Here is a 213,811-nt window from a genome sequence, read left to right on the forward strand (position 1 = left end):
AAGGCGCGGACACGGCGGGGAAGGTGCGGGCGCTGTGCGCCAAGGCCGCGCACCCCGACCCGGCGGACGCCTCGGTGCCGAAGGTGGCCGCCGTCTGCGTGTACCCCGACATGGTCGAGACCGCGGTCCGGGCCCTCGACGGGACGGGGATCGGCGTCGCCAGCGTGGCGACGGCCTTCCCGTCCGGGCGGGCGCCGATGGAGGCCAAGCTCGCCGACACCCGGGCCGCGGTGGCGGCGGGGGCGGCCGAGATCGACATGGTGATCGACCGGGGCGCGTTCCTGTCCGGCGACTACGCCAAGGTGTCCGACGAGATCGTCGCGGTCAAGGACGCGTGCGGGCCCGCGCACCTGAAGGTGATCCTGGAGACCGGCGAGCTCGCCACCTACGACAACGTGCGGCGGGCCTCCTGGCTCGCGATGCGCGCCGGGGCCGACTTCATCAAGACCTCGACCGGGAAGGTGTCGCCCGCGGCGACGCTGCCGGTCACCCTGGTCATGCTGGAGGCCGTCCGCGACTACCGGGCCGCCACCGGGCGGCAGGTCGGGGTCAAGCCCGCGGGCGGGATCCGCACCACCAAGGACGCGATCAAGTACCTGGTGCTGGTGAACGAGACCGCCGGCCCCGACTGGCTGACGCCCGAGTGGTTCCGGCTGGGGGCCTCCTCGGTGCTGAACGACCTGCTGATGCAGCGCCGCAAGCTCGCCACCGGGGTGTACTCCGGTCCCGACTACTTCACGCTGGACTGATCATGGTTTTCGAGTACGCGCCGGCACCCGAGTCCCGGTCCGTCGTCGACATCCGCGGCTCCTACGGGCTGTTCGTCAACGGCGAGTTCACCGACGGGCACGGCGAGCCGTTCAAGTCGATCAACCCGGCCGACGAGAGCGTCCTGGCCGACATCGCGTGCGCGGACGAGGCGGACGTCGACCGCGCCGTGCGGGCCGCCCGCACCGCCTACGACAAGGTCTGGGGCCCGATGCCCGGGACCGAGCGGGCCAAGTACCTGTACCGGATCGCGCGGATCATCCAGGAGCGGGCGCGGGAACTGGCCGTCCTGGAGTCGATCGACAACGGCAAGCCGATCCGCGAGTCGCGGGACGTGGACGTCCCGCTGGTCGCGGCGTGGTTCTTCTACTACGCGGGCTGGGCCGACAAGCTGCGCCACGCCGGGTTCGGGCCCGACCCCCGCCCCGTCGGGGTGGCGGGGCAGGTCATCCCGTGGAACTTCCCGCTGCTGATGCTGGCCTGGAAGATCGCCCCCGCGCTGGCGTGCGGCAACACCGTCGTCCTCAAGCCGGCCGAGACCACGCCGCTGACGGCGCTGCTGTTCGCCGACATCTGCCGCCAGGCCGAGCTGCCGCCCGGCGTCGTCAACATCGTCACCGGCGCCGGCGAGACCGGCGCCGCCCTGGTGTCGCACCCGGGCATCGACAAGGTCGCCTTCACCGGCTCCACCGACGTCGGCCGCCAGATCGCCCGCACCCTCGCCGGGACCGGCAGGAGGCTGACGCTGGAGCTCGGCGGCAAGGCCGCCAACATCGTCTACGAGGACGCCGCGCTCGACCAGGCCGTCGAGGGCATCGTCAACGGCATCTTCTTCAACCAGGGCCACGTGTGCTGCGCCGGGTCGCGGCTGCTGGTGCAGGAGTCGGTCGCCGAGGAGGTCCTGGAGCGGCTGAAGGCGCGGATGGCGACGCTGCGGGTCGGCGACCCCCTCGACAAGAACACCGACATCGGCGCGATCAACTCCGCCGCGCAGCTGGCGCGGATCCGGGAGCTGTCGGACGCCGGCGAGGCCGAGGGCGCCGAGCGCTGGTCGCCGCCCTGCGAGCTGCCGTCCCAGGGGTTCTGGTTCGCCCCCACGCTGTTCACCGGGGTGGCGCAGTCGCACCGGATCGCCCGCGAGGAGATCTTCGGGCCCGTCCTGTCCGTGCTGACGTTCCGCACGCCGGAGGAGGCCGTCACCAAGGCCAACAACACCCCGTACGGGCTGTCGGCGGGCATCTGGACCGAGAAGGGGTCGCAGATCCTGTGGACGGCGCAGCGGCTCCGCGCCGGGGTCGTGTGGGCCAACACCTTCAACAAGTTCGACCCGGCCTCCCCGTTCGGCGGCTACAAGGAATCGGGGTTCGGCCGCGAGGGCGGACGCCACGGACTGGAGGCCTACCTCAATGCCTGACCGTCTCGCCGTCCGCAAGACCTACAAGCTGTACATCGGGGGCGCGTTCCCCCGGTCCGAATCCGGCAGGTCCTACCCCGTGACCGACTCCAAGGGCCGCTTCCTCGCCAACGCCTCCCAGGCGTCCCGCAAGGACGCCCGCGACGCCGTGGTCGCCGCCCGCAAGGCCTTCCCCGGCTGGTCCGGGCGGACCGCCTACAACCGCGGCCAGATCCTCTACCGGATCGCCGAGATGCTGGAGGGCCGCCGCGACCAGTTCGTGGACGAGCTGCGCCAGGCCGGCGCGTCCAAGGGCGCCGCCGGGACCGAGGTGGACGCCGCCGTCGACCGGTGGGTCTGGTACGCGGGCTGGGCCGACAAGCTGAGCGCCGTCGCCGGGGCCGCCAACCCCGTGTCCGGGCCGTTCTTCAACTTCTCCACGCCCGAGCCCACCGGCGTCGTCGCCGTCGTCGCGCCCGACTCGCCGCTGCTGGGCCTGGTCTCCGTCCTGGCCCCGGTCATCGTGTCCGGCAACACGGCCGTGGTGGTCGCCTCCGAGCCGGCGCCGCTGCCGTCGATCACCCTGGCGGAGGTGCTGGCCACCTCCGACCTGCCGGGCGGTGTCGTCAACCTCCTCACCGGCCGCCGCACCGAGATCGCGCCATGGCTGGCGACCCACATGGACGTCAACGCCATCGACCTCGCGGGCGCGCCGCCCGAGCACGTCCAGGAACTGGAAGAGAAGGCGGCCGAGAACCTCAAGAGGGTCCTGCGCCCCGCAGAAGAGGACTGGACGGGCGAGCCGGGAACCGCGCGGATGACCGCTTTCCTGGAGACCAAGACGGTCTGGCATCCGGTGGGCGTCTGAGCTGAAATGACGCTGCGTGTGTAGAGGGTCACGAAGTGTGGAATAGATCTCCCCGTAACTGATCACAGTGGGGGGAGATCAGTGCCTACCAAGACCGCATCGCGTACGGCGAGCCGAGGGACGGCCGCGCGTACGAAGAGCACATCAGCGACCAAGTCCACCGCCGCCAAGAAACCGGCGGCCAAGCGGACCTCGGCGGCGAAGTCGCCGTCGAGGTCCACGACCGGCCGCACGACGAGCCGCACGACCGCGACCAGGAGCAGCACGGCGAGGAAGCCGGCCGCGTCCACCCGGTCGTCGTCGGCGTCGTCGTCGGCCGCCGCGACCCGCGTCACCAAGGCCGCGAGCCAGGCCAAGACCGCCGCGACGCAGATGAAGTCGGTGGCGACCAAGGCCTCCTCGTCGGCCAAGGCGATGACGGCGATGACCAAGGCGATGACCAGTGCCACGAAGGCCATGTCCGACGCCGCCAAGGCGATGGACGCGGCGGCCAAGGTCATCACCACCACCGCCAAGTCGACCGGGACCCGCGCCACGACGGCGCGGAAGACCGCGGCGAGCAAGAACGGCGCCGGCCGGACCACGGCCCGCAAGTCCACCTCGGCGGCGTCCGGCCGCTCCAGGACGACGGCGTCCACCCGCACGGCTACGAAGACGTCCACGGCACGCAAGTCCACGTCGAAGGCGGGCACGTCCCGGACGGCGGGCACGTCCAAGACGGCGAGCGCGGCGAAGACCTCGGGAGCGTCGAAGACAACGGCGACGGCGAAGAAGGCGGCCGCGCCCAAGTCCAGGACGAGCGCCGCGCGCAAGTCGACGTCGTCGCGGACGACCGCGAGCACCAGGTCCGGCACCGCGAAGTCGGCGACCAAGTCGGCGGCCTCGAAATCCGCGACCTCGGCGCGCAAGACTCCGGCGCGGTCCAGCACCGCACGGCCCGCACCGTCCGCCGCGCCCGTGGTGGAGCCGAAGACCGATCCGCTCCAGCACTCGACGCGGACGGACGGCGGCTTCCTGAGCGGGCTCACCGACTACGGCCGCGAGCGCTGAGAACCGATGGACGAGAAGGACATCCTGGCCCGCGTCGACCAGTACGTGGGGGAGGAGCGGCGGCTCCGCGAGCGGTACCAGCGGGGCGAGCTGGACCGGGAGGAGGAGCACCGGCGGCTGGAGCGGCTGGAGGTCGCGCTCGACCAGTGCTGGGACCTGCTGCGCCGTCGCCGGGCCCGGCTGGAGGCCGGCGAGGACCCCGGCGGCGCCGAGGTCCGGCCGCCGGACGAGGTCGAAGGCTACCTGCAGTGACGCCGCCTCGATCGAGGCGGCCGCTGCGGTTCGGCCTGTCCCTCGCCCCGGACTCCGGCGCCCCGCTGGTGCGCACCGCGCAGGAGGCGGACCGGTACGGGCTCGACCTGCTCGGCGTCCGCGACGAGCCGTACCGGCGCGACACCGCCGACGCGCTCACGCTGATGGCGGCCGTGCTGGCCGGCACGTCCCGGATCCGGGTCCTGCCGGCGGTGGCGTGCCTGCCGCTGCGGTCGCCCGCCGCGCTGGCGAAGGCGATCGCGACGATGGACCGGCTCAGCGGCGGCCGCGCCGAGCTCGGACTCGGCACGGGGATGTCGCCGAACGGCATCGAGGCGTACGGGGGCCCGCGCCTGGACGGCAGGGCGTCGCGCCGGGCACTGGAGGAGGCCGTGCAGCTCATCCGGCTGCACTGGAGCGACCAGAACGGGCTGCGGTTCGCGGGCGAGCACTACCGGTTCGCGGCGGCGCAGGCGGGCCCGGCGCCCGCGCACCAGATCGGCATCTGGCTGGGCGTCACCGGTCCGCGCGGCATCGACCTCGCCGGACGGGTCGCCGACGGCTGGATCGCGCCGTCCTCGCTCGTCCCGCCGAAGCGGCTCGCCGACGGGCAGCGCCGCCTCGACGACGCCGCGCGGCGGGCGGGGCGCCGGCCCGCCGAGATCCGCCGCGTCTACGTCCTCGAAGGGAGCCTCGACGGGCGGGAGTCGCGGGGCTTCCTGCACGGCCCGCCGCGCCAGTGGGTGTACGAGCTGACCGAGCTGGCCGTCGGTCACGGCGTCGACTCGTTCCTGTACGGCGGCGGCCCCGAGCAGCTTCCGGTGTTCGCCCTGGAGATCGTTCCGGCCGTCCGGGAGCAGGTCGCCCGCGAACGGGCCGCGTCCGCCCAGGGAGAGGCCGCCCCGCAGGCCCCGGCACGAGCCGGCCAGCCCTCACCGCACGGCACGCGCGTGCCGTGACGCGCGTGCCGTGACGCACGGGCCGGTGACGTGCCGGACCGGGGACGGGCGGACCGCGGGGACGCGGGCCCGCGGGTCGCCGCCCGGGGCCCGCTCCCTTACATGCGCTCCGGGGTCGGGACGCCGAGGAGGCCGAGGCCGGTGACGAGCGTGCGGAGGGTCGCCGCGCAGAGCGCGAGCCGCGACGCCTTCGTCTCCTCGTCGGGGGCCTTCAGCACCGGGCAGTTCTCGTGGAACGTCGTGTAGACGTCCGCGACCGAGTAGACGTAGCTCGCCAGCCGGTGCGGCTCGGCGGTCTCGCCCGCCTGCTTGAGCACGGCGCCGAACCCGAGCAGCTCCAGCGCCAGCGCACGCTCGGCCGGGTGGGTGAGCACGATCGGGCCGGTCGCCTCCTCGGGGGCGAGACCGCCCTTCCGGAAGATCGACCGGATCCGCGCCACCGCGTACTGCAGGTACGGGCCGGTCTTGCCGTTGAACGAGATCATCCGGTCGAAGTCGAAGACGTACTCGCTGTCGCGCGCCACCGACAGGTCGGCGTACTTCACCGCGCCCATGCCGACCGCCTGGACGATCTCGGCCCGGGTCGCCTCGTCGAACGACGCGTCATGCTGGATCTCGTCGTACACGGCGCCTGCCCGCTCGACCGCCTCGTCCAGCAGCTCCGAGAGCTTGACGGTGCCGCCGGCCCGGGTCCGCAGGATCTTGCCGTCGGTGCCGAGGACGTTGCCGATCTGCGCGTGCTCGGCCTTCACCTCGTCGTTCAGCCAGCCCGCCATCCGCGCGACGGCGAACACCATCTGGAAGTGCAGCGACTGCGGCGCCCCGACCACGTAGATCATCCGGTCGACGTGCTCGGTGTCGACCCGGTACCGGATCGTGGCGAGGTCGGTGGTGGAGTAGTTGTAGCCGCCGTCGCTCTTCCGGATGATCACCGGGAGGGGCTCGCCCTCGCGGCCGGTGAACCCGGGCGGGAACGCGCACAGCGCCCCGTCGCTGATGACCGCGATGCCCTTCTCCTCCAGCTCCTGGGCGGTCGGGGCCAGCAGGTCGTTGTAGTAGCTCTCGCCCTTGATGTCGTCGTCGGTGAGGGTGACGCCCAGCCGCCCGTAGACGGCGTTGAAGTACCGCTTCGACACCTCGACGAGGACGTTCCAGAGCCGCAGCGTCTCGGCGTCGCCCGCCTGGAGGGCGACGACCCGCCGCCGGGACCGGTCGGCGAACGCCTCGTCGCCGTCGAACTTCTCCCGCGCGGCCTGGTAGAACGCGGTCAGGTCGCTGACGGAGGAGTCGCCGCGGGCGGCGGCGTCCTCGCCGATGTCGAGCAGGTGCTCGATCAGCATGCCGAACGGGGTGCCCCAGTCGCCGACGTGGTTGTCCCGGACGACCTCGTGCCCGAGGAACGCCAGGATCCGCGCGATCGCGTCGCCGACGATCGTGGTCCGCAGGTGCCCGACGTGCATCTCCTTCGCCACGTTCGGGGAGGAGTACTCGACGACGACCTTCTGCGGCTTGTCGGCGAGGGGGACGGCGAGCCGCTCGTCCTCCAGGGCCCGCTGCGCCTCGCCGGCGATCCAGGCGTCGCTGAGCGTCAGGTTGATGAATCCGGGGCCGCTGACCTGCACGTCCGAGACGACACCGGCGGTGTCGAGGTTCGCCGTGATCTCGTTGGCCACGTCTCGCGGCTTGCGGCCCAGCTTCTTGGCCAGCGGCAGTGCCACGTTGGCCTGAAGGTCGGCGAACTGCGACGGCCGGATGACCGGGTCGGTGTCCGCGTACGACGGTCCGAAGGCGGCGCTCAGCGCGGCCTGGACCCGGGCGGCGAGTACGAGTTGCGGATCGGGCATGTTCCAAGGTTATCGGCGACGTACCGGCGCCCGGAAACGGTTTCGCGCGAGGCTACGGCGCGGCGGGCGGCTCTTTGTGGTCGGGGACGGTGTCCGCGGCGGGGGAGGGCACCTCCGGGACCTTCTCGGCGGGCCTCTCCGACGGCCTGGCGGACGGCCTGGCCGACGGCGTTTCCGTGGGCCTGTCGGCGTCGCGCTCGCCGTGCGTCCAGCGCCCGAACCGGGACGTGCGGGTCGCCGCGACCTGCTCGCGGATCCGCTCGACGATCCGTCCGGCGGCCAGCCGGTGCGCGAGGTCGCAGGCCGAGGTGATCGCGCGGGCGCGGGAGGCGCCGTGCGCAATCACGACCGTCCCGTTCAGGCCGAGCAGGACGCCGCCGCCGTAGGTGTCGGGGTCGAGGCGGTCGCGCAGCTCCTGGAGGCGGCGCCGCTGGAGCAGCGCGCCCATCCGCGCGGCCGCGGTGGACGTCATCGCCTCGCGGATCTCCGCGAACGCGGTGGCGACCGTGCCCTCCACGGTCTTGAGCGCGACGTTGCCGGTGAACCCGTCGGCGACGATGACGTCCACGCGCCCGCTCAGCAGGTCGTGGCCCTCCACGTTCCCGGCGAACTCGATGCCGTGGCTGCCGCTCGCGAGCAGCTCGTGCGCCCGCTTGGTGAGCTTGTTGCCCTTGCCGGCCTCGGCGCCGATGTTGAGCAGGCCCACGGTCGGGCGGTCGAGCCCGAGCAGGATCTGCGCGTACGCGGTGCCGAGCGCGGCGAACTGGACGAGGCCCTCGGGCTTCACGTCGGCGGTGGCGCCCGCGTCCAGCAGGATCGTGGGGCGCGGGCGGGTCGGCAGCGCCACGGCGATCGCCGGCCGCATCACGCCCTGCTGGCCCTTGAGCCGCAGCCGCGAGGTCGCCACCACCCCGGCGGTGCTGCCCGCCGAGACCAGCGCCGACGCCCGCCCCTGCTTGATCAGGTGGCAGGCGATCGCGATCGACGAGCGGGGCTTGCGCCAGCTCGCGAGCGCGCCCTCGCCCATGTCCAGTGCCTCGTCGGCGTGCACGATGGGGATCGTGCCGAGGACGCCGTGCAGGTCCAGCTCCCGCCGGATCCGCGGCGCCCGCCCGACCAGCACCAGCCGGACGCCGTGCTCGCGGACCGCGGTCACCGCCCCCTCGATGATCTCCTCGGGGGCGTGGTCGCCGCCCATGGTGTCGACCGCGATCGGCAGCGGGCGCACCGTCGCCGGGCGGCGCGGCGCCGGGCGGGGCGACGGGTTCCGGGGCGGCGCCGTGCGCGGCGGCGCCGGGGCGGGGCGCGGTGGCGCGCTACGCGGCGGCGCGGTGCCCGGCGCCGCCTGTCCGGGCTCCGCCGGCCGGGGCGGCACGGGACGCGACGACTCGCCAGTGCCGGTCATGGCCGCTCCAGGAGGACGAAAGGAAACACGGTGGGCCGCAAGAACGCAGCTCATCGCATCGTATGGCGTCCTATCGCCTGCCTTGGCGCCCCACGCCCGGAGTGGCGATCCTCACGCCGGGAGCTACTCCTCCTTCTTCACGCAGTCGGCACCGAGGCACGACGCGTTCTCCACGACCGGCCGGCCGTCCACGAGGATCGTGTAGTAGTTCCTGCGCTTCTCCTGCTCGCCGGTGCCGATGACCTGGACCGGCTTGCGGTCCGCGGTCATGCCGGTGCAGGCCACCCGCATCTTCTTCTTCGTCCAGCCGGGCAGGTCCGCGCACCGCAGCGGCGCCCCCAGCCGCACGCCGTGCTTGTGGAGCTCGGCGGCGGCGGTCACGGGAAGCGCCTTGCGCAGCGCGCTCTGCGTCTTGTACTGGATCTCCTGGCCCCCGGACAGCAGCAGGAACGCGCCGCCGCCCACCGCGGCGATCACGAAGAGCGCTGCGGACGCCAGGATCAGGGCCTTCCTGGGGCCGATCTTCAGGTGCGGCATCTTCACGCTGGGAATCTTCACACCCGCTACGTCACCGACAGTACGGGCACATATGCGCTGGGTGGTGGTTTTTTCCGTTCGGTATGCGGATTCCTTGCCCGGTCGGATCGGCCCGGCCGGATCGGCCCGGCCGGATCGCCCGGTCAGCGGTTCGGCTGCTCGCAGCCGAGGCCCAGGCAGTCCTTGCGGAGCACCTCGCGGCCGCCGACGGTGACGACGTAGGACTCGCGCGGACGGTCCGTGTCGGCGTCGCGGGCGACGCCCTCCACGACCACCGGCTCCCCGGTCGCGGTGACGGCCGTGCAGGCGACGCGCACCACGGAGTCGGTCTCGCGCCCCGGGGACTCGCACTCGGGGCGCTCCTGCAGGTCGATGCCCCGCGCGGCCAGTTCGTCCACGACCCCGTCGGTGACGGCGTTGAGGTACGCCCCGTCGGAGATCCGCTGCATGACCTTGCAGCCGGACATCGTCGCGGCGAGGAGGACGGCGAGCGCGACGGCGGGAAGGCGCCTCATGCCGCCCCCTCCATCCGGTCGAGGGCGGCGACCGCGTCGGCCACCGCGTCGGGACGGTCGAGCGGGACCATGTGCAGGGCGTCCGGCAGCTCGATCCGCGTGCCGTGCGGGCTCATGGCGGCGAGCCGCGCGTGCGCCTCGGCCCATTCGCGCTTCCGGTCGGCGCCGTCCAGGTCACCCAGCGCGGTCACGACGGCCAGCGGGACGGGCGGGAAGGGCCGCCGCTCGCGCAGCCCGGCCAGGTCGGCGGCCATCTCCCGGTAGGCCAGTTCCTCCGCGAAGACCGTGCCGACCACCGTGCCGCGCCCGTACACCGACCGCACGACCTCCGCCGGGACGGCCTCGTCGCGGCGGCTGGTGTGCTTCAGGATCATCCGGCGGCCGAACGGCCCGGCGACCCCGGCCAGCCGGGTCGCGCCGAGCACCGCGCCCGCCGCCGTGGCGAGCGGGGTCAGCGCGGCGGCCAGCCGCACGGGGACCCACGCCTCGGGCTCGCAGCTCGGATCGAGCAGCACCAGGCCCCGCACGAGCGCGGGCCGCGTCCTGGCGAGCGCCTCGGCGGCGAACGCGGCCATCGAGTGCGCGAGGACGGTCACCGGCCGGCCGGCCCGCCGCGCCAGCGCCTCCATGATCGCGGTGTCGCGGCGCAGCGACGGCGGCGCGACCGCGGCCGGGCTGAGCCCGAGGCCGGGGCGGTCGAAGACGGTCACCCGGTGGCCCTCCCGGAGCAGCGCGACGGACGGCTCCCAGTCGAACCAGGCGCCGCCGAGCCCGGAGGCGAGCAGCAGCGGCGGCCCGTCCGCCGGGCCCGACTCGACGACGTGCACCTGCTCGCGGCCGATGTTCACGATCTCGCCCGGACCGGCTCCCGCGCCGCCCTTCGCGCTGCTCACAGGTACGCCCCCTCTGGCGCCGCCGACGCCTCCCGCGCCTTGCGCGCCGCGTCCCGCCGGTCGGCGTACAGCGCCCAGGCGATGGTCAGCAGCCCCAGGCACAGGATGCCGATCTGGACGCGCTGGACGATCCCGAGCCACTGCCCCACGTACATCGCCACCAGGGTGCCGAGCGCGGCCACCGACTCGGCGAGCGCCAGCAGCCAGCCCCAGCGGGCCAGGGCGGGCCACCAGCCGTACCGGCGGGCGGCGAGCGACAGCAGCAGCAGCGCGGCCACCCCGCAGACGATCACGGCGCTGCTGGTCACCGAGTGGAACTCGTGGGAGAACGACACGTGCTCGGAGCGCTCCCGGAGGGCGCACCAGGTCTCCAGGCTCGGCGCGCAGTCGAGCGGGAAGGACGCGTCGCCGATGGCGCACACGCCGAACAGGCCGAGGAACACCCAGCCGGCCGTGGCGAGGGGCTTGCGGGTGAGCCTGCGGAGCGTCCCGGCGGCCACGAGGATCGACAGCACGCCGGTGATGAGGTCGCCGCCGCTGTAGACGAGGTGGAACGGCTGGTCGGACGCCGAGAGCTCGCTCACGTAGCCGTTGAAGAAGTCCAGCTTGGGGCTGAGGACGTTCTCCAGCACGAAGCTGGCGTAGGTGATCGACGCGAGCCCCGCCAGGACGATCAAGCGCATGGGGACGAGACCCGGCCCGCCCCGCTGGTCAGAGTCCACCCGGCCCCCTCACGCCCGCACGGTCCCCGTGCGCCGATCGGTCCTACCCGGCCCCAGTATTTCCGAACCGGCCGCGTGCGCGTGACCTGGGTGGGTGTTAGCCGAGTATCCGCTGGCCGAAGCCTTAACCGAACCTGGGGGAGAAGTTGACGTCCCGTAGTCGTTGTACAAGTCATGGGGCGTCCACGATGATGACGAGGCGATTTGTCGGGATCGTCCTGACCTCGTCTTTGTCGGTGACGCGCAGGGGGTATCAATTCGGCATGAACACGCCCCAAAGGGTTGAATGGGGGTGTCCCGAGCACTTCTGATCACGTTCCGTGACGGCGCCCGGGGTGCGCTTCCCCCGCTGACAGCAAGGAGTACCAACACGTGACACTGGTGAACGACGCGGCTCCCGCAGTGCGATCCACCGGTCGCAAGTTCCGCGCCTTCACGGCGAAGCACCTCGACGAGCTCACCGCTCGCGCGGGGCTCACGCCCGCGCAGCGGCTCGCGACCCGGGCGGTTGCGACGGTGCTGCCGTTCCGGACGAACGCGTACGTCATCGAGGAGCTCATCGACTGGTCGGCCGCGCCCGACGATCCGATCTACCGTCTCGTCTTCCCGCAGGAGGACATGCTCCCCGCCGAGGACGTCGCGCATCTGTCGGACCTGCTCCGCCGCGAGGCGCCCAAGGCCGAGATCGAGGCCGCCGCCCACGGCGTGCGGATGCGGCTGAACCCGCATCCGGCGGGCCAGATGGAGCTGAACATCCCGAGCTTCGGCGACGGCAAGATCCCCGGCATGCAGCACAAGTACGACGAGACGGTGCTGTACTTCCCCAAGCAGGGGCAGACCTGCCACGCGTACTGCACCTACTGCTTCCGCTGGGCCCAGTTCGTCGGCGAGGCCGACCTCAAGATGGCCGGGGACGAGCCCGCCGCGCTCCGCGACTACCTCCTCGCGCACCCCGAGGTGACGAGCGTCCTGTTCACCGGCGGCGACGCCATGATCATGGGTGAGCCGGTGCTGCGCCGCTACGTCGAGCCGCTGCTCGACCTCGACCAGCTCGAGTCCATCCGGATCGGGACCAAGTCGCTGGCGTACTGGCCGCAGAAGTTCGTCACCGACCCCGACGCCGACGCCATGCTGCGGCTGTTCGAGCAGGTCGTGGAGTCGGGCAAGAACCTGGCCTTCATGGCCCACTTCTCCCACCCGCGCGAGCTGGAACCCCTCATGGTCACCGAGGCGTGCCGCCGCATCCGCGACACCGGCGCGGTCATCCGCACCCAGGCGCCGCTGATCCGCGGGATCAACGACGACGCCGCCGTCTGGGAGACCATGTGGCGCACCCAGACCCGGATGGGCCTGGTCCCCTACTACATGTTCGTCGAGCGCGACACGGGGCCGCGGGACTACTTCGCCGTCCCCCTCGCGCGGGCGTACGAGATCTTCCGCGACGCCTACAAGAACGTCTCCGGGCTGTCCCGGACCGTCCGCGGCCCGTCCATGTCGGCCACGCCCGGCAAGGTCTGCGTGGACGGGGTCGTCGAGCTGGCGGGCCAGAAGGCCTTCGCGCTGCACTTCATCCAGTGCCGCGACGCCGACCTCGTCGGCAAGCCCTTCTTCGCGCAGTACGACCCTGAGGCGATCTGGCTGGACGAGCTCAAGCCCGCCTTCGCCGACCGATTCCCCTGGCAGGAGTAGCACGCCCGGTGGCGTGTTCGCCCGCCTCGGGCGAACACGCCACACCCTTCAGCGCAGAGGCCGGACGAGGCACAGGCAGGCGAGCAGCGTCGCCGCGCCGCACAGCGCCATGACGTGGCCGGGCGCCAGGACCTCGCCCAGGGCCCCCGCCATGCCGATCCCGACGGCCTGGCCGGTCATGAGCCCGCTGCCGTACAGGCCGATCGTCTGCCCCCGGATCTCCTCCGGCACCGCGTCCACGAGCCGGCGCTGGACGACCAGCTCGTAGCCGAGCCCGAACGTCCCCGCCGCCATCAGCCCGCACGCCGCCGCCAGGCCCGGCTCGAAGGCGAACAGCAGCAGCGGCGCACCGGTCAGCGCGGCCAGCGGCAGCGCGAGCCGCTCCCGCAGGTCCGGACGGATCCAGCGGCCCGCCACGAGATTGCCCGCGAGCATCCCGGCCGCCGCGGCCGACAGCAGCAGCCCGGCCGCGTCGGGGCGTCCCAGCCCTCCGGCGTACGGGACCGCGACCCCCTCCGCCCCCACCGAGAGGGAGATCGGCAGCCAGCCGGCCAGGAGCAGCCCGCGGGTCGTGCGGCGGCCCAGCAGGAGCCGGTTGGTCCGCCACGTCGCCCGCGCCGCCCCGGTGGACGAGGCCCGGACCGCCGCGGGCGTGTCCGGAAGCCGGAAGCGGGCGAGGCCCGCGGCCAGGGCCGCGCCGGCGGCGGAGAGCCAGAGCGTCCCGCCCGGGGTGAGCACCGACAGCAGCAGCCCGCCCGCGGCCTGGCCGGCGATCTGCGCGCCCGCGCTGGTCATCGTGAACAGCGACCGCCCGAGCACGTAGCCGTCCCCGGGGAGCAGGGCGGGGAGCCGGGCCTGGACGCTCGCGCCGCCGACCGGGGCGAACAGCCCCACCGCGACGAGCAGCGCCATGACCACCGGGAGCGGGAGCCCGCCCACCGCGAGGACGGCCGTGACCGCGAGGCGCAGCAGGTGGTAGCCGGTGAGCAGCCGCCGCGGCGGGACGCGGTCGGCGAGCGAGAGCAGCAGGGCGCCGCCGACCACGTACGGGAGCATCCCGGCGGCGAAGACGAGCGCCGCCGCGACGGGGGAGCCCGTCCGCTCGAACGTCTGGACCGAGAGCGCGATCGTCCGGACCGAGTCGCCGCCCACCTGAAGCGTCTGCAGCGAGAACAGCGTCCGGAACTCGGGGACCCCGAAGACGTCGCGGTACCGCGCGGGGGCCGCGGGAGGGGAGGTCATGGTTGGAGCGGTCATGGCGGAGACTCTGCGGCCGGCGGTCCCGTCCTGGACAATGTTTCGGGGAGGAGCGAAACATGTATCGCATCGTGGTGGGGCCCGGGGACCTCGCGGCCAGCCGGTTCGGGATCGCACCCCTGATCGAGGTGCACAGCGCGCTCGGCGTGCTCGCCGGGCGGATGCCGGTCGGGCCGCTCGGACCCTGGGTGGAGCGGGTCCGCCCGGCGTACCGGGAGGTCGCCGGGGACCCGGCCCTGCGCGCGCTGGCCTTCCTGCGCCGCCCGCACGGGTACATGGCCGACTTCGTCGTCCCGCCGCCCGCCCGCCCGAACCTGACGGTCGCCGACCAGCTGGTGACCGTGCGGGCGACGCCGCTCGACCAGGCCCGCCGCGAGATCGCCCGCAACCTGGAGGGGCTGCCCGAGCCGGAGGCGGCCGTCCGTGAGGTGCTGGACGCGCCCGACGTCGTCGAGCGGCTCGCCGCCGGTCTGGAGAGGGCCTGGCGGGCCCTCCTGGAACCGGACTGGGCCGTGCTGCGCTCGATCCTGGAGCGCGACATCGTCCACCGCGCGGGACGCCTGGCCGCCTACGGCTGGGCGGCGGCGCTGGACGGCCTGTCCCGCCAGGTGCGCTGGCGGGACGGCGTCATCGAGGCCGACATCCACGCCGACGCCACCTACCGCCTCGGCGGCGCCGGGCTGACGTTCGTGCCCGTCGTCTTCTCCGAACTCGGCGCGGCGCTCGAACAGGACTGGCCGTACACGCTCATGTACCGGGCCCGGGGAGTGGCGGCGCTCTGGGAGAGCCGGGAGCCGCGCGACGAGGACGCCCTCGCCAAGCTGGTGGGCCGCACGCGGGCCGATCTGCTGCGCAGGCTCGCCGAGCCCGCCACCACCACGTGGCTGAGCGCCAGGCTCCGGATGAGCGTCGGGGGGATCGGCGACCACCTCGCGGTGCTGCGCGGGTGCGGGCTGGTCACGCGCGAGCGCAGCGGCCGCTCCGTCCTCTACCGCCGCACGGCCGTGGGGGACGTCCTCACCGGAACGGACTGAGGCCGCCCCGGAGGTTCCGGGACGGCCTCGAAGGAGCGCCTGCGGCGCGGGCGGTCAGGCACGCTTCCGCCTGGTGCGGGGCAGCAGCGCGGCCGCGGCCACCAGCCACAGGAGCCCGCCGAACCGGATGACCGGCAGCAGCGGCGCGAACCCGTCGGCCAGCAGGGCCAGCGTGGACAGCATCCCGGCGGCGGCCAGCGCCAGCCCGATCCAGGTGAGCGGGCGGGGCAGCAGCCCGGCGAGCAGCCCGGTCACCGAGACCCCGGCCACGAGCATCGCGAAGCCCGCGCCGTAGAAGGGGCCGCCGGCCAGGAACGACAGGTCGGCCAGCGCGCGGGCGAGGGCGGGGCTCGCGTCGCCCGGCAGCCGCCCGCCCGTCCAGGCGGCCATCGCGCTCAGCGCCAGCGCGACGGAGGCGAGCAGCCCGCCGGCCAGGGTGATCGCCGAGCCCGGCGCGGTGATGCCGAGCGCGCGCAGCCTGCGGTACAGGACGGCGGCCAGCAGCGCCAGCGGGATCGCCGAGGCCAGCAGCAGCCAGGAGCCCGCCCTGATCGCGGTGCCGTGCTCCTGGGCGTACCGCAGCACCTCGGCGCCCGTGGCGTCCGGATGCGGCGTGGCGCGGTTGGCGATCACGTAGCCGACGGTCAGCGCGGCGAAGGACAGGACGGGAACGAGCAGCGGCGGCCCGGACTGCGGGCGGCGGCGGGGCGGCGCGGAGCGCTCCGGAGCGGGTGCGGTGGTCATGATCTCTCCTCGGTCGGTTCATCGCTATACACTCGATAATGATTACAAAGTGGAACGATTGTCAAGCAGCTATCATGTACACATGGGTATGAATGGTGGGGAGGACCGTCCCGAGGCCCCGGTGGGTGTGGCGTTCCTGCTGGCCCAGCTCGGCGCGCACGCGGCCGGCCGGTTCGCCGAGCGGGTCGCGGAGCTCGACCTGACGCCGCCGCAGGCCGGACTGCTGCGCATGCTGGCCGGCGCCCCCGGGCGCAGCCAGCGGGAACTCGCCGACCGGCTCGGCATGCCGCCGAGCCGCTTCGTCCCGTTCGCGGACGAGCTGGAGGAGCGGGGCATCATCGAGCGCCGCCGGAACCCCGAGGACCGGCGCCTCTATGCGCTCTACCTCACCGAGGAGGGGTTCGCCCTACTGGGCAGGCTCGCGGAGGCGGGCGCCGCGCACGAGAAGGAGATCTGCCAGGCGCTGTCGGAGGACGAGCACCGGCAGGTGAAGGCGCTCCTGGAGCGCGTCGCCGAGCAGCAGGGGCTCGGCAAGGGCGTCCACCCCGGTTTCCGGCGCCTCAGGCCGGGGCGGCGAGCGGGATGAGACGCGCGAGGCCGCCCCGGGATCCGGGGCGGCCTCGAAGTGCGGGCGGCGTCAGACGCCGTACTCGGCGACGATCGTGGCGCGCGCCAGGGTGTGGGCGGTGATGTTGAAGCCCACGACGGCGGGGGAGGTGTCCGAGCCGAGGCCGAGCGACTCCACGTCCAGCGCGTGCACGGTGAAGACGTACCGGTGCGGGTTGCCGGGCGGCGGGGCCGCGCCGCCGAACGCCTTGGTCCCGTAGTCGTTGCGGGCGTGCACGCCGACCTTGGCGTCCTCGGTGCCGGCGCCCGTGGGCAGCTCCGTGACGCTCGCGGGGATGTCGAACAGCGACCAGTGCCAGAAGCCGCTGCCGGTCGGCGCGTCCGGGTCGTAGCAGGTCACCGCGAAGCTCTTCGTCTCCGCCGGGAAACCGGACCAGCGCAGGTGCGGCGACTCGTTGCCGCCGCTGAAGCCCCAGTCGTCGAACACGTGCCGGTCCGCGAGCCGCTCGCCCTCGGCGACGTCGTCGCTGGCGACGGTGAACGAGGGGACCTCGGGCAGGTGCTCGTGCGGGAGCGGGGGCTTGCCGGCCATGGCGACCTCCTCCATCAGGATCATCGTGACACCCCATCTCTACCAGGGGCCGTCACGTCTTGACGGCTCCCATCGTGAACCCGGTGACGAAGCGGTCGAGGAAGAGGTTGAACAGGAACGCGATCGGGACCGCCGTGATGACGGTCGACGCCTGGAGCGACTGCCAGAAGAACACGTCCCCCCGGACGAGCTGCGTCGGCACGCCGGTGCTGACCACCATCTCCGGGCTCGCCGACACGAACGCGAGCGCGTACACGAACTCGCTGGACGTCAGCGTGAAGCTGAACACCACCACCGCGACGATCCCGGGGAAGACCAGCGGCAGCACGACCCGCAGGAACGCGCCGAGCCGGCTGTGACCGTCCACCATGGCCTGCTCCTCCACGTCCTTCGGGACGGCCTTCAGGAACCCGATCAGCAGCCACACCGACACCGGGACCGTGATCGTCGGATAGACGACGATCATCGACCAGAGGGTGTCCTCCAGGTGCAGCGCCACCACGACGCGCGTCAGCGACAGGAACAGCAGCGACGGCGGCACCAGGTACACCAGGAAGATCGCGATGCCCATCGGCGTGCCCCACGGGCGGTCGAGCCGCGCGAGCGAGTACGCCGCCGGCAGCGCGAGCACCAGCGTGACCGCCACGACGACCGCCCCCACGACCAGCGTGTTCACCACGAACGTCAGGAACGGCGTGTCGGTGAACAGGAAGGTCACATGGTCGGGCGTCGCCGGCTTGTTGAAGAAGAACGGATCGCTCTCCGGGTCGTACAGGTCCTGGTTCTGCTTGAACGCGCTCACCACGCTCCACAGGAACGGCAGCGCGCACACCAGCGCCGCCAGCACCGCCGCCGCGTACACCCCCGCCCGCGCCGCCACATGCCGCCGCGCATACCGCCGCCGCAACACCCCCACGTCCCCCGCCAGGCCCCCGCTGCGGTCGCTGCGCTCGCTCCGTGCCCTCAGCTGTTCACCTTGTGGGGGGCGACCCCCCACACCCCCCGGCAACAGCCGCCGGATGACGGCACTCCGCTCGCTGCGCTCGCTCCGTGCCCTCAGCTGTTCACCTTGTGGGGGGCGACCCCCCACACCCCCCGGCAACAGCCGCCGGATGAGGGCACTCCGCTCGCTGCGCTCGCTCCGTGCCCTCATCCGGCCTCCAACCGCCGTACGGCGCGCAGGATCGCGACGGCGCCCGCGAGCAGCAGCGGGAACAGGAACAGGGCGATGGCCGCGCCCTGGCCGACGTCCCCGCCCTCGATGCCGCGGAAGTACGCCCACGACGCCAGCACGTCGGTCGAGTGCGTCGGGCCGCCCCGCGTCAGCACGTACGGGACGGTCATGTCGGTGAACGTCATGATCGCGCCGAACAGGCCGGCGACCGCGATCACCGGCAGCGTCAGCGGGATCGTCACCTCGAACATGCGCCGCCAGAACCCGGCGCCGTCGATCCGCGCGGCCTCGTCGATGTCGCGGGGGATCGCGACCAGCCCCGCCATCACGATGACCGCCGCCAGCGGCGTCAGCCGCCACGTCTGGACCGCGATCACCGACGCCATCGCGGTGCCGGGACGGCCCAGCCACACCACGTTCGCGTCGATCAGCCCGAGATGGCGCAGCACCCAGTCGACCGGCGAGTAGATCGAGTCGAGGAACCACAGCCACGAGATCGTCGACAGCGCGACCGGCGTCGTCCACGGCAGCAGCACCAGGAACCGGACGAACCACTTGCCGTGGAAGTCGGCCACCAGCACGTTGGCGAGGATCTTCCCGAACACCACGATCAGCACCATGCTGACCAGCGTGAAGACCAGCGTGTTGCGCAGCGCCCGCCAGAACACGCCGTCCGCGAGGACCTCCTGGAAGTTGCGGGTCCCGACGAGGTCGAACGAGGGGTCGCCGGTCGTCACGTCCGAGAAGGCGAACGCGACCGCCAGCAGGAACGGCACGCCGACCAGCGCGACGATGTAGACCACCGAGGGCAGCAGCATCACCCAGGCGAGGAACCCCTCGCGGTCGGCGAGGCCCGCCCTGGCCGGCGGCCTCGCGGGCGCCTCGGTCCGCGGTTCCGGGTCCGTCCGCGCCCCGGTCACGGCGTCTCCCCGACCGGCACGGGCGCCGTGCGGGTCCCGCCGGCGGCGTCGAAGAACCGCAGCCGGTCCGCCGGCACCGCGAACTCGCGGACCTCCCCGGCGGCCAGGGGCGTCTCCACGGTGGCGGGGAGCCGTGCGATCACGCGGGTCTCCTCGCCGATCCCGGTGACCGTCCCGTACACGTGGCGGTCCCCGGACAGGTACTCAATCCGCTCGACCGCCAGCGGCATCACCAGCCGCGGCCCGGACACGACGTTCTCGGCGGGCAGCAGGTGCTCGGGACGGAACCCCACGAGCACCCCGTCGCGCCTGACGAGGTTCATCGGCGGCGACCCGATGAACGTCGCGACGAACGTGTCGGCCGGGTCGTCGTACACCTCCTGCGGCGTCCCGACCTGCCGGACGCGGCCGCGCTCCAGCACCGCGATCCGGTCGCCGAGCCCCATCGCCTCCGCCTGGTCGTGGGTGACGTAGACGGTGGTCGTCCCGACCCGCTCCTGGAAGCGCTTCAGCTCGTCCCGCGCCGTCGCGCGCATCTTCGCGTCGAGGTTGGACAGCGGCTCGTCCAGCAGGAACACCGCCGGGTCGCGGACCAGCGCGCGCGCCAGCGCCACCCGCTGCCGCTCACCGCCGGACAGCTGGCGGGGCTTGCGGCGCAGCAGCGGCTCGATGTCCAGCAGTCCGGCGGCCCATTTCGCCTTGCGCTCCCGCTCGTCGCGGGCCATCCCCTCCGCGCGGAGCGGGAAGACGATGTTGTCCAGCACCGTCTTGTGCGGGTAGAGCGCGTACGACTGGAACACCATCGCGATCTGCCGGACCCGAGGCGGGAGCCCGTTGACCACGTCGCCGCCGATCAGCACCTCGCCCTCGGTGGGCTGCTCCAGGCCCGCGATCGTGCGCAGCAGGGTCGTCTTCCCGCAGCCGGACGGTCCGAGCAGCACCAGGTACTCGCCGGGCTCCGCTGCCAGGTCGACCCCGTCCAGGGCCCGCACCACCGCGCCGCGCGACCGCCCCCGGCGGGCCCGCAGCTGCCCGTCGAAGGTCTTGACCAGCCCTTTCACCTCCACGGTGTGCACGGCGGTCAGCCGCCCACCAGGCCGCGGGCGCGCCAGTTCTTGAAGATCGCGTCGACGCGGTCCGCCGCCTCCGCGACGGCCTGCCGCGGGGACGCCTGGCCGCGGGCGGCGCGGCCGAACATCGTCGGCAGCACGTTGGTGTTGAAGACCTCGCCGATCGCCGGGTTGGACGGGCCCGGGTAGCCGATGTTCGCGCTCCACGACGTCGCCGTCTTGAGCAGCGCCAGCTTGTCCGCGGGCTTCGCGCCCCACGGGTCGTCGTCGAGCCAGCCGTTCAGCTGCGGGACGATCGACGGCCATCCCGGCAGGTCGTACAGCTCCGAGTGGTACGACACCGAGGGGAAGTTCGCGGTGTAGTGCAGCAGGAACTCCTTGGCCGCGTCGGGGTTGCCCGCGTGCTTCGGGACGATCCACTGCTGGATCACGTGCTGCGCCGCCAGCGCCGCCTTCGGGCCGCGCAGCGCGGGGACGAAGAAGATGTCGTCGCCGATCCTGCGGTTGGTGCCCATCGCCGTCCGCCACGCCGAGATCGAGTTCACGATGTAGGACGACTTGCCGGCGATGAGCGCCTGGTTGTTGGACGCGGGCGTCCAGGAGAACACCTCGCTGGTCTCCGCCTCCCGGAACAGCCGCGCCATGTACTCGACGGCCGCGACGGTCGCGTCCGATTCCAGGACGACCTTCTCGTGCTGGTCCTGGACGGACCCGCCGAACGACCACAGCAGCGCCCGCGCCGCCATGTTCGAGTCGGTCTCGGGGGACAGGCCGATGCCGCACGGCACCCCGGTCCGCCGCTTGATCTCCGCCGCGCCGCGCACCAGGTCGTCCCAGCTCCCGGGCCCGTTCGGCATCCCGGCCTGCTGCCACATCGACTTGCGGTAGTCGCCCGGGTCGGGCGACCAGCCGGGGCAGTAGGCGTAGAAGCGCCGGGTGTTCGGGTTGTAGCTCGACTTGCGGCACAGTTCGAGCTGCTTCCCCCACCGCCGGTTCGCCTCCTGGACGAGGTCGGTCATGTCCAGGACGGACGGCTCGTACTGCGAGAACGGCGCGATGTGCTGGATCAGGTCGTGGCCGCGGCCCGCCTGGATCTCCGACGCGGCGCGGCGGGGGACGTCCACGGTGTTGATGTGGTCGACCCGGACGTCCACGCCGACCTTCCTGCCCCAGTCGGCGAGGAACCCGTCGAACCACTTGTCGTGCCGGGGGACGAAGTGGCTCCACATCAGGATGCTGAGCGAGCCGCCCAGCTTCTTCGCGGGGGAGGTGAACACCTCCTTCGGCGCTTTCCCGGAGTCCTTCGCCTGCGGGCCGCTGGTCTCGCTGGCGCATCCCGCCAGGAGACCGGACGCGCCCGCAGCGAGGACCGTTGAGGACAGGAAGCCGCGTCTGCTGAGCCGCTCGGACATGGGGGCTCTCCTCGCCGCTGAGGGGGTCTCCCCTCGACGGTAGATCGGAGAGCCCGTCTCATCCAGCGACGATCGGGTAACTCTACGTCACTACAGTGACGTCCGTCACAATGTGCTCACCGGCACCGTGTGCGGTTCGCGCGGCCGCGCCACTTGCGGCCGCGCCGCTTGCCGGGCGCGCTACTTGCCGGTCGCCTCGATGTAGGCGGCGACGACCTCTTCGGGGTCGCCGTCCATGTGCATGCGGCCCTCGTCGATCCAGATGACGCGGTCGCACATCTCCTTGACCGTGTCGAGCTGGTGCGCGACCAGGAACACCGCGCCGGCGTCCTTGCGCAGCTCGTCGATGCGGCGCTTGCTCTTGGTCCGGAACTTGGCGTCGCCGGTGGCGAGCGCCTCGTCGATCAGCAGCACGTCGTGGGTCTTGGCCGCGGCGATCGCGAACCGGAGGCGGGCGCCCATGCCGGACGAGTACGTCCGCATGGGGTACTGGATGAAGCCCTCCTTCAGCCCGGCGAAGTCGACGATCTCCTTGTACTTGGACTTCGTCTCCGCGGGGGACATGCCCATGGCGAGGCAGCCGAGGACGATGTTGCGCTCGCCGGTGAGGTCCTTCATCAGGGCCGCGTTCACGCCCAGCAGGGACGGCTGCCCGTCGGTGTAGACGCCGCCCCGGTGCGGGGGCAGCAGCCCGGCGATCGCCTTCAGCAGCGTCGACTTGCCGGAGCCGTTGGTGCCGATGATGCCGACCGCCTCGCCCCGGTACGCGACGAACGACAGGCCCTTGATCGCGTGGACCTCGGTCATCGACGGGCGGTGCTTGCGGCGCAGGATGCGGGAGAACGCGCTCGCGGCGTTGCCCTTGCCGCCCGCGCCGTACACCCGGTAGACGATGTGCAGGTCGTCCACGACGACGATCGGCTCCCGGGTCGGGTCGATGTCGGCGGTCCTGCGGACCTTCGTGTCAGCCACGGCCGTAGCGCTCCTCGGCACGGTAGAAGTACAGGAACCCGCCCACCAGCATGACCGCGGCCCACATGATCGCGTAGAGCCACAGCTGCCCCGTCGGGGTGGCGTGCGCGAGGCCCCCGACATAGGACCGGTACTCGCCGAGCAGGACGTGCCGGCTCAGCTCCACGTACACGTACGCCGGGTTGAGCTGCAGCAGCTCGCCCAGCCACGGGTACTCGGCCAGCCGGCTGCCCGGCTTCATCAGCGACGGCAGGCTGAAGATCACGCCGGACATGTAGAGCCAGGTCCGCATGACGAACGGCAGGAGCTGGGTGATGTCGCGGTTGAACGCCCCGAGCCGCGCCATGACCATGCTGATGCCCACGTTGAACATGAGCTGGAGCGCGACCACCGGGACGAACAGCAGCATCTCGGGGCCGATCGGCTCGCCGAACCCGAACACGATCGCGAACAGCACGACCAGGGCGAGCAGGAGCTGCTGCAACTCGACGATCGCGATCGCCAGCGGCAGCGTGGCGCGCGGGAAGTGCAGGGCCCTGATCAGCGACAGGTTGTCGCCGACGGACTTGGCGCCCGACGTGACCGACCGCTGCGTGAACCCGAACAGGAAGACGCCCGTCACCAGGAAGGGAATGAAGTCGGGCACTCCGCGCTTGGTGTTCAGCAGCAGACCGAAGATCAGGTAGTAGACCCCGGCGTTGAGGAGCGGGGTCAGCAGCTGCCAGACCTGACCCAGCCGGGAGTCGGTGTACATCGAGATGTTCTTGGCGGATGCGAACGCCCAGATGAAGTTCCGGCGAGCCCACACATCCTGGATGTACTTGCGAAGCGGGGGGCGCGCAGCGCTCTGCCTCAGCCCGTATCGTGCGGCGTAGTCGGCCAGGGTCCCGTTCACGTGAGGAGGCTCCGCGATCGTCCCGACCGACTCGCCACCCGGGCTTCCGAGCCGTTCCGGGTGACTCATGTCGCGAAGCCTATTGCAGTCGCTGAGTCCGCAGTGACGTTCGCCCGCATGTGACCCCCGATTTGAGATCTTTACGGAATCATGTCGGCCTCCCTGGGGATACCCCGGTCATGCGCGTCAACCACTCACGGCGCACTTCCGTGCCGTCACGGTCCGTCACCCGGCGCCGGTCGCGGCAGGCCCAGGAGCATCGCCCCTGGCCGAACCGGGTCGCCCTCCTGCGCAGGCTCGGCCGGATGGACCGGTGGGCCTTCGACCAGGTGGCCGCGGCCCGGCTGCCCGGTCTGGAGTACGTCCTGCCGCGCCTCTCGCGGTTCGCCGACCACGGTGTGCTGTGGTTCACGACGGCCGGCGTGATGGGGATCGCGGGACGGCCCCGGCTGCGACGCGCCGCGCTGCGGGGGGCCATCGCGATCGCCGTGGCGAGCCCCGCCGTGAACATCGCCGGAAAGCAGGCGTTCCGCCGCAGGCGGCCCGTCGTGGACCTCGTCCCCCCGATCCGGATCCGGTGGAAGCTGCCGACCTCGCACGCCTTCCCCTCCGGGCACTCGGCCTCGGCGGCCGCGTTCGCGGCCGGCGTCGCGCTGGAGGCCCCGCGGGCGGTGGCCGTGCCGGTCGCGGCGACCGCCGCGGCGGTCGCGTTCTCCCGCGTCTACACCGGCGCCCACTATCCGGGCGACGTGCTGGCGGGCCTCGGGATCGGCGCCCTCGCCGGGCTCGGCACCCGGCTGGTGTGGCCCGCCCGCCCCCCGGTGGCCCGCGTGGCCCCGGCCGAGCCCGGGGACGAGGACGTCCGTATCGCCCCGGACGGGCGCGGCGTGGTGGCCGTCGTCAACCTCGGCGCGGGCCCCGTCGGCGAGGCGGAGGCGGGCATCCTTCCGAAACGGGCGGAGATCGCGGTCGCGATGCTGGAGGGCGAGCTGCCCGCCGCGGAGGTCGTCCGGCTGGAGCCGGACGCGGACCTCGACAAGGCCTGCGCCGAGGCCGCCGACAGGGCCGACGTGCTGGCCGTGGTCGGCGGCGACGGCACCGTGAACGCCGCCGCGCGGGCCGCGCTGGAGCACGGCGTTCCGCTGCTCGTCGTCCCCGGCGGGACGTTCGACCACTTCTCCCGCGCGCTCGGCGTGGAGACCGCGGCCCAGGCGATCAGGGCCTACCGGGAGCGCAGGATCGGCCGCGCCGACGTCTCCTACGTCGCCCCGATGGCCGCCAAGGCGGGGGACGGGGCGGAGCAGGTCTTCCTCAACACCGCGAGCTTCGGCGCCTACACCGAGATGGTCGACCGCCGCGTCCGGCTGGAGCGCCGGATCGGGAAGTGGCCCGCGCTGGCCGTCGCCGCCGTCCGCACGCTGCGGCGCTCCGAGCCCGTCGAGCTGATGGTGGACGGCAGGCGCCGCCGCGTCTGGCTCGCGTTCGTCGGCAACTGCGTCTACGGCTCGCGGGGCGCCGCGCCCACCTGGCGCGAGCGCCTCGACGACGGGCGGCTCGACGTCCGGATGGTCACCACCCGCGGACGCGTGCCCCGCGTCCGCGCGGTCGCCGCGGTCCTCGCCGGGCACCTGCACGTCACCCCCGGGTACGGCTCGTGGCGGACGACCGGCATGGAGCTCATCTCGCCGGCCGGGGAGCTGCGGCTGGCGCGGGACGGCGAGGTGGCGTCACTGCCGCCCGCGGTGCGGTTCGGCAAGCACCCCCGCGCCCTGCGGGTGTTCACGGTTCAGGCCCCGGCGCCCGGGTAAGGCAGGGGACGCCCGCGAAGGAGGGGATCACACGATGACGAGCCGTGATCTGGGAGTCGCGCCCGGCGACCTCAGTGACGACGACCTGTTCCGTGAGCTCGGCCACCTGTACGAGACGAGGCTGGAGGCGCTCCGGCACGCCGCCGACCAGGCCTACGGCGAGCACACGCGCCGCATGAACGAGCTGGAGGCCGAGTACCTGCGCCGCCGTCCCGGCCGGGAGATCGACCCCGAGCGGCTGCGCGAGGGCGCCCGCGCCCGCTGACGGCGTCCGGCGCGCGGGGGCCCGCGCCGAGTGCCGCCCCCCGCCCCGAGGGGGAGCGCCCCCGGAACCGAGTGGCAGGGTGGAGGACATGGACGGATCGTTCGAGCTCGGACCCGAGGACGGGCGGCTGCTCGTCCGGACGGGGCGCAGCGGGCTCGGCCGGCGCGCCGGGCACGACCTGGTCATCGAGGCCACGCGGTGGTCGGCGGCGGTCGAGGCGCGCGAGCCCCTGGAGGCGTCGTCGGTCGAGGTCACCGTCGGGGTGGACGGGCTGGAGGTGCGGGAGGGCACCGGCGGCGTGAAGCCGCTCACCGACCAGGACCGCGCGGAGATCGTGAAGAACCTGCGCAAGGTGCTGGACGTCCACCGGTACCCGGAGATCAAATTCGCCTCCACCGCGATCGGCGAGGACGCCGTCGAGGGCGACCTCACGATCATGGGACGGGTCAAGCCGGTGCGGCTCACGGCGTCCCGGGACGGCGACCGGGTGCGCGGCGGCGTCACCGTCGACCAGACCCGCTGGGGCATCAAGCCGTACTCGGCGTTCTTCGGCGCGCTCCGGCTCGCCGACGAGGTCGAGGTCGAGTTCGACGTCCGCCTTCCCCGGTAGACCCCGGTAGACCCGGTAAGCCCTGCCCCGGCGCGGGTGCCCGCGCCCGCGTTTCCCGGCCCCTGAAGATCAAATTGCACTAGGGTGCATGATCATCGCATTCCGGTCAGTCGATCTTCAGGGGGCCGCGGTGGCGGAGCTGAGCAGGAGGGACCTCGGAAAGGCGGCGGGCCTGGTGGCCGCGCCGGCGCTGCTCGCCGGCTGCTCGGCCGGCGCCTCCGGGTCGGCCAGGACGGCGCGGGCGGCAGCGGCGGCCCGCACCTGGCGGGTGACCGGCAAGGCGCTCACCGGCCTCGGCGGGTTCGACTCGACGCTCAAGAGCTTCATGCAGGAGCGGGAGATCCCCTGCGGGCAGCTCGCCGTCGTCCGCAAGGGCAGGCTCGTCCTGTCGCGCGGGTACACCTACGCAGAGGACGGCGCGTTCACGACGCAGCCGACCTCGCCGTTCCGCATCGCCAGCATCTCCAAGCCCGTCACGGCGACGGCGGTGCTCAGGCTCGTCCAGGACGGGAAGCTGAAGCTCACCGACCGGGCGGCGATCCTGCTGGGGCTCCCCACGACGGCCGATCCGCGCCTCAAGGACGTCACCGTCCTGCGGCTGCTGCAGCACCTCGGCGGCTGGGACCGCGACATCACGCCCGACCCGATGTTCCAGGACGCGGCCATCGCCAAGGCGCTCGGCGTCGCGCTGCCGGTGTCGAAGGCGAACATCATGAAGTACGCGTCGGCGCGCGAGCTCGACCACGCGCCCGGCACGCGGTACGCCTACTCCAACTACGGCTACCTGCTGCTCGGCCGGATCATCGAGAAGGCCACCGGCAGGAAGTACGAGGACTACGTCCGGCAGACCGTGCTCGCGCCGCGCAAGATCACGCGGATGCGCCTGGGCAGGACGCTCACCAAGGCCACCGGCGAGGTCCCGTACCACTCGGGCTACACCGGGACCACCGTCTTCGACAACAGCGGCACGAAGGTGGCCTACCCGTACGGCGCGTTCAACCTGGAGAACATGGACGCGCACGGCGGCTGGCTGGCCACCGCGATGGACCTCACCCGCCTCGCGGGCGTCTACGACGGCGGGACGTCCGTGCTGACCTCGGCGTCGATCAGCCGGGCGTTCGCCAAGCCGGAGACGGGCGTCAACGCCGACGGCTGGTACTACGGCTGCGGCTGGCAGGTGCGCCCGGTGACCGGCGGCCGCAACACCTGGCACAACGGGAGCCTGCCCGGGACGTACACGCTCCTGGTCCGGCGGTACGACGGCCTGACGTGGGCGGTTCTGTTCGACCAGCGGCAGGAGGGCGACGCGGCGAACTACGGAGACATCGACTCGCTGCTGCACAAGGCCGCGAACGCGGTGAAGACATGGCCGGCGGGCGACCTGACCTCCTCCTACTTCTAGCCGCTTTCCAGCGCGGCCCGGCCTCTGGCACGGGCCGCGCGCGTGTACTGGTCGTCCAGGCTGCGCGGGAACGGCATCATCCGGTGCCGGTCCCGCCAGGGCGCGAACTGGCGGACGGCGTTGAAGCCCGCCGCGGTGATGATCCGCTCGACGTCCGGGCCCGGGACGCCGGCGGGGTAGACGTCCAGATGGGCGACGTGCGGCGGCAGGCCGTCCGGCCGCGCGGGCGACACCAGGGTCATCGGCGGACGGACCCGTTCGGCGGACGCCATGTCCTCCGCGTAGGCGACGAGCTGGAGCGTCTCCGCGTCGGGCCCGCTGTGCACGACGAGCCAACCGGCGACGTCGACCGGCTCCGACGGGGGATCGGCGAGCGCCAGGGGGACGACCTCGTCCGAGACCGTGCGCAGGTAGGCGTCGTGGGCGGGGTCGAGCTCCTCCAGGACGTACGTGCGGTCGAAGCGGACCGGGTCGGCGGGGAGCAGGGGCCGGTAGGCGTCCCAGCGCAGGAGCCTCGCCAGATGCGTCGTGGGGACCCCGGGCGGGAGGCGGACCAGCTCCCCCCTCAGCCCGGCCGGGAACGCGTCCACGATCACTTCGTCGGGCCGCAGGGCCGCGAGGTCGGCGCTCTCTACGACGCGCCAGCCGCCCGCCACGCGCGGGTCGGCCGCGAACGGCGACCCGGTCACGACGGTGACCGGCCCTTCCCGCCGCAGGGTGTGCAGGACGGCCCGGAGCCGCGTCAGATGCCCCAGCCCGTCACCGGCCGCGAAGCAGACGATCACCGGGTCTCGTCGAGGACGGCCAGATAGCCGGCGGTCTCGGCGGCCGGGGTGAAGTCGCGGCGGATCCGCTCCGCGCCCGCCGCGCCGAGCTTGGCCAGCTCCTCGCCGCCCGCCCGCGAGGCCCGGTCGATCGCCGCCCGGCACGCGTGCGGGTCGCCCGCGGGGAAGGTGAACCCGATCTCGTCGTCGGCCACGTCCGCCAGCCCGCCCGCGTCCGACGCGAGCAGCGGGACGCCGAGCGCCGCCGCCTCCAGCGCCACGTTCGGCATCCCGTCGTAGAACGACGGGAGCGCGACCAGGTCGCAGCTCGCGTAGACGGCCGGAAGGTCGTAGCGCTCCAGGAACGGCAGGAACGAGTGCGGGACGTCGCCGTCCGCGAGCCGCTCCCGCACGGACTCCTCGACCTCGCCGACGAGCAGCAGGTGGAAGTCGTCGGCGCGGCGCGACGCCGCCAGCGCCTCCAGGAAGAAGCCGACGCCCTTCTTCACCTTGAGCTGGCCGATGAGCCCGATCGTCCGGCGTCCGGGGGCGACGTTCTCCTCCCGCCACGCCCTGCCGCGCTCGCGTTCGGACGGCAGCACCCGCCACTGCGCGGTGTCGACGCTGTTGGCGACGAACGCGACCGCCGCGTCCGGGACGAGCGCCCGCACCAGCGGCGCGTGCGAGCGGGCGACGACGCACACGCGGGCCGAGGCGCGCAGCGCGTCGGCCAGCACGCCGCGCCGCCGCATCGAGAAGACGCCGACGTCGATGTCGTTGCCGCGCAGCAGCGTCACCAGCGGCGCGCCGAGCAGCGCGGACAGCACGGGCGCGGCGAGCATCGCGTGCACGCCGCCGAACGCCACCACATGGGTGTAGCCGGTGAGGTTCTCGGCGGTGATGGTCGTCCACAGGCGGCGCAGCGCGTGCTCGGAGTCGTCCCCGAGCGGCGCGGTGATGAGCCTCCCGCCGTGCTCGCGCCGCACGCCCCACGGCCGCGACCGCCGGGTCAGATGGGCGACGTCGACCTCCGCCCCGGCGCCGCGCAGTCCCCGCACGATCCGGTCGCACGACTGCGCCATGCCGCCCTGGCTCGGCGGGTAGTGCTCGGTGATCCACAGGACGCGGGGCATCAGCTGTCCACGAACCCGGTGTCCTCGTCCGGCCCCCAGTCGCCGCCGTAGGAGTAGTCGTCGCCGGGGTTGAACGCGCCCCGGTCGTACTCGTCGAACGAGGAGTACCAGTAGCCGTCGTTGTAGGCCTGCGAGCTGCTCCGGTAGTACTGGCGCCGGTACCCGCCCGCCCAGGCCGGGTCGTGCGGGTCCTGCGTCCCGTACCCCTGCGCCGCCGCGCACTCGGGGCACAGCGCGTTCGGCCCGGCGTGCGCGCCGCAGACGGGCCTGCCGCACCGCGGGCAGGCCGCCACCGCCGCCTGGCCGCAGCGCCCGAGCACGAAGAAGCCGGTGGTCACGGTGCAGCGGTTCACTTGGTCCTCCTCGCGGCCGTGCCGGGGGGCGTCCACCGGAACGGCTCGGTCGACACCTGCAGGATCCGGTCCACGAGGCCCGTGTTGGTCTGCCCGGGGAACTTCGCGCTCGCGCGGATCACCGGCCGCTTGCCCTGCTTGACCTGCACCTTCACCCAGCCGGGCGGCGGGGAGGGCGGCTGCTGGACGACCGCGTCCTTCGCCAGCCGCCGGGTGACGCGCACGAACTGCACCGTCTTCGTCTTGTGCTTCATCTTGACCTTCCCGCGCACGTTCCGCTTGTTGTAGCTGCGGTTGCGCACCCGGTCGGTGACCGTCACCTCGACGACGCTGCCGTCCCGCAGCTCGGCCCGCATCCGCAGCCACGGGTCGAGCGCGTACCACTGCTTGAGCATCGAGATCGGGGGCCGCGAGGGCAGGTCCTGCTTGGGGCCGTTCTTCTCCGGGACCCGCGACCCGCGCATGTCCGCGGCCACCGACAGCACCCCGTCGGGCGGCATGTCGGCCGCCAGGACCCGCAGCAGCGGCACGAGCACGCCCGCGACCCGCTCGTGCAGCCGCCACTTGTTCCGCCGAATGTGAGCGCCGTGCTGCGCGAGGCTCTGGATCACCGGCTCCCAGTCGTCCCGCCGCAGCGAGACGGTGCAGACCTGCTCCAAGGTCAGCGTCTGGTGAAGCGGATGGAACCGCCTGATGGCGGCCTTCTGCTTACGGTAGAACATGGCGAACCACCTATCGGCCCGGTGTGAGCGTGCGGTAGACCTCGGCCAGCCGGGCGCGTGAGCGCGTCCAGGTCAGGCCCTCCTCGATGTGCGTCCGGCCCCTCCGCCCCATCGCGGCGGCCTCCTCCGGGTACTCCAGCAGGATCCGGACGGCCCGGGCCAGCTCGGCGGGGCGGTCCGCCGGCACCAGCCGCCCGTGCCGCCCGTCCGCCATCAGCTCGCGGACGGCGGGCAGGTCCGAGGCGACCACCGGGACGCCCGCCGCCATCGACTCGATCACCTTCAGCGGCGCGCAGCCCTGGTCGAGGTTGCGGGCGCAGCCGGTCAGCGGCGCCACCGACACCTCGGCGTGCGCCAGCCACGCGGCGACCTCGTGGTGCGGCAGCGCGAACCGCCAGTCGACCCGCTCGGCGACGCCCAGGCGCTCGGCCAGCCGCCGCACCGGCTTCGCCCGCCGTTCCGGGACGGACGCGCAGACCACCAGCCGCAGGCCGGGCAGGTCGGCGAGCCGCGCGAAGGCGCGCATCAGCACGTCCAGGCCCTGCCAGGGCTGGAGCGCGCCGACGTAGACGAGATACCGCTCGGGCGCGTCGGCGGGACGGTCCGGCCTGTCCACGACGTCGGCGCCGTTGGGGACGAGGTGGATCCGCTCCTCCGGCACCCCGAGGCCCCGGACGGCGTCGCCGATCACCCGCGACGGCACCACGACCGCGTCGCTGCGCTCCAGGCAGTACCGCTCCAGTTCGCGGATCTTGCCGAGCGTGGCGGGCGCGGCCCAGGGCCAGGTGTGGCTCATCTCGATCGACGGCAGCCCGTTGACCTCGTAAACGACCTTGTGATGCCGCCCGTCGGCGACCGCGGGCAGCGCGCTCCACGGGTCGCGGACGTGGCAGACCTCCAGCGTCTCCCAGTGCGGCCGCAGGTGCGCCGCGACCCAGCCGGAGAACGCCTCGGCCCGGTCGATCAGGTTCGGGACCGCGGCGTCGAACCGCGCGACCTCCCGCGTCCCCTCCCGCTGGTAGCGCGGCAGGTCGCCGCCGCCGATCGCGGCGAGCAGCCCGCCTCCGAACCGCGCGAACAGCTCGTCGGCCATCTGCGCGATGTGCACGGCCGATCCCTTGCTGGACGGGAAGCGGTCGAAGGCGACGTACGCCGCGCGGTGCCTCATCGGGTGCTCAACAGGTGCGTGCTCTGCAGGAGCGTGCCTCGTCGGGCCTTCGCTCATCCGACCGCGGCCTCCTCCGGCACGGCCCGCAGCCCGCGGTGCCAGGCGATCTGGTCGGCGAGCCCGTCGGCCAGGCCCGTCGCGGCCGTCCAGCCGAGCAGTTCCCGGGCGCGGGACGTGTCGGCCCAGGTGCGCGCGGCGTCCCCGGCCACGGGCGTCTCGCGCCGGATCTGCGCCGGGACGCCCAGCGCGCCGGTGAGCATCGCGATCGCGTCGTGGACCGCCACGTGCTCGGTGTGCCCCACGTTGACGGCGATGCCGGGCGGCAGGTCCTCGGCCGCCGCCGCGAGCGTGGCCGCGACCACGTCCCGCACGTGCGTGAAGCTCCGGGAGCTGCGTCCGTCCCCGAACACCGGCAGCGGGCGCCCGTCGAGCGCGGCCTCGACGAACCGGTGGAACGCCATGTCGGGCCGCTGCCGGGGCCCGTAGACCGAGAAGTACCTGAGCAGGACCGTCCGCAGCCCGCTCCGGGCGGCCAGCCGGGCGAGCCGCTCGACCTCCGCCTTGCTGACCGCGTACGGGCTGGCCGGCCGCAGCGGATCGTCCTCCCGGTTCGGCCGCCGGCCCGCCGACCCGTACACCGACGAACTGGACGCGACGACCACCTTCGGCCGCAGCCGCGGGGGCCGCCGCGCGCAGGCCGCGAGAAGCCGGCGGGTCGCCGCGACGTTGTCCCGCTCGACGACCGCCTTGCCGGGCCCCCACGAGTCGCGCACCCCGGGACGTCCCGCCAGATGCACGACGACGTCCGCGGCCGCTACGGCGTCGAGATCGTCCACCGCCAGGTCGAGTTCGGCGGCGACCACCCCCGGCCCGGCCGCGACCTTCGCCCACGTCCGCCGCGCGACGGCCGGACTCAGCGAACGCTCGGGCGCGTCGACGGCCAGCACCTCGTGCCCCGCCCCCGAGAACGCGTCGACGGCATGGCTCCCGATGAACCCCGCCGCACCAGTGACCACCACTCGCACCCGGGCACCCTATCCGGCAGCCCCCGAACCGGGACAGGGCTCTCGTCCCTGCTCACACGGGACTTACCGCCGGGACATGCCGGGGCTCGGCGGAGACGCGGCGTGCGACCGAACGGCATGGCCGATGGAACAACCCCGAGCCTCTCTTGTCACTACTTAGAGTTATCGATTGATTGCGGAGGGGGATGAGGGTGTTGTTCAGTTCGGAAGGCTTTGGGGGGAGACTTCGTGAAACAGTCCCACAGGTTCGCAACCGTGGCGCTCGCGGCCGTCGTCGGCACGGGCCTCGCCGGCGAAGGCGCCGCGATGGCGGCGGTTCCGCCGGAGCCGACGGTCGCGTCGGCGCCCGCCGCGCCCGCCGCCCAGCAGGTCGCCATCTACCAGTACGCCACCGGCGTGGTGATCAGCCGCCACCGGCTGGCGATCCGGACGAGGCCGACCATGCGCTCCAAGCGGGTCGGCTTCCTGAGGCCGGGGCAGCGCTTCAAGATCAAGTGCTGGACGCGCGGCCAGCGGGTCCGGCACACCCGGGTCTGGTACCGCCTGGGCTACAGCAGCCCCAAGAACTACGTCTCCGGCGCCTACGTGAGGGTCATCAAGGGACGCGTCCGCCACTGCTAGTCGGGCGAGGGCTGGGGACCGCACACGGGCCCCCAGCCCCCTCACCCTCCGGCCCGGCCCGGCCGGAGGACGCTCGGCCCCGACGGGGGAGACCGCCCGGCCCGCTCAGCGGGGCCGGGCCACGCGGGTCTCGTCCCAGACCGGTTCCGCGGACTCGTAGACCGTGCCGTCGGCCCCGAAGACCAGGTGGCGGTCGAAGGCGCGGGCGAACCAGCGGTCGTGGGTCACCGAGACGACCGTCCCCTCGTAGGACTCCAGGCCCTCCTGGAGGGCCTCGGCGCTGGCCAGGTCGAGGTTGTCGGTCGGCTCGTCCAGCAGGAGCAGCGTGGCGCCGCCGAGCTCCAGGAGCAGGATCTGCAGCCGGGCCTGCTGGCCCCCGGAGAGCGTCTCGAAGGGCTGCTCGGCGCACACGTTGAGCTCGTAGCGGGTGAGCGCGCTCATCGCGTCGTTGCGCAGCCGCGCGTGCTCGGTCATGACGATCTCGCACGGGGTGCGCCCGGCCAGATCCGGACGGGCGTGGGTCTGCGCGAACAGCCCCGGGACGACGCGCGCGCCCAGCCGGGCCACGCCGGTGTGCGCGACGGGCCGCACCGGCGTCGCGCCGCGCGGCAGCGTCTCGGCGACGGCCGCCAGGAGGCGCAGGAAGTGCGACTTCCCGGAGCCGTTCGAGCCCAGGACGGCGACGCGCTCGCCGTACCAGACCTCGGTGTCGAACGGCTTCATCAGGCCGGTCAGCTCGAGGTTCTCGCAGACCACCGCGCGCTTGCCGGTCCTGCCGCCGCGCAGCCGCATCTTCAGGTTCTGGTCGCGGGGCGGGACCTCGGGCGGCCCGGCCTCCTCGAACTTGCGCAGCCGGGTCTGCGCCGCGCGGTAGCGGGAGGCGAAGCCGTCGTTCACCGCGGCCTTCACCCGCAGGCTGTTGACCAGCTCCTTGAGCTTGGCGTGCTCCTCGTCCCAGCGGCGGCGCAGCTCCTCCAGCCGCTCGTTGCGGTCGCGGCGGGCGGCGGCGTAGGTGGCGAAGCGGCCGCCGTGGATCCACACGCGGGACGCCTCCACGGTGACGATCCGGTCGGCCGAGCGGTCGAGCAGCTCGCGGTCGTGCGACACCAGCAGGACGGTCTTCGGCGTCTCCCGAAGCCGCTCCTCAAGCCACCGCTTGCCCGGGACGTCGAGGTAGTTGTCGGGCTCGTCCAGCAGGAGGACCTCGTCGGGGCCGCGGAGCAGGGCTTCGAGCGCGAGCCGCTTCTGCTCGCCGCCCGACAGCGTGCGCACCTCGCGCCACCGGCACGAGTCGTAGGGGACGCCGAGGGCCGCGACGCAGCACGCGTCCCAGAGCACCTCGGCCTCGTAGCCGCCGGCGTCGCCCCAGCCCGCGAGGGCCGTGGCGTAGCGGAGCTGGGTGGGCTCGTCATCGCGCTCCATCATCGCCAGCTCGGCCGCCTCCACCGCGGCCGCCGCCTCCCGCACCCGGGGCGGGGCCAGCGACAGCAGGAGGTCGTGCACGTTCGAGCCGTCCCGCACGCTGCCGATGAACTGACGCATGACGCCGATTCCGCCGCTGTGCGCGACGGTCCCGGACTGCGGCGTGAGATCACCGGCGATCAGGCGCAGAAGCGTCGTCTTCCCTGCGCCGTTCGGGCCAACGAGGGCGGCCGTGACGCCGTCGCCGACCCGGAAGGAGACGTCGTCGAGCAGCATCCGCCCGTCCGGCAGCACATGGCCGACGTGGCCCACCTCGACGTGTCCCATGCCGCCGAGTCTCGGGAAGGCCCCACCGGGCCGTCAATCGAATTAACCGGCGACCAGCGACCTGACGTGCTCCACCACGGACCCCAGGGCGATCTTGGCGGTGTCGCCGGTCGCGCGGGTCGTGACCTCGGCGACGCCCTCGGCGAGGCCGCGCCGCCCCACGGTCACGCGGAACGGGACGCCGGTCAGCTCGGCGTCGCGGAACTTCACCCCCGCCCGCTCGGCGCGGTCGTCGATCACCGCCTCGACGCCCGCCGCGGACAGGCCCGCGTAGACCTCCTCCGCCGCCGCGGCCACGTCGGCGTCGTCGGACTGCGCGATCACGACGGCGGCCTGGAACGGCGCCACCGCCGCCGGCCAGACGATGCCGCGCTCGTCGTGGTGGGTCTCCACGATCGCGGCCATCGCGCGCTCGATCCCGATGCCGTAGCTGCCCATGACCACCGGGACGGATCGGCCTCCGGCGTCCAGTACCTCGACGCCGAGCGCACGGGAGTAGCGGTCGCCCAGCTTGAAGATGTGCCCGACCTCGATCGCCCGCAGGACCTCCAGCGCCCCGCCGCAGCGGACGCAGGGCTCCCCCTCCGCGACCTCGCGCAGGTCCGCCCAGGCGCCGACCTCGATGTCGCGGCCGACGTCGACGCCGCGCAGGTGGACGTCGTCGGTGTTGGCGCCGGTGAACATGTCGCGGCGGCCCCGCAGCGCCTCGTCGGCGATCACGGGCGGCGCCGCGCCGACCGCGCCGAGGCTGCCGGGCAGCGCGCCGAGGGTCTCCTGGATCTCGCCGGGCTCGGCGGCGCGGATCTCCGTGGCGCCCGTCGCGTCCACGAGCTTCTGCTCGTTGAGCGGATGGTCGCCGCGCAGCAGGACGAGGGTCGGCGCGCCGTCCAGGACGTAGACGAGCGTCTTGATCTGCCGGTCGGCGGGCGCGCCGTACGCCAGCAGGTCCTCGATCGTGCGGACGCCCGGCGTGTCGAAGCGCTCGGGCGCGTCCGGCCCCGGACCGTCCGCCGCGGCGGGCAGCGCCGACGTCGCCCGCTCGATGTTCGCCGCGTAGCCGCAGGCCGGGCAGCGGACGACGAGGTCCTCGCCGACCTCGGCCGGGCACATGAACTCGGTGGAGTCCGAGCCGCCCATGGTGCCGTTGGACGCCTCGCACGCCAGCGCCGGCAGGCCGAGCCGCTCGAAGATCCGCGTGTAGGCGCCGAGGTAGGCCTCGAACGAGGCGTCCAGCCCGGCCTGGTCGACGTCGAAGCTGTAGGCGTCCTTCATCGTGAACTCGCGGGTCCGCAGCAGGCCCCCCTTGGGGCGCGGCTCGTCCCGGAACTTCGTCTGGAACTGGTACCACTGCTGCGGCAGCTGCCGGTAGGAGCTCAGCTCGCGGGCCACCGTCGCGAAGATCTCCTCGTGCGTGAGGCCGAGGGCGTGCTCGGCGCCGCGCCGGTCGCGCAGCCGGAACAGCTCCTGGCCGATGAGATCCCAGCGGCCCGACCGCTTCCACGGCTCGGCCGGGTGCAGCGCCGGCAGCAGCATCTCCTGCGCGCCGACCGCCGCCATCTCCTCGCGGACGATCTGGATGATCTTCGCTCGGACGCGCACGGCCAGCGGCAGCAGGCAGTAGTGGCCCGCCGTCAGCTGCCGGACGTACCCCGCGCGCAGCAGCAGCCGGTGGCTCGGCGCGTCGGCCTCGGCGGGGTCTTCGCGGAGCGTGGGCGCGAACATCTGGGACCAGCGCATCCCGCGAGGGTAACGAAGGTGACCTGACTAAGGCCCTATGGTCAGTACCCTTGGGGCCGTGAGTCGAGAAGGTGTGACGCCGCAGAGCGAGGATTTCTCCGCCTGGTACAACGAGCTGGTGGTGCAGGCCCAGCTCGTCGACCGCGGACCGGTTCGCGGCACGATGGTCATCCGCCCGTACGGTTACCGGGTGTGGGAGCTGCTCCAGGCCGACCTGGACCGGCGCATCAAGGAGGCCGGGCACGACAACGCCTGCTTCCCGATGCTCATCCCGGAGTCCTACCTCAAGCGCGAGGCCGAGCACGTCGAGGGCTTCTCCCCGGAGCTGGCCGTCGTCACGCACGCCGGCGGCAAGGAGCTGGAGGAGCCGCTGATCATGCGGCCGACCTCCGAGACGGTCATCGGCGAGTACATGGCCAAGTGGATCGACTCGCACCGCGACCTGCCGCTGCTGCTCAACCAGTGGGCGAACGTCGTCCGCTGGGAGATGCGCCCCCGGATGTTCCTGCGGACCACCGAGTTCCTCTGGCAGGAGGGCCACACCGCGCACATCGACGAGGACGACGCGATGCGCGAGACGATGTGGGCGCTCGACGCCTACGCGAGCGTGGCGCGCGAACTCGCGGCGATCCCGGTCGTGGCGGGGGAGAAGACGCCCGGCGAGCGGTTCGCCGGCGCCGTCCGCACCTACACGATCGAGGCCATGATGCGCGACGGCCGGGCCCTGCAGGCCGGCACGTCCCACTACCTCGGCACCAACTTCGCCAAGGCGTTCGAGATCCAGTACCAGGACGAGGAGGGCAAGCTCACCCTCGCCCACACCACGTCCTGGGGGATGAGCACCCGCATGATCGGCGGCGTGATCATGACGCACGGCGACGACAAGGGCCTCGTGCTGCCGCCGCGGCTCGCGCCCTACCAGGTCGTCATCGTGCCGATCGGGCGCAAGGAGCAGGGCGAGCAGGCCGCCGCCGAGGCCCGCCGGCTGGGTACGGCGATCAAGTCGATGGGCATCCGGGTGCACGTCGACGACAACCGGCCGCAGCTGTCGCCCGGCTTCAAGTTCAACGAGTGGGAGATGCGCGGCGTCCCGATCCGCATCGAGCTGGGCAAGCGCGACATCGAGGGCGGCGTCGCCACCGTCGTCCGGCGGCTCCCGACCGTCGAGGGGCAGGGCAAGGAGCAGATCCCGCTCGACAAGGTGCCCGAGGTGCTGCCCGGGATGCTCGCCGACTTCCAGGCGTTCCTGCTCGCCAGGGCCGAGGCGTTCCGCGACGACAACACCGCCGTGGTGGACGACTGGGACGCGTTCGTCGCGCAGGTCGCCACCGGCTGGGCCCGCGCGTTCCACTGCGGCGAGACCGCCTGCGAGGACGACATCAAGGCCGAGACCGCCGCGACCCCGCGCGTGATCCCGGCCGATGCGCCCGAGGAGACCGGCGTCTGCGTGAAGTGCGGCCGCCCGTCCGCCTACGGCAAGCGCGTCATCTTCGGCCGCGCCTACTGAGGACGCATCCGGCCGCGCCCACCGCGGCCGCACCCGGGCGGGTCCGTCGTGGACGGGCCCGCCCGCGGTGGGTCAGGCGTCCTGCGATGCGCGGCGCTCCGCGCGCCGCCGGGTCAGGTACGGCTGGACGAACCACGCCCACCCGCACAAGATCACGGCGACCGCGACCGTGGCGGCGGTGGCGGCCGCCTTGTCCGACAGCGCCTGGACGACCAGTGTGGTCGCCGCGGTCATCGAGACGCCCAGCGCGAAGGCCCCGGCGATCCCGAACCGGTTGGCGCGCCGGATCAGCAGCGCCTTCTGCCCGAGCCGGAACAGGATCCGGTGCTGGATGACGGGGGCGATGAAGCAGACCGACGCGACCCCCGCCCCGAACAGCGCGACGTAGAACAGCGCCTTCCCCAGGTCGCCGACCTTCGTGTCGAAGGTCGCGGAGAACGGGACGGTCAGCAGGAACGCGAACAGCACCTGCACGCCGGTGGTCGCCACCCGGAAGCCCTGGAGGAGTTCCATCAGCTGCCGGTCCAGCCGCTCGTGCTCGGTCTCGTTGCGGGGCTTGTCTGAGGGGTCGACGCTCATGGATGCCGTTTACCCCGGCAAAACGCCCATCAGTCGCGCGTCTTGAAACGTTCTAGTCGAGCGTGGGCGGTTCGACGCGCAGGGCGAGCATGGACACGTCGTCGCGCAGGTCGCTGTCGCAGTAGTCGAGCAGCGCCCGCTCCACACCCGCGAGCATCTCCTCCGGGGGCTTGCCCGCGTGCCCGGCGAGCGCCTCCAGCAGGCGCTCCTGCCCGAACTCCTGCCGCGTCATGTCGCACGCCTCGAGGACCCCGTCCGAATGCAGGATCAGCGTGTCGCCGACGGACAGGTCGATCGTGTCGAGCCCGGCCTCGAAGTCCTCGAACAGGCCGAGCGGGACGCCGCCGCGCGACGCCGACCTGATCACCCCGTCCGCGCGGACCACGATCGCCGGCGGATGGCCCGCGGTGCCGAGCGACACGATGATCCGCTCGGTCTCCAGCGTCAGGCTCGCCATCACGGCGGTGACGAACCGGTCCTCGTCCAGCAGGGCCTCGTTCACGATCCCGAGGACGTCGGCAGGCCGCGCCTTCCACCGCGACGCGAGCCGGACGCAGTGCCGGGCCGTCGCCGTCACGGCGGCCGCGTCCTCGCCCTTGCCGCACACGTCGCCGAGGACCAGCCCCCACCCGTTCTCGGTGCGGAAGACGTCGTAGAAGTCGCCGCCGACCTCCGAGCCGTGCGTGGACGTCAGGTACCGCGCGGCGACGCTCACCCCGGGGATGGCCGGGAGCGACTTCGGGAGCAGCCCCGCCTGCAGCGTGTCCGCCACCTCCGCGCGGCGCCGGTAGAGCCGCGCGGCCCGGATCACCAGGGCCAAATAGCGGCCGAGACGCTGCACGACGCCGAGGTCCATGAGGTCGAACGGGCCGTACTCGCCGCTGGCCGCCAGCGTGATCGCGCCGATGGCGCGGTCCCCGTCCTCGATGGGGACGCTGAGGACCGAGGTGACCCCGATCTTGCCGCAGACGGGCAGCCCGTCCGGGCACATGCCGAGCACGTCGAGGTTCTCGACGTGCGGGCGGAGCGCGCTCTGCCGGGTGACGAACACGTTGTGGGGGAGGGTGTCCTCGGTGGGGTCGACCTCTTCCAGCATCCGCGCGGCCTCGACGGACCGCTCGTCCTCCGGCCCCATGACGACCTGCCGGCGCAGCGCCGGCGCCGCGCCGCCCTGCGCGGCCGCGGACGGGTTGCCGTTGGCCGGGGCGGTCAGGTCGATGAACGCCCAGTCCGCCAGTTCGGCGGCCAGCAGCCGGGCGCACCTCCGCACGGCCACCGTCTCGTTGAAGACCGGCTCGTCGAGCAGCAGTTCGCTGGCGGTGGCGAGGACGTCCATCCGGTGCACGATCGTGGCCACGGCCTCGTCGTCGCCCGGCCCTCCCTCGGCGGCCCGCGCCCGCGGGGCGCCCGCGGCCCGGCCCTTGGACGGCTCGGTCGCGCCGTCGTCGGCGGGCGTGGTCGTCGGCCCGGCGGCCACCACGATCATCGGGTCGGGCTCGCCGCGGATCCACACCCGCGCGAAGGTGAGCACGGCGTCGATCGGGTGGTCGCGACCGAGGAACCGGACGCCGACCCGGCGGCGGCGCCCCGTCCGGATCGCCGCCGCGAGCTGCGACCGGACGGCCGCCCGGGTCGCCATGTCGCAGAACGCCGTGAACTGCTTGCCCGACACGTAGCCCGACGAGGTGCCGAGCAGCGCGGCCGCCTGCCGGTTGACGCGGCGGACGTTCGTCGTCCGGTCGAGCAGGAACAGCGGGACGGGGGCGTCCTGGAAGACCGTGCGCAGCACCCTGCGCTCGTTCTCGGCGGCGGCCGACCCGCCCTGCTCGCCGGTCTGCTCGCCGCCCATCGTGCGCAGCACGGTCAGCGCCAGCTCCAGCTCGACCAGCGCCGCGTCCAGCGTGGCGCGCAGGTCGGGCTCGGGCACGCCGGCGGCCTGGCGCAGCTCGCCGATGCGCCCTTCGAGGTCCGAGATCTCCCGCAGCAGGGACTCGGGCTCGAGCTGGTCGGGCTGATCGTGCATCTGGTCTCCTTTCGTCCGCGTCACCACGGTGGAACCAGGGCGGCTCCCGCCCTCGCCGGGCCGGACGCCGGTCTACGGGGCCGCTCTGCGCAGCCTATGCTCCGCCAGCGCACCTAGGGCAGGCCCTGGTGACCGACGATACGCTGCGCGAGAGCGGTGAGCTTAACGTGGCGGGTCTGCGAGATCCGGCGCATCTCGGCGAACGCCTCGTCGGCGTCGCAGCCGAGCGCGTGCATGAGGATCCCCTTCGCCTGGTCGACCACGGCGCGGGCCTCGACGGCGGCCTGGAGCTGGACGGCGGTGCGGTGCACGTCGTCGTACTGCTGGCTGTTCGAGACGGCCGCGGTGCCCTGGGCGACCAGCAGCGACGCGATCGCGTGCCGCCCGTGCCCGAGGGCCTTCGGCGTCACCCCGTAAAGCGTGAGCGTGACCAGGACCCGCGGGCTCAGGTGCGGGGTCGTGGCGAAGCAGCGCACCCCGCGGCGCAGCATGTCCGACATGGCGTCGGGCCAGCGGGTCTCGGCGAGGATGTCGTCGGAGCTGAGCGGCCGCCGGTCGGCCACCACGTCGAAGAGCGGCCCGTGGCCGCGGGTCAGCTGCCGGTCGGTCACCTCGGCGAGGTCGGGATGGCTGGCCGCGGCGGCCAGCGGCTCGGGCCGGCTCTCCTCCGGTGCGTCGGGCGTGCCGGGCGTGGCGGAGCCCGCGTCGCCGCGGGTGCTCGGGAGCGCCCAGCGCACGCTCGCGGCGCCCGCGCACCCGGGCACGGCGCGCGACGCGAGCTCGGTCACCCGGTGCAGGGTGCCCACGTCGGAGGACTCCCCGACCATGCCCAGGCGAGCGATCTCCAGCGCGAGCTGGTCGGTCAGGACCGGTTCGGTGGCCGTCACCCTTCCGAGATTAGCCTGCCCAGAGGGATGCGCAGGCGGGGCCTGCACGGCCGCATGACCCTGGTGCTTCACGGGGGGATTCCTAGTTGTTCGGCGGCGCCTTGCTGATCTCGGGGAGCGGACCGCCGTCTCCGTTCGCCAGGGCGAGGTCGCCCATGCACACGATGCCGACGGGGTGCTGCTCGGCGTCCACGACCGGGAGGCGCCGGACGGCGTGCTCGCTCATCAGCCGCGCGACCGTGTCGGTGTCGTCCTCGGGATGGACGGTGGTCAGCTCCGCCGTGCACACGTCGCCGAGCGGGGTGAGCGAGGTGTCGCGGCTCTCGGCCACCGCGCGGACCACGATGTCACGGTCGGTAACCAGGCCGCAGAGCCGTCCCGCGTACGTGACCAGCACGTCGCCGATCCCCTCGTCGCGCATGATGCGAGCCGCCTCATAGAGCGTCGCGTCGAGCGGCAACGACTGCGGAGCCGCAGTCATCACGTCGCTGACCCTTGATGGCATGGCACGCACATCCTCCCGATTCGCCAACGGCTCGCCTGGCCGTGTGTGCGCGCCTTACCCAAGGTCGGCAACCCTATTCGGGCGGTTCGCGAAACGGCCGCCCACCTGCGCCGATCAGAACGCGAAGACGGTCCCCGTGCGCGACCACATGACGCAGTCGTTGCCGTACTCGGCCCGGAAGCGCGCGGGTCTGCCCTTCCACCGCCCCTCGGCGCGGACGACGACGGGCGAGTGGACGGCGGTGCACATCCGGCCGTCCGGCCGGTGCTCGAACTTCCCGCCGGACCCGTCCAGCTCCAGGCAGGCCCGCGCCGCCTCGGGATGCCCGCCCCCCGGCGGGTCGCAACGGAGCGTGACGGCCCTCGTTCCCGACGTGGCCTCGCCCGGATGCGTGACGGAAAGCCGCAACGACGTTCCGGGCTCGGCGAACGCGGCGGGCTCGGAATGCGCGGCGGGCATCAGGGCGATCACCGCCCCGAGGACGACCCCGGTGACAAGGTTCGACATACGCGACTCCCGACATTCCAAGGGACGTCGCACACGGTATCTGCCCAACAACAGAACGTGCATGAAAAGCGAACAACCTGTGTCTGTGGCGCCACCCGCACCGCCTTCAAGGGCTGCGATCGCGTCCGAAGGCAGGTTCGAGCGAAGCGAGAACCTGATCGCGCAGCGAGCCGCAAGGCGAGACGGAGCGATGCCAGCGATCGCCCGCGTTTTTCGACGAGGGAGGGCCGCCAGGCCCGAAGGAGGAGAAAGGCGCCTACTACGCCGCGAGGACGTGCTCCGAGAGCGAGGCCCGCAGTTGCTTGCGGCCGCGGTGGAGGCGGGACATGACGGTGCCGATGGGGGTGCCCATCATGTCGGCGATCTCCTTGTACGGGTAGCCCTCGACGTCGGCGAGGTAGACGGCGTCCCGGAAGTCCTTGGGGAGGGCGCGCAGGGCGGCGACCACCTCGGAGTCGGGGATGCGGTCGAGGGCCTCGGACTCGGCGGACCGGAAGCCGGACGCGTGCGCCTCGGCCTGCGCGAGCTGCCACTCCTCCAGCTCCTCGGAGCCGGCGCGCTGGGGCTCGCGCTGCTTCTTGCGGTAGGTGTTGATGAAGTTGTTGGTGAGGATGCGGTGCAGCCACGCCTTGAGGTTCGTGCCTTCCTGGAACTGGTGGAAGTTCACGTAGGCCTTGGCCAGGGTCTCCTGGACGAGGTCCTCGGCGTCGGCGCTGTTGCGGGTCATGCGGACGGCGCTCATGTAGAGCGGGTCGGCAAGCGGCAGGACGTCGCGCTCGTAGCGGCGCTCAGTGGCGGTGCCGTCGGCGTCGCGGCCGTTGTCGCCCTTGGCGTTGCGGTGGACGGGCGTGGTGACAGCGGTCATCGTCGCTCCCCGTGGTAGTGCCCCGGTGATAGGGCCGGTTGCATGGCGCGTGGTCGGGGGCACGCGCGGACCGGGCGGACTGACCGCCCCCCGTCAAGTGGTACGTGCCACCGTTCCCGGCGGGTTCGGTGATGCCTCGGCCTCGCATGGAGGGTGGACCGAGGGTTCGGCGCGCTTCGGCGATGCCAGAGCGACCCCGTTCCCGGGACGTCGCGGGCGTGCCCTTCGGGCGCTTCCCATCCGCCGGTGGGTCTTCCTGCCATGTAAGACGCATGGAACGGGCCAAAAGGTTGCCATGTCTGACGTGGCGTCCATCACACCGGGCGGCGAGTTGGACGAAGCGGTCTGATCACCCGGTATAGAGCCGGACCCGTCGGTCTTGGGCGCACCGCGCGGGGCGTGCGGCCGTCCGCTGGGTAAAGGCGGCCTCTAGGGCGATGGTTCGTTATGCCCGCTTCCGGTCAGGAGGCGGCGAGGTGGCCCGCCAGGACGGCCTCGACCAGCGCGGCGGCGAACTCCTCCGGAGCGGCCGGGAGCCCGGCGCCCGCCGCGACCGTCTCCGGGCCCGCCAACCGGGTCAGGAAGGCGTGCTGCTGGCAGCCTCCCAACAGGGCCGCGGCTATGAACGGGAGGGGCGCGCCGTCCGCCAGCCGCCCGGCCTTCCACTCGGCCTCCAGGTACCCGATGAGGGCGGCGTGGCCCATCACCGGACCCGCCGTCGGCCCGCCAGGCGGCCCTGCCGGAGGGCCGCCGGGCGCTCCGGCAGGCGGCGGCTCGCCGTTCCGGGGGCCCCTGGCACGGGCGCGCGCCTTGGCGGCGGCCTCCTGCTGCGCCTTCACAGGGCCGTTGTCCCGCAGCCAGGCGATCAGCTCCGGATCGGCCAGGACGGGACCGGTCATCGGCAGCAACTCGCCGTAGAAGCGGACCATCTCCGTCGCCAGGCGGGTGAGGTTCTCCTCCACCGTGTTCTGCCCGACGGACCCGAGCAGCCCGGCCATCGCGGTGCGCGCCGTCCCGGTCACCTCGGCCAGGGCCGCCGCGAACAGCGCCGTCTTGTTCGCGAAGTGGTTGTAGAGGCTGCCCTCGGACACGCCCGCGGTCCGCGCGATCTCCTTGGTCGTCGCGGCGGTGATGCCGCGCGCCTGGATCACCGTGACCGCCGCCGCCAGGATTCGCTCCCGCATCGGCTCCGTCCGTGCCGCCAACCGCGTCCCACCTCGCCTTCCCGGTGGACGTTAGCACGCCCGCACGGAATGAGTGAGTGCTCACTCGGACGTATTCCGCCGTTCCCGAGCGAACCGGCCTCACAGCATGTAGCTTCACCCTTACCGCGTGTTGCCGGGCAGCTTCGGGCGGCGTCCGCTCGGGGGGGAGGGGGACCGCATGGTGATCGCGGATCTGCTGGGCGTCACGAGGATGACGGCCGTCATGGTGAACGACCGCGGCCGCATCAGCCACTGGGACGATATCGCCGCCGACCTGTTCGGCGCCGCGCGGCCGCAGGCCCTCGGCCGCCCGCCAGGCGATCTCCTCCGGCTGCCCCGCGAGCACCGCGGCGCCTTCGAGCCGGAGGCCTTCGGGCACGTCTGGTGCGGCGCCTGCACCCTGCCGCGCGCCGACAACGGGGAGCCGGCCGAGATCGGCTGGTGGGTCTACCCCATCGACGGGGCCCCGGGCGACCACGGCGTCAGGGTGCTCGCGCTCGCCGCCGACCTGCGCAGCCTGCGCCGCGACGGGATCGGCATCACCGTCGGCGACCTGCTGCTCGCCCCGCCCGCCGGGCCCGGCCCGTCCGACGGCGCCGCCCGCCGCCCGGCCACCGTCCGGCTGCTGCGGGTCGAGCCCACGCTCGCCGGCCCGTCCCCTGACGGGCCCGACCCGTTCGCGGCCCCGTTCGCCGACCGCCTCGCCGAACTGCTGCCCGCGCTCGACCCGGCCGAGTTCGGGACGATCGCCTCGCAGGTGCTCGCCCTCGGCTGCCCGGCGGTGTCGCTGGGCCTGACCCTCCGGCTGCCCCTCGTCCCGCAGACCAGGGCCGCCCCGGCCGCCGCGCCGACCGTCCCGCTGCCCCGGCCGGCGCCGCGCACGCCGGCGGCCCTCCCGCCGCGCACCCGGCGGGGCTTCCCCCACGCGATGGAGCCGCTCGCCTTCCTCGGCGCGGCCGGCGAGCAGATCGGCAGCTCGCTCGACCACCTGCAGGCCGCCCGGACGCTCGCCGAGGTCCTCGTGCCGCGGCTCGCCGACTTCGCCGCCGTCGAACTGCTCGAAAGCGTCGTCGCCGACTCCGCCCCGCCCGCGGACGAGGTCGACGAGACCACGCCCATGCGCCGCGTCGCCGTCGCGCACAACGACGAGCCCGGGCGCTGGGACGACGCCGTCCCCGAGGACGAGCCGCTCTCCCTGCCGTCCTGCACCCCGTTCGTCCAGGCCATGCGCACCGGGCGGCCCGTGCACATCCCGCGCGTCGACGAGGGGCAGGCCGCCCGGCTCGCCGCCGCGTTCGGCGCCGGCGACCCGCGGCCGCTGTTCGCCGGGCGCGCGCTGCTGGTCGTCCCGCTGATCGCGCGGGGCCGGGTGCTCGGCACGTTCATGCTGCTCCGCAAGAAGGACCGGCACGCGTTCGACCAGCTCGACCTCGCCATGGTCGACGAGCTCGCCCGGCGCGCCGCGCTCTGCGTCGACAACGGGCGGCTGTACCGGCGCGAGGTCCAGGTCGCCGAGGAGCTGCAGCGCAGCATGCTCCCCGACGACCCGCCCGACGTCGCCGGCGCGCGCGTCCGCTACCGCTACCGGCCCGCCGGGCAGGCCGCCCAGGTCGGCGGCGACTGGTTCGACGCCATCCCGCTGCCCGGCTGCCGGCTCGGCCTCGTCGTCGGCGACGTGATGGGGCACGGCCTCACCTCCGCCGCGATCATGGGCCAGCTGCGCACCGCCGTCCGCACCCTCGCCGCCGAGGACATGCGGCCCGACCGGGTGCTGCGCCAGCTCGACGGCCTCGCCCGCCGCCTCGGCGAGGACTACCTCGCCACCTGCCTGTTCGCCGTCTACGACCCGGTCGAGCGGCGGTGCACGGTCGCCAACGCCGGGCACGTCCCGCCCGTCCTCGTCGCGGCGGACGGGGAGAGCCGCGTGCTGCCCGTCCCGCCCGGCGTGCCCGTCGGCGTCGGCGGCGAGCCGTTCGAGACGACGGAGTTCAAGGTCGAGGACGGGTCCCAGCTCGTGCTGTGCACCGACGGCCTCCTGGAACGCCGCGACCGCGACATCGACGCGGGCCTGGAGGAGTTGCGCGCCCGGCTGGCCGAGGCGTCCGGCGACCTCGACCGCACCTGCGACGACCTGATCGACGGCCTCGCCGCGCCCACCCCCGCCGACGACATCGCCATCGTCGCGGTCGGGTTCGACGGCATCCCCCTCGACGACGTCGTCACCTGGGAGCTCGAACCCGTGCCCGGCAGCGTCCCGTGGATCCGCGCGCAGGTCGGCGTCCGGCTAGCCGGCTGGGGCCTGGACGACCTCGCCGACACCGCCCGCCTGCTCGTCAGCGAACTCGTCACCAACGCCCTCGTCCACGGCGCCGGGTCGGTCGGCCTCCGCCTGATCAAGGGACGCACGCTGCTCTGCGAGGTCCACGACGACGGCGCCGACATGCCCCACCTGCGCCACACCGACGCCACCGACGAGTCCGGCCGCGGCCTCCAACTCGTCGGCCACCTCTCCACCCGCTGGGGCACCCACCGCACCGAGGGCGGCAAGGTCGTCTGGTTCGAACAACGAGTCCCACCCCGCTGAAGCCGCCACCCCAGGGGAGCGGGTCGCGGGTTTGGGAGGTAAGTGTCCCGTTCGCGCCAGATACTTTCCAACGTCCGCTTCGTTCTGATCGAAGGTGTCGCCGTTCGTCGAGGCCCACCGGGGGACGATTTGGGTGAGAAGCTGACGCTGCCGGTCCCCGAGACGCTTTACGGCACCTATGCCGTGGCGCTCGCCGAGCCGATCCGCGACCCGGCGGCGCTGGCCCGGGAGGAGGTGGCGCGGCGCACCTCGCCGCCCCTGCGTGACCTCGTCCTCGGCATGCTCGGCAGCCCCATGCTCACCCTCGACCAGCGCCCGGCGGAAGACTTCCCGCCGCTGCCCGCCGACCTGCTCGCCGCGTACGGCGGCGCCCCGTCCGAGGTGGACACCGTCGCCGCCGCGGCGCACGTCCTCGCCGTCCGCGCCGCGTACCGGCCGGGGCGGCCGCCCGCGCACGAGTGGGCCGCCCGCGCCGTCGCGGGCGCGGTCGGCGCCGCCGCGTCCGCCCCGGTGGTCGACGTCTTCACGCCGCAGGTCCTACCAAGGGACCGGCTGTTCCGCTCCCTTCCGGGGCCGGACGGCACCGTCCGGCTCACCGACTGGATGCTCCTCCCGCACACCACCGGCCGTGACGGTGCGTACATCACCACCAAGGGGCTTGCCAGGTTCGGCCTCCCCGAGCTCCAGACCGAGGACGTCCCGCCGAGCCTCCTCGAACCCTGGGGGCGCCTGCTGAACGGTCTCGCCCATCACGTACTCGACCTCTGGCTCGACGAGCTCCCCGCAGGCGAGCAGCCCCTCGTCGTCGAGATCCCCGAGGTCGTGCCCGTGGGTCTGCGGGACATCGCCGCCGCTCAGGGCGCCGACGAGCCCGCGCGGCGCGAGGTGGAGGTGCGGCTGCGCCACGACCCGTCCCCGGACCCCGTCCTCACCGTGCTGCCCGCCGAGGACGGCCCGGACCGCCTCCGATCCCTGTGCACCGCGCTGTTCGGTCCCGGATGAGCTTGCCGATGATCTTGATCTCAGCGCAGGATCGACATCGTGAGATTCGGCCCGCGCGACCGTCGCACCCCTCAGCCCGAAGACCCCGGACCCGAGGAGGCCGGCCCCGAGCCCGCACCCCGTCCAGGCCCCTACCCCGAAGACGTCCACGTGGCGGGCAAGCGGACCGCCCCGGAGCCCGCCCCGGACCCGGCCCCGGAGGAGCCGGCGGAGCCGCCGTCCGACTGGGTCCCCGTCCAGCCGCCGCCGGAACCCGCGAACGAGCCCTGGACCGCCCACGCGCCGGCGGTGCCGCCGCCGGCCCCGCTGCCCGCCGAGACACCGGCGGCCCATGACGACCCGCTGTGGACACCGCGCGAGACGCCTCCCGGTTTCGGCCTGGGCGAGACGCCGCCGGGCGAGTCCTGGACGCCCCAGGAGGCCGGGCCCGCCCCCACGGGGCGGCACGCGCGAAGCGACGACGAGCCGTTCCTGCCTGGGAAGGGGCTGTCCGTAGAGCCGCCCTCGGTGACCGCGCCGGACATTCCCGTCCAGCAGTGGGAACCGCCGCAGCGGCCCGGGCCCATGGCCGACCCCGAGCGGCGCAGGGCCATGGCGGACGCGTTCGTGGCGGAGTTCGCGGGCAGCCCCACGTGGCGGGCGACGCTGGCCGTGCTGGAGAGCGCGTTCCCCGGCCTCGGGATGGCGTCGACGCTCTCCCGCCGCACCGACGAGCTGTGGCAGACCATGGACGCCCTCGACCGGACGGCCGCGGCCAAGCTCGGCGTCCCGGCGTGGCTGGACGACGCCGGCATCGTGCTCGATCTCAGCGCCCGCCTGGGCGTGCGGGCGGTGTGGCCCCCGGCGCCCGGACTGACGCGCCCGCCGCGCGCCTCCAGGCCGTACGCGGGGGCGTTCGTGATCGACACGCTGGACCCGCTGCGCTACCACCGCGCGGTCGCCGGCCCGCGAGCGCCGCGCGACCTGCCGGGGGAGGGCGCGCTGCCGTCCCCGTCCCCGACCGAGGACGACGACAGCGGCGTCGTGATCGTCGCGAACCTGACGTCGGCGGGCGTGCGCGTGCTCGACTCGGTGGCGCTCTGGCGCTACGCGGGCCGGGTCGTCACCGGCACGGTGCGCGAGGCGGGCCGCCCCGAGACGCGGATCCGGGCGCGGCGCGCGCTGCGGGCCCTGCGGCGCGTGGTCGTCGTCGACCCGGACCTCGGGCTGGGCCTGTGCCTCCAGATCGACGCGGCCCGGGTCCCGCGATGCCTGCTGGCGTTCAGGGTGGATCGGACGGACGGAGCGCCCCGGTTCGTCCGCCCCTGATCAGTCGTCCGAACGCAGCCAGGTGAGGTCGCGCTGCCGATCGGCGGGCAGCCCGCGGATGTGCTCGACGAGCCGCCACGGCTCGGTCGGCGGCTCGCCCTCGTCCGGCAGCACGCCGCAGAGCACCGCGCTCTGGGTGCTGACCACGGCGAACGACCCGAACCGCGCGACACCGCCGCCCCGCAGCGAGGCCAGCTCGGTGAGCAGCACGGTCACCGCGGCGCCGTCCTTCGGGTCGAACAGGCCGCGCACGTAGGAGAACAGGTCCTCGGCGAGGACGTCGGGGCGCCGCCCGGACATCCGGTAGACGGTGCCCCAATAGGTGCCGGTGGCCTGCGCCGACCGCTGGTCGCGCACCCGGATGCGCAGCCCGCACTCGGCGGCGCACTGCTCGTAGGCCTCCGCGAGCAGCGCCTCGCTCTCGCCCTCCTCGCTCAGCAGCACCCCGGTGACCACGCCCTCTTCCCGGTCGAGCCGGTCGAGCATCTCGCGGTGCAGCTCCTGGACGTCCTGCTCCACCGCGTCGAGCGTCCGCGCCAGCGCGCGGTGCGAATCGCGGTCGAGGTCGACGCCCGCCAGCTCGTCGGACAGATCGCCGAACTGCTTCTCCAGCCGCTCCACCCGCCCGTTGACGGACTCCAGCCGCTCTTCGATGTCGGACGGCGCCTCGGCCTGCGGCGGCGGGATCGGAATGCCGACCGGTTCGGTCGCCTCGTCGACCACCCGTTTGAGCACGTCGTGGTCCCGCGCGAGCTCGGTCAGCTGTTTCCGCAGGTTCCGCAATTCCGCCTGGGCTTGCGGCAACCGCTTGTCGGACGCCAGGTAGAGCTCGCGCCCGGCGATCGCGAGGCAGAGCAGAACCAGGATCACGGTGGTCATGTGACTCCTCGGGAAGCAGGCTGCGCGCTCACGACGATAACCACCCCCGGCCGGATTGGCCGAGTGCGCAGCGGATCCCGTCCGAAACGCCCCTTTTTCCTTTACCCCACCGTCCCCCCGGCTACCCCCAAGATCACCCGAACAACGCCCAGAACCAAAGTCCCGGCCGCCCCCTGCAAAAGCCACCGCCCCCACCTTCCCTCACGCGGACCCGCGGGCCGACCGCGCCGGGAAGGCATCCGAGAAACCCAGTCGCGCCCCCCGCCGCAGGGCCCCGCGCCCACCGGGTCCGCCGGTCCGGTCTGCCGGGTCCGCCGCGTCCGCTAGGTCTGCCGGGTCTGCCGGGTCTGCCGCGCACGACCTGGCGCTGCCTCACGCCCAAGCCGGTCGGCAGTCGCCGAACGCGGGGCCCGGTATGGCGAGCGGCGTCTAGGTCATGCGGCCGGGTCGGGCGGCTCGGGTGGGGGTGTCAGCCGAGTTGCTCGGCCAGTGCGACGATGATTCCCTCGGGGCCGCGGAGGTAGCAGAGGCGGTAGCTGTCCTCGAACCGGGCCACCTCGCCGAGGAGTTCGGCGCCGTGGGGGCGCAGCCGGGCGATGGTGTCGTCGATGTCGTCGACGGCGAACATGACACGGTGCAGGCCCAGCGTGTTGGGCGGCGGGTTCTTCGCGCCGCCGCCGACCGCCGCGGGTGCGTGGTACTTCGCCAGTTCCAGCTTGCCGTGGCCGTCCGGGGTCCGCATCATCGCGATCTCGCTGCGGATCCCGTCGAGCCCGACGGTGCGGTCCGCCCAAAGGCCTTCGATCGGCGCCTTGACTTCCACTTCCATGCCGAGTTCCACGAAGAACGCGATCGCGGCCTCCAGGTCGTCGACGACGATGCCGACGTTGTCCATCCGCTGAATCGCCATAGCGGTTCTCCCTCTCCGTCGCGCGGCCAATCCTGGCCGCTGGTGTACCGGGGACGGAGCCGGCACCACATTCTCGACACCCGGACCATGGCGAGTTTTGGAGACCCGCCCCTGACCCCATCACCCGGGGCCCAGCCCAGCGCCGCGTCGGAATTGCTCGCGGTCAGCCGAAGAGGCCGCCTAGGAGGCCGCCGAGGATTTCGGCGGCGCCGCCGGCCAGCTCGCCTGCCACGTCGCCTGCGATGTCTCCGGCCACGCCGCCGGCGGCGTCCGCGATCATGTTGCCGGCGACGTTGCCCGCGTATCCGGCGAGGGCGTTGCCGAACGCGTCCACGGGGGCGCCGGCGACGTAGCCCGCGACGTTCTGCGCGTATCCGGCCGCGTCCACGGCGCCGAAGGCCATGCCGCCGGCGATCCCGGCCGCGGCGGCGCCGCCGACCAGGCCGGCCGCGGCGGCGCCGTGGCCGAGGTGGCGATGCCCGTGGTAGCCGGGCGGAGCGTGATGGACGTGCACCGGCGGCGGCTGCCCGTGGGCCGGGTACGGCGCGGGCCCGGGCGGCGCGGGTGGGGGCGGCCCGCCATGCGCGGGCGGCGGGTACGGCGCGGGCCCCGGCGGTGCCGGAGGCGGCGCCCCATGGGACGGCATTCCGTGCGGTGGCGCCCCGTGGGACGGCGTTCCGTGCGGTGGCGCGGGAGGCGGGGGCGCCCCGTGGGGTGGGGCCCCGTGGGGCGGTGCCCCGTGGGGCGGTGCGCCGTGCGGGGGTGCGCTGTGGGGGGCCGGAGGCGGTGCTCCGTGGGATGGCATTCCGTGGCCGGGCATGGGGGAATGCACGGGTGGGGGGAAGCCGTGTCCGGGTGCCGGGGGCATGGCGGACGGGGTCGGTGCGTAACCGGAACCGGCCATCGGTGCCGGTTGCTGCCCGGGTGCCGGTGCCGGAGGCGGGAACTGGGCGTTGCCGTGCGATCCGTATTCGCCGGGCCCGCCGTAGGACGCCGCGGGTTGTGCCGGGGACGGCGGGGGCGGCGGGAACGTCGAGGGGCCGCCGGGCGGCGGCAGCGGCGCCTGCTGCATGGCGCCGCCCTGGGCCGACGAGCCGGGCCGGGACGACCGGGGCAGCGCGGCCGCGGCCTCCAGCCACTGGCTGATCTTGGCGTTCCAGTCGGTCTCGGCGGCCTCGCCGTGCGCCACCTGGAAGACCCCGAACGACTCGTCCTGCGGGGTGTCGCGGTCCTCGGCGCGCAGCACGAAGGCCATGGCGCGCGGGCTGGCGACGAAGCTCAGCCCGACCTTGTCGATCCGTCCCTGGAAGGACTGCGGCGGGTTGAGGTGGATCTCCTGGTGGAACGGCAGCTGCTGGGAGACGCCCCGAAGCTTGGACGACTCGAACGTCACGTTGGTGATCTGGAAGCCGAGCCGGGCGATCGAGGCGAGCACCCACTGCTGGGACTCCAGCGGCTCCACCGAGATCGGGTCGATGTCGCCGGGGTCGGGCTGGCCCGCGACGTCGATCTCGGTGCACATCCCGATGGTGAAGCCGGGAAGCTCGTGGCCGAGGACGGTCGTGAACGGCAGCTCGTACGGCAGCGGGATGGAGAAGGCCAGGTCGCGCTGCCCGCCCGCGTCCAGCCGGAAGCCCCTGGTGAGGGCGCCGCGGTAGACCTCGGGCCCCGCCGTCTCGCCCCCGTGGTGCTGCATGCGCGGCATCAGCGCCAGCGTCACCTGCCGGATCTCCGCGGGTCCGGCCCCGCCGCGCAGATGCACCTTGCCCGCCACGACCCCGCCGGGCTTGCAGTTCGGCTCAGCCAGGATCGTGTCGACGGACGGCCCGCCGCCCGCCATCTGCCCGTAGGACACCGGCCGTTCCCCTCTCCCGCCCGCGAGGCGACATGCCCCGCGCACACCGCACGCACGGCCCGGGCCGCGCGCACAGCACCTTAGACACCCTCAACCATGCCACCGGTTCACCCGCTCCGGCGCCAACCCGGAATTTCCCACCCCAACCGCCCATCTGCCCCGAGCGGTGCGCCCGGCGTCTCCGGCGAGGTCGCCGCGTCCTCGCCCTTCGCGGCCCCGGCCTGGGCGGGCAGGCGCCCATCGTGGCCGTCATGGCCCGCTCTCACTACGTGCCGGCGGGAAGGTCTGGGGTGCCGACGACCTCCAGGACCTCTCCGTCGCCGACGTCCGGTTCCTCCTGGACGACTACGCCGTCAGGAACATCCTTCACCGGCTCCACCGGCCATCTCGGCAAAGTCGTCCTCGACCGCTACCTCACCGCCCGCGCCGACACCCCATCGACGCGCGCGTGGGGTCAGTCCTCCTTGGGGGTGACGGTCACAGTGGCGTAGCCGAGCTTCTCCAGGGGTTCGCGGATCTGGGCGGCGTCGCCTACGGCGATGACGGTGAGGGCCTCGGGGTCGATGTGCTTGCGGTAGGCGCGGGCCACCCCGTCGGGGGTGGAGGCGCGCACCGCGGCCAGGTAGGCGCTCGGGTAGTCGGCGCCCAGGCCGTTGGCGGACACGTCGGCCAGCTCGGCGGCCACGGCGCGGGCCGTCTCGTACTCGGCCGGGGCGCGGTCGGCGAGGGCGCGGACGGACGAGCCGTGCTCCTCGGCGTCGATGCCGCGGGACACGACGCCGCGCAGCTCGGTCAGCGCGTCGGCGACGGCGTCGGCGGTGACCTCGGTGTGGACGGCGCCCTGGGCGATGAACAGGCCGCAGTGCCGCATCCGGAGCAGGCCGGCGCGCATGCCGTAGGTGTAGCCCTTCTCCTCGCGCAGGACCGCGTTGAGGCGGGACGTGAGCCCGCCGCCGAGGACGTGCGAGGCGACCATCAGGGACGGCCAGTCGTGGTGGGAGCGGTCGGGGACGCCGTGCCCGAAGCTGAGGTAGGTCTGCACGGAGCCGGGCCGGTCGACGACGACGATCCGGGCCGCGGACTCGGGCATGATCCGGTCGGCGGTGGGGAGCGGCCCGCCCGCCCCCGCCCAGCCCTCCAGGGCGGCGGTGAGGGCGCCTTCGGCGTCCGTGCCGGACAGGTCGCCGGCGACGACCGCGGTCGCCTCCGCGGGGACCACGGAACCGTAGAAGTCGCGGACGTGCGAGCCCTGCAGCGCGCCGACCGACTCGCGGCCGCCGCCCGTCGGGCGGGAGGCCCTGGCCTGCGCCGGGAAGATGACCGAGCGCAGCTCGCGCATGGCGCGGGTGCCGGGGTCGGCGTCGTCCTGGGCGATCTCTTCCAGGCGCTCGCGGACGAGGCGGCGCACGTCGGCGTCGTCGAGCGCCGGGCGCCGCACCACCGAGGAGAACAGCTCCAGGGCATCGCCGAGGCGGGAGGTCGGGACGTCGAGGGCGACGCGCAGCGCGGTCAGGTCGGCGTGCGCGTAGAGGCTGGCGCCGAGCCGCTCGAACGCGGCGGTCAGCGCGGTGCCGCCGCCGGGTTCGGTGCCCTCCAGCAGGGCGCGGGAGGCCAGCGTGGCGACGCCGTCGAGGCCGGACGGCTCGCGGCCCGCCCCCGCGTGCAGGACGAGGCGGACCGCGGCGAGCCGGCGGCCGGGCAGGTCGCAGCGGAGCGTGGCCGGGCCGGCCGGGACGCGGCCCGCCGTGCCGGCCGGGAACGTCCAGGCCGGGACGGGCCCGGGGACGGGACGGGGCTGCAGTGCAAGGCCGCTGCTCACGAGGTGCCTCCGTAGGTCAGGGCGGTGCGGGCGCCCGGGGCCAGCCAGCGGCCGGCCATCTCCTTGATCGCGTCACCGGTGACCGCGGCGGCGCGGCCGGGGGCGGTGAAGACCCGGGCCGGGTCGCCGAACTGCGTCGCGTTCTGCGACAGCGCGTTGGCGAGGCCCGTCACCGTCTCGGTCTGCTCCAGGAAGCCGCGCTCGGCCTGGGCGGTGGCGCGGGCGGTCTCGTCGTCGTCGGGGCCCTGCGCGGCGAAGCGTTCGAGCTCCTCGTCCAGCACGGCGGCGATCTTCTCGGGCTCGGGGCCGACGGCGTCCACGATCGCCAGGGACGGGCCGGACGCGAGCCGCGTGACCCCGGCCCACACCTCGGTGGCGATCTGGTCGCGCCGCACCATCCGGTCGTAGAGGCGGGAGCCGGAGCCGCCGCCGAGGATCTCGACCGCGAGTTCGGCGGCCTCGATGTCGTCGCCGCCGTCGGTGGGCAGCGTGAACATCGCGAAGTAGGCGGGGGAGGGGACCTCCTCGTCGAGCGACTCGCCGCGGACGCCGCTCAGCGGCCCGAGCTCGCCCGGCCGCGCGGCGGGCCTGGCCGGACCGGCCGGGATGCCGCCGAAGTAGCGCTCGACGGCATCCAGGGTCTTCGCGGGGTCGACGTCGCCCACGACGGACAGGACGGCGTTGCCCGGCGCGTACCAGGTGGCGAAGAAGTCGGTGCAGTCGTCGAGGGTGGTGGCGTCCAGGTCTTCCATGGAGCCGATCGGGGTGTGCGCGTAGGGGTGGCTCTCCGGGAACGTCAGCGCGCACAGCCGCTCGAAGGCCGTCCCGTAGGGCTGGTTGTCGTAGCGCTGGCGCCGCTCGTTCTTCACCACGTCGCGCTGGTTGTCGAGGTTGGCCTGGGTCAGCGCGGCGGGGAGCGTGCCCATGCGGTCGGCCTCCAGCCAGAGCGCGAGCTCCAAATGGCTGACCGGCACCGTCTCGTAGTAGTTCGTGCGCTCGAAGGACGTGCTGGCGTTGAACGCGGCGCCGGCGCTCTCCAGCAGTGCGGCGTGCTCGCCCTCGGCCACGTTCGCCGAGCCCTGGAACATCAGGTGCTCGAAGAGGTGGGCGAGCCCGGTGCGGCCGGCCCGCTCGTGCCGCGAGCCCACCCCGTACCAGATGTTCACGGCGGCCAGAGGTACGACGTGGTCTTCGCAGACCACCACGCGCAGGCCATTGCCGAGCGTGTGCTCATGCAGCGGCTGTTCTGCCACGGAGGGCTCCCGTCCGTTCGATGGGCCGGACAGCACCGCGCGTCGGGGGGACCCCAGGCGGCGGGCTTGATCTCGGTCTCACCGTACCGGGTGCGCCCGACGCGGGGCGCGCCGACGGAAACTGTGGATAACCCGCGCCCATCGAACGGCGCGAGCGCGTGCGAAGCAGGTCGGCGGGGGTCAGGAGGACGCGGCGGCCTCGTGGGCCGCGATGGCGTCCTCCAGGGAGCGGTGCAGGACGAAGATCTTGGTGAGCTGGGTGACGTGGAAGACGCGCCGCACCCGGTCGTTGACGCCCATGAACGACATCGAGCCGTCCCGCGCGCGGAGCCGGTGGTAGATGCCGACGAGCACACCGAGCCCCGTGGAGTCCAGGAAGGTCACCTCGCCGAGGTCGATGACCAGGTGCGCGCCGCCGTTGTCGATGATGTCGAGCAGGGCCTCGCGCAGCCGGGGGCTGGTGAAGACGTCGATCTCACCGCTGATCTTCACGACCGTGAGGCCCTTCTCGACGCGATGCTCGACGGCGAAGTCCACCGGTGCTCCTCTCTGTCCCGCGTCTTGTCAAGCCCTAGAGAAGTTCTAGGCCCTCGCAGGGGGAACTCAATTGTTACCCCGGTCGCGGGCCGTTACGCCCGCCGATCCGGTTGCGCTCGTCAAGGGGACCGGAAGAGCGCCCAAACGACCTTCCCGTGGGGGAGGGCCCGCCACCCCCACCGGACGCTGAACGACTCGACGAGATGCAGGCCGCGGCCGGTCTCGGCGATGTAGTCGGGTTCCTTGCGGCGGGGCGCCGACCGGCTCGCGTCCATGATCCCGCAGAGCAGCCACGGCGCCTCGTGCCCGAGCCGCAGCCGGATGGCGGACGGCGCGGAGCCGAGCGGGTCGGCCGGGTCGTCGTACACGCCCTCGCGGTGCACGTCGTCGCCCGGCCACCCGCCGGCCGTCCCGCCGCTGTGCCGCAGCGCGTTCGTGACGAGTTCGGAGACGACGAGGCCGACGTCGTCGGAAAGCTCGGACAGGCTCCACTCGGCCAGCCTGGAGATGGCGAAGTGCCGGGCCTCGGTGACCGATTCCGGATCGGGCTGCACGGTGAACGAGACCGTGGACCCCCGCAGTTCCGTCAGCGCCGTGACGGCCTTGTCCAGGCGGGGAGGCAGGTCGAAGGACTCCGGGACCTCCGTCGAGCGCCCAGCGTGGGCCCGTGGGTCGTCCGGCCCCGCGAGAGGGCCGAGCTCCCACCGCGTGTCGTCGTGCGCGTGGCGTGACGTCATTCCACCGGACCCCGCAGAGTGATCTCGTTGTGCAGCCGTGGCTCGGAAGTCTCGTGCGTTATCCTGCGCATCGTAGCGTGCGAATGCAAGGCCCAATGCACGTGCATCCGCGTTGTGAGGGTGCGGGGCGACGCGGATGCGCGCGGAAGATCGGAGGTAACCGCAGGACGCTGAGGCCAGTGGCACACTAGGTTCGCTGTCCGCCGAATAGCCGGGAGGTTGGGCGTGACTCCAGAGACGCCGGGAAGCGGGTCGACGGTCCGTCGGATCCTGCTCGGGTCGCAGCTTCGCCGTCTGCGCGAGCAGAAGGGCGTGACCCGTCAGGACGCCGGCTACGTCATCCGTGCGTCGGAGTCGAAGATCAGCCGCCTCGAGCTCGGCAGGGTCAGCTTCAAAGAGCGAGACGTGGACGACCTGCTCACGTTGTACGGCGTCAGCGACAAGACGGAACGCGAGGCGCTGCTACAGCTTGCGCGGGAGGCCAACACCCCCGGTTGGTGGCACCGGTACAACGACGTGTTGCCCGGCTGGTTCCAGACCTATGTGGGCCTGGAGGAGTCGGCGGCGCTGATCCGCACGTATGAACTGCAGTTCGTCCCGGGACTGCTGCAGTCGGAGGGGTATGCGCGTGCGGTGATCCGCCTGGGCAACGCCGGGGCCGCCGAACACGAGATCGACCAGCGAGTGGAACTGCGCCTGCAACGTCAGGAACGCCTCACGGGCCCGGACGCGCCGCGCCTGTGGGCCGTGGTTGACGAGGGGGCGCTGCGGCGCCCCATCGGCGGACCTGAGGTGATGCGGGGCCAGTTCGAGCACCTCATCGAGATGTCGAAACTGCCCAACGTCACCATCCAGATCATGCCGTTCAGGTTCGGAGGCCACGCGGCCGAGGGGGGCGCCTTCACGATCCTGCGTTTTCCCGAGCAGGATCTGCCGGACGTGGTTTACGTCGAGAACCTCACCGGCGCGATGTACCTGGACAAGCGCGACGATGTCGACACCTATCTCCAGGCGATGGAACGCCTGTGTGTCGACAGTGCGACCCCGGAGCGCACCGTCGAGCTTCTCGGTGATCTTCTCAGAGAGACATGATGCTCCAGACCGATTACGACAACGGGATGCCGGCCGCCGAGCTCCTCGGAGCGCGATGGCTCAAGTCCCGGCGAAGCAACTCCCAGGGGAACTGTGTGGAAATCGCCGAACTGCCCGGTGGGCAGGTCGCGATGCGCAACTCCCGCCATCCCGAGGGCCCGGCCCTCATCTACACCCGCCCCGAGATAGAAGCGTTGATCCTTGGTGCCAAGGACGGCGACTTCGACCATCTCATCGCCTCCCACAACTGAACCGAGAGTGGCCGGGTCGGCACCGGTGCAGCCGAGTCGACCCGACCGCCCGCACGCTACAGAGGCCACCCCAGGCGCGAGGGTGGCCTTGTTCATTTCCGAGGCGAGAGGCTCCCCGCGGGCCTGAACGTCAGCCGCAGTTGCCGTAGGGAGCGGTACGGCCGTTCCCGCCGAAGCGGACGCACGTCCCGGGCGCCTTCACGTACACCGGTCCCGCGTACCAGGCGAAGGAGCCGCTGTCGGCGATGACGCCGCCGCCCTTCTTCTGGATCCAGGCGGACACCGCCGACTTGGTGCCGACGTGCGTCGTCTTGATGGTGACGGCGCAGTTGTAGGTGGACGAGTTGCTGTACAGCAGGTAGGCGACGCCACCGGACACGCTCATGGAGCGCAGGACGTAGTACCCGCTCCCCTTGCCGCCGCTGTTGCACGCGGCCTGCGGGGTGTACTTGTTCGGCGGCTCCTTGGTGGGCGTCGAGCCGCCACCGCCGGTGCCCCTCGTGGGGGTCGCGCCACCGGGCTGCCTCGGCGAACCCGGTTTCGCGGACGCGTTCGGGTTCGCAGGGTTGCTGCTCTGGCCGGGCTTCGGCTGCCCCGGTTTCGTCTTCGTCGGGCTCTGGGCGTCACCACCGGAACCGTTCGCGGCCCCGGAGTCGCCCTGTGCGCCCTGGGGCTGGTCGGACGCCGATACAGACTGCCCCTTGCCGCTGTCGGGCCTTGTCGTGGCCCATGCGGCGCCGCCCGCGATGACCGCCGCGACCGCCACCGCCGCGGCGATCGGCACGACGAGCCGTCCCCGGCCCCTGCCGTTCGACCCGGAGCCGCCGGGCGGGCCGGGCGGAACCGGCGGCGGCGTTCCCGGAGCGCCGGGGCCGTGCGGCGGCGGTGTCGCCTCCCCGAAGGGATGCGGCTGCGGAGCCGTCCTGTGCCGGACACCGGAGGGGTCCGTGACGTGGTCGGGCGGCAGCAGCGCACCGGCCATGACGGACGGGGCGGCGTGCGGGTCCGTCGAGTTGGGCGGCGCGGACGCGTACTGCGGGCTGGGGATCTCGGCGGGAAGCCCGGGGAAGGCCGGCAGCGGCGGCACCGCGGACCCGGCCGAGGACGTGCCGCTGGCCGCGCCGACCAGCCGCTCCTGGGCCTCGCGGGCGGTCGGCCGCTGCGCGGGCTCCTTGGCCAGGCACGCGAGGACGAGCTCGCGCATCGGGCTCGGCAGGTCGCCCAGATCCGGCTCGCCGGTGAGGATCCGGTGCATGACCGTGGCCATCTCGTCGTTGCCGAACGCGGGACGTCCCGTGGCGGCGAACGCCATCGTCGTGCCCCAGGCGAACATGTCGGCCGCGGGGCCCACCTCTCCGCCGGTGAAGTGCTCAGGGGCCATGTAGGCGGGAGTGCCGACGTTCTGCGTCTCGCCCGCGGCGCCCAGCGCGCGCGCCACGCCGAAGTCGATGACGCGGGGCCCGTCCGGGCCCATCATGACGTTGTGCGGCTTGAAGTCGCGGTGCACGATGCCGGCCTGGTGGATCGCCGTGAGCGCTGTCAGGGTGCTCACCGCGAGCCGCTCCAGGGCGCCGCCCGTCCGCGGGCCCTCCGTCCGCACGACGTGGTGCAGCGACAGGCCGGGCACGTACTCGCTGACGATGTAGGGCTGGTCGCCCGCTACGTCGGCGTCCAGGACCTGCGCGGTGCAGAAGCGCGCGACGCGCTTGGCGACCTCCAGCTCGCGGACGAAGCGCGCGCGGGCGGACTCGTCCCCGGCGAGCCCGCCGTGCAGCAGCTTGATCGCGACGTGGTCGGCGGCGCGGGGCGCGCCTTCCCCGCCCCGCGGACGCCCCAGGAAGACCGCGCCCTGCCCGCCCTCGCCGAGGCGGCCCACGATCTCGTATCCGCCCAGCTCGACCGGGTCTCCCGACCGCAGTGGATGGGCATCCGGCATCGTCCTGTCCGTCACACCACTCGCTCCCCGTTGTCACACCGCGCCCCAGGACCGTTCCGCAAGACTAGGGCCCAACGATGGTATGCGGTCGGCAAAGCGGATGATCTAGCGCCGGTGGCCGCGACCGTATAATTGGACTATAGTCCGGTTGTATCCACGGGGGAGGAGGCGATGATGGACCGTCGCCCGGCCGGTGCGAGGCGCGTCGACCTGGAACTGATGCGGACGCCGCCGCCCAAGGAGCGCGCCGACGCCGCGCGCAACCGCGCGAAGGTGCTGGACGCCGCCGCGGCGCTCTTCGCCCGGCACGGTGTCGAGGCGGTCTCGATGGACGCCGTCGCCGCCGAGGCGGGCGTCGGCAAGGGCACGCTCTTCCGCAGATTCGGCGACAAGGCGGGCCTCGCCGTGGCGCTCCTGAACGAACGCGAGCGCGAACTCCAGGACGCGATCCTGTCCGGTCCCGCTCCTCTGGGCCCGGGTGAGGGCGGCACGGCCGTAGCGCCGTCCGAGCGTCTGCACGCCTTCGCCGACGCCTACCTGGACTACGCGCTCGACCATCTGTCGCTGGTGCGCATGTCCGAGACCGCTTCGCCGGGGGCCCGGTACCGGATCGGCGCCTACGGCTTCTGGCACCGCCACCTGACGATCCTGCTCGACCAGTGCGGTGACGCCGTCCCGGACGGCGAGGCCGCCGCGCACGCGCTGCTGGCCGTCCTCGGCGCGGAGCACCTGACCGCGATGGTGGAGAGCGTGGGGACGGAGCGCACCCGCGCCACCGTCCACAAGTTCTTCGACATGGCCCGCACCTAGCGGTCGGGCCGGAGAAGAGCCGGCCCGGAGAACGCGAAGGCCCCCGCGGGTGCGGGGGCCTTCGCGTGCCGGACCGGAGGTGCGGCCGGGCGTTCGGATGTGTCAGGCCGGGTCGGGCGTCCGCCGGCGGCGGCGGGAGTCCACCCGGCCTTCCGCCTTGCCCGGTGGGCCCTCCGGGGCGTGGTTGCGTTCGAGTTGCGCTGCGACCGCGAGGGCGCGCAGAGACGTCGTCTTCACGTGTTTGCGTTCACCGGTGGAACGGGTGCGGGGAATGCTGCTCGGCACGGTTCACCTCCATGGGTCGTGGACATGGGTGCTACCCGGCTGGCGGGAGTTCGCACGGTAGTTGCAACCGCAAGATCCTTCCGGCTATTCCGAGTGATCGTTCCGTTTAGCCCGCGTCCGGATCCGGCCCCGACGCATCCGGGCGCGGCTATCTAGGTTGTATACCTAACTAGATTGCCATACGGTTTAGCTCACAGGGCAGACTGGTCAGAGGAGACGACCTTGGAGATCCCGTCCGCCGCGGCGGCTCGGCACGGCCGCCGCCCCGCCCGCTCCGGAGGGTGACCGCAGTGCCCGCCGATCGCCGCGCGAGCTGGCTCAAGGGCGTCCTCGACCTGCTGGTCCTCGCGAGCCTCACCGGGGGCGAGAGCTACGGCTACGAGATCGCCAAGACGCTCGCCGGCGCGGGCCTCGGGCAGATCAAGGGCGGCACTCTGTACCCGGTCCTCAACCGCCTGGAAGAGGCCGGACTGGTGTCCGCGGAGTTCCGCGCCGCCGACCGCGGCCCCGGCCGCCGCTACTACCACCTCACAGACGAAGGCCGCGCGACGCTCGCCGAGCAGAGCGGCCTGTGGCTCGCGTTCGACGAGTCCGTGCGGAAGATGCTCACCCAGGGAGCCGGCCAATGAACAACCCCTACTTCGACGAACTGGCGGACCGGCTGCGCGCCCGCGGCCTCCCCGAGGACGAGGTCTCCCGCACCGTCGACGACCTCGCGGCGTTCGTGGCCGAGTCCGGCACCGACCCGGTGCAGGAGTTCGGCACGCCCGAAGAGTTCGCCCTCCAGGTCGCCCCGGACGAGGCGCCGGTCGACGTCCGCGGCGGCCCTGTCCCGCCGGACGAGGGCGAAACGTGGAAGTGGAGGGCCGACGCCTTCCATGAGCGTGAGGTCCTCAACCGCTACGGCGACGAGGGCTGGGAGGTGGAAAGGGTCGACAGCACGGGCCGCTTCGTGAGCCACCGCGACCCGGACGACCCGCAGCGCTGGGAGTACCACCGCGAGACCGTCCTGCCGGGGCGCCGCAAGGCCGTCGTCGACCGTCTCGCGCCTGACGGCTGGGAGCCCTGCGGCACCTGGATCTGCTTCGAGTACTTCAAGCGGCCCAAAGCGGCCACTCTCGGCCCGGAGGCGGAACTCCGCGAGGTCCCGGTGACGCCGTCCGGCCGCAACTTCTGGAGCAGGCGCTTCTATGTCTTCATCGCCTGCTACGGCGCCTTCCTGGCCGCCGTCTGCGTCGCCTGGATCGTCCTCGCCCCGAACGACTCGCACACCAGTTTCCTCACCGGCTTCCTCGTCGGCGCACTGATCGTCATGGCCCTGGTCGCGGCCCGCGTCTGGCTCGACCGCCGCCGTCGCGCCTCCTGAGGAAGGCCCGCGGCGGGGTGCACGCGCCCCGCTGGACGAAAATTTCCTCGCTTTTCACGTATCGCATCATCCGTCACTTTGTTCTCGCGAGGCGGCCATCCGAACCGCTCAACTGGGTAGGTATCCCAGGATTCGGCTCGCCCGCGGGTCGCCCCCGCCATGAGCGGCTCAGCGTGGAGTCCAGGAGACCGCCGGGCGCGGCCGGACGCGCCCCGAGCCTCTCCTGGGAGACACACGTGATCAGAAAGCTGCTCGTCGCCAACCGTGGCGAGATCGCCGTCCGCGCCTTCCGCGCGGCCTACGAACTCGGCATCGCCAGCGTCGCCGTGTACGCGCACGAGGACCGCCTGTCCCTGCACCGGCAGAAGGCGGACGAGGCGTACGAGATCGGGGAGCACGGGCACCCCGTCCGCGCCTACCTGGACGTGGACGGGATCGTGGAGACGGCGCTGCGGGTGGGCGCCGACGCCGTCTACCCCGGCTACGGGTTCCTGTCGGAGAGCCCCGAGCTCGCGGCGGCCTGCGAGCGCAACGGGATCAAGTTCGTCGGCCCGCCGTCCCGGGTGCTGAGCCTGGCGGGCAACAAGATCGAGGCGGTCGCGGCGGCGCGGCGCGCGGGCCTGCCGGTGCTGCGCTCGGCGACGCCCGAGCCGGGACGGGAGCTGGAGGCGGCCGACGAGGTCGGGTTCCCGCTGTTCGTCAAGGCCGCGGCGGGCGGCGGCGGGCGCGGGCTGCGCCGCGTCGACCACCGCGAGGAGCTGGAGGCCGCCGTTGACACGGCGCGCCGCGAGGCCGAGAGCGCGTTCGGCGACCCCACGGTGTTCCTGGAGCAGGCGGTGGACCGGCCCCGCCACATCGAGGTGCAGGTCCTCGCGGACGGCGCCGGGCACATCGTCCACCTGCGCGAGCGCGACTGCTCGGTGCAGCGCCGCCACCAGAAGGTCGTCGAGATCGCGCCCGCGCCCAGGCTGGACCCAGAGGTGACGCAGCGGCTCTGCGAGGACGCCGTGAAGTTCGCCCAAGAGATCGGCTACGAGAACGCGGGAACGGTCGAGTTCCTCGTGGACGCCCGCGGCGAGCACGTCTTCATCGAGATGAACCCCCGCATCCAGGTGGAGCACACCGTCACCGAGGAGGTCACGGGCGTCGACCTGGTGCAGAGCCAGCTGCGCATCGCGGGCGGCGAGACGCTCGCCGACCTCGGCATCGCGCAGGACGAGGTCAGCGTGAGCGGGTTCGCCGTGCAGTGCCGCATCACCACCGAGGACCCGGCGAACGGCTTCCGCCCCGACACCGGCAAGATCTCGGCGTACCGGTCGCCGGGCGGCGCCGGGGTGCGGCTCGACACCGGGACGGCCTACGGCGGCGCGATCGTGTCCCCGCACTTCGACTCGCTGCTGGTGAAGCTGACGTGCCGCGGCCGGACGTTCGAGGACGCGGTGCGCCGGGCGCGCCGGGCCGTCGCCGAGTTCCGCATCCGGGGGGTCGCGTCCAACATCCCGTTCCTTCAGGCGCTGCTGGACGAGCCCGACTTCCGCGCGGGCGGCGTCACCACGTCCTACATCGCCGACCACCCCGAGCTGCTCACGGCCCGCTCCAGCGGCGACCGCGCGACGCGGCTCGTCCGGTACCTGGCGGACGTCACGGTCAACAGGCCGCACGGCGACGCGCCCACCGACCTCGACCCGGCGACGAAGCTGCCGCCGCTGGACCTCGACGGCCCGTTCCCGGAGGGTTCGCGCGACCGGCTGCTGGCGCTCGGCGCGCGCGCGTTCGCCGAGCAACTCCGCAACCAGAACGCCCTGGCCGTCACCGACACGACGTTCCGCGACGCGCACCAGTCGCTGCTCGCCACGCGAGTACGCACCTATGACCTGCTGGCGGCCGCGCCCTACCTGGCCCGGATGACGCCGCAGCTCCTCTCCATCGAGGCATGGGGCGGGGCCACCTACGACGTCGCGCTCCGGTTCTTGGGCGAGTCGCCCTGGGACAGGCTGGCCGCGATCCGCGAGGCCGCGCCCAACCTGTGCATCCAGATGCTCCTGCGCGGCCGCAACACGGTCGGCTACACGCCGTACCCCGACTCGGTGGCTCGGGCCTTCGTCAAGGAGGCGGCCAGTACGGGAGTCGACATCTTCCGCGTGTTCGACGCCCTGAACGACGTCGAGCGTATGCGTCCGGCCATCGACGCCGCCCTCCAGACCCACGCGCTGGTGGAGGGCACCCTCTGCTACACCGGCGACCTGTCCTCCCCGGACGAGCGGCTCTACACGCTCGACTACTACCTGCGCCTGGCGGAGGAACTCGTCCAGGCGGGGGTCCACATCCTCTGCATCAAGGACATGGCCGGCCTGCTCCGGGCGCCCGCCGCGCGCACGCTCGTCAAGGCGCTCCGCGAGCGGTTCGACCTGCCGGTCCACCTGCACACCCACGACACGGCCGGCGGGCAGATCGGCACCTACATCGCCGCCATCGAAGCGGGCGTCGACGCCGTGGACGGCGCCGCCGCGCCGCTGTCGGGCACCACGAGCCAGCCGCCGCTCCAGGCGATCGTGGCCGCGACCGACTTCACCGAGCACGCCACCGGGATCGACCTGGACGCGCTGACCGTCATGGAGCCGTACTGGGAGGCCGTCCGGAAGCTCTACGCGCCGTTCGAGATGGGGCTGCCGTCGCCGACCGGGCGCGTCTACCGGCACGAGATCCCGGGCGGGCAGCTGTCCAACCTGCGGCAGCAGGCCGTCGCCCTCGGCCTCGGCGACCGCTTCGAGGAGATCGAGCGCCTCTACGCGGCCGCGGACGCCATCCTCGGACGGCTCGTGAAGGTCACCCCGTCCAGCAAGGTCGTGGGCGACCTGGCCCTGCACCTCGTCGCGGCGGGCGCCGACCCGGACGACTTCGCCGAGAACCCGGACCGCTACGACATCCCCGACAGCGTCATCGGGTTCCTGAACGGCGAACTGGGCGACCCGCCCGGCGGCTGGCCCGAGCCCTTCCGCACCAAGGCCCTCGCAGGACGCCAGTACACGCCCGCACGGGCCGAACTGGACGGCGCCGAAGAGAAGGCATTGGCCGGCCCAGAGGTCCGCGACACGCTCGACCGCCTGCTCTTCCCCGGTCCGGCGAAGGACTACCGCGAAGCCCGCGCCGCCTACGGCGACCTCTCGGTCCTGCCGACCGGCCCGTTCCTCTACGGGCTCCGCGCGGGGCACGAGGTGTCGTTCGACCTCGAACCCGGCGTCCGCGTCCTGGCCGGCCTGGAGGCCGTCGGCGACGTCGACGAGGCGGGCGTCCGGCAGGTCATCTGCACGGTGAACGGCCAGCTCCGGACGCTCTCCGTCCGCGACAAGTCCGTCAAGTCGGACGCGCCGCCGGTCGAGCGCGCCGACCCCGGCGAGCCCGGCCACGTCGCCGCCCCGTTCGACGGCTCGGTGACGCTGCGGGTGGCCAAGGGCGACGAGGTCGCCGCGGGAGACGTGGTCGCCACGATCGAGGCCATGAAGATGGAGGCCGCGATCACCGCCCCGGTCGCGGGCACGGTCGCCCGCCTGGCCGTCCCGGAGGCGACGCCCGTCCAGGCCGGCGACCTCCTCCTGGTCATCCAGGACGGCGCCTAGGCCTCCGTTCGCCCCTGGCGGGTCGCGTAGGTGCCCAGGGACGGTTCCAGCAGGTCGAAGGCGGTCTTCGCGGACTCCGCGAGGGCCGCCTCGATCTCTTCGTGGGTCTCGCCCTCGACGCTGCGGCGCAGGACCTCCTGGAACAGCACGCGGTGGACGCCGATGAACTGCGCGGCGGCGAGGCGGGGGAGGACGTCGTCCGGGGCCGCGCCGGTCTCCTCGGCGAGGACGGCGGCGAGGGCGTCCTCGCGCTCCTCGTGGAACTCGCGGAGCCGCGCCACCAGCGCCGGGCTCTCGGTGATCATGCGGGCGAAGTCGGGGCCGGAGAAGCCGATCACGGCGTCGTGCCACTCGACGGCCGCCAGGAAGGCGCGGCGCAGCGCGGCCAGCGCCGACTCGCCGGGGGCCCGCTCGGCGACCGTGCGCGCGGGCAGGGCCACGAAGACCTCGTGCAGGTCGAGGGCCAGGTCCTCCTTGCGGGGGAAGTAGTTGGTGACCGTCATCTTCGCCACCTGCGCCGCCGCCGCGACGTCGGCGATCGTCACCCGGTCGAAGCCGTGCCGCAGGAACAGCCGGGTCGCCTGGTTCGAGATGTTCTGGCGCGTCTGCTGCTTCTTCATCTCCCGCAGTCCCATGCGGCCATCCTCTCATAGTCCGACCTAAGTTCGTGCTAGACATATATTTATGTCGGATCCAAGTTTGGCCGACGGGCCGGACGGGTACCGAGACCGGGTGACCGTTCCCTCCCGGCCGCCGGATGTAAAGGACACAGCCCTGAACGCCAGCCACGCGCCGAGCGCATCCCCCCGCTCCACCGTGAACCTCGTCGACCCGATGAAGGACTACCTGTCCCGCATCGGGCGCACCGCGCTGCTCACCGCCGAGCAGGAGGTCGACCTGGCCAAGCGCATCGAGGCCGGCCTGTTCGCACGAGAGCGCCTCAGGACCCTGGGCGACGAGCTGAGCCTCCAGGACAAGCAGGACCTGGAGTGGATCGCCGCCGACGGGGCCCGCGCCAAGGAGCACATGGTCGAGGCGAACCTGCGCCTCGTCGTGTCGCTCGCCAAGCGCTACATGGGCCACGGCCTCCCGCTGAACGACCTCGTGCAGGAGGGCAACCTCGGGCTGATCCGCGCCGTGGAGAAGTTCGAGTACCGCCGCGGCCTGAAGTTCTCCACCTACGCCGTCTGGTGGATCAAGCAGGCGATCAGCCGCGCGCTGGCCGACCAGAGCCGCACCATCCGCATCCCCGTGCACGTCGTCGAGGTGCTCAACCGGATGACGCGGGTCCGGCGGCGGATGATGCAGGACCTCGGCCGCGAGCCGACCTCGCACGAGCTGGCCGTCGAACTGGACGTGACCCCCGAGAAGGTCGAGTGGCTGCGGCGGCAGGCCCGCGAGCCGCTGTCCCTGCACACCCCGCTCGGCGAGGACGGCGACGGCGAGCTCGCCGACGTCATCGAGGACCCCGAGGGCGGCGACCCCGCCGACGTCGTCGCGTCCTCGATGCTGCGCGGGCGGCTCGACGCCGTCCTGGAGACGCTCACCGAGCGCGAGGCCGGGGTCATCTCGCTGCGGTTCGGGCTGTCGGGCGGCGAGCCCAAGACCCTGGAGGAGGTCGGCAAGGTCTACGGGGTGACGCGCGAGCGCATCCGGCAGATCGAGTCCAAGGGCATGCACAAGCTGCGCCACCCGTCCCGCCGGGAGACCCTCGCCGACCTGCTCAGCTGACCGCCGGCGTTCTCCCGGAGACGCCGGCTCCGCCGGAGGAGGGCCGCGGCCCTCCTCCGGCGTGCCCGCCCGCGGGGGTCAGGTCGCGCGTCCCGAGCCTCCGGCCAGCCGCCGGGCCAGCTCGTCGCGCTCCCGGGTCAGCTCGGCCACCTCGTGCTGGAGTTCGAAGATGCGCCGGATGGCGGGCAGCGTCATGCCCTCGCCCATCATCGACACGACCTCCTGGATGCGGCCGATCTCGTGGCGGCTGTAGCGGCGCTGGCCGCCGGCGGAGCGCTGGGGGGAGACGACCCGGTGGTCGTCGATGCGGCGCAGGAACGCCTGCTGCACGTCCAGCATCTGCGCGACCTGTCCCACCGTGAACAGCGCGGCGTGCTCGTCGTCGATCGGCAGGTTCATGGGGGGCCTCCTTGTCGCCGATGCCGTCCCGGCGGACGGCCGGGCAGTGCGGACGGCCCCGGTCCGCGCGGCGCCTCGATGGCCGCGCGGACCGGGGCCGTCCGGATGCCGCGGGTCAGCTCCTGATCGCCTTCCGGCCGTCGCCGGACTGCTGGACGGCGACCTTGCGCGGCCGCGCCCGCTCCAGCACCGGGATGCGGACGGCGAGGACGCCGTTGTCGTACGCGGCCTCGATCGCCTCCGCGTCCAGGTGCTCCGACAGGTAGACCCGGCGCGTGAAGGAGCCCATGGTGCGCTCGCGGACGAAGACGCGCTCGTCCTCGCCGAACTCCTCCTCGCGGCGCGCGGTCACCGAGAGCACGCCGCGGTCGACCGTGACCTCGATGGAGCCGGGGTCGACCCCCGGCAGGTCGAACCGCAGGACGACGTCGTCGGCGCGGCGGATGCCGTCCATCGGCATGCCGGCGCCGCCCTGGCCGGCGGCCTGGCGGACCGCCCGGTCGAACTGGCGCTCGAACTCCTGCACGAACGGGTCGATCGACGTCAGCAACATTGACCATCACCTCCGAAGACCCTCGGCGCCTGGCTGCGCGCCGATTACCTGTTCCTCGTACAAGAGGAAGTCTGCAACTCCAGTTATAAGTAACCTGGAAGCCGGTGTCAAGACGGCGGTCCCGCGAACGCCGCGCGCCGACGGTCGGACGGGGGCAGGAGGAGGTGGCGGGACCGACCCGTTCTGGTGGCTCTGGCCCTGGTTTCCACCGCCGGGATGAGAGAGTGGATGATCTAGAAGGGGCCTCTTCGGGGGCGCGGCGGCGCGGAGAGACGGGGACGATGGCCAGAGGGCTGGGACGGCTGACGGGACGCGGCGTCGCACGGGGCGCGGCCGCGGGCGCGGCGCTCGTCCTGATGTTGACGACGGCCCAGGTCGCGGCGACGGCGGCCGGGCCGGACGCGGGCCCGGCGGCGGTCGTCGCGGCGCCGCCGTCCACCGTGCCGTTCGATCCCGCCAAGCTGCGGGCCACCCTGGACGCCACGCGCGACGCCGGCATGTACGGGCTGTTCTCCGAGGCCCGCGACGGCCGCACGGAGTGGAAGGGCGCGGCCGGCGTCGCGGACGTCCGCACGGAGCGCCCGGTCACCCCGGACATGCGGCACCGGGTCGGCAGCGTCACCAAGTCGTTCGTCGCCACCGCGATTCTCCAGCAGGTCGAGCGGGGCCGCGTCGACCTCGACGCCCCGATCGCCCGCTACCTGCCCGGCGTCGTCCCGGGGCGCCTCGGCGACCAGACCACGGTGCGGATGCTGCTCGGCCACACCAGCGGGATCGGCGACTACGTCCCCGCGGCGTTCCCCTCCCTGCGGGACCTGTCGCCCGACAGCCTGGACGACGGTAGGTTCCGCCGCGTCAGGCCCGCGCAGCTCATCGCGTGGGGGCTGAAGGCGCCGCGCACGGGCGAGCCCGGCGAGCGCTGGTCGTACTCCAACACCAACTACGTCATCGCCGGGGAGCTCCTGGAGAAGGTGACCGGCGCCAAGGCGGAGGAGTACATCACCCGCAACGTCATCCGGAAGGCCGGGCTGAAGCACACCTACTTCCCGTCCACGCCCTGGATCGCGGGCCCGCACTCGCGGATGTACGAGTCGCTGTACCAGCATGTGACGCCGCCGCGCGACTACAGCACCTACGACATGAGCTGGGCCGGGACGGCGGGGGCGCTGGTCTCCACCATGGACGACCTCAACCGCTTCTACCGCCGGCTCCTCACCGGCGGCCTCATCGGGCCCGGCGCCCTGGCGCAGATGCGGCGGACCGTCCCGGTGAAGGACGCGGACGGCAACGTCCTGATGAACTACGGCCTCGGGCTCTACTCCCTCGACCTCCCGTGCGGGACGTTCTGGGGCCACGACGGCGCGGTCTTCGGCGCCGGGACCCAGTCGCTGACGTCCGCCGGCGGCGAGCGGCAGATCTCGGTCGCCATCAACCTGATGAAGTACCAGCAGCTCAGCGCCGGCGGCGCGCCCGTCCCGCACCCGATCGACAACGCGCTGGCCGCGCACGTGGTGGAGGCCCTGTGCGGCAGCCGCCCCGCGACCGCCGCGGCCGGGCCCGCGGCGGAGGTGCGGCTGCTGCCGCTCCAGACCCTCCGCGCCGCCGGGTGAGGGCGGCCCCCGAGGGAGGTCAGGCGAGGTCGGACGGGTCGGTGTTCGCGCCGCACAGGACGACCACCACGCGCTCCCCGGGCGCCGGGCGGTAGGCGCCGCTCCGGAGCGCCGCCACGGCGGTCGCCGTGCCGTGCTCGACGACCAGCCGGTACTCCTCCCAGACGAACCGGCGCGCCTCGATGATCGCCTCGTCGGTCACGAGGACGGGGCGCACCCCGGTGCGGGACGCGACCGCGAACGCGATCTCGCCGAGCCGGGTCGCGCCGAGGGAGTCGGCGGCGATACCCGACACCTCCACGTCGACGGGGCGTCCCGCGTGCAGGGCGCGCTCCAGGGTCGGGATCGTCTCGGGCTCGACGCCGACGACGCGCGCCCTGCCCTCGAGGGCGGTGGCGACGCCCGCCATGAGCCCTCCGCCGCCGATCGCGAGCAGGACGGTGTCGACCTCGCCGCCGGTCTGCTCCAGCACCTCCGCGCCGAGCGTGCCCTGGCCCGCGCACACCTCCGGCAGGTCGTAGGCGTGGCAGAACAGCGCGCCGGTGTCGGCGGCGCGCTTGGTCGCGGCCTCCTGCGCCTCGGCGTACCGGGTGCCGACCTGGACGACCGCGGCGCCGAGGGCCCGCAGCCGCGCGACCTTCACCGCGGGCGCCGTCTCCGGCACGTACACCTCGGCCGGGACGCCCGCCCGCGCCGCCGCGTACGCGAAGGCGAGCCCCGCGTTGCCGCCGGAGGCCGCGACGACGCCGGTCTCCGGCAGCCGCCCCTCCTCGCGCGCGGCCAGGATGTGGTTGAACGCGCCGCGCGCCTTGAACGACCCGGTGTGCTGGGTCAGTTCGAGCTTCAGCCACATCCGCCCGGCGGGCGCGAGCGGGTCCGGCTCGACCTCGACCATCGGCGTGCGGCGGACACGGCCCGCGACACGCCCCGCCGCGGCCTGGACGTCTGAGTGATCGATCACCGGGCTTCCTCTCCGAGGCATCAGCAGCCAACACAAGTTTGGGACATGACAGGCGATCGGGCCAGCCGGGCCTGCGACCATCATCCCGGCGCGGGCCCCTGACGGCGTCCCGTGCCCCGGTCAGCCTCCGGTGCGGGTTTGGTCAGCGCTCGCGGCGAGCCTCTTCACCGGCGCGGGAAACACGTCCCGCCGGACAGGGAGGTCCCCATGAAGAACGTCCTCATCTCGGGTGCGAGCATCGCCGGCCCCGCGCTGGCGTACTGGCTGAGGCGGTACGGGTTCGGCGTGACGGTCGTGGAGGTGGCGCCCGGGCCGCGTCCCGGCGGGCAGGCGGTCGACGTGCGCGGACCGGCCCTGGAGGTCGCCGAGCGCATGGGCGTCCTCGACCGGATCCGCGAGCGGCGCGTCGAGATGCGCGGCATGTCCATGGTGGACGGGGAGGGCGAGGAGCTGTACCGCAGCGAGGAGCACACGATCACCGGCGGCGACCTGGCCGGCCCCGACGTGGAGATCCTGCGCGACGACCTGTCCCGGATCCTGATGGACGCGGCCGGCGACGGCGTCGAGTACCTCTACGGCGACTCGATCGCCGGGCTGGAACAGGAGGACGGCGGCGTCCGGGTGATCTTCCAGAGCGGGACGATCCGCACGTTCGACCTGGTCGTCGGCGCGGACGGTGCGCACTCCACCACCCGCCGGCTCGTCTTCGGCCCGGAGCGGGACTACCTCACCCACCTCGGCACCTACCTGGCGGTGTGGACCGCCCCGAACTTCCTCGGCCTCGACCGCTGGCAGGTGTTCCACCAGATGCCGGGCAGCAGCTGGGGCGGCGGCGTGATGAGCGTCCGCGGCAACGAGGAGGTCCGCGTCTACCTGGGGTTCGAGTCCGAGCGGCCGATCGAGTACGACCACCGCGACACCGCCGCGCAGAAGAAGATCATGGCGGACGCGCTGGCCGGCGGCGGCTGGGTGCTGCCCGAGCTGCTGGAGACGATGTGGGACGCGCCGGACTTCCACTTCGACTCGATGGCGCAGATCCGCATGGACTCCTGGTCGAAGGGGCGGGTCGTCCTGCTCGGGGACGCCGGCTACTGCGGGTCGCCGCTGTCGGGGCAGGGCACCAGCATGGCCATGGTCGGCGCGTACGTCCTGGCCGGGGAGCTGAAGGCGGCGGGCGGCGACCACCGCGCCGCGTTCGCGGGCTACGAGAAGGAGCTGCGCGGCTACGTCGCCGCCAACCAGGAGCTGGCGCTGACCAACAAGGCGCGGGCGGAGGCGCAGCGGAACGCCGAGACCGGCGCCGAGGCGGGCGCCGGGACCGGGGCGATCGACTTCCAGGACTTCGGCGAGATCGTCGGCTCGTTCACCGTGCGGGACTACTGAGCGAGGCGGCGCGGTCCAGCAGGACCTTGCGTTCGGGCGCGTTGCGGGTCAGCTCCGCGGCGCGCTCGAACTGGGCCCGCGCCTCCTCCAGCCGGCCGAGGCGGGCGAGCAGGTCGCCGCGGACGCTCGGCAGCAGGTGGTAGCCGCGCAGGGCGGGCTCGTCCACGAGCGCGTCGGCGAGCTCCAGGCCCTTCTCGGGGCCGTGCGCCATGCCGACCGCCACGGCCCGGTTCAGCTCCACGACGGGGGACGGCGCGACGCGGGAGAGGATCTCGTAGAGGGACGCGATCTGCGCCCAGTCCGTCTCCTCGGCGGTCAGGGCCTGCGCGTGGCAGGCGGCGATCGCGGCCTGCAGGACGTAGGGGCCGGGCGGCTCGCCGATCTTCTTCGCGCGCAGCAGCGCCGCGAACCCGCGGTGGATGAGGAGCCGGTCCCACCGGGCGCGGTCCTGCTCCAGCAGCGGCACGGGCTCCCCGGACGGTCCGGTGCGCGCCCGGGTCCGGGACGCCTGGATCTCCATCAGCGCGACGAGCCCGTGCACCTCGGGCTCGCCGGGGGCCAGCTCCGCGAGGATCCGGCCGAGGCGCAGCGCCTCGCGGCACAGGTCCGTGCGCACCCACGCGTCGCCGGCGCTGGCGGCGTACCCCTCGTTGAAGACGAGGTAGACGACCTCCAGCACGGAGGCCAGCCGGGCGGCGCGGTCGGGCCCCTCGGGGACCTCGAACGGGACGCCCGCCTCCGACAGGGTCCGCTTCGCCCGGACGATCCGCTGCGCCATGGTCGCCTCGGGGACGAGGAAGGCGTGCGCGATCTCCTCGGTGGTGAGGCCGCCGAGCATGCGCAGCGTCAGCGCGACCCGCGCCTGCGCGGACAGGACCGGGTGGCAGGCGGTGAAGACCAGCCGGAGGACGTCGTCCTCGATGCGATCGTCGTCCGGGACGTCGAACTCCTCGGCCGGCGCCTGGGTCCCCAGGTCGCGGCCCAGTTCCTCGATCTTGTCCTCGAGGCGCCGCAGCCGCCGGATCCGGTCGATGGCGCGGCGCTTGCCCACGGCCATGAGCCAGGCGCCCGGGTTGTCCGGGACGCCTGACTCCGGCCACTGTTCGAGCGCGGCGACCAGTGCGTCCTGCGCGAGTTCCTCGGCGAGCCCGATGTCGTGCACCATGCGGGCGAGACCGGCGATGATCCGCGCGGCCTCCAGCCGCCACACCGCGTCGATGGTCGCGTGCACGCCGGTGCCGCGCGCGAGCGCCTCCCGCGCCCCGGGCTCGTCCGATGCCGTCACGCTGCCGATGAGAGCACCCGCACCGGCCGCCGCGCAAGCTCGGCGGGCGCCCGGCCCGGCCGGACGCCCGCCGGGCGCGACGGGCTCACGCGCCGGGGAGGTCCTCCGGTCCGAACACCTGCTGGATGACGCCCTCGCCGTCGCCGACGATCTGCCAGAACCGCTTGGACAGCTCGATCGCCTCCTCGCGGCTGCTCGCCTCGATGAGCGCGAAACCGACGACCGTCTCCTTCGCCTCGGCGAACGGGCCGTCGAGGACGGTGACCTTGCCGCCGGACGACTTGATGCGGGTGCCGCCGGGCTCCAGGCCGCCCGTCGCGAGCAGCACTCCGGCCCGGGCCATCTCCTCGATGAACTTGCCCATCTCCGTCTGCATCTTCTCGTCCGGCGGCGCGCCGTTCGCGGAGCCGTCGTCCGTCGTCATCATCAGGAACCGCATCTTCGTCTCCTCTGCTCACCGGCCGGTCCCTCCCGGCCTGTCACGAACGCGTCGAAGAAGGTGTGACCGGATCGACATCCCGGCCAAGAATCTTCAGATTTTTCTTCTGACCCGTATCGTGCCAGGTCACGGCGCTCCGGCCGGGAAGATCCCGAGCCTTTGCCGAGAAGTCCATCAAGTAGGACATTCCGGACCGGTGGGCAAGTGAGTCTCCAACGAGTAGCTTCATCCGGTGGAAAGCTTCTTGCGCGTCGAGGAGGACGTCCCATGGGAGTTCCGTCGCCGGTGACCGGTGGGCCGTCCGACCGGGGGCGAGGTGCGAGGCGTCATGAGCGCCACTGAGCCGCCCGCCGACCGGGCCCGCGTCGCCCAGGAGCACCGGGCGGTGGGCCCGACGGTGCTGCGGATACTGGTCGGCGCGCAGCTGCGCCGCTACCGGGAGGCCGCCGGCATCTCCACCGAGGCCGCCGGGTACGAGATCCGCGGCTCGCACTCCAAGATCAGCCGGATGGAGCACGGCCGGGTCGGCTTCAAGGAGCGCGACGTCGCCGACCTGCTGACCCTCTACGGCGTGACCGACCCGTCGCTGCGCGAGCCGCTGCTGGAACTGGCCGAGCAGGCCGGGGCGCCGGGCTGGTGGCAGGGGTTCGGCGACGTGGTCCCGTCCTGGTTCGAGCCCTACCTGGGCCTGGAGCAGGGCGCCGTGCTCCTGCGCGTGTACGAGGCCCAGGACGTCCCGGAGCTGCTGCAGACCGGCGACTACGCCCGCGCCGTCCTCGCGGCCCGCCATCCGGAGGCGGGACGGGAGGAGATCGAACGGCGGGTCGAGCTGCGGATGCGCCGTCGCCGCGTGTTCGAGCGCCCGGACCCGCTGCGGCTGTGGGCGGTGCTGGACGAGGCGGTGCTGCTCCGCACGGCCGGCGGCCCCGCCACGATGCGCGCCCAGCTGAGGCACCTGATCGAGATGGCGGACCTGCCGAACATCACCGTGCAGATCCTCCCGTTCGCCTCGGGCGGGCACGCGGCCGAAGGCGGCCCGATGACGCTCCTGCGCTTCGCCGAGCCCGAGCTGCCCGACGTGGTGTACCTGGAGCACCTCACCTGCGCCCTCTACCCGGACCGTGCGTCCGACATCGCCCGGTACCGCGACGTCCTGAACCGCGTCAGCGTCCAGGCCGAGCCCCCGTCCCGCACCCCGCGCTCCTCCAGGCCGCCCTGGCCCGGCTCGGCTAGCACCGGCCTCGCCGGGCCTTCGGCGACCCGCCCCGCCCCGCGGGACCACTGCCCTACTGCGCGGTGGGGACGTAGGTGGCGACGATGACGCCGGTCTTGAAGACCTTGGTGTCGGACAGCTCGAACGTGGCCGAGAAGTCGGCGGCGTTGAGCAGCTCGTCGGTGCTCCCGGGCCCGACGAGCACCGGGTGGATCCACAGGCGCAGCTCGTCCAGCAGGCCGTTCTCGACGAGCGTCCGCGATACCGGGCCGAAGCCGTACTGCAGGACGTCCTGGCCGTCCTGCTCCTTCAGCTTGGTGATCTCGGAGACCGCCGCCGCCCGCGGGATCGCCGTCGTGTCGCCCCAGCCCGGCTTGCGCAGGGAGTCGGACACGACGTAGTGGGGCAGCGTGTTCATCCGGACGCCGAAGTCGCCGGTGGCCTCCTCCATGGCCGGCCAGGCCTGGGAGAAGCCGTCGAACGTCTTGCGTCCCATCAGGATGGCGCCGCAGGAGAACAGCAGCTCCCTGGCGTAGGCGGCGGCCTCGTCCTGGAAGTAGGCCGAGGTCCAGTTCTGCGGGTTCTCGATGACGCCGTCGAGCGACACGTACGTCGAGTTGATGATCTTTCGCATGGTCTCCTCCGTCGGTCCGATCGTTCGCCTTCCGGCGCGGTGGGACCACGATGCGGCAGACCGTTTACCGGATCCTTACGACGCCTTTCCGGCGCCCTTCCGCACCCGTTCGAGCAGGGCGGGATCGTTGACGCCGCGCTCCAGCCAGGCGAGGAGGGCGCCCACCGGATCGGACGCCGGTTCCAGGAGCAGGTTCGGGCCTACGAGGGCGGCGACGTCCTCGTAGGCGTCGCCGTGGTCGGTGAGCGTCCACCCCTGCCACAGGGCGGGCAGACGGCGCGGGTCGAGCGGCAGGTCGGTGGACCACCAGTCCGCTCGGCGTTTCACGGCATCGAGGTACAGGCCGCTGTTCGGGACGGCGCCCAGCGCGGCCGAGCGGGTCGCCGCCTCCTGGGGGAGGAGGAGAACGTCCGGACCGGCTAGAAGGTAGTCGCTCAGGCGGAGCGCCCAGTCGCCGTTCAGAGCCAGGGCGCCCGTCGCGTCCCGGACGGCGATGAGCGTTTCGGGCCGCGTGCTCGGTTCCTCGTCGTCCTCGGGTGGCCATCCCCACTGCTCGCCTGGGGGGTGCGGCGGGTCGTCCAGGTAGAGGACGGTGTCGTAGGGCAGGCCGAGGTACTCCATGACCTCGTGCAGGCTCCGCGTCGCCCAGGTGACGTCCCAACCGGGCCACAGGGCGCGGACGATGCCCAGCCAGGCGCGGAGCGCGACGACGTCCGGGTCCCGGAGGTCGTCGAAGATGTGGACGAGCATCCGCCGGTGCCGCAGGTCGAGCATGAGGACGCCGTTCCACCACACGGAGTTCATCCAGAAGTCCGGGGTGCCGCCGTCCTGCGCGCGGACGAACTCGACCGTGCGCTCCGGGCCGGCGAGGACGTCGTGCCAGAGCGTGTAGGCGCCGCGATGCCGCGACCAGACGCGATGGCCGGTCCGGTCGACGATGACGTAATGGGCGTGCCCTCCGGTCACGGATTCACATTAGGGTCGGAAGATGCGTTTCGGGGTGCTCGGGCCGCTCGCGGTCTGGACCGACGACGGCGGGCTCGTCCCCGTGCCGGGTCTGAAGGTGCGGGCGCTGCTGGCGGACCTGCTCGTGCACGAGGGGCGTCCGGTGCCCGCCGACCGGCTGATCGACGACCTGTGGGGCGACGCGCCGCCCGGGAACCCGATGGGCGCGCTGTCGGCGAAGGTGTCGCAGCTGCGCCGGGTCCTGGAGGACGCCGAGCCCGGCGCGCGGGCGCTGGTGGAGTCGCGGCCGGCCGGATACCTGCTGGGCGCGGCCGGCGAGCGGGTGGACGCCCGGTGCTTCCAGGCGCTGGTCGAGCGGGCGCGCGCCGCGGCGGAGCCGAAGGAGAAGGCGGCGCTGCTGGCCGACGCGCTCGGGCGGTGGCGGGGCCCCGCGCTCGCCGACTTCCGCGACGAGGAGTTCACCCGGGCGGCGGCGGCCAGGCTCGAGGAGCTCCGGCTGACCGCGCTGGAGGAGCACGCCGAGGTGCGGCTGGAGCTCGGGGAGCACGGGGCGCTGGCGGGCGAGCTCGGCGGCGCGGTCGAGGAGCATCCGCTGCGCGAGCGGCTGCGGGCCGCGCACATGCGGGCCCTCTACCGGGCCGGGCGGCAGAACGAGGCGCTGGAGGCCTACGAGCGGTACCGGGTCCTGCTCGCCGACGAGCTGGGCCTCGACCCCGGCTCCGAGCTGGCCGACCTCCAGCGCGCGATCCTGCGGCAGGACCCCGGGCTCGACGCGCCCGCCGCCCCGCCGCCGCCCGGTCCGCGGTCGAACCTGCCCGTCCCGCCCACCGAGCTGATCGGGCGCGACGGCGCCGTCCGGGAGATCCGGACGAGGATCGGCACCGACCGGCTGGTCACGCTGACCGGCCCGGGCGGGGTGGGCAAGACGCGTCTGGCGATCGAGACGGCGGCCGGGCTCGCGGACGAGTTCGGCGACGGCGTGTGGATGGCGGAGCTGGCGGGCCTGGAGCGCTCGACCGTGCCCGACCTCGCGGAGGTCGTGACGGCGATCCTCGACATCCGGGACGCGCCGGGCGCGCCGGCCGCGGCGCTCGACCGGCTGGCGGCGGCGCTCGGCGCCCGCCGGCTGCTGCTCGTCCTGGACAACTGCGAGCACGTGGTCGAGCAGGCGGCCGAGCTGGCCGACCGGCTGCTGCGCAGGGTTCCCGGGGTGCGCGTGCTGGCGACGAGCCGGGAGCCGCTCGGCCTGCCCGGCGAGGTCGTGTGGGCCGTCCCGCCGCTGGACGTCCCCGGCCGCGGCGACGATCCGGCCGCCTCCAGCGCGGTCCGGCTGTTCGCGGCGCGGGCCGGGGCGGCCTCGCGGGGGTTCAGGCTGGACGCGGACACGGCCGGGCGGGTCGGGGAGCTGTGCCGCAGGCTGGACGGCATCCCGCTCGCCCTCGAACTGGCCGCGACCCGGGTGCGGGCGCTCGGGGTCGAGGGCCTCGTCGAACGGATCGACGACCGGTTCCGGCTGCTGTCGTCGGGGCACCGCGGCGCCCCGGCCCGGCAGCGCACGCTCACCGCCGTGATCGACTGGAGCTGGGACCTGCTGACCGGACCCGAGCGGGCCGTGCTGCGCCGCCTGTCGGTGCACGCCGACGGCTGCACGGCCGACTCGGCCGAGGCGGTGTGCGCGGGCGGGGACGTCCCGGCGGCGGAGGTCCTCGACCTGCTGGTCAGGCTGGTCGACCGCTCGCTGGTCGTGATGACGGAGCGTCCGGGCGAGGGCCCCCGGTACCGGCTGCTGGAGTCCGTCGCCGCGTACGCGGCCGAGCGGCTCGCGGAGGCGGGGGAGGCGCGGCCCACCCGGGACGCGCACAGCCGCCACTACCTCGACTTCGCCGAACGCGCCGCGGCCCGGCTCACCGGGCCGGAGCAGCCGCACTGGCTCGCGGCGCTCGACACCGAGTCGGCGAACCTGCGCGCCGCGCTGGACGCCGCCGGGACGGCCGACGAGGCGCTCCGGCTGGTCAACGCGCTCGCCTGGTACTGGTTCCTGCGCGGCAGGCTGACCGAGGCGCTGCGGTCGCTGGAGGCGGCCCTCGCGCGGGACGGCGGCTCGCCCGCCGTCCGGGCCCGGGCGCTGACGTGGCGGGCGGGGATGGCCGTGCTCAAGGGCGTCCCCGGCGACTGGAAGGCCTGCCGCGACGAGGCACTCGAACTCGTGGACGCCACGGACGACGACGGCCTGAAGGCGTGGGCGCGCTGGTTCCTGACGTTCGTGTGGGCCGAGCTCGACGACGCCGGCGCGGGCGCCGCGATGCTGGAGGAGGCGCTGGCGGGGTTCCGCGCGACCGGCGACCGGTGGGGCGAGGCGGCGGCGCTGGTCCAGCGCGCCATGCACGACCACGCCCGCGGCGACCCCGCCGCGCTGGAACGCGATGCCGAACGGGCCGCCGTGCTGTTCGGCGAGGCCGGCGACCGCTGGGGCCGCCTCCAGGCGATGCAGTGGCTCGCGGGCCTGGCGGAGCTGACCGGCGACTACGACCGTGCGGAGCGTCTCCAGCTCGACGGGCAGCGGATGGCCGAGGAGCTGCGGATGTGGCCGGACGTCGCCGTCCGGATGGCATGGCGCGGCTGGATCGCCTACCTGCGCCGCGACCACGATGCCGCGCGGCGGCTGTTCGGGCGGGCGCACCGGGTCGCCGTGGAGCAGGGGTTCGCGCCCGCGGTCACGTTCGCCGACATCGGCCTCGGGCTGGTGGCGCAGCGCGAGGGGCGGCTGGACGACGCCGAGGACCGGCTGCGGCGCCTGCTGGCGGCGGCCCCGCCGGAGGAGGTCCCGCCGCTGTACCTGACGCTGGTCCAGACGGGGCTGGGGCGGGTGGCGGAGGCGCGCGGCGACGCGGTCTCGGCCATGCGGTACCAGCGGGACGCGCTGGCCGTCGCGATCAGGCTGGCGGCGCCGCGCGACCTGGCGGGCGCCCTGGAGGGGCTGGCCGGGGCGCTGACCCTCGCCGGACGGCACGCGGACGCGGCGCGGGCCCTCGGGAAGGCGGCGGCCGTCCGGGAGGCGGCCGGCCTGCCGCCCGGCCCCGTCGAGCAGGACGACGTCGACCGGGCCGCCGCGCGGATCGGGGACGCTGCCGGGCCGGACGCGTTCGCCGCCGGCGCGGGCCTCGACCCGGTGGAGATCATGCGCCGCGCGGAGGCCGTCCCGCCCGAGGGCCCCTCCGTGTGGGCGGAGCGCTAGGCCCGGGCGGCGCGGCAGTGCCTCCAGGGGAAGGGGAGACGGAAGCGACCGCCACTTATTGCAAGAGGGTTGCGAAAGGTCGCGGAAGTGTCACGGCCCCTTGTGGCGCCCCTCACACCCAATGATCATGACCCTTCGTGGGACGACGGGGGTTGGTGCTCAGCCGGATCATCGGCGATCGGACGCTGGTGCTGGCCGCCTGCGCGACCGCGCTGTTCGCCACGACCGTGCTCGCCGCCCTGGTCGGCTACACCGGGTCGGTGACCCGCGAGGGCCTGCGCCGCACGCTGGCCGACGCGACGTTCGAGTCCGTCGGGACGACGCTCGGCACGCACGTCCCGGCGAACGGCCTCCCCAAGGTGCAGGGCCAGGTCGACCGGGCACTCAAGCAGATCTACCGGGACGTCCCGCTGACGGTCTCGATGAGCCTCCGCAGCGACTCCTACACGCTCCCGGGCCAGGAGAAGAGCGACCATCCCGACCTGACGGCGTTCGAGACCTACACCGGGATCGAGAAGCACGCTCGGCTCACCCAGGGCCGCTGGCCCGGCGCCGGCGCCGGCTCCGCCTCCGGGTCCGGCGAGGTCGAGGCGGCCCTGCCCGGCGCGGCCGCCCGCGCGATGCACGCCGGCGTGGACGACGTCCTCACGCTGCACGGGCGCGTCGACAAGAAGTCGGTCGTGAAAGTGCGCGTCGTCGGGCTGTTCGAGGTCCCCGACCCGCAGGACTACTTCTGGCAGGACGACAAGCTCGTCACGACCGGCGTGGAACGGCTCGACTACACGACCTACGGGCCGTTCGTGGTGCCGCCGCAGGTGTTCGCCGCCCGGTTCACCGGCACCGGCTCCGAGGCCCGCTTCACCGTCATGCCCGACCTGCGCGGCGTCGAGGCCGGCGAGCTCGGGCCCCTCGGCGACCGGGTGGCCGCGAGCGGCGACGCGTTCAAGAAGGCGGGCGAGGGCGCGCAGTTCAGCGTCGCGACCGACCTGCCCGACCTGACCGCGCAGCTGCGCACCGCGCTCCAGGTGGCGCGGTCCACGATGCTCATCCCGGTGATCCAGCTCGTCCTGCTGGCGGGCTGCGCGTGGCTGCTGGTGGCGCGGCTGCTCGCCGACCACCGGCGCGGCGAGGTCGCGCTGCTGCGCACCCGCGGCCTCGGCATGCGCCAGCTCGCCCGGCTCGGCCTCGTCGAGGGCCTGCTGATCGTGCTGCCCGCCGCGCTGTTCGGCCCGCTGCTGGCAGGGCCGCTGCTGCGCCTGGCCGGGCACGCCCCGGCGGTGCGGGACTCGGGGCTGCGGCTGGACGCCGGGCCGCTCGTGCCGCTGTGGACCGTCTCGGTGCTCACGGCGCTGGCCTGCGCCGTCGTGCTCACCGTCCCGACGCTGCGGGGCGCGAACCGGACGTTCGTTGAGGCCCAGGCCGGCATCGGGCGGCAGGGCCGCGGCGGCCTGCGCGGCTCGGGCACCGACATCGCCCTGCTGCTCGTCGCCGGGCTCGCGATCTGGCAGCTCACCCGGTACGGGGCGGACGGCGCGGGCGCCGCCGGAGGGGACGGCACGGGCGGCATCGACCCGTTCATCGTGTCCGGCCCGGCCCTGGCCCTGCTCGCCGGCGGGGTGCTGCTGCTGCGCCTCGTGCCCGCGGTCTCCCGGGTGGCCGAACGGATCACGACCCGCAACCGCGGGCTCGTGGCCGTCCTCGGCACCCGGCAGGTCGGGCGGCGCCAGCTCCGCTACACCGGCCCGGTCCTGCTGCTGGTGATGGCGATGGCCGTCGGCGTGCTGTCGGTGACGACGATGGCGACCTGGCGGCGGTCGCAGACCGACCAGGCCGACTTCCAGAGCGGCGCCGACCTGCGGCTGGCCGTCTCGGCCCGGGAGGCGGCCCCGGAACCGCTCGGGCAGGCCGGGCGGTTCGCGGCGCTGCCGGGCGTCTCGGCCGCGAGCGGGGTCCTGCGCATGGACGCCGACCTCGGCACCGAACCCGCGACGCTGCTCGGCGTCGACGCGAGGAAGCTCGGCCCGCTCCTGCGCGTCAGCCCCGGTCTGCGGGACGACCTGCGGCTGGACGAGCTGGCGCGGTCGCGTCCCGCCGTCCCGGCGCTGACCGTCCCCGGCGCGCCGAAGCGGCTGCTGTTCGACCTGCGCCTCAGCCGCTCCGGCCCGGAGCCCGAAGTGCCCCCCGACTACGTGCCGCCGCTCGGCGAGGGCTACAAGTTCGTGGTGAGCATCGTCGACGCCAACGGGCTCACGCGGCAGGTGCCCCTGCCCGGCATCGACGCGGACGGCGAGAAGCACACCGCCGCCCTGGACACCGCCCAGCTCGCGGGGCAGGACGGGGTGCCGTCCTTCCCGCTGTCGGTCCGCGGGATCCACTTCAACTACGACGACAACAAGATCTCGGGCAGGCTCGACCTGGAGCTGCGGAGCATCGCCGGCGAGGGCACCGGCCAGGCCACGCTCCCCGCAGGGGCCCGCTGGGACGCGTTCGCCGGGCCGCAGGACCTGGAGCATCCGATCAAGACGGCCGCCAAGCAGACCGCGGACGCGCTGGCGACCCTCACGATCCCCTCGTCGCCCACCCTCGACCGCCAGGGCTTCTACGGCTACGCGACCGGCACGGCCGTCCACGCGATGCTCGGCACGGGCGCCCCGCCCTCGCACGACATCAAGAACACCGACCTGCTGCCGGTCGTGCCGGGCGTCGTCACCAAGGAGATGGCGAGCCGCGCGAAGGTCGGCGTCGGCGGCACCGTCACCGTGAGCACCATCGACGGCGACCAGCCCGTCAAGGTCGCGGGCATCGCGCCCGCGCTGCCGAGCGTGCCGCCCGGCAGGCCGGGCGTCCTGGTCGACCTGCCCACCCTCACCCAGTCGCGGCTCGCCGTGGACGGCTCGGGCGGCGAGACCATCACCCCGCGGGAGTGGTGGGCGTCGGCGCGCGGCGGCCGCACCGCCCCGGCCGTGCGGGAACTGGCCGGCCATCCCGCCTGGGGCGAGGTCGCGGCCGACCGCGTCGAGACGCGCTCCCGGCTCCGCGACGCCCCGCTGGGCGCGGCGCTCCAGGGCGCGCTCGTCCTCGGCTTCGCCGCGGCGCTGGCGTTCGCCGTCATCGCGTTCGTGGTGAACGCGGCGGTGACCGCCGGCGAGCGGTACCGGGAGTTCGCGGTGCTGCGGGCGCTCGGGGTGCCGCCCAGGCAGGTCGCCGGGATGCTCGCGATCGAGCAGGCGTACCTGGTCGGGCTCGGCCTGCTCGGCGGGACGGTCCTCGGCCTGGTCGTGGCGCGGCTCGTCGTCCCGCACGTCGTGCTCAGCGTGCAGGCGGCCGAGCCGTACCCGCCCGCCGCGCTGGTCGTCCAGTGGCCCGTGGTGCTGGCCGTCGCCGGCGGGGTGGCGGTGGTGCTCGGGCTCGTGCTCGCGCCGGTCATCCGGACGCTGCGGCGCCGGAACCTCGGTGCCGGGCTGCGCGTGGGGGAGGACCGATGAGGAGTGCCGGGATGCGGCTCGTCCGCGCGCAGTGGGCGCCGATCACCGCGCTGGCCGTGCTGATGCTGGTGTCGGCGCTGCTCGCCGTCGCCGTCCCGTCCCGGACGACCGCCGGGTACGACCGCGCCGCGGCCGCCGCCGTCGGCGCCGACACCGGCGCCGACGTCCACGTGAAGGGGGAGGCGGGCGGCACCGGCGCCTTCGCCGCCGTCCCCGGCGAGGCGGCCCTGACCTCCAACGCCCTCGCCTGGCGGGACCGGCTGCCCCGCTCCCTCGCCGAGGTCACCGGCGAGCCCGAGTCGTCGGTCACCTCCCCGGGCGACCGCGTCGAAGGGGACTTCCGCCGCCCGAGGATCCTCTACCTCGGCTTCGAGCCGGGCGCCTGGCGGCGCATCCGCTTCGTCTCCGGCCGCTACCCCTTCAACAAGCCCGGGCAGACCAGCGGCGACATGAGCGTGGCGGTCGCCAAGAAGTACGCCGACCAGCTCGGCTACAAGCTCGGCGACCGGATCGATCTCGGCGGCACGAGCGTCCGCATCGTCGGTCTGTACGAGCCGGTGGACGCCACCGACCAGTTCTGGCGGCCGCGCGCCCGGATCCTGCACCCGACCATCGAGTACCTGCCCAACAGCACCATCGAGGCCGACGCGGGCACGGCGCTGATCGACGCCTTCGCGTACTCGCGCCTCACCCGCGACCCGCGCCTGAAGCTGACCTACGACTGGCGCTTCCCGGTCCGCACCGGCGCGGTCAGCGCGGAGCAGACCCGGGTCATGGTCCGCGACCTCGACGCATTCCGCTCCGCCGTCGAAGGCCGCGCCGACCTCTTCCCCTGCGAGGTCTCGACCGCCCTGGACAACCGGCTGAAGGAGTTCATCGCCCGGCTCCACACCGCCCAGTCCGTCGTCGGCCTCGCCTTCGGCGGCCTCGTCGCCGTGGCCGCCGGGCTGCTGCTGCTCGCCGCCGGCCTGCTCGGCGAGCGGCTCCGCCCGATCCTCGGCGTGATGCGGGCCCGCGGCGCGTCGCTGCGCCAGCTCGCCGCGCCCGCCTGCGGGCTGACCGCGCTCGCCGCCGTCCCGGCCGCCCTGCTCGGGTACGCGGCCGGACGGCTGCTGGACGCCGGCCCGCCGCAGCCGTCCTCGCTGGTCGCGATCGGGCTGCTCGTCCTGGCCGTGCTCGGCGTCTCGGCGGTCATGGTCCTGCGCGAGCGCGGCGGCGGGCTCGGCTCGGTCGCCGAGCGCCGCGACGACCTCGCCGCGGCGCGGCCGTCCCGGCGGCGGCTCGTCATGGACGGCCTGCTGGTGGTGCTCGCCGTGATCGGCGTCGTGCTGCTGCGCGAGCGCGGCGCGTCCGCCGGCACCGACCCGCTGGTCGCCGCCGTCCCCGCCCTGCTCGGCGCGGCGCTCGGCGTGCTCGTCCTGCGCGTCTACCCGTACCTGCTGCGGGCGGCCGGGCCGCTGCTGCGGCGGCGGACCGGGGCCGTCGCGTTCATCGGCGTCGCCCGCGCGTCCCGGCAGAACCTCGTCGGGGCGCTGCCGCTCGCCGTCCTGCTGCTGGCCGCGACCATCGCCGGCTTCACCTCCACCGTGGACACCGCGCTGAGGGTCGGGCAGGAGCGCGCCTCCTGGGCCGAGGTCGGCGCCGAGGCGCGGGTCGAGGCGGCGTCGCTGGACGAGGCCGGCCTCCGCCGCATCCGCGCGGTGCGCGGCGTCACCGGCGCCGTCCGGGTCCGGGTCATCACCCGGGCGTCGTCCGCCACCGACCCGGCGCCGGTGACCGTGGTCGGCGTGGACCTCGACGCCTACCGGAGGCTCGCCCCCGAGGTGCCCGGCATCCCGGACAGCGGCACGGGCGCGCTGGTGTCGCCCCTGGCCGCCCGCACCCTGGGCTCGGGCACCGTGACGCTCAGCCGCGCCGGCATGGACCCGGTGACCGTCAAGCCGTCCCGCCAGATCGAGCGCTTCCCCGGGCAGGAGAAGAACAGCGCCTTCGTCATCGTCCCTTACAAGAGCGTCGCCGGCGCGACGGGGTTCACCTCCCACGTCTTCGTCGCAGGCGACCACATCGACGTCAAGGCGCTGCGCGCCGCGGCGCCGGGGGACGACATCGTGCTGCGGCAGCGGGTGCTGCGGGAGATGACGGGGCTGCCGCTGGTGTCGGTCGTCCACGAGACCTTCCGGAACGGCGCCCTCGCGGGCGGCGTGTACGGGCTGCTCGCCGTCCTGCTCGTGCTCGTCGTGGGCGCCCGCGCCCGCGGCCGGATGGTCGCCCACCTGCGCGCCCTCGGGCTGAGCCGCCGGCAGAGCCGGGGCCTCGCCCTCGTGGAGCTCGCGCCCGTCCTGCTGTGCGCGGTCGGCGCCGGCTGGGTGCTCGGCCTGCTGCTCCCGGAGATCACCGGGCCGGTCGTGGACCTGCGCCCCTACACCGGCGGCTTCGCCGTCACCGCGCACGTCCCGGGCGTCCCGGCGCTGCTCGGGCTGCTCGCCGCGCTCCTGCTGGCCGCGGCCGCCGCCATCGCCGTCGACCGCGCCTTCGACACCGACCCCGGCAACGCCCTGAGAACGGGGGAGTGATGACCGAAACGACCGATCTCGCCGAACTGGAGCGCCGCGCCGCCGAGCGCGGGCCCGTCTACGGCGAGGGCGCCCACATCGTCTGCGACAACCTGGTGCGCATCTACAAGACCGACGGCGTGGAGGTCGTCGCCCTGCAGGGGCTCGACCTGCTGATCGACCCGGGCGAGCTCGTGGCCATCGTGGGCGCGTCCGGCTCGGGGAAGTCGACGCTGCTGAACATCCTGTCCGGCCTGGACGTGCCGACCGCCGGCGTCGCCCGCGTCGCCGGCTCCGACCTGCTGACCATGGCGTCCAAGGAGCGGCTGGTGTTCCGGCGCGAGAAGGTCGGGTTCATCTGGCAGCAGACGTCCCGCAACCTCCTGCCGTACCTGACCGCCGCGCAGAACGTCGAGCTGCCCATGCGGTTCGCCGGGCGGTCGCGCCGCGAGCGCGCCACCCGCGCCGCCGAGCTGCTCGGCATGCTGGACGTCGGCGACTGCGCGGACCGCCGCCCGGCGGAGCTGTCCGGCGGCGAGCAGCAGCGCATCGCGATCGCCGTCGCCGTGGCCAACGAGCCCCAGGTCGTGCTGGCGGACGAGCCGACCGGCGAGCTCGACACCGCCACCGCCGCCGGGGTGTTCGCCGCGCTCCGCCGCGTCAACGAGGAGCTCGGCACCACCACCGTGGTCGTCACCCACGACGCGCAGGTGTCCGAGCGCGTCGACCGGACCATCGGCATCCGCGACGGCCGCACCAGCGTGGAGGTCCGCCGCCGCTCCGAGGACGACGGGACCCGCGTCGTGGAGGAGTACGCCCTCCTCGACCGCGTCGGCCGCGTCCAGCTGCCCAAGGGCTTCACCGAGGCGCTGGACATGCGCGACCGCGTACGCCTCGCCCTGGAGAGCGACCACGTCGGCGTCTGGCCCGACCGGGAGGAGAGCTGATGACCACGCCGATGGTGGCCGTGGAGGACCTGGTCCGGACCTACCGGACGGGCAAGATCGAGGTGCGGGCCCTGCGCGGGGCGTCCTTCGCCATCGCGCCCGGCGAGATCGTCGCGATGAAGGGCCGCTCGGGCTCCGGCAAGACGACCCTCCTCAACCTGATCGGCGGCCTCGACAGCCCGGACGGCGGCACCGTCCGCGTCGACGGGCGCGACGTCGGCGCGCTCTCCGAGGACGAGCTCCTCGCCCTGCGCCGCGACGACATCGGCTACGTGTTCCAGTCGCACGGCCTGATCCCCGTTCTGTCGGCCGCCGAGAACGTCGAGGTCCCGCTGCGCCTCGTCCGCACTCCCGCCGCCGAGCGGGACGAGCGGGTCCGCGTCCTGCTGGGCCTCGTCGGCCTGGCCGACCACGCGCTGCAGCGCCCCTACGAGCTCTCCGGCGGCCAGCGCCAGCGGGTGGCGATCGCCCGCGCCCTCGCCAACCGCCCCCGCCTCCTCCTGGCCGACGAGCCCACGGGCCAGCTCGACTCCGAGACGGCCGCCGCGATCATGCCGCTGTTCCGCGCGGTCGCCGCCAGCGAAGGCGTGACCGTCCTGGTGGCGACGCACGACCAGTCCCTCCTCGCGGAGGCCGACCGCGTCCTGACCCTGGAGGACGGCGCCGTCACCGAGACCCCCGTCCCCGCCTGACCGACACCCGCCCGTGAGCCGGGGCCTCCCTCCCGCTCCGCCGATCGCGGGCCGCCTGGAGAGACAGGCTTGCCGAGTGATCGGCGTGGGAATCGGTATCGGGGATGGGAGGCTCGATGGCGACCGTTGTGCTGCTGGGGACGCTCGACACGAAGGGCGCGGAGTACGTGTGGCTCCGCGAGCGGGTGCGGGAACTGGGCTGCGACACCGTCCTCGTGGACGTGGGTGTCGGGCCCTCCGATGTGGAGGCCGACGTCTCCGCCGAGGAGGTCGCGGAGGCCGGGGGCACGTCGCTCCAGGCCCTGCGGGACGCGGGCGACCGGGGCGCGGCCGTCACGGCGATGGGCGAGGGCGCGGCGATCGTCCTCGCCGCGCTGGGGCGGGTGGACGCCGTGCTCGCGGTCGGCGGCAGCGGCGGATCGTCGATCGCGGCGCGCGCCGTCCGCGACCTGCCCATCGGGCTGCCCAAGCTGATCGTGTCGACGATGGCGTCCGGGGACGTCTCGCCCTACGTGGGCGCCAAGGACGTCACGCTCACCTACAGCGTCGTCGACATCGCGGGCGTGAACCGGGTGTCGCGGCTGATCCTCGGGAACGCCGCCGCGGCGGCGGCCGGGATGGCGAAGGCGCACGCGGCCCCGGAGCCCGCGGCGGAGGAGCGGCCCCTCGTCGGGGCGTCCATGTTCGGGGTGACGACCCCGGCGGTGGACGCGGCGCGGGAGCGGCTGGACGAGCTGGGCTACGAGGTCCTCGTCTTCCACGCGACGGGCGCCGGAGGGCGGGCGCTGGAGGGGCTCGTGGACAGCGGGCTGCTGGCCGGGGTCCTCGACCTCACCACGACCGAGCTGGCGGACGACCTCGTGGGCGGCGTCCTGTCGGCCGGGCCCGACCGGCTCACGGCGGCGGGACGGCACGGGGTGCCGCAGGTCGTGGCGCCCGGAGCCCTGGACATGGTCAACTTCGGGCCGCGCGACACCGTCCCCGAGCGGTTCGCGGGCCGGAACCTGTACGTCCACAACCCGACCGTGACGCTCATGCGGACGACGCCGGAGGAGATGGCCGAGCTCGGCCGGAGGGTGGCGGCCAAGCTGGCGGCCGCGACCGGGCCGACCGTCCTGTTCGTCCCGCTCGGAGGCGTCTCGGCGCTGGACGCGCCCGGCATGCCCTTCCACGACCCGGGGGCGGACGAGGCGTGCTTCGCGGCCATGGAGGGGGCCGTGGAGACGGAGAGGCTCGACATGAACATCAACGACCCGGAGTTCGGCCGCGCGATGGCCGACCGGCTGCACCGGCTGATCTCGGAGGGCGCGCAGTGAACCGCGAGACCGTCCTGTTCCGGCTGCGGAACACCGTCGAGGAGGGCAGGCCCGTCATCGGCGCGGGGGCGGGCACCGGCCTGTCCGCCAAGTGCGCCGAGGCGGGCGGCGTCGACCTGATCATCATCTACAACTCGGGCCGCTACCGGATGGCCGGCCGCGGTTCGCTGGCCGGCCTGCTGCCCTACGGCGACGCCAACCAGATCGTGGTGGAGATGGCGTCGGAGGTGCTGCCCGTCGTCCGGGACACGCCCGTGCTGGCGGGGGTGTGCGGCACCGACCCGTTCCGGGTGATGCCGGTCTTCCTCGATCGGCTCAAGGCCATGGGCTTCGCGGGCGTGCAGAACTTCCCGACGGTCGGGCTCTACGACGGCGTCTTCCGGCAGAACCTCGAAGAGACCGGCATGGGGTACGAGCTGGAGGTCGAGATGGTGCGGCTCGCGCACGAGCGCGGCCTGGTCACCGCCCCGTACGTGTTCGACGAGGACCAGGCGCGGGCGATGGCCGAGGCCGGCGCCGACGTGCTCGTCCCGCACGTCGGCCTCACCACCAAGGGCAGCATCGGCGCCGGGACGGCCCTGACGCTGGACGAGGCGGTCGAGCGGGTGCAGGCCATGCGGGACGCGGCGGCCGCCGTCCGTCCCGACGTCCTCGTGCTGTGCCACGGCGGCCCCATCGCCGAGCCCGGCGACGCCGCGTACGTGCTGTCCCGGACGGAGGGAGTCGTCGGCTTCTTCGGCGCCTCCTCCGTCGAGCGCCTGCCCACCGAGAAGGCGATCACCGCGCAGGTGGCGGCCTTCAAGAACCTGGAGATCTGATGCTGAGGAACCCCGGTGACGTGACGACCATGACCTTCGACTGGGGGTCGATCAAGTGGTTCGTCACCCCGTCCGCGGTGCCCGGGGCGGGCAGCACGCTGGGCGAGGTGATCGTCAACCCCGGCAAGGGGCACGCGCGCCACAACCACCCGAACGCCGAGGAGGTCATCTACGTGATCTCCGGTGAGGCCGCGCAGATGGTGGACGACGGCGAGCCGTTCGTGATCCGCGAGGGCGACGCGGTCCACATCCCCAAGGGCGTCTGGCACTCCACCTACAACATGACGTGGCGCCCCCTGCGCCTGATCGTCACCTACACGCCGGGCGGCGAGGAGAAGGCCCTCGAAGGCGCGCCCGACTTCTGCCTCCACGAGGCCGGCGCCGTCCCGGAGTGGCGCCAGGCCTAGGCACGCGACCAGGCGTCGAGGCCGCCCTCGGTGAGGAGGGCGTCGAAGGCGGCGTCGGCGGCTCCGGTGAGGGGCCCCTGCCGGCCGAGCGTCGAGGACAGGACGGGCGGCGGCGCCGGCCGGCGGTAGCGCATCAGGGCGGAGGCGTAGCCGGCCTCCAGGGCGGCGGGCGCCGTCGCGGCCAGCTCGGTGGCCAGGCCGGAGAGCGTGACCACGCCGGGGTCCAGGGCGTTGGCGAGGGCGCCGACGCCCCGTCCCAGCGCGTGCGCGGCGGTCTCGACGGCCGCGCGGGCCGCGGGGTCGGACGCCGCGGCGGCGATCACCTGCCCGGCCGCCGTGCGCGGGTCTCGCGGTTCGGGACGGCCGAGCGCACGGGCCATGGCACGCCCGTCGACCTCCAGGTCCCAGCAGCCGTCGGCGCCGCAGGGGCAGCGGAGCGACGGGTCGCCGAACGGCATGTGGCCGAACTCGCCGCCCGCGCCGGTGGCGCCGTCCACCGGCCGTCCGTCCACGACGAGGATGCCCCCGACCCCGACCTCGACCGTCAGGTGCAGGACGACCCGCGTCCCCGCGCCCGCCCCGCGCCTCGCCTCGGCCAGCCCGGCGAGCGAGGCGTCGTTGCCGACGAGCAGGGGGATCCCCGGCGGCCGGAGCGGTTCGAGGTCCACGTCCCGCCAGCCCATCCCGGACGCCTGGACGACCGTCGTCCCGCTGACCGTGCCCGCGACGCAGGCGGAGACGGCGCGGAGCCGGCGGCCGTAGCGGGCGTGCAGGGCCGACACGCGGTCGCCGAGCGTCCCGAGGACGTCCGGGGTGCCGGAGTGGCCGCCCGCCTCCTCCGCGACGACGCGCCCGCCCAGCTCGACGCAGCCCGCCCGCCAGCGCTCGTGGCTGATGTCGACGACGCACACGAGCGGGCCGTCCCGGTGGGCGACGAGCGCCGGGGAGGGGCGGCCGCGCCCGCCGGTCGGCGCGTGGACCTCGTCCACCAGGCGGGCCGCCTTCAACCGTCCGATGATCTCGGTCGCGGACCCGCTGCTCAGCCCCAGCGCCCGCGCCGCCTCCGCGCGCTTCGCGGACGGGTGCGCGTGCACGTACCGGAGCACGGCCAGGACTCCCTGGCTGCGCAGCGCGCGCGCCGAGTGCGCGGTCATCCGCTCCATGGCTGACATCCTGGCCCGTGCGACTTATCCTCGTACCACGAGTTTAATAGAGGAGGCGCGATGAAGCCTGCCGGTGCGGGTCTGCTCGCCGGTCGGACGGCCGGGACGCTCGGGCTGTACGCCGCCTTCGGATGTCTCGGCTACCTGCTCACCGCGCTCGGCGCGATCCTTCCCGAACTGCGGGAGGAACGCGGCCTGCCGCGCACCGAGGCCGCCCTGTACCCCTCCGCCTTCGCCCTCGGGCTGGTGGTCGTGGGGCTGACCGGGCACCGCGCGGCGGAGCGGCTCGGGCGCGCCGGGATCCCCGTCGCCCTGGCCGCGCTCGTCGGCGGCGCCGCGCTGCTCGCCGCCTCCGGCGGACGCCTCGGCACGGCCGCCGGCGCCCTGGTCCTCGGCCTCGGCGGCGCAGGTCTCGTCCAACTCGTCCCGACCGCGCTGCGCGCCGCGCACCACGGCGATGGAACGATCCAGATCGGGGAGGCCAACGCGGTCTCCAGCGCCGCGTCCGTGCTCTCCCCGATCCTCATCGGCGCCGCCCTGGCCCACGGCCTCGGCTGGCGCACCGCCTTCGCCGCCCCGCCCCTCCTCGCGGCCGCCGCCCTCCTCCTGCTCGTCCGCCCGCACCGCATCCCCGCCGGGGTCGACCGGGCGCCCGCCCAGCCCCCGCGCAGCGCGCCCGTCGGCGCCGCCGCCGGTGCCCGGCCGACCGATGCCGGCCCTGCGGAAGTCGGGCCCACCGGTGCCGGGCCTGCCGCCGCAGAGTCCGCCGGTGCCGGGCGAGACGGGACGGGGTTCTGGGGGCGGTGGGTCGATCTCGTCCTGGCCGTGGGGGTCGAGTTCTGCATGGTGTTCTGGGCCGCGGACTTCCTCGGGAGCGCCAAGGGGCTGGGCTCGGGGGCCGCGGCCACGCTGTCGGCGGGGTTCGTGCTCGGGATGGCCGCCGGGCGGGCGGTCGCGGGCCCGGTCGTCCGGCGCGGGGGACGGCCCGACCGGCTGCTCGCGCTCGCGGCGGCCGTCGGGATCGGGGGTTTCGCGGTGCTGTGGACGTCGCCCGCGCCGGTCGCGGTCGCCGGGCTGGTGGTGACGGGGCTCGGGGTGGCGCTGCTGTACCCGGTGATCCTGGGGCAGGCCCTCGCCGCGCGCCCGGCCGAGCCGGCGCGGGCCGCGGCGCGGTGCGCGCTCGCGTCCGGGGTGGCGATCGGCGTCGCCCCGCTCGTGCTCGGGGCGCTCGCCGACCTCACCACCCTGCGCGCCGCCGTGTTCGTCGCGCCCGTCCTGCTGCTGGCGCTGCTGGCCCGCTGCGGGCGGCGGCTCAGAACGGGACCGGTGTCGTGACCGCGCCCGCCTGGGCGAGGATCGCCGCGGCGTCGTCCACGGCGGGGAGCCTACCCGCCGGCGAACGAGCAGTCGGGGGGATTGTCCGGGGGCTGGACCTCACCGGCCGGGAGCGGCAGCGGCGCGTCCTTCACCGTGTACCCCTCCAGCCATTTCCCGAATGGACCGGAACTGTTCGTGCTGAACGGCGCCGGCCCCTCGCCCATCTGGTGGCACTGCGGGAAGACGACGCCCCAGGAGAAGCCCATCCGGTCGAACCTGTGGCCGCGCGGCGACTGGTAGAACGTCAGGTTGGCGCGCTTCTCGTTCGCCGGAATGCCGTGCTCGTCGTCCTGCCGGATTCCGGACACGACGGCGACGGGCCCCGCCGCCATCACGTAGTCGACCTCGATCGAGCCCCAATGGTGCTTCGACGGCCCGCCGGGCTCGTCCGGCGCGTAGTGGTCGAACTTCACCGTCCCCCGTGCGGCGCCCATGACGATCTTGCCGTCGACGACCTTCCACGGCCCGCCGTGCGTGTCGACGACGAACCGCCGGTACGGGTACTCGGGGTCGCCCGGGTACTTCACCCACGCGTCCCCGGTCACGTGGGCCTCCTTGGGAAGCGGCCCCCTGTCCTGCGCCATCGCGCTGCCCGTGCCGACCGCCCCGGCCGCGCAGAGCACGGCGGTTCCGGCGACCGCGGCGCGTCTTCTCCGTGACATGCGGATCCCCTTTTCCGCGGACGTCCCTCGCCCGCGTCCACACGCTCTCAGCGCGCCTCGGGGCCGCCCTTCCCCCGCACGGGCGATGCCGCTCACCCGCGCGGCGGAATGTCAGCTCACTTTGCCGCGGACGTAGACCCACACGCCGTCATGGCGCACGAACCGGCTGACCTCGTGCAATTCCCCGGGCTCCGTGCCCGCCAGGTAATGGGCGCGGAATTCCACGACGCCCTTGTCGTCGTCGGGGCCGCCGCCCTCGGTGCGGACGATCTCCAGTTCCGTCCAGCGCATGCCGTCCTCGAAACCGATCCGCTCCGGGCGGGTCGCCGGGTGCCAGGTCGCCAGCAGGTACGCCTCGTCCTCCACCGCGAACGCGCTGAACCGCGACCGCATCAGCCGCTCCGCCGTCGCCGCCGTCTCCTCGCCCCGGTGCAACGGCCCGCAGCAGTCCCGATACCGGGGGCCGCCACCGCAGGGACATCTCTTCGCCACCCCCCGATTCTGCCTTGCGGAACGGCATCCGCGCGGCGACGATGAGCGCCGTGCGCGCCCGGCGACCCCCGCGGCGGAATCCTTCGCGGAGGTGTCGTATCGGGCCTTCGGCCGATCGTCTAGGGGGTGAGAGAGCCGCTCGACGCCACCAGAGGAGCACGTCATGGACCTGACGATGAACACGATCGACATCGTGGTGTCCGACATGGACGCCGCCATCGCCTTCTACCGCCGGCTCGGCCTGGAGTTCAAGGTCGACTCCGCCTACCCCGACCACGCGGGCTGCGACCTGCCCGGCGGGCTGCACATCATGCTCGACACCGAGGCGTTCCGGGTCCCCACCCTGCCCGGCTGGACGAGGCCGTCCGGCGGCGCGCGGAACTTCCTCGCGTTCCAGGCCGCGGCCCCCGAGGAGGTGGACGCCAAGTACGCCGAGCTGACCGAGGCGGGGTACACCGGGGTCAAGGAGCCGTGGGACGCGTTCTGGGGGATGCGGTACGCCACCGTCCTCGACCCGGACGGCAACGGGATCGACCTGTACGCGACCCTGCCCGCCGGCTGACCGGCCGACCCCGACGGAGGGGAAGACGCAAGTGAAGTACGTTCTCATGTTCGTCGAGACCGAGGAGTACGCCCAGGAACTGGCCGCCATGAGCGAGGGCGACCGCCAGGCGGCGTACGAGCGGGTCGCGGAGTGGTTCGCCCGGTATTCGGCCCAGATCACCCATCACGCGCATCTGGAGCCCGCGCACACGGCCACCACCCTGCGCCTGGACGGGCCGGACCCGCTGCTCACCGACGGCCCGTTCGTCGAGGGCAAGGAGGTCGTGAGCGGCTACGCCGAGGTCGAGGCCGCCGACCTCGACGAGGTCCTCGCCATCGCCCGCGGCTGGCCCGCCTGCCCGGTCGTCGAGATCCGTCCGATCACCTGAGGGACCGCATCCGGTGACCGACGAGGCGCACGCCGAGCTGGCCCGCGTGGTGCGCGAGCACGCGGGCCGGCTGACGGCGTGCCTCATCCGGACGCTCGGGGACTTCGCCGCCGCCGAGGACGTCATGCAGGACGCCGTCGAGACGGCCCTGAGGCGCTGGCCCGAGGAGGGCGTCCCCGACCATCCGGACGCCTGGCTCCTCACCACCGCCCGGCGCCGCGGCATCGACCTGCTGCGCCGTCGGGCCAACTACCGCGACAAGCTCGCCCGGCTCCAGTGGCCGGTGCCCGGCGAGCCCGACGACCGGCTCAAGCTGATCTTCGTCTGCTGCCACCCCGCGCTCCCCGTGGCCGCGCAGGTCGCGCTCACGCTGCGCACCGTGTGCGGGCTGACGACCGGGCAGATCGCCGCCGCGTTCCTGGTCCCGGAGACGACCGTCGCGCGGCGCATCACCCGCGCCAAGCGCAAGATCACCGACGCGCGGATCCCGTACCGGATCCCGTCGGACGACGAGCTCGACGCGCGGGTGAACCAGGTCCTCGCCGTCGTGTACCTGCTGTTCAACGAGGGCTACCTGACCAGCGGCGGCGACCGCCCGCACGCCCGCGACCTCGCGGAGGACGCCGAATGGCTGGCCGGGAGCCTCGCCTGGCTCATGCCGCGCGAGCCCGAGGTCCTCGGCCTGCTCGCCCTCATCCGGCTCCACCAGGCCCGCACCGCCGCCCGCTTCGACGGCGGCCACCTCGTCCCGCTGCGCGACCAGGACCGCGGCGCCTGGGACCACGAGGCCGTCGCCGAGGCCTCCCGGCTCATCGCCCGCGCCGCCGCGATGAGACGGCCCGGGCCGTACCAGCTCCAGGCCGCCATCGTCGCCTGCCATGCCGAGGCTCCCACGTGGGACGACACCGACTGGACGCAGATCCTCGTCCTGTACGACATGCTCCTGCGCATGACGGACACGCCGATCGTCCGGCTGCACCGCGCCGTCGCCGTCCGCTACGTCCAGGGGCCGGCCGCCGCCCTGGACGCGCTCGCGCCGCTCGCCGGGGCCCTCGACGGCCACCACCTGTACCACGCCGTCCGCGCCGAACTGCTGCGCGACCTGGGCCGCCGCCTTGAGGCCCATACAGCCGACCGCCGCGCCCTCGCCCTGGCGGGGAACCCGGCCCAGCAGGCCCTCCTCGCCGAACGCCTCAGCTGGACGTGACGCCTTGCCCGGCCGCCGCGCGCGGGGCCGCCCGACAAGATCGTTTTGTGAGGCTTGGCCGACATCCCGGGCGGGCACGTAAATGATCAAGTTCGGATCGCCCCGGGGCCGGCGCGCCGCGGAGGCGATCGTCCGACCTCGACGGAGAGGGACTCGATGGCGACTCTCAGATCCGCCCGCCGGCTTCCGCTGGCGGTCGCGGCGGCCGGCGCCGCCGCGCTCGGGCTGTTCGCGCCCGCCGCGGGCGCCGACGTCCGGTACGAGCCGGGCGCCCCCGGCATCGGCGACCCCTACTTCCCCTACCTCGGCAACGGCGGGTACGACGTCACGCACTACCACCTGAAGACGGCCTACGACCCCGGCACCGACGAGCTCACCGGCACGACCACCATCAAGGCGACCGCCACCCAGAACCTCTCCAGGTTCAACCTCGACTTCTACAAGATGAACGTGCGGTCGGTGAGCGTGAACGGCCGCAAGGCGTCCTACGACCGCACCGGCGAGCGCGAGCTGGAGATCACCCCGCCGAAGGGGCTGCGGAAGCGGAGCGCGTTCACCGTGACCGTCCGGTACGACGGGGTGCCGGAGGTCCTGAGCGGCCCGATCATCTTCGACCTCCCGTACGGATTCGTCCCCACCAGGGACGGCGCGACGGTCATGGGCGAGCCCAACGGCGCGTCCACCTGGTTTCCGGCGAACGACCACCCGCGCGACAAGGCGCTGGTCACGCTGGAGACGACCGTCCCCCAGGGCCTCAAGGCGATCGGCAACGGACGCCTCGTGAAGCAGTGGACCGCCCACGGCAAGGACACCTTCCTGTGGCGGGAGGACCGGCCGATGGCGACGTACCTGGTGACCAACTCGATCGGACGGTTCAACGTCTCCACGACGACCACCCCCAAGGGCGTCCCGCAGCTCGACGCGGTCGACCCGGACATCGCCTCCGACCCCGACGCGCTGAGCACGCCGCGCCACACCACGCGGGTCACCGACGAGCTGGCCGGCTACTTCGGCGACTACCCGTTCACCAGCACCGGCTCCATCGTCGAGAACGACAACGTGCCGCCGCTCAATCTCGAGAACGCGCTGGAGACCCAGACCCGCCCCACCTACCAGAGCCCGCCCATCGAGCGCGGTGTCGCGCACGAGATAAGCCACCAGTGGTTCGGCGACAGCGTCTCGGTCCGCGACTGGAAGGACGTCTGGCTGAACGAGGGCTTCGCGAAGTGGGTCGAGTGGTACTGGGCGGAGAAGCACGGCGGCCAGTCCGCGCAGCTGTCGTTCGAGCAGTCCTACGAGAACCCGCCGCCCATCCAGCCGGACCGGCCCCCGTTCTGGGACGTCGTGCTCGCCGACCCGACCCGCGACCAGCTGTTCCACCGCGCGATCTACTTCCGCGGCGCGATGACCCTGCAGGCCCTGCGGCACAAGATCGGTGACGGGCCGTTCCTGCGGCTCGTGCGCACGTGGGTGGCCGACAAGCGGTACGGCAACGGCAGCACCGGGGAGTTCGAGGCCCTCGCCGAAAGGATCTCCGGTCGGGACCTGGACGCCTTCTTCGAGGTCTGGCTCCACAGCCCCGGGAAACCCGCGAACCGGTGATCCCGCCCTGGGGCCGGCAACCCGCCTGCCGGTCCCTCGGCCCTCCCGGCGCGCGGGCGGATCCCGCGATACCGCTCCGGGCTCAGTCCAGCAGCAGGCCCATGTAGTACTCGTTGACCCGGTGCCCCTGGACGTCCAGCGCCGCCCGCCGGAGCCCCTCCACCTGGAAGCCGCAATTCAGATAAAGCGCCAGGGCGTGGCGATTCTGCTCCATGACGGTGAGTTCCAGGCGTCGCATTCCGCGCGTCCGCGCCTCCTGGACCGCCGTCCGCATCAGCGCTCCGCCCAGACCCCGGCCGCGATGGCCCGAGCGCACTCCGGCGATCACGCGGCCGGTGCGCTTGGCCCTGGCGTAGGGGAGCACCACCACGTCGACGTAGCCCACCGCCGCGGGCCCGTCCAGCGCCACGACCAGGTACGACAGGTTGCGTCCCTCGGCGCAGGCGGCCAGGCGCAGCTTCAGCGGCTCCAGGTCGGGCTCCCGCTCGCCGGGCTCCAGGAGCATGAACTCCGTCTCGTTATCCAGAATGTGCTGCAACTCCGCCAGAGCCGACGCGTCTCCCGGACGCGCCAGCCGGATCAACGGATCATTAACCGTCACGCCCTCAGTGTGCCAGATTCAAATAGACCCCATTTTCAACCAAACGCCGCAACTGCGTCCCAAATCCGCAAGAAACGAGCCGTCAACCGGTAACGGCGCCGCTCACCGCCATTACCTTCCGCGCGGCGCGCCCGCGCCCGCCGGGGCCGCCCTCCGCCTCCGGCAAGACCGCGGGCCCGGAATCGGGGTGGGTTCCGGGCCCGTTCTCGTCATGGCGCCTCTCGCCCTTGGGGGCGGGGGCGCGACCGTCGGCACGCACGGCGGACCGGACGATCTTGATCAGTGCTGCCCTCCCTGATCGGGGACGGCCGGACCCTCGCCACCGTCCGGCGGTTCGTCGCCGACCCTCGTCCCCCTGCTGGAACCGGGAACCCCCAACCTCGACCACCCCTGACCCCGGGGAGCCAGGGGCGGCCCGGCACCGTCAGCCGGGACGCTTGACGGCCGTCTGAAGGCCGATCCCGGTGCCGGTGAGGACGGCCGGTGCGTCCGGCGCCAGACCGGCGTCCCGCTGCCACTGGGCGATCTCGTCGGGCGACCACGTGCCCGCGCGGCTCGTCAGCCCGAAGTAGAAGTCGGTGAGCGCGCCGAACTGGCCGACCTCCCCGGTGGGGTCGAGGCGGAAGGGCTCGATGACGGCGTGGACACCACCGGGCCGCAGCGCCCGGGCGGCGCGTTCGGCCAGGGTCCGGTTCTGCTCGGCGGTGAGGTGGTGCGCGACGCTCGCCAGCAGCACGACGTCGTAGTCCTCGGTACCGAGATCGTCGTGCAGAGCGTCGCCCTCGCGATGCACGACGCGGTCGCCCATCCCCTCGGCGGCGAGCAGCGGTGCCGCGTGTTCGACCGCCTCGGGCAGGTCGAGGACCACGGCGGACAGCCCGGGATGTTCCTGGCACAGGGCCACCGAGTAGTACCCGTGCGACCCGCCGATGTCCAGCAGGGCGCGGGCGCCCGCGGGAACGGGGATCAGCCGTGCCGCCTCCTGCGCGGGGACGGTCGCCAGCGCACGCATACCGCGCTGGTAGGCCGCCCACTCCAGGTCGTCCAAGTGCTCGTGGACGTCCACCGGCCGGCCGGTGCGCACGTACTCGACGGCGTGCCCCATCACGTCCCACTCGTAGAACTGGAACTCCAGCTTGTCGGCCAGGGAGCGCGGACCGCGGCGCGGGAGCCAGGTCCCTGCCTGCGGAGTCAGCGAGTAGGTGTCGTGGTCGGCCCGCAGGTATCCGGCCCCGACGAGCGCGAGGAGGAGCTTTCCGGTGGCCTGCGGGTGGGTCCGGCAGCGTTCGGCGACCTCCTCAAGCGTGGCGGGGCCGCCCGCGAGAGCGTCGAAGACGCCCAGGTGCGTCGCGGTCATCACCACCCGTGCCAGGGTGAACGCGAACTGCGTTTCGAACAGCGGCGTCGGGACCAGCCCCGCCTCCAGCGCTCGGCGCTCCTGAGGACTGTCCGGGATCACTCCGATTCTCATGCTCTCCCCCTGACGGCGGTCGACTGAACGGCCTCGGTACGTCGAGTCTCGCCGAGTCGGCCCAGCCCGCCCTTGGACACGCGTGCACACCCGTTGGCCGTCAATGCGGCCGGACTTCCGGATGCCCGGGTGAGCGGACGAGACGGCCGTGGCCACCGCGTCTTCGGCGAGTGCGCGGATCGTCAAGGACCGCGCACCGTCCTCCATGGCGGCAGCGCGCCTGCGGCCCCGACGCTTGCCTGCGGTACCGGCGGACGAGGCTCCGCGGACGGGAGGAAGGATGACCAGGCACTGGACGGCGGTCGTGCTCGGCTGCGCTCTCGCCGCGGGGACGGCGGCGTGCCAGGTGCCCGGACGGGCGGGAGGCGGTCCAGGCCCCAGCGGCGGCGAACGCGCGCTGCGGCGCGGGCCGCTCGTTCGCGAGGGCTACTTCGACGGCGGTGGCGCGACGAGGATCGCCTTCGACTCGGCCGAGCTGGCCGGCGCGGCCCGGCAGGCGGTCGCCCGAGCGGCCGCTGATCTGAACGACCGGGCCGACCCCGCCAAGCCGGTCACCGTCGTGGGCCATACCGACGGCCGGGGAGCGCCCTCCTACAACCAGCCCCTGTCGGAGCGACGCGCCGCCGCCGTGCGCGACGCGCTGCGACAGGCGACCGGCGCGCGGCGCTACCGCTTCCAGGTCGCCGGGAAGGCGGCCGACGAGCCGATCGCCGAGGAGACGACCGCCGCCGGAGCCGACAACCCCGCGGGCCGCGCGCGCAACCGGCGCGTCGAGATCTCCTACGCGCTTCGCCCGGCGACGGGCACCGACCGCCCCACCGGAACGCCTGGCGTCGCCAAGCGCGGAGAGGCGGGACCGCCCTCCCGGTTCCGCGACGGGGACGGGCCGGTGGTGGCCGAGCGCACCGCGACCGTCGACACCGCCGCCGGGTCGGGCGGTGAGCGCTTCCGGCTCCGAGTGCACCCGTTCTACCGGGACGGCTCGTACCTGATCGCCGTCTTCGACCTCACCGACATCGGCGGTCGCAAGCTGGGCAGGCCGCCCGGATTCCGCGGGTACTTCCGCGCGGACGACTTCCTCGGCGGCGACTACGGCGCGTTCCGAGTGACGACCGGCGACGGCACCACCTACCGGGCCGTGCGGCAGGGCGCCGCGACCGAGGGCGTCACCGGCGCCTTCCTCAGCGGAACCCTCCTCCTGGATGAGCCCGACCTGCCGCAGCGCACCTACATGTACGTCCCCGCCCCGCCTCGCGACACCACCAGGGCCACCTTCGACGCCGGTCCCTTCGGAAAGATCCCCAACGTGCCTCTCCAAGGACCATGAAATGAGCACGAACTACGTTTTCGCAGGCAGCGATCTCATCGAACGCCAGCTGCGGTGCATCTCCGAGACCTTCGACGAGGCCACCGCCCGGACACTGGGCACGACCGGGATCGGACCGGGATGGCGGTGCCTGGAGGTCGGCGCCGGGAACGGATCGGTCGCCGGGGTGATGGCCGCCATGAGCGGGCCCGGCGGCCACGTGATGGCGACCGATATCGACATCGGCCACCTGCGCGCCACTGACGGAGTGCAGGTGCGGCGCCACGACATCGTCCAGGACCCGCTGCCCGAGGCGCACTACGACCTGATCCACGCACGGCTGCTGCTGATGCATCTGCCGCAGCGGCGTGCGGTCGTCGAGCGGCTGACGCGGGCGCTGCGTCCCGGCGGCTGGCTGGTGACCGAGGACTACGACCTGTCGGGACGGCTCAGTCTCGTGGCCGCGCCCTATCGGGAGGCCTCCGGGCTCGTGGCCAAGGCATGGAACGGCCTGCGGACCGTGTTGAGCGAGGCCGGGGTCGATCTGGCGTGGGGCGGCCAGGCGCGCCATGCGTTCATCGAGGCCGGGCTCACCGACGTGTGCACTGAGGCGATCGGCTTCTCGGGCGGACCCGGCTCGCCGGGACGCGAACTGGTCCCGATCGCGATCGAGCAACTGGGGCAGCGCCTCATCTCCGCCGGACTCCTCACGGCGGATGAACTGGGCTCCTGCCTCGCGGCGCTCAGGGCCCCGCACGCCATCGTCTTCACCCCGCCGTACGTCGTCACGCTCGGCTGTCGCGAAGGCGGTTGACCGCGCGCTCCGCATTCGTTCAGATGGGCCCATAGGGCCTCTGCGAGGTTCGCTTGCGAGGCGCTGATCGAAGCCATGCCGGGGGAGGGGGCGGCGGTCGTGAGAACGCTGTTCAGCACCGATGACGTGCCGGACGCCGAGCGGCACGGCTACTGGCAGCACATGCACCGCGAGGCGCTGGCCGCCGAGTACGTCTTCCCGAACGGCCGGCACGACTGGTTCCGCGGTCACTGCGCCGTCACGCAGGTCGGAGCGATGAGAGCGACCGTGCTGACCTGCGCCGGCGGCCCGGCTCCCGGGGTGGGGGAAGGCCGCCGCACCCCCGGATTCACCGAGCAGCTCGACGGCTACGAGCTCAAACTGGCGATCGCCTGCGAAGAGTTCGCCGTGACCCAGGACGGCCGCCGGGCAGACCTGCGCCCAGGGGACTTCACCCTCACCGACCTCGCCCGGCCGTCCTCGGCGAGGGTCGCCGGCCGCCGCTCCAAGAAGGTCGTCTCCATCACCATGCCCCGTGCGCTGCTGCCGTTGCCGCCGGCCCAGGTCGCGCGGCTCACCGCCGTCCCCATGCCCGGGCAGGAAGGAGCCGCCGCCCTGGCATCGACCCTGCTCCGGCGCGTCACCGCGGACGCCGGCGCCTACCGGCCCGCCGAAGCCGTCCACGTCTCCAACGCCCTGCTCGACCTGGTCGCCGCCGCCCTCGCCGGACGCCTCGCCATGCCTGCGGCAGTGCCGCCCGAGGTCGAGCGCAACGCCCTGCTGCACCGCATCTACGCCTACCTGCACCAGCGCCTGGACGACCCCGCCCTGACCCCGCGGCAGATCGCCGCCGCCCACAACATCTCGCTCCGCCAACTCCACAAGCTGTTCGAGAGCGAGGAGTGCACGGTCGCCGAATGGATACGCCGCCGACGCTTGGACCGCTGCCGCCGCGACCTCACCGATCCCGCCCTGTCCACCCGTCCGGTCGGCGCCATCGCCGCCCGCTGGGGGGTCCGCGACCCCGGCCACTTCAGCCGCCTCTTCCGCGCCGCCTACGGCGTCCCGCCCGGCGAGTACCGGACCCTGTACACGCCGCGCCACCGACCCTGGTGATCGGCCACGCTCGCCGACCCGGGGGTGTCAGACGGCCCGGTGGACGGCGTTGTGGAAGCCGTCGAGAAGGTGCTCGGCGAAGAGGCGGGCTACGAGCTCACCGCGGGTGGTGGTGCCGGTCTTGCCGAAGACGGCCTTGATGTGGTCGCGCACCGTGTGGGCGGAGAGGGTGAGCGCGGCGGCGATCTCTCTCGTGGTGAGTCCCCGCGCGAGCAGCATGACGATCTCGGTCTCCCGTTCCGTGAGGCGGTAGGACTCCAGCAGGATCGGGGTGAGGTCCGCGGCCCTCGCCGGTTCGATCACCATGGCGACGTCGCCGGCGCCGCCCTGCATGGGACCGGCGGTGACCCGGAACCAGCGGCCCGAGCGGCCCCGCACCCGCGTGACGAGCCGGCTCGCGGTACGGGTCGACCGGGCTCGCGTCGCGACGGTGCCGAGGATCGTGGGCAGACCGGGTTCGTCGACGCCGGTGGTGCGAAGGTCGTCGAGGAGTTCGCCGGCCTCGACGGTGAGGTCCCGGATCCCGTTGGCGCCGTCGACGACGACCATCGCCGTGGGGGTGGCCGCGTCGGCTTCGAGCCTGCACGCGCTGCTCTTGACGGAGCGGGTGATCAACGGCAGGAGAGCCTGGACGTGCTCGACCTCGCGGCGGGGGAACGGGCCGTCCGCGGAGGCCCGGAGGAGGGCGGCGACACCCCAGCATCGGCCCCCCACGACGAACGCGGCGCGGAGTTCGTCGGCGACGCCCAGAGGGGCGTACAGGTCGGTGTAGATCGGCGCCCGCACGAGGTCGCCGTCCGTGGCCTCGAACAGCGTGGCGACCGGTTCGGTGCTGCGGGCCAGGGTGTTGAACTTGTTGAAGCCGGGGGTGAGGAGCTCGTTGTCCCAGAAGGGGCCGCAGGCGTCCGGCGAGAACCCTTCGACCACCCCGCCGGTCGGCAGCAGCGTGCGGGGATCCACCGTCATCACCGCGCACCAGGAGAAGCGCGTGACCGCGTGCAGCGCCGCCACGGTCTCATTGAGCACGGTGACCATGGGAGTCTCCGCCGTCACCTCCCGAAGGAGGCGGTCACGGGCGCGGGTGAACTGCTCGGTGCGCACGCAAGCAGGCTACGAGGCGTGCGCCCGCGCCGCCATCCCGCGATTGAGGGGGCCGACCGTCCGGACGGGGGGCGTCCTCCACCAGGTCAGGGGATTCTCGCCGGACGTGCACGCTCCGTACGTTGCGTTCATCGACTCACCCGAAGGGATCGCGATGACCACAGCGGAGGCGGCCTCCGCCGCGCAGCCCGTACGGGCCGCCCTGGCCGGCATTCAGCACGTCGGACTCACCGTCACCGACGTCGAGGCGAGCGCGGCCTGGTACCAGAGGGTCCTGGGGCTCCGGCGTCAGTTCGACGAACCGCACCATCGGAGCGACAAGGGCGGCTACTCGATCGTGCTGGGCACGGACGACATGGCGTTCAACGTCGGGCTCGACCACCACCCGGGGAACGGAGGGGAGGGGTTCGACCCCGTCAGGACCGGCCTGGACCATCTCTGCCTCCAGGTGGCGTCGCTGGACCAGTTGCACGCGTGGACGGCGCGGCTCGACGCCGAGGGCGTCGCGCACTCCGGCGTCTACCCGATGGAGGGCATGCCGATCTCGCTCCTCACCTTCCGCGACCCCGACGGGATCCAGCTCGAGCTGATCGCCTTCCACTCCTGACCGCCCGAGAACGACCGGAGGACCCATGGACACCACGCGACCGCAGCAGACCACGCCGCCCGAGGTCATGGACGAGGTGCTCGCCCGCCACTTCGCCGCGGAGGAGGCCCACGACCGGCCGGGGATCCTCGCCACGCTCACCGATGACGCCGAGCACGAGCCGGTGGGGTTCCCCGGCGCCCCGTTCCACGGACACGACGAGCTGATGGGCTTCTACGAGGCGCTGTTCACCGAACTGGAGCAGGTCGCCGTCGAACCCGTCCGCCGGCTCCACGGCCCCGGCTTCCTCGTCGACGAGGTGCAGTACCGAGGCAGGGCGTACCGGAACTTCATGGGCTTCGACTTCGGGCCGGACGGCAGGCCGGTCGACTTCCGGCTCCTTCACGTCTGCGAGTTCACCGGCGACCGGATCAGCCGCGAGCAGGTGTGGCTCGACGTGAACGCGATCCGAGCCCAGGCAGGCTGACGGAGCCGTCCCTGGGCCCGAGCCGGACCCGAGGCCGTCTGCGGAGGGGGGCGTGACAGGATGTGAGCTGTCGTGTCCCCCATGCCTCCGCTCAGGTCAGTGCGCGCGTCGATCTTCGCGACGGTGTGCGTGATCCTGACGTGCCTCGGGCACTTCACGGCGTCGGGCCGTCCGATCGCCGTCTGGGCGGTCGGCGCGGCGTTCGCGGGCACGCTGGGGTTCGCGTACGTCCTGGCGGGGCATGAGCGGTCCCTGGCCACGATCATGGGCGGGCTGCTGGGCGGCCAGTTCGTGCTGCACACGCTGTTCACCGCCGGTCACGCGCACCATGCGGCTGGCCCTCCGGCCGCCCACCACGATGACGCCTCCAACGGTCTCGGCATGACGCTGGCGCACCTGCTGGCCGCGGTCGTCTCGGCCTGGTGGCTGCGGCGCGGTGAGCGCGGCGCCTGGCTCCTGGCACGCCTGGCGGCCGGGGCCCTGCTACGCCCGCTGCTGCTGTCCCTGCAGGTCGCGGAGGTCCTCGACGGACCTGCCGTGGTCCCCGGCGAAGCCGTCCTGCCGCGCCCGCGAAGCCCGGTGCTGCGGCACGTCCTGGTCCTGCGCGGCCCTCCGGCCGGTGCTCTGGCGCTTTGACGCGCCCGATGTGACAACCCCTGCCGCGGGTTGTCTTCACCGTGCGCTCACGCACGGTCCGTTCCAGCACCAGCCGAAGGACTTCACATGCTCAGCAAGAACGACGTGCGCCTGCCTGCCCTCTTTGCGGGCCTGGCCGCCTCTTCCCTGCTCCTCGCCGCCTGCGGCGGTGAGGCATCCGACACCGCCTCTCCGGACGCGCCGGCGGCCCCCGCGGCCGGGAGGGCGGCGGCGCTGACGGTGACCGATCCCTGGGTGAAGACCGCGGACAAGGGCATGTCGGCGGCGTTCGGCAGCCTGGTCAACCCGACCGGCGCCGACGTCACCGTCGTCTCGGTCACCACCCCGGTCTCGCCGAAGGCCGAACTGCACGAGGTCGCCGGCACGGGCGGCATGACGAAGATGCGGCCGGTCAAGGGCGGCTTCGTCGTCCCCGCCGGCGGCCGGCTCGAACTCAAGCCGGGCGGGTTCCACATCATGCTCATGGACGTGAAGACCCCGATCAGGCCGGGTGACCGGGTCGCGTTCACCCTCACCTTGAAGGACGGCGCCACGGTCCCGTTCAGCGCCCTCGGCAAGGCCTTCGAGGGCGGCAACGAGTCGTACGCGCCGGAGGGCTGATGTCCGCGCAGAACCTCAGCCGGCGGGCCCTGTTCACCGGCGGGGCGGTGGTGGCGGCCGGACTGGCCGCCGCCTCGTCCTGCGGCCCCGACCGGCCCGCCGGGACGCGACCGCACGACCAGCCGCCTCCCGGGATCGAGCCCTTCCACGGACCCCACCAGGCCGGCATCGCGACGTCCCCGCAGACCCACGCCGCGTTCGTCGGCTTCGACCTCAGACCCGGCGTCGACCGCGCCGGACTCGGCCGGTTGATGCGGCTCCTCACCGACGACGCCCGCCGCCTCACCCAGGGGCGGCCGGGCCTGGCCGACGCGCAGCCGGAACTCGCCGATCTCCCGGCCCGACTCACCGTCACCTTCGGGTTCGGCCCCGGCCTGTTCGCGGCCGCCGGACTGGAACACCAACGACCGCTCGCACGGCTGCCCCGTTTCGACGTCGACCGCCTGGAGGACCGCTGGAGCGACGGCGACCTGCTCGTCCAGGTGTGCGCGGACGACGCCGTCACACTCGCGCACGCCGTGCGCTTCATCGTCAAGGACGCCCGGGACTTCACCGCCGTCCGCTGGACCCAGCGCGGTTTCCGCCGCACGGCCCAGCCGCCGGGCCAGACCCAGCGCAACCTGATGGGGCAGCTCGACGGCACCGTCCAGCCCGCCGACCTGGCCGGATCCGTCTGGATCTCCGATGGCCCCGCCTGGCTGCGCGGCGGGACGACGATGGTCCTGCGCCGGATCCGGATGGACCTCGAGAAATGGGACCGGGCCGACGACGCCGCCAAGCAGTTCGCGATGGGGCGCGACATCAGGACCGGAGCCCCGCTCACCGGTGAGCGCGAGCACGACGAGCCCGACTTCGCCGCCAAGAACGGCAACGGCTTCCCGGTCATCCCCGAGGAGGCCCACATCCGCCTCGCCCGCGCCGACGACCCGTCCCTGCGGATCCTCCGCCGCGGCTACAACTACGACGAAGGGATCACTCGGGAAGGCGTCGCGGATTCCGGTCTGCTGTTCGCCTGCTACCAGGCCGACCTCGACCGTCAGTTCACACCCGTCCAGAAGCGCCTCGCCGCCTCCGACATGCTCAACCTGTGGACGACGCCCATCGGCTCGGCCGTCTTCGCCGTCCCACCCGGCTGCCGACCCGGCGGCTGGATCGGCGAGACCCTGCTTGCCTGACCTGTGAACACCTGGTGTTCCGCCGCATGACGGTCAGCGCGTCCTGCGGCGGAACACCGCGTAGCCGCAGCCGGCAGGAAGAGAGCCTTCCCGACCTTCGGGCTTCGGCGAAGGGACTTTCGTCCCTGGGGCGGGCACGGCCGAGCCGAGAGCCTTGGCCGGTCCGCTGGACCGGTCCGGCCGCGACAGGCCGGATCGACGCCGTTCCCGTCCCGAAAGGTCTGTGCCATGCCCGCCACGCCCGACGCCGACTCCGCCGGTTCCCGTCCCGCAGACTGCTTCCCGGCGTCCGAGACCGCGTTGCTGCGCGACCTGGAGCCGGTCGTCGCAGCCGAGGTGGACCGGCATCTGTCGGCGGCCACGGACTGGTCCCCGCACCAGTACGTGCCGTGGAGCCGGGGACGTGACTTCGAGTTCCTGGGCGGCGAGGGCTGGGAGCCGGGCGACTCCACCGTGTCCCCGGAGTCGCGGGAGGCGCTCCTGGTGAACCTGCTGACCGAGGACAACCTGCCCTACTACCACTCCGCCATCTCCCGCATCATGGGCGGTGACGGCGCCTGGGGCTTCTGGGTGAACCGGTGGACCGCCGAAGAGGCCCGGCACAGCATCGTGATCCGCGACTACCTGACCGTCACCCGTGCCGTCGACCCCGAGGAGCTCGAACGGTACCGGATGGCCCACATGCAGGGCGGGTACCAGCCCGACCATGGAGAAAGCCTCCTGCGCGGCCTCGCGTACGTGTCGTTCCAGGAGTTGGCCACCAGGGTGTCGCACCGCAACACCGGCCAGGTGTCGGGCGATCCGATCTGCGAGCAGCTCATGGCGCGAGTGGCGTCCGACGAGAACCTCCACATGGTCTTCTACCGCAACGTCATCGCTGCGGCCTTCGAGGCGGCGCCGGACGAGACGATGCGGGCGGTCGCCGACGTGGTCACCGGGTTCCAGATGCCCGGCCACGCCATCGACGGGTTCTGGCGCAAGTCGGTCGCCATCGCGAACGCGGGGATCTACGACCTGCGGCTGCACCACGACACCGTCCTCAAGCCGGTCCTGCGGTACTGGCGGGTCCACGACCGTACCGACCTCGGACCGGCCGGAGAGGCGGCCCGCGAGCGCCTCGCGGCCCACCTGGAAAGCCTGAACACCGCGGCCACCCGATTCGAGGAGCGCCGCGCCGAACGCCGCGCCCGCCAGGCAGCCCGCGGGCAGCAGTGAGAACGCACCTCCGCCGATGACCGGAGAACTCAATCAGCTCGGTCTCCGATGCGCGGGTCGACCGGGGTGAGGACTCCGAGCCGGTCCTCTACGGCCTGAGCCGCGTCCAGGCACAGGTCCTCCCGGAACGCGCGCCCGACGATCTGCACTCCGGTGGGGAGCCCGTCGACCACGCCGGTCGGCACGGCCACACCGGGCACGCCCACGAAGCTGGTCACGCTGCACAGGCGCAGTCCGGCGCCGACCCGGTCGCGCCCCGCCCTGTCGCGCGACTCCAGCCCCGGCTCGACCGGCGGCTCGGTGAACGAGGGGCCGAGCAGCAGGGGGTACGCGTCGAGGAACTCGGCCCACGAGCGGCGGATCGCCATCCAGGTGCCCATCAGCTTCATGAACTCCTCCGCGCTCGCGGGCGGGGTCCGCTCCATCGCCATCCCGATGTAGCGGTCCCCGCCCTCGCCGAGCAGCTTGCGCACCACCGGCCAGGTCGGGGCGAACTCGGTCACGGTGATCCGGCCGTACGCCTCCGGAGCCTCGTCCAGCCGCGGGACGTCCGGCACTTCGCGCACGTCGTAACCGGCGTCGCGGAGTGCGCCGGCCGCGGTCTCGATGGCTCCGCGGACCGCGGGGTGGACGCCGTGCCCGCCGGGGTCCGCCACCACCGCGACCTTCAGCGGCCCGGGGAGCGCTTCGCCGTACGCGGGCACCGGCACGGCCCGGGGGTCTCGCGGATCGATGCCGGCCAGCACCTCGTAGACCAGCCGCAGGTCGCCCACGCACCGGGCCAGCGGGCCGTCGGTGACCAGCATCTGGGACGCCGGGCCCGGATCGTCCGGGCCGAGGACGCGGTGGTCCGCCGGAAACCGGCCCGTGGACGGCTTCAGCCCGGCCACACCGCAGAACTGCGCCGGGACGCGCACCGACCCCCCGGAGTCGTTGCCGAGGCCGAGCGCCGCCATGCCCGTGGCCACGGCCACTGCGTCGCCCCCGCTGGAGCCGCCCGGGGTCCGGCCGGCGTCCCACGGATTGACCGTGTCGCCGAAGAGCTCGCTGCGCGTGTGCATCCCCGCCAGGATCAGCGTGGGGATGTTGCTGTGCCCGATGGGGACGGCCCCGGCCGCGCGCAGCCGCGCCACCGGGGGCGCGTCGGCCGGTGCCACCAGATCCCGGAAGCGCTCCGTGCCGAACGTGGTCGGTACACCTTCGACGGCGGTGCTCTCCTTCACGGTGAACGGCACGCCCGCGAGCGGTCCCAGCGCTTCACCGGCCGCTCGCCGGCGGTCCGTCTGCTTCGCGGCCTCGCGTGCGCGCTCCGCCAGGAGCTGCGTGACCGCGTTCACCTGCGGGTTGACCTCGGCGATGCGGTCGAGGTGGCTGTCGACCAGCTCGACGGCGGAGACCTGCGCTCCGCGCACTGCCTCCGCCTGGGCGGCGGCCGACATCTTCCACAGGGCGTCCTGCATGGCCGTTCCCTCCTCACGTACCGATGCGCTCGCATCGAAACCCTGACCGTACCCTGGAACCGATACAAGCGCATCGAATAAAATGCACCGCGAAGCGAGCACCGTCGGAGCGCAGGAGAGGCATGCCCAAACAGGTGGATCACGTGAGCCGGCGCCGCCTCATCGCCGAGGCCGTCTGCGGCCTCGCCGACGAACGCGGCCTCGAAGGCGTGACGCTCCGCGACGTCGCGGCCCGCGCGCAGGTGTCCATGGGCGCCGTTCAACGGTGCTTCCGCACGAAGGAAGAGATGCTCGTCTTCGCGCTCGGGCACATCAGCGAGCGGATCAACGAGCGCGTACAGGCCCGCCTGGTCAGGAGCCCGGCCCAGTCGCCCGGCACCGCCCTGGGCCACGCGGTCACCGAGGTCTCACTGCTCAGGGAGGAGCACCGCGCCGAGGCCAGAGTCTGGCTCGCCTTCGTCGCCCAGGCGGCCGTGAGCCCGGCGCTCGCCGACACGCTGAAGACGAACTATGCAGCCCTGCAGGAGGCGTTCACCCGCCTCATCTCGGAAGCCGCCGGGCACGCCGCCCCCCTCGACCCGCAACGCGAGGCCCGCACCCTCCTAGCCCTCGCAGACGGCCTCACCACCCACGTCCTCATAGGCCACCTAACCCCCCAAGAGGCCCACGACGTCCTCCACACCCACCTGACCACCCTCTGGAAAACAACGGAGGGACCGACCTCCTCGCTTCAGAGCTCGTGACTCGAAGCGCACAAAGATGATCTTGGTCGCGCGGCCGCACATGACGAGGGGGAGGGGTCAGGCCAGGGGGGCGAGGGCTTGGAAGACGCCGCTGAGGTCGGCGCCGGTCAGGGACTGCTCGGTCCAGATGGTCTTGCCATGGGGGGTTTGGCGGGTCCCCCAGCGCCGGGTCAGTTGGGCGACGAGGAGGAGTCCGCGGCCCCCTTCGTCGAGGGCGCGGGCCCGGCGCAGGTGGGGCGCGGTGCTGCTGCCGTCGGACACCTCGCAGATGAGCGTCCGGTCGCGGATGAGGCGCAGCTGGATCGGGCCCTCTGCGTACCGGATGGCGTTGGTCACGAGTTCGCTGACGATGAGTTCGGTGACGAAGGCGATCTCGTCGAGACCCCAGCGGCCGAGTCGTTCGGTCACCTGCCTGCGGGCGTCGGCGACGATCGCCGGGTCGGGCGGCAGGTTCCAGATCGCGGAATGGTCGGCGTCCAGGACGTTCGTGCGGGCGACGAGCAGGGCGGCGTCGTCCAAGGGGTGGTCCGGCAGGACCGCCTTGAAAACGTTGGCGCACGTGGCGTCCAAGGACGGCAGCCGGTCGGCCAAGGCCAGGCGCAGGCGGTCGAGCCCGACGTCGATGTCGTGACCGCGGGACTCCACCAGGCCGTCGGTGTAGAAGGCGAGGATGCTGCCCTCGGGCACCTCGATCTCGGTGCTCTCGAAGGGCAGCGCGCCGACACCGAGCGGTGGGGCGACGGGCAGGTCGAGGAAGTCGACCGTGCCGTCAGGGGTGACGAGCGCGGGCGGCGGATGCCCGGCGCGGGCGATGACGCACCGGCGGGAGAGCGGGTCGTAGACGGCGTACAGGCAGGTCGCGCCGACCTCGTTGTCCGCCTCGTCGTAGTCGTCGCCCGTCTCCTCGGCGGAGAGCCGGCTGACGACGTCGTCGAGGCGGGTGAGGAGCTCGTCGGGCGGAAGGTCGACGTCGGAGAGGGTGCGGACGGCTGTGCGCAGCCGGCCCATGGTGGCGGACGCGTGGATGCCGTGGCCGACGACGTCGCCGACGACGAGTGCGACGCGGGCGCCGGACAGGGGGATGACGTCGAACCAGTCCCCGCCGACCCCGGCGTGTGAGCTGGCGGGCAGGTAGCGGGTGGCCGCCTCCACCGCGGACTGCGCGGGGAGCCGGTGGGGGAGCAGGCTGCGCTGCAGGGCGAGGGCGGTGGTGCGTTCACGGGTGTAGCGGCGGGCGTTGTCGAGCGAGAGGGCGGCCCTGGCGGTGAGCTCCTCGGCGAGCAGCACGTCGTCTTGCTCGAAGGGCTCCATGCGTCCGCCGCGGACGAAGGCGGCGACGCCGAGAGTGACGCCACGGGCGCGTATCGGGACCGAGAGGACAGAGCGGAGTCCGTCCCTGTGGACGGCGGCGGCCCATTCGGGATGTTGAGCGGTCGCCGCGGCGACCACGGGGTCGTCGACGCTCATCAGGATCGCCTTGCCGGTGGCCAGGCATCGGGCCGGCGGCCACGACGCGGGGCGGGGGTCGATGTCCCCGGCGTGGCCGACCTTCTCCGGGGCGAAGGCGGACCGGTAGGCCACGCTGCGGAGCGCGAGGTGGCCGGTCAGCGGTCCGGGGGCCGGCTCGTCGCCGCTGAGCACGGCGTCGAGCAGGTCGATGACGGCGAGGTCGGCGAACCGCGGTACGACCATGTCGGCCAGTTCCTGGGCCGTCCTGGTGACGTCCAGGGTGGTGCCGATGCGTGTGCTGGCCTCGCTCAGCATGGTCAGCCGCTGCCGCGCGCGGTACTGCTCGGTGTCGTCGAGGACGCCGACCCACACGGCCTGGGGTACGCCGGCGTGATCCTTCAGCGGGGACACGAAGACCGACCAGGCGCGTTCGCGCGTCTCACCGGGAACCCGGCGGTACGTCCTCCTGAGCGCGGCCTCACCGGTATCGATCACCTGTTGCAGGAGCCGCTCCAGCGTGCCCCACTGCGGACCGGGGAGCACTTCGGTGAGGAGGCGCCCGCGCAGTTCGGCCTCCGTGAGACCGAGCATTCGACACATGCGGTCATTGACCCGCAGGAGCAGCAGGTCCTTATCGTGGACCGCCATGGCGAACCGGGACTGGCCGAACGCCATGCCCAGGACGGACGCCTCATCGTCGTGCGGGTGCCCGGATGCCTCCGGATCCAGGGACACCATGAGCCAGCCGACCCGGCCATGGCCGTCTTGGCTCGGGTAGGCCAGTACCTCCACCTGTACCCGGCGGCCGTCCTTGTGCCGCAGCACGAGTTCCCCGCTCCAGGGCGTCGGCTGGACAAGGTGCCATGGAGCCGGTCCGGGGGGAGCCGCCGCCAGCAGGAGGGCCGCGGGACGTCCCATCACCTCGTCGGCGGTGTACCCGAGCAACCGCTGGGCGCCGGGGCTCCAAGCCGAGAAGAGGCCCTGCGCGTCGACGGCGGCCGTGGCGACCGCCGGGTGCGCTGTCTCTTCCGCTTCTTGTGGGCTGCCGGTGTGTGTGTCCATCGAGTCTCGACCCGCTCCGCGGGCACCTTTAAAAAAGGGATACTGCAGGTCAACGTACAACAAGCCGGTTCAGCCGGGGGCAAATCCCAACCCACTGCGAGCCAAAAGGAGCGGCCGAGCATCGCGCCGAGAGAGCGCGAAGGCCCAGCCGCCAAGATCGGGACTGGGCCTCAATGCGGGCGCCCCCGGCAGGATTCGAACCTGCGGCACCCGCTTTAGGAGTTATTTCACCCCTGCGCGCGCCGTCCGGCCGTCCGCCCAGCTCCGGCGACCTCTCGACTGTTGTTTGCCCTGCTCATAGGCACCTTCTGCGGTCTCCGTAGCCCTCCACGGCTCTCCGTCGCTCTCCGCTGCCTACCGCGCCGTTGGGAGCGCCGGGGGAGCGCCAACCGGCCGCAACGGTTAGTGTCTGCCCTGCTACATGGCGTAACGTCCCGAATCCGCCCGATACGGCGGAGGGACAAAGGAGCGGGGAAATGGCGAGTCACATCCGGGTCAGCTACAAAACGAAGAACCTCCCGAAAAGCAAGCGGCGGTGGGAGGTCTCTTACACCGACCCTCTCACCGGGAAGAAGCGCACAAAGGGCGGCTTCACCCGGGAGAAGGACGCCAAAGCCTGGCAGATCAAATTTGAGGACTCCACCCGCGAGCAGTTGTACGTGGACGACAAAGCCGGATCGGTCGTCTTCAACGACGCAGCGCGCCAATGGCTCAACGGTCGTCGGAACCTCAAGGAGCGGACCTACAACGACTACAAAGGTCTGCTCGGCCTAGGCGAATCGAAGCGGCCGGAACCCGACCCGCAGCGCCTTCTCCTCCGCAACCGATTCGGTAGCGCGCCAGTCTCCGCCATCACCGAGGAAGCGGTGCAGGAATGGGTCTCCGATATGGAGAGGGCCGGTAAGTCCGGCGGCACCATCCGCAAGTCGTTCATTCTCCTCAAGCAGGTTATGAAGGAACAGCTCCGACTCAAGCGCGTCGCGGTCAACCCGTGCGCAGATGTCGAGATCCCGAAATTCCAGCCGTGGGCCCTCCTCACCGATGAGGACGAAGGGCGACGACTGGAGCCGGAAGAAGTCGAGCGACTCGCCGCAGCGCTCCCGCACCCCTTCGGATTCCTCGCCCTGTTCACGGCCTATACGGGCCTCCGCGCCGGAGAGGTCGCCGGACTCCAGCTCCGCGACATCGACCTAGCGGCGGGCATCGTCCGTGTCCGACGCGAGGTCACCGACATCAACGGCATTCTCTCCTACGACGAACCTAAGTCGCGGAAGGCCAAGCGAGAGGTCACCCTAGACCCGTACATCCTCGAAGAACTTCGCGCCTACATCCGAGAGCACGAAAAGGCCGCAGCAGCGTGGTTCGGGGACCGCGACGACATCCAGCACCCGGGGAAGAAGCTCCCGCTATTCGTCGGGACCGCAAAAGGCCGGAGGGGCAAGAACCCAGTCACGGGGAAGTTCGACGTCATCCGCTTCGACTACACGAAGCTTCTCCGCCACAAGGCATGGTACGGCAGGTACTTCAAGAAGGCCCTCGAAGCGGCAGGCCTGGACTCCAGTTATCGGTTCCACGACCTCCGCCACTCGTACGGCTCGTGGCTGTATGACGCCGGAGTCGACATTAAGACGATCTCGCGAATGATGGGCCACGCGTCCGTTGAGACGACAATGGCGATTTACGTTCACCCCGACCGCGACAAGGCGAATGACGCCGTTCGCAACGCGCTAGGGAATCTGCGTGCCGGCAGCGCCAATCGAAAGGGCAACGTCGTCCCGCTCCGGCGGAACGCCTAATAGCAGCCCACTACCGGAGAGCCTCAGTCACGACTGGGGCTCTCCGTCATTTCCGGGGCCCACCACAAAGGAGCCCTTGCCGCGAACGGTCTCGACCAACCCGGCGTCCCGCAGCGCGACGATCGCAGCCCGGATCGTTCCGCGCGCCAGATCAAACTCCGCCTCCAGCTCCGTTTCGCTGGGGATGCGTCGGCCTGGCGGTATCTCGCCGGACTCGATGCGCTTCCGGAGGATCGCAGCGAGTTGGAGGTATTTGGGCGTCGCCCCTTCATGATCGATGGTCACTCTCCGCACGCTAGGCGACCCGGGACGGCTCTACATAGACAAGATCGTTCATGCTTGTCCATAGACGAGTATGTACAAGTGGCCTAGCGTCGCCGGTATGGACAACAACGTCGGGCCCGCTGGAGGCCCCCACATCCCGCCCGAAGGCACAGACGATCTCATCGAGGAGTTCCGCGTCAGCCGGACGCCGGATGGGCTCCTACTCGCCTTCGCCCTCTACACCATCACCGGTATCCGAGCGCAGTACGGCCTCAAGGGCGTAGTCGTCGCGGAGACCCTCACAGAGCTGGAGGTGCTTTGCTGCGCCGAGAGGATCAAGCTCAACCTGATCGACAAAGCAACCGCGAAGCACGCGGACGACCCGGCAGCCGAACGGGCGGCGTGCCTCCGTCTGTACGGCGCGTTCCGGCGGCCGGACGTCCGGAGGCCCAATAGACACCACGGAGATGGAAGCTAGCGGCTTCGGACGGCCGGGGGCACACCCTAGGTACCCCCGACCGCTCCCAACACCGTAGGGCACACGAGAGACGACGAAGGCCCCGACCGGATGGTGTGATCCGGTCGGGGCCTTCTGCTGTTTCCGCGCTGGCGGCGAATGAGTGCGCTACAGAAATCTCGCCGCCATGGATTCCAGTTCCCGGGCGGGAAGCCTTCGGGCTGGTGACTTTGACGCGGAAGTCTTTGGTTACGCCGGGTCGGTGAGGTCGACCTCCACGATGGAGAAGGGCCGCATCACGTCCAGACCAAAGCGGCCCTCGAAGCGGAACGTGATCTGGTTTGCCTCGAATTCCGAGCCACCGACGCCAGCGCCGAACTTGTTCGGGTCGTACCGGTTCTCCGTCCAGTCCAGCGTTCCCTCCTGGCGGACGCGCAGCTTCGTCGCATTCGCGAAGTCGGCCAGAACGGCGGTGTTGTCGGCGATGGCCGTCGTGAGGGCGACCGGCAGGCCCCAGAGCCGACGCGCGGCCCGGTCGACCGGCGCATTCCCGAGCATGTAGCGGGAATTGGTGTCCACCTGAAGCTCGAAGCGCTCCCACGAATTGGGGTTCATGACCCAGCCGGTCGGGGCGATGGAGGAGTTCTCCAGCTTCGTGACGGCCTTTCGGGTCGTCGTGAATTCGTCTCCGGCGGTGTCCCAGGCCTGAGTCTGCGTTCCGGACGTGTTGAGAATTCCGACCATGTCGTCCAGCACGCCGGTCGTGGAGCCGTTCCCGTTGATGACCTGGTCTTCGAGTTCGACCTCAAGACCAAGGCGCATTTCCGCCTCCAGGACCTGGCGAAGCGCGGTCGCGTCATCCAGGAGCTGCTTCGGAATGGGCTCCGACAGGTGCGCGATGACGCGCGACCGGCCTTCGACTTCGGTCCAGGTGTAGACCGAAGTGGGCTTCTTCTTGCCGGTCGCGACCGTGGACGCATTGTTTGTCCGGGTCGTCTGGCGGAGGTACTTCCACACGCCCGCCGTTTCGGCCTCAGCCGGGATGAGCTGGCGCAGGGAAAGGACCGGCACATTGTCGCGGATCGGCTCCGCGACCATCGGGACCGTCACGGGAACGGTGCCGTTGGCGATGAGGGACTTGGAGCCGAAGTGGGCGCAGTAGTCGGTGACGGCCTTCGCCCACTCGCCGGAACCGCCGGAAGCGCGGACCTTCGCAGGAACGGAATTGGCCTTCATGCCGCTGGAGTTCGCGCCCATCGTGCCGAGGTCAGCGCCGAGAGACTCCAGGCCGGTACGAAGTCCGTTGTCCTTCTGCTCCTGCTCGATCTGGGCCTTGAGCCGCTGTGCCGATTCCACTTTGCCGCTGATCGACGCGCGCTCATTCTCGGTGAGGTCGCGTCCGGCCGACTCCGCCCGTTCGGCGATGGCCTTCGCTTCGCTGAGCTCCGCGCGGAAGCGCTGCTTGAGGTTCTCGATCTTGCTCATTGAATTGCCCTCTCGGATGTGGGTTGGGATTACATCCGTCTTGGGCTTAACGGGCCGCTTCCTGCTGGCGGGCCAAGCCTCCTCGAAAGGATGGGGAACGGGGCCGTCCGGGAGAGGCTTGATCGCAACTCACGGAGAAGAGAAAGGCGGTAAACCAACTCCGCGAAACGCGCCCTCCCAGACGGCTTGAACGGCATTGACCGGCGGGGCACTCCAGGCGACCGGAATTGGCTTGTCCCCGCTAAGGGATCCTCGCCAAAAAGCGGCCCAGAGTGAACGGGCCGGTCTGGCCGACGTTCACCGGGAATGACGTTAGCTGAAGTGCCCAGTCTCTATCTTGTTGCCATTCCGGTACTTCGTCACCACGACACCCCCGCCTTCTGCGGGCTGGTAATGCTCGGCGGAGTCGTCTCCGGCCGGAAGCGTCCACATGGCCCCGTAGCCGTCGAGCAGCATGCCGGGAACTCCGGCGTGCTTCGGGACGGCTCCCACCGTTAGGGGCCACCTGATAGCCGTACGGGCGGTGTAATCGGGCGGGAGGTGCCCCGTGATCTCCGCGACGAATTGCGCGGCCTCCTCCTCGGTGATCCCCGGGTCCGCAATCTGGTAGACGTTCACGACCGTCCCTCCGCATGGAGGAAATCGAAGCTGTTGACGGGGAACTCTGTGATCCCGGGGAGCGGCTCAACCTTCCCATTCGCCAGCATCGCCTCTGCGTCGCGGAGGACGAAGAACGTGCCGTAATGGGCCTCCATCAGGCCTCGAATGGTCGAGTTCGGGAAGTACACATAGACCACCTTGCCGACGTGATCGGCTCCGGCCTGGCGCTTTTCGGTCGGCTCCGGGGTGTCCTCCGTCGCGGTGAACTTCTTCCGGCTAGCGATGATCGTCATTGTTGTATCTCCTATTCCACCCATTCCGGAGTTCGCTGCGATTCGACGCCATTGCGCCAGACGGAGAATGAGGCTTGACCGGTCTCGCCTTCCTCCGGAAGCCAGTAGTCCGCGTAAACGCAATCGTCGTCTTCGTCAAGCCTCAGCGTGATCCCGTACCACGCACCCCGGAACCGATCCGGGCCGGTCCCGATAATGCGCACATTCGGACTGTTGAGGACCGACGCGGGAACGTGTCGGGAGACGGCTTCCCGGATCAGGTCAGCTACCGGGGAGGGCAGCAATTCATCCGGCGTCTTACCCACTGAGGAGGTCTTCATTGCCCGTCCTTTCGGCCACCTTCTCAATGACACCCGCGCGCTTCCGGGCCTCCGGCGAGAATCCGAGGTGATGTGCGAGCGCGCGGAGTTCCTTCGTGGCCTGCGCGACGGTAATCACCAATGGGTTACGGACGGACCTGTCTTTGTCGGGCTTCGAGCGGCCCCGGACCATCAGGCCCTCTTCGTGGAGTAGGCCGGTGGCCTCCTGGCGAATACCGACCCAGGTGCACCAAGCTTCCAATATCTCCCGGTCACTCTCGAAGAAGCGTCCGGCCTGCCCGGCGTAGATGTCGGCTAGCCGATTCCATTCGACCTCCGCAGGGGAGTCCTCCGGGATACCGAGCGAGAGGGTGTCCCAGTCGAGTTCCACCCCGCCTAGGCGCTGCTCGCTGTTCGTGCGCTGATCGGCTATGGCCTCCCCGTTCGCCGATGCGAGGCGCAATTGCTGTGAAGTGCTCCGGTTGCTCATAAGGGATGAGCCTCCTTTCTGCTAACGGACCGTAGCGGGTTTCTGGATGTGCGGCTTCATGCCGCACAGAATGCTGCTCACCCCAGCGGTCCTTTTGCTGGATCCGGTAAGACTGCAACCCACTTACCCCTACCCCCAAGCCGCAACGCTCCGATGTGGTCAAACACCGGTGCCGGCGGACACATCTGCCCTGGTCGGAGCGTTGCGACTCTCCGGCGTATTGGAGTGGCGTTCCTAACGCGGTCCGAATGGGCTGGAGGCGGACTGGTCGCCGCTACTCCATAGCCGGTCGTCCCAGTCCTGTGCTGCGTCGGGTTCTGCCTCGATCTCCTCCACCTTCTGTAGGCCGCTGAGCGCGTCTCTCCCGTCCTTAACGATGCGGACTGGAACCTTCGGCCTGGGCTTGTCGTCCGTCGCGTCATACGCGCTCTGAGTGGCGGGCCTGGCCTTTGGGGTCGGCTGGCTCTGTCGTGGGTAGTCGGTCATGAATGAGGCTCCTCTCAATGAGCCTCAAGTCTCGCGGTTGGCGCTATCGGTAACGGCTATCGCCCCCGTTGTCATCGAAGACGTTTCCGCAGGTCAGGCCCACAAAGTTACCGATCTCCTATTAGGTCTCTAAGGGAGATCGGTAACTTTGTGGGTCCTACCAGGGGGTTTTCCCCTCCCCGTAGCCGTCCGCCTACCCTCCGGAGTAACGCGGGTATACCGGCCCTCCGGCCCGATCTCAAAGGTGGCTCCGGAGTCCGCGACTTCGGCCGCAATGCGGGCTGCGAGTCCTTCCGGGTCGGGGACGACAACCGTGTACATATCTCCCGGTGGAAGTCGCTTCGGGACCTCCGTCAACCCCGCTGCCCGCAGGTTCTCCAAAGCATCCTCGCCCATCAGCCTCCACAATTGCTTTTCGGCATGCTGTGGGCACCTATCTTCTGGCGCGCAATGCTCACAGGCCGCTCGTATCGCGGGGTTGGCCCGCCCCTTCGGATGGATGGGGCAATTCACTGCGGGCTTGCAATAGTCGCAGTCACGCCCCGCTCCCCAATGGCGTCCATAGCCTCTCTGCCATGCGAGGCCCCAGCCTTCCTCTCGCCGGTCCCATTGCTGCGAGGCGACCTCTGTGTGAGCGGGGAGCGCGCTGATGTCTAGGTCGCCGGTTGCCCAGCCCCTCCCGCGCATAGGCCGGTCGAAGAAATACCACACCGAATCGTCCAGCAATTTGAGGTACATATAGTTTGGCTTGGCCTTCTTAATGGCCGCCTGCACCGGCCGCACATAGAACGGCGCGACACACAACACATTGTGCTTCAGGACTTCCGGCGCGCGGTCCTCTTCTCGTGCGCGAGCCTCTTCCTGTGCGGAGATCAATTCCCATTCCTGCGCCAAAGAGTCCTTCAATCGAGCGGCCCCACAATCGGGGCAGGACCAGCCTCCGCACTTGATCCGCATTGCGCGCGTGATGCCAGACGGCATCCCATAAGCAATAACCCGGCTTCTCCTGCAGAAGCTGGCCCCGCCCTCACTCATCGCTCCGACCAGTCCGGGGAATTGATTGCCGCGAGGGCTTCAAGGTCGTCAGCGCCACAACTGCCGTAATAGGTGCCGGGATTGCGCCGCTTCGCCTCTATGACCTTCTTGTACATCGCCTCAATCTCGGCGTGGGTGCGCTCGACTAGATCGGCGCGTCCTTTCTTGCCCTTGATGTGCAGATAAAGGTCGTTGAACCCCTCGGCGGGCTGGTAGAAGTGAATCCGCTCCGCCAGTACTCCAGCGGCCTGGAGGCGAACGGCGTGCGTCCACGCGATATCGACGCCTGCCGGGTCGGCATCCATGACTAGGCGGAGGGTTCCCCGGTGGCGTGCTATCAGCTCTATTTGGGCGTTAGATGCCATCCCGGAGCCGTTGTGATGGGAGGTCGCGCACACGCCCCAGGCGTCGATGGCCTTGTTGGCATCTTTCTCGCCTTCACACCAATAGATGGCGCGGCCGGTCTCGATAGCGCGGAGCACGGCATCGTGCCTCCACATCATCCGGTCGGCCAGCGCGGGCTTCTTAATGCACCACTTCCGATTGCTTGAGAGATTGGCGTTTCCATGCTCCCAGCAAGCACCGTCTGTTGTGGGGTGCTTGTAGAACCAGCCGCCCTTTTCGAGCTTCACATGCCGGAAGATGAACTTGCCGTCCATCTCCCAGTTGTGGACGCGGGCAACGCCAGCAAAGGCCATGGGTTAAGCTCTCCTTGTTGCGTTTGAAATCCCCGGGCGGGCTTGGGTAGAGCCCGCCCGGGGAACTGGCTAGAACGGCGCTTCTGCGGGCTGCTGCTCCGCTGCTTCCTCCTCCTCGTATGTGATGCCGTAGTGGTCTTCTAGGGCATCGAGGATCTCGCCGAAGTCCCACCAGTATTCGCGGACGGCCATCACCATCTCGGCGCGCTCCAGCCTTTCGAACGGCCAGGCGAGGTCAAGGCGGAGGGACTTGTTGGCCTTGAGGACTTTGTTGAGGCTGCGGCGTGCGTGCTTGACGTCGTCCGCTTCGAGCGCGTGAGTGACGTTCTTGTTGGCGAGGAAGAAGGCCCAAGCCTTCTCGCCGGGGGACAGTTCGCTCATCAGATGGCCGCCCGAACGCCTTGGAGGAACCTGACATAGGCCGCTCGCTGCCTCATGCCATCTTCGATGGAAGAGCCCTCACGGAGAAGGAACTTCTTGTAGTCCCTCTCAGTGGATCGGAGATAGGCCAGGAGGCCATCGATCGTGAAGCGGGCTGCTTCCTTCTCCCCGTATGCCGGAAGAAGTTCCTGGTACACTTCAGTGAAGTGCGGGATTTCGTCGAGATTGAACCACACGAGCTTTTCGTTGGTTTTCGGCATCGAGTAACGTTCCTTTCGTGTAACGGTGGCTTTCCTCTGTCCGCTGTTCGTCCGGCCTCTTCACCGGACTCCTTTCCAGTCGAGACCCCGCAGTTGCCCAGGCTGCGGGGTCTCTGGCGTTTACGGCATGTGGTGCCCCTTCCTGGTGACGAGTACCAGCACGGTTTGCCCGGGGTTCCACATCGAGCGACTGGAGATCGTCAATTGAAGCCCCAGGTTGTCGATATCCGTAATGAACGCAGAGAGGTCGTCGCCGTATGCGTCGTACGGCTCACCTGTAAGGACGTATCGACCGTTCTGGTCGAGCCACATACGGCCGTGGTCGAGAATGCTTCCCATGTGGTACTTGACGCAGACGCATTCCTTGTCCGAACGGCCCCACAGACATTGCTTCCCAGCGACTACGCGGGGGCATGCCTTTGCTTTTGACGCCCGGAGGCCCCATTCTCTCTGGGCTCTGCGCGTCTGTGTCTCCTCGGCATTCACCGCGCGTACACCTGCGACTCGTGCGCGGCCTCTTCCCGCGAGTCAGCCAGGAATTCGGTGAGGGTGTCCCGGTGGAACTGCGGGCGGCCGGTCGGCCGGTAGACCGCAATCTTCTTTTCCCAGATGAGCCGCTGCATCTGGCGCTTGGTGAGGCCCATGAACTCAGCGGCCTCTTCGGTGTTGAACCAGACTTTCGGCTTCGGTGCGCCCACTGCTCCTACTCCCTTTCTCGGGGAGTCGGAGAGAGCCCTAAAACGCCAAAAAGCCGGTCGCGGGACAACCCTCCGACTCCATGAGTCGATTGGTCGTCACTTGACCGGCTGCTGTCGAGCGCCAACTATCTCGGCGGTGCTCTTGCGAACCGCTGTGAGTCCTCCGGCTTACGCCCAGCCCACGACAAGCGATTTACGGCCGGACGTCCATCGGAACAAGCGAACGAGGGTCATAGTAGCCCATGGCGGGAATCGGCGCTTCTCCGGGCATCTCGGGGCCTTACGGAGCCACAATTGATCTTGGTTCTCCGGCCTATCCCGCCCGGAGCCGTCCGCCGGTCGGCCGGAGCCCTCCGGGGACGTCCGGACGCTGGGGGTAACCAAGATCTATCCGCGATGGGAGCGCCGAGAGAGCGCGAAGGCCCACCCGCCAAGATCGCAACCGGGCCTCTACCTGCGCGCCTCCGGCAGGATTCGAACCTGCGGCACCCGCTTTAGGAGAGCGGTGCTCTATCCCCTGAGCTACGGAGGCGTGTCGTCGCTCGCGGGTAGAGCGTAGCGGACGGCACCTACAGGGTAGAGGAAGGTGAGTGGTGTGCGCTCCTCGTTATGCCGCCGCGCACTAGGCCGCGCGGGGGCGGTGTGGGTACGCTTCCGTCCCGTGACGGGACGGCATCGTGGGCAGCCGAAGGACCAGGGCGCCGAGGATCCGGCGGGCGAGGACCCGCCGCGCGGGAGGCGGGCCGCGGTCGTCGCGGCGGCGTTCGCGGTGCCCGTGCTCGTCGCGTCCGTGATCGCGTTCGGGCTGCGGGACGAGCCCGTCCGGGAGCGGCCCGAGTCGGCGGGACGGTCCGCCGAGAGCACGTCGCCGGCGCCGGAGGGCGAGCCGACGTTCGGGAGGTACGTGCCGCCGGAGGCGGAGCCGCAGGTGGCGACCAAGCCGCCGAAGCGGGCGCCCGGGCCGGCGGTGACGCCGCCGCGCAAGGCGAGGCCCGCGCCGTCGCCGTCCACCTCCGTGCCGGGGCGGCGTCCGTGCCCTGCGGGATGGGAGGACGTGTGGTGGATGCGCCGGTGGTGTGAACATCACCGAGGTCGCTGAACCGGTTACGGACAGGTCATCGTAGAACCTGTAGTAGCGTTCTCGCGCTGATCCGATTCTGGGCATCAGGAGGAAAACCACCGTGCCGTACCCCAGGTCGGCGGCGCTGACCGCGGTCTTCCTGGTGATGGTGACGCTCTCACCGACCGGCGCCGCGAACGCGGCCGCGGGGGCCGACCCGCTCGAGTCGCTGCGCCGCGAGGCGGCGAAGGCGCGCACCGAGCTCGAGAAGGCCACGAAGCAGATGGAAGGCCGGAAGAAGACTCTGGCCGCCTCGCAGGTGAAGCTGCGCACCACCCTGAAGGACCTCGCCGGCGCCGAGGCGGAGCTGAACCGGATCCGCGAGCCGCTGTCCAGGCTCGCGAACACCTCCTACCAGCAGAGCGGCGCGGCCGGCTCGATGGCGATCTTCGGGGGCGGCGACCCGAGCACGGCGCTGCGGTCGACGGCGGACGTGACGCTGATGGCGAGGTCGCAGCAGGCGCTCGTGGACCGTGCCGACGAGCTGCAGGACCGCCGGAAGCGGCTCGCCTCCGCGGCGCAGGAACTGCAGTCGCGCAACGCGGTCGACCAGACCCGCCTCCAGCAGGAGGTGGACGGGTTGAAGACCCGGTCGGCGCAGCTGACGAAGCAGCTCAACGCGATGCTCGACAAGCTGGCGACGACGCGGCAGAAGCGGCTCGAACTCGGGTGCGACAAGTCGCTGGCGAAGGACGCGAAGAAGTTCCCCAACGGGCTCATCCCGTCGAAGTACCTGTGCCCGCTGCCGCAGAAGGGCGGGCACATGCTGCGGGCGGACGCGGCCCTCTCCTTCTACAAGCTGAACGAGGCGTACAAGCGCAGCTTCGGCCGCGACATGTGCGTGACGGACGCCTACCGGAGCCTCTCCGAGCAGCACCGCGTGTACGCGCAGCGGCCCGGCTTCGCCGCCGTGCCCGGGACGAGCAACCACGGCAAGGGGCAGGCCCTCGACCTGTGCGGCGGTGTGCAGAACTCTGGTTCAGCCCAGTTCAACTGGATGGAGGCCCACGCCGGGAAGTACGGGTGGATCCACCCGGCATGGGCCTACAGCAACCCGTTCGAGCCCTGGCACTGGGAGTTCGGGACCGAGGAAGGGTGAGCCTCGCGGCCCGCGGTCAGGGGGAGGTCGGGACCTCGTTGGCGGGGACGACCTCCGCGGTGCAGTAGCGGCAGCGGCGGGCCTTCACCGGGATGTCGCTGAGGCACTGCGGGCACTCGCGCTCGGTGGCCTCCTTGCCGCGGTCCATCCGCTCGATCAGCTTGGCCGTCGGGAGCACGACCAGGAAGTAGACGATCACGGCCGTGATGAAGAACGCGATCGCCGAGGTCACGAACACGCCGTAGGGGAACGTCGTGCCGTCGACGGTGACGGCCAGCCGGGTGTAGTCGGGCTTGCCGCCGAGGAGCGCGATCAGCGGGGTGATGAAGGAGCTCGCGAAGTCCTTCACGAGGCCGGCGAACGCCGCTCCGACGACGAACGCCACGGCGAGGTCGACCAGGTTCCCGCGGAAGAGGAACTTCTTGAATCCGCTCATAACGGCTCCAGGGGGTGTCGGGGGTGGCGCCCCTGGCTGAGAGGGCGCCGGAGACGGCTACGGATCGTATTGAAGTCGTCCACGATTCGCCAAGTCGCCTTCCGGACCGCTGACCTGCGCTGTCAGGTCAGGGGCCGGTGATCGTCAGGGCGAGCGGGGCGCCGGCGCCGGCCAGGGCCGCCGCCTGGGCGCGGTCGGTCGCCAGGACGACCAGCGCGCCGTTCTGGGGCCCGTCCTCCGCCGGGGGCGGGACCGCAATGACCGGTACGTCGGACACCACCACGCGGGACGCATCCCAGCGGCGCCCCGTGCCGGACGGCTCGTCCGCGGCGGGCTCGGAAGGGGCGGTCAGGACGTCGACGCGGTCGCCGGGGCGGACGAGGCGGACGGCGCCCGCGTCGGCCAGGCGGACCGGTGCGGCGACCGTGCCCGGGCCCTGGCCGCGCAGGAGGCCCGCGCCGACGACGCGGGCGTCGGTGAGGGGCTCGCCCCGGCGCATGGGGCCGGCGAGGACGCGGCCGGCGCCGCCCGAGCGGAACGCGCCCGCCGGGACGGCGGCCGCCGGCAGGTCGAGGCCCCGCAGGTCGGACGGGGCGAGGGGCGTTCCGGCGGGCAGGTCGCGGGCGGCGGCGAGGACGCGGACGGACGGCGGCGCCCCGGGCCGGAGCGCCAGGAGCGCGAGGCCCGCGGCGGCCGCGGCGAAGAGCGCCGCCAGCGGCCGCCGCAGGCGTGCTAAGCGGACGCTCACGGCAGTTCCATGGGGAGCTTGATGCCGTCCAGGACGTTGGGGCAGGGGCAGGAGCGCTCGGCGGGCAGGGCCTTGACGACGTCGGCGACGACCCCGCGGAGCCGGTCGATGTTGTCGCCGAAGACGCGCAGGACCTCCTCCATCGTGACGCCCTCGCCCTCCTCGATGCCCGCGTCGAGGTCGGTGACGAGGCAGAGCGAGGTGTAGCAGAGCGCCAGCTCGCGGGCGAGGACGGCCTCCGGGTGGCCGGTCATCCCGATCAGCGTCCACCCCTGCGAGGCGAACCACTGGGACTCGGCCCGGGTGGAGAAGCGGGGGCCCTCGATGACGACGAGGGTGCCGCTGTCGACCGGCTCCCACCCCGAGGCGCGCGCGGACTCGGCGACGGCGCGGCGGCCCGTCGGGCAGTAGGGGTCGGAGAAGGAGACGTGGACGGCGGCGCCGTGCTCGTAGTAGGTCTGGTCGCGCCCGGACGTCCGGTCGGCGAGCTGGTCGGGGACGGCCAGCGTGCCGGGCCCGTGGTCGGGCGTGAGGGAGCCGACCGCGCACGGCGCGAGCACCTGGCGGACGCCGAGGGACCGCAGCGCCCACATGTTGGCCCGGTAGGGGATCTTGTGCGGGGGGAAGCGGTGGTCGCGGCCGTGCCGGGGGACGAACGCGACGCGCCGGCCCGCCAGCTCGCCGATCGCGATGGGGTCGCTCGGCGGGCCGTAGGGGGTGTCGACCCGCACCTCCTCGACGTCGTCGAGGAACGAGTAGAACCCGGAGCCGCCGATGACGCCGATCTCGGCGGCGGGTTGGGACGCGGAAGCCGAAGTGGACATGTCGCCGACCCTAGCCACCCGAACGCCGTCCCCGGCAGGCCGTCCACCGATTGTGGATAACTCCGCGGCGGAACGGGCGAGGGGCCCGGCCGGAGCCGGGCCCCTCTCCGCGTCCGGCGACGTCAGCCGACCGGGTCCAGCACCTTGGCCGGTTCCGCCGGCGCCTCCTTGGCGAGGCGTCCCGGCGTCCAGATCCGCCGCCCGATGTCGTAGGACAGGGCGGGCAGCAGCAGCGACCGGACGACGAGGGTGTCGAGCAGGACGCCGAACGCGACCGCGAAGCCCATCTCGACCATGAACACCAGCGGCAGCGTGACCATGGACGCGAACGTGGCCGCGAGGACGAGGCCGGCCGAGGTGATGACACCGCCGGTGACGGTGAGGCCCCGCTGGATGCCGCGCCGCGTGCCGAGCGTCTGCGACTCCTCCCTGACGCGGTGCATCAGGAAGATGTTGTAGTCGACCCCCAGCGCGACCAGGAAGATGAAGGCCAGCAGCGGGAACCCGGAGTCGGTGCCCTCGAACCCGAAGCCGTGCTCGAAGATCACCGCGCAGGCGCCGAGCGAGGCGAGGAACGACAGCACCACGGTGCCCATCATCAGCAGCGGTGCGACCAGGGCGCGCAGCAGCGCGATGAGGATGAGGAGCACCACGCCCAGCACGATCGGGATGATCACCTTGTTGTCGCGGGCCGAGGCGCGCTTGATGTCCAGGGACGTCGCCGTCATGCCGCCGACCTTGGCGTCCGCGGACGGGACGGCGTGCGCCGCGGACCGCAGGCGGTCGATGGTCTCGCGCGCGGCCTGGCTGTCGGCGGCGTCCTTGAGCGTCGCCTCGAACTTGACCCGGCCGCTCGCTGTGACCGGGGCGCTCACTTCGGCGACGCCCGCCGTTCCCCGCACGGCCTGGGCGATCTGTTCGGACGCCGGCGCCTTGCCGATGACGACGGCCGGCGCGCCCGAACCGGCGGCGTAGTGCCGGGCGACGACCTCCGAGCCCTTCACCGAGTCGGGCTTGCCGGTGAACTGGCCCGCGTCCGACAGGCCGTCCGCCTTGAGCGAGCCCAGGCCGAGCGTGAGGACGATCAGTCCGAGCATGGTCGCGGCCCAGAGCGCGCGCGGGCGCTTCCCGACCATCCCGGCCACGCGGCTCCAGATGCCGTGCTCGGCCTCGTAGGCCTCGGGCTCCAGGTACTTGGCGTCGTAGCGGGGGATCAGGGGCCAGAACAGCCAGCGGCCGCAGATGACCAGGAGAGCGGGCAGGAGGGTCGTCATGGCGGCGAGCGCGGTGAGGACGCCGGCGGCGGCGACGGGGCCCATGCCGGCGGTGGAGTTCATCTCGGCGAGCATCAGGCAAAGCAGCCCGACGGCCACGGTGGCCGCGGAGGCGATGATGGCGGGCGCGGCGCGGTGCAGCGCGTACGCCATGGCCTCGTGCCGGTCCTCGTGCCGGTGGAGTTCTTCCCTGTAGCGGGCGACGAGCAGGAGCGCGTAGTCGGTGGCGACGCCGAAGACGAGGACGGTCAGGATGCCGGCGCTCTGGCCGTTGACGGTGAGGTCCGCGTACTTGGCGAGCAGATACACCGTCGACTGGGCCAGCCCCAAGGCGAAGACGGCGCTGAGCACGGGGACGAACCACAGGACGGGGCTGCGGTAGATGAACAGCAGCAGGACGATGACGACGAGGCCGGCGGCGATGAGCAGGAAGCCGTCCAGGCTCTGGAAGACCTCGAACTGGTCGGCGCCGCCGCCGGCGGGACCGGTGACGTGCGAGGACAGCCCGGGAGGCCCGCGCTCGGCGAGGTCGCGCGCCTGGTCGACGGCGGCGATGAGGTCCTCGTCCGTCAGCGGCACGAGGGTCTGCAGGGCCTTGCCGTCCTTGGACGGGAACGGCCCCTGCGCCTTCTGCGCTCCGGGCAGCTTCTGGAAGGCCGCCACGTCGGACTCGGCCTTGGCCCTGTCCGCCGCGGTGATCCCGCCGGACCGCTCGTAGACGACGACGGCGAGCATCGTCTCGTCCTTGCGGAACTGCTTCTCCAACTCGACGACCCGCGTGGATTCGGCCCCGGCGGGCAGCCAGGAGGCCGCGTCGTTCTTCTCGACGTCGCCGAGCTTGCCGGCGAGGGGGCCGAGGGCGGCCAGCAGGACGATCCAGAGGGCCAGCACGGCCCATTTGGTGCGCCGTCCGGCGATCAGTCCGGCCAGACGGTACGACCGCGGCCTGGGGGGAGCCGGGCTAGGTGCGCTCATGGTTCCTCTCCTGTGTGCAACCGGGCGAAATCGAGATATGTCGCGTTCGACCAAAGAGTCTCTCGTCTGGCGAGACATGTCAAGTACTATCGCGAATCCTCGAAAGGCTCACCCTGGATGAGCTTCTCGATAGAAGAGTCTCTCTAAAGTAGAGCTAAGTCAAGTCGCATGAGAGGAGGAGTCCTGCCGGACCGGGGTCGCCCCCTCGTCTCATCCATGGTCGCGAAACGCCTGCGGCGCCGCGTCAGGCGTGGGGACGGACCCGCACTACCTCTTCCGGGGCAAACGAAAGCCGCCGCCTACGCCGGAAGACGTAGGCGGCGGCCCGGAGGAACGGCGAAAGCCGGGGGACCCGGACGGATCCCCCGGTGCGTGCGGAGAGGTCTTACGAGGTCAGGCGACCTTCTCGGTCGAGGACGACGTCTTGCCGCTCGACGAGGACGACGAGGACGACGACGAGTCGGTCGACGACGAGGACGAGTCCGACTTGGCGGAGTCGCTCGAAGAGCCGTTGGACGACCCGTTGGACGAGCCGTTGGACGAGGCCCCCACGGTGGAGGACGACTTGCCGGAGCCGCGGCTGTCGGTGCGGTAGAAGCCCGAGCCCTTGAAGATGATCCCCGCGGCGGAGAAGACCTTGCGGAGCCTGCCGCTGCACGCCGGGCACTCGGTCAGCGCGTCGTCGCTGAACTTCTGCACGACCTCCAGAGGCTCGCCGCACTCGGTGCAAACGTACTGATACGTCGGCACGGTTCCTCCTCGCTGCCTCAGCCCGGCGGCGGGCCGGACTGGCACTCACTCTAGACGACTGCTAATGGTACCCATGCGGAGAACAGGATTCGCCCCCGGGATGTTCCCAGGCCGGGCATGGCCCGGGTCAGGTCCCCTTCTCCCCGAACCAGCCCGCCAGCCTGCCCTTGCGGCTGACCGCGCGCAGCCGGCGCTCGGTGGCCTCGCGCACCTCGGCCGTGGTCACGACCAGCAGCGTGTCGCCCGCCTGCAGGGGCGTCGTGGGCTCGGGCACGAAGCTCGCCCCGTCCCGCACGACCAGGGTGACGGACGCGCCGGGCGGCAGCCGCAGCTCGAAGATCTCCACACCGCTCATCATCGAGTCGGCGGGGATCCGCACCTCCAGCAGGTCGGCGTGCAGCTCCTCCAGCGGCGCCGCCTCGACGTCCAGCTCGCGGGTCTGCTCGTCGCTCCGCAGCCGGCACAGCCGCGCCGCGAGCGGCAGCGTCGGCCCCTGGAGCAGGGTGAACACCACGACGATGTTGAACACGATCGCGAAGAGCCGGTCGGCGTTCCCGACGTCCGCGACCATCGGGATGGTGGCGAGGACGATCGGGACGGCCCCCCGCAGCCCCGCCCAGGACGCGAACATCTTCTCGCCCCACGACAGCCCGAAGCCCAGCGTGGACAGCACCACCGAAAGCGGGCGGGCCACCAGCAGCAGGACGAAGCCGACGACGAGCGCGGGAAGGATGTGGCCGGGCAGGTCGCCGGGGTCGGCCAGCAGGCCCAGCATCACGAACAGCCCGATCTGCGCGAGCCATCCGACGCCCTCGGCGAAGCCCCGGGTGGCGGGGCGGTGCGGGAGCCGCGAGTTCCCGAGGACGAGGGCGCTGACGAAGACGGCGAGGAACCCGCTGGCGTGCATCAGGGAGGCGGCCCCGTAGGAGCCGATCGACAGCGACAGCACGGCGATGGGGTAGAGGCCGGAGGCGGGCAGCGCGACGCGGCGCAGCGCCTGCGCGCCCAGCCAGCCGATCGCGACGCCGACGATCCCGCCCGCGACCAGCTCGTACACCATGATGCCGAGCAGCTCCGCCAGGTTGGGGGCGCCGGTGTGGGTGCTGAGCGTGACCACGATGATCACGACGGGGGCGTCGTTGAAGCCGGACTCGGCCTCCAGCAGCCCGGTCAGCCGGGACGGCAGGGGCAGGCGCCGCAGCACCGAGAACACCGCGGCCGCGTCGGTGGGGGCGAGCACGGCGGCGAGCAGGAACGCCGAGCGCCATTCCATGCCGACGAGCCACATGGCGGCGAGCGCGACGACGACGATGCTGATCAGGGTGCCGAGGGTGGACACGCTGAGGGCGGCGGGGACCGAGGGCCGCATGCGCCGCCAGCTGGTGGTGACGCCGCCCTCGGCGAGGATGAGCACGAGGGCCGCGAGGCCGAGCGTCTCGGCCAGTTCCGCGTTGTCGAAGCGGATGTGGAGGGGGCCCGACTCGCCGATGAGGAGTCCGAGGCCCATGTACGCCAGCAGCGTGGGGAGGCCCGCCTGGTGCGACAGCCGGACGGCGACGATCGCGCTGAGTACCAGCGTGGCCCCGAGGAGTAGCCAGATGTCGAGGTGCACATCCCACCCTTCGAGGTCGTCAAACTTGATCGTTTAGGAATCCTACAGATTCACGGGCCGATCGCATATTTACAGTTGATGGACGGCGTGTCCGGGATGCCGCTTATCGCCGGATGACCTGTGGTTTTACCCCGTTCACCACGTTCGCTATGTCCCGTCCCTGAACGGCCGCGGTGACGTTGTCGCGCACCATCCCGAGCAGGTTCAGCTGCGACTGGACGGAGCCCCCCGCCGTGTGCGGCGACAGAAGGACGTCCTCACGGGAGCGCAGCGGATGGTCCACCGGAAGGGGCTCCTGCTCGAACACGTCCAGCGCGGCCCCCGCCAGACGTCCCGAATCCAGTGCGGCCAGTACGGCGTCGTCAGGCGCGATGCCCCCGCGCGCCACGTTCACCAGCAGCGCCTTGTCCGGCAGCAGGGCCAGCCGCTCCGGACCGATCAGCCCCCTCGTCTCCTCTGTCAGCGGCAGGGCGAGGACGAGGATGTCGGACGTCGCCAGGAGGTCGTCCAACTCCCGGTACGTCGCCGCCGCCTCCGGGCGCTTCCGCCTCGTCCAGTACGAGACCGTGCAGCCCAGGGCCGCGAACAGCCGCGCGGCCTCGGCGCCGATCGCGCCGAACCCGACGATGCCGACCCGCTGCGTGTGGATCTCGCGCGGGTTGCGTCCCGTCATCTCCATCTGCGGCCAGCCGCCCGCGCGGACGGCGCGGTCGCCCCACGCGAGGTTGCGGCACAGCGCGAACGCCGCGCCGACCGCCCACTCGGCGACCCCGCGCGCGTTGAAGCCCGCCGCGTTCGCCACGGGCACGCCCGCGGCGGCCCACGCGGCGAGGTCGGTGCTGTCGGTCCCGACCGCGGGCACCTGCACGAACGAGACCCGCGGCGCGGCGGCCGCGGCCTCGGCGTCCAGCGCCAGCCGACCGGTGAAGTCGCCGATCACCAGGTCGGCGCCGGGCAGCGCGGCGAGCAGGCCCGCCCGGTCCCTGGTCGGCGGGAACGTCACCTCGACGGCGTCCCCCAGCGGGGCGAGCAACCCCTGGACGATCTCGTCCGCGATCGGGGGCAGGGAAAGGATCCGCCACGGCGCCGTCATCTCGAACCTCCCGTCGGGCGTACTCGACCGCGTCCCCCAGCCGCGATCTTGGCCCTCTCACTCTACGAGCAGGCCGGCCCCCGCGAGCAGGTCAGCCCAGGCGGACCAGCCCCCGGGACGGCGTCACCGCGGCCCGGACGCGCTGGTCGTGCGGCTTGGCCGGGACGCTGTCGACCATCTCCCCGTCGTACAGCAGCGCCACGGTCAGGATCGCCGGGCCCACGCGCGCGAGCGCGCGGTCATAGGAGCCGCCGCCGCGGCCGAGGCGCACGCCCCGCCGGTCGACCGCCACCGCGGGCACGAGGACGACGTCCGCGCTGGCCACGGCGCCGGGGCCGCGCGGCGGCTCGGACGACTCCAGGCACCCGCGGGCCCCGGGCACGAGCGAGTCTGGGCCCTCGTAGGAGGCCCAGTCGAGATCGCCGTCCGGGAGCAGGCGGGGGATCAGCACGTACGTCCCGCGCTTCCACAGCGCGAACAGCAGGCTCCGCGTGTCCGGCTCGTCGCCTATCGACACGTAAGCCGCGATGGTCCCGGCCATCTCCACCTCCGGGAGCGACAGCAGCGCGTCCCGGATCGGACGCGCCGCGCCGAGGCGCTCCTCGGGCGGCATCGCCGCACGTCGTCCCAGCAGTTCGGCCCGGAGGCCGGTCTTCGTAGCGATGTCGTGCACGCTTGGTCCTCGCGGATGACTAGGGTCATTACATGGCCGACATTGCACCAGTGCTCAAAGCGGTCGTCCCGGCGGCCGGCCTCGGTACCCGATTCTTGCCCGCGACCAAGGCGACTCCCAAGGAGATGCTGCCCATCGTCGACAAACCGGCGATCCAGTATGTCGTGGAGGAGGCCGTCGACGCGGGGCTGTCCGACGTCCTGATGATCACCGGGCGCAGCAAGCGGTCCATCGAGGACCACTTCGACCGAGCCTACGAGCTGGAGGAGGCGCTGCGCGCGAAGGGCGACGACGAGCGCCTCGACGCCGTGCACGAGTCCAGCGACCTGGCGATCATGCACTACGTCCGGCAGGGCGAGCCGCGCGGCCTCGGGCACGCGGTGCACTGCGCCCGCCAGCACGTCGGGCGCGAGCCGTTCGCGGTGCTGCTCGGCGACGACATGATCGACGCCCGCGACAAGCTGCTGCAGCGCATGATCGAGGTGCGCGGCCAGCACGGCGGCAGCGTCATCGCGCTGATGGAGGTCGAGCCCGACCAGGTGTCGGCGTACGGGTGCGCGGCCATCGAGGCGACGGACGAGGAGGACGTCGTCCGCATCTCCGACCTCGTCGAGAAGCCCGCCGCCGAGGAGGCCCCCAGCAACTGGATCATCATCGGCCGCTACGTCTGCGACCCGGCGGTGTTCGACGTCCTGGAGAAGACCCCGCCCGGCCGCGGCGGCGAGATCCAGCTGACCGACGCGCTGCGCACCCTCGCCGACATGCCCGCCGACCAGGGCGGCGGCGTCTACGGGGTCAAGTTCCGGGGCCGCCGCTACGACACCGGCAACAAGCTGGAGTACCTGCGGACGGTCGTCCAGTTCGCGGCGGAACGGCCCGATCTGGCGCCGGAGTTCGTCCCGTGGCTGCGCGAGTTCGTCCGCACCCAGGACGGCGTGGGCGACGCCGCGGATTCGTGACGGCACGTCAGACTGGGGCCGTGGGCATGAGAACGGTCGACGAGCATCTGACGGAGATCCTCGGCAGCGTCTCGGCGCTGCCGCCGCTGGACCTGGCGCTGCTGGAGGCGCAGGGCACGGTGCTCGCCGAGCCGGTGACCGCGCCGGTGCCGCTGCCGCCGTTCGACAACTCCGCGATGGACGGCTACGCCGTCGTCGCGGCCGACATCGCGGCGGCCACCGAGACCGAACCCGTCGTGCTGCCCGTCGTCGGCGACATCGTCGCGGGCGACTCCGGCGTGGCGGCGATCCGGCCCGGCCTGACCGCCCGGATCATGACGGGCGCGCCCCTGCCGGCGGGCGCGGACGCCGTCATCCCCGTCGAGTGGACGGACGGCGGCAACGCCACCGTCCGGATCTCGCGCGCGGCCCCGCCGGGCAACTACATCCGCCGGGCGGGGGAGGACGTCCTCGCAGGCCAGGTCGTCGCCGAGGCCGGCACCCGGCTCTCCGCCCCGCAGATCGGCATGCTCGCGGCGGTCGGACGGTCCCGGGTGACGGTCCGCCCGAAGCCGCGCATCGTGGTCGTCTCCACGGGCGACGAGCTGCGCGAGCCCGGCACGCCCCTGGCGCCCGGCCAGATCTGGGAGTCCAACAGCTTCATGCTCACCGCCGCCGTGGTCGAGGCGGGCGGGGTGGGCTACCGGCAGACCACCGTGCAGGACGAACCCGCCAAGGTCCTGGAGATGCTCCACGACCAGCTCGTCCGGGCCGACGCCATCGTCACCACCGGGGGCGTCTCCATGGGCACCAAGGACGTCGTCAAGGAAGTGCTCACCGGCACCGGGACGGTGGGCTTCCACAAGGTGCGGATGCGTCCCGGCAAGCCCCAGGGGTTCGGCCTCCTGGAAGGCACTCCAGTCTTCACTCTCCCTGGCAACCCTGTAAGCGCGTACGTGTCGTTCCAGGTTTTCGTGCGTCCCGCCCTACGCGCCATGCAGGGGCTGCCGCCCGAACCGCTTCCCACCGTGAGCGCCGTCCTCGCCGAGGACGTCAAGTCGCCCGCGGGGCTCCGCCACTTCCTCCGGGGCAGGCTGTCGTCCACCCGGGGCTTCCACACCGTCACGGCGGCCGACGTGCAGGGCTCGCACCAGCTCGGCTCCCTGTCGTCCGCGAACGCCCTCATCGAGATTCCCGAGGACGTCGAAGCCCTCCCCGCCGGTTCGCACGTCGAGGTCATGAGGTTGCCGTCATGAGCGCCATGGGTTCGGAGTTCACCCACCTGGACGACAAGGGATCGGCCCGCATGGTCGACGTGTCGTCGAAGGACGTCTCGACCCGCACGGCGACCGCGACGGGGTTCGTCCGGCTGTCGCCCGAATGCGTCGCCCTCCTGCGCTCCGGCGACATCCCCAAGGGCGACGCCGTGTCCGTCGCCCGCATCGCCGGGATCATGGGCGCGAAGCGGGTGCCCGACCTCGTCCCGCTGTGCCACCCGATCGCGCTGCACGGCGTCACCGTCGACCTCGACGTCCGCGACGAGGGCGTCGCGATCACCGCGGTCACCCGCACCGCCGACCGCACCGGCGTCGAGATGGAGGCGCTCACCTCCGTCACCGTCGCCGCGCTCGCGCTGGTCGACATGGTGAAGGCCGTCGACCCCGCCGCCGTCATCACCGACGTCCGCGTCGAGGAGAAGACCGGCGGCAAGACCGGGGTATGGCGCCGATGATCAGGGCGATGGCGGTCACCGTCTCCAACCGCGCCGCGGCGGGCGTCTACGAGGACAGGTCCGGCCCGGTGCTGGTCGAGATGCTGGAGGACCTCGGCTGCCAGGTGGACGGCCCGGTCGTCGTCCCGGACGGCGAACCGGTCACCGGCGTCCTGCGCGACGCCGTCGCCGCGGGCTACGACGTCGTCGTCACGACCGGCGGGACCGGCCTCACCCCGACCGACCAGACCCCCGAGATGACCCGGACGGTCATCGAGCGGGAGGTCCCGGGCATCGCCGAGGCCATCCGCCTGGAGGGCCGCGACAAGGTCCCCGCCGCGATCCTGTCGCGCGGCCTCGCCGGAATCGCGGGCCGCACCCTCATCGTGAACCTCCCCGGCTCGACCGGCGGCGTCCGTGACGGCATGACCGTCCTGGCCCGGGTCCTGCCCCACGCGGTCGACCAGATCAACGGCGGCGACCACCCCCGCCCGCCGGGCTAGGCGCGCATGACGCGGACGCCGGCCTCGGCGAAGGCGGCCGGCTCCGGCTCGGACGCCTCCTCGACCGACGGCCGGCCCGCGTCCGCGAGCAGTTCGAGCAGCACGTTCCAGCGCTCGTGCCGGGTCACACCGGGCCCCTTTCCCGGCGGGCGGACGGGGATGCCGGCCGTGCTTACCTGAGCGTTGGGGCCGTGGAACAATCAGTATCGATCATATGTGCGCATTGGGGGGCCCATGGCGAAGCCGGACGACGACCGCGCCGTCACCTTGACCAACGCGCGGATCGTCCTGCCGGACGGCGTCCGCGACGGCGCCCTCCACATCTCCGGCGGCACCGTCTCCGGCGCCCCTGTCGCCGGTGAAGTGATCGACCTCGACGGGCGGTACGTCGTGCCCGGCTTCGTGGACATGCACGTCCACGGCGGCGCGGGCGCCTCCTACCAGCTCGGAGACCCGGAGGACGCCCGCCGGGCAGCCTCCTTCCACCTCGCGCACGGCACCACCACCACGATGGCGAGCCTCGTCACCGGCGACCAGGAGGAACTGGCCCGCGCCGTCGCGGGCCTGGCCGACCTCGCCGCCGACGGCGTGCTCGCGGGCGTCCACCTGGAGGGCCCCTACCTGGCCCGCTCGCGCTGCGGCGCGCACGACCCGGCCCTGCTGCGCGACCCGGACCCCGCCGAGTTCCGCCGGCTCGTCCGCCTCGGCCGCGGGCACGTCCGCATGATCACACTCGCGCCCGAGCTGCCGGGCGCCCTCGACCTCGTCCGGGAGGCGGTGGACGCGGGCGTGATCGCGGCCGTCGGCCACACCGACGGCACCGGCCGGGCCGCCAGGGCCGCTTTCGACGCGGGCGCCCGCGTGGCCACGCACCTGTTCAACGCGATGCGCCCGCTGCACCACCGGGAGGGCGGCCCGGTCGCCGCCGCCCTGAACGACCCCCGGGTCACCGTCGAGCTGATCAACGACGGCGTCCACGTGGAGCCCGCCGTGGCCCGCCTCGCCTTCGCCGCCACGCCCCGCGTCGCGCTCATCACCGACGCGATGGCGGCCGCCGGGATGGGCGACGGCGACTACCGCCTCGGCGTGATGGACGTCGAGGTCCGCGACGGCCGCGCCACCCTCGCGGGCGGGACGTCCATCGCGGGCAGCACGATCACCATGGCGGACGCGTTCCGCCGCGCCGTCATCGACGTCGGCCTGCCGATCGAGCGCGCCGCGGAGGCCGCGTCCCTCACCCCGGCGCGCGCGCTCGGCATCGACTCCCGCGTCGGCTCCCTGGAGCCCGGCAAGGACGCGGACCTGGCCGTCCTGGACGACGACCTGAAGATCGCCTGGGTGATGAAACAGGGCCGACGCGTGTGACGGCCGTGCCCGAACGCCCCGCGTGCCCGATTTCTCGGCGACAATTGATGGCGTTCAGACATCCGACCAGGGAATCATGGAACCGTGGAACGTTTGCGGGGATGGCCGGTCACCCTGACCGAGGGCCCTGTCGGGCTGCGCCCGCTGCGGCACCGCGACGCCGCCGTCTGGCGTGAGCTGCGGGTCCGCAACGCCGACTGGCTCCGCCCGTGGGAGCCCACCAACCCCGAGACGCCGCTGTTCCGCAGCGGCCTCGGCCCGTACATCAGCATGGTCCACACCATGCGCCGCGAGGCCCGCCACGGCCTCGCCCTCCCCTGGGTCGTCACCCACGAGGACGAGTTCGCCGGCCAGCTCACCGTCGGCGCGATCGTCTGGGGCTCGGCGCGGTCCGCGCAGATCGGCTACTGGGTCGACAAGCGCGTCGCCGGACGCGGCGTCATTCCGACCGCCGTGGCCCTCGCCGTCGACCACTGTTTCTTCACCGTCGGCCTGCACCGCCTCGAGGCGAATATCCGTCCGGAGAACACCGCCAGCCGCCGGGTCGTCGAAAAACTCGGTTTCCGCGAAGAGGGAATTCGGCGCCGCCATCTGCACATCGACGGCGCCTGGCGCGATCACATCTGCTACGCCCTCACCGTCGAGGACGTGCCCGGTGGCCTGCGCGCCCGCTGGCTGGCGGACCGGAAACAGGCATTTCCCCGGCGCACCTGAGCCGCCCATGACTTTCCCGCCGTAAGAATCCTCCGTTCGAGAAGTCCCGGCAAACGGAGAGTAACGGCGAGATCGATCTCGCGACACACCGCCCCTTATGCTCGTCAACCTCTGACAGCCCCTCGTACCGTGCGGGGCGTGACCCTGCTCCCATTGCACGTTCGCGCGCCGAAAGTCGGCCCGCCTGCCGAGCGTGCCCTGGGGCGGTGGGGCCGATGAGCAGCGCCGTCCTCTACCTCGCGATCGTCGCCGTCTGGGCCGTCGTCCTGGTCCCCATGTGGCTGCGCCGCGACACCGAGACGACGGGGATCTCCCGCCTTCTCCACAAACGCCCTGACGAGCCCGTCGCCGACGACGAGGAGGAAACCCTCCCGGACGAGGAGACCCCGGCGCCGCGCCGCCCGGTGCGCCGGGCCACCGTCATCGCCCGGCGCCGCCGCCGCACCGCCGGCCTCGCCGCGCTCCTGTTCACCTCCGTCGCGATCACCGCCGCCGGCGTCGCGCCCTGGTGGATCATCGCGCCCCCGGTCCTGCTCCTGGCCGGCCACCTGGCGCTCCTCCGCGTCGCCGTCGGCATGGACGCCGCCCGCCGCCGCGCCGCCGCCCAGGCCCGCGCCCGCGCCCTGCAGGCCCGCCGCGCCGCCGAGACCGCCGAACCCGCCGAGGTCATCGAACTCGTCACCCCCGACGAGGTCTTCGACCAGTACGCCGACGACCGCCGAGCCGTCGGCGAATAACCGGTGCGCGAGCACCCCCCGATGTTTGCTAACCTTACGGAGTCCTCGGGGCTGTGGCGCAGTCCGGTAGCGCACCTCGTTCGCATCGAGGGGGTCAGGGGTTCAAATCCCCTCAGCTCCACCCAGGTCAAAGGCCGGTTCTCCGTAGAGAAACCGGCCTTTTTTGCGCCCGTACAGCAGCGAAGTACAGCTACGACCCCTCACGCGGGGAGTCGAGACTCTTGCCCAGCCGCTTGAGCGCCTTGCGCGTCGCGTCCGATGACACTTCGCTGTAAACGTTCATCGTGACCGAGATCTGGCTGTGCCGGAGGATCTGCATCGCCACGCGGGGATGTACGTCCATGGCGACCAGGAGCGAGGCGCACGTCTTGCGAGTGGCGTGCACGGGAATCAGCCGCACGCCCGCCTTGCGGCAAGCCGTGGTGAAGCTTCGGTTGAAGTTCCGAGGCTCAATCGGTTGCCCCGTGCGGGTGGTGAAGACCATGCCGAGATCGGTCCACTCGTGCCCGGCCGCCTTGCGGGCCACTGCTTGTTCCTTGTCACGTTCGGCGAGGGCGGTAGCGCAGATGTCCGGCAGGGGGAGGACTGCGTCGGAGGATTCGGTCTTGGTCTCGCGGTGCAGTAGCCGGCCCCGGATGCGCTGGATCTGCCAGCCGACCGTCAACTCCGCCTTGTCCAGGTCGACGTCATCCCAGCGGAGCCCGAGCATCTCTCCGCGCCGCAGGCCCAGTACGAGGATCATCACGTACGCGGGATAGAGCGGGTCCCGGCGCTGTCTCGCCGCTTCCAGGAACTTGCGCGCCTCGTCCACCGTCCAGGGCTTGACCTTGCGCCGTCGAGGCTTGGGGACGCGCAGGAGGGCCGCCACGTTGCGCGGGAGGATCTCCTCTCGGACGGCGTTGTTCAGGGCCGCTCGAAGCACCGTCCAAGCGTCCCGGACGGTGCGGTCCGAGGCGTACTGCTCGCAGCACTCGCCGACGGCGCAGCACCGCCGCTCGTCCTTGCCCTGGGCGCAGCACTGGCAGCGGTCACGCAACCCGTTAAGCCAGGTCCTGACGTCCTGCACGCTGAGTTTGTCGAGCCGCTTCTTGCCCAGCTCAGGGACGATGTAGAGCCGGACGAACATGTCGTAGTTCGCGGCGGTTGCGGGCGCCAGGTTCGGATCAACCACCTCGCGGAGCCAGTACGTCAGGTAGCTCGCCAGGGTCGGGGAGGCGGTAGCGACCGGCCCCTGCCTTGCCGATCCGAGGAGCTTGACGTACTTCTCGTGGACGATTTCGCGCGTCTTGCCGTAGACGTATTTGCGCTGGCGCTTACCGGCCGGGGTGGTCACCCACGCGTAAGCGGCATAGCCGTTCCGATATGGGTAGATCGATCCTTCCCCGTTAGCTCGGCCGCGCTTGGAGTTCTTGCGCTTCTTGCCGTCTTCCGGTTCCTCCGGAGTGGTGAGGGCGGTTGAGGACATCAGGCAGCTTCTTCCGTGAGTTGGTCGAGGTACTCGCCGAGGGCTGCGACGGGTACGAGTCGGCGACGGCCGATTTTCACCGTGCGGAGTTGGTTGGAGCGGATGAGGTTGTAGAGCGTCCAGCGACTCACGCGGAGCCGTTCGGCCGCTTCGTCGACCGTGAGGACGAGTTCTGACATGGCAGCGCCTCCAGACACGAGACCGGATAGGAATGGGCGACCCAACCGGGTGTCAGGGCGACGCATGCAGCGGCGGCAATCTCTTGCCGGTCAGTGCAGCGGTCAGCAGCAGCTCACCAGGGGTGAGCCCTTGCCCGACGTATCGCCAGTCGGCGACGACGAGGACTTCGTCGTCTTCAAAGGGCAGCCGTCCAGTGGTGATCTGATGTTCTCGCTCGTTGTGTGCGGCCCTCTCGGCGCGCAGCCGACCGAGCGTCACCGAGTAGCGGCGAGACTTGGTGGAGAAGTGGCCGCGGAAGCCGAGCATGTGTGCCCACTCGGCGAGCCGGAACCCCGCGAAGTCTTCTATCTGCGCGAGGGCAAGGCACTCGGCGATTAGCCGGCGAGCGTGCGCGCTCACGGGCAAGTCGTCCAGTTCATCGGTCGCCCGTATGCGCCGGTCGAGAGTGCCCGTGCACTCGGCGGCTTTGGTTGCGTATTTGGCGATGTAGCCAGCCACGGCCGTATCTGTAAGCTCTCCTGTGCTGGAAATAGCGCGCACGTCGACCTGAGAGCCCCACCTCAGCGTCTTGGCTGGGACGTTGCCCGCCGCAGGAGTGCAGACCTTCACCGCGCCCGCCGCATGGTCGACCGCAGCGTTGAGAAGCTCGTGAGTAGCCCATGCGGGCGGGGAGGCGTCGGGGCCGCCGGGTCCGTCGAGGCGGATGACGGCGTGGAAGTGGACCAGGCCGCGCCGTTGGTATTCGGCGACCTTGGCGAAAGAGACGGTGAGCACCTCCCGTAGGTCGGCGACCCGCAGGCCCGCCGAGCGAGCGACGTAGCGGCGGAAGGCCATCGTGAAGCGCCGCCACAATTCGGGAGCGTGCGCGTTCCACAGCACCGCGCCGGAGTAGTCGAAGCAGTCCGAGCAGATGGGTTGCCCCAGGCGAGGGTCATCGGCACTGTGCCGGACGGTGCAGGAGACCGGCCGCCCGTGCTGACACGTCCCCCCGTCCCGTCGAGGATGGCAGGGAGCGACGGCCCCGCTGGCCTTTCGCCGGTGGGAGTGCACCGCACCGAATGAGGGCGCGGTCAGCGTCACGAAGGCGGTCGGATGTGACATGACCGAGGCGGGAACGCCCTTGCCGCCGACGAGGCCCGCCCGGACGAGCTGATAGGTATCCGCGCGGTAGGTCTCGGCGCAGGACGGGCAGCGCGACGCCCGCCGGGTCTTGCACGCCACTCGAAGCGAGCCGTTCGGCTCTTGGGCGGTCGAGTACCGATGCAGCAGGGCACCCGTGAGCGAGTCGCGGTATTCGACACTGCCGCGGATATGGATCGGTTGCGAGCAGCCGCCCGTGGCGTGGGCACGGGCCGCCCATCGGCGGAAGTCGCGGCGGTTGAAGCGTTCGGCCATGTCCCGTGCTGCGACCTCGGAGACATGGGGAGCGGATTGCGGCACGATGGACGGATCTCCCTATCCGTTGTGCGGGTAGTGGGGAGGGCCCCCGGCGCGGTTCTCTTGCTTGGCGGCTTGTGGCCGCGCCGGGGGCGGACTCAGAACGCCGATACGAAGCGCGATAGCGCGTCGGCGAGCAGGGCCAGGCCCTGGATGAGGGCGCGGACGGCCTGTGCGGCGTTTTCGGGTTGGCGGATCACGAAGAGGCCCAGCACCAGCCAGAAGGCGATGAAGGCGCAGCGGCGGAAGAACATCGGGTGATCTCCTGTCAGGTGTGGCCGTGGCCGTTGCAGTCGGGGCAGGTGGACCCGTCGGAGGCGACCCCGCCCCCGCCGCAGGTCCCGCACACCCACCCGACGACCAGCCGGGCGAACGGCGCGAGCAGGCAGGAGGGCGCCGGGCGCTGGTCGGCGGTCATCAGGCCGCCCGCCCCTCGTCGTCCTGGTCGAGGTCGAGGCGGATGTTGTCGCGGTAGCTCATGTGGGCGTAGTGCTCGGCCATCTGCCGGGCGGGGATGTGGACGATCCGGTAGGCGATGCGGCCGAAGGTCTTTTCGGCGGTGTAGTGGCCGCCGGTCGGGCGGTCGTCGGTGACCTTGGCGCCCAGGAACGCGGCGACCTGGTCGACCAGCGCGGCGGCCGCGGCGTCGTCTCCGACGCGGGTGTGAACGCTGTAGTGCGCGCCGTACTCCTTGACCGGTACGGCCGGGTTGGCCTCCAGGAAGTCGGCCAGCGCGCGCAGGCCAGCGATGGTCTGGTGCCGGGCGAACAGGTCACCGGGCACGAGCGGGAACGGGCGGCCGGTCGAGTCGGTAGGGGTGGTCATCGCAGGTTCCTCCAGTGGGTCAGGAGACGGATGCGGTTTCTTGGGTGCGGATCTGACGAAGCAGGTCGGATGCGAGCTGGTTGGAGATGCCGAGCCGGGCGCGCAGCGCGTCACGGGTGATCGGGCGCCCGTGCCGGCTTTGGTGCTCGGTGGCGACGCGGCGCGCGAAGTCGACCAGCGGCCCCGCCGCCCCCGATGACGAGGCGGACGGGGAGGACGACGGCACAGCGGACTCGCTGGCGGGGACGGGGATGGAGGTCTGACCGTCCCCGGCGTCCTCGCCACCGCCGCGGGTCCGGTCGGGGGCGGTTTGGGCAGCGGCGACCTCGGGGCGGTCGGCCCCCCAGACGACCCACGGCGACGAGGACGACGGCGGGGACGAGGACGGGACGACCGACGAGCCGGACGAGGACGAGGACAGACGGCCGAAGGAGTCCGGGACGACCAGGACATCCGAGGCGGGGAAGTCGGCAGCCCCTACCGGTGGGCCGGCCTTTCGACGTTCCAGCATCGAGACCGCGACAAGGAAGGCGCCCGCTGGAGTGCCAGCGGTGATCCACCCCCACACCGAGGGATCAGCCTGAGCGAGGTTGGCGGCCAGCGACAGCAGGACACCGCCGACCAGGACGACGGTCGGCCACGACAGCCGCCCGGTTTCCCGTTCGGTGCGCTTGTCTCGCTGGCGTTCACCGGCCGCCATCACGCACGTCAGGTCGATGCAGACAGCGATGGCCCAAGCCATCCAGCCGCCTTGCCCGTGCTCGGTTGCCGTGTCGCGGATGTGAGTGAACGACCCCGCCGCCGCGATCCCGGCTAGTACGACGACCGGCCCGGAGTCGGTTACCGCGCCGAGCACGCGCCGACTCATGCGGCCCGCCTGGAGGTGACGAGCGCGAGCAGCGCGGCCAGCTCGACATCGCATCCGTGCGTTTCGGCCCAGTCGTCGACCTCGCCGGACCGGGACGAGGCGAACGACTCGGCGCAGGCGTCACAGACCGCCAGGTCCAGGCCCCGCAACTCGTCCCACCCGACCCGCACCGGCGAGGACGGGACGGCGGACGAGCGGGACGACGAGGACGGGACGGGAACCAGCCGAGGACGAGGACGAAGGACGAGGACACGAACGGACACGGGATCCTCCGATAGGGCGCGCGGGTTGCGGCGAGTAGGGGCTTTAAGTCGGTCTGTTGAGCCGCGAGAGCGGGGCGGTTACGCGGCCTCTGGCCAGTCGGGACGGGCAGCAGTCGGGGCGGAGCCGATCAGCGCGTCCCAGGCCGGAGTCAGGTCAGCGTGATCACGCGCCGCTTGTTCGGCGACGTCTTCCGGGACGTAGACCGACCGGGCGCGATGCCAGGTGCCGTCTTGACCGGCGACGATGCACACGCCCGGAGTCTCGGCGGGGATGGCGCGGGCGGCATCCAGCGCGGCCGGGTCGAGGTCGCCGAGCGTCATGTTCGCCGTCTCTGGATCGTTGACGCGGTGGCATACCCGCCCGGAGAGCTGAGCCCGTAGGGCGGTGACACCGGGCCCGAGGTCCGAGCCGATCCTCTGCCCGCAGACGACGAGGTAGACCGCGAAGGCCCGCCCGAGCTGCGCGACCCGCAGCAGCGCGGTAGCGGTCTTGGACACCTCCTCCTTCTCGGACTTGTCGGCCATCAGGAACAGTTCGGCGACCTCGTCCACTAGGACCACGATGGGCATCGGCCGCAGCGCTTCGGGCAATGTCCAGACGTTTCGGGCCCCGTGCTCTCGGCAGAGCGCCATGCGGTCTTCCACCTCGCCGACAAGATCGGCGAGCAGGTCGACGGACTCTTTGCGGGTCGTGGCCAGCGCCGAGAGCCGAGGCGCGTAGGGCGTGAACTCGACCCCGCCCTTGAGGTCGAAGCCGACCAGGGCGACCGGTTGCGGCGCGAGGCCCTTGATGAGCGCGTTCGCGAGGTTGGACTTGCCCGACTGCGTGGCGCCGGCGTTGAGCCAGTGCGGCACGGTGCGGAAGTCGATCACCCAGTCACGTCCGTTCTCCAGCTTGCCGGGACGCACGGTCAACAGCTCGCCGGTTTCCGGCTCGGTGACCACCTCCACCAGCGGGTCACGCATGGTGGCCCAGAGCGTGACGAAGCCGGGCCGGACGTCGACCACGCGAACCGAGTGGACGCGCCAGGCATGCGCGATCCCCTCAGCCGCCCTCTGGTAGTCGTCAGGGACTTGCCCGTCGTGCAGGCGCAGCCGCATGTGCCACCCGAGCCGGGTAGGCCGCAGGAGACCGAGGCGGGGAGCGCACTCGACGTCGACCCGCCGCACCCGCCGCTTGTGCTCCACCACTGTCGCGGCGTTGCGAGCCGCCGGGCCGACCACCGGCAGAGCATCGAGAGTGAGGCGGAACCGGCGCCGGTTGCGGGTCAGCTTGCACCCGGACGCGACGTGATGCCACGTCAGGTACACCAGCACCGCACGGGCCGGAAAGCCGACGCCGTACCAGAACGACACCGGGTGATACCGGCGCCAGGCCCAGAGCCCGACCGCCGCAGCGGCCAGGACTCCGAGTACCTGAAGCGAGTCAGTCATGACGGCGGCCCCGTTCAGGCCACGTCCGCCGCAGGCGACCCCGAGGAGACGGGGACGATGCGTTCGGCGCGGTAGGCCACACCCCACCGCTTCTCACCGCCGAGAACCGCCTCCCACGGGAAGGCGACCAGCCCGACCGGCGTCACGACCTCCCCGATCGTCACCGACTGGTCACCGGTCACCGCCACGTTGAGCAGGTCCACCCGCCCCGTCGCGTCGGCAGCCGACAACCCCACCGTGAAGACCGTCTGTCCGTTGCGGTCGGTCTTCACCTCGCCCGTGTCCTGGTCGACCACTTTCGGACGAGGCGGGGAGACGCACACGAACGTCAGCGCCGACACGTCCACCGGAATGTTGCGCATCGTGACTCCTTGGTCGCTCGGTTGATACACTTAGTACGTTAACCCGCTAAGTGCGCATGGTCTACTATGAGCGTGAAGGAAGGAGCTGTGATGGCGATCACACAGCCCGCGTACGCGCGGGTGGCGGATGTCCTGCGGGACCGCATTAACAAGGCCGTGTACGAGCCGGGCGACCTACTGCCCAGTCAGCGCGAGCTGCGCGAGGAGTTCGACATCTCCACGACCACGGCCAAGGCCGCGATAGCGCAGCTTGAGAAGGAGGGGCTGGTCTACTCCCAGCAGGGCAAGGGCGTGTTCGTCCAGGTCACGCGGGAGCTGCTGCGCTACGGCGCCGGACGTTACGGCCAGGGCCGTCCCGCGAACCTCATAGAAGAGGCAGAGGGCAACTACGCCTTCCACGTCCAGGCCGAGCGCCGCCAGGTCCAGGTGGACCCCGGCATCGCCGAGCGTTTGGCAATCGAACCGGGCGACCGGGTCAGCGAAGCCGTCTACACATGGCACCACGACGACGAGACGGTCATGATCAGCACCCAGTGGGAACCCCTGGCGCTGACCGGCGGTACCGACATCGAGACGCCGGCCAGCGGTGAGCGCGGACAGCCCGACGTCATCACACGCTTCGCATCAATCGGGATCAACGTCACCGACGTCCAGGAGGACATCCGGACACGGATGCCCACCCCCGAGGAGGCGCACCGCCTCAGGATCAGCGCGGGTGTGCCCGTCTTCCATATCCAGCGCACCCACCTCGCCGGATCACTGCCCGTCGAGACGGCCGAGATCGTCTTGCGCGGCGACAGGTTCGTCCTCCGCAACGAGCAGACGATCACCCCCACCCAGTAGAGGCAACCTCTCCGGGGGCGGAGCGCACGCGGACAGATTGGAAGCGTCGCTGGCGCCGCCCCCGGAGATCCCCGAAGGAACTCAAATGTCCGTTCCTCCAGACGCCCCAGGACGAGGCGCAACAGACACAAACTCCCGCCCACCAGGCACCCAACGCGAGTGGCGAGACGCCGCCCTAGCCCTCATCGCCGCCTTAGACCAACGCGGTCTAGTGGCGAAGCCCTGGGGCCACGGCGCCGTCATGGCCAGCAACCCAGCCGGAGAGCCTGCCCCCGACAACCCTCTGGGACAGGCGCTGAGCCCCGGCCTACGCCAAGAAGTGCGTTGCCACCCACACGACACCGACCAGGCCCTGTGGTGGCACTGGGTCTGGTCCGGGCCGACCCGCAAGTCCGAGCCCGAGCTGGAGCCGCTATGCCCGCTCTGGGACACCGAACGTGCCGCGGACTCCATCCGACGTGTCCTCGCCCTCACCGAGGCGGACGACAATGATCGATGAATCCGCCCTAACGCTGCGCCTATGGGGACGCCGCGCTCGCCGCTTTGTCCGCTGATTCGGCACCAGGGACCGCCAGGACCGCATGGCCATGTGGCACCTTGACCGCCTCGCCGAGGCCCTCGCCGCCCAGGGATGGCACACAAAGCGACGTTTCCACGTCTCTCCGGCAGTCCTGCGCGTCGGCCCGACCAAGCACGTGCCGGCCACCGAGGAACTCACCGCCACCCACTTCGGACGATGGGTCTACCTCACCCGCAGCAGCGCCCAACCCATCCCGTGCGCTGACTTGGACCAGGCGGTCACCGAGGTCGAGCACATTCTCTGGAGCCGCCTCAACCTGCCGAGCCCCCGGAAGGCTCTACGCCATGAGCGGCACCGCTGAGACCAGGCGAGCCGCTCAGGTCCTGGCCGCGATGTTCCCCGGCGTCAAAGCCTGGTACGGCGAGGCGACGGGGGAGTGGTGGGCCATGATCCCCCACCCAACCGGCGACCGCCTACTCTCCGCCCCGGACATCCACCAGCTACGCGAAGAGATCACGAACGCCCAGCCGCGGCCACAGCACCAGAGTTAACCACACCGCCCTCACCGCTGTGGACTCCGACGTCCAACACGCCAACCTGACCCGCAACCACCACACGGCCCCTGAGTTGCTGCCATAGGCCCGTGACCAGCAACCCAGGGGCCGACGCACACCCAGAAACCAAGATCATCGAGGCCTGTCCCCGCCGGATGAGAACTTTCTCTACGTCTTCGAGGCCTGTCCCCGCCGGATGAGAACTTTCTCTACGTCTTCAAGGGCGCCCGCTACGCGGCCGCCGGCGGCCCGCCCGCCCCGGCGCGCCGGGCATGCGGCCTGTCCCGTCCGGTCCCGCCGCACCGCGTCGTGCACCCGCCTAGACAGAGCGGAGCATGGCTGAACGGTTCTAACTTCTCGCAACTCCCGAACTGTTCGCTGCCCCTGACTCCGACTGATCATGTCCGTCTGGGCTTAGTACTCAGCCTGCGCTTACTCAGCGGCGTGAGGTCGCACGGAGTAATTGAAGTCCATACATTCCCATGACTTTTGCCGAACTTGTGTTGAGGATCGATGCAAGTGAATTTAAGCGTTACGCTGTCGTCGACCCGAGTTCCCTTGCGGACCTTCAACCTCTCCAACTGACCTCGGTCGAGCTTTTTTATGTATGTCTCCACATCCCAATTGTCTGGAGACTTTTCAAATAGGATTGGCGGACAAGATTTGCCGTCACTTAAAATCAATTTTACGATGATGTCTTCGAAATCTAGAGGGCCGTTGTTCTTTACGATTATCTCACCATACATCCCGCCGGGATTATTTTGGCACTCCGCCCAAATTACGGCTATCCGGGCCAGATCCGCTCTTTCCTTTTCTATTTCATTCCCATACTTTGCAGCCCCATACAAGAGCCACGTGATCAATGAAAGGGCAGCTGTGGCCGCCACCAGAAGGGCCGAGAAAAGAAAGTCGATCATGTGTGTGATATTCCCCTCAAATCACACTCATTGGGACGATCGATAAATACTGTACGCACTAGAGTATCGGCTAACCGGCAGCCGCCATCTTTAGTTAACACAAAGTACAACTAAATAGATGTATCATATGCCAAATTTCTTCCAACATTAGAGTAAATACATGGTAGGATTGGCGATTTTCGAGGAGATGGGCTGGAGAAATACATGAACTGCAAGTGAATTACCTTGCATGGTGTTCGCCATATGGTGAATATTTTGAAGAGATGGTCGGGGGAGTGTGAAGCGGGGGCCTCGCGGCCCCCAGCCCCCCGCGGGCCGGAGGGTACGCCCGCGCGAATCGGTCTGTCACGCCGTCTCGCCGTTCGCGCGGGCGCACCCTCCGGGACGGGTGTGGGTGCTAACGGCGGTGCTAACAACGAGGTCGGATGATCTTGGACGGGTGTGGATGTCCAGATGGTTGCGGCGCTGGTCAGAGGACTGGTGGGGACACTGCTGGACGGTCTTGATCTCGCTTGTAAACAGATGGTTGAGCTAGTTCGATGCGGGGACTGCGGCTGCCCCCTGGACCCCGCGAGGCGAGGCATGCGGGTGTCCGAGCGCCACGTTCACCCGGATACTTGACTGATGGCTGAAGTATCGAGCGAGGAGCTTGACGACTGCGTCCAGAGGATCAGCGGCCTCTGGGCGATCGAGGTAGGCGGCAGTAACCACGAGCGTGCAGCCGGCGAAGCTGCAGCCAACCTCATGTCAGACAGCGGCCTTCTGTACGCGCCATCCGAGGTCCTGCACATGCTTCGAGAAGCGATGGAGATCGGCTACGCAGCCGCCCTCAACTCTGTGGAGGATGGATGATGTACCCCGCGCCCAGCGCCACCGCCCAAGTCACCACGGTCCCGTACGGCGATTGAGAGGCGAGGTCAGGGCCCCGAGAGTGACAGCAACGGCAGCCACCAGCCTCAGCCCCGGACGCACGCCGACAGCCGGTCAACCTGGGTCGATGCTCGCGCGGCAGGGGTGTTGCTATAGCTGAAAAGCGGAAGGTCAGCTACCTCCGGAGGAGAGTGCAGTCTGCGGCTGGAGTGAGCAGGTTGCCGCCGCGGATGGCGTTCAGGCGGTCGCGGATGAAGCGGTCTTGTTGCTTGCCCCATGTGTCGGGCTTTGTGGGGTGGGTGCTCTGGTCTGGGTGTTTGCGGTAGAGCCAGGTCACGGAGGGTTCCTGGTAGCCGTCGAAGACTTCGCTGAGTGCGATGAAGAGGGCTACGTCTTGCGCGCGAGGGAGGGCGCCCCAGCCCCCGAAGGCGCGGATCAGATTCGTGGGGGCTACGAGGCCGGCGCAGGCCGCTTGGCATAGGCCCGTCTCCTCGTACAGACGGCCGATCGTTCCCGCAGGGACCATGCCGCACGGGTAGGCCAAGGGGTAGGGCACGCGGCGTCCGTCGATCAAGTCGTCTGCCTGACCGATCGTCCAGCCGATGCCGGGATGCTCGTCGAAGGCGGGGATGAGCGTTGCCAGGCCATTGGGAAGAAGGACGTCGTCATAGTCGAGCACCGCGACCAGGTCGCCGCGTGCCCGGCTGAGCGCGAAGTTTCGGGTCGTTCCGGTGCCGAGCTGGGCGCCGTTTGCTTCATAGAGCGCACCCGGACATAGTTCGCGGGCCGCTGGGGTGTCCCCGTCCTCTTGGACGAGCCATTCAAGGTCCCAGCCTGGTGGGAGGCGTTGGGCTGCGACGCTGGCAGCGGCTTCCCGCAGGTAGTCAGGTACCGGCGCGCGCACGGCGGTAATGATCGAAATCAGCGGCATGGCATGCCTCCCATGAGCGGCGGCACCGGACGGACGGCTTTGATCATCACATGGTCCGAGGCAGAGGTAGGGAGACGGCAGCCTCTACAGTGCTGAGATGGACGTGAGCGCGATGCTTGAGCAGTACGCCTATCCGGAGACGACACCGTGGCTACGGGCGAACATGATCGCGTCGCTGGACGGGGGGATCCAGTACCAAGGGAGCACCAGCGCACTCGGGTACGCGGGGGACTGGGCCCTCATGCAGCAGCTCAGGACGTTGGCTGACGTTGTGATCATGGGGGCCACGACCGTCCGGGAGTACGGGACGTACCCGGCGCACGCGTCGAAGCTTGCGGTTGTGTCGCGGAGTCTGCGGCTTGACTTCGACGGGCCGTTGTTCACCGAGGCGCCCACGCCGCCGGTCGTCATTACGTGCGGCGCGGCACCGGCCGAGCGTCTGCGCGAAGCCGAGAAGCACGCCGAGGTCATGGTGTGCGGTACTGACTCCACAGACATGGGCGTGGCGTTGCAGCAGCTGGCCGACAAGGGTTACAAACGCCAACTCTGCGAGGGAGGCCCGGTCGTCCTCGCTCAGATTGCGGCCGCGGGTTGGATGCATGAGCTGTGTCTGACGCTGAGTCCGGTCATCACCGCAGGTGATGCGGCCCGCGTTCTCGACGGGCCGGTCATCGACATGCAGCGCATGGAGCTGTGCCACGCGATCCAGGACGAGAACTACCTCTACCTGCGGTATCGCATGGCCCAGGGCTAGACGACGTTGTGGCGCACGTAGGCGGGTGGACGCCAGCCGAGGATGCTCTCGACCATGTTCACCGCTTGCCTTGCCTCTGTGACGTCGTGAACCCGCACGATGCGTGCGCCGTTCAGGATGGAGACGACGAGGGTTGCAATGGTGCCCTCGATGCGGTCTTGCTGGTCTCGTTTCAGGGTCTCGCCGATGAAGTCCTTGTTTGAGACCGCGACGAGCAGTGGGTAGCCGATCTGTGCGATCTCTGGGAGGCGGCGAGTCAGTTCGAGTGAGTGATAGGTGTTCTTGTTCAGGTCGTGACCGGGGTCGATGATGATCCGGTCCGCTGGAACGCCGCGCTTCTCGGCCAGGGCGATCCGCTGGCGAAGGAACTCGGCGACCTCGGTGACCACGTCGTCGTACTGCGGACGAGGGTAAGGGGTTCGAGGGTCGGCCAGGCTGTGCGTGATGATGAGAGCCGCGCCGGCCTCTGCGACCACATCGGCGAGGGCAGGGTCGTGGAGGCCGCTTGTGTTGTTCAGGACGTCGGCACCAGCGGCGAAGGCAGCGCGAGCAACCTCCGGCCGATAGGTCTCTACGGAGATCACGGCGTCCGTGCGGGAACGGGCGCCCTCGATGACAGGCACCACGCGGTCGATCTCTTCTTCGACACTCACCGGAGGGCCCGGAGCGAACGGCACACCGCCGATGTCTAGCCAGTCAGCTTCGTGGACGAGCGCGTTCTCAACTGCGATCAGAGCCTTATCCAAGGCAAAGGTGCGGCCCTGGTCGTGGAACGAATCGGGAGTGCGATTGATTATCGCCATTACGGCAACTTGTCGAGAAAAATCAAAAGTACGTTGCCCGATCGTCCGTTCAGGGCAAATAATCTGGGGATAGTAGATAGTGTTCGCTTCGCTCACGTTAACCACCTAAGTTGAACTCGATGCCAGCATATCAAGGGGGTGGGCGGCTACCTCTCTGCGCGCACCCGCCGCCGCCCCACGGTGGTTACGAGCCGTAGGAGGCCGAAGAAGACCAAAGCCCCGACGACCACCAAGCTCATGGAGAGCGCCCGCTCCTGGAAACCATGCGCTTTGATCACAACCGCCCCGGATCCGGCGATGAAGCCGACGAGAGCGACGAAGAGCCCGAGTATCTCCACCATCTTGAGCAGGCCGGACGACACCATCTCCTGCGCCACGTCGATTCGTTGGGCCAGCCTCAGCGATGCTTCGTTGAGTCGCTGTTCAAGCTCGGTCGAGGCTGCCGCGATCTTCTCTTCCACCTGGTCGGTGATAGTGGCCGCTACAGCCTGAGTGTTGCGCTCAATCTGGTTCTGTAGGTCACGGGCCAGAGTTATAGCTCGCCGTTCTTGTGCAAACTGCTCATGAACTAGGATGTCGCCAGGGCCAAGGGCGTCTATTGCCCGGTCTATCTCATAGAGGCCGTCATCGAACTGGCCAAGTTTTCGATATGCCATCGCCCGCCGGTAATAGATGATCTCATTTTCTTGGCCGCGCGCCATCATCTCATCGGAGAGGCGCAACAGCATCTGCGCCTGCTCTGGCAGATGATCGGCGAATCCGATGGCTGTCAGGCATACATGGTTGCTCTTGTCGTCTGCGTCGGGAGCGTCGACAGCACGACGGAACATGTTCAGCCCGTTCGAGGACCGGGAACCGAGTGCGGCGAAGGCCGCGAGGCTCCGTACGAGGGCGTCATCATCGAACTCGGTCAGCCAGTCGACACAGCGTCGATGCAACTGCGCGAACTTGAAGTCGAAGCGCAGCCGCTGGCCATCGATGTAGACCAGGCAGAGTCGCGCGGTGCGAGTGTTGCTCGTCCCCAGCACGCGCGTCCGGTCGGCCTCGTCCAGGTAGCCCTGGCCGTTCTTTCGCGCCAGCCACGCGAGGTCGGTAGCCGCCCGCCGTAGCTGGGGCACGGGGAGCCGGAACTCTTCGACCAGGGCGACGAACTCGTCCACCCAGGACGACGGAGGGCCGGCGGTGGCCGCCGCCAGGTGATCGACAAGGATGGACGCCTTCTCTATGTCTGACGCCGTCCTCATTCGTTCCGCGAGCTGGTCACGCTCCGGGCTCTGCCGTTGAGGCGGGACGCCGTCACTCATGAGACCCCTTGCCGTCCATATCGACTTGACCCAGCCCAGCAGTCTAGGCCGCCGCCACGTGGGGAGGGCTTCCAAGCCGACGGACTTTCGGCGGCAGACTCTTCCCCGGGCGGCCACGGCCTCACTGGCCGGTGCCCCAGGCAGGGCCGTCAATCGAGAGGAGGAGCGCATCATCAGAGGTCAGAGGGGAAGGTAAGGCCGCATGATCGCTGGCAGCAGTCCCGAGCCCGACGAGGCGACCGTGAAAGCCGTGGGCAAGCTGAGCGAGGCACTGGAGAGCGTTGAGCGCGCCAGAGGCCATCTCTACTCATGGCATCAACTCACCGGCAAGGCGGACTTCGAGTTGGGCGACGCGGCCAAGTTGCTCGCGAAGGCCGGGCACCAGGACCTTGCCGATGAGCTGTCGCGCGAACTCGTGGGCCGCAACGTCCTCCCAGACCGCTGGAGCTTCCAGGCGATCGAAGAGTACGAAGACACCTACTATGAGCCGCTCAAGCTGTATGAATCGCGCGTACGAGAGGCGTTGACTGCTGGCAGCCGGCACCTCTACGAGGCTCAACTCAAGGAGGAGCGGCGTACTCACGGACATCCGTACCACACGGCCGCACCAGGTACGCGCAGCAGCCCCCCAGAGAAGGTGACCAAGAGGGACCAGTAGAGCGCGACCTCGTATCACCTAGATTCGCAGGTGAGGAGGATCGCCCGTGGAGCGTAGTGCCCCGAAGTACAGTCCTGACGGCGTGGTGTGGGTCGTGATGACCCACCTTGCCGACGAGGGCATCAAGGATGAGTTCACCGTGCCCGACGTCGACCCGGTCAAGGCGCGTGAGGCCGCCGCGGAGTTGCTCCGAGCGCTGGGGGTGACCCCGGCTGACTCTCCGGACGCATGGTGACGCGGTCGGCCTCTCGGCGGGTCCGAGTCGTCTCGGCCACCGTCAACGAGGCTTGCCGGGTGCCAGCAGTACAGCAGCGAAGTACCGCAACAGAGGCTCACACAGGCTTACGTGACCACACGTTGGCACACGGTCTACCTGCGTGAACATGCGGCGACCATGGGTGCGCCAGTGGTTCGCATCGAGGGGGTCAGGGGTTCAAATCCCCTCAGCTCCACCGAGACATCTAAGGTCAGAGGCCGGTTCAGGAGAAATCCAGACCGGCCTCTAATCATTTGGCGCCCCATCGCCACCAATACCGAGCAACACCGGCACGACCCGGCGCTCCAACGTCAGCCCCAGCCCACAACGACGCACTCACAATGCCGTGCCGCGGGCCGCGCCCGACGAGAAGGCGATTGTCAGGCAGGCGTCCTACCGCAGTCACGCGGCGGACGCTTCCGTGTCGGCCCCGGGTGGAGGAGATCGTGATCGATGGTGGAGGCGCTCACCGCTGACGACCCTGGAGCCGTTGCTGCGCGACGTGGCCGACGACAGGCTCCCCCATGTGATCATCGCCCCGCTGGATCTCAAATGGCTCTATCACCCGTATGACGGCGGAGCCGACGTCATCGCCCCGACCGTCCACGACCGCGACGTCTTGAAGACCTGCCATGCAGACTGGCTGCCGGCGCATCCGGCCGGACTGTGAGAGCGTGCGTATCGCCAGCATGACCCCGCCTCAACCTCTGACCTCCTCGCCTGCGAACGGGATGGCTTGACGGCCCAGATGGCCTTTCCGGCGGGACCGCTGGGGCGTTCTGACTCCGGCCGATCGGTTTGGTGGCGGCATGGGCGACGTCGGCAACGACGCCCTGGCCGCGCCGACTGGCTTGTCAGGCTTGGCCTCAGTCTGCTCCTGAGCCACGCGCTGCCGACGGCGAGTCTTTGCCTGGTGGGTCTCCGGCGGACTGCGTCCGTCGTTCACGGCGATGGCCGATGCCTTTCGGGCCGGTCGCGGGTCTTCATTGGTGAGGGGCCCCCTTGGGGGCTTGCAGGAGGAGACGGCGGGGTGAGCCGGACGATGGTTCAGGTCACGAGCGGAAGAATTGGTGCGCGGGGGGAGGAGGTGCGGAGGACGGATCAGGACGAGTTCGCCGCGCTCGCGGAGCCATTTCGCCGCGAGCTTCTGGCCCACTGCTACCGCATGACGGGCTCCGCTGACGACGCCGCGGATCTGGTGCAGGAGACCTATTTGCGCGCTTGGCGGGCCTACGACGGGTTCGAGGGCCGGTCGTCTTTGCGCGCCTGGATGTACAAGATCGCAACCAATGTGTGCCTCAGAGCCCGCGAGCGACGCGGCCGCCGCCCTCTGCCGTCGGGACTGGGCCCTGCGAGCGAGGACCCCCACATCGCGCCGGTGGAGAGAGCCGACGTCATGTGGCTCGAGCCCCTTCCGGACGCGGCGGTGACGGCGGGGCCGGCCGATCCCGCCGCCATCGTGACCGCACGGGAGACGCTCAGGCTGGCCCTCGTCGCGGGCCTGCAGCATCTGCCGCCGCGGCAGCGAGCGGTGTTCATCCTGACGGAGGCGTTGGACTTCCCCGCCGCGGACGTGGCCGCCATGCTGGGCACCTCGGTGGCGGCTGTGAAGAGCCTGCTTCAGCGTGCTCGCTCCGGCATGGCCCATGTGACAGCGCAGGAAGGCGTCGCTGAGCCGACCGAGCCGGAAGCGCGCGCTCTGCTCGATCAATACATGGCGGCCTTCGAGAACGGCGACCTGACCGCTCTCGAGCAGGCGCTGCGGAAGGACGCCGCCCTGGAGATGACCGGCTACAGCACATGGTTCTCCGGTCTGGAGACCTGTCTGCGTTATATCGGGGACGTCATGGGCCCGCCCGGTACCTGGCGCATGCTTCCCACGAGCGCGAACGGGCAACCCGCCGCCGCCGCCTATCTGCGAGCTGACGACGGGACCTACGCCGCGTTCGGCATCGCAGTGCTCACGGTCGCCTCTGACGGCATAGAACGCATCACGCTTTTCGGTGAACCCGCACTGCTGCCGAAGTTCGGCTTCCCGCCGGTATTCCCCTGCAACTGAGCGTGGACTTTGCCCGGCCTGGATATTTTCAGCGGTGACATCACGCTCCTTTCTCGCCAGAAGTGACGACTCGACCGGCACCCCCACCTGCTCACACGATCAAGTGGGGGCCGGAACACGGCGGTTGTGACGGTCGCGACACCTACAAACCGCAGGCGCGTGCGGGAAGGATGACGAGGGACTCCAGCCAGCCGCTCGGGGCCGGGCAACGGAACACGGGAGTGTGCGCTAGGAGGCCCGGCCCGCGTCCTTCCCGACGGTGTAGTTCAGTACGACGACGCCGGACTCACGGGAGTGCGTACCGACCAAGGTCAGCGGCGTCTTGGGGTTCCCGTGGACTGCTCCCGGCCGGCCGACGACGACGGGGTGTACCGCGAAGCGGAGCCGATCGAGGAGGCCGTGCTCGAGGAGGGTGTGCGAGAGCTGTCCGTGGCCGAAGACGACCAGGTCACCGCCGCCCTCCTCTTTCAGCTTCCGCACCTCGGCGACCACGTCGCCCCGCACGATCACGGAGTTGTTCCAGTCCGCTCGTTCGAGCTTCGAGGAGAACACGTACTTTCGGATCCCGTTGATCGCGTCGGCGAAGTCTCCGGTCTGCCCCGGCCACCGCCAGGACAGGTCCTCGTAGATGCCGCGCCCCATGAGCATGGCGTCGCATCCCTGCAGGAGCTCGTAGGCCTCCTTGAGGAACTGGTCGTCGAAGTAGTCCAGAGCCCAGGATCCGGGGTCGTCCACGACCCCGTCGAGGCTCATCAGCGTCGACTCGACGATTTTGCGCATATGTCGTCCTTTCCAATTGTGCGAAACCGATGGTGGTGCGGCCCGGGTGTCAGTTCTGCTGACTGACGGGTTCGGGAGGCCACACGTGGATCCGGTCGGCGGTGATGCGCACCGCCACTCGCTCGGCCTCGGGTTCGGGCGGCGGTGCCGCGCCGTCCATGTAGCGGTCGTACATCTCGTGAAGGAGCGCCTTGTCGGGGTCGTCGGTGATCGTCACCGTTCCGCGGATCTCCACGTAGCCGGACGCGTGCGCCAGCACGAGCAGGCTTACGCGGGGATCGCGCTCCATGTTGCGGGTCTTCTGCCGCCCCCTGATCGTGCTGAAGACGACCGTGTCGCCCTCGCGCTTGACGAAGATCACCGAGGACTGCGGCCGGCCGTCGGGGTTCGTGGTCGCCAGGATCGCGGCATGCGGCCCGTCGAGCAGTTCACGGGCGGTGGCGGGCAGGTTGACGGTCAAGGGTCTTCTCCGCTGGCGAGTGGTTGATGCGGGGCGGGGCGGGTCGCCCCGCCTCTGCCGCCCCGACCGACTCGGATGAGTCGGATCAGCAATGAAGATCCAGCAGAGGGGCCAGAGGAATCGCAAGGTGGAAAACGCGCCCCAGGCAGCTGTGCCCAGAGTCCGCGCCCTTCAAGGACCGCGCGGTTCGGTCGGCGCGCTGGAGGTCTCCGTCCAGGTACAGTGCGCTTCTGGTGGTCCTTCCGACGTTGCAGGAGAAGGCAGGCTGCTTATGAAGAGCAGGAGCCCCCAGGAGAAGAAGCGGCTCAGTTACTCAAAGGACCGCCGCAACGCTTACGCGGAGAACGACAAGAGTTCCAGGAACGCTGTTCGGTTGAACAAGCGGTTTCCCAATCGTGCCAACCGGCATCGCCTTCGTCAGCTTCTCCAGGAGGCCGCTGGCCGGCCCGACATGGGGAAGGCGGTTGAGGTCGAGGAGCGTCTGGTGCGTCGGCGTCCGAAAGCATGGCGCAAGGAGCCCGGTCTGCCGTTGGGGGATTGGGTCGAGAGCAGATTGCAGCGGCGTCTCCGGCTGGAGGACGACGGACGGGCCGATGAGCGACGTCTTGCCCGAGTTCGGCGGCGTGGTCGGCGGGCCAAACTCCGTACTCTCCCCAAGGCACGTGTCGCGACCGAGGGCACCGTCGAGAGGCGTTGGTAGCGCGCGTTGCTCCTGGCAATGCTCGGCTCCATGGCGCCGAGGAAAATCAGGTGTCCGCTTGGAGGCGTCGTGTCAGAGTGGCGCCGTGGCTGGTCCTGAGATGAGCGAGTCCGAGTATCTGCGAGAGATCGAGGCTCGTAGTCGCGCCGTGGTCAACGAGGCTTTCGCCGAGGGATGGGTTGCCTACGACGCGGAAGTCGAGGAGACGAATCCACTTCGCAGGGCCGTAAACGAGCTGGCTCGGACGCTTCACAGCTACCACTACCAGGGGGACGGCTGTCTGGATGAGGAGGCCGACCGGCCGCAAATGCGCTTGGCCGGAGTCATCGTGCTCCGGCCGGCGGCCATGCCGTTCGGGATGGACGACGACTACGAGACGGCATGTCAGCGGCTCAACGTGGACCCTCGTCCCGAGGGGTGGGCGATCTGGAACACCTGGAGTGAGCAGGGGTTGCCGGTAGCACTTGTCATGACCGACATCGACGGGACGGAAGGGCTGCTCATCAACTGGGCGAAAGGAATCGCCACCTACCCGGTCACCCCCGTTCCGAGCCAGATCGCTCAAGTGATCCAGTACTGGATAGCGCCGATGACGGTCTCGCCCAGAGTGCGAAAGTATCTGGGCGTAGATGGTCTGCTCCTGGGGGCCGAGTCGGTGCGAGACCTCCAGGCACTGGCCGGTGACACCCAACGCGATTCGGATGACTGACAAGAGCTGTACAGCCGTGTGTGAGGCGCGTCGGCCGCTCCTGGTTGATTGTGACTGGGGTTGGATTTGCGGGCTTCGAGTGGCGAGGCCGGGGCCAGCGATCGCTTCTAGAGGGCTGGTATGGGGAGGTTGCTGAAGCGAGCGAAATCGGTGCCCTGGGGTGAGCTTGGAGATTCCTCGGGGTCGGCGGCCGGAGTTCCGTCGCTGTTGGCGAAGGTCGCGTGGGGCGGTCCGGCTGAGTCGGTCATGGCCTTGGACGACCTGCGCTTCCGACTGTGCCGGGATGGCATCGCGGTCGAGGAGGCGACCGCTGCGGCCGTTCCGCTGTTGTGGGAGTTGGCGCAGGCGCCGCAGGTGGCATGCCGGTCCGAGATCCTGCGGTTTCTGCACGAGATTTGGTGTAGTCGCGCCTGGAGCCGGGCCGCAGCGGACTCGCCAGGCTCGCCGGATCATGTGCTGAAGGCGGGTTGGGAACGTTCGGCTCATCGGGCTGTCGGTGCTGGAGTTCTCGCTGCGCGTCGGTTGGTGCTGGATCCCGATATCGAGGTGGGCAGGGTGGCGCAGCGGCTTCTTGCCGCTCTCGGCGAGGGCTGAGGAGAGCGAGGCGAGGGCCGATGGCTGCCGTTGTTTCGCTGACCTGTACCCAGACAGATCAGGTCGAGTGGGGGGCGGTCCAGCTTGTGAGGAGGCTTAGGGCCTCGGCGGTGGGGGAGGCGGGTTCGACGTTGTAGACGCACAGGGTCTGCTCGGTGTCGCCGGGGACTTGGAAGGACTCGTAGGCGAACTCCAGGTCGCCTATGACGGGGTGGCGGTAGCGCTTGGTGCCGTGGGTTCGGCGCAGGACGCGGTGGTCGTTCCACCAGGTGGAGAACTCGGGTGATTTGACGGTGAGTTCGCCGATCAGGTCGGCGAGCTGCCTGTCGTGGGGGTGGCGGCCCGCTTCGAGGCGGAGGACGGCGACGGTCTCGGCGGCGATGCGTTCCCAGTCGCCGACCTGCTCGCGGGCGGCGGGGTCGAGGAGGTAGTAGCGGGCGAGGTTGCGCTGCGGGACGGGCAGGGCGTCGAAATCGGTGAGGACCTCGCGAGCGAGCCGGTTGGCGGCCAGTACGTCGGTGCGGCGGCCGAGGATGAAGGCGGGGACGTGCTCCAGGGTTTGGAGCATGAGGTGCAGGCCGGGACGGACCCGCTGCGGAGGCGCGGGGGTGCGGCGGGCGGGGGCGGGCCTGGCCAGCAGGTCGCGCAGGTGCTCGCATTCGGCGGGGTCCATGCGCAGGGCCCGGCACAAGGCGTCCACGACCTCGGCGGAAGGGTTGGTGGCGCGGCCCTGTTCCAGGCGGGTGTAGTACTCGGTGCTGACGCCGGCGAGCCGGGCGACCTCGTCGCGGCGCAGTCCGGGCACCCGCCGTACCCGCCCGTCGGAGGGCAGACCGGTCTCGTCCGGGTTGATCCGTGCGCGGCGGGTGCGCAGAAAGTCCGCGAGCTCCCTGTTGGCGGCCATACCCCCAGTGTGTGCCGGGACTGCTCGTAGGTGCACGCCGAGGGTGGTCCTGCCGGTACCTGTTCTGCCGGTGCCTGCCCTAGCAAGGTCGTCTTAGGCGATTTCAGGCGGTGTTCTGGCTGATGTCCTGATGGTGACGGTCGGTGACCGCCGACCGGGAACGTCGCCTGAAAGGTTGGACCATGACTCAGACCTCCGCCACCCCGCTGTCGGGCCGCGTCGCAGTGATCAGCGGTGCGTCCAGCGGTATCGGCGAGGCCACCGCCGAGCAGCTCGCCGCCCAGGGCGCGACCGTCGTGCTGCTGGCCCGCCGCGAGGACCGGCTCGCCGATCTCGTCGCGCGGATCGAGAAGGACGGCGGCTCCGCCGTGGCGATCGGCGTGGACGTGACCGACGCCGCCGCGGTCCAGGCCGCCGCCGACCGGGTCGCCGCCGAGCTGGGCGGCGCGGACCTGCTGTTCAACAACGCCGGGGTGATGCTTCCGGCGCCGGTCGAGGAGCTGGCCGCCGACCAGTGGAAGCACCAGATCGACCTGAACGTCACCGGCCTGATGAACACGATCGGCGCGTTCGTCCCGCAGCTGGTCGCGGCCGGAACCGAGCGCGGCGTCGCCGACCTGATCAACACCTCGTCGATCGCCGCGCAGAACATCTTCCCCAACTTCGCGGTGTACTCGGCCACCAAGGCGTACGTCACCCACCTGTCGCGGCACCTGCGCGTCGAACTCGGCGCCAAGAACGTGCGGGTGGCGGCGATCGAGCCCGGGATCGTCGGCACCGAACTGCAGAGCCACGTCACCGACCCCGGCGCCCAGGAGTGGCTTGAGGGCTCCAAGGAGACGATGGAGTGGCTCACCCCGCAGGACGTCGCCGCCGCCATCGGCTTCCTGGCCGCGCTGCCGCCGCGCGTCAACCTCCAGCAGGTCACCATCATGCCCACCGGCCAGCCCTCCTGACCCCCGGCACGGCCCGGGCTCCGCATGGCGGCGGGGCCCGGGCTCGCCGCGTCGCGCGCGACTTGTGGAGCCGGATCGGCTCTGTTCGCGAACGGGTTGGCCGGGCCGGTACGGCTGTGATCGCCTAGCCTCCGGCCCAGGTCCGGCTCTGACGGGATGATTCGGCCCTCACCTGATGAGCGGCGGCCTCCAGCACCGGCCGTGAACCCGGACCGTGCCGTCGGCCAAGGAGAGGTGACCCCGGTGCCCGCAACGGGCCCTGACGAAGGGACACCGCTCTATGGCCGCAGCGCCGCCAGGCTCGAAGGCCGCGTTCTCGACCGACGTCGACGACGCGAGCCTCATCGAGCGGTCGCGGAGAGAACCCGAACTCTTCGCAGCGATCTTCGATCGCCACGCCGACCGGCTGCGCGGGTACGCCGCGCGCCGCCTCGGCCCCGACGCCGCCGACGACGTCGTCGCCGACACGTTCCTGATCGCTTTCCGCCGCCGGGACCGCTACGACCTCTCGCGTAGGGACGCGGCGCCGTGGCTGTACGGCATCGCCACCAACCTGATCGGCGAGCGGCGGCGGGCCGAGGTGCGGATGTACCGCGCGTACGCCCGCTCCGGCGCCGACCCCCTCGCCGCCGAGGGCCACGCGCAGCGGGTGGCCGACGCCGTCTCCGCGCAGGCGGAGGGCTCGCGGCTGGCCGCCGCCCTCGCGTCGCTGAAGAAGCGCGACCGCGACGCGCTGCTCCTCTACACCTGGGGCGACCTCTCGTACGAAGAGGTCGCCCGCGCCCTGGACGTGCCGGTCGGCACGGTGCGCTCCCGTCTCAACCGCGCCCGGCGAAGCCTGCGCGCGGCCCTCGGCACCCCGACGACGAGTGAGGACTGACCATGGACGAACTGAACGCGCTGCGGCACATGCGGGCCTCCCTGGCCGAGCCCGAGCCGGTACGGGTCGCCGCCGTCCGGTCGCGGGTGACCACGGGATTCGGCGAGCGGGGACGCCGCGTCCGGCTGCCGCGCACCGGCGTCCGGCTCGTGGCCGTCGGCGCCCTGGCCGTCACGGCCGCGGCCGGGATCACCGTCGCCCAGAACCTGGGAGGCGCGGACGAGGACGGCCATCGCCGGCCCGGCATCCCGGGCCTGCCCGCCGGGCCCGTCGCGTCCGCCGCCGAGCTGACCCACCGGGCCTCGCTCAAGGCGGCGGCCGAACCCGCCTGGAACCCGCGCCCCGACCAGTGGACCTACGTCAAGGAGATGCTCGCGACGTCCTCCGCGGGCACCGCCGGCTCCCTGGCGGGACGACCCGACAAGCGCACCACCGTCGAACGCTGGATCCGGGTGGACGGCATGCGCCGCGCGACCATGGAGAACGGCGGACGGCTCGAGAACACTCCGACCACGCCGATGGACCGCTCGGCCGTGCCGCGCTCCGACTACACCTACCTCCGGTCGCTGCCCACCGACCCGAAGGCGCTGCTGGCGCTCGTCTACCAGCAGTCGGGGCAGACGCCCCTCGGGCGTGACGCCGGGGCGTTCACCACGATCCAGGACCTGATGAGCCGCAGCGTCCTGCCGCCGAAGCTGCGCGCGGCGCTGTACGGGGCGCTCGCCGCGATCCCCGGCGTCCGGTTCGCCAGGGACGTGACCGACGCGGCCGGACGCCACGGCGTCGCCCTCTACCGGATCGACGAGGGCTACCTGCGCACCGACGTCATCATCGATCCGACCACCTTCGCCTACCTCGGGCACCGCGCCATCGCCGTCAAGGACCACAGGTCGACCGGCGGCGACGGCACCGCGCGGTTCACGAAGGGCCAGAAGCTCGGCTGGTCCGCCCAGCTGGGCACCGCCATCGTCGACCGGCCCGGAGCCCGGGGATGAGGAGGCCCCTGGCCGTCACCAGGCCCCGCGTCGCCGACTCCGTCACATAGCCGGAGCCCGCCGGGTTCGGGCCGTTCGCAGATGCGGACGGCCCGAACCGCTGTGCACGGCCGGGACGGTGTGATCAGCGGTCGGCCGGCGCTTCTGCCGGGCGCCGACCTGGCCGTCCGCGACCGCCTGCCTGGCTGAGACCGTCAAGTGAGCCAGTTCAGGATGCGGGCGTTGATCTCCCGAGGCTGCTCAAGGTGCAGGAAGTGGCCCACGCCTTCGATGATCTCCATCTTCGACCCCTGCGGCAGCCCCTGGTCGGCGCCCCGCACGAGGTCGGCCGCCAGCGCGCCGTCGGCCGCGCCGTGCAGGTAGAGGATCGCGCGCTCCCCCTTGCGGCCGGCCGCGGCCTGCTCCTCGGCATAGGCCGGGACATGGTGTGACATGTCCAGCAGCGCGCGGTAGTAGCCGATCGCGGCCGCGACGTTGGCCGGCTCGCTCAGGCACTGGACGACGTGCGCCACGTCCTCGGCCGCGGCGTACCCGGGGGACCAGTCGCGCCACAGGCCCTCGATGAAGTCCGGGGTGAGCGCCAGCTCGGCGAGAGGGGTCTGGAACAGGAAGATGTAGAAGGACCGCTTGAACTGCTCGTAGCCGAAGAACGCGTTCAGCATGGCGGACACGGGCGGGACCGCCAGGGTGACGACCGTCCTCCAGCGGTCCGGTGCGTGGGCGGCGGCCGAGTACGCGGCGATCGCGCCCCAGTCGTGGCCGATCAGTACCGCGTCCGAGCCGCCGCCGAGCGCCTCGTGCAGCGCGTTCGCGTCCGCCGCGAGCGCCCCGCTCTGATAGGCCCCGTCCGACGGCACCTCGGTCGGCGCGTAGCCGCGCATGAACGGGGCGACCGCGTGATAGCCCGCCGCGGCGAGTTCGGGGAGCAGATACCGCCAGGAGTAGGCCGAATCGGGGAAGCCGTGCAGGCACAGGGCGAGCGGGCCGTCGTCCGGCCCGGCTGACAGGTAGCCGAAATCCAGACCGTTGGCTTTGATCGTGCGTATCGGCTGAGTCATGTCGATCTCCGTCATGTCGCTCATGAGGCGCTCCGCACGGGCTTGCCTTCGAAGCGGGTCATGTCCGCGCCCTCGTCGTAGGCGGCGAACCAGGTCTCGGCCCAGGCGGGCAGGGGCTCGTCGGCTGGCCGGTGGTGCGGGGTCTGCGACAGCAGAAGCCGCAGGAGGGCCACCAGGAGCTGACGGCCGGGCACTGCTTGGAAGGCGGTCGGACGGTCCGACGCGCGCCTTCGGGGTCCGATGAGGGGGAGGTGCACCGCGGCCTCCCGCACCCAGGCCTGCCTGGAGTTGATGCGGCGGAGATCGGTTCGCAGGTCCTCGGGCGGTACGTGGCGGTGGAAGCCTTCGATGACCTCGCCGTAGAGCCGGGTCAGGTGCCCGAAGACCCGCGGGGCCGTCAGGGTGCGGTACCAGGGGTCGTCGATCAGCCCGTGGTAGATGATCAGGGCTGAGCTGCGGTGCTCGATCTCTTCGACCAGATGCCACAGCAGCAGGGAGGCGACCCTCGCGTCGCCCGGGCTGAAGAGCGTCGAGCGGTTGTCGAGCATCATCTTGAACAGCGGAGTGAACGTGGCCTCGATGGCGGCGATGTAGGCGATGCCGAACTCGGGAGACTCCCGCTCCCGCAGCCGGTCGTAGTCGGCGATCGCGTCGTCCAGGACGTCCTGCAGACCGGGGTACTGCCGGATGAGCGCGTTGACGTGGAGCCGGTGTGCGCGCGAGTGCTGCCCCTCCTGCCGCAGGAAGGCCTCGGCCTCCTCGACGATCCCGGGGTCGCTCAGCCTCGGGAGGACCTGCCGGGTGACGCCGAGGATGTACCGCTCGAAGGCGATGGCCAGCACGCTGAGCGCGTTGACCAGCAGCCCGAAGTCGGGGTTGGCGGGGTTCCACTGGAAGGGCACGGACTCGTCGAACTCGAATGGGATCTTGCGGATCTGCAGGTCGGTCACGGTCGCGTTCTCCTTGTGACATCCCGCGGGCGTTCGCCATGGCGGCGGCCGAGCCAGGGCGAACGCCGAGGGCGGCGGACGGCTCGTCGGCTCGGCACGGCTCCATGCTGACATTCTCTGCTCAACTGTCAAGGGTGAGAACGTTCAGACCATACATGTCACCTAAGGCGTGGTGATTGGGGTGATGTCAGCTACGTGGACAGTCCGCTTGATAGTGTCGAGCCCGTGAACAGTTCCGCACCGGCCAACTTCCACGCGCGAGTGCGCCACCAGCTGCATCACGACGCCCTGGACGCCGCGTACCGGCTCCTGGTCGACCGGGGCTGGGCGGCGGTCACCATGACCGCGATCGCCGCCGAAGTGGGCGTCAGCCGCCAGACCCTCTACAAGGAGTTCTCCTCCAAGGACGAGATCGGCCAGGCCCTGCTGAACCGCGAGGCCGCACGGTTCCTCGACGGCGTCGCCGACCGGCTCGCCACGCACGACGACCCCGTCGCCGCGATCGAAGCCGCCGTCCGCTACGGACTCACCGAGGGATCGGCCAACCCGCTGCTGCGCGCCGTGCTGGCCGGCGTCCACGGCGGCGACACCCTGCTCGGCCTGCTCACCGCCAACTCCCAGCCTCTGATCACCCTCGCCGGGCAGGTGCTGCAGGAGCACATCACCGCCCGCGCACCCCATCTGGACGAGGAGGACGTCACCGCCACCGCCGACGCCCTCGTCCGCCTCACCGCCAGCCACCTGCTCCAACCCCTCGACCCCACCGAGACGACCGTCGCCCGCCTGACCCGCCTCGCCCGCCGCAACCTCGTCCCGCGCAGCGGCCCCGACCAACCCTGATCCCACCCCCATCCGGTGCTCGGCCCTCATTGGGGCCGAGCCGGTGAGCGCTGCTTCGCGGGTCGCTCGCGGTGCGGAACCGGCCGGTTCCGGCGGCTCAGGAGCGGGACGAGTACGGCGGGCCGAGGCGAGCAGCGCCACGACGAACGTGACGCCGGCGGTGAGGGGCAGGCCGACCACCTGGCTGGGCCGTCCATCGCCGGGATCAACGCGAAGGTCGACGCCCAGGCCGTGGGCCGCGGTCCACAACAGGACCGCGGCCAGGACAGCGCCGCCCACCGCGTAGGCGTAGAGGCGGAGGTCCTGACCGGCCGGGCGGGTGGGGGTGGTCGTCATCTGGGCTCCTTCAGGGGATGAGGATGGTCTTGCCGCTGGTGCGGCCGGCTTCGGCGTCGCGGTGCACGGCCGGCAGATCGGTGAGGGGCCGGGCCGCCGTGACGTCCACCCGCACCACGCCCGCGTCGATGAGGGAGACGAGTTCCGCGAGCTGGCCGGGGTCGTTGCGGGCGACGAAGTGGGCGCTGGTCACACCGCTTCCGGCCGGGGGCGTGACCGGGACGGTGATCGAGACGAGCGAACCGCCGGGGCGGACGGCCCGGCACAGCGCGCCGGCGGCCGCGGGCGGTACCGGGACGAGGTTGAGCACCAGATCCACCGGGCGGTCCAGCGCCTGGTGCGGCGGGGTCCGGGTGTGGTCGATGATCTGCGCGGCGCCGAGACCGCGGACCCGGTCGGCGCTGCGCGGACCGGCGGTGGCGATGACGTGCGCGCCGGCATGGCGGGCCAGTTGGACGGCGAACATGCCCACGCCGCCGCCCGCGCCGTTGACGAGGATCCGGGTGCCCGGTCCGACGCGAGCGTGCTCGAAGAGCGCCTGCCAGGCGGTCAGGCCGGCGACCGGGACCGCTGCGGCATGGGCGAGGGGGAGCGCGGAGGGGGCGCGTACCAGCCGGTGGGCGGAAGCGGTGAAGTACTCGGCCGCGGCGCCGCCTGCGTCGAGACGGCCGACGACATGGTCGCCGACCGCGAGGCGATCGACGCCGTCTCCCGCTTGGACGACGGTCCCGGCGGCCTCCGAGCCGAGGGTGAAGGGCAGGTCCAGCGGGACGGCGTCCCGCATGTAACCGGCCCGGAAGCCGACGTCCGACGGATTGAACCCGGCGGCGGCGACCCGTACCAGGACCTCGCCCGGTCCGGGGGTCGGGCGGCGCACCCGGTCAAGGCGGATCGCCTCGGGGCCGCCGAAGCCGTGGACACGTGCCGCCCTCATCGTCGCGGCGGCGTCCTCGTCGCGCCGGCGGGACGGACGTTCTGTCGTCATGGGGGGTCCCATCTCAAAAGGCGCACCGGGCATGGCCCGGCGCTTGCTGATCTTCGAGTGGTTCGACCGTACGGCCGCGATGTGAGACGACCAATGCGTGTAAATCTCGAATTAATACGAGATCGTCTTCTGTGAAGGAGTCATCGCTAGGGTTGCGGTGATGGACGTCCTGAGCGATGTGATCGCCGTGATGCGCACCGGCGAGCCGCGGTCGGCCCTGGTCGAATGGCGGGCGCCGTGGGGGCAGCGGTTCCGGGCGGTGCCGGGCGCGGCGGGGTTCCAGATCGTCCTGCGCGGCCCCTGCTGGCTCATTCCCGAAGAGGGCGAGCCTTTCCCGCTCGCCGTCGGCGACGTGGTGTTCCTTCCCCACGCGGGTCGGCACGGCCTGGCCGACGCTCCGTCCACGCCGCTGGCCGAACACGTCTGCGACCCGCGGGAAGGCCCCAGGTTCGAACGCCGGTACGCCGCGCCGCCGGTCGGCCGGGCATCCGCCGGTGCTTCGACCACGGTGACGTTGTGCGGGGCCTACGAGCTCGACGCCGCTCGCGTCCACCCGCTGCTGGCCGACCTGCCTCCGCTGCTGCACCTGCCCGCTCGGCTCGGACGCCATCCCCGGCTGCGCGCCGCGGTCGATCTGCTCGGCGCCGAGCTGGAGGAACCCCAGCAGGGGACGGGTGCCCTGGTGCCCGCGCTGCTGGACACGCTGCTGCTCTACATCCTGCGGGCCTGGTTCGCGGACCAACCGGCGGACGGTGGGGCCACCGGGTGGGCGGCGGCGCTCGCCGACCCGTCCGTCAGCGCCGCGTTGGAGGCGATCCACGACAATCCGGCACGGCCCTGGACCGTCGCGAGCCTGGGCGCGCACGCGGGACTGTCGCGGGCCGCCTTCTCCCGCCGTTTCACGGCGCTGGTGGGGCGGCCGCCGCTCGCGTACCTGACCTGGTGGCGGTTGACGACCGCGATGCGGCTGCTACGCGACTCCGACGCTCCGCTGAGCGCCGTGGCGGAGCAGGTCGGGTACGCCTCGGAGTTCTCCTTCGCCAACGCGTTCAAGCGCGAGTTCGGTGTCTCCCCCGGGCGCCACCGGCACGACAGCCGCACTCCTGTCCGGCCGGACCGGACGGAGGACGCTGAGCCCTCATCCGGCCGCGAGGCGTTTCGGGGCTGAGAGCCGCCAGGCCTCGGTGACCAGCTCTCTCATCTCCTCGGGGTCGACGCTGGCCAGCTTGACCTCCACCCATGCGAAGCGCCCACTGGCCCAGGACGGGGAGAAGGTGCCGGGGTCGTCGGCGACGAGGGCGGCCTGTTCCTCCCGGGTGGCCTTGAGCATGACGAAGCCCTCGTCCTCGTTGAGATAGCAGAACCCCTTGTCGCGGACCCGGAAGCCGGTGAGGTTCGAGAACGCCTCGCGTTCGGTGACCTCCGGCAGGTCGAGCACCATGTGCAGGAACTCCTCAGGACGCATGCCCGAAGGTGTACCAGCCGGGTCGGACGCTTCACCGCCGTCGATACCACCGCGGTCACCGGTCCTGCCCGGCCGATGGGAGGACCGCCCCCGCCGAGAGCGTCTCACTCGGCGGGGGCGCTGGCAGTGGCGGCTGCTCGGGGCCCGTGCTTTCAGTGCGTGGGCCTGGTGTGCGGTTCGATGGACTGGCCGTGGTGGAAGACGTTGAGGGGGTCCCAGCGGGCCTTGATGCGCTGCAGGCGGTCGTAGGCGTCCTTGTAGTACAGCTGCGACCAGGGCTGTCCGGACTTGTTCCAGTTGCCGTCGGACAGGTCGACGTCCGGGTAGTTGATGTAGCAGCCGTCGCTTCGGCCGCCGGTCTCCGGGACGCCGCCGGTCTCGGCGAAGGTGGCGCGGTAGGTCTCGCGGATCCATTTCAGATGCCGCGCCTCGGCCTCGTGGTCGGGGAGCGAGTCGCTGGGCCGGTTCCAGTACACCTGGTACTGCATTTTCAGGATCGAGTCGCGTTGCCGGGTGGCGGTGTCGCGGGGCGGACGGTTGACCGCCGAGCCGTAGGAGTCGATCTGGATGACCGCCGCCTTGTTGTCGTAGTCCTTGAAGTGGGTGTTGCCGAGGTAGTCCCACATGGTGCCGATCTGGTCGTCCGTGAGGGGGTTGCGCAGGTAGGCCGACTTGTACTTGCCGCAGCGGTTCTCCCCGGAGCCGTTCAGGGCCTGCGTGGCGGTCAGCCACGGCATCATGCGGGGGTGCCATGCGTTGGGGATGGCGGCGTGCTCGGCGACCGACTCCCACATCGGCCTCGAGTCCGGCACGGCGCGGCTGTCGACCCGGCGCAGGAAGTCCTGCATCGCGGCGACACCCGCGTCCTTGGTGTCGCTGGGATCGTCCGTGGCGGTGTCGACCTGGGCGACCAGGCCGATCTCGCCGTTGGCGCGGTGGTTGAGGGTCAGGAGCGCGAACAGCCGTCCGGCCGCGGTGCCGGGGTCCTGGTGGCGGGCGAAGTAGTCGCAGTAGTTGGCGACCAGTGGAACGAAGTCCTTCTTCTCCTTGAAGCCGGACCACGGCCAGGCGCGGGCGGTGATGAGGACCTTGCGGGGCGGGGTGGGCAGGTCCCGGAACCAGAACCGGGTGACGACGCCGAAGTTGCCGCCGCCCCCGCCCGTGTGCGCCCACCACAGGTCCCGCACGTCGGGGTCGGGGTCGTCGCGGGTGGCGACCACCAGGTCCACGGTCCGGTCGCGGTTGACCACGGCGACCTCGACGGCGTAGAGGTAGTCCACCGTCAGGCCGGCCTGGCGCGACAGCAGCCCGTAGCCGCCGCCGGTGATGTGTCCGCCGAGCCCGACCGAGTAGCACGATCCGGCGGGCAGGGCGCGGCCCGACAGCGGGAACAGGTGGCTGTAGACGTGCCAGTTGGTGGCGCCGGCCTCGACGGCCCAGGCCTCCAGGCGCGGGTCGTAGGCGATGCCGCACATCGGGCTGAGGTCCAGGATCACCCGGACGTCGTCGCCGCACACGAAGTTCTCGTAGCAGTGGCCGCCGGAACGGACGGTGACGCGCGTGCGCTTCGTGTCGGCGGGCTTCTGGTTGACCGCCTCCCGCAGCGCGGTCACCACGCCGTCCGAGGAGGTGACCAGCCGCACGTACTCCGGGTGGGCGATCCACCGCTGGTTGAAGCCGCGGCTCAGCGTGGGGTACCGGCCGTCGTCGGGGCCGATGGTGATGGCGGGGCGCTTCTCGGGTTCGAACGGCGGGGGCTTGGGGGGCATGCACTGACCTCCGGGGGGACTCGAGCCGGTGACCCGGCCGGGCGGAAGGAGGCGGTCGATCCGGGACGCGGGGGACGCCCGGATACGTCCGTTCCCTCCACTAGTAGTTGACCCAGAGTGCTGCTGTGAACGCTCTGCGTAGTAGATCGTTGGAAGATCTCTAAGCCGACCCGGGTGCGCCGGTGCTGCCATGCGGGACGTGAAATTCTGCTCCGGCGGACGACCATGGAGAGAAGGGCGGGGCATGGCGAACGAGACGGAACGGCTGGCCGGCTTGCTGTACGAGATCGGCCTGCTCAAGCGCTACAAGCGCACGGGCTGGCTCGTGGCGGGAGTCAACGCCCCGGAGAGCATCGCCGACCACTCGTTCCGTACGGCGGTCATCGCGAGCTTCCTGGCCGCGCTGGAGGGCGCCGACCCCGCCCGCGCCGCGCTGCTGAGCCTCTTCCACGACAGCCAGGAGACACGCCTCACGGACCTCCCGTACCTGGCCAGACCGTACGTCGAGAAGGCGCCCAACGAGCAGGTCACCGAGCACCAGACACGCGGCCTGCCGGAGGTCGTGGCCGCCCTGATCACGGGTGCCGTAGCGGAGTACGAGGGCAAGGACAGCACCGAGGCGCTGTGCGCCCGCGACGCCGACAAGCTGGAGTGCCTCATCCAGGCCATCGAGTACCGGGAGCAGGGCAACCGGAACACCCAACCGTGGATAGACAGCTCACTGGCCCAACTCCAGACCCCGTCCGCCAAACGCCTCGCCGACCAGACCCAGAAAACCGGCTCCCTAGCGTGGCTCACCCAGGCCCTGAACACCCCAGAAACCCTAAGGACCTCCTGTGACCGATGACGAGATCATCGAACAGGTCCGAGCCCTGCCGGGCCTGCTGCCCCCGGCGCCGCCCGAAGCGGTCGCGGAGGATGGACGCCATTGAGGCCTACGAGGTGTTCAACGGCGACGGCGCGCATTCGGGACTGCTATGGCTGTTCGACTGGGGCTGCCTGATCTGGTCCGTGGTCGACTGCCGCGATCCGGCGGGCCCGATGTGGGGGTGGGATCCCAACGGGCCGCAGGACGCCGACTTCACACGCCTCTTCCCGCAGAACATGACGTTCGCGGAATGGATGGCCGAGTCACTCGACGGCACTCTTGAGGCCGCCTTCGAGAACGGCGGCCTCCAAGCCATCGCCGCGCGCCGCCGGGTTCGGGACTGATCTGCAGAAGGGCGGTGGGTGGCACCCTTGGCTGATAGCGTCTCCGCGCCCTTGAGGTGAGGAGAAGTGAACGTGGCGTACACCACGAATTGGCTGTCAGTGGAATCGTGGCAGAGCAGTGGAAGGATGGACCTTTCGTCGGAGGCGGTGGCCTCTGCGAATGTGCCGGACGATGCTCTTGCCGCCCTTGAGGGGTACGGCCTTCCCCGTGAGGTCGAGGGGATGTTCTATCCATGCGAGAACCACCGCCCGCTGGAGCCTGTCGACCTGCCTGACGGGACGCGGGCTCACGTGCTCGGGCAGAACGAGACCGGTATCGCAGGGATTTACTGCCTGGACTCCGCCGGGCGGGTCGTGCATCTCCTCAATGGCGACCTCCGCTCCGTCAACACCTCTTTGCCGGCGTTCCTTGATGCGCTGGCGGCATGGCAGGGATTTCTCCAGGCATTCCCCGAAGAGGACGAGGGCGACGACGATGCTTACGAGAAGAGCAGGACCTCCTACGGCAAGAAGTTGGCGAGAGCCGTGAAGAGGGCCGACCGCAAGGCGTATCGCAAGCGCGGCTCCTGGTGGTCGAGGGTCTACGAGGACGTCAAGCGCGGATTGCTGTGATGACCAGAGACCGCGGTGACCGCGTCCTCAACGTGATCGCCCTCTACCCCTGACAGGCTCCGACGTTGCGGGAGAGTTCCGGCCTCTCTTCGGGTGACCGCACCGATGGGATGCGGGTCAGTCCAGGACGCCGGCGGCCAGCATGGGGGTGAGGGTGACGTCGGGGTGCTCGCGTTCGATGGCGCGCACCCGCCACTTGTCGACGAAGACCGCGACGTACGAGCCGTCGAGGGTGCGGGTGAGCACCTCGACGCCGCGGCGCCCGGCGAGCGTCTCGGCGGACTCCTTGTCGGTGACGCGGGCGGTGGTGTAGTCGAGGCGGGTCAGCTCGACCGGCGCGCCGAACTCGTCGGCCATCCGCGCGGTCACCACGTCGAACTGCAGCGGGCCGACCGCGGCGAGCACGGGGGCCTGGTCGCCGCGCAGGTCGCTGCGCAGCACCTGGACGACGCCCTCGCCGTCGATCTGGTCGATGCCGCGGCGGAACTGCTTGGCGCGGCTGTTGTCCTTGACCCGCGCCACCATGAAGTGCTCGGGGGCGAACGCCGGGATCGGCGGGAAGGCCACGGGGGTCTTGGTGTACAGGGTGTCGCCCACGGTCAGGCCGGAGGCGTTCGGCAGGCCGATCACGTCGCCGGGGTAGGCGGCGTCCAGGGTGGAGCGGTCGCGGCCGAAGACCGTCTGGGCGTACTTGGTCGCCAGCGGACGCCCGGTCGGGGCGTGGGTGAGGGTCATGCCGCGCTCGAAGCGGCCCGAGCAGACCCGGATGAAGGCGAGCCGGTCGCGGTGCGCCTTGTCCATGCCCGCCTGCACCTTGAACACCTGCCCGGAGAACGGTGCCGACACCGGACGCTCACGGCCTTCGGAGTCGGTGCGCGCGGACGGCGGGGGCGCCAGCCGGCGGACGGTGTCCAGCAGCGCGCTCACGCCGAAGTTGGGCAGCGCGGCACCGAACAGCACCGGGGTGCAGACGCCTGCGGCGAAGGCGTCCATGTCGAGGGTGGCGCCGATCTCCTCCAGCAGCGCCAGCTCCTCGTTCGCGGTCGTCCACGCCTGGCCCTCCTCGGCGGCGGCCCGGTCGGCCGGGACGTGCTCGGCGGCCGCGCGGGTGGCGCCGCCGGGGGTGCGGCGGAACCGGGTGAAGGAGCCGTCGGCGCGGTCGATCAGGCCGCGGAAGTCGCCGGCGATCCCGACCGGCCAGTTCAGCGGCGCCGGGCGCAGGCCGATGCGCTGCTCGACCTCGTCCAGCAGCTCCAGCGGCTCGCGGCCCGGCCGGTCCCACTTGTTGACGAACGTGATGACGGGGATGCCGCGGTGCCGGCACACGTCGAAGAGCTTGAGGGTCTGCGCCTCCAGGCCCTTGGCCGAGTCCAGCAGCATGATCGCCCCGTCCACGGCGGCGAGCACGCGGTAGGTGTCCTCGGAGAAGTCGGCGTGGCCCGGGGTGTCGAGCAGGTTCAGCAGGGCGCCGCCGAACTCGAACCGCAGCACCGAGGAGGTGATGGAGATGCCGCGCGAGCGCTCCATGTCCATCCAGTCCGACCGGACGCCCCGCCGGCCGGCCTTGCCGTGCACCGCGCCCGCCTGCTCGATCGCCTGCGCGTGCAGCGCGAGCGCCTCGGTCAGCGTCGACTTGCCCGCGTCCGGGTGACTGATCACCGCGAACGTCCGGCGCCGCGCCGCCTCCGCCGCGACGTCCTCCGCCGTCCCGATTCCGGCGCTCACCGCGCTCCCCTCCCGTGCTCCGCCCGTACAGTCGGCCGGACGCGTCCGATTCGCGGGCGGCGGTCGCCGTTCCGGATCCCGTCACCGCCTCGCGCACCTAACCTTACGTAGAACTCGGTGCGGGCGAGTCGGCGGAGACGGCTCGAGCGGTGCGCGGCCCCCGCGGAACCGGGCCGGACCTCCGTCTCAAGGATGTGAACCCATGGGCGCACGTTTCGAAGAGCTCGACTGGCGTCCGACGGCCAAGGGCGCGATCAGCCTGCGGCGGCGCAGGGACCCCGCCACGGGCGTCGACGTCTACGAGATCAAGCTCGACGACGACTTCCTGATGTCGAGCCTGTGGACGGAAGGCGAGACCGAACTCGCCCGTCTCGGCTTGGCCGCGGCGCCGGGCGAGGCGCTCGACGTCGTCGTGGGCGGGCTCGGGCTCGGATACACCGCCCAGGCCGCCCTGGACGATCCCCGCGTGCGCTCGCTCGTGGTGGTGGAGGCCCTCGGTGAGGTCATCGAATGGCATCGGGCAGGGCTGGTGCCGCTGGGCGAGGGCTTGGCGGCGGACGCCCGCTGCCGGCTGGTCCAGGGCGACTTCTTCGCCATGGCCTCCTCGCCGGACGGGCTGGACCCGCAGAATCCGGAGGCCCGCTTCCACGCTGTCCTGCTCGACATCGACCATTCGCCGCGCCACGTCCTCGATCCGGGGCACGCCTCGTTCTACCTGCCGGAGACGTTGAGCCTCCTGGCCGACCGGCTCCACCCCGGCGGCGTCTTCGCCCTGTGGTCGAACGAGCCCCCGGACGGCGGCTTCACCGCAGTGCTCGACGAGGTGTTCGCCGAGGCCGCGGCGCACGTCGTGGAGTTCCCCAACCCCCTGCAGGGCGGTACCGCGGCCAACACCGTCTACGTCGCGCGCACGCCTGGGTGAGGCGGGCCGCCGCCGGGCCTACTCGCCGGGGAGGTGGGGGGCGGTCGTGGCGTGCAGGGCGAGGGAGAGTTCGACCGCGCTGTCGACGACGGCGTCGAGGTCGTCGCCCAGCCGTCCGTCGGCCCACTGCTGGGCCAGCTCGGTCATCGCGCCGGTGAACATCGTCGCGCCGACGACGACGGGGAGCCGCGGGCTCTCGGTGCGGCTCATCGCGAGGACGCCCTCCAGCAGGGCGGTCTGCGCGGCGCGGCGGCGCTCGGCCAGCACCTCGTGGCCGCGCGCCTCGGCGAACAGGACGCGGCCGCGGCGGGGGTCGTCGCTGATGAAGCTCAGCACGGCGCGGATTCCCGCGCGCGTGCGGACGTCCGGGTGGGGGCCCGCCTCGTCCAGGGCGCGGGCCAGGACCTCGGTGAGCGAGGCGGCCTCCCGGTCGTAGACGGCGGCGAGCAGCGCGCCGGTGTCGGCGAAGTTCTCGTAGAAGTAGCGCGTGTGCAGCTCGGCCTCGCGGCAGACGGCGCGGACGGTGAGGGCCGCCTCGCCCTCCTCGCCGAACAGCCGGAACGCGGCCCGGACGAGCATGGCGCGCCGCTCGTCGCGGCGCCTGCTCGCGGGGACCCCGGCCCACCGTGTGGACGCGGCCGTGCGCGTGCTCGCCATGCCGGTCACCCTACCCCCGCGCCGCCGCGCGCCCCGGAGGTCTGGACACGGTTGTACCCAGACACTTACTCTGGATACACCTGTCACCAGAATGGGCCGGGAGTTGCGGCATGCCATCGAGGACCAACATCATCGCGGCGCGGTTCGAGCGGGCCTTCGACACCGATATCCGCTCCAGGTTCTTCCGCGGCCTGGAGTTCGCCGGGCCGGAGGGCGACCCCGGCTGGTTCGGGCCCGGCAGCGCGGTCTGGTACGTCCACTCGCACCTGCCGACCCTGCTGCTCGGGCTGGTCGGGGCCGCCTACATCGAGGGCCTGGACCCGAGCATCAGCTGGATGGCCTACGACCACTCCCGCATCCCCGAGCGCGTCGACGGCGTCCCGACCGGCGGCATCGACCCCGAGGGCGCGGCGGTGCGGCTCGGGCACTCCCTGTCGTTCTTCATCGGGACGGCCTACGGCTCCACCGAGACGGCCGAGCGCCTCGCCCGGACCGTCCGCGCCATGCACCACACGGTGAAGGGCACCCGTCCGGACGGGCTGCCCTACGACGCCGACGACCCCGACTGGCTGCGCTGGAACTACGCCACCGTCGTGTGGGGGCTGGCGACCGCGCACGAGCGCTACCACCGCCGCCCCCTCAAGGGCGACGACCTGGAGCGCTACTACCGCGAGTTCGTCCGCGTCGGCGAGGCGCTGGGCGGCACGGACCTTCCCGCCACCAAGGCGGAGGTCGCCGAGTGCCTGGAGTCCTACCTGCCGCGCCTCGCCCTCACCCCGATCAAGGCGTTCGGGACCGGGCCCAACCTGCGCGGCAGCAAGGCCAAGCCGTGGGAGCCCGGCAGCCCGTTCATGGACTGGGCGGCCCGCGACATGCTGCCGGAGTGGGCGCAGAAGCTCGCCCTCTACCGGCCGCCCAACCCGGTGGCGCTGCGGCTGCGCCGGACGACGCTGTGGGTCGCCCTCAACGCCCTGCACGACGCCACCGGGCCGCTGCCGGAGTTCCGCCAGGCGCGGGCCCGGGTGGCGGCGGGCGCGGCGGCGCCGGTCGCCTCCACCGCGCCGGCCGCGCCCGACCCGGAGCTGTCCCGCGACGAGGTGGAGGCCATCGCCTGAATTCGGTGCCTACCCTCGCCCCGGAGGGTGACCGAATGCCATTCTGGTGTTCTGGACGCAGAACTTGGAGGGGCCATGGCGATCGCGATCGGCGACGAACACCGCGAGCTGGCACGGACGGCGCGCGCGTTCCTGCGCGACCAGAAGGCGCGGGCGGCGAACCGCGCGCTGCTGGACGCGGAGCGGGAGACCCTGCCCGCCTTCTGGACGGGGTTCGCCGCGCTGGGGCTGCTCGGCCTGCACCTTCCCGAGGAGCACGGCGGCGGGGGAGCGGGCCTGCCGGAGCTCGTCGTGGTCGCCGAGGAGCTCGGCCGCGCCGCCGCGCCGGGCCCGATGCTGCCGACGATGATCGCGTCCGCCGCGCTCGCCGCGGCGGAGGACGAGGAACCGCGGGCCCGGCTGCTGCCCGGCCTCGCGTCGGGCGCGACCCCGGCGGCCCTCGGCCTGGACGGTTTGCTCACCGTGAGCGGCGGCGCCGCCACCGGGGACGCGGGCGTCGTGCTGGGCGGTGGCCTCGCGGAGCTGCTCGTCCTGCCCGCCGGGGACGACATGGTGGTCGTGCGGGCGGCCGCACCCGGCGTCACCGTCGAGGTGCCCGAGAACCTGGACCCGGCCCGCCGCTCCGCGCGCGTCCGGCTCGACGGCGCCGCCGTGGAGGTCCTCCCCGGGGCCCGCGCGCACGCGACCGCCGTCGCCCGGACGCTGATGTCCGCCGAGGCGGTCGGCGGCGCGCTGGAATGCGTCGACGCGGCCACCGCGTACGCCAAGGTGCGGCAGCAGTTCGGGCGGCCGATCGCGACGTTCCAGGCCGTCAAGCACCACTGCGCGAACATGCTCGTCGCCGCGGAGCTGGCCACGGCCGCGGTGTGGGACGCGGCGCGGGCCGCGTCCGGTCCGGCCGACCAGTTCGAGCTGGCCGCGGCCGTCGCGGCGGTGCTCGCCCTGCCCGCCTTCACCTCCAACGCGGGCCTGAACATCCAGGTCCACGGCGGCATCGGCTTCACCTGGGAGCACGACGCCCACCTGCTGCTGCGCCGGGCCGCGACGCTGGAGGCCGTCGGCGACCCGCACGCGGCGGAGCGCGACGTGACCCGGCTGCGGGTGGCCGGGGTCGTCCGGGAGACGAGCCTCGACCTGCCGCCCGAGGCGGAGGCGCGGCGCCCGGAGATCCGCGAGCTGGCCCGGGAGATCGCCGCGCTGCCCAAGGCCGAGCAGCGCGAGAGGCTCATCGAGACCGGCTACGTCCAGCCGCACTGGCCGCGCCCCTGGGGCGTGGAGGCGAGCGCCGGGCTCCAGCTCGTCATCGAGGACGAGTTCCGCGCCGCAGGCGTGAAGCGCCCCCAGCTCGGCATCACCGGCTGGGTGATCCTCACGCTCGTCCAGCACGGGACCCAGGACCAGATCGACCGGTGGGTGCGTCCGGCGCTCACCGGCGAGGAGGTCTGGTGCCAGCTGTTCAGCGAGCCCGACGCCGGATCGGACGCCGCGGCCGTCAAGACCCGCGCCGTCAAGGTGGACGGCGGCTGGCTCGTCAACGGCCAGAAGGTGTGGACCAGCGGCGCCCAGTACTGCCGCTGGGGCTTCGCGACCGTCCGCACCGACCCGGACGCGCCGAAGCACTCCGGCGTCACGATGGTCGTCGTCGACATGCACCACCCCGGCGTGGAGGTCCGGCCGCTGCGCCAGACGACCGGCGCCTCCGACTTCAACGAGGTGTTCTTCTCCGACGTCTTCGTCCCCGACGCCGACGTCGTCGGGGAGCCGAACAAGGGCTGGTCGGTCGCCCGCGCCACCCTCGGCAACGAGCGGGTCAGCATCGGCGGCGGCGTCGGCGGCCCGCCCGGACCCGACGTGTTCCGGCTCTACACCGAGCGCGGCGACCGCGTCCCTGCGGCGGCCGAGCGGGTCGGCGCGTACGCGGCCGAGGAGCAGGCCCTCCGGCTGCTCAACCTCCGCTCGGCCGAGCGCGCCGTCGCGGGCGGTGAGCCGGGCCCCGAGGGCAACATCACCAAGCTCGTCCTCGCCGAGCACGGCCACGCCACCGCCGCGCTCCTCGCCGAGTTCGCCGGGCCCGAGACCGCGTTCAACGAGGGGCTCGGCCAGTTCGCGGGCCTGATGCGCCTCGGGTCGCGCGGCATGTCCATCGCGGGCGGCACCTCCGAGATCACCCGCAACCAGATCGCCGAGCGCATCCTCGGCCTGCCCCGCGACCCGCTGATCCGCTGACGGGGCGGTCCGGCCCCGGCGCGGTCACGCCGGGGCCGGGGTCCCGTTCACGACCGGCGGCGGTGGGCCGGCTCCAGGGACGGGTTGCCGGTCATGTGCCTGATGCCGGCCATGTCGGTGCCGGGCGGGACGACCTCGTCGATGGCGTCGAGGGTGGCCGCGTCGAGCCGGACGTCGGCGGCGGCGAGCAGGTCCTCCAGCTGCGCCATCGTCTTCGGGCCGATGATCGTCGAGGTGATGGCCGGGTGCTCGGCGACGAACCCGAGGGCCAGGTGGGTCAGCGAGAGGCCCGCCTGCTCGGCGATCTTGGTGAGCCGCTCCACGGCGTCGTAGCGCGCCGAGGCGCTGGGGTCGGTGTCGACGGTGCGGCCCCGCCACACCGGGCTGTCCGAGGGGGCGAAGCGGGCGCCCTCGGGGGCCTGCTCGCCGCGCCGGTACTTGCCGGTGAGCCAGCCGCCGGCGAGCGGGCTCCACGGGATGACGCCCATCCCGTGCCGCCGCGCCGCGGGCAGCATGGACTCCTCGATCGACCGGGCGAAGATCGAGTACTGCGGCTGCTCGCAGACGAACCGGACGCCGCCCCGGCGCTCGGCGGCCCACTGCGCCTCGACGATCCAGTCGGCGGGGAAGGACGACGACCCGACGTACAGCACCTTGCCCTGGCGGACGAGGTCGGTCAGGGCGTCGAGCGTCTCCTCGAGGTCGGTCTCCCAGTCGCGGCGGTGCATCTGGTACAGGTCGATGCGGTCGGTGCCGAGGCGGCGCAGGCTGTCCTCCACGGCCCGGAAGATGTAGCGCCGCGAGCCGCCCCGGGCGTTGCGCGCGTCGTCGTCGAGCGGGAAGAAGAACTTGGTCGCGAGGACGACGTCGTCGCGGCGGCCCTTGAGGGCCTTCCCGACGATCTCCTCGCTCTCCCCGGTGGAGTACATGTCGGCGGTGTCGATGAAGTTGATGCCGGCGTCCAGCGCCCGGTGGACGATCCGCTCGGACTCGCCGTGGTCGGGGTTGCCGACGGCGCCGAACATCATCGCACCGAGGGTCTGGGTGCTGACCTCGACGCCGGTACGGCCGAGCTTGCGGTACTGCATGCGTGCTCCTCGTTAGGCGAACGCGAGGAACGCTAGGTGCTGGAGCGCGCTCCAGGTCAAGCGCGGTCAGGCGCCGGACGCCGTCTCGGCGAGCCAGTCGTACCAGGCGTCCAGGCCGTCGCCGCGGGTCGCCGAGACGGGCAGCACGCGCAGCCCGGGGCACAGCCGGCGGGCCGCGTCCCGGCAGGCGTCCATGTCGAAGTCGACGTACGGCAGCAGGTCGGTCTTGTTGACCAGCAGGACGTCCGCGCCGCGGAACATGTGCGGGTACTTCAGCGGCTTGTCGTCGCCCTCGGTGACGGACATGAGCACGACGCGGGCCCGCTCGCCGAGGTCGAACAGCGCCGGGCAGACGAGGTTGCCGACGTTCTCGACGAACACCGTGGAGCCGTCCGGCGGGGCCAGCGCGGCCAGTGCCCCGGCCACCATCCCGGCGTCGAGGTGGCAGCCGGCGCCCGTGTTGACCTGGACGGTCCGGGCCCCGGCCGCGGTGAGGCGCCGCGCGTCCAGCAGCGTCTCCTGGTCGCCCTCGATCACCGAGATCGGACGGTCGCGGCTCAGGTCGGCGACCGTGCGCTCCAGCAGCGTGGTCTTCCCCGAACCGGGGGAGCTCATCACGTTGAGCGCGACGATGCCGCGTTCGGCCAGCCACGCCCGGTTCCGGCCGGCCAGCTCGTCGTTGCGGGCCAGCACCTTGCGGCCCAGCGGCACGACGTGCCCCTCCTCCCCGAGGTCGTCCTCCAGGTCGTGTACGAGATCGTGGACGTGCCCGTGGACGTGCCCGGCGGCGTCGCCGTGGACGTGCCCGGGGGCCGTCAGTGTCGTCAGGCGCGCGGCGTCCTCGCCGTCGCAGCCGCAGCTCTCACACATCGTCGGCGACCTCCACCGCCTTGATCGTCAGGTCGGCGCCGCCGCTGATCACCACGTCGGCGCTGCCGCACGGGCACACCGCGAGCGGATCACGCGCGGGGAACGAGGCCCCGCAGGCGGTGCAGTCGCCGACGCCCTCCGGCTCGGTGATGTCGAGCCGCGCGCCCTCGACGCACGTCCCCTCGCCGGCCAGTTCGAAGCAGAAACGCACCGCGTCCGGCATGACTCCGGAAAGTCTCCCTATTTCGAGGTGGACCACCACCACCCGCGAATCGGGCAATTGGGTGGAAATTGCCGCTATGACGCTCTCCGTGACGGCCAATTCGTGCACGCGTCCTCCCGGCCCGCTTCCATTGCCCCACCGCCGTTCTGCTGCCCCGATCTCCCCAGTTCAAACGGTGTTTTTACCGAACCGAGGAAAGGGGTTGAGGCGCTTTTCGGGCGGTGTTTCGCGCCGTTCCCGCAGGGCAACCGGATGGGGTGATGACCGCAGCTGGTCGAGGGGGGAAGCGATGACGAGCGTCGCTCCGGCGGAGCCGCTGACGGACGAGATCCACATTCTGTGGACGTCCGAGGGAATGAGCTGCGACGGGGACACGGTCTCGGTGACCGCGGCCTCGCTGCCGAGCATCGAGGACGTCGTCCTCGGGGCGATACCGGGCCTGCCGAAGGTCCACCTGCACAACAAGGTGCTGGCCTACGAGAACGGCGACGAGTTCATGGAGGCGTTCCGCCAGGCCGCGCGCGGCGAGCTGTCGCCGTTCGTCCTCGTCGTCGAGGGCTCGATCCCGAACGAGAACATCAACGGTGACGGCTACTGGACGTCGATGGGCAACGACCCGGAGACCGGCGAGCCGATCACGCTGAACGAGTGGATCGACCGGCTCGCGCCGAAGGCGTGGGCGGTCGTCGCGGCCGGGACCTGCGCGACCTACGGCGGCATCCACGCGATGGCGGGCAACCCGACCGGATGCATGGGCCTCGCCGACTACCTCGGCTGGGACTTCCGCTCCGCGGGCGGGCTGCCGATCGTGAACGTGCCGGGCTGCCCGGTCCAGCCGGACAACTTCATGGAGACGCTGCTCTGGGTGCTGCACCAGGCGGCCGGGCTGGCGCCGGTCATCCCGCTGGACGAGAAGCTGCGGCCGACGTGGCTGTTCGGCAAGACCGTCCACGAGGGCTGCGACCGCGCCGCCTACTACGAGCAGGCCGACTTCGCGCGCGACTACAACTCGCCGAAGTGCCAGGTCAAGATCGGCTGCTGGGGCCCGGTGGTGAACTGCAACGTCACCAAGCGCGGCTGGATGGACGGCGTCGGCGGCTGCCCCAACGTGGGCGGCATCTGCATCGGCTGCACGATGCCCGGCTTCCCGGACAAGTTCATGCCGTTCATGGACGAGCCGCCCGGGGCGAGCCTGTCCACCACGCTGCTGAGGTCCTACGGGCCGTTCATCCGGACGATGCGGTCGATCACCAACAGGGGCGCGAACCGGGAGCCGAAGTGGCGCCACAACCGGGAGCGGCTGACCAGCGGCTACCAGCCCCGCTGGCCGCACCAGTGAACGGTGGCCGTACCGCCGCCGGGCCGGCGGCGGTACGGCCCGACCAGCAAAGACACGAGCGGAGGACGGCCGCGCCGGGGGACGGTGGACGGGCCGCGGAACAGGGGCGAGCGATGAAGCGGGGCGAGTCATGAAGCAGGGGACGGCGGCGCGCGGCGAACGGGCGGCCACGCAGGCGGGCCTCGTGGAGGTGGCGTTCGACCCGATCACCCGGATCGTCGGCAACCTCGGCATCTACACCAAGATCGATTTCGCGAACGGGCAGGTGGCCGAGTGCCGGAGCACCTCGTCCATCTTCCGCGGCTACAGCGTGTTCATGAAGGGCAAGGACCCGCGCGACTCGCACTTCATCACGAGCCGGATCTGCGGCATCTGCGGCGACAACCACGCGACCTGCTCGATCTACGCACAGAACATGGCGTACGGGATAAAGCCCCCGCCGCTCGCCGACTGGATCATCAACCTCGGCGAGGCCGCCGAGTACATGTTCGACCACACGCTCTTCCAGGACAACCTGGTCTTCGTCGACTTCTGCGAGCGGATGGTCGCCGAGACGAACCCGAGCCTGCTGGCGACGGCGAAGAACACCGACGCGCCGCGCGGCTCCGTGCACGGGTTCCGCAAGATCGCCGACATCATGACGGCGTTCAACCCGTTCGAGGGCTCGGTCTACAAGGAGGCCCTCCAGCTCAGCCGCATCACCCGCGAGATGATCTGCCTGATGGAGGGGCGCCACGTCCACCCGTCGACGCTGTATCCGGGCGGCGTGGGGACGGTCGCGATGCCGCAGGTGTTCACCGACTACCTCGTCCGGCTGACGCGCTGCCTCGACTTCGTCAAGCGGGCCGTCGCGATGAACGACGACATCTTCGACTTCTTCCTGGAGGCACTGCCCGGCTACGACCAGGTCGGCCGGCGGCGGACGCTGCTCGGCTGCTGGAGCGCCTTCCAGAACCCGGACGTCTGCGACTACGACTACCGGCACATGTCCGAGTGGGGGCGGGCCGCCTACGTCACCCCGGGCATCGTCGTGGACGGGGAGCTCCTCACGACGGACCTGGTCGACATCAACCTCGGCATGCGGATCCTGCTGGGCAGCTCCTACTACGACGACTGGGTCAACGAGGAGACCTTCGTCAAGGAGGACCCGCTCGGCAACCCGATCGACCAGCGGCACCCGTGGAACCAGACGACGCTGCCGAACCCGCAGAAGCGCGACCTCGACGGCGGCAAGTACAGCTGGGTGATGAGCCCGCGCTGGCGCCACCCGGAGACCGGCGACCACCTCGCCCTCGACACCGGCGGCGGGCCGCTCGCCCGGCTGTGGGCGACCGCGCTGGCCGGCGAGGTGGACACCCCGTACGTCCGCTCCACCGGGCACAGCGTCCAGATCGACCTGCCGAAGACGCCCGGCATGCCGGAGGTCAACCTGGAGTGGAAGCCGCCGCAGTACGCCAACACGATCGAGCGCGACCGGGCCCGCGCCTACTTCATCGCCTACGCGGCGGGGATGGCGCTGTACTTCGCCGAGAAGGCCCTCGACGAGGTCCGGGGCGGGCGGACGAAGGTGTTCACCGACTTCGACGTCCCGGACGAGGCGATCGGCTGCGGGTTCCACGAGGCCGTGCGCGGCGTGCTGTCGCACCACCTCGTCATCCGCGACGGCAAGATCGCCAACTACCACCCGTACCCGCCGACGCCGTGGAACGCCAGCCCGCGCGACTCCTACGGCACGCCCGGCCCGTACGAGGACGCCGTCCAGGGCCAGCCGATCTTCGAGGAGAACGGCCCGGACGACTTCAAGGGCATCGACATCATGCGGACCGTCCGCAGCTTCGACCCGTGCCTGCCGTGCGGCGTGCACATGTACGTCGGCAACGGCCGGACGATCGAGAAGCGGCACTCCCCGATGTTCGGCGCCCAGGAAGAGCACTGATGGGCTGGGACGACGAGCGCGTGCGGGAGCACGTCCGGCGCCTGGAGGGGCTGCTCGACGGGCTCGACCCGGCGGCGCACCAGGCCGTCCAGGCGCTGGTGGAGCTGTACGGGGAGGCCCTCGACCGGATCGTGCGGCTCGCCGCGGACGCCTCGGCCCTCGCCGGCGACGAGCTGGTCGGCCACCTGCTGGCCATGCACGGCCTGCACCCGGAGACGCCGGAGGCGCGGGTCGGGCGGGCGCTCGCCGCGCTGGAGGGGTTCCTCGGCAAGCACCGCACGTCGGTGGAGTTCGCCGGGATCGACGGGACGGCGGTGCGGCTGAAGGTCGCGACCGAGGGGCGCGCCGCCGCGCCCCGCCCGGTGCTGGACGCCGTGGAGCGGGCGGCCCTCGCCGCGGCGCCGGAACTGGAGCGGGTCGAGATCGAGGCGCCCGCGCCGGAGAAGGTGCTGATCACCCTGGACCAGGTGCGGAGCCGCGCATGACGCCCGCGCTGTCCACGCCGAGGCTGGCGGCGCTGGCCTCGGCTCCGCCGCTCCCGCCGCCGGCGGCCGAGGCCGAGGCCGAGGAGCAGTGCGACCTGTGCGCCGAACCCGTGCGCGGCGCGCACCGGCACCTGCTCGACCTGGACAAGGGCGAGCTGCTGTGCGCGTGCGGGGCGTGCACCCTGCTGTTCGACGGCCAGGCGGCGGGCGGGCGGCACTACCGGCTCGTCCCGGACCGGCGGCGCGAACTGACCGGCTTCCGGCTGGACGGCCCGCTGTGGGCGGGCCTCGGCATCCCGGTCGACCTGGCCTTCTTCTCCGTCTCGGAGCTGGGCGAGGTCACCGCCCGCTACCCGAGCCCGGCCGGGGCGCTGCGCGCGGCCGTGCACGCGGAGAGCTGGCGGCGCGTGGCCGACGCCAACCCCGTCCTGGCGGAGCTGCGCCCGGACGTGGAGGCGCTCGTCGTGCACCGGGCGCGGGGCGCGGCCGAGCACTGGATCCTCCCGGTCGACGACTGCTACCGGCTCACCGCCCTGCTGCGCGAGCACTGGACGGGCTTCACCGGCGGCGACGCGGTCTGGGAGCGCATCGGCGCGTTCTTCGCGGAGTTGAGGGCGGCCGGTGGGAAGGCGGCGCAGGCAGGCACCGAGGAGATGAGGAGAACACGATGATCAAGGTGGGGAAGCCCGACGTCTCGCCCGACACGCCCTCGCACACGAGGGGCGTCCACGAGGGCAACGCGACGGGCAACTACGACAAGCAGGTCGGGCACCTGCCCGACGGCACGTCCACCGCGGCCCGCTCGACGGGGATCAACCCGGCGGCCCGCGGCCCGATTCTCGACTCGATGCCGAATTTGTCTCCCGCATGAAAGAGGCACCGGAGCTCGGGCTCGATCTGCTCGGGATCGAGGCGGAGGCGTACGCGGCGACGCCGACGCTGAGCCTGCGGGTCGGGCTGCGGCGGCTGGACGGCGGGCCCGTGCAGTGCGTCCTGCTCACCACGACGGTGACGATCGCGGCGGCGCGCCGCGGCTACGACGACGCCGAGCGCGACCGGCTCGCCGGGGTGTTCGGCCCGCCGGAGATGTGGGACCGGTCGCTGCACGGCCTGACCTGGGCGCGCGTCGGCGCCACCGTGCCGACGTTCCGTGGCGGGACCGAGGTGGCGCTGTCCCTGCCGTGCGGGCACGACATGCAGGTGGCGGCCGACCGCTACCTGCACGCGCTCGGCGGCGGCGACGTCCCGCTCGACCTGACCTTCAACGGCACGGTGTTCTACCCCGGCGAGGACGGCAGGCTGCGCACCATGCAGATCCCGTGGCACCACGAGGCCACCGGCGACCTGCCCCTCCGGGCGTGGCGGGACCTGATGGGCCGCTACTACGGCACCGCCCGCTGGCTGCGCCTGGACGACGACTGCTTCGGCCGCCTGTCGGCCTACCGGGCCCGCCGCGCGCACTCCTCGTTCGACGACACGGTCGACGAGCTGCTGCGGCACGCCGAGAGCCGACGTGAGGAGGAAGAGTGGACCGCGTAAGGGCCATCGCGGACACCGTCCTCTACGAGGGGTACCTCCTCTGGCCGTACCGCCGGTCCGCCCTGAAGAACCGGCAGCGCTGGACGATCGGCGGCGTCTACCCGCGCGGCTACGCCGAGCGGAACAGCGACCGCTGGACGGTCCACGCCGAGTTCCTCATGGAGGCGGGCCCCGGCGCGGAGGTCGAGGTCACGCTGCGCTTCCTGCACGCGGTGCACCGCCAGGTGATGAACGGCGACACCCCGGTGGACGAGATCCGCGTCGGGGACGAGATCTGCACCACCTGGCAGGAGGCCCGCGAACGCGAACTCACCAGCGGGCCGGTCTCGGTCGAACGCCTCGTGCGCGCGCCCGTCCAGGTGCCCGTCGAGGTCACGGCGGGCAGCGAAGAGGAAGCCGTGCACGGCAGGGGGCCGTGCGGGGGCGGCGGCGTGCGGTTCGTCCGGTCGTGGGAGCGGGTGGAGGGACGGGTCGAGGTCTCGGCCGTGCCCGCCGGGGACGGCGCGGTGCGGCTGCGCGTGGAGGTCGTCAACACCGGCGCCGCCGACGAGCGAGAGGACGCCGTGCGGGCCGGGATGCTGTGCGCGCACGTCGTGGCGCACACCGGCGGCGGCGCGTTCGTCTCGCTCACCGACCCGCCGGAGCGGCTCGCGGAGGCGGCGGCGGAGTGCGGCAAGGACGGGCTGTGGCCGGTGCTAGCGGGCGCGCCGGGCGGCCACGACACCGTTCTCGCGGCGCCGATCGTCCTCTACGACTGGCCGCAGGTGGCACCGGAGAGCCCCGGCGACCTGTTCGACGGGACGGAGATCGACCGGCTGCTGATCCTCAGCGTGCTCAGCCTCACCGAGGACGAGCGGCGGGAGATGGCGGCGACCGATCCGAAGGCGCGGCGGATCCTGGAGCGGTGCGACGCGCTGTCGTCCGGTGAGCTGCTGGCGCTGCACGGGACGTTTCGGGATCCGCGGAAGGACGTGTGGTGAGCGGGGGAGAGACGGGCACGGGCGGGCGGGAGACGGCACCCGGGAGCCGGGTCAGGCTGCGTCCCCGCGGGGGCGCCGACATCTTCGACCTGGCGCTCGTCGGGCGCACCGCCGTCGTCGAGCGCGTCGAGGAGGACATGGAGGGCGGGGTGCACCTGGTCGTCGCGCTGGACGACGACCCGGGCCGCGACCTCGGCCCCCGCAACCAGCTCGGGCACCGCTTCTTCGTCCGGCCGGACGAGGTCGAGCCGCTGCCCGGGGAGGCGCCGGACCGCAGGGTCCTCGTCGCGGGGATCGGCAACGTGTTCCACGGCGACGACGGGTTCGGCGTGGAGGTCGTCCGGCGGCTGGAGACGCGGCCGCTGCCGCCCGGCGTGGACGTCGTCGACTTCGGCATCCGCGGCATCGACCTGATGTACGCGCTCGGCGACGGCTACGGGGCGGCGGTCCTGGTCGACGCCGCCGAGCGCGGCCACCCGCCGGGCACCGTGTCGCTGGTCGAGCCCGGCCCGGACGACTTCGGCGGCGTCGCGGTGGACGCGCACGGCCTCGACCCGGCGCAGGTGCTGCGGCTGGCCAGGGACAACGGCCCGGTCCCGCCGCGCATCCTGCTCGTGGCGTGCGAGCCGGCGGCGCGGACCACGGACGCCACCTGGGAGATGCGGCTCAGCGCGCCGGTCGAGGCGGCGGTCGGGGAGGCCGCCGCGCTGGTCGAGCGGCTGCTGGCGGAGGAATTCACGCAGGAACTCGCGCAGGAGGGAGCGGGGAGATGAAGGCGAAAGGGCGGAGTGTGGAGATCAAGAAGGGGTTCTGCATCGGCGCGGGCGGGGCCCGGGTGATGCTCGCGCTGGTCGCGGTCGGCGCGGTCGTGCTGGTCGTCAGGGAGCTTCCGGGGCTGCGCCGGTACCTCAAAGCCGAGTCGATGTGATCGGGGACGCGGAGCGGACGCTCATGACGTCTGTCGAGCGGCGCCTCGTCGGCCAGCTGAAGGAGGCGCACGCGCTCCAGGAGCACGCCGAGGCCGCGCTGAGCGAGATGCTGACCGCGGCGGCGGACGAGCCGGACCTCTCCCGGCCGCTCGGCCACTACGCCGAGCGGTCCCGGGCGTACACGAGGGCGGTCGAGGCGCGGCTGCACGCGCACGGGGCGTCCCCGAGCATCGCCCGCGACGCGGGGTCGCTGCTCGCGTCGGTGGTGGAGGCCGGGGTCGGGCGCGGCCACCGCGACCCCGTGCGGCACATGCGGGACGCCTACGTCGCCGTCCACCTGCAGATCGCGGCGGGCGAGACGCTGCGGCGGTTCGCCGAGCGCGCCGGGGACCGGGAGACGGCGGCGGTCGCGGCGGCGATGTGCGAGGACGCCCACGCGATGTCGCACGAGCTGTCGGACCGCTGGGACATCGCCGTGGAGATGTCGCTGCGCGCCCGCGGCGCCGGGCACTCCCCGCCGTCCGCGGGGGGCGGGCGATGACCGCGGCCGTGGCGGAGGTGTTCCGGCGGCGCGCGGAGCCGGCGGCCGCGCTCGCCGACGCGGCTGGCGCCATCGCCGCCGCCTGCCACGCGATGGCGGCCCGGTTCCACCGCGGGGGGCGCCTGCTCACCTTCGGGACCGGCGCCGCCGCCACCGACGCGCAGCACGTCGCGGTCGAGTTCGTGCACCCGGTGATCGTCGGCAAGCGGGCGCTGCCAGCGCTGTCGCTCACCGGCGACGTCGCGACGCTCACCGGCGTCTGCGCCGACGCGGGGTTCGACGACGTGTTCGCGCACCAGGTCCGCTGCTTCGGCGGCCCGGACGACATCGCGTTCGGGATCTCGCCGGACGGCCGCTGCGGCAGCGTCCTGCGCGCCATGGAGTGCGCCCGGGAGCTCGGCATGCTGACGGTCGCGCTGGCGGGCGGGGACGGGGGAGCGCTCACCGGGGCGGTCGACCACCTGGTCACCGTGCCGTCCGACGACCCGCGCGTCGTGAAGGAGGTGCACGTCACCGCGTACCACGTGCTGTGGGAGCTGGTCCACGTGTTCCTGGAGCAGCCGGGCGTGCTCGACCAGGAGGTGACCGCGTGACCGGATGCACGGGCGACCACTGCGTGACCTGCGCGGACGAGGCCGTTCCGGTCGTCGTCGCGCGGCTCCTCGACGGCGGTCTCGCGGACGTCGACGTCGGCGGCGGGCGGCTCGAACGGGTCAGCGTGGCACTGGTGGACGCCGGTGTCGGCGACACCGTGCTCGTCCACGCCAAGGAGGCGATCGGGGTCGTGGCGACGTGACCGACATGCTCTATCCCTTCCTGTACGCGGGCGGCTCGGGGCTGGACACCCTGCTGGAGGACGTGCGCCGCTCGACGCGCGAGAAGGCCGGCGACATCGTCCGGCTGCGCGAGACCGTCCTGGAGGAGTACGGCGAGGACCTCGCGGCCTGCGCCGCGCGGATGGCGGGCGCGTTCCGCTCCGGCGGCCGGCTTTTCACGTTCGGGAACGGCGGCAGCTCGACGGACGCGCAGGACGTCGCGGCGCTGTTCCTCCACCCGGGCGGGTCCGCGCGGCCGCTGCCGGCGCTGGCGCTCACGACCGACGCCGCCGTCGTCACCGCGCTGTCCAACGACATCGGGTTCGAGGTGGTGTTCGCGCGGCAGCTCGCCGCGTTCGGGCGTCCCGGCGACATCGCGCTGGCGCTGTCCACCAGCGGGAACTCCGACAACCTGATCGCCGCGCTGCGGGAGGCGGAGCGGCGCGGGATGGTGACGGTCGGGCTCGCCGGATACACCGGGGGGCAGATGGCGGAGATGCCCGGCCTGCACCACCTGTTCACCGTGCCCTCGTCGTCGGTGCACCGCATCCAGGAGGCGCAGACGACGGTCTACCACGCCCTCTGGGAACTGACCCAGCACGAACTCACACAGCAGGGACCGACGGGGGAGGCTTTCTGATGTGCCTGGCGATACCGGGCGAGATCGTGGAGATCATGCCGGACCGCCCGGTGGCGACGGTGGACGTGACCGGCGTCCGGCGGGCGGTGAACACCGCCCTGCTGGACGGGGAGCGGCTCGCCGCGGGCGACTGGGTCCTCATCCATGTCGGGTTCGCCATGTCCAAGATCGACGAGGCCGAGGCGCGGGCGACGCTGGCGCTGCTGGAGGGCCTCGGCGAGGCCTATGACGACGAGATCGACGCGCTGCGGGAATCGAGGATCGACTGATGCGCTACGTCGACGAGTACCGGGATTCGGAGCGGGCGCGGGCGCTCGCGGCCTCGATCGCCTCGCTGTGCGAGCCCGGGCGGCACTACAAGTTCATGGAGGTGTGCGGCGGCCACACGCACACCATCTACAAGCACGGGCTGGAGGACTACCTGCCCGAGTCCATCTCGCTGGTGCACGGGCCTGGGTGCCCGGTGTGCGTGATCCCGATGGGGCGGGTGGACGACGCGATCCACATCGCGTCCCAGCCGGACGTCATCATGACGTCGTTCGGCGACATGATGCGGGTGCCGGGCGGCAAGGGGTCGTTCCTGGACGCCAAGGCCGCCGGCGCCGACATCCGGATGGTGTACTCGCCGCTGGACGCGTTGAGGATCGCCGAGCGGAACCCGTCGCGGCGCGTGGTGTTCATGGGCATCGGGTTCGAGACGACCGCGCCGTCCACGGCCATGACGGTGCTGCGGGCGGCCGCGGCGGGCATCGAGAACTTCTCGGTGTTCTGCAACCACGTGACGATCCTTCCGGCGATCAAAGCGATCCTCGACTCGCCGGACCTGCGCCTGGACGGCTTCCTCGGCCCGGGGCACGTGTCGACCGTCATCGGCTGCCGGCCCTACTCGTTCATCACCGGCGACTACGGCAAGCCGCTGGTCGTCGCCGGGTTCGAGCCGCTGGACATCCTGCAGGCCGTGCACATGCTGCTGGTCCAGCTGGCCGAGGGCCGCTCGGAGGTGGAGAACCAGTACGGCCGGGTCGTCCCGTGGGACGGCAACCCCAGGGCGCTGGACGCGATCTCCAAGGTCATGGAGCTGCGGCCGTACTTCGAGTGGCGCGGCCTCGGCTTCATCTCGCACTCCGCGCTCCGGATGAAGCAGGAGTACGCCGCCTTCGACGCCGAGCGCATCTTCGAGATCCCGGGCGGCCGGGTCGCCGACCCGAAGGCGTGCCAGTGCGGCGAGGTGCTCAAGGGCGTCCTGAGGCCGTGGGAGTGCAAGGTCTTCGGGACGGCCTGCACGCCGGAGACGCCGATCGGCACGTGCATGGTCTCGTCCGAGGGCGCGTGCGCCGCGTACTACAACTTCGGCCGCTTCACCCGCGAGCGGATCATCGAGGTCGGCCGGACGAGGCAGTCGGAGAACCCCGGCCAGGTAAGGGAGACCGTCCGATGACCGTCCGCGAGGAGCAGGTGCTGGAACGGATCGAGCGCGCGCGGGGCCGCAGGGCCAGGCTGCGCGAGGACACCATCACGCTCGCGCACGGCTCCGGCGGCAAGGCCACCCACACGCTGATCGAGGCGGTGTTCCGGGAGGCGTTCGCCAACCCGCTCCTGGACCGGCTGGACGACTCGGCGCGGTTCGCGGTGAACGGCGCCGAGCTCGCCTTCACCACCGACTCCTACGTCGTGTCGCCGCTGTTCTTCCCCGGCGGCGACATCGGCGACCTGGCCGTCAACGGGACCGTCAACGACCTCGCCGTCTGCGGCGCGCGCCCGCTGCACCTGTCGGCCGGGTTCATCCTCGAAGAGGGCTTCCCCGTCGCCGACCTGCGCCGCATCACCGAGTCGATGCGGCGCGCGGCCGACGCGGCGGGCGTCGACATCGTCACCGGGGACACCAAGGTCGTCGAGCGCGGGAAGGCCGACGGCTGCTACATCAACACCGGCGGCGTGGGGGTCGTGCGCTCCCGGCTGTCCGGGGAGCTCCGGCCCGGCGACGCCGTGCTGGTGACGGGGCCGATCGGGGAGCACGGCGTCACGATCATGCTGGCCCGCGGCGAGCTCGACCTCGAGGCCGACGTCGAGTCGGACACCGCGCCGCTGACCTGCCTGCTCGCCGACCTGGCGGACGCGTGCCCGGGCGGCGTCCGGCGGATGCGGGACGCGACCCGGGGCGGCGTCGCGACCGTCCTCAACGAGCTGGCGTCGGACGCCGGGACGGCCGTGGCGGTGGACGAGGACGCGATCCCCGTGCGGCCGGCCGTCCGGGGCGCGTGCGAGCTGCTCGGGATCGACCCGATGTACGTCGCGTGCGAGGGCCGCGCCGTGGTCGTGGTCGCCCCCGAGTGCGAGGAGGCCGCGCTGGCGGCGCTGCGGGCCCACCCGCTCGGCGCGGAGGCCGCGGTCATCGGCCGCGTGACCGACGACCCGTCCGGCCTCGTCCTGCTGCGGACGGCCTTCGGCGGCACCCGCATCGTGGACCTCCTCGTCGGCGACCCGCTACCGCGCATCTGCTGACGCGGGACGGCCCCGGCGGACACCGGCGAGCGTGACGAGCAGCGACGCCGCCGTCAGCGCCGCCCCGAACCAGAGGACGCTCCTGACCCCGAGATGGTCGGCGAACAGCCCGCCGAACAGCGCGCCGACCGCGATGGAGGTGTTGTAGGCCAGGGTGTTCAGCGACATCGCGGCCTCGAAGGTGTCGGGCGCGGCGGCGAGCGTCATGTTGACCTGGCACAGCTGCCAGGCGCCGAAGGACACGCCCCACAGGACGAGCAGGACGACCGGCGCGGCCGTCCAGTGCCCGATCGCGAGCAGGAGCAGCAGGGACGCCACGAGCCCCGAGCAGGCGGTGACGAAGGTGGCCCGCAGGTGCCCGGTCGCGGTGTGCCCGGCGACGAAGTTCCCCACGGCGCCGCCGATGCCGTAGGCCATGAGGAGCCCGGTGATGGCCGCGGGGGAGGCGTTCGCGTCGCCCTCCAGGAACGGCCGCACGAAGGTGTAGGCGCCGAAGTGGCCGAGCACGAACAGCACGACGGTGAGCATCACCGTCCGGAGCGGCACGTTCCTGACCGGCAGGAGGAACACCTCCCGGACCGGCACCGCGTTCCGTGACGGCAGTGACGGGATCACGGCGGCGACCGTGAGGAACACCAGCGCGCTGAGGCCGCTCCAGATGAGGAACGTCGTCCGCCAGCCGGTGAGGTCCTCGAGGAGCGTCCCGAGCGGCATGCCCGCCACCGCGGCGATCGAGATGCCGGACATCACCACCGCGGCCGCCCTGTTCGCGTGGCGTTCCGGGACGAGGCGCATCGCCATGCTCACGCCGATGGCCCAGAACACCCCGTTGGCGAACCCCATGGCGAGCCGCGTCGCCAGCAGCAGCGGGAAGTTCGGGGAGACGGCGGTGACCAGGTTCCCCGCGGCCAGGACCGCGAGCAGCGCCGACAGCAGGACGCGCCGGTTGACGCGCCTGGTCCACGCCACGATGAACGGCACGCCCAGCCCGGCCGAGATGCCGTAGACGGTGACCATCAGCCCGGCCACCCCGACCGAGACGCCCAGGCTCGTGCTCACCGGCGTGAGGATGCCGACGGGCATCAGCTCGGTGGTGAGGAAGGCGAACAGGCTCGCCGTGATCGCCGCGACCCCCAGCCATCCCCGCAGGGCCGCCTGCGGACGCTCCTCGGGTGCGGCCGGACTCTCGATCGTCTTCTCGCTCGCTGGCGCGTTCTTGTCCACCCCCGGAGTCTCGCCAGGGAGCCATTGATGAGTCCAACACATGTTTGTCATCCGATTGATCGTGATTCACGATGGATCGATGGAGCTCCAGCAGATGCGCTACGTGGTCGCGGTGGCCGAGACGGCGAACTTCACCCGCGCGGCCGAGCGGTGCCGGGTCGTCCAGTCGGCGCTGAGCCACCAGATCGCCCGGCTGGAACGCGAGCTCGGCACCCGCCTCTTCGACCGGACGAGCCGCCGGGTGCGGCTGACCCCGGCGGGGGAGGCCTTCCTCCCCGCCGCCCGGCAGGCCCTCGACGCCGCGGACCGGGCCCGCGCCGAGGTCGCGGCGGTGTCCGGTGAGATCCGCGGCCGGCTCGCCATCGGCGCGATCCCCACCGTGACGGCGGTGGACCTGCCGAACGCGCTGAAGGACTTCCACGTCCGCCATCCGCAGGTGCGGATCACGCTGCGCCTGGGCGGGAGCGCGGAGATGGCCGAGCGGGTGCGGCAGGGCACGCTGGACGTCGCGTTCCTCGGGCTGCCGCGCAGCGCGCAGCCGAAAGGCGTCCACGGCCGCGTCCTGGCCCGCGGTGAACTGGTCGCGGTGGTCGCCCCCGGGCATCCGCTGGCCGCGGCGGCGGACGTCGACCTGCGGGGGCTCTCGGACGAGGTGTTCGTCGACTTCTCCGCCGGGACGGCCGGGCGCGCCCAGTCCGACGAGGCGTTCGCCGCCGCCGGGGTCGTCCGGGAGGTCGCCTTCGAGGTGACGACCCCGGACCTCGTGGTGCGGCTGGTCCGGCTCGGCCTGGGCGTCGGCATGCTGCCCGCCGCCTACGTCACCGGGGTCGCCGGCCTGCACGTCATCGAGCTCCGCGATCCGCCCACCCGGGTGGAGCACCTGGTCTGGAGCCGCCTGGGCCCGTCCCCGGCCGCCGCCGCTTTCCTGGCGGGCCTGGACGTCCCGGCGGCCACGGCCCCACCTCGTGGCGCAACACCGGAAACGCCAGGGCCGGAAAAGGGCGGGGCGCCGCCGGACGAGGTCGAGGCCGCCGGGCCGTGAACCACTCCGGCGGCTTCGACTCCGTCCGGCGGCGCATATCCCGCGCCCTATGCGGAGACCAAGAAACCGCTTGTCGGCATTACATCGCCGACAATTGGGGACCGACCGGTCCACCGGCCCGCAGGCCTGCGCTTTTCACGTGATGTTGAGATCCGCTTGGGCGTTCTTCGCGGGGGGCGCGGGTACGCGCTGGCCATGACAGGGGAATCGTGCCGGCCGGTCTTCGTCCTCGGGTGCCCGCGGTCGGGGACGACGCTGCTCCAGCAGATGCTGCACTCGCACCGGCGCATCGCGTTCCCGTCCGAGACGCGGTTCGTGCACACCGCCTACGAGGCCCGGCACCGGTTCGGCGACCTGGAGCGGCCGGAGAACCGGCGCGCGCTGGCCGAGTGGATCACCGGCGGCGAGAACACCAAGTTCAAGGTCCTGCGGCTGGACGCCGCCGCCGTGGTCGAGGAGATCGTGCAGGGGCCGCCGACGCTCGGCTCGGCGATCGCGGCCGTGTTCCGCGCCTACGCCCGCCTGCACGGCAAGCCGCGCTGGGGGGACAAGCGGCCGAGCTACTTCCGCCGGGTGCCGATGCTCCGGCGGATGTTCCCCGACGCCCAGTTCATCCATCTCGTCAGGGACGGACGGGACGCGGTGAGCTCCCTGATGCGGATGCCGTGGTTCCACGGCGACATCCACACCGCCGCGCTGACATGGCGGGAGGCGGTCGACACCGGCATGCGCCTGCGCGCCCGCCTCGGCCCCGCCACCTTCTACGAGTTCCGCTACGAGGACCTGGTCGCCGACCCCGAGGACGCCCTGACGCGGCTGTGCGAGTTCCTCGGCGAGGAGTACGACCCCGGGATGAGGACGGCGTACCGGCACGCCCGGCAGACGGTGCCGTCCACGCGGAAGTGGCACCTGCGCACGCACGAGGAGGTCAACGCCCGCCGGGTCGGGGCCTGGCGCGACCGCCTGGAGGGCTGGGAGGCGGACTTCGTCCAGTACGTCCTCGCGTCGCGGCTGCGGCGCCACGGCTACGCGCTGACGGAGGGGGCGCGTCCTCCCGCGGGGCAACTCGTAAGATTCCACCGGCTCGCGGTGTACCGGTGGCGGTCGCGGCACGCGCGGGCGGTCCTCGACCGGCTCGCGGAGGCGCGCGAGCCCAACCCCGTCGTGTCGTGCCTGGACGGCCCTGTAAGCGTGTCCTGACCGACTGAGGGCTCCTGCCGGTTGGATAGACGAACCTTGCCTCTTGGTAAGACCGGCGCCGCGGGGCCGCACGGCACCCGGTCGAAGGGTTGTCCGAAATTCTCATGGAACGTGCCCGGGGTGCGGCCGGCGGTGCGGCGCCCCGGGGCCGAGCCGGTTGGGGAACGGCGCAGGTAGCGTGCCGCCGGGCGTCCCGCGGGGGTGGACGTATCGGTGGGGCGCGGGGTGAGGGCGTGCCCGCCCGGCCCGCGCTGGGCCCTAATCGGAAGTGGTTACTGGTAGGTAACTTCTCGCCGTTTTTACCGTACCACTGACTCGGTTTACAGGACGGAGACACCTTCGTGTCCGATCGTTCACAGCCGGATCGAGACACGCCCACCATTTGGTTGTATCTTGCGTGTTGCTCGTCTTCCGTTACCAATCGCGATTGATTCGATGATCCTCTGACAAAGGAGGAGTGGCGGTGACCCGATCGGAAACAATTTCCCACGACGAGCTGCAATCGTGGCTTCTTGACAAGATCGCCTTCTACCTCGACAGGCCTGTGGAAAACATCGATCCCGGGGTGGAACTCGCCCGCTACGGGGTCGACTCGGTGTACGCGATCAGCATCATCAGCGACATCGAGGACCACCTCCAGGTCGAGGTCGACGTGGCCGAGGCGCGGCGCCGGGAGACGGTGGCCGACCTCACCGACTACCTGCTCGACCTCGTCACGTGATGGCCGGCCGGCCCGAGGCCGGCGCCGCCGGGCCCGCCATGCCCGCCATGGTGGTGCTCGGCGACAGCGTGGCCGAGGGCCAGGACGATCCGGACCCGGCCGGGGGTTGGCTCGGCTGGGCCGGACGACTGGCCCGTCACCTGGGGATTCCTCGCGAGGAGATGCTCAACGCCTCCGATCCGGGCGCGACGGTCGAGGACGTGGTCCGCGACCAGCTGCCCGGCGTGCGGGAGCTGCGGCCGCGGCTGGTCGTGCTCGGCTGCGGCATGAACGACGCGCTGCGCGGCTTCGAGCCGGAGGCCGCGGCCCGCCGGCTGGCGGAGCTGTTCGGCTGGGCCCGCGGGCGCGGCGCGGTCGCCCTCGCCATCCCGGTGCCGCGGCCGCCGCTGCTGGACATCAGCCCGATATCGCAGTTCCGAAAGAAACGCACCGTACAGCGCATTCACGACTTCAACGCCGAGCTCGACCGGGTGTCGCGCGAGTTCGGAATGGCGTTCCCGGAGCGGGAAACGGTGGCGAGAGTCGCCGATCCGGCGATGTGGAGCGCCGATGGAATCCATCTGAACCCGGAAGGGCACGCCTATGTCGCGGAGGTGATGGCGCAGATCGCGGCAAGCCTGCTCGGCGAGCGGGTGAAATGAGTTCCGGGGGCCGATCAAGCAGTCTGGGAGACTGATGAAAAGAGAATATTCCGCCGCCCGCGTGCTGCGTTCGCCGCTGCTGCCGCTGCTTGCTCCCGTGCTGGTCGTGCAGGCATGGCGGACGGTGCGGCGGACACCGCGGCTCGCCCCGGCGACCGGGGACGAGAAGGGCTTCGTCGCCGGCGCCGATCCCCGGCGGGGCCCCGCCTTCCGGGTCGTGGTGATCGGCGAGTCCACCGCCGTGGGCGTCGGCGCGTCCCGGCACGCGGAGGCGCTGCCCGGCTTCCTGGCGGAGGAACTGGGCGAGCGGCTCCGGCGCAGCGTGTCCTGGTCGGTCTCCGGCGAGAACGGCGCGACGGCCCGGCGCATCATCGGCGGGCTCGTCCCGCCCGCGAACGGGTCGCCGCCGGACCTGGTGGTCGTCACCACCGGCATCAACGACCTGATCCGGCGCCGCTCCCTGCGCCGCTGGGCGGCGGACGTGACCGAACTCGTCGCCCTGCTGCGCGGACGGTTCCCGGACGCGACGGTGCTCGTCGCCGGCATGCCGCCGGTGCACCGGTTCCCCGCCCTCCCGCGCCCGCTGCGCTCCGTCCTCGGCGCGCGGGCGCGCGCGATGGACCGCGTCATGCGGGACGCGGCCGCGGCGGGCGGCGCCGTCCACGCTCCCATGGACGAGGCGATGGCCCGCGACCGGCGGCTGTTCGCGTCCGACGGCTTCCACCCGTCGGCCGCGGGCTACCGGGTCTGGGCGCGGGACCTCGCCCGCGCCGCCGCGCCCCGCACCTCTCCCGCCGCCGCGCTCGGCGACCCCGCACCGGACACGCCCCCCGCCGGCGCCGTCCCGCCAAGGACGGCCGACTGACCGCACGGCAAGCGAAGGGAGCAGCCGAGATGACGGTGCCCGGAACGTTCCGATCGGCGGTGGAGGCCAAGGACCTCGCCGCGATCATCGGTGCGCTGGACCCGGCCATCGAGTTCCGCAGCCCGGTGATGGTGAAGCCCTACGTGGGCCGCGACACCGTCGCCGCGCTGCTCGGCGTCCTGCTGGACGTCTTCGAGGACTTCCACTACACCGACGAGCTGGTGGGCGTCCCCTCCGGCGGGGCGAACGGCGCGGGCCCGCCGGCGCACGCGCTGGTCTTCAGCGCGAAGGTGCTGGGCAAGGCCGTCCAGGGACTGGACCTGCTCAGGTACGGCGAGACCGGGCTCGTGACCGGTCTGACCGTCATGGTCCGCCCGCTGCCCGCGGCGATGACGCTCGCCCGGGTGGTCGGGAGGCGCATGGAGGATCCGATGAACGCCGACGACGCGGGGGGCCCGTCCGGCGATACCGCGCAGCCATAGGGAGCCGACCCGCACAGGAGTCGCGCCCTCGCCCCGGGAGGCGCGACCCGCACAAGGGAGTCGAAGAGAAAAATGGATAGCAAGGTCCCCGCACACCCCGTGCACTCCGCCCGCCCCGCCCACTCCGCGCACGGGGCCCACGCCGAGAACCCCGCCCACCCCGCGCATTCCGTCCACCCGGGCCATCCTGAGAACCCGGCCCCCGAGACCCCCGCACCCGGGAACTCTGGACCTGACGACCGCGGACCCGGGAACCCCGCCGCCGAGGGGTCCGCACGCGAGAGGCCGCCGCGCGAGCGGCTGGCCCCCGCGCACCGGATCGCCGCCGACCTGGACGGCTACCTCGGCGACCCGATGGACGACGAGGCCGGACCGTTCTCCTACAAGGCCATCGTGGAGGCGGAGGAGCGCGACGAGCTTCCGCCCGGCGCGGTCGACGCCGTCCGGGCATGGGGTTTTCCCAAGTACCTGGTGCCGATCGGGCTGGGCGGGCGCCTGACGACCCTTGAGGAGCTGTTCTTCGTCACCCGCGGCATCTCCCGCCGCAGCGTCACCGTCGCGGTCATGTACGGTTCCGGCCTCCTGGCGGTGAACCCGGTGTGGCTGTGGGGCGACGACTGGCAGCGCAGGACCGTCGCGGACGGCGTGCTGCGCGGCGACCTGGCCTGCTTCGGCGTCTCGGAGGCCGACCACGGCAGCGACGTGATGGCGTCGGAGTCGGAGGCCGAGATCCAGGGGGACGAGCTGGTCCTGACCGGTGTGAAGTGGCCGGTCGGCAACGCCACCCGCGGACGGTTCGTCACCACCTATGCCAGGACCGGCCCGCGCGACTTCTCCCTCATCCTGGTCGACAAGCGGGAGCTGGACCCGGCCGCCTGGTCGTCGCTGCCGCCCGTCCGGACGGTCGGGCTGCGCGGCCACGACCTGTCCGGGGTCGCGTTCTCCGGGGCGCGGCTGCCCGCCGAGCGGGTGATCGGGCGGCGCGGCTCCGGGCTCGTCCAGACGCTGAAGACCCTCCAGATCACCCGGACCGCGATCGCCGCGCTGTCGGTCGGGACGATGGACGCCGTGGTGCGCATCGGGATGGAGTACGCGCGGCAGCGCACCCTGTACGGCTCGGACATCTACAAGATCCCGGTCATCCGCGACCACCTGGTCAAGGCGCACCTGGACCTGCTGATCGCCGAGTGCGTGGCGATCCCGGTGGCGCGCTGCCTGACGGTCGCGCCCGGCCGGCTCAGCCTGTGGTCGTCGATCGCGAAGTACTTCGTGCCCGTCCTCGGCGAGGAGGTCGTGGCCAGCATCGGGACCGTGCTCGCCGCGCGCGGCTACCTGCGCGAGGGCGTGGCGCACGGGGTGTTCCAGAAGCTCCAGCGCGACCACGCGATCGCGAGCATCTTCGAGGGCACCACGCACGTGAACCTCGCCAACGTCGCCGGCCAGCTGCCCTTCCTGATCGACCCGCCGGCGGAGACGGGCCGCGAGGACGAACTGCTCGCCGACCTCTTCTGCTGGACGCGGACGCCGCCCCCCTGGGACCCCGACGGCCGCCTGCTCCAGCTCACCAACGAGGGCCGCGACGAGATCGGCCAGCGGTTCGAGGAGATCTCCGAGGAGATGCTGGCGGCGGCGAACGCGCACGCCGCGCCCGGCGTCGCGGCCGAGCTGAAGGACCTGGTCTCGGCCATCGGGGCGCTGCGCGCCAGGATCGAGGAGGGCATCCGCGCGAACGAGGGCGACACCTCGTCGGTGGCGGCGCTGACCCGGGCCAAGAGGTATTGCGAGCTGCACGCGATGACGTCGTGCATGCTCACCTGGCTGCACAACCGGAGCGCGTTCGGCGGGGCCTTCGAGGACGGCCAGTGGCTCGTCCTGTGCCTGCAACGGCTGCTCCAGCGGGCGCAACCCGACACCGTCCTGTCCGAGGACCTCCTCCCCGCACTGGAGGAGGCGATGTTCGCCGCCACGGGCGAGCGGCGCTGGTTCTCCCTGCTCTCCCTCGTCCCGCCGTCCTCCTCCCTGCTCCCCTCGGCCGGGGGCGAGTGACACCCATGGCCGGGACACCGGAGACCACGGGACACGCGGATTTCGTGTCGCTCGTCCGGCAGAACGTCCGGACGCACGGCGACGACCGCTCCTTCACCTTCATCAGCGAGGAACCGGGACGGAAGTACAAGGAGAACGTGCTCGGTTTCGCCGAACTCGACCGGAAGGCCCGCGCGCTCGGCTGCCGCCTGGAGGCGCGCGGCCTGCGCGACCGGGCCGTCTTATTGCTCTATCCGGAAGGGCTGGAGTTCCTGACGGCGTTCCTCGGCTGCCTGTACGCGCGCGTCGTCGCCGTCCCGGCCCCGCTTCCGGACCTGGACGCGGGAAGGTTCGGCCGCACCCGCCGGATCATCGAGGACGCCGACGTCGCGCTCATCCTCACCGACACCGCCCACCGCGCCACCCTCGACGCGTGGCTGTCGGCCGCCGGTCTGAAGGGGCGCGTCCACTGCCTGGACACCCAGGCGGGCAAGGACACCGATCCCGGCGACTGGGCCCCGCCGGAGTGCGGCCCGGACACCCTCGCCTTCCTCCAGTACACCTCCGGGTCGACCAGCGAGCCGAAGGGCGTCATGGTCACCCACGGCAACCTGCTGGCCAACGGCGAGGAGATCAAGCGCCGCATCGAGGGGTCGTCCGCGACCGTCGGCGTCGGCTGGGTGCCGCACTACCACGACATGGGCCTGGTCGGGCAGTTCCTCGAGCCGCTCTACCTCGGCTGCCGGTACGTGTTCACCTCGCCGATCACCTTCATCAAGCGGCCCGTGCTGTGGCTGGAGCTGATCACCCGGCACCGGGGGACGATCACCGTGGCGCCGAACTTCGGCTACGAGCTGGCGCTGCGCCGCGTCACCGACCGGCAGCTGGAGGGCCTGGACCTGTCGTCGCTGACCGTCGTGAAGAACGGCGCCGAGCCCGTCCGGGCCGCGACGCTGGAGGCGATCGCCGAGCGCTTCGCCCCGGTCGGGTTCAAGCCCTCGATGTGGATGCCCTGCTACGGGATGGCCGAGACGACCCTGCTCGTCACCGGCGCGCCCATCGGCGGCGGGCCCGTCGTCCGCGACTTCGACGCCGGCGCCCTCGCGCGCAACGAGGCCGTCCCCGCGAGCGAGGCGGCGCCGGCGGGCGACGTTCCGGACGGCTCCGCCTCCCCGGACGGTGCGGGCCGCGGCGGCGTCAGGCGGCTCGTCAGCAGCGGGCGGCCCGTCACCCTCGACGTCCGCGTCGTCGACCCCGAGACCCGCGAAGAGCGGCCGGAGCGGCGCGTGGGCGAGATCTGGGTGCGCGGCGGCAGCGTCGCCCGCGGCTACTGGGAAAGCCCCGAGCAGACCGAGGCGGTCTTCCGCGCGCGCACGGCCGCGGACGAGGGCCCGTTCCTGCGGACGGGCGATCTCGGCTTCGTCGCCGACGGGGAGCTCTACGTCACCGGGCGGATCAAGGATCTGATCATCGTCAACGGCCGCAACATCCACGCGCACGACATCGAGGAGGTGGCGCGCGCGGCCCATCCGGCGGCGCTGCACGGCGCCGCCTTCGCGATCGACGCCGCCATCGACCCCGACGTCGGCGGCCCCGCCGACGCGGGCCGCGAGGTCGACGCGAGCCGGGAGCAGGTCGTCATCGTCCAGGAGATCAGCACCCGCGCCGCGGCCGGGACGCCCCTGGAGGAGGTCGCGACGGTCATCAAGACCCGGGTCGCCCGCGCCTTCGAGCTGCCCTCCGTCAGCGTCGTGCTGGCGGCGCGGGGCTCGGTCAGGCGGACGACCAGCGGCAAGATGCAGCGCCGGCTGACCCGCGAGGCGTTCCTGAACGGGCAGATCAGCGAGCTCGCCGGCGCCCTCGAGCCGGGCGTCGCCGGCCTCGGCGGGGCGCGCGCATGAGCGCCGGGCCCGGCGCCCGGCGCGCCCCCGTGCGCCTTTTTCGTGCGCTTCGGGCGTCCCATTCGAAGATCATCCAAATTGGCGCTGACCAATCCTAGTCAAAATGATGACTAATCATGTCGTTGTCTGATAACGTCGGGCATCACCCTGAGTCAAGGCGGGGAGAGAAGGCCGATGGCGTTGCGTCACGCGGTGCTGGCGGCGCTGCTCGACGGCGAGTACAGCGGCTACCAGCTGGCCAAGATCTTCGATTTGTCGGTCTCCAACTTCTGGCACGCCGTACCGCAGCAGCTCTACTCGGAGCTGTCGAGGTTGGAGACGGAAGGTCTGATCAGCGGGCGGCAGATCATCCAGCACGACCGTCCCAACAAGCGCGTGTACACCGTCACCCAGGCCGGCGTCGACGAGCTCGAACGGTTCGCCGTGACCCCCGCCAAGCCGGGGATCATCCGCGAGAACCTGCTCGTCATGGTCCAGGCGGTGGACCACATCTCCGCCGACTCCGTCATCGCGCAGCTGGAGGACCGGGCGGTGGCCTCGGCGGCCAAGGTCGAGGTCTTCGAACGCACCCTCAAGCACCTGCGCGGCGACCTCGACGAGGAGGAGTTCCTGCGCACCGGGTCCCCCCTCGGGCCCTACCTCACGTGCCTGCGCGGACGCCGCTTCGAGCAGGAGAACTACGAGTGGTTCACCAGCACCGCCCGGCTGCTGCGCGCCCGGGCGGGCACCCAGTCCGAGGGGAGCGGCCCGCCATGAGCCCGCCGCGTCCCTCGCACGCCGTGCCGCCGGCCGCCCGGACGGCGGCGGCACCGGCACCAACCCCCCGAGCCCACCTCAGCCTCGCACCCCGGCCGGGCTGGAACAGGGCGGCACGCCTTAGTCAAGGAGGCGTTCATCATGTCGGGCGACCACCACACCATCGAACTCCCTAGCACCCCACTCCCCAGCCACCTGACCACCACCGCGTCGCAGGCCGCGCCACCGAACGGCGCCCCACCGAACGGCACGCTGCCGAACGGCACCCTGCCGGACGGGCTGCGGGCCCTGGAGGAGCCCCCGGCGGTCCTGCTGGGCGAGCTGGCGCTGCCCGCCGAGCGGGAGTCGGTGCCGAGGGCACGGCGGTTCAGCCGGTCCGTCAGCACCGCGTCCGGCATCGGGCACATCGCCGACGACGCCGAGGTCCTCGTGTCCGAACTGGTCACCAACGCCGTCCGGCACGCGCCGGTCCCCGGCTCCGCGCTGTCCCTGCGGCTGCTGCGCGCCGGCACCCGGCTCCGCATCGAGGTGCACGACCAGAGCGCCGCCGTCCCGACGGCGCGGCCGGTCGACCTCATGGAGGAGACGGGCCGCGGCTGGTTCCTCGTCGCGGTCATGGCCGACGGGCACGGCACCGACCACACCGCCTCCGGCAAGGCGGTCTGGTGCGAGGTGCGCGCCTGGCCGCGGGACGAGCACCCCGGCCGCTGAGCATCTCCCGCGCACCCCGGTACGGCGATGGGAAGTGCCATGCCTGCTAACGCCATGCCCGCCGGCAACGGGCCCGCTGACAAGGGGCCCGGCGGCCAGGGGCCCGCTGACCGGTGGCCCGCCGACCGCCGGCCCGACCAGAGGCCCGTCGACCCCCGGCCCGCCGACCGGCGGCCCGTTGACCGGAGCCCCATCGGGCAGGGGGCCTTCGGGCAGGGGGCCGCCGGCCGAGGGCCCGCCGAGAGGCCCGGCGACCACCGGCCCCGACAGGACGAGCCGGCCGGCCGGCGGCCCGCCGATCCCCGCCGTCCCCCGGACTACTACCGGGAGGACGGGCGGCGCGCCACGGCCGAGGAGGCCCAGCGGCTGCTGCTCGACGTGCGGGGGCGCCTGCTCGCGCAGGACGTCATCCGCGTCGGCGCCGTCGTCGTGGTCGTCTCGACCTGGTTCACCGTGATCGACCTCGGACTCGCGGCGAACGGGAGGCCGCTGCTGTGGCAGACGATCGTGTCCGACCACGCGATGCACGCGGACATCGGGCAGTACACCACGCGGGAGAAGGCCCTGCGCGGGCACGCCCAGGCGGTCGCCATGATCACCAGCCGGCTGCGCGGCCTGGTCGCCCGCGCGGCGCTGGACGAGGCGCGGCCCTGACCGAACACCCGACACACGGGCACCCCCGACACGTGGGCACCCCCGACACAAGGGCCGGCAGGCGCGGCCCGTCCCCGGCTTGAGGTAGTGATCTCGATGTCCCGCACCAAACCCCGCGACGACGCGGCCGGCCGCAGGCCCCGGCGCAGGCGCCCCATCCGGCTGCGGATCACGGCGCTGCTGCTGGTCCCGCTGGTGTCGCTCATCGCCCTGTGGGCGTTCGCCGCGAACATCACGCTCGGCGACGCGTTCGACAAGTACGACTTCTCGACGACGTACGAGAAGGTCGGCCTTCCCGGCATCTATCTGGTGAACCAGCTCCAGGCGGAGCGTTCCCTCAGCGTCGTCGCGCTCAGCACGCGCGACCCCGCCGACCGGCAGAAGTTAGGCGGGCAGCGCGCCCGGGTGAGCGCCGTCGACAAGGCGTTCCGCTCCACCGCGCTGTCGCCCGACGCGCGGGACGCGGCCCGCCCGGAGACCAAGAAGCGGCTCGCCGAGGCGGTCCGGGCGCTGGACCGGCTGCCGCAGCTGCGCGCAAAGGTCGACTCGGGCCGGGTCCAGCCGCTGGAGGTCATCAACTCCTACAGCGTCCTGCTGGACCAGGTCATCAAGGTCTTCGACGGCCTGGTGACGGTCAATGACGTCGCGATCTTCACCCAGGGGCGCGCGCTGATCGGCATCGGCAACGCCCGCGCCTACATGCTGCGGGAGGACTCACTCGTCACCGCCGCGATGGCGCGGGGCGGGCGGCTCACCCCCGCCGAGCACACCGCGTTCGTCCAGTGGGCCGCGGAGGGCCGGCGCGAGTTCGACGCCGGGCTCGCCGACCTGAACGAGCAGATCCGCGGGCCGCTGGGCCGGCTCGCCGCGTCCCCGGAGTTCCAGCGGTACCGGGCGGCCGAGGACGCGATCGTGAACGCCCGCGGCGACCGGCTGCCGTCCGAGGCCGCGGACTGGCAGGCCACCTCGCAGCTGCTGTCGCAGGCGTGGGCGCAGAAGGTCACCGAGGCGAGCCTCGCGCTCAACGAGATGGCCAAGCCGATCGGTGAGCGGATCGTCATGCGGCTCGTCCTGGCGGGCGGGTTCGGACTGCTCGCGGTCATCGCCTCGATCGTGCTGTCGCTGCTCGCGGCGCGCAGCCTGTCGCGCGAGCTGCGGGGGCTCCAGCGCGCCGCGCTGAAGCTCGCCGAGGACCGGCTGCCCGGCGTCGTCGCCCGGCTGCGGCGCGGCGAGGAGGTGGACGTGGACGCCGAGGCCCCGCCGCTCGTCATCGGCAAGACCCGGGAGGTCGCGCGCGTCGGCGACGCCTTCACGAAGGTGCAGCACACCGCGATCGAGACCGCCGTCCGGGAGTCCTACCTGCGGCAGGGCATCAGCCGCGTGTTCCTCAACGTCGCGTGGCGCAGCCAGTCGCTGCTGCACCGCCAGCTGCGGATGCTGGACGAGATGGAGCGCGACGCGTCCGACCCCAAGGTGCTGGAGGACCTGTTCCGCCTCGACCACCTCACCACCCGCATGCGCCGGCACGCCGAGGGCCTGGTCATCCTGTCCGGGACGTCCCCGGGCCGGGGCTGGAGCCGGCCGGTGCACGTCGAGGACGTGCTGCGCGCCGCGGTCGCCGAGGTCGAGGACTACACGCGGGTCGAGATCGTCGTGGTGTCCGGGCAGGCCGCGGTGATCGGCGAGGCCGTCGCCGACATCATCCACCTGCTCGCCGAGCTGATCGAGAACGCCACGGTGTTCTCGCCCGCGCCCACCGAGGTGCTCGTCCGCGGCGAGATGGGCGCCAACGGGTTCGCCGTCGACATCATCGACCGCGGCATCGGGCTCGACCAGTCCGAGCTGGACGCGCTGAACCTGCGGCTGTCGCGGCCGCCCGAGTTCGACCTGGCCGTCACCGACCGGCTCGGGCTGTTCGTCGTCGCCCGGCTCGCCGGCCGGCACGGCATCAAGGTCGCCTTGCAGCCGTCCCTGTACGGGGGCGTCAGCGCGGTCGTGCTGATTCCGCGCCAACTCATCGTGGACGTCGACCAGCCTGAGGACGAGGACGGCGCCGTCCAGGCCGGGCCCGTCCAGCAGCGGGGCGCGGCGCCGGTGAACGGGTCGCTGCGGCCGTGGCCCCCGCCCCCGGCCTCCACCGCGACGCTCAACGCGCCGGTGTACGACACGGCCTCCGTCCAGGACCTGGCGCCGACCGACACGGCCTCCACGGACACGGCCCCCAACCACACCCTGCCCAACGGCGCTGTGCCCAACGGCTCGGCGCCCCACGAGACGGGGCCGGTCGGCGAAGGAGCGCCGTCAGAGACGCCGGTGTCCCTCCCCGAATGGACGAGCGAGGAGAGGCCGGACCAGAACGCGGCGGTGGGGTTCGGCGACGGTGACCAGACCCCGACGTCGTTCGGGACCCCACCGTCGCACGGTCCGCCGCCGTCGCGAGGAGCGCCGCCGCCGACCGAGGCCGCGCGGCCGTTCCAGGCCGCCGCCCCACAGGCCCCCGCCTACGGCGGCGGAACGTACGGGGGAGCGGCGGGCCGGTACGGAGCGCCCGCGTCGTTCGGCGACCCCGGGTTCGGGGAGCCTCCGTTCGGCGGGGCGCCGTTCGGGGAGGCGCAGGCGCAGACGGCCGGCGGGCGGGCCCCGCTGCCGCGCCGGGTGCGCGGCGGGAGCCTGGCGCCCCAGCTGCGCGAAGCCGCCGCCTACGAGGAGACGAACCCCTACGAGGAGACCGGCCCGTACGGAGAAGAGTCCGCGGCCACCGGTGACGCGATCGCCGCCTGGGAGGAACGGTCGGCGGAGGCGTCCCGCGACCTGTTCGCTTCCCTGCAGGCGGGCTGGCTGCGCGGCCGGGACGAGGACGAGGCGCCGGACGGACCCATGGACGGCATGGAAGGAAGATCATGACCCATCAGGGAGTCGCCGCCGAGCTCAACTTCCTCCTCGACGACCTGGTCGACCGGGTCCCGCAGATCCGGAAGGTGGTCGTGCTGTCCCGGGACGGGCTCGTCATGGGCATGTCGCGGGGCGTCGGCCGCGAGGACTCCGAGTACCTCGCGGCCCTCGCCGCCGGGTTCCACAGCCTCGCCGTCGGGGCGCGGCCGCAACTGGACTCCGGCGAGATCCGGCAGACGATCGTCGAGATGGACAAGGGCCTGTTCTTCGTCGTGCCCGCCGGCGCCAACAGCTGCCTCGCCCTGCTGAGCGAGGTCGGCGCCAACGCGGGACTCGTCGCCTACGAGATGACGATGCTGGTCAAGCGGGTCCACCGGCAGCTGTCCACCGGACTCAGGCAGGGCGCGCCCGGGACCGGACCCAGGTGACCCGCCATGGACCCCAGTAGCGGGCCCGGTGCTCCCCGGGGTCCCGGCCGGGAACGGTGGCTCGACGCCGCCGCCGGACCGATCGTCCGCCCCTACGCGGTGACGCGCGGCCGCACCCGGCCGAGCGGCGAGCCGCTCGACATCGTGGCGATCCTCGTCGCGACCGGGCGGCCGCCGCCCGAGCCCGGCCGGCTCTCCCGCCAGCAGCGCGGGCTGCTGGCGCTGTGCCGGCGCCCGCACGCCCTCGCCGACCTCGCCTCGGACCTGAACCTGCCGTTCGGGGTGATCCGGGTGCTGGCCGGCGACCTGATCGACTCCGGCCTCCTGGAAGTCCAGCGATGGTCCCCGGCGCCGTCGCCGTCCGGGCCGTTCGGCCAGGCGACCGCCATCCAGCCGCACAACGACCCGAACCTGCTCAGGAGGGTGCTCGATGAACTCCGCGCGCTCTGACGCCCCGCCCCCCGCCGCGGCGGCCCCGGACGAGCCCGACGAACGGGCGGACGGCCCGCGCGTCGCACTGAAGATCCTGGTCGCCGGAGGGTTCGGCGTCGGGAAGACGACGCTGGTCGGCGCGGTCAGCGAGATCCGGCCGCTGCGCACCGAGGAGGCGCTGACGGACGTGAGCGTCGGCGTCGACGACCTCGACGGCGTGGCCGCCAAGACCACCACGACCGTGGCGATGGACTTCGGCCGCATCACGCTGCGCGACGGCGTCGCCATCTACCTGTTCGGCACGCCCGGCCAGGAGCGGTTCTGGTTCATGTGGAACGAGCTGTCGCGCGGCGCGCTCGGCGCGGTCGTGCTCGCCGACACGCGGCGGCTGATGGCGAGCTTCGCCTCGATCGACTACTTCGAGCGCAAGGGCACGCCGTTCATCGTCGCCGTCAACTGCTTCGACGACGCCGACCGCTACGAGCCGCCCGAGATCCGGTCGGCGCTGGACATCGACCCCCACGTCCCCATCCTGCTGTGCGACGCGCGCCGGACGGTGTCGGCGAAGCAGGTGCTCGTGTCGCTGGTCGAGCACGCGCTGCGGCTCGCCGGCGGCACCCGGCACCCCTGACCGCCGGCCCGTCGCGGGACCGGCCCGCCGCCGGTCAGCCCCCGGTTCCGCCGGGCTCGTCGTCCGCCGTGCTCGGCGGCCCCATGACGATCTCGTCCACCGCCACGTCGTGGCCGTCGGCGCATCTGACCTGCGCCGTCACGCGCTCGCCGCAGCGGGCGTGCGTCAGCATGACCTGGCGCCCCTCCTCGTGGGGCAGGTAGGTCTCGCCCCATTCCATGAGGCTGACGAGGGTGGGCGCGAGGTCCAGGCCCATCTTCGTCAGGTGGTACTCGTAGCGCGTGCGCTGCCCCGGCTCCTGGTAGGGCTCCCTGGTGAGCAGGCCGGCGTCGACGAGATGGCGCAGCCGGGCGGTGACGGCCGACTCCGTCATGCCGAGGTTGCGCACGAAGTCGCCGAATCGGTTGGTCCCGAAGAAGGCCTCGCTGAGCACCAGCACCGCCGACGGCGGGCCGAGCGCGGCGAGCGTCCTCGCGACCGGGCAGTTCTGCATCGACCAGGCCTCGCGGTCGGCGAAGTGCCCTTCCAGTGTGATTGTCACCGTTCCACTATAAACCTGCTGACTTTGCTTGACCAAAGTCAGGGGGCTCGCTAGCCTCCCTGACTATGGTGGAACAAAGTCAGGTGCGCGGCGCGGGCCGGGTCCGCAGGGGGCCGGTGCTCGCGGTGCTCTCCGTCGCCTCCTTCATGGCGGGCCTCGACCTGTTCATCGTCAACGTGGCGTTCACCGACATCGGCCGCGACTTCGCCGGGGAGTCCATGGCCGACCTGTCGTGGGTGCTCAACGGGTACGCGATCGCCTTCGCCGCGCTGCTGGTGCCGCTCGGCAGGCTCGCCGACCGCTACGGCCGCAAGGCGGGCCTCGTCCTCGGCCTCACCGTCTTCACCCTCGCCTCCCAGGCGTGCGCCGCGGCCCCCTCGCTGTGGTGGCTCGTCGCCTTCCGCGTCGTCCAGGCCGCGGGCGCCGCGGCGCTCATCCCCACCAGCCTCGGCCTGCTGCTGTCGGCCTTCCCGGCGGAGCGGCGCGGCGGCGCGGTGCGGATCTGGTCGGCGGCCTCGGCGATCGCCGCCGCGGCCGGGCCCGCCGTCGGCGGCGTCCTCGTCGACGCCTCCTGGCGCTGGGTGTTCGAGGTCAACGTCCCCATCGGGATCGCGGCGGTGCTGCTCGCGGCCCGGCTCGTCCCCGACTCGCGCGAGGGCGCCACCGCCCGCGTCCCCGACCTGGCCGGCACGGCCGTGGCCACCGCGGCGATCGCGCTGCTGGCGCTCGGCCTCGTCAAGATCAACGACTGGCCGGGCGAGCGGACCACCATCGTGGTCGCCGCCGCGCTGCTCGGGCTCACCTGGTTCTGGCTGCGCTCCCTGCGCCACCCCGCACCGGTCATCGAGCCCGCGCTCCTCGCCGTCCGCACCTTCTTCTGGTCCAACGCCGCGGTGCTGCTGTTCACCGTCGCGTTCGCCGCCAACCTGCTGCTCGGCGTCCTGTGGATGCAGCAGGTCTGGCACTACTCGCCCATCCGCACCGGGCTCGCCGTCGCGCCCGGCCCGCTCATGGTCCCCGTCATGGCGCTCATCGCCGGACGCCTCGCGGCCGCGCGCGTCCCGGTCGGGCTGATCACCGCCGTCGGGTGCATGCTCTGCGCCTTCGGCGTCGTCCTGATCGCGATGAGCCTCGGCCCCGCCCCCGCCTACGCGTCGGAGATGCTGCCGGGCTGGCTCGTCGGCGGAACGGGCGTCGGCCTGGCCCTGCCCACCATCCTGTCCGCCGCCGCGGTCGAACTGCCGTCCCACCGCTACGCCACCGGCAGCGCCGTGGTGAACATGAGCCGCCAGATCGGCGCCGTCCTCGGCGTCAGCCTCGCCGTCGCGGTCCTCGGCACCCCGCACGGCTACCCCGGCCTCCACACCGCCTACGTCCACGCCTGGCTGATGGTCGGCGCGTTCATGGTGATCGCCGCGATCACCGCCCTTGGCATGACACCGCGCCGGCCCCGGCCGTCCAGTCCCGTCCCCGAGCCAGAAACGGAAGTGATCGCCCGCGCCTGAAATCCCTCCTTGACACGGGAAACGGGCGAAGCCTTGACCCGGACCGCGAGGCCCGGTTCGTCCGTACCCCGCACAGCAGGCACCTCATCCGGAGAGGTGCCTGCTGTATTTATTGTGTTTTTTGGGCGGGGGGGGGGGGCGGGGGCGGGCCGGCCCGCCCAAACAACCCCCGGGAGGGGAGGTAGAGTCAGGCGCGGCCGCGGGGGCTCGCGCGA

The 213,811-nt window shown here is 72.0% G+C and carries 217 protein-coding genes, 2 tRNA genes and 3 pseudogenes (1 of these 222 cut by a window edge); 115 read left to right on the plus strand and 107 right to left on the minus strand.

Annotation, left to right across the window (positions count from 1 at the left end):
- The 3 genes in view from deoC to AB0C21_RS25315 are tightly spaced (at most 2 nt apart) and all read left to right on the plus strand, a layout consistent with a single transcriptional unit that may run on beyond the window.
- Nucleotides 1–749 carry the 3' portion of a deoxyribose-phosphate aldolase gene (gene deoC, locus AB0C21_RS25305; RefSeq protein WP_500207406.1) on the plus strand. 181 nt of this gene lie to the left of the window's left edge, so only the last 749 of its 930 coding nucleotides appear in the window; its start codon lies beyond the left edge, outside the window; its stop codon occupies nucleotides 747–749.
- 2 nt (nucleotides 750–751) lie between these two features.
- Complete coding sequence (locus AB0C21_RS25310; protein WP_500207407.1) at nucleotides 752–2,182, plus strand: aldehyde dehydrogenase family protein; 1,431 nt, start codon at nucleotides 752–754, stop codon at nucleotides 2,180–2,182.
- Nucleotides 2,175–3,029, plus strand: a complete 855-nt coding sequence (locus AB0C21_RS25315) for an aldehyde dehydrogenase family protein (RefSeq protein ID WP_500207409.1) — start codon at nucleotides 2,175–2,177, stop codon at nucleotides 3,027–3,029. Before AB0C21_RS25310 ends, AB0C21_RS25315 begins: the two co-directional genes overlap by 8 nt.
- A 62-nt stretch (nucleotides 3,030–3,091) precedes the next feature.
- Here the strand turns inward: AB0C21_RS25315 and AB0C21_RS25320 are convergent, their stop codons facing one another.
- Entirely contained in the window at nucleotides 3,092–3,958 is an 867-nt protein-coding gene (locus tag AB0C21_RS25320; protein ID WP_500207410.1) for a hypothetical protein, read from the minus strand.
- A gap of 127 nt (nucleotides 3,959–4,085) precedes the next feature.
- Between AB0C21_RS25320 and AB0C21_RS25325 the strand changes: the two genes are divergently transcribed.
- Both AB0C21_RS25325 and AB0C21_RS25330 read left to right on the plus strand, forming a co-directional pair.
- Complete coding sequence (locus AB0C21_RS25325; protein ID WP_149261168.1) at nucleotides 4,086–4,331, plus strand: DUF2630 family protein; 246 nt, start codon at nucleotides 4,086–4,088, stop codon at nucleotides 4,329–4,331.
- Nucleotides 4,328–5,290: an LLM class flavin-dependent oxidoreductase gene (locus tag AB0C21_RS25330; protein ID WP_500207412.1), complete on the plus strand. Its 963-nt coding sequence runs from the start codon at nucleotides 4,328–4,330 to the stop codon at nucleotides 5,288–5,290. Before AB0C21_RS25325 ends, AB0C21_RS25330 begins: the two co-directional genes overlap by 4 nt.
- Before the next feature lie 98 nt (nucleotides 5,291–5,388).
- On the opposite strand, the gene argS is transcribed toward AB0C21_RS25330, so the two are convergent.
- The 6 genes and pseudogenes from argS to AB0C21_RS25360 all read right to left on the minus strand — a co-directional run bounded on the left by argS (nucleotide 5,389) and on the right by AB0C21_RS25360 (nucleotide 11,206).
- Entirely contained in the window at nucleotides 5,389–7,134 is a 1,746-nt protein-coding gene (gene argS / locus AB0C21_RS25335; RefSeq protein WP_500207413.1) for an arginine--tRNA ligase, read from the minus strand.
- 202 nt (nucleotides 7,135–7,336) lie between these two features.
- Nucleotides 7,337–8,332: pseudogene (plsX, locus tag AB0C21_RS25340) on the minus strand (phosphate acyltransferase PlsX); the annotation flags it as partial.
- 330 nt (nucleotides 8,333–8,662) lie between these two features.
- Entirely contained in the window at nucleotides 8,663–9,076 is a 414-nt protein-coding gene (locus AB0C21_RS25345) for a hypothetical protein (protein WP_500207697.1), read from the minus strand.
- Nucleotides 9,077–9,219: 143 nt separating this feature from the next.
- The gene (locus AB0C21_RS25350) at nucleotides 9,220–9,591 is read right to left on the minus strand and encodes a hypothetical protein (RefSeq protein ID WP_149261164.1); all 372 of its coding nucleotides are present in this window, start codon (nucleotides 9,589–9,591) and stop codon (nucleotides 9,220–9,222) included.
- The gene (locus tag AB0C21_RS25355; protein ID WP_500207414.1) at nucleotides 9,588–10,484 is read right to left on the minus strand and encodes an alpha/beta hydrolase; all 897 of its coding nucleotides are present in this window, start codon (nucleotides 10,482–10,484) and stop codon (nucleotides 9,588–9,590) included. Before AB0C21_RS25355 ends, AB0C21_RS25350 begins: the two co-directional genes overlap by 4 nt.
- Nucleotides 10,481–11,206: a DUF998 domain-containing protein gene (locus AB0C21_RS25360; RefSeq protein WP_235037014.1), complete on the minus strand. Its 726-nt coding sequence runs from the start codon at nucleotides 11,204–11,206 to the stop codon at nucleotides 10,481–10,483. The genes AB0C21_RS25355 and AB0C21_RS25360 overlap by 4 nt, the downstream gene beginning before the upstream one ends.
- Nucleotides 11,207–11,578: 372 nt before the next feature.
- Between AB0C21_RS25360 and AB0C21_RS25365 the strand changes: the two genes are divergently transcribed.
- Nucleotides 11,579–12,895: a KamA family radical SAM protein gene (locus tag AB0C21_RS25365; protein WP_500207416.1), complete on the plus strand. Its 1,317-nt coding sequence runs from the start codon at nucleotides 11,579–11,581 to the stop codon at nucleotides 12,893–12,895.
- A 48-nt stretch (nucleotides 12,896–12,943) separates the two neighbouring features.
- On the opposite strand, the gene AB0C21_RS25370 is transcribed toward AB0C21_RS25365, so the two are convergent.
- Nucleotides 12,944–14,152 (minus strand): MFS transporter, encoded by a 1,209-nt coding sequence (locus AB0C21_RS25370; RefSeq protein WP_500207417.1) that lies wholly within the window; start codon nucleotides 14,150–14,152, stop codon nucleotides 12,944–12,946.
- 59 nt (nucleotides 14,153–14,211) lie between these two features.
- On the opposite strand from AB0C21_RS25370, the gene AB0C21_RS25375 reads away from it, so the two are divergent.
- Nucleotides 14,212–15,186 carry an ArsR/SmtB family transcription factor gene (locus tag AB0C21_RS25375; RefSeq protein WP_500207418.1) on the plus strand — a complete coding sequence of 325 codons (975 nt, stop codon included), beginning with the start codon at nucleotides 14,212–14,214 and terminating at the stop codon, nucleotides 15,184–15,186.
- Nucleotides 15,187–15,240: 54 nt separating this feature from the next.
- On the opposite strand, the gene AB0C21_RS25380 is transcribed toward AB0C21_RS25375, so the two are convergent.
- Complete coding sequence (locus AB0C21_RS25380) at nucleotides 15,241–15,930, minus strand: hypothetical protein (protein WP_500207419.1); 690 nt, start codon at nucleotides 15,928–15,930, stop codon at nucleotides 15,241–15,243.
- Nucleotides 15,931–16,012: 82 nt separating this feature from the next.
- Here AB0C21_RS25380 and AB0C21_RS25385 point away from each other — a divergent pair, with 82 nt between their 5' ends.
- Nucleotides 16,013–16,516, plus strand: coding sequence for a MarR family winged helix-turn-helix transcriptional regulator (locus AB0C21_RS25385; RefSeq protein WP_500207420.1), 504 nt, complete (start codon nucleotides 16,013–16,015; stop codon nucleotides 16,514–16,516).
- 51 nt (nucleotides 16,517–16,567) lie between these two features.
- On the opposite strand, the gene AB0C21_RS25390 is transcribed toward AB0C21_RS25385, so the two are convergent.
- The 7 genes from AB0C21_RS25390 to AB0C21_RS25420 form a co-directional block, all read right to left on the minus strand.
- On the minus strand, nucleotides 16,568–17,089 hold the full coding sequence (locus AB0C21_RS25390; protein WP_500207698.1) for a YbhB/YbcL family Raf kinase inhibitor-like protein: 522 nt from the start codon (nucleotides 17,087–17,089) through the stop codon (nucleotides 16,568–16,570).
- Between the two features lie 52 nt (nucleotides 17,090–17,141).
- On the minus strand, nucleotides 17,142–17,999 hold the full coding sequence (locus AB0C21_RS25395) for a carbohydrate ABC transporter permease (RefSeq protein WP_500207421.1): 858 nt from the start codon (nucleotides 17,997–17,999) through the stop codon (nucleotides 17,142–17,144).
- 239 nt (nucleotides 18,000–18,238) lie between these two features.
- Nucleotides 18,239–19,183 (minus strand): carbohydrate ABC transporter permease, encoded by a 945-nt coding sequence (locus AB0C21_RS25400; RefSeq protein WP_500207422.1) that lies wholly within the window; start codon nucleotides 19,181–19,183, stop codon nucleotides 18,239–18,241.
- Nucleotides 19,180–20,250 (minus strand): ABC transporter ATP-binding protein, encoded by a 1,071-nt coding sequence (locus tag AB0C21_RS25405; protein ID WP_500207424.1) that lies wholly within the window; start codon nucleotides 20,248–20,250, stop codon nucleotides 19,180–19,182. The genes AB0C21_RS25400 and AB0C21_RS25405 overlap by 4 nt, the downstream gene beginning before the upstream one ends.
- 14 nt (nucleotides 20,251–20,264) lie before the next feature.
- Nucleotides 20,265–21,665 (minus strand): ABC transporter substrate-binding protein, encoded by a 1,401-nt coding sequence (locus AB0C21_RS25410; protein WP_500207425.1) that lies wholly within the window; start codon nucleotides 21,663–21,665, stop codon nucleotides 20,265–20,267.
- Between the two features lie 180 nt (nucleotides 21,666–21,845).
- Nucleotides 21,846–22,637 carry an ABC transporter ATP-binding protein gene (locus AB0C21_RS25415; RefSeq protein WP_500207426.1) on the minus strand — a complete coding sequence of 264 codons (792 nt, stop codon included), beginning with the start codon at nucleotides 22,635–22,637 and terminating at the stop codon, nucleotides 21,846–21,848.
- Nucleotides 22,630–23,601 (minus strand): ABC transporter permease, encoded by a 972-nt coding sequence (locus AB0C21_RS25420; RefSeq protein WP_500207428.1) that lies wholly within the window; start codon nucleotides 23,599–23,601, stop codon nucleotides 22,630–22,632. Before AB0C21_RS25420 ends, AB0C21_RS25415 begins: the two co-directional genes overlap by 8 nt.
- Nucleotides 23,602–23,741: 140 nt before the next feature.
- Between AB0C21_RS25420 and AB0C21_RS25425 the strand changes: the two genes are divergently transcribed.
- The 4 genes from AB0C21_RS25425 to AB0C21_RS25440 all read left to right on the plus strand — a co-directional run bounded on the left by AB0C21_RS25425 (nucleotide 23,742) and on the right by AB0C21_RS25440 (nucleotide 27,617).
- Nucleotides 23,742–25,340 (plus strand): bifunctional phosphatase PAP2/diacylglycerol kinase family protein, encoded by a 1,599-nt coding sequence (locus AB0C21_RS25425; RefSeq protein ID WP_500207429.1) that lies wholly within the window; start codon nucleotides 23,742–23,744, stop codon nucleotides 25,338–25,340.
- Nucleotides 25,341–25,374: 34 nt separating this feature from the next.
- Nucleotides 25,375–25,605, plus strand: coding sequence for a DUF6158 family protein (locus AB0C21_RS25430; protein ID WP_500207430.1), 231 nt, complete (start codon nucleotides 25,375–25,377; stop codon nucleotides 25,603–25,605).
- 88 nt (nucleotides 25,606–25,693) lie between these two features.
- On the plus strand, nucleotides 25,694–26,215 hold the full coding sequence (locus AB0C21_RS25435; protein WP_500207432.1) for a YceI family protein: 522 nt from the start codon (nucleotides 25,694–25,696) through the stop codon (nucleotides 26,213–26,215).
- An 88-nt stretch (nucleotides 26,216–26,303) separates the two neighbouring features.
- Nucleotides 26,304–27,617, plus strand: a complete 1,314-nt coding sequence (locus AB0C21_RS25440) for a serine hydrolase domain-containing protein (RefSeq protein WP_500207433.1) — start codon at nucleotides 26,304–26,306, stop codon at nucleotides 27,615–27,617.
- Here AB0C21_RS25440 and AB0C21_RS25445 read toward each other — a convergent pair.
- From AB0C21_RS25445 to AB0C21_RS25470, 6 genes are read right to left on the minus strand one after another with little or no spacing between them, the layout of a single operon-like run.
- Nucleotides 27,614–28,402, minus strand: coding sequence for a hypothetical protein (locus AB0C21_RS25445; RefSeq protein ID WP_500207434.1), 789 nt, complete (start codon nucleotides 28,400–28,402; stop codon nucleotides 27,614–27,616). The genes AB0C21_RS25440 and AB0C21_RS25445 overlap by 4 nt on opposite strands.
- Complete coding sequence (locus AB0C21_RS25450; protein ID WP_500207435.1) at nucleotides 28,399–29,514, minus strand: glycosyltransferase family 4 protein; 1,116 nt, start codon at nucleotides 29,512–29,514, stop codon at nucleotides 28,399–28,401. Before AB0C21_RS25450 ends, AB0C21_RS25445 begins: the two co-directional genes overlap by 4 nt.
- A complete protein-coding gene (locus AB0C21_RS25455; RefSeq protein WP_149261150.1) occupies nucleotides 29,514–29,867 on the minus strand; it encodes a hypothetical protein in 354 nt (117 codons plus the stop codon). Before AB0C21_RS25455 ends, AB0C21_RS25450 begins: the two co-directional genes overlap by 1 nt.
- Nucleotides 29,864–30,589 (minus strand): hypothetical protein, encoded by a 726-nt coding sequence (locus AB0C21_RS25460; RefSeq protein ID WP_500207437.1) that lies wholly within the window; start codon nucleotides 30,587–30,589, stop codon nucleotides 29,864–29,866. Before AB0C21_RS25460 ends, AB0C21_RS25455 begins: the two co-directional genes overlap by 4 nt.
- Before the next feature lie 10 nt (nucleotides 30,590–30,599).
- A complete protein-coding gene (locus AB0C21_RS25465; RefSeq protein WP_500207439.1) occupies nucleotides 30,600–31,757 on the minus strand; it encodes a glycosyltransferase family 4 protein in 1,158 nt (385 codons plus the stop codon).
- Nucleotides 31,758–31,810: 53 nt separating this feature from the next.
- Nucleotides 31,811–32,782, minus strand: coding sequence for an NAD-dependent epimerase/dehydratase family protein (locus tag AB0C21_RS25470; protein WP_500207440.1), 972 nt, complete (start codon nucleotides 32,780–32,782; stop codon nucleotides 31,811–31,813).
- Between the two features lie 228 nt (nucleotides 32,783–33,010).
- Between AB0C21_RS25470 and AB0C21_RS25475 the strand changes: the two genes are divergently transcribed.
- Nucleotides 33,011–33,403 carry a hypothetical protein gene (locus AB0C21_RS25475; protein WP_149261147.1) on the plus strand — a complete coding sequence of 131 codons (393 nt, stop codon included), beginning with the start codon at nucleotides 33,011–33,013 and terminating at the stop codon, nucleotides 33,401–33,403.
- 105 nt (nucleotides 33,404–33,508) lie between these two features.
- Here the strand turns inward: AB0C21_RS25475 and AB0C21_RS25480 are convergent, their stop codons facing one another.
- Complete coding sequence (locus tag AB0C21_RS25480; RefSeq protein WP_500207441.1) at nucleotides 33,509–35,152, minus strand: ABC-F family ATP-binding cassette domain-containing protein; 1,644 nt, start codon at nucleotides 35,150–35,152, stop codon at nucleotides 33,509–33,511.
- 42 nt (nucleotides 35,153–35,194) lie between these two features.
- Nucleotides 35,195–36,889, minus strand: coding sequence for a proline--tRNA ligase (locus AB0C21_RS25485; RefSeq protein WP_500207443.1), 1,695 nt, complete (start codon nucleotides 36,887–36,889; stop codon nucleotides 35,195–35,197).
- A gap of 58 nt (nucleotides 36,890–36,947) precedes the next feature.
- Here AB0C21_RS25485 and proS point away from each other — a divergent pair, with 58 nt between their 5' ends.
- On the plus strand, nucleotides 36,948–38,396 hold the full coding sequence (proS, locus tag AB0C21_RS25490; RefSeq protein WP_353818151.1) for a proline--tRNA ligase: 1,449 nt from the start codon (nucleotides 36,948–36,950) through the stop codon (nucleotides 38,394–38,396).
- 72 nt (nucleotides 38,397–38,468) lie between these two features.
- On the opposite strand, the gene AB0C21_RS25495 is transcribed toward proS, so the two are convergent.
- The 7 genes from AB0C21_RS25495 to AB0C21_RS25525 form a co-directional block, all read right to left on the minus strand.
- Nucleotides 38,469–38,975 carry a DUF6328 family protein gene (locus tag AB0C21_RS25495; protein WP_500207444.1) on the minus strand — a complete coding sequence of 169 codons (507 nt, stop codon included), beginning with the start codon at nucleotides 38,973–38,975 and terminating at the stop codon, nucleotides 38,469–38,471.
- A 52-nt stretch (nucleotides 38,976–39,027) separates the two neighbouring features.
- Entirely contained in the window at nucleotides 39,028–40,998 is a 1,971-nt protein-coding gene (locus tag AB0C21_RS25500) for a SpoIIE family protein phosphatase (RefSeq protein ID WP_500207446.1), read from the minus strand.
- A 113-nt stretch (nucleotides 40,999–41,111) separates the two neighbouring features.
- A complete protein-coding gene (locus tag AB0C21_RS25505; RefSeq protein WP_500207447.1) occupies nucleotides 41,112–41,885 on the minus strand; it encodes an ANTAR domain-containing response regulator in 774 nt (257 codons plus the stop codon).
- An 82-nt stretch (nucleotides 41,886–41,967) separates the two neighbouring features.
- Entirely contained in the window at nucleotides 41,968–42,366 is a 399-nt protein-coding gene (locus tag AB0C21_RS25510) for a CBS domain-containing protein (protein ID WP_500207700.1), read from the minus strand.
- A 138-nt stretch (nucleotides 42,367–42,504) separates the two neighbouring features.
- Nucleotides 42,505–42,897: an SSI family serine proteinase inhibitor gene (locus tag AB0C21_RS25515; RefSeq protein WP_160161006.1), complete on the minus strand. Its 393-nt coding sequence runs from the start codon at nucleotides 42,895–42,897 to the stop codon at nucleotides 42,505–42,507.
- Nucleotides 42,898–43,156: 259 nt separating this feature from the next.
- Nucleotides 43,157–43,762, minus strand: coding sequence for a sigma-70 family RNA polymerase sigma factor (locus AB0C21_RS25520; protein WP_149261133.1), 606 nt, complete (start codon nucleotides 43,760–43,762; stop codon nucleotides 43,157–43,159).
- Nucleotides 43,763–44,223: 461 nt separating this feature from the next.
- A complete protein-coding gene (locus AB0C21_RS25525; protein WP_500207449.1) occupies nucleotides 44,224–44,946 on the minus strand; it encodes a TetR/AcrR family transcriptional regulator in 723 nt (240 codons plus the stop codon).
- Between the two features lie 199 nt (nucleotides 44,947–45,145).
- Here AB0C21_RS25525 and AB0C21_RS25530 point away from each other — a divergent pair, with 199 nt between their 5' ends.
- From AB0C21_RS25530 to AB0C21_RS25540, 3 genes are all read left to right on the plus strand, one after another.
- Nucleotides 45,146–47,551: a SpoIIE family protein phosphatase gene (locus AB0C21_RS25530; protein ID WP_500207450.1), complete on the plus strand. Its 2,406-nt coding sequence runs from the start codon at nucleotides 45,146–45,148 to the stop codon at nucleotides 47,549–47,551.
- A 129-nt stretch (nucleotides 47,552–47,680) separates the two neighbouring features.
- Nucleotides 47,681–48,553 carry a hypothetical protein gene (locus AB0C21_RS25535; RefSeq protein WP_500207451.1) on the plus strand — a complete coding sequence of 291 codons (873 nt, stop codon included), beginning with the start codon at nucleotides 47,681–47,683 and terminating at the stop codon, nucleotides 48,551–48,553.
- 39 nt (nucleotides 48,554–48,592) lie between these two features.
- Entirely contained in the window at nucleotides 48,593–49,861 is a 1,269-nt protein-coding gene (locus tag AB0C21_RS25540) for a hypothetical protein (protein WP_500207452.1), read from the plus strand.
- Here AB0C21_RS25540 and AB0C21_RS25545 read toward each other — a convergent pair whose 3' ends face one another.
- From AB0C21_RS25545 to AB0C21_RS25575, 7 genes are all read right to left on the minus strand, one after another.
- Entirely contained in the window at nucleotides 49,862–50,740 is an 879-nt protein-coding gene (locus AB0C21_RS25545) for a hypothetical protein (RefSeq protein WP_500207453.1), read from the minus strand.
- A 469-nt stretch (nucleotides 50,741–51,209) separates the two neighbouring features.
- Nucleotides 51,210–51,635, minus strand: coding sequence for a VOC family protein (locus tag AB0C21_RS25550; protein ID WP_500207701.1), 426 nt, complete (start codon nucleotides 51,633–51,635; stop codon nucleotides 51,210–51,212).
- Between the two features lie 178 nt (nucleotides 51,636–51,813).
- Nucleotides 51,814–53,505 (minus strand): sporulation protein, encoded by a 1,692-nt coding sequence (locus AB0C21_RS25555; protein ID WP_500207454.1) that lies wholly within the window; start codon nucleotides 53,503–53,505, stop codon nucleotides 51,814–51,816.
- A 454-nt stretch (nucleotides 53,506–53,959) separates the two neighbouring features.
- A complete protein-coding gene (locus tag AB0C21_RS25560) occupies nucleotides 53,960–55,324 on the minus strand; it encodes a M16 family metallopeptidase (RefSeq protein WP_500207455.1) in 1,365 nt (454 codons plus the stop codon).
- Complete coding sequence (locus AB0C21_RS25565) at nucleotides 55,321–56,577, minus strand: M16 family metallopeptidase (protein ID WP_500207457.1); 1,257 nt, start codon at nucleotides 56,575–56,577, stop codon at nucleotides 55,321–55,323. Before AB0C21_RS25565 ends, AB0C21_RS25560 begins: the two co-directional genes overlap by 4 nt.
- Before the next feature lie 180 nt (nucleotides 56,578–56,757).
- Nucleotides 56,758–57,114 carry an STAS domain-containing protein gene (locus AB0C21_RS25570; protein ID WP_149261123.1) on the minus strand — a complete coding sequence of 119 codons (357 nt, stop codon included), beginning with the start codon at nucleotides 57,112–57,114 and terminating at the stop codon, nucleotides 56,758–56,760.
- A 119-nt stretch (nucleotides 57,115–57,233) separates the two neighbouring features.
- Nucleotides 57,234–57,851, minus strand: coding sequence for an ATP-binding protein (locus AB0C21_RS25575; protein WP_500207459.1), 618 nt, complete (start codon nucleotides 57,849–57,851; stop codon nucleotides 57,234–57,236).
- A 225-nt stretch (nucleotides 57,852–58,076) separates the two neighbouring features.
- Here AB0C21_RS25575 and AB0C21_RS25580 point away from each other — a divergent pair, with 225 nt between their 5' ends.
- On the plus strand, nucleotides 58,077–58,943 hold the full coding sequence (locus tag AB0C21_RS25580; RefSeq protein ID WP_171069264.1) for a Sco1979 family transcriptional regulator: 867 nt from the start codon (nucleotides 58,077–58,079) through the stop codon (nucleotides 58,941–58,943).
- Nucleotides 58,943–59,194 carry a DUF397 domain-containing protein gene (locus tag AB0C21_RS25585; RefSeq protein WP_149261266.1) on the plus strand — a complete coding sequence of 84 codons (252 nt, stop codon included), beginning with the start codon at nucleotides 58,943–58,945 and terminating at the stop codon, nucleotides 59,192–59,194. The genes AB0C21_RS25580 and AB0C21_RS25585 overlap by 1 nt, the downstream gene beginning before the upstream one ends.
- Nucleotides 59,195–59,324: 130 nt before the next feature.
- Here AB0C21_RS25585 and AB0C21_RS25590 read toward each other — a convergent pair whose 3' ends face one another.
- Nucleotides 59,325–61,145, minus strand: coding sequence for a serine/threonine protein kinase (locus tag AB0C21_RS25590; protein ID WP_500207461.1), 1,821 nt, complete (start codon nucleotides 61,143–61,145; stop codon nucleotides 59,325–59,327).
- Between the two features lie 159 nt (nucleotides 61,146–61,304).
- On the opposite strand from AB0C21_RS25590, the gene AB0C21_RS25595 reads away from it, so the two are divergent.
- The gene (locus AB0C21_RS25595; RefSeq protein ID WP_500207463.1) at nucleotides 61,305–61,940 is read left to right on the plus strand and encodes a TetR/AcrR family transcriptional regulator; all 636 of its coding nucleotides are present in this window, start codon (nucleotides 61,305–61,307) and stop codon (nucleotides 61,938–61,940) included.
- Between the two features lie 102 nt (nucleotides 61,941–62,042).
- On the opposite strand, the gene AB0C21_RS25600 is transcribed toward AB0C21_RS25595, so the two are convergent.
- The gene (locus tag AB0C21_RS25600) at nucleotides 62,043–62,177 is read right to left on the minus strand and encodes a hypothetical protein (RefSeq protein WP_500207465.1); all 135 of its coding nucleotides are present in this window, start codon (nucleotides 62,175–62,177) and stop codon (nucleotides 62,043–62,045) included.
- 338 nt (nucleotides 62,178–62,515) lie between these two features.
- On the opposite strand from AB0C21_RS25600, the gene AB0C21_RS25605 reads away from it, so the two are divergent.
- From AB0C21_RS25605 to AB0C21_RS25615, 3 genes are all read left to right on the plus strand, one after another.
- Nucleotides 62,516–62,854, plus strand: coding sequence for a PadR family transcriptional regulator (locus AB0C21_RS25605; protein WP_500207467.1), 339 nt, complete (start codon nucleotides 62,516–62,518; stop codon nucleotides 62,852–62,854).
- Complete coding sequence (locus AB0C21_RS25610; RefSeq protein ID WP_500207469.1) at nucleotides 62,851–63,591, plus strand: hypothetical protein; 741 nt, start codon at nucleotides 62,851–62,853, stop codon at nucleotides 63,589–63,591. The genes AB0C21_RS25605 and AB0C21_RS25610 overlap by 4 nt, the downstream gene beginning before the upstream one ends.
- Nucleotides 63,592–63,827: 236 nt before the next feature.
- Nucleotides 63,828–67,208, plus strand: coding sequence for a pyruvate carboxylase (locus AB0C21_RS25615; RefSeq protein ID WP_500207471.1), 3,381 nt, complete (start codon nucleotides 63,828–63,830; stop codon nucleotides 67,206–67,208).
- Here the strand turns inward: AB0C21_RS25615 and AB0C21_RS25620 are convergent.
- Nucleotides 67,205–67,843, minus strand: coding sequence for a TetR/AcrR family transcriptional regulator (locus AB0C21_RS25620; protein ID WP_500207472.1), 639 nt, complete (start codon nucleotides 67,841–67,843; stop codon nucleotides 67,205–67,207). The two genes, AB0C21_RS25615 and AB0C21_RS25620, sit on opposite strands and share 4 nt — an antisense overlap.
- Before the next feature lie 154 nt (nucleotides 67,844–67,997).
- Between AB0C21_RS25620 and AB0C21_RS25625 the strand changes: the two are divergent.
- Nucleotides 67,998–68,939 (plus strand): annotated as a pseudogene (locus AB0C21_RS25625) (RNA polymerase sigma factor); the annotation flags it as partial.
- Between the two features lie 78 nt (nucleotides 68,940–69,017).
- On the opposite strand, the gene AB0C21_RS25630 reads toward AB0C21_RS25625, so the two are convergent.
- Nucleotides 69,018–69,338 carry a MerR family transcriptional regulator gene (locus tag AB0C21_RS25630; RefSeq protein WP_500207474.1) on the minus strand — a complete coding sequence of 107 codons (321 nt, stop codon included), beginning with the start codon at nucleotides 69,336–69,338 and terminating at the stop codon, nucleotides 69,018–69,020.
- A gap of 115 nt (nucleotides 69,339–69,453) precedes the next feature.
- Entirely contained in the window at nucleotides 69,454–69,891 is a 438-nt protein-coding gene (locus tag AB0C21_RS25635) for an Hsp20/alpha crystallin family protein (protein ID WP_500207475.1), read from the minus strand.
- Nucleotides 69,892–70,172: 281 nt separating this feature from the next.
- Between AB0C21_RS25635 and AB0C21_RS25640 the strand changes: the two genes are divergently transcribed.
- Nucleotides 70,173–71,501: a serine hydrolase domain-containing protein gene (locus tag AB0C21_RS25640; protein ID WP_500207477.1), complete on the plus strand. Its 1,329-nt coding sequence runs from the start codon at nucleotides 70,173–70,175 to the stop codon at nucleotides 71,499–71,501.
- A gap of 19 nt (nucleotides 71,502–71,520) precedes the next feature.
- Here AB0C21_RS25640 and AB0C21_RS25645 read toward each other — a convergent pair whose 3' ends face one another.
- Nucleotides 71,521–72,462, minus strand: coding sequence for a threonine/serine dehydratase (locus AB0C21_RS25645; RefSeq protein ID WP_500207478.1), 942 nt, complete (start codon nucleotides 72,460–72,462; stop codon nucleotides 71,521–71,523).
- A gap of 207 nt (nucleotides 72,463–72,669) precedes the next feature.
- Here AB0C21_RS25645 and AB0C21_RS25650 point away from each other — a divergent pair, with 207 nt between their 5' ends.
- Nucleotides 72,670–73,845: an FAD-dependent monooxygenase gene (locus tag AB0C21_RS25650; RefSeq protein ID WP_500207480.1), complete on the plus strand. Its 1,176-nt coding sequence runs from the start codon at nucleotides 72,670–72,672 to the stop codon at nucleotides 73,843–73,845.
- Here the strand turns inward: AB0C21_RS25650 and AB0C21_RS25655 are convergent.
- Complete coding sequence (locus AB0C21_RS25655) at nucleotides 73,826–75,130, minus strand: RNA polymerase sigma factor (RefSeq protein ID WP_500207482.1); 1,305 nt, start codon at nucleotides 75,128–75,130, stop codon at nucleotides 73,826–73,828. The genes AB0C21_RS25650 and AB0C21_RS25655 overlap by 20 nt on opposite strands.
- Nucleotides 75,131–75,215: 85 nt before the next feature.
- Nucleotides 75,216–75,569 (minus strand): YciI family protein, encoded by a 354-nt coding sequence (locus AB0C21_RS25660; protein ID WP_500207483.1) that lies wholly within the window; start codon nucleotides 75,567–75,569, stop codon nucleotides 75,216–75,218.
- Nucleotides 75,570–75,897: 328 nt separating this feature from the next.
- Between AB0C21_RS25660 and AB0C21_RS25665 the strand changes: the two genes are divergently transcribed.
- Entirely contained in the window at nucleotides 75,898–76,890 is a 993-nt protein-coding gene (locus AB0C21_RS25665; protein ID WP_500207485.1) for a Sco1979 family transcriptional regulator, read from the plus strand.
- Here the strand turns inward: AB0C21_RS25665 and AB0C21_RS25670 are convergent.
- Nucleotides 76,856–77,416 carry a dihydrofolate reductase family protein gene (locus AB0C21_RS25670; protein WP_500207486.1) on the minus strand — a complete coding sequence of 187 codons (561 nt, stop codon included), beginning with the start codon at nucleotides 77,414–77,416 and terminating at the stop codon, nucleotides 76,856–76,858. The two genes, AB0C21_RS25665 and AB0C21_RS25670, sit on opposite strands and share 35 nt — an antisense overlap.
- Nucleotides 77,417–77,491: 75 nt before the next feature.
- Entirely contained in the window at nucleotides 77,492–78,382 is an 891-nt protein-coding gene (locus AB0C21_RS25675; RefSeq protein WP_500207488.1) for a hypothetical protein, read from the minus strand.
- A 22-nt stretch (nucleotides 78,383–78,404) separates the two neighbouring features.
- On the opposite strand from AB0C21_RS25675, the gene AB0C21_RS25680 reads away from it, so the two are divergent.
- The 8 genes from AB0C21_RS25680 (at nucleotide 78,405) to AB0C21_RS25715 (ending at nucleotide 91,834) form a co-directional block, all read left to right on the plus strand.
- Nucleotides 78,405–81,617 (plus strand): AfsR/SARP family transcriptional regulator, encoded by a 3,213-nt coding sequence (locus tag AB0C21_RS25680; protein ID WP_500207490.1) that lies wholly within the window; start codon nucleotides 78,405–78,407, stop codon nucleotides 81,615–81,617.
- Nucleotides 81,618–81,754: 137 nt separating this feature from the next.
- Entirely contained in the window at nucleotides 81,755–85,102 is a 3,348-nt protein-coding gene (locus tag AB0C21_RS25685; RefSeq protein ID WP_500207492.1) for an ABC transporter permease, read from the plus strand.
- Nucleotides 85,099–87,675, plus strand: coding sequence for a CRISPR-associated protein Cas5 (gene cas5 / locus AB0C21_RS25690; RefSeq protein WP_500207494.1), 2,577 nt, complete (start codon nucleotides 85,099–85,101; stop codon nucleotides 87,673–87,675). Before AB0C21_RS25685 ends, cas5 begins: the two co-directional genes overlap by 4 nt.
- Entirely contained in the window at nucleotides 87,675–88,601 is a 927-nt protein-coding gene (locus tag AB0C21_RS25695) for an ABC transporter ATP-binding protein (protein ID WP_500207496.1), read from the plus strand. The genes cas5 and AB0C21_RS25695 overlap by 1 nt, the downstream gene beginning before the upstream one ends.
- Entirely contained in the window at nucleotides 88,601–89,293 is a 693-nt protein-coding gene (locus tag AB0C21_RS25700) for an ABC transporter ATP-binding protein (protein ID WP_500207498.1), read from the plus strand. Before AB0C21_RS25695 ends, AB0C21_RS25700 begins: the two co-directional genes overlap by 1 nt.
- Before the next feature lie 116 nt (nucleotides 89,294–89,409).
- The gene (locus tag AB0C21_RS25705; protein ID WP_500207499.1) at nucleotides 89,410–90,609 is read left to right on the plus strand and encodes a Tm-1-like ATP-binding domain-containing protein; all 1,200 of its coding nucleotides are present in this window, start codon (nucleotides 89,410–89,412) and stop codon (nucleotides 90,607–90,609) included.
- Complete coding sequence (locus AB0C21_RS25710; protein ID WP_500207501.1) at nucleotides 90,606–91,427, plus strand: phosphoenolpyruvate hydrolase family protein; 822 nt, start codon at nucleotides 90,606–90,608, stop codon at nucleotides 91,425–91,427. The genes AB0C21_RS25705 and AB0C21_RS25710 overlap by 4 nt, the downstream gene beginning before the upstream one ends.
- The gene (locus AB0C21_RS25715) at nucleotides 91,427–91,834 is read left to right on the plus strand and encodes a cupin domain-containing protein (protein WP_500207503.1); all 408 of its coding nucleotides are present in this window, start codon (nucleotides 91,427–91,429) and stop codon (nucleotides 91,832–91,834) included. The genes AB0C21_RS25710 and AB0C21_RS25715 overlap by 1 nt, the downstream gene beginning before the upstream one ends.
- Here AB0C21_RS25715 and AB0C21_RS25720 read toward each other — a convergent pair.
- A complete protein-coding gene (locus tag AB0C21_RS25720; protein WP_500207505.1) occupies nucleotides 91,831–92,997 on the minus strand; it encodes an ROK family transcriptional regulator in 1,167 nt (388 codons plus the stop codon). The genes AB0C21_RS25715 and AB0C21_RS25720 overlap by 4 nt on opposite strands.
- Before the next feature lie 60 nt (nucleotides 92,998–93,057).
- Here AB0C21_RS25720 and AB0C21_RS25725 point away from each other — a divergent pair, with 60 nt between their 5' ends.
- A complete protein-coding gene (locus tag AB0C21_RS25725; RefSeq protein ID WP_500207507.1) occupies nucleotides 93,058–94,332 on the plus strand; it encodes an MFS transporter in 1,275 nt (424 codons plus the stop codon).
- A gap of 50 nt (nucleotides 94,333–94,382) precedes the next feature.
- Here AB0C21_RS25725 and AB0C21_RS25730 read toward each other — a convergent pair whose 3' ends face one another.
- Together AB0C21_RS25730 and AB0C21_RS25735 are read right to left on the minus strand one after the other, a co-directional pair.
- Nucleotides 94,383–95,036, minus strand: coding sequence for a hypothetical protein (locus AB0C21_RS25730; protein ID WP_500207509.1), 654 nt, complete (start codon nucleotides 95,034–95,036; stop codon nucleotides 94,383–94,385).
- 111 nt (nucleotides 95,037–95,147) lie between these two features.
- Nucleotides 95,148–95,528, minus strand: coding sequence for a YchJ family protein (locus tag AB0C21_RS25735; protein WP_500207510.1), 381 nt, complete (start codon nucleotides 95,526–95,528; stop codon nucleotides 95,148–95,150).
- Between the two features lie 163 nt (nucleotides 95,529–95,691).
- On the opposite strand from AB0C21_RS25735, the gene AB0C21_RS25740 reads away from it, so the two are divergent.
- The 4 genes from AB0C21_RS25740 (at nucleotide 95,692) to AB0C21_RS25755 (ending at nucleotide 99,269) form a co-directional block, all read left to right on the plus strand.
- Nucleotides 95,692–96,090, plus strand: a complete 399-nt coding sequence (locus AB0C21_RS25740; protein WP_353818133.1) for a VOC family protein — start codon at nucleotides 95,692–95,694, stop codon at nucleotides 96,088–96,090.
- A 31-nt stretch (nucleotides 96,091–96,121) separates the two neighbouring features.
- Nucleotides 96,122–96,460, plus strand: coding sequence for a YciI family protein (locus tag AB0C21_RS25745; RefSeq protein ID WP_500207512.1), 339 nt, complete (start codon nucleotides 96,122–96,124; stop codon nucleotides 96,458–96,460).
- Between the two features lie 13 nt (nucleotides 96,461–96,473).
- Nucleotides 96,474–97,667 (plus strand): RNA polymerase sigma factor, encoded by a 1,194-nt coding sequence (locus tag AB0C21_RS25750; RefSeq protein ID WP_500207514.1) that lies wholly within the window; start codon nucleotides 96,474–96,476, stop codon nucleotides 97,665–97,667.
- Nucleotides 97,668–97,823: 156 nt separating this feature from the next.
- Nucleotides 97,824–99,269 carry a M1 family metallopeptidase gene (locus AB0C21_RS25755; RefSeq protein ID WP_500207515.1) on the plus strand — a complete coding sequence of 482 codons (1,446 nt, stop codon included), beginning with the start codon at nucleotides 97,824–97,826 and terminating at the stop codon, nucleotides 99,267–99,269.
- 82 nt (nucleotides 99,270–99,351) lie between these two features.
- On the opposite strand, the gene AB0C21_RS25760 is transcribed toward AB0C21_RS25755, so the two are convergent.
- Entirely contained in the window at nucleotides 99,352–99,870 is a 519-nt protein-coding gene (locus AB0C21_RS25760) for a GNAT family N-acetyltransferase (protein WP_353818130.1), read from the minus strand.
- A 424-nt stretch (nucleotides 99,871–100,294) separates the two neighbouring features.
- A complete protein-coding gene (locus AB0C21_RS25765) occupies nucleotides 100,295–101,341 on the minus strand; it encodes a class I SAM-dependent methyltransferase (RefSeq protein WP_500207517.1) in 1,047 nt (348 codons plus the stop codon).
- Between the two features lie 280 nt (nucleotides 101,342–101,621).
- Between AB0C21_RS25765 and AB0C21_RS25770 the strand changes: the two genes are divergently transcribed.
- The 3 genes from AB0C21_RS25770 (at nucleotide 101,622) to AB0C21_RS25780 (ending at nucleotide 104,556) form a co-directional block, all read left to right on the plus strand.
- Nucleotides 101,622–102,668 (plus strand): OmpA family protein, encoded by a 1,047-nt coding sequence (locus AB0C21_RS25770; protein ID WP_500207518.1) that lies wholly within the window; start codon nucleotides 101,622–101,624, stop codon nucleotides 102,666–102,668.
- Nucleotide 102,669: 1 nt separating this feature from the next.
- Nucleotides 102,670–103,461, plus strand: coding sequence for a class I SAM-dependent methyltransferase (locus AB0C21_RS25775; RefSeq protein WP_500207519.1), 792 nt, complete (start codon nucleotides 102,670–102,672; stop codon nucleotides 103,459–103,461).
- A gap of 99 nt (nucleotides 103,462–103,560) precedes the next feature.
- Nucleotides 103,561–104,556: a helix-turn-helix domain-containing protein gene (locus AB0C21_RS25780; RefSeq protein ID WP_500207520.1), complete on the plus strand. Its 996-nt coding sequence runs from the start codon at nucleotides 103,561–103,563 to the stop codon at nucleotides 104,554–104,556.
- 27 nt (nucleotides 104,557–104,583) lie between these two features.
- Here the strand turns inward: AB0C21_RS25780 and AB0C21_RS25785 are convergent, their stop codons facing one another.
- The gene (locus AB0C21_RS25785) at nucleotides 104,584–105,657 is read right to left on the minus strand and encodes a helix-turn-helix transcriptional regulator (RefSeq protein ID WP_500207521.1); all 1,074 of its coding nucleotides are present in this window, start codon (nucleotides 105,655–105,657) and stop codon (nucleotides 104,584–104,586) included.
- Nucleotides 105,658–105,811: 154 nt separating this feature from the next.
- Between AB0C21_RS25785 and AB0C21_RS25790 the strand changes: the two genes are divergently transcribed.
- The 6 genes from AB0C21_RS25790 to AB0C21_RS25815 all read left to right on the plus strand — a co-directional run bounded on the left by AB0C21_RS25790 (nucleotide 105,812) and on the right by AB0C21_RS25815 (nucleotide 110,377).
- Nucleotides 105,812–106,264 (plus strand): VOC family protein, encoded by a 453-nt coding sequence (locus AB0C21_RS25790; RefSeq protein WP_500207523.1) that lies wholly within the window; start codon nucleotides 105,812–105,814, stop codon nucleotides 106,262–106,264.
- 25 nt (nucleotides 106,265–106,289) lie between these two features.
- Nucleotides 106,290–106,730 (plus strand): nuclear transport factor 2 family protein, encoded by a 441-nt coding sequence (locus AB0C21_RS25795; RefSeq protein ID WP_500207525.1) that lies wholly within the window; start codon nucleotides 106,290–106,292, stop codon nucleotides 106,728–106,730.
- Between the two features lie 99 nt (nucleotides 106,731–106,829).
- Complete coding sequence (locus AB0C21_RS25800) at nucleotides 106,830–107,366, plus strand: MFS transporter (protein WP_500207527.1); 537 nt, start codon at nucleotides 106,830–106,832, stop codon at nucleotides 107,364–107,366.
- An 87-nt stretch (nucleotides 107,367–107,453) separates the two neighbouring features.
- Entirely contained in the window at nucleotides 107,454–107,987 is a 534-nt protein-coding gene (locus AB0C21_RS25805; protein WP_500207529.1) for a copper chaperone PCu(A)C, read from the plus strand.
- Nucleotides 107,987–109,162 carry a Dyp-type peroxidase gene (locus AB0C21_RS25810; protein ID WP_500207530.1) on the plus strand — a complete coding sequence of 392 codons (1,176 nt, stop codon included), beginning with the start codon at nucleotides 107,987–107,989 and terminating at the stop codon, nucleotides 109,160–109,162. The genes AB0C21_RS25805 and AB0C21_RS25810 overlap by 1 nt, the downstream gene beginning before the upstream one ends.
- 228 nt (nucleotides 109,163–109,390) lie before the next feature.
- Nucleotides 109,391–110,377 carry an acyl-ACP desaturase gene (locus AB0C21_RS25815; protein ID WP_500207532.1) on the plus strand — a complete coding sequence of 329 codons (987 nt, stop codon included), beginning with the start codon at nucleotides 109,391–109,393 and terminating at the stop codon, nucleotides 110,375–110,377.
- Between the two features lie 29 nt (nucleotides 110,378–110,406).
- Here AB0C21_RS25815 and AB0C21_RS25820 read toward each other — a convergent pair whose 3' ends face one another.
- Nucleotides 110,407–111,837 (minus strand): amidase, encoded by a 1,431-nt coding sequence (locus tag AB0C21_RS25820; RefSeq protein WP_500207534.1) that lies wholly within the window; start codon nucleotides 111,835–111,837, stop codon nucleotides 110,407–110,409.
- A 122-nt stretch (nucleotides 111,838–111,959) separates the two neighbouring features.
- On the opposite strand from AB0C21_RS25820, the gene AB0C21_RS25825 reads away from it, so the two are divergent.
- Nucleotides 111,960–112,580, plus strand: coding sequence for a TetR/AcrR family transcriptional regulator (locus tag AB0C21_RS25825; protein ID WP_500207535.1), 621 nt, complete (start codon nucleotides 111,960–111,962; stop codon nucleotides 112,578–112,580).
- A 57-nt stretch (nucleotides 112,581–112,637) separates the two neighbouring features.
- Here the strand turns inward: AB0C21_RS25825 and AB0C21_RS25830 are convergent, their stop codons facing one another.
- Complete coding sequence (locus AB0C21_RS25830) at nucleotides 112,638–115,091, minus strand: SpoIIE family protein phosphatase (RefSeq protein WP_500207537.1); 2,454 nt, start codon at nucleotides 115,089–115,091, stop codon at nucleotides 112,638–112,640.
- A 476-nt stretch (nucleotides 115,092–115,567) separates the two neighbouring features.
- Here AB0C21_RS25830 and AB0C21_RS25835 point away from each other — a divergent pair, with 476 nt between their 5' ends.
- The gene (locus AB0C21_RS25835) at nucleotides 115,568–116,887 is read left to right on the plus strand and encodes a tyrosine-type recombinase/integrase (protein ID WP_500207538.1); all 1,320 of its coding nucleotides are present in this window, start codon (nucleotides 115,568–115,570) and stop codon (nucleotides 116,885–116,887) included.
- 27 nt (nucleotides 116,888–116,914) lie between these two features.
- On the opposite strand, the gene AB0C21_RS25840 is transcribed toward AB0C21_RS25835, so the two are convergent.
- Nucleotides 116,915–117,172 carry a GntR family transcriptional regulator gene (locus AB0C21_RS25840; RefSeq protein WP_500207539.1) on the minus strand — a complete coding sequence of 86 codons (258 nt, stop codon included), beginning with the start codon at nucleotides 117,170–117,172 and terminating at the stop codon, nucleotides 116,915–116,917.
- A gap of 97 nt (nucleotides 117,173–117,269) precedes the next feature.
- Here AB0C21_RS25840 and AB0C21_RS25845 point away from each other — a divergent pair, with 97 nt between their 5' ends.
- Nucleotides 117,270–117,629, plus strand: coding sequence for a hypothetical protein (locus tag AB0C21_RS25845; protein ID WP_500207541.1), 360 nt, complete (start codon nucleotides 117,270–117,272; stop codon nucleotides 117,627–117,629).
- Between the two features lie 228 nt (nucleotides 117,630–117,857).
- On the opposite strand, the gene AB0C21_RS25850 is transcribed toward AB0C21_RS25845, so the two are convergent.
- From AB0C21_RS25850 to AB0C21_RS25900, 11 genes are all read right to left on the minus strand, one after another.
- On the minus strand, nucleotides 117,858–119,093 hold the full coding sequence (locus AB0C21_RS25850) for a phage major capsid protein (RefSeq protein ID WP_500207543.1): 1,236 nt from the start codon (nucleotides 119,091–119,093) through the stop codon (nucleotides 117,858–117,860).
- Between the two features lie 312 nt (nucleotides 119,094–119,405).
- The gene (locus AB0C21_RS25855; protein ID WP_500207544.1) at nucleotides 119,406–119,711 is read right to left on the minus strand and encodes a hypothetical protein; all 306 of its coding nucleotides are present in this window, start codon (nucleotides 119,709–119,711) and stop codon (nucleotides 119,406–119,408) included.
- A complete protein-coding gene (locus tag AB0C21_RS25860; protein ID WP_500207545.1) occupies nucleotides 119,708–119,986 on the minus strand; it encodes a hypothetical protein in 279 nt (92 codons plus the stop codon). Before AB0C21_RS25860 ends, AB0C21_RS25855 begins: the two co-directional genes overlap by 4 nt.
- Nucleotides 119,987–119,997: 11 nt before the next feature.
- A complete protein-coding gene (locus AB0C21_RS25865; protein ID WP_500207546.1) occupies nucleotides 119,998–120,306 on the minus strand; it encodes a hypothetical protein in 309 nt (102 codons plus the stop codon).
- Nucleotides 120,284–120,775 carry a phage terminase small subunit P27 family gene (locus AB0C21_RS25870; protein ID WP_500207547.1) on the minus strand — a complete coding sequence of 164 codons (492 nt, stop codon included), beginning with the start codon at nucleotides 120,773–120,775 and terminating at the stop codon, nucleotides 120,284–120,286. The genes AB0C21_RS25865 and AB0C21_RS25870 overlap by 23 nt, the downstream gene beginning before the upstream one ends.
- Before the next feature lie 234 nt (nucleotides 120,776–121,009).
- A complete protein-coding gene (locus tag AB0C21_RS25875) occupies nucleotides 121,010–121,261 on the minus strand; it encodes a hypothetical protein (RefSeq protein WP_500207548.1) in 252 nt (83 codons plus the stop codon).
- A gap of 1,031 nt (nucleotides 121,262–122,292) precedes the next feature.
- Complete coding sequence (locus AB0C21_RS25880) at nucleotides 122,293–122,994, minus strand: toprim domain-containing protein (protein WP_500207549.1); 702 nt, start codon at nucleotides 122,992–122,994, stop codon at nucleotides 122,293–122,295.
- 69 nt (nucleotides 122,995–123,063) lie between these two features.
- The gene (locus AB0C21_RS25885) at nucleotides 123,064–123,375 is read right to left on the minus strand and encodes a hypothetical protein (RefSeq protein WP_500207550.1); all 312 of its coding nucleotides are present in this window, start codon (nucleotides 123,373–123,375) and stop codon (nucleotides 123,064–123,066) included.
- Nucleotides 123,375–123,635 (minus strand): hypothetical protein, encoded by a 261-nt coding sequence (locus AB0C21_RS25890; protein WP_500207551.1) that lies wholly within the window; start codon nucleotides 123,633–123,635, stop codon nucleotides 123,375–123,377. The genes AB0C21_RS25885 and AB0C21_RS25890 overlap by 1 nt, the downstream gene beginning before the upstream one ends.
- A 482-nt stretch (nucleotides 123,636–124,117) precedes the next feature.
- The gene (locus tag AB0C21_RS25895; RefSeq protein WP_500207552.1) at nucleotides 124,118–124,333 is read right to left on the minus strand and encodes a helix-turn-helix domain-containing protein; all 216 of its coding nucleotides are present in this window, start codon (nucleotides 124,331–124,333) and stop codon (nucleotides 124,118–124,120) included.
- Between the two features lie 459 nt (nucleotides 124,334–124,792).
- Nucleotides 124,793–124,865: transfer RNA gene (locus AB0C21_RS25900), tRNA-Arg, on the minus strand.
- Between the two features lie 129 nt (nucleotides 124,866–124,994).
- On the opposite strand from AB0C21_RS25900, the gene AB0C21_RS25905 reads away from it, so the two are divergent.
- Nucleotides 124,995–125,432, plus strand: coding sequence for a hypothetical protein (locus AB0C21_RS25905; protein WP_500207553.1), 438 nt, complete (start codon nucleotides 124,995–124,997; stop codon nucleotides 125,430–125,432).
- Nucleotides 125,433–125,514: 82 nt separating this feature from the next.
- Nucleotides 125,515–126,552 (plus strand): D-alanyl-D-alanine carboxypeptidase family protein, encoded by a 1,038-nt coding sequence (locus AB0C21_RS25910; RefSeq protein ID WP_500207555.1) that lies wholly within the window; start codon nucleotides 125,515–125,517, stop codon nucleotides 126,550–126,552.
- A gap of 16 nt (nucleotides 126,553–126,568) precedes the next feature.
- On the opposite strand, the gene mscL is transcribed toward AB0C21_RS25910, so the two are convergent.
- The 8 genes from mscL to AB0C21_RS25950 all read right to left on the minus strand — a co-directional run bounded on the left by mscL (nucleotide 126,569) and on the right by AB0C21_RS25950 (nucleotide 134,937).
- The gene (mscL, locus tag AB0C21_RS25915; protein ID WP_149261080.1) at nucleotides 126,569–126,988 is read right to left on the minus strand and encodes a large conductance mechanosensitive channel protein MscL; all 420 of its coding nucleotides are present in this window, start codon (nucleotides 126,986–126,988) and stop codon (nucleotides 126,569–126,571) included.
- A 127-nt stretch (nucleotides 126,989–127,115) separates the two neighbouring features.
- On the minus strand, nucleotides 127,116–127,736 hold the full coding sequence (gene cpaB / locus AB0C21_RS25920; protein ID WP_500207556.1) for a Flp pilus assembly protein CpaB: 621 nt from the start codon (nucleotides 127,734–127,736) through the stop codon (nucleotides 127,116–127,118).
- Entirely contained in the window at nucleotides 127,733–128,560 is an 828-nt protein-coding gene (locus AB0C21_RS25925) for an S-methyl-5'-thioadenosine phosphorylase (RefSeq protein ID WP_500207557.1), read from the minus strand. The genes cpaB and AB0C21_RS25925 overlap by 4 nt, the downstream gene beginning before the upstream one ends.
- A 122-nt stretch (nucleotides 128,561–128,682) precedes the next feature.
- The gene (locus tag AB0C21_RS25930) at nucleotides 128,683–130,809 is read right to left on the minus strand and encodes an MMPL family transporter (RefSeq protein WP_500207558.1); all 2,127 of its coding nucleotides are present in this window, start codon (nucleotides 130,807–130,809) and stop codon (nucleotides 128,683–128,685) included.
- A 393-nt stretch (nucleotides 130,810–131,202) separates the two neighbouring features.
- A complete protein-coding gene (locus AB0C21_RS25935) occupies nucleotides 131,203–131,559 on the minus strand; it encodes an FmdB family zinc ribbon protein (RefSeq protein ID WP_500207559.1) in 357 nt (118 codons plus the stop codon).
- Between the two features lie 127 nt (nucleotides 131,560–131,686).
- A complete protein-coding gene (locus AB0C21_RS25940; protein WP_500207560.1) occupies nucleotides 131,687–133,171 on the minus strand; it encodes a potassium/proton antiporter in 1,485 nt (494 codons plus the stop codon).
- 103 nt (nucleotides 133,172–133,274) lie between these two features.
- Nucleotides 133,275–134,264 carry an NAD(P)-dependent oxidoreductase gene (locus AB0C21_RS25945; RefSeq protein WP_500207561.1) on the minus strand — a complete coding sequence of 330 codons (990 nt, stop codon included), beginning with the start codon at nucleotides 134,262–134,264 and terminating at the stop codon, nucleotides 133,275–133,277.
- A 91-nt stretch (nucleotides 134,265–134,355) separates the two neighbouring features.
- The gene (locus AB0C21_RS25950) at nucleotides 134,356–134,937 is read right to left on the minus strand and encodes a 5-formyltetrahydrofolate cyclo-ligase (RefSeq protein ID WP_500207562.1); all 582 of its coding nucleotides are present in this window, start codon (nucleotides 134,935–134,937) and stop codon (nucleotides 134,356–134,358) included.
- 32 nt (nucleotides 134,938–134,969) lie between these two features.
- On the opposite strand from AB0C21_RS25950, the gene galU reads away from it, so the two are divergent.
- The 4 genes from galU to AB0C21_RS25970 are packed head-to-tail and all read left to right on the plus strand — an operon-like array spanning nucleotide 134,970 to nucleotide 138,089.
- The gene (gene galU, locus AB0C21_RS25955) at nucleotides 134,970–135,896 is read left to right on the plus strand and encodes a UTP--glucose-1-phosphate uridylyltransferase GalU (RefSeq protein ID WP_500207564.1); all 927 of its coding nucleotides are present in this window, start codon (nucleotides 134,970–134,972) and stop codon (nucleotides 135,894–135,896) included.
- A 26-nt stretch (nucleotides 135,897–135,922) separates the two neighbouring features.
- Nucleotides 135,923–137,131, plus strand: coding sequence for a molybdotransferase-like divisome protein Glp (gene glp / locus AB0C21_RS25960; protein ID WP_500207702.1), 1,209 nt, complete (start codon nucleotides 135,923–135,925; stop codon nucleotides 137,129–137,131).
- A 5-nt stretch (nucleotides 137,132–137,136) separates the two neighbouring features.
- A complete protein-coding gene (gene moaC / locus AB0C21_RS25965; protein WP_500207703.1) occupies nucleotides 137,137–137,607 on the plus strand; it encodes a cyclic pyranopterin monophosphate synthase MoaC in 471 nt (156 codons plus the stop codon).
- A complete protein-coding gene (locus AB0C21_RS25970) occupies nucleotides 137,604–138,089 on the plus strand; it encodes a MogA/MoaB family molybdenum cofactor biosynthesis protein (RefSeq protein WP_500207566.1) in 486 nt (161 codons plus the stop codon). The genes moaC and AB0C21_RS25970 overlap by 4 nt, the downstream gene beginning before the upstream one ends.
- Here AB0C21_RS25970 and AB0C21_RS25975 read toward each other — a convergent pair.
- Nucleotides 138,086–138,217 carry a hypothetical protein gene (locus AB0C21_RS25975; RefSeq protein WP_500207567.1) on the minus strand — a complete coding sequence of 44 codons (132 nt, stop codon included), beginning with the start codon at nucleotides 138,215–138,217 and terminating at the stop codon, nucleotides 138,086–138,088. The genes AB0C21_RS25970 and AB0C21_RS25975 overlap by 4 nt on opposite strands.
- Nucleotides 138,218–138,323: 106 nt before the next feature.
- On the opposite strand from AB0C21_RS25975, the gene nagA reads away from it, so the two are divergent.
- The 4 genes from nagA to AB0C21_RS25995 all read left to right on the plus strand — a co-directional run bounded on the left by nagA (nucleotide 138,324) and on the right by AB0C21_RS25995 (nucleotide 141,026).
- Nucleotides 138,324–139,454, plus strand: coding sequence for an N-acetylglucosamine-6-phosphate deacetylase (nagA, locus tag AB0C21_RS25980; RefSeq protein ID WP_500207569.1), 1,131 nt, complete (start codon nucleotides 138,324–138,326; stop codon nucleotides 139,452–139,454).
- A gap of 93 nt (nucleotides 139,455–139,547) precedes the next feature.
- A complete protein-coding gene (locus AB0C21_RS25985) occupies nucleotides 139,548–140,168 on the plus strand; it encodes a GNAT family N-acetyltransferase (protein WP_149261257.1) in 621 nt (206 codons plus the stop codon).
- Between the two features lie 215 nt (nucleotides 140,169–140,383).
- Nucleotides 140,384–140,905 carry a SepX/GlpR family protein gene (locus tag AB0C21_RS25990; RefSeq protein WP_500207571.1) on the plus strand — a complete coding sequence of 174 codons (522 nt, stop codon included), beginning with the start codon at nucleotides 140,384–140,386 and terminating at the stop codon, nucleotides 140,903–140,905.
- Between the two features lie 47 nt (nucleotides 140,906–140,952).
- Nucleotides 140,953–141,026, plus strand: a tRNA-Ala gene (locus AB0C21_RS25995).
- Nucleotides 141,027–141,095: 69 nt separating this feature from the next.
- Here the strand turns inward: AB0C21_RS25995 and AB0C21_RS26000 are convergent.
- The 10 genes from AB0C21_RS26000 to AB0C21_RS26045 form a co-directional block, all read right to left on the minus strand.
- A complete protein-coding gene (locus tag AB0C21_RS26000) occupies nucleotides 141,096–142,370 on the minus strand; it encodes a tyrosine-type recombinase/integrase (protein ID WP_500207572.1) in 1,275 nt (424 codons plus the stop codon).
- The gene (locus tag AB0C21_RS26005; RefSeq protein WP_500207574.1) at nucleotides 142,370–142,549 is read right to left on the minus strand and encodes a helix-turn-helix domain-containing protein; all 180 of its coding nucleotides are present in this window, start codon (nucleotides 142,547–142,549) and stop codon (nucleotides 142,370–142,372) included. Before AB0C21_RS26005 ends, AB0C21_RS26000 begins: the two co-directional genes overlap by 1 nt.
- 52 nt (nucleotides 142,550–142,601) lie before the next feature.
- Nucleotides 142,602–143,945, minus strand: coding sequence for a replication initiator (locus AB0C21_RS26010; protein ID WP_500207575.1), 1,344 nt, complete (start codon nucleotides 143,943–143,945; stop codon nucleotides 142,602–142,604).
- Between the two features lie 140 nt (nucleotides 143,946–144,085).
- Complete coding sequence (locus AB0C21_RS26015; RefSeq protein WP_500207577.1) at nucleotides 144,086–144,241, minus strand: hypothetical protein; 156 nt, start codon at nucleotides 144,239–144,241, stop codon at nucleotides 144,086–144,088.
- A gap of 14 nt (nucleotides 144,242–144,255) precedes the next feature.
- Nucleotides 144,256–144,405 (minus strand): hypothetical protein, encoded by a 150-nt coding sequence (locus AB0C21_RS26020; RefSeq protein ID WP_500207578.1) that lies wholly within the window; start codon nucleotides 144,403–144,405, stop codon nucleotides 144,256–144,258.
- Entirely contained in the window at nucleotides 144,405–144,812 is a 408-nt protein-coding gene (locus AB0C21_RS26025) for a hypothetical protein (RefSeq protein ID WP_500207580.1), read from the minus strand. Before AB0C21_RS26025 ends, AB0C21_RS26020 begins: the two co-directional genes overlap by 1 nt.
- A gap of 19 nt (nucleotides 144,813–144,831) precedes the next feature.
- On the minus strand, nucleotides 144,832–145,680 hold the full coding sequence (locus AB0C21_RS26030; protein WP_500207582.1) for a DUF2637 domain-containing protein: 849 nt from the start codon (nucleotides 145,678–145,680) through the stop codon (nucleotides 144,832–144,834).
- On the minus strand, nucleotides 145,677–145,943 hold the full coding sequence (locus tag AB0C21_RS26035; RefSeq protein WP_500207583.1) for a hypothetical protein: 267 nt from the start codon (nucleotides 145,941–145,943) through the stop codon (nucleotides 145,677–145,679). The genes AB0C21_RS26030 and AB0C21_RS26035 overlap by 4 nt, the downstream gene beginning before the upstream one ends.
- 78 nt (nucleotides 145,944–146,021) lie before the next feature.
- Nucleotides 146,022–147,377 carry an FtsK/SpoIIIE domain-containing protein gene (locus tag AB0C21_RS26040; RefSeq protein ID WP_500207584.1) on the minus strand — a complete coding sequence of 452 codons (1,356 nt, stop codon included), beginning with the start codon at nucleotides 147,375–147,377 and terminating at the stop codon, nucleotides 146,022–146,024.
- A 14-nt stretch (nucleotides 147,378–147,391) separates the two neighbouring features.
- A complete protein-coding gene (locus AB0C21_RS26045; protein WP_500207585.1) occupies nucleotides 147,392–147,739 on the minus strand; it encodes an SCO3933 family regulatory protein in 348 nt (115 codons plus the stop codon).
- Nucleotides 147,740–147,829: 90 nt separating this feature from the next.
- Here AB0C21_RS26045 and AB0C21_RS26050 point away from each other — a divergent pair, with 90 nt between their 5' ends.
- Nucleotides 147,830–148,582: a GntR family transcriptional regulator gene (locus AB0C21_RS26050; RefSeq protein ID WP_500207587.1), complete on the plus strand. Its 753-nt coding sequence runs from the start codon at nucleotides 147,830–147,832 to the stop codon at nucleotides 148,580–148,582.
- A gap of 587 nt (nucleotides 148,583–149,169) precedes the next feature.
- Entirely contained in the window at nucleotides 149,170–149,463 is a 294-nt protein-coding gene (locus AB0C21_RS26055; protein WP_500207589.1) for a hypothetical protein, read from the plus strand.
- Nucleotides 149,464–150,054: 591 nt separating this feature from the next.
- On the opposite strand, the gene AB0C21_RS26060 is transcribed toward AB0C21_RS26055, so the two are convergent.
- Complete coding sequence (locus tag AB0C21_RS26060; protein WP_500207591.1) at nucleotides 150,055–150,573, minus strand: hypothetical protein; 519 nt, start codon at nucleotides 150,571–150,573, stop codon at nucleotides 150,055–150,057.
- Nucleotides 150,574–151,197: 624 nt separating this feature from the next.
- On the opposite strand from AB0C21_RS26060, the gene AB0C21_RS26065 reads away from it, so the two are divergent.
- Nucleotides 151,198–151,425, plus strand: coding sequence for a hypothetical protein (locus tag AB0C21_RS26065; RefSeq protein ID WP_500207593.1), 228 nt, complete (start codon nucleotides 151,198–151,200; stop codon nucleotides 151,423–151,425).
- A 193-nt stretch (nucleotides 151,426–151,618) separates the two neighbouring features.
- Here AB0C21_RS26065 and AB0C21_RS26070 read toward each other — a convergent pair whose 3' ends face one another.
- Nucleotides 151,619–152,374, minus strand: coding sequence for a glycosyltransferase family 2 protein (locus tag AB0C21_RS26070; protein WP_500207594.1), 756 nt, complete (start codon nucleotides 152,372–152,374; stop codon nucleotides 151,619–151,621).
- A gap of 97 nt (nucleotides 152,375–152,471) precedes the next feature.
- Here AB0C21_RS26070 and AB0C21_RS26075 point away from each other — a divergent pair, with 97 nt between their 5' ends.
- A complete protein-coding gene (locus tag AB0C21_RS26075) occupies nucleotides 152,472–153,128 on the plus strand; it encodes a dihydrofolate reductase family protein (RefSeq protein WP_500207596.1) in 657 nt (218 codons plus the stop codon).
- On the opposite strand, the gene folP is transcribed toward AB0C21_RS26075, so the two are convergent.
- A complete protein-coding gene (gene folP / locus AB0C21_RS26080; protein ID WP_500207597.1) occupies nucleotides 153,125–154,027 on the minus strand; it encodes a dihydropteroate synthase in 903 nt (300 codons plus the stop codon). The two genes, AB0C21_RS26075 and folP, sit on opposite strands and share 4 nt — an antisense overlap.
- A 50-nt stretch (nucleotides 154,028–154,077) precedes the next feature.
- Nucleotides 154,078–155,235 (minus strand): hypothetical protein, encoded by a 1,158-nt coding sequence (locus AB0C21_RS26085; RefSeq protein WP_500207598.1) that lies wholly within the window; start codon nucleotides 155,233–155,235, stop codon nucleotides 154,078–154,080.
- 202 nt (nucleotides 155,236–155,437) lie between these two features.
- Between AB0C21_RS26085 and AB0C21_RS26090 the strand changes: the two genes are divergently transcribed.
- The 4 genes from AB0C21_RS26090 to AB0C21_RS26105 all read left to right on the plus strand — a co-directional run bounded on the left by AB0C21_RS26090 (nucleotide 155,438) and on the right by AB0C21_RS26105 (nucleotide 158,208).
- Nucleotides 155,438–155,893, plus strand: coding sequence for a hypothetical protein (locus AB0C21_RS26090; RefSeq protein WP_500207600.1), 456 nt, complete (start codon nucleotides 155,438–155,440; stop codon nucleotides 155,891–155,893).
- Between the two features lie 46 nt (nucleotides 155,894–155,939).
- Entirely contained in the window at nucleotides 155,940–156,128 is a 189-nt protein-coding gene (locus tag AB0C21_RS26095; RefSeq protein WP_500207602.1) for a hypothetical protein, read from the plus strand.
- Nucleotides 156,129–156,570: 442 nt separating this feature from the next.
- Nucleotides 156,571–156,819: a DUF3885 domain-containing protein gene (locus AB0C21_RS26100; RefSeq protein WP_500207706.1), complete on the plus strand. Its 249-nt coding sequence runs from the start codon at nucleotides 156,571–156,573 to the stop codon at nucleotides 156,817–156,819.
- A 360-nt stretch (nucleotides 156,820–157,179) separates the two neighbouring features.
- A complete protein-coding gene (locus AB0C21_RS26105; protein ID WP_500207604.1) occupies nucleotides 157,180–158,208 on the plus strand; it encodes a sigma-70 family RNA polymerase sigma factor in 1,029 nt (342 codons plus the stop codon).
- A gap of 228 nt (nucleotides 158,209–158,436) precedes the next feature.
- Here the strand turns inward: AB0C21_RS26105 and AB0C21_RS26110 are convergent, their stop codons facing one another.
- The gene (locus AB0C21_RS26110) at nucleotides 158,437–158,988 is read right to left on the minus strand and encodes a dihydrofolate reductase family protein (protein ID WP_500207605.1); all 552 of its coding nucleotides are present in this window, start codon (nucleotides 158,986–158,988) and stop codon (nucleotides 158,437–158,439) included.
- Between the two features lie 49 nt (nucleotides 158,989–159,037).
- Nucleotides 159,038–159,448, minus strand: coding sequence for a PPOX class F420-dependent oxidoreductase (locus AB0C21_RS26115; RefSeq protein WP_500207607.1), 411 nt, complete (start codon nucleotides 159,446–159,448; stop codon nucleotides 159,038–159,040).
- Nucleotides 159,449–160,248: 800 nt separating this feature from the next.
- Here AB0C21_RS26115 and AB0C21_RS26120 point away from each other — a divergent pair.
- Nucleotides 160,249–160,857: a hypothetical protein gene (locus AB0C21_RS26120; protein ID WP_500207609.1), complete on the plus strand. Its 609-nt coding sequence runs from the start codon at nucleotides 160,249–160,251 to the stop codon at nucleotides 160,855–160,857.
- 246 nt (nucleotides 160,858–161,103) lie between these two features.
- Nucleotides 161,104–161,451, plus strand: a complete 348-nt coding sequence (locus AB0C21_RS26125) for a hypothetical protein (protein WP_500207611.1) — start codon at nucleotides 161,104–161,106, stop codon at nucleotides 161,449–161,451.
- Nucleotides 161,452–161,509: 58 nt separating this feature from the next.
- Here AB0C21_RS26125 and AB0C21_RS26130 read toward each other — a convergent pair whose 3' ends face one another.
- On the minus strand, nucleotides 161,510–162,355 hold the full coding sequence (locus AB0C21_RS26130) for a helix-turn-helix transcriptional regulator (RefSeq protein WP_500207613.1): 846 nt from the start codon (nucleotides 162,353–162,355) through the stop codon (nucleotides 161,510–161,512).
- 182 nt (nucleotides 162,356–162,537) lie between these two features.
- On the opposite strand from AB0C21_RS26130, the gene AB0C21_RS26135 reads away from it, so the two are divergent.
- The 3 genes from AB0C21_RS26135 to AB0C21_RS26145 all read left to right on the plus strand — a co-directional run bounded on the left by AB0C21_RS26135 (nucleotide 162,538) and on the right by AB0C21_RS26145 (nucleotide 165,186).
- Nucleotides 162,538–163,311 carry an SDR family oxidoreductase gene (locus AB0C21_RS26135; protein WP_500207615.1) on the plus strand — a complete coding sequence of 258 codons (774 nt, stop codon included), beginning with the start codon at nucleotides 162,538–162,540 and terminating at the stop codon, nucleotides 163,309–163,311.
- A 280-nt stretch (nucleotides 163,312–163,591) separates the two neighbouring features.
- Entirely contained in the window at nucleotides 163,592–164,191 is a 600-nt protein-coding gene (locus AB0C21_RS26140; protein WP_500207617.1) for an RNA polymerase sigma factor, read from the plus strand.
- Nucleotides 164,192–164,193: 2 nt separating this feature from the next.
- On the plus strand, nucleotides 164,194–165,186 hold the full coding sequence (locus AB0C21_RS26145; RefSeq protein WP_500207618.1) for a CU044_5270 family protein: 993 nt from the start codon (nucleotides 164,194–164,196) through the stop codon (nucleotides 165,184–165,186).
- Nucleotides 165,187–165,380: 194 nt separating this feature from the next.
- On the opposite strand, the gene AB0C21_RS26150 is transcribed toward AB0C21_RS26145, so the two are convergent.
- Entirely contained in the window at nucleotides 165,381–166,268 is an 888-nt protein-coding gene (locus tag AB0C21_RS26150; RefSeq protein WP_500207619.1) for an alpha/beta fold hydrolase, read from the minus strand.
- Nucleotides 166,265–167,194: a metal-dependent hydrolase gene (locus AB0C21_RS26155; protein WP_500207621.1), complete on the minus strand. Its 930-nt coding sequence runs from the start codon at nucleotides 167,192–167,194 to the stop codon at nucleotides 166,265–166,267. The genes AB0C21_RS26150 and AB0C21_RS26155 overlap by 4 nt, the downstream gene beginning before the upstream one ends.
- A gap of 225 nt (nucleotides 167,195–167,419) precedes the next feature.
- Here AB0C21_RS26155 and AB0C21_RS26160 point away from each other — a divergent pair, with 225 nt between their 5' ends.
- Complete coding sequence (locus AB0C21_RS26160; RefSeq protein WP_500207623.1) at nucleotides 167,420–168,034, plus strand: TetR/AcrR family transcriptional regulator; 615 nt, start codon at nucleotides 167,420–167,422, stop codon at nucleotides 168,032–168,034.
- A gap of 135 nt (nucleotides 168,035–168,169) precedes the next feature.
- Here AB0C21_RS26160 and AB0C21_RS26165 read toward each other — a convergent pair.
- Nucleotides 168,170–168,370: pseudogene (locus tag AB0C21_RS26165) on the minus strand (DUF6069 family protein); the annotation flags it as partial.
- 10 nt (nucleotides 168,371–168,380) lie between these two features.
- The gene (locus tag AB0C21_RS26170; RefSeq protein WP_500207625.1) at nucleotides 168,381–169,355 is read right to left on the minus strand and encodes an NADP-dependent oxidoreductase; all 975 of its coding nucleotides are present in this window, start codon (nucleotides 169,353–169,355) and stop codon (nucleotides 168,381–168,383) included.
- A 160-nt stretch (nucleotides 169,356–169,515) separates the two neighbouring features.
- On the opposite strand from AB0C21_RS26170, the gene AB0C21_RS26175 reads away from it, so the two are divergent.
- The gene (locus AB0C21_RS26175) at nucleotides 169,516–170,523 is read left to right on the plus strand and encodes an AraC family transcriptional regulator (RefSeq protein ID WP_500207626.1); all 1,008 of its coding nucleotides are present in this window, start codon (nucleotides 169,516–169,518) and stop codon (nucleotides 170,521–170,523) included.
- On the opposite strand, the gene AB0C21_RS26180 is transcribed toward AB0C21_RS26175, so the two are convergent.
- A complete protein-coding gene (locus AB0C21_RS26180; RefSeq protein WP_500207628.1) occupies nucleotides 170,494–170,820 on the minus strand; it encodes an MmcQ/YjbR family DNA-binding protein in 327 nt (108 codons plus the stop codon). The genes AB0C21_RS26175 and AB0C21_RS26180 overlap by 30 nt on opposite strands.
- 152 nt (nucleotides 170,821–170,972) lie before the next feature.
- Entirely contained in the window at nucleotides 170,973–172,589 is a 1,617-nt protein-coding gene (locus AB0C21_RS26185; RefSeq protein WP_500207630.1) for an FAD-binding oxidoreductase, read from the minus strand.
- 244 nt (nucleotides 172,590–172,833) lie between these two features.
- Between AB0C21_RS26185 and AB0C21_RS26190 the strand changes: the two genes are divergently transcribed.
- The 3 genes from AB0C21_RS26190 to AB0C21_RS26200 all read left to right on the plus strand — a co-directional run bounded on the left by AB0C21_RS26190 (nucleotide 172,834) and on the right by AB0C21_RS26200 (nucleotide 174,413).
- Nucleotides 172,834–173,436 carry an HD domain-containing protein gene (locus tag AB0C21_RS26190; protein WP_500207632.1) on the plus strand — a complete coding sequence of 201 codons (603 nt, stop codon included), beginning with the start codon at nucleotides 172,834–172,836 and terminating at the stop codon, nucleotides 173,434–173,436.
- A 71-nt stretch (nucleotides 173,437–173,507) separates the two neighbouring features.
- Nucleotides 173,508–173,801 carry a hypothetical protein gene (locus tag AB0C21_RS26195; RefSeq protein ID WP_500207634.1) on the plus strand — a complete coding sequence of 98 codons (294 nt, stop codon included), beginning with the start codon at nucleotides 173,508–173,510 and terminating at the stop codon, nucleotides 173,799–173,801.
- A gap of 72 nt (nucleotides 173,802–173,873) precedes the next feature.
- Nucleotides 173,874–174,413, plus strand: coding sequence for an SUKH-4 family immunity protein (locus AB0C21_RS26200; protein WP_500207636.1), 540 nt, complete (start codon nucleotides 173,874–173,876; stop codon nucleotides 174,411–174,413).
- Nucleotides 174,414–174,530: 117 nt separating this feature from the next.
- On the opposite strand, the gene AB0C21_RS26205 is transcribed toward AB0C21_RS26200, so the two are convergent.
- Entirely contained in the window at nucleotides 174,531–176,138 is a 1,608-nt protein-coding gene (locus AB0C21_RS26205; RefSeq protein WP_500207637.1) for a peptide chain release factor 3, read from the minus strand.
- Between the two features lie 202 nt (nucleotides 176,139–176,340).
- Between AB0C21_RS26205 and AB0C21_RS26210 the strand changes: the two genes are divergently transcribed.
- Nucleotides 176,341–177,060 (plus strand): spermidine synthase, encoded by a 720-nt coding sequence (locus AB0C21_RS26210; RefSeq protein WP_500207639.1) that lies wholly within the window; start codon nucleotides 176,341–176,343, stop codon nucleotides 177,058–177,060.
- A gap of 18 nt (nucleotides 177,061–177,078) precedes the next feature.
- Here the strand turns inward: AB0C21_RS26210 and AB0C21_RS26215 are convergent, their stop codons facing one another.
- Nucleotides 177,079–177,717, minus strand: coding sequence for a TetR/AcrR family transcriptional regulator (locus tag AB0C21_RS26215; RefSeq protein WP_500207641.1), 639 nt, complete (start codon nucleotides 177,715–177,717; stop codon nucleotides 177,079–177,081).
- Nucleotides 177,718–177,827: 110 nt separating this feature from the next.
- On the opposite strand from AB0C21_RS26215, the gene AB0C21_RS26220 reads away from it, so the two are divergent.
- Both AB0C21_RS26220 and AB0C21_RS26225 read left to right on the plus strand, forming a co-directional pair.
- Nucleotides 177,828–178,832 carry an oxygenase MpaB family protein gene (locus AB0C21_RS26220; protein ID WP_500207643.1) on the plus strand — a complete coding sequence of 335 codons (1,005 nt, stop codon included), beginning with the start codon at nucleotides 177,828–177,830 and terminating at the stop codon, nucleotides 178,830–178,832.
- 75 nt (nucleotides 178,833–178,907) lie between these two features.
- Nucleotides 178,908–181,058: an acyl-CoA dehydrogenase family protein gene (locus AB0C21_RS26225; RefSeq protein WP_500207645.1), complete on the plus strand. Its 2,151-nt coding sequence runs from the start codon at nucleotides 178,908–178,910 to the stop codon at nucleotides 181,056–181,058.
- 47 nt (nucleotides 181,059–181,105) lie between these two features.
- Here AB0C21_RS26225 and AB0C21_RS26230 read toward each other — a convergent pair whose 3' ends face one another.
- From AB0C21_RS26230 to AB0C21_RS26240, 3 genes are all read right to left on the minus strand, one after another.
- Nucleotides 181,106–182,146 (minus strand): aldo/keto reductase, encoded by a 1,041-nt coding sequence (locus tag AB0C21_RS26230; protein ID WP_500207646.1) that lies wholly within the window; start codon nucleotides 182,144–182,146, stop codon nucleotides 181,106–181,108.
- A gap of 66 nt (nucleotides 182,147–182,212) precedes the next feature.
- Entirely contained in the window at nucleotides 182,213–183,016 is an 804-nt protein-coding gene (gene hypB / locus AB0C21_RS26235) for a hydrogenase nickel incorporation protein HypB (protein WP_500207648.1), read from the minus strand.
- Nucleotides 183,009–183,347, minus strand: coding sequence for a hydrogenase maturation nickel metallochaperone HypA/HybF (locus AB0C21_RS26240; RefSeq protein ID WP_149261040.1), 339 nt, complete (start codon nucleotides 183,345–183,347; stop codon nucleotides 183,009–183,011). Before AB0C21_RS26240 ends, hypB begins: the two co-directional genes overlap by 8 nt.
- 181 nt (nucleotides 183,348–183,528) lie before the next feature.
- Between AB0C21_RS26240 and AB0C21_RS26245 the strand changes: the two genes are divergently transcribed.
- From AB0C21_RS26245 to hypE, 16 genes are all read left to right on the plus strand, one after another.
- Nucleotides 183,529–184,578: an NADH-quinone oxidoreductase subunit B family protein gene (locus AB0C21_RS26245; protein ID WP_149261039.1), complete on the plus strand. Its 1,050-nt coding sequence runs from the start codon at nucleotides 183,529–183,531 to the stop codon at nucleotides 184,576–184,578.
- 130 nt (nucleotides 184,579–184,708) lie between these two features.
- A complete protein-coding gene (locus AB0C21_RS26250) occupies nucleotides 184,709–186,514 on the plus strand; it encodes a nickel-dependent hydrogenase large subunit (protein ID WP_500207651.1) in 1,806 nt (601 codons plus the stop codon).
- Nucleotides 186,514–186,999: a NifU-related iron-sulfur-binding protein gene (locus AB0C21_RS26255; RefSeq protein ID WP_500207653.1), complete on the plus strand. Its 486-nt coding sequence runs from the start codon at nucleotides 186,514–186,516 to the stop codon at nucleotides 186,997–186,999. Before AB0C21_RS26250 ends, AB0C21_RS26255 begins: the two co-directional genes overlap by 1 nt.
- Nucleotides 186,996–187,670 (plus strand): DUF5947 family protein, encoded by a 675-nt coding sequence (locus AB0C21_RS26260; RefSeq protein WP_500207655.1) that lies wholly within the window; start codon nucleotides 186,996–186,998, stop codon nucleotides 187,668–187,670. The genes AB0C21_RS26255 and AB0C21_RS26260 overlap by 4 nt, the downstream gene beginning before the upstream one ends.
- Nucleotides 187,667–187,870, plus strand: coding sequence for a hypothetical protein (locus AB0C21_RS26265; protein ID WP_500207657.1), 204 nt, complete (start codon nucleotides 187,667–187,669; stop codon nucleotides 187,868–187,870). The genes AB0C21_RS26260 and AB0C21_RS26265 overlap by 4 nt, the downstream gene beginning before the upstream one ends.
- Nucleotides 187,867–188,538: a DUF6084 family protein gene (locus AB0C21_RS26270; RefSeq protein ID WP_500207659.1), complete on the plus strand. Its 672-nt coding sequence runs from the start codon at nucleotides 187,867–187,869 to the stop codon at nucleotides 188,536–188,538. Before AB0C21_RS26265 ends, AB0C21_RS26270 begins: the two co-directional genes overlap by 4 nt.
- A complete protein-coding gene (locus AB0C21_RS26275) occupies nucleotides 188,526–189,518 on the plus strand; it encodes a hypothetical protein (RefSeq protein ID WP_500207660.1) in 993 nt (330 codons plus the stop codon). The genes AB0C21_RS26270 and AB0C21_RS26275 overlap by 13 nt, the downstream gene beginning before the upstream one ends.
- Nucleotides 189,515–190,291, plus strand: coding sequence for a hydrogenase maturation protease (locus AB0C21_RS26280; protein WP_500207662.1), 777 nt, complete (start codon nucleotides 189,515–189,517; stop codon nucleotides 190,289–190,291). The genes AB0C21_RS26275 and AB0C21_RS26280 overlap by 4 nt, the downstream gene beginning before the upstream one ends.
- Nucleotides 190,288–190,446 carry a DUF6893 family small protein gene (locus AB0C21_RS26285; protein WP_500207664.1) on the plus strand — a complete coding sequence of 53 codons (159 nt, stop codon included), beginning with the start codon at nucleotides 190,288–190,290 and terminating at the stop codon, nucleotides 190,444–190,446. The genes AB0C21_RS26280 and AB0C21_RS26285 overlap by 4 nt, the downstream gene beginning before the upstream one ends.
- Nucleotides 190,447–190,469: 23 nt before the next feature.
- Nucleotides 190,470–190,988, plus strand: a complete 519-nt coding sequence (locus AB0C21_RS26290; protein ID WP_500207666.1) for a DUF892 family protein — start codon at nucleotides 190,470–190,472, stop codon at nucleotides 190,986–190,988.
- On the plus strand, nucleotides 190,985–191,581 hold the full coding sequence (locus AB0C21_RS26295) for a D-sedoheptulose-7-phosphate isomerase (RefSeq protein WP_500207667.1): 597 nt from the start codon (nucleotides 190,985–190,987) through the stop codon (nucleotides 191,579–191,581). The genes AB0C21_RS26290 and AB0C21_RS26295 overlap by 4 nt, the downstream gene beginning before the upstream one ends.
- Complete coding sequence (locus tag AB0C21_RS26300) at nucleotides 191,578–191,784, plus strand: HypC/HybG/HupF family hydrogenase formation chaperone (protein ID WP_160160995.1); 207 nt, start codon at nucleotides 191,578–191,580, stop codon at nucleotides 191,782–191,784. The genes AB0C21_RS26295 and AB0C21_RS26300 overlap by 4 nt, the downstream gene beginning before the upstream one ends.
- Before the next feature lie 5 nt (nucleotides 191,785–191,789).
- Entirely contained in the window at nucleotides 191,790–192,443 is a 654-nt protein-coding gene (locus AB0C21_RS26305) for a D-sedoheptulose-7-phosphate isomerase (protein WP_500207708.1), read from the plus strand.
- Nucleotides 192,443–192,712, plus strand: a complete 270-nt coding sequence (locus AB0C21_RS26310; RefSeq protein WP_500207670.1) for a HypC/HybG/HupF family hydrogenase formation chaperone — start codon at nucleotides 192,443–192,445, stop codon at nucleotides 192,710–192,712. The genes AB0C21_RS26305 and AB0C21_RS26310 overlap by 1 nt, the downstream gene beginning before the upstream one ends.
- Complete coding sequence (gene hypD / locus AB0C21_RS26315; RefSeq protein ID WP_500207671.1) at nucleotides 192,712–193,881, plus strand: hydrogenase formation protein HypD; 1,170 nt, start codon at nucleotides 192,712–192,714, stop codon at nucleotides 193,879–193,881. Before AB0C21_RS26310 ends, hypD begins: the two co-directional genes overlap by 1 nt.
- A complete protein-coding gene (gene hypE, locus AB0C21_RS26320) occupies nucleotides 193,878–194,945 on the plus strand; it encodes a hydrogenase expression/formation protein HypE (RefSeq protein ID WP_500207673.1) in 1,068 nt (355 codons plus the stop codon). Before hypD ends, hypE begins: the two co-directional genes overlap by 4 nt.
- On the opposite strand, the gene AB0C21_RS26325 is transcribed toward hypE, so the two are convergent.
- Nucleotides 194,928–196,169, minus strand: a complete 1,242-nt coding sequence (locus AB0C21_RS26325) for an MFS transporter (protein WP_500207675.1) — start codon at nucleotides 196,167–196,169, stop codon at nucleotides 194,928–194,930. The genes hypE and AB0C21_RS26325 overlap by 18 nt on opposite strands.
- A 79-nt stretch (nucleotides 196,170–196,248) precedes the next feature.
- Here AB0C21_RS26325 and AB0C21_RS26330 point away from each other — a divergent pair, with 79 nt between their 5' ends.
- From AB0C21_RS26330 to AB0C21_RS26400, 15 genes are all read left to right on the plus strand, one after another.
- The gene (locus AB0C21_RS26330) at nucleotides 196,249–197,211 is read left to right on the plus strand and encodes a LysR family transcriptional regulator (RefSeq protein ID WP_500207676.1); all 963 of its coding nucleotides are present in this window, start codon (nucleotides 196,249–196,251) and stop codon (nucleotides 197,209–197,211) included.
- A 195-nt stretch (nucleotides 197,212–197,406) separates the two neighbouring features.
- A complete protein-coding gene (locus tag AB0C21_RS26335) occupies nucleotides 197,407–198,411 on the plus strand; it encodes a sulfotransferase family protein (protein WP_500207678.1) in 1,005 nt (334 codons plus the stop codon).
- Nucleotides 198,412–198,874: 463 nt separating this feature from the next.
- Complete coding sequence (locus tag AB0C21_RS26340; protein WP_160160994.1) at nucleotides 198,875–199,132, plus strand: acyl carrier protein; 258 nt, start codon at nucleotides 198,875–198,877, stop codon at nucleotides 199,130–199,132.
- Nucleotides 199,132–199,773 (plus strand): SGNH/GDSL hydrolase family protein, encoded by a 642-nt coding sequence (locus tag AB0C21_RS26345; protein WP_149261023.1) that lies wholly within the window; start codon nucleotides 199,132–199,134, stop codon nucleotides 199,771–199,773. Before AB0C21_RS26340 ends, AB0C21_RS26345 begins: the two co-directional genes overlap by 1 nt.
- Before the next feature lie 34 nt (nucleotides 199,774–199,807).
- Nucleotides 199,808–200,638 carry an SGNH/GDSL hydrolase family protein gene (locus AB0C21_RS26350; protein ID WP_500207680.1) on the plus strand — a complete coding sequence of 277 codons (831 nt, stop codon included), beginning with the start codon at nucleotides 199,808–199,810 and terminating at the stop codon, nucleotides 200,636–200,638.
- 29 nt (nucleotides 200,639–200,667) lie between these two features.
- Complete coding sequence (locus AB0C21_RS26355) at nucleotides 200,668–201,120, plus strand: nuclear transport factor 2-like protein (protein ID WP_149261021.1); 453 nt, start codon at nucleotides 200,668–200,670, stop codon at nucleotides 201,118–201,120.
- Between the two features lie 72 nt (nucleotides 201,121–201,192).
- On the plus strand, nucleotides 201,193–203,166 hold the full coding sequence (locus AB0C21_RS26360) for an acyl-CoA dehydrogenase family protein (protein ID WP_500207682.1): 1,974 nt from the start codon (nucleotides 201,193–201,195) through the stop codon (nucleotides 203,164–203,166).
- Between the two features lie 5 nt (nucleotides 203,167–203,171).
- Entirely contained in the window at nucleotides 203,172–205,046 is a 1,875-nt protein-coding gene (locus AB0C21_RS26365; protein ID WP_500207683.1) for a fatty acyl-AMP ligase, read from the plus strand.
- A 174-nt stretch (nucleotides 205,047–205,220) separates the two neighbouring features.
- Entirely contained in the window at nucleotides 205,221–205,802 is a 582-nt protein-coding gene (locus AB0C21_RS26370) for a PadR family transcriptional regulator (protein ID WP_500207684.1), read from the plus strand.
- A gap of 141 nt (nucleotides 205,803–205,943) precedes the next feature.
- Nucleotides 205,944–206,513 (plus strand): ATP-binding protein, encoded by a 570-nt coding sequence (locus tag AB0C21_RS26375; protein WP_500207686.1) that lies wholly within the window; start codon nucleotides 205,944–205,946, stop codon nucleotides 206,511–206,513.
- Between the two features lie 39 nt (nucleotides 206,514–206,552).
- Nucleotides 206,553–207,167, plus strand: a complete 615-nt coding sequence (locus tag AB0C21_RS26380; protein WP_500207687.1) for a hypothetical protein — start codon at nucleotides 206,553–206,555, stop codon at nucleotides 207,165–207,167.
- A 96-nt stretch (nucleotides 207,168–207,263) separates the two neighbouring features.
- Nucleotides 207,264–210,071 (plus strand): sensor histidine kinase, encoded by a 2,808-nt coding sequence (locus AB0C21_RS26385; RefSeq protein WP_500207688.1) that lies wholly within the window; start codon nucleotides 207,264–207,266, stop codon nucleotides 210,069–210,071.
- Complete coding sequence (locus tag AB0C21_RS26390) at nucleotides 210,068–210,487, plus strand: roadblock/LC7 domain-containing protein (protein WP_500207689.1); 420 nt, start codon at nucleotides 210,068–210,070, stop codon at nucleotides 210,485–210,487. Before AB0C21_RS26385 ends, AB0C21_RS26390 begins: the two co-directional genes overlap by 4 nt.
- A 6-nt stretch (nucleotides 210,488–210,493) precedes the next feature.
- The gene (locus AB0C21_RS26395) at nucleotides 210,494–210,937 is read left to right on the plus strand and encodes a DUF742 domain-containing protein (RefSeq protein ID WP_149261014.1); all 444 of its coding nucleotides are present in this window, start codon (nucleotides 210,494–210,496) and stop codon (nucleotides 210,935–210,937) included.
- The gene (locus AB0C21_RS26400; RefSeq protein WP_500207691.1) at nucleotides 210,918–211,550 is read left to right on the plus strand and encodes a GTP-binding protein; all 633 of its coding nucleotides are present in this window, start codon (nucleotides 210,918–210,920) and stop codon (nucleotides 211,548–211,550) included. The genes AB0C21_RS26395 and AB0C21_RS26400 overlap by 20 nt, the downstream gene beginning before the upstream one ends.
- 34 nt (nucleotides 211,551–211,584) lie before the next feature.
- Here AB0C21_RS26400 and AB0C21_RS26405 read toward each other — a convergent pair whose 3' ends face one another.
- Entirely contained in the window at nucleotides 211,585–212,091 is a 507-nt protein-coding gene (locus AB0C21_RS26405; protein WP_500207692.1) for a winged helix-turn-helix transcriptional regulator, read from the minus strand.
- 65 nt (nucleotides 212,092–212,156) lie between these two features.
- Between AB0C21_RS26405 and AB0C21_RS26410 the strand changes: the two genes are divergently transcribed.
- Nucleotides 212,157–213,596, plus strand: a complete 1,440-nt coding sequence (locus AB0C21_RS26410; RefSeq protein ID WP_500207694.1) for an MFS transporter — start codon at nucleotides 212,157–212,159, stop codon at nucleotides 213,594–213,596.
- Nucleotides 213,597–213,811 lie beyond the last annotated feature (215 nt).

The organism is Spirillospora sp. NPDC049024 (assembly GCF_040649235.1).
In the GTDB taxonomy this organism is placed as follows: Bacteria; Actinomycetota; Actinomycetes; order Streptosporangiales; family Streptosporangiaceae; genus Spirillospora.

What these genes read in the sequence shown, in the direction of transcription:
- AB0C21_RS25310 (WP_500207407.1), top strand. Translation starts at nt 752, where the DNA reads ATGGTTTTCGAGTACGCGCCGGCACCCGAGTCCCGGTCCGTCGTCGAC.
- AB0C21_RS25315 (WP_500207409.1), top strand. Translation starts at nt 2,175, where the DNA reads ATGCCTGACCGTCTCGCCGTCCGCAAGACCTACAAGCTGTACATCGGG.
- AB0C21_RS25325 (WP_149261168.1), top strand. Translation starts at nt 4,086, where the DNA reads ATGGACGAGAAGGACATCCTGGCCCGCGTCGACCAGTACGTGGGGGAG.
- argS (WP_500207413.1), bottom strand. Translation starts at nt 7,134, where the DNA reads ATGCCCGATCCGCAACTCGTACTCGCCGCCCGGGTCCAGGCCGCGCTG.
- AB0C21_RS25345 (WP_500207697.1), bottom strand. Translation starts at nt 9,076, where the DNA reads ATGCCGCACCTGAAGATCGGCCCCAGGAAGGCCCTGATCCTGGCGTCC.
- AB0C21_RS25350 (WP_149261164.1), bottom strand. Translation starts at nt 9,591, where the DNA reads ATGAGGCGCCTTCCCGCCGTCGCGCTCGCCGTCCTCCTCGCCGCGACG.
- AB0C21_RS25370 (WP_500207417.1), bottom strand. Translation starts at nt 14,152, where the DNA reads ATGACCGCTCCAACCATGACCTCCCCTCCCGCGGCCCCCGCGCGGTAC.
- AB0C21_RS25375 (WP_500207418.1), top strand. Translation starts at nt 14,212, where the DNA reads ATGTATCGCATCGTGGTGGGGCCCGGGGACCTCGCGGCCAGCCGGTTC.
- AB0C21_RS25380 (WP_500207419.1), bottom strand. Translation starts at nt 15,930, where the DNA reads ATGACCACCGCACCCGCTCCGGAGCGCTCCGCGCCGCCCCGCCGCCGC.
- AB0C21_RS25385 (WP_500207420.1), top strand. Translation starts at nt 16,013, where the DNA reads ATGGGTATGAATGGTGGGGAGGACCGTCCCGAGGCCCCGGTGGGTGTG.
- AB0C21_RS25390 (WP_500207698.1), bottom strand. Translation starts at nt 17,089, where the DNA reads ATGGCCGGCAAGCCCCCGCTCCCGCACGAGCACCTGCCCGAGGTCCCC.
- AB0C21_RS25410 (WP_500207425.1), bottom strand. Translation starts at nt 21,665, where the DNA reads ATGTCCGAGCGGCTCAGCAGACGCGGCTTCCTGTCCTCAACGGTCCTC.
- AB0C21_RS25420 (WP_500207428.1), bottom strand. Translation starts at nt 23,601, where the DNA reads ATGAGTCACCCGGAACGGCTCGGAAGCCCGGGTGGCGAGTCGGTCGGG.
- AB0C21_RS25430 (WP_500207430.1), top strand. Translation starts at nt 25,375, where the DNA reads ATGACGAGCCGTGATCTGGGAGTCGCGCCCGGCGACCTCAGTGACGAC.
- AB0C21_RS25435 (WP_500207432.1), top strand. Translation starts at nt 25,694, where the DNA reads ATGGACGGATCGTTCGAGCTCGGACCCGAGGACGGGCGGCTGCTCGTC.
- AB0C21_RS25440 (WP_500207433.1), top strand. Translation starts at nt 26,304, where the DNA reads ATGATCATCGCATTCCGGTCAGTCGATCTTCAGGGGGCCGCGGTGGCG.
- AB0C21_RS25450 (WP_500207435.1), bottom strand. Translation starts at nt 29,514, where the DNA reads ATGCCCCGCGTCCTGTGGATCACCGAGCACTACCCGCCGAGCCAGGGC.
- AB0C21_RS25460 (WP_500207437.1), bottom strand. Translation starts at nt 30,589, where the DNA reads ATGTTCTACCGTAAGCAGAAGGCCGCCATCAGGCGGTTCCATCCGCTT.
- AB0C21_RS25465 (WP_500207439.1), bottom strand. Translation starts at nt 31,757, where the DNA reads ATGAGGCACCGCGCGGCGTACGTCGCCTTCGACCGCTTCCCGTCCAGC.
- AB0C21_RS25480 (WP_500207441.1), bottom strand. Translation starts at nt 35,152, where the DNA reads ATGGGACACGTCGAGGTGGGCCACGTCGGCCATGTGCTGCCGGACGGG.
- AB0C21_RS25485 (WP_500207443.1), bottom strand. Translation starts at nt 36,889, where the DNA reads ATGCGCTGGTCCCAGATGTTCGCGCCCACGCTCCGCGAAGACCCCGCC.
- AB0C21_RS25495 (WP_500207444.1), bottom strand. Translation starts at nt 38,975, where the DNA reads ATGAGCGTCGACCCCTCAGACAAGCCCCGCAACGAGACCGAGCACGAG.
- AB0C21_RS25500 (WP_500207446.1), bottom strand. Translation starts at nt 40,998, where the DNA reads ATGCACGATCAGCCCGACCAGCTCGAGCCCGAGTCCCTGCTGCGGGAG.
- AB0C21_RS25510 (WP_500207700.1), bottom strand. Translation starts at nt 42,366, where the DNA reads ATGACTGCGGCTCCGCAGTCGTTGCCGCTCGACGCGACGCTCTATGAG.
- AB0C21_RS25515 (WP_160161006.1), bottom strand. Translation starts at nt 42,897, where the DNA reads ATGTCGAACCTTGTCACCGGGGTCGTCCTCGGGGCGGTGATCGCCCTG.
- AB0C21_RS25520 (WP_149261133.1), bottom strand. Translation starts at nt 43,762, where the DNA reads ATGACCGCTGTCACCACGCCCGTCCACCGCAACGCCAAGGGCGACAAC.
- AB0C21_RS25525 (WP_500207449.1), bottom strand. Translation starts at nt 44,946, where the DNA reads ATGCGGGAGCGAATCCTGGCGGCGGCGGTCACGGTGATCCAGGCGCGC.
- AB0C21_RS25530 (WP_500207450.1), top strand. Translation starts at nt 45,146, where the DNA reads ATGGTGATCGCGGATCTGCTGGGCGTCACGAGGATGACGGCCGTCATG.
- AB0C21_RS25545 (WP_500207453.1), bottom strand. Translation starts at nt 50,740, where the DNA reads ATGACCACCGTGATCCTGGTTCTGCTCTGCCTCGCGATCGCCGGGCGC.
- AB0C21_RS25550 (WP_500207701.1), bottom strand. Translation starts at nt 51,635, where the DNA reads ATGGACAACGTCGGCATCGTCGTCGACGACCTGGAGGCCGCGATCGCG.
- AB0C21_RS25575 (WP_500207459.1), bottom strand. Translation starts at nt 57,851, where the DNA reads ATGACGTCACGCCACGCGCACGACGACACGCGGTGGGAGCTCGGCCCT.
- AB0C21_RS25585 (WP_149261266.1), top strand. Translation starts at nt 58,943, where the DNA reads ATGCTCCAGACCGATTACGACAACGGGATGCCGGCCGCCGAGCTCCTC.
- AB0C21_RS25595 (WP_500207463.1), top strand. Translation starts at nt 61,305, where the DNA reads ATGGACCGTCGCCCGGCCGGTGCGAGGCGCGTCGACCTGGAACTGATG.
- AB0C21_RS25610 (WP_500207469.1), top strand. Translation starts at nt 62,851, where the DNA reads ATGAACAACCCCTACTTCGACGAACTGGCGGACCGGCTGCGCGCCCGC.
- AB0C21_RS25620 (WP_500207472.1), bottom strand. Translation starts at nt 67,843, where the DNA reads ATGGGACTGCGGGAGATGAAGAAGCAGCAGACGCGCCAGAACATCTCG.
- AB0C21_RS25630 (WP_500207474.1), bottom strand. Translation starts at nt 69,338, where the DNA reads ATGAACCTGCCGATCGACGACGAGCACGCCGCGCTGTTCACGGTGGGA.
- AB0C21_RS25635 (WP_500207475.1), bottom strand. Translation starts at nt 69,891, where the DNA reads ATGTTGCTGACGTCGATCGACCCGTTCGTGCAGGAGTTCGAGCGCCAG.
- AB0C21_RS25640 (WP_500207477.1), top strand. Translation starts at nt 70,173, where the DNA reads ATGGCCAGAGGGCTGGGACGGCTGACGGGACGCGGCGTCGCACGGGGC.
- AB0C21_RS25650 (WP_500207480.1), top strand. Translation starts at nt 72,670, where the DNA reads ATGAAGAACGTCCTCATCTCGGGTGCGAGCATCGCCGGCCCCGCGCTG.
- AB0C21_RS25660 (WP_500207483.1), bottom strand. Translation starts at nt 75,569, where the DNA reads ATGCGGTTCCTGATGATGACGACGGACGACGGCTCCGCGAACGGCGCG.
- AB0C21_RS25665 (WP_500207485.1), top strand. Translation starts at nt 75,898, where the DNA reads ATGAGCGCCACTGAGCCGCCCGCCGACCGGGCCCGCGTCGCCCAGGAG.
- AB0C21_RS25670 (WP_500207486.1), bottom strand. Translation starts at nt 77,416, where the DNA reads ATGCGAAAGATCATCAACTCGACGTACGTGTCGCTCGACGGCGTCATC.
- AB0C21_RS25680 (WP_500207490.1), top strand. Translation starts at nt 78,405, where the DNA reads ATGCGTTTCGGGGTGCTCGGGCCGCTCGCGGTCTGGACCGACGACGGC.
- cas5 (WP_500207494.1), top strand. Translation starts at nt 85,099, where the DNA reads ATGAGGAGTGCCGGGATGCGGCTCGTCCGCGCGCAGTGGGCGCCGATC.
- AB0C21_RS25695 (WP_500207496.1), top strand. Translation starts at nt 87,675, where the DNA reads ATGACCGAAACGACCGATCTCGCCGAACTGGAGCGCCGCGCCGCCGAG.
- AB0C21_RS25700 (WP_500207498.1), top strand. Translation starts at nt 88,601, where the DNA reads ATGACCACGCCGATGGTGGCCGTGGAGGACCTGGTCCGGACCTACCGG.
- AB0C21_RS25705 (WP_500207499.1), top strand. Translation starts at nt 89,410, where the DNA reads ATGGCGACCGTTGTGCTGCTGGGGACGCTCGACACGAAGGGCGCGGAG.
- AB0C21_RS25715 (WP_500207503.1), top strand. Translation starts at nt 91,427, where the DNA reads ATGCTGAGGAACCCCGGTGACGTGACGACCATGACCTTCGACTGGGGG.
- AB0C21_RS25720 (WP_500207505.1), bottom strand. Translation starts at nt 92,997, where the DNA reads ATGGAGCGGATGACCGCGCACTCGGCGCGCGCGCTGCGCAGCCAGGGA.
- AB0C21_RS25725 (WP_500207507.1), top strand. Translation starts at nt 93,058, where the DNA reads ATGAAGCCTGCCGGTGCGGGTCTGCTCGCCGGTCGGACGGCCGGGACG.
- AB0C21_RS25730 (WP_500207509.1), bottom strand. Translation starts at nt 95,036, where the DNA reads ATGTCACGGAGAAGACGCGCCGCGGTCGCCGGAACCGCCGTGCTCTGC.
- AB0C21_RS25740 (WP_353818133.1), top strand. Translation starts at nt 95,692, where the DNA reads ATGGACCTGACGATGAACACGATCGACATCGTGGTGTCCGACATGGAC.
- AB0C21_RS25755 (WP_500207515.1), top strand. Translation starts at nt 97,824, where the DNA reads ATGGCGACTCTCAGATCCGCCCGCCGGCTTCCGCTGGCGGTCGCGGCG.
- AB0C21_RS25765 (WP_500207517.1), bottom strand. Translation starts at nt 101,341, where the DNA reads ATGAGAATCGGAGTGATCCCGGACAGTCCTCAGGAGCGCCGAGCGCTG.
- AB0C21_RS25770 (WP_500207518.1), top strand. Translation starts at nt 101,622, where the DNA reads ATGACCAGGCACTGGACGGCGGTCGTGCTCGGCTGCGCTCTCGCCGCG.
- AB0C21_RS25775 (WP_500207519.1), top strand. Translation starts at nt 102,670, where the DNA reads ATGAGCACGAACTACGTTTTCGCAGGCAGCGATCTCATCGAACGCCAG.
- AB0C21_RS25790 (WP_500207523.1), top strand. Translation starts at nt 105,812, where the DNA reads ATGACCACAGCGGAGGCGGCCTCCGCCGCGCAGCCCGTACGGGCCGCC.
- AB0C21_RS25795 (WP_500207525.1), top strand. Translation starts at nt 106,290, where the DNA reads ATGGACACCACGCGACCGCAGCAGACCACGCCGCCCGAGGTCATGGAC.
- AB0C21_RS25805 (WP_500207529.1), top strand. Translation starts at nt 107,454, where the DNA reads ATGCTCAGCAAGAACGACGTGCGCCTGCCTGCCCTCTTTGCGGGCCTG.
- AB0C21_RS25810 (WP_500207530.1), top strand. Translation starts at nt 107,987, where the DNA reads ATGTCCGCGCAGAACCTCAGCCGGCGGGCCCTGTTCACCGGCGGGGCG.
- AB0C21_RS25815 (WP_500207532.1), top strand. Translation starts at nt 109,391, where the DNA reads ATGCCCGCCACGCCCGACGCCGACTCCGCCGGTTCCCGTCCCGCAGAC.
- AB0C21_RS25820 (WP_500207534.1), bottom strand. Translation starts at nt 111,837, where the DNA reads ATGCAGGACGCCCTGTGGAAGATGTCGGCCGCCGCCCAGGCGGAGGCA.
- AB0C21_RS25825 (WP_500207535.1), top strand. Translation starts at nt 111,960, where the DNA reads ATGCCCAAACAGGTGGATCACGTGAGCCGGCGCCGCCTCATCGCCGAG.
- AB0C21_RS25830 (WP_500207537.1), bottom strand. Translation starts at nt 115,091, where the DNA reads ATGGACACACACACCGGCAGCCCACAAGAAGCGGAAGAGACAGCGCAC.
- AB0C21_RS25835 (WP_500207538.1), top strand. Translation starts at nt 115,568, where the DNA reads ATGGCGAGTCACATCCGGGTCAGCTACAAAACGAAGAACCTCCCGAAA.
- AB0C21_RS25845 (WP_500207541.1), top strand. Translation starts at nt 117,270, where the DNA reads ATGGACAACAACGTCGGGCCCGCTGGAGGCCCCCACATCCCGCCCGAA.
- AB0C21_RS25850 (WP_500207543.1), bottom strand. Translation starts at nt 119,093, where the DNA reads ATGAGCAAGATCGAGAACCTCAAGCAGCGCTTCCGCGCGGAGCTCAGC.
- AB0C21_RS25860 (WP_500207545.1), bottom strand. Translation starts at nt 119,986, where the DNA reads ATGACGATCATCGCTAGCCGGAAGAAGTTCACCGCGACGGAGGACACC.
- AB0C21_RS25865 (WP_500207546.1), bottom strand. Translation starts at nt 120,306, where the DNA reads ATGAAGACCTCCTCAGTGGGTAAGACGCCGGATGAATTGCTGCCCTCC.
- AB0C21_RS25870 (WP_500207547.1), bottom strand. Translation starts at nt 120,775, where the DNA reads ATGAGCAACCGGAGCACTTCACAGCAATTGCGCCTCGCATCGGCGAAC.
- AB0C21_RS25875 (WP_500207548.1), bottom strand. Translation starts at nt 121,261, where the DNA reads ATGACCGACTACCCACGACAGAGCCAGCCGACCCCAAAGGCCAGGCCC.
- AB0C21_RS25880 (WP_500207549.1), bottom strand. Translation starts at nt 122,994, where the DNA reads ATGGCCTTTGCTGGCGTTGCCCGCGTCCACAACTGGGAGATGGACGGC.
- AB0C21_RS25885 (WP_500207550.1), bottom strand. Translation starts at nt 123,375, where the DNA reads ATGAGCGAACTGTCCCCCGGCGAGAAGGCTTGGGCCTTCTTCCTCGCC.
- AB0C21_RS25890 (WP_500207551.1), bottom strand. Translation starts at nt 123,635, where the DNA reads ATGCCGAAAACCAACGAAAAGCTCGTGTGGTTCAATCTCGACGAAATC.
- mscL (WP_149261080.1), bottom strand. Translation starts at nt 126,988, where the DNA reads ATGAGCGGATTCAAGAAGTTCCTCTTCCGCGGGAACCTGGTCGACCTC.
- AB0C21_RS25925 (WP_500207557.1), bottom strand. Translation starts at nt 128,560, where the DNA reads ATGTCCACTTCGGCTTCCGCGTCCCAACCCGCCGCCGAGATCGGCGTC.
- AB0C21_RS25930 (WP_500207558.1), bottom strand. Translation starts at nt 130,809, where the DNA reads ATGAGCGCACCTAGCCCGGCTCCCCCCAGGCCGCGGTCGTACCGTCTG.
- AB0C21_RS25945 (WP_500207561.1), bottom strand. Translation starts at nt 134,264, where the DNA reads ATGACGGCGCCGTGGCGGATCCTTTCCCTGCCCCCGATCGCGGACGAG.
- galU (WP_500207564.1), top strand. Translation starts at nt 134,970, where the DNA reads ATGGCCGACATTGCACCAGTGCTCAAAGCGGTCGTCCCGGCGGCCGGC.
- glp (WP_500207702.1), top strand. Translation starts at nt 135,923, where the DNA reads ATGAGAACGGTCGACGAGCATCTGACGGAGATCCTCGGCAGCGTCTCG.
- moaC (WP_500207703.1), top strand. Translation starts at nt 137,137, where the DNA reads ATGGGTTCGGAGTTCACCCACCTGGACGACAAGGGATCGGCCCGCATG.
- AB0C21_RS25970 (WP_500207566.1), top strand. Translation starts at nt 137,604, where the DNA reads ATGATCAGGGCGATGGCGGTCACCGTCTCCAACCGCGCCGCGGCGGGC.
- nagA (WP_500207569.1), top strand. Translation starts at nt 138,324, where the DNA reads ATGGCGAAGCCGGACGACGACCGCGCCGTCACCTTGACCAACGCGCGG.
- AB0C21_RS25990 (WP_500207571.1), top strand. Translation starts at nt 140,384, where the DNA reads ATGAGCAGCGCCGTCCTCTACCTCGCGATCGTCGCCGTCTGGGCCGTC.
- AB0C21_RS26000 (WP_500207572.1), bottom strand. Translation starts at nt 142,370, where the DNA reads ATGTCCTCAACCGCCCTCACCACTCCGGAGGAACCGGAAGACGGCAAG.
- AB0C21_RS26005 (WP_500207574.1), bottom strand. Translation starts at nt 142,549, where the DNA reads ATGTCAGAACTCGTCCTCACGGTCGACGAAGCGGCCGAACGGCTCCGC.
- AB0C21_RS26010 (WP_500207575.1), bottom strand. Translation starts at nt 143,945, where the DNA reads ATGGCCGAACGCTTCAACCGCCGCGACTTCCGCCGATGGGCGGCCCGT.
- AB0C21_RS26015 (WP_500207577.1), bottom strand. Translation starts at nt 144,241, where the DNA reads ATGTTCTTCCGCCGCTGCGCCTTCATCGCCTTCTGGCTGGTGCTGGGC.
- AB0C21_RS26020 (WP_500207578.1), bottom strand. Translation starts at nt 144,405, where the DNA reads ATGACCGCCGACCAGCGCCCGGCGCCCTCCTGCCTGCTCGCGCCGTTC.
- AB0C21_RS26025 (WP_500207580.1), bottom strand. Translation starts at nt 144,812, where the DNA reads ATGACCACCCCTACCGACTCGACCGGCCGCCCGTTCCCGCTCGTGCCC.
- AB0C21_RS26030 (WP_500207582.1), bottom strand. Translation starts at nt 145,680, where the DNA reads ATGAGTCGGCGCGTGCTCGGCGCGGTAACCGACTCCGGGCCGGTCGTC.
- AB0C21_RS26040 (WP_500207584.1), bottom strand. Translation starts at nt 147,377, where the DNA reads ATGACTGACTCGCTTCAGGTACTCGGAGTCCTGGCCGCTGCGGCGGTC.
- AB0C21_RS26045 (WP_500207585.1), bottom strand. Translation starts at nt 147,739, where the DNA reads ATGCGCAACATTCCGGTGGACGTGTCGGCGCTGACGTTCGTGTGCGTC.
- AB0C21_RS26050 (WP_500207587.1), top strand. Translation starts at nt 147,830, where the DNA reads ATGGCGATCACACAGCCCGCGTACGCGCGGGTGGCGGATGTCCTGCGG.
- AB0C21_RS26055 (WP_500207589.1), top strand. Translation starts at nt 149,170, where the DNA reads ATGTGGCACCTTGACCGCCTCGCCGAGGCCCTCGCCGCCCAGGGATGG.
- AB0C21_RS26060 (WP_500207591.1), bottom strand. Translation starts at nt 150,573, where the DNA reads ATGATCGACTTTCTTTTCTCGGCCCTTCTGGTGGCGGCCACAGCTGCC.
- AB0C21_RS26065 (WP_500207593.1), top strand. Translation starts at nt 151,198, where the DNA reads ATGGCTGAAGTATCGAGCGAGGAGCTTGACGACTGCGTCCAGAGGATC.
- AB0C21_RS26070 (WP_500207594.1), bottom strand. Translation starts at nt 152,374, where the DNA reads ATGCCGCTGATTTCGATCATTACCGCCGTGCGCGCGCCGGTACCTGAC.
- AB0C21_RS26075 (WP_500207596.1), top strand. Translation starts at nt 152,472, where the DNA reads ATGGACGTGAGCGCGATGCTTGAGCAGTACGCCTATCCGGAGACGACA.
- AB0C21_RS26085 (WP_500207598.1), bottom strand. Translation starts at nt 155,235, where the DNA reads ATGAGTGACGGCGTCCCGCCTCAACGGCAGAGCCCGGAGCGTGACCAG.
- AB0C21_RS26090 (WP_500207600.1), top strand. Translation starts at nt 155,438, where the DNA reads ATGATCGCTGGCAGCAGTCCCGAGCCCGACGAGGCGACCGTGAAAGCC.
- AB0C21_RS26110 (WP_500207605.1), bottom strand. Translation starts at nt 158,988, where the DNA reads ATGCGCAAAATCGTCGAGTCGACGCTGATGAGCCTCGACGGGGTCGTG.
- AB0C21_RS26120 (WP_500207609.1), top strand. Translation starts at nt 160,249, where the DNA reads ATGAGCGAGTCCGAGTATCTGCGAGAGATCGAGGCTCGTAGTCGCGCC.
- AB0C21_RS26125 (WP_500207611.1), top strand. Translation starts at nt 161,104, where the DNA reads ATGGCCTTGGACGACCTGCGCTTCCGACTGTGCCGGGATGGCATCGCG.
- AB0C21_RS26130 (WP_500207613.1), bottom strand. Translation starts at nt 162,355, where the DNA reads ATGGCCGCCAACAGGGAGCTCGCGGACTTTCTGCGCACCCGCCGCGCA.
- AB0C21_RS26135 (WP_500207615.1), top strand. Translation starts at nt 162,538, where the DNA reads ATGACTCAGACCTCCGCCACCCCGCTGTCGGGCCGCGTCGCAGTGATC.
- AB0C21_RS26140 (WP_500207617.1), top strand. Translation starts at nt 163,592, where the DNA reads ATGGCCGCAGCGCCGCCAGGCTCGAAGGCCGCGTTCTCGACCGACGTC.
- AB0C21_RS26145 (WP_500207618.1), top strand. Translation starts at nt 164,194, where the DNA reads ATGGACGAACTGAACGCGCTGCGGCACATGCGGGCCTCCCTGGCCGAG.
- AB0C21_RS26150 (WP_500207619.1), bottom strand. Translation starts at nt 166,268, where the DNA reads ATGAGCGACATGACGGAGATCGACATGACTCAGCCGATACGCACGATC.
- AB0C21_RS26170 (WP_500207625.1), bottom strand. Translation starts at nt 169,355, where the DNA reads ATGACGACAGAACGTCCGTCCCGCCGGCGCGACGAGGACGCCGCCGCG.
- AB0C21_RS26175 (WP_500207626.1), top strand. Translation starts at nt 169,516, where the DNA reads ATGGACGTCCTGAGCGATGTGATCGCCGTGATGCGCACCGGCGAGCCG.
- AB0C21_RS26180 (WP_500207628.1), bottom strand. Translation starts at nt 170,820, where the DNA reads ATGCGTCCTGAGGAGTTCCTGCACATGGTGCTCGACCTGCCGGAGGTC.
- AB0C21_RS26185 (WP_500207630.1), bottom strand. Translation starts at nt 172,589, where the DNA reads ATGCCCCCCAAGCCCCCGCCGTTCGAACCCGAGAAGCGCCCCGCCATC.
- AB0C21_RS26190 (WP_500207632.1), top strand. Translation starts at nt 172,834, where the DNA reads ATGGCGAACGAGACGGAACGGCTGGCCGGCTTGCTGTACGAGATCGGC.
- AB0C21_RS26195 (WP_500207634.1), top strand. Translation starts at nt 173,508, where the DNA reads ATGGACGCCATTGAGGCCTACGAGGTGTTCAACGGCGACGGCGCGCAT.
- AB0C21_RS26210 (WP_500207639.1), top strand. Translation starts at nt 176,341, where the DNA reads ATGGGCGCACGTTTCGAAGAGCTCGACTGGCGTCCGACGGCCAAGGGC.
- AB0C21_RS26215 (WP_500207641.1), bottom strand. Translation starts at nt 177,717, where the DNA reads ATGGCGAGCACGCGCACGGCCGCGTCCACACGGTGGGCCGGGGTCCCC.
- AB0C21_RS26220 (WP_500207643.1), top strand. Translation starts at nt 177,828, where the DNA reads ATGCCATCGAGGACCAACATCATCGCGGCGCGGTTCGAGCGGGCCTTC.
- AB0C21_RS26225 (WP_500207645.1), top strand. Translation starts at nt 178,908, where the DNA reads ATGGCGATCGCGATCGGCGACGAACACCGCGAGCTGGCACGGACGGCG.
- AB0C21_RS26230 (WP_500207646.1), bottom strand. Translation starts at nt 182,146, where the DNA reads ATGCAGTACCGCAAGCTCGGCCGTACCGGCGTCGAGGTCAGCACCCAG.
- hypB (WP_500207648.1), bottom strand. Translation starts at nt 183,016, where the DNA reads ATGTGTGAGAGCTGCGGCTGCGACGGCGAGGACGCCGCGCGCCTGACG.
- AB0C21_RS26245 (WP_149261039.1), top strand. Translation starts at nt 183,529, where the DNA reads ATGACGAGCGTCGCTCCGGCGGAGCCGCTGACGGACGAGATCCACATT.
- AB0C21_RS26250 (WP_500207651.1), top strand. Translation starts at nt 184,709, where the DNA reads ATGAAGCAGGGGACGGCGGCGCGCGGCGAACGGGCGGCCACGCAGGCG.
- AB0C21_RS26255 (WP_500207653.1), top strand. Translation starts at nt 186,514, where the DNA reads ATGGGCTGGGACGACGAGCGCGTGCGGGAGCACGTCCGGCGCCTGGAG.
- AB0C21_RS26260 (WP_500207655.1), top strand. Translation starts at nt 186,996, where the DNA reads ATGACGCCCGCGCTGTCCACGCCGAGGCTGGCGGCGCTGGCCTCGGCT.
- AB0C21_RS26265 (WP_500207657.1), top strand. Translation starts at nt 187,667, where the DNA reads ATGATCAAGGTGGGGAAGCCCGACGTCTCGCCCGACACGCCCTCGCAC.
- AB0C21_RS26270 (WP_500207659.1), top strand. Translation starts at nt 187,867, where the DNA reads ATGAAAGAGGCACCGGAGCTCGGGCTCGATCTGCTCGGGATCGAGGCG.
- AB0C21_RS26285 (WP_500207664.1), top strand. Translation starts at nt 190,288, where the DNA reads ATGAAGGCGAAAGGGCGGAGTGTGGAGATCAAGAAGGGGTTCTGCATC.
- AB0C21_RS26290 (WP_500207666.1), top strand. Translation starts at nt 190,470, where the DNA reads ATGACGTCTGTCGAGCGGCGCCTCGTCGGCCAGCTGAAGGAGGCGCAC.
- AB0C21_RS26295 (WP_500207667.1), top strand. Translation starts at nt 190,985, where the DNA reads ATGACCGCGGCCGTGGCGGAGGTGTTCCGGCGGCGCGCGGAGCCGGCG.
- AB0C21_RS26305 (WP_500207708.1), top strand. Translation starts at nt 191,790, where the DNA reads ATGCTCTATCCCTTCCTGTACGCGGGCGGCTCGGGGCTGGACACCCTG.
- AB0C21_RS26310 (WP_500207670.1), top strand. Translation starts at nt 192,443, where the DNA reads ATGTGCCTGGCGATACCGGGCGAGATCGTGGAGATCATGCCGGACCGC.
- hypD (WP_500207671.1), top strand. Translation starts at nt 192,712, where the DNA reads ATGCGCTACGTCGACGAGTACCGGGATTCGGAGCGGGCGCGGGCGCTC.
- hypE (WP_500207673.1), top strand. Translation starts at nt 193,878, where the DNA reads ATGACCGTCCGCGAGGAGCAGGTGCTGGAACGGATCGAGCGCGCGCGG.
- AB0C21_RS26330 (WP_500207676.1), top strand. Translation starts at nt 196,249, where the DNA reads ATGGAGCTCCAGCAGATGCGCTACGTGGTCGCGGTGGCCGAGACGGCG.
- AB0C21_RS26335 (WP_500207678.1), top strand. Translation starts at nt 197,407, where the DNA reads ATGACAGGGGAATCGTGCCGGCCGGTCTTCGTCCTCGGGTGCCCGCGG.
- AB0C21_RS26345 (WP_149261023.1), top strand. Translation starts at nt 199,132, where the DNA reads ATGGCCGGCCGGCCCGAGGCCGGCGCCGCCGGGCCCGCCATGCCCGCC.
- AB0C21_RS26350 (WP_500207680.1), top strand. Translation starts at nt 199,808, where the DNA reads ATGAAAAGAGAATATTCCGCCGCCCGCGTGCTGCGTTCGCCGCTGCTG.
- AB0C21_RS26355 (WP_149261021.1), top strand. Translation starts at nt 200,668, where the DNA reads ATGACGGTGCCCGGAACGTTCCGATCGGCGGTGGAGGCCAAGGACCTC.
- AB0C21_RS26360 (WP_500207682.1), top strand. Translation starts at nt 201,193, where the DNA reads ATGGATAGCAAGGTCCCCGCACACCCCGTGCACTCCGCCCGCCCCGCC.
- AB0C21_RS26365 (WP_500207683.1), top strand. Translation starts at nt 203,172, where the DNA reads ATGGCCGGGACACCGGAGACCACGGGACACGCGGATTTCGTGTCGCTC.
- AB0C21_RS26370 (WP_500207684.1), top strand. Translation starts at nt 205,221, where the DNA reads ATGGCGTTGCGTCACGCGGTGCTGGCGGCGCTGCTCGACGGCGAGTAC.
- AB0C21_RS26375 (WP_500207686.1), top strand. Translation starts at nt 205,944, where the DNA reads ATGTCGGGCGACCACCACACCATCGAACTCCCTAGCACCCCACTCCCC.
- AB0C21_RS26380 (WP_500207687.1), top strand. Translation starts at nt 206,553, where the DNA reads ATGCCTGCTAACGCCATGCCCGCCGGCAACGGGCCCGCTGACAAGGGG.
- AB0C21_RS26385 (WP_500207688.1), top strand. Translation starts at nt 207,264, where the DNA reads ATGTCCCGCACCAAACCCCGCGACGACGCGGCCGGCCGCAGGCCCCGG.
- AB0C21_RS26390 (WP_500207689.1), top strand. Translation starts at nt 210,068, where the DNA reads ATGACCCATCAGGGAGTCGCCGCCGAGCTCAACTTCCTCCTCGACGAC.
- AB0C21_RS26395 (WP_149261014.1), top strand. Translation starts at nt 210,494, where the DNA reads ATGGACCCCAGTAGCGGGCCCGGTGCTCCCCGGGGTCCCGGCCGGGAA.
- AB0C21_RS26400 (WP_500207691.1), top strand. Translation starts at nt 210,918, where the DNA reads ATGAACTCCGCGCGCTCTGACGCCCCGCCCCCCGCCGCGGCGGCCCCG.
- AB0C21_RS26410 (WP_500207694.1), top strand. Translation starts at nt 212,157, where the DNA reads ATGGTGGAACAAAGTCAGGTGCGCGGCGCGGGCCGGGTCCGCAGGGGG.